This window comes from Methylophilus sp. Leaf416 (assembly GCF_001424665.1).
Classification (GTDB): domain Bacteria; phylum Pseudomonadota; class Gammaproteobacteria; order Burkholderiales; family Methylophilaceae; genus Methylophilus.
Genome location: NZ_LMQS01000004.1, coordinates 1 through 230,686 on the forward strand (window position 1 = coordinate 1; position 230,686 = coordinate 230,686).

At 49.2% G+C, this 230,686-nt stretch carries 206 protein-coding genes, 4 tRNA genes, 1 pseudogene and 2 riboswitches (1 of these 213 cut by a window edge); of the genes and pseudogenes, 85 read left to right on the forward strand and 126 right to left on the reverse strand.

Annotation, left to right across the window (positions count from 1 at the left end; translation table 11 throughout):
- The 11 genes from ASG34_RS14165 to ASG34_RS09860 form a co-directional block, all read right to left on the reverse strand.
- Nucleotides 1–85: GTP-binding protein (locus ASG34_RS14165; RefSeq protein WP_042615313.1), on the reverse strand; the 85-nt coding region annotated here is incomplete at its 3' end.
- A gap of 153 nt (nt 86–238) precedes the next feature.
- Nucleotides 239–313 (reverse strand) — tRNA-Thr (locus ASG34_RS09815).
- A gap of 21 nt (nt 314–334) precedes the next feature.
- Nucleotides 335–410, reverse strand: a tRNA-Gly gene (locus ASG34_RS09820).
- 67 nt (nt 411–477) lie between these two features.
- Nucleotides 478–562, reverse strand: a tRNA-Tyr gene (locus ASG34_RS09825).
- A gap of 63 nt (nt 563–625) precedes the next feature.
- Nucleotides 626–701 (reverse strand) — tRNA-Thr (locus tag ASG34_RS09830).
- Nucleotides 702–839: 138 nt separating this feature from the next.
- On the reverse strand, nt 840–1,253 hold the full coding sequence (locus ASG34_RS09835; protein WP_055830049.1) for a ClpXP protease specificity-enhancing factor: 414 nt from the start codon (nt 1,251–1,253) through the stop codon (nt 840–842).
- Between the two features lie 66 nt (nt 1,254–1,319).
- Entirely contained in the window at nt 1,320–1,919 is a 600-nt protein-coding gene (locus tag ASG34_RS09840; protein ID WP_055830862.1) for a glutathione S-transferase N-terminal domain-containing protein, read from the reverse strand.
- 64 nt (nt 1,920–1,983) lie between these two features.
- Nucleotides 1,984–2,694, reverse strand: coding sequence for a cytochrome c1 (locus tag ASG34_RS09845; RefSeq protein WP_200934440.1), 711 nt, complete (start codon nt 2,692–2,694; stop codon nt 1,984–1,986).
- A complete protein-coding gene (locus ASG34_RS09850) occupies nt 2,691–3,980 on the reverse strand; it encodes a cytochrome b (protein WP_055830051.1) in 1,290 nt (429 codons plus the stop codon). The genes ASG34_RS09845 and ASG34_RS09850 overlap by 4 nt, the downstream gene beginning before the upstream one ends.
- Nucleotides 3,981–3,985: 5 nt before the next feature.
- Nucleotides 3,986–4,606, reverse strand: a complete 621-nt coding sequence (gene petA, locus ASG34_RS09855) for a ubiquinol-cytochrome c reductase iron-sulfur subunit (RefSeq protein ID WP_055830053.1) — start codon at nt 4,604–4,606, stop codon at nt 3,986–3,988.
- A gap of 116 nt (nt 4,607–4,722) precedes the next feature.
- Nucleotides 4,723–5,469, reverse strand: a complete 747-nt coding sequence (locus ASG34_RS09860) for a Nif3-like dinuclear metal center hexameric protein (RefSeq protein ID WP_055830055.1) — start codon at nt 5,467–5,469, stop codon at nt 4,723–4,725.
- A 52-nt stretch (nt 5,470–5,521) separates the two neighbouring features.
- Between ASG34_RS09860 and ASG34_RS09865 the strand changes: the two genes are divergently transcribed.
- Nucleotides 5,522–6,682 (forward strand): S1C family serine protease, encoded by a 1,161-nt coding sequence (locus ASG34_RS09865; protein ID WP_055830057.1) that lies wholly within the window; start codon nt 5,522–5,524, stop codon nt 6,680–6,682.
- Between the two features lies 1 nt (nt 6,683).
- On the opposite strand, the gene tatC is transcribed toward ASG34_RS09865, so the two are convergent.
- From tatC to ASG34_RS10005, 28 genes are all read right to left on the reverse strand, one after another.
- Nucleotides 6,684–7,418: a twin-arginine translocase subunit TatC gene (tatC, locus tag ASG34_RS09870; protein ID WP_055830059.1), complete on the reverse strand. Its 735-nt coding sequence runs from the start codon at nt 7,416–7,418 to the stop codon at nt 6,684–6,686.
- Nucleotides 7,419–7,432: 14 nt separating this feature from the next.
- On the reverse strand, nt 7,433–7,978 hold the full coding sequence (tatB, locus tag ASG34_RS14275) for a Sec-independent protein translocase protein TatB (RefSeq protein ID WP_082504868.1): 546 nt from the start codon (nt 7,976–7,978) through the stop codon (nt 7,433–7,435).
- A gap of 15 nt (nt 7,979–7,993) precedes the next feature.
- Nucleotides 7,994–8,176, reverse strand: coding sequence for a Sec-independent protein translocase subunit TatA (tatA, locus tag ASG34_RS09880; protein ID WP_055830061.1), 183 nt, complete (start codon nt 8,174–8,176; stop codon nt 7,994–7,996).
- A 26-nt stretch (nt 8,177–8,202) separates the two neighbouring features.
- On the reverse strand, nt 8,203–8,532 hold the full coding sequence (locus tag ASG34_RS09885; RefSeq protein ID WP_055830062.1) for a histidine triad nucleotide-binding protein: 330 nt from the start codon (nt 8,530–8,532) through the stop codon (nt 8,203–8,205).
- Nucleotides 8,529–8,846 (reverse strand): phosphoribosyl-ATP diphosphatase, encoded by a 318-nt coding sequence (locus ASG34_RS09890; protein ID WP_055830064.1) that lies wholly within the window; start codon nt 8,844–8,846, stop codon nt 8,529–8,531. The genes ASG34_RS09885 and ASG34_RS09890 overlap by 4 nt, the downstream gene beginning before the upstream one ends.
- Nucleotides 8,839–9,222, reverse strand: coding sequence for a phosphoribosyl-AMP cyclohydrolase (gene hisI / locus ASG34_RS09895; RefSeq protein WP_055830067.1), 384 nt, complete (start codon nt 9,220–9,222; stop codon nt 8,839–8,841). Before hisI ends, ASG34_RS09890 begins: the two co-directional genes overlap by 8 nt.
- A complete protein-coding gene (hisF, locus tag ASG34_RS09900) occupies nt 9,219–9,983 on the reverse strand; it encodes an imidazole glycerol phosphate synthase subunit HisF (RefSeq protein ID WP_055830069.1) in 765 nt (254 codons plus the stop codon). Before hisF ends, hisI begins: the two co-directional genes overlap by 4 nt.
- Nucleotides 9,983–10,723 carry a 1-(5-phosphoribosyl)-5-[(5-phosphoribosylamino)methylideneamino]imidazole-4-carboxamide isomerase gene (hisA, locus tag ASG34_RS09905; protein ID WP_055830071.1) on the reverse strand — a complete coding sequence of 247 codons (741 nt, stop codon included), beginning with the start codon at nt 10,721–10,723 and terminating at the stop codon, nt 9,983–9,985. The genes hisF and hisA overlap by 1 nt, the downstream gene beginning before the upstream one ends.
- Nucleotides 10,724–10,776: 53 nt before the next feature.
- The gene (hisH, locus tag ASG34_RS09910) at nt 10,777–11,421 is read right to left on the reverse strand and encodes an imidazole glycerol phosphate synthase subunit HisH (protein ID WP_055830073.1); all 645 of its coding nucleotides are present in this window, start codon (nt 11,419–11,421) and stop codon (nt 10,777–10,779) included.
- A gap of 61 nt (nt 11,422–11,482) precedes the next feature.
- Entirely contained in the window at nt 11,483–12,073 is a 591-nt protein-coding gene (gene hisB, locus ASG34_RS09915; protein ID WP_055830074.1) for an imidazoleglycerol-phosphate dehydratase HisB, read from the reverse strand.
- Between the two features lie 153 nt (nt 12,074–12,226).
- On the reverse strand, nt 12,227–13,111 hold the full coding sequence (gene hxlA / locus ASG34_RS09920; RefSeq protein ID WP_055830076.1) for a 3-hexulose-6-phosphate synthase: 885 nt from the start codon (nt 13,109–13,111) through the stop codon (nt 12,227–12,229).
- Nucleotides 13,112–13,328: 217 nt separating this feature from the next.
- The gene (hisC, locus tag ASG34_RS09925) at nt 13,329–14,393 is read right to left on the reverse strand and encodes a histidinol-phosphate transaminase (protein ID WP_055830079.1); all 1,065 of its coding nucleotides are present in this window, start codon (nt 14,391–14,393) and stop codon (nt 13,329–13,331) included.
- A gap of 9 nt (nt 14,394–14,402) precedes the next feature.
- Nucleotides 14,403–15,698, reverse strand: coding sequence for a histidinol dehydrogenase (gene hisD, locus ASG34_RS09930; protein ID WP_055830080.1), 1,296 nt, complete (start codon nt 15,696–15,698; stop codon nt 14,403–14,405).
- 24 nt (nt 15,699–15,722) lie between these two features.
- On the reverse strand, nt 15,723–16,364 hold the full coding sequence (gene hisG / locus ASG34_RS09935; RefSeq protein ID WP_055830082.1) for an ATP phosphoribosyltransferase: 642 nt from the start codon (nt 16,362–16,364) through the stop codon (nt 15,723–15,725).
- A gap of 51 nt (nt 16,365–16,415) precedes the next feature.
- A complete protein-coding gene (murA, locus tag ASG34_RS09940) occupies nt 16,416–17,681 on the reverse strand; it encodes a UDP-N-acetylglucosamine 1-carboxyvinyltransferase (RefSeq protein WP_055830084.1) in 1,266 nt (421 codons plus the stop codon).
- A gap of 2 nt (nt 17,682–17,683) precedes the next feature.
- Nucleotides 17,684–17,992 carry a Grx4 family monothiol glutaredoxin gene (gene grxD / locus ASG34_RS09945; protein WP_055830086.1) on the reverse strand — a complete coding sequence of 103 codons (309 nt, stop codon included), beginning with the start codon at nt 17,990–17,992 and terminating at the stop codon, nt 17,684–17,686.
- 32 nt (nt 17,993–18,024) lie between these two features.
- On the reverse strand, nt 18,025–18,273 hold the full coding sequence (locus tag ASG34_RS09950; RefSeq protein ID WP_055830088.1) for a BolA family protein: 249 nt from the start codon (nt 18,271–18,273) through the stop codon (nt 18,025–18,027).
- Nucleotides 18,274–18,351: 78 nt separating this feature from the next.
- A complete protein-coding gene (locus tag ASG34_RS09955) occupies nt 18,352–19,170 on the reverse strand; it encodes an ABC transporter permease (RefSeq protein ID WP_055830090.1) in 819 nt (272 codons plus the stop codon).
- Nucleotides 19,170–20,081: an ABC transporter ATP-binding protein gene (locus tag ASG34_RS09960; protein ID WP_200934441.1), complete on the reverse strand. Its 912-nt coding sequence runs from the start codon at nt 20,079–20,081 to the stop codon at nt 19,170–19,172. The genes ASG34_RS09955 and ASG34_RS09960 overlap by 1 nt, the downstream gene beginning before the upstream one ends.
- A 78-nt stretch (nt 20,082–20,159) precedes the next feature.
- A complete protein-coding gene (locus ASG34_RS09965) occupies nt 20,160–20,453 on the reverse strand; it encodes an STAS domain-containing protein (RefSeq protein ID WP_088178521.1) in 294 nt (97 codons plus the stop codon).
- An 18-nt stretch (nt 20,454–20,471) separates the two neighbouring features.
- The gene (locus tag ASG34_RS09970) at nt 20,472–21,074 is read right to left on the reverse strand and encodes an MlaC/ttg2D family ABC transporter substrate-binding protein (RefSeq protein ID WP_200934442.1); all 603 of its coding nucleotides are present in this window, start codon (nt 21,072–21,074) and stop codon (nt 20,472–20,474) included.
- Nucleotides 21,075–21,100: 26 nt separating this feature from the next.
- Nucleotides 21,101–21,646, reverse strand: coding sequence for an outer membrane lipid asymmetry maintenance protein MlaD (gene mlaD, locus ASG34_RS09975; RefSeq protein WP_055830103.1), 546 nt, complete (start codon nt 21,644–21,646; stop codon nt 21,101–21,103).
- A 37-nt stretch (nt 21,647–21,683) separates the two neighbouring features.
- Nucleotides 21,684–22,469, reverse strand: coding sequence for a lipid asymmetry maintenance ABC transporter permease subunit MlaE (gene mlaE, locus ASG34_RS09980; RefSeq protein ID WP_055830104.1), 786 nt, complete (start codon nt 22,467–22,469; stop codon nt 21,684–21,686).
- Nucleotides 22,469–23,272: an ABC transporter ATP-binding protein gene (locus ASG34_RS09985; protein ID WP_055830106.1), complete on the reverse strand. Its 804-nt coding sequence runs from the start codon at nt 23,270–23,272 to the stop codon at nt 22,469–22,471. Before ASG34_RS09985 ends, mlaE begins: the two co-directional genes overlap by 1 nt.
- Nucleotides 23,273–23,401: 129 nt before the next feature.
- Nucleotides 23,402–24,043 carry a type II secretion system protein gene (locus tag ASG34_RS09990; protein WP_055830107.1) on the reverse strand — a complete coding sequence of 214 codons (642 nt, stop codon included), beginning with the start codon at nt 24,041–24,043 and terminating at the stop codon, nt 23,402–23,404.
- A gap of 238 nt (nt 24,044–24,281) precedes the next feature.
- Nucleotides 24,282–25,427: a c-type cytochrome biogenesis protein CcsB gene (gene ccsB, locus ASG34_RS09995; protein WP_055830108.1), complete on the reverse strand. Its 1,146-nt coding sequence runs from the start codon at nt 25,425–25,427 to the stop codon at nt 24,282–24,284.
- A gap of 29 nt (nt 25,428–25,456) precedes the next feature.
- Nucleotides 25,457–27,379 (reverse strand): cytochrome c biogenesis protein ResB, encoded by a 1,923-nt coding sequence (locus ASG34_RS10000; protein ID WP_055830867.1) that lies wholly within the window; start codon nt 27,377–27,379, stop codon nt 25,457–25,459.
- A 237-nt stretch (nt 27,380–27,616) separates the two neighbouring features.
- Nucleotides 27,617–28,210: a c-type cytochrome gene (locus ASG34_RS10005; protein ID WP_327037586.1), complete on the reverse strand. Its 594-nt coding sequence runs from the start codon at nt 28,208–28,210 to the stop codon at nt 27,617–27,619.
- A 158-nt stretch (nt 28,211–28,368) separates the two neighbouring features.
- Between ASG34_RS10005 and yihA the strand changes: the two genes are divergently transcribed.
- Nucleotides 28,369–29,004, forward strand: coding sequence for a ribosome biogenesis GTP-binding protein YihA/YsxC (gene yihA / locus ASG34_RS10010; protein WP_055830110.1), 636 nt, complete (start codon nt 28,369–28,371; stop codon nt 29,002–29,004).
- A gap of 31 nt (nt 29,005–29,035) precedes the next feature.
- On the opposite strand, the gene trmB is transcribed toward yihA, so the two are convergent.
- Both trmB and ASG34_RS10020 read right to left on the reverse strand, forming a co-directional pair.
- Complete coding sequence (gene trmB, locus ASG34_RS10015) at nt 29,036–29,749, reverse strand: tRNA (guanosine(46)-N7)-methyltransferase TrmB (protein ID WP_082504870.1); 714 nt, start codon at nt 29,747–29,749, stop codon at nt 29,036–29,038.
- A 311-nt stretch (nt 29,750–30,060) separates the two neighbouring features.
- Nucleotides 30,061–31,230 carry a class I SAM-dependent methyltransferase gene (locus tag ASG34_RS10020; RefSeq protein ID WP_055830113.1) on the reverse strand — a complete coding sequence of 390 codons (1,170 nt, stop codon included), beginning with the start codon at nt 31,228–31,230 and terminating at the stop codon, nt 30,061–30,063.
- A gap of 42 nt (nt 31,231–31,272) precedes the next feature.
- Between ASG34_RS10020 and ASG34_RS10025 the strand changes: the two genes are divergently transcribed.
- The 3 genes from ASG34_RS10025 to topA all read left to right on the forward strand — a co-directional run bounded on the left by ASG34_RS10025 (nt 31,273) and on the right by topA (nt 35,864).
- The gene (locus ASG34_RS10025) at nt 31,273–32,037 is read left to right on the forward strand and encodes a pteridine reductase (RefSeq protein WP_082504871.1); all 765 of its coding nucleotides are present in this window, start codon (nt 31,273–31,275) and stop codon (nt 32,035–32,037) included.
- A 168-nt stretch (nt 32,038–32,205) separates the two neighbouring features.
- Nucleotides 32,206–33,162, forward strand: coding sequence for a tRNA 2-thiocytidine(32) synthetase TtcA (gene ttcA, locus ASG34_RS10030; protein ID WP_055830115.1), 957 nt, complete (start codon nt 32,206–32,208; stop codon nt 33,160–33,162).
- A gap of 110 nt (nt 33,163–33,272) precedes the next feature.
- A complete protein-coding gene (gene topA / locus ASG34_RS10035) occupies nt 33,273–35,864 on the forward strand; it encodes a type I DNA topoisomerase (RefSeq protein ID WP_055830118.1) in 2,592 nt (863 codons plus the stop codon).
- 50 nt (nt 35,865–35,914) lie between these two features.
- Here topA and ASG34_RS10040 read toward each other — a convergent pair whose 3' ends face one another.
- The 3 genes from ASG34_RS10040 to metK form a co-directional block, all read right to left on the reverse strand.
- Nucleotides 35,915–37,132, reverse strand: a complete 1,218-nt coding sequence (locus tag ASG34_RS10040) for an HD-GYP domain-containing protein (protein WP_055830119.1) — start codon at nt 37,130–37,132, stop codon at nt 35,915–35,917.
- A gap of 236 nt (nt 37,133–37,368) precedes the next feature.
- On the reverse strand, nt 37,369–38,595 hold the full coding sequence (locus tag ASG34_RS10045; protein WP_055830121.1) for an HD-GYP domain-containing protein: 1,227 nt from the start codon (nt 38,593–38,595) through the stop codon (nt 37,369–37,371).
- 134 nt (nt 38,596–38,729) lie between these two features.
- Nucleotides 38,730–39,893 carry a methionine adenosyltransferase gene (gene metK, locus ASG34_RS10050; protein WP_055830123.1) on the reverse strand — a complete coding sequence of 388 codons (1,164 nt, stop codon included), beginning with the start codon at nt 39,891–39,893 and terminating at the stop codon, nt 38,730–38,732.
- Nucleotides 39,894–40,058: 165 nt separating this feature from the next.
- On the opposite strand from metK, the gene dapF reads away from it, so the two are divergent.
- The 5 genes from dapF (at nt 40,059) to ASG34_RS10080 (ending at nt 43,845) form a co-directional block, all read left to right on the forward strand.
- Nucleotides 40,059–40,889, forward strand: coding sequence for a diaminopimelate epimerase (gene dapF, locus ASG34_RS10055; RefSeq protein ID WP_055830126.1), 831 nt, complete (start codon nt 40,059–40,061; stop codon nt 40,887–40,889).
- Between the two features lie 17 nt (nt 40,890–40,906).
- Nucleotides 40,907–41,560 (forward strand): DUF484 family protein, encoded by a 654-nt coding sequence (locus ASG34_RS10060; protein ID WP_055830128.1) that lies wholly within the window; start codon nt 40,907–40,909, stop codon nt 41,558–41,560.
- A gap of 219 nt (nt 41,561–41,779) precedes the next feature.
- Nucleotides 41,780–42,661 (forward strand): tyrosine recombinase XerC, encoded by an 882-nt coding sequence (xerC, locus tag ASG34_RS10070; protein ID WP_055830132.1) that lies wholly within the window; start codon nt 41,780–41,782, stop codon nt 42,659–42,661.
- Nucleotides 42,662–42,875: 214 nt separating this feature from the next.
- Nucleotides 42,876–43,460, forward strand: coding sequence for a superoxide dismutase (locus tag ASG34_RS10075; RefSeq protein ID WP_055830133.1), 585 nt, complete (start codon nt 42,876–42,878; stop codon nt 43,458–43,460).
- A gap of 151 nt (nt 43,461–43,611) precedes the next feature.
- On the forward strand, nt 43,612–43,845 hold the full coding sequence (locus ASG34_RS10080) for a hypothetical protein (protein ID WP_055830135.1): 234 nt from the start codon (nt 43,612–43,614) through the stop codon (nt 43,843–43,845).
- Nucleotides 43,846–43,886: 41 nt separating this feature from the next.
- Here ASG34_RS10080 and ASG34_RS10085 read toward each other — a convergent pair whose 3' ends face one another.
- Both ASG34_RS10085 and ASG34_RS10090 read right to left on the reverse strand, forming a co-directional pair.
- On the reverse strand, nt 43,887–47,603 hold the full coding sequence (locus ASG34_RS10085; protein ID WP_055830137.1) for an EAL domain-containing protein: 3,717 nt from the start codon (nt 47,601–47,603) through the stop codon (nt 43,887–43,889).
- A gap of 206 nt (nt 47,604–47,809) precedes the next feature.
- Nucleotides 47,810–49,003: an MFS transporter gene (locus tag ASG34_RS10090; RefSeq protein ID WP_235559767.1), complete on the reverse strand. Its 1,194-nt coding sequence runs from the start codon at nt 49,001–49,003 to the stop codon at nt 47,810–47,812.
- 197 nt (nt 49,004–49,200) lie between these two features.
- On the opposite strand from ASG34_RS10090, the gene xth reads away from it, so the two are divergent.
- Nucleotides 49,201–49,971, forward strand: a complete 771-nt coding sequence (gene xth, locus ASG34_RS10095) for an exodeoxyribonuclease III (protein ID WP_055830872.1) — start codon at nt 49,201–49,203, stop codon at nt 49,969–49,971.
- Nucleotides 49,972–49,994: 23 nt separating this feature from the next.
- On the opposite strand, the gene ASG34_RS10100 is transcribed toward xth, so the two are convergent.
- The 3 genes from ASG34_RS10100 to ASG34_RS10110 are packed head-to-tail and all read right to left on the reverse strand — an operon-like array spanning nt 49,995 to nt 52,771.
- Nucleotides 49,995–50,822 (reverse strand): hypothetical protein, encoded by an 828-nt coding sequence (locus ASG34_RS10100; RefSeq protein WP_055830139.1) that lies wholly within the window; start codon nt 50,820–50,822, stop codon nt 49,995–49,997.
- A gap of 22 nt (nt 50,823–50,844) precedes the next feature.
- Entirely contained in the window at nt 50,845–51,261 is a 417-nt protein-coding gene (locus tag ASG34_RS10105; protein WP_055830141.1) for a DNA polymerase III subunit chi, read from the reverse strand.
- Between the two features lie 22 nt (nt 51,262–51,283).
- The gene (locus tag ASG34_RS10110; protein WP_055830142.1) at nt 51,284–52,771 is read right to left on the reverse strand and encodes a leucyl aminopeptidase; all 1,488 of its coding nucleotides are present in this window, start codon (nt 52,769–52,771) and stop codon (nt 51,284–51,286) included.
- Between the two features lie 89 nt (nt 52,772–52,860).
- Here ASG34_RS10110 and lptF point away from each other — a divergent pair, with 89 nt between their 5' ends.
- Together lptF and lptG are read left to right on the forward strand one after the other, a co-directional pair.
- Nucleotides 52,861–53,964, forward strand: a complete 1,104-nt coding sequence (gene lptF / locus ASG34_RS10115) for an LPS export ABC transporter permease LptF (protein WP_055830145.1) — start codon at nt 52,861–52,863, stop codon at nt 53,962–53,964.
- A gap of 3 nt (nt 53,965–53,967) precedes the next feature.
- On the forward strand, nt 53,968–55,062 hold the full coding sequence (gene lptG / locus ASG34_RS10120; RefSeq protein WP_055830147.1) for an LPS export ABC transporter permease LptG: 1,095 nt from the start codon (nt 53,968–53,970) through the stop codon (nt 55,060–55,062).
- Between the two features lie 28 nt (nt 55,063–55,090).
- On the opposite strand, the gene ASG34_RS10125 is transcribed toward lptG, so the two are convergent.
- From ASG34_RS10125 to ASG34_RS10135, 3 genes are all read right to left on the reverse strand, one after another.
- Nucleotides 55,091–55,489, reverse strand: coding sequence for an RDD family protein (locus ASG34_RS10125; RefSeq protein ID WP_055830148.1), 399 nt, complete (start codon nt 55,487–55,489; stop codon nt 55,091–55,093).
- Nucleotides 55,490–55,577: 88 nt separating this feature from the next.
- Entirely contained in the window at nt 55,578–56,120 is a 543-nt protein-coding gene (fae, locus tag ASG34_RS10130) for a formaldehyde-activating enzyme (protein WP_055830150.1), read from the reverse strand.
- A gap of 48 nt (nt 56,121–56,168) precedes the next feature.
- Nucleotides 56,169–56,609 (reverse strand): GNAT family N-acetyltransferase, encoded by a 441-nt coding sequence (locus ASG34_RS10135; RefSeq protein WP_055830153.1) that lies wholly within the window; start codon nt 56,607–56,609, stop codon nt 56,169–56,171.
- A gap of 85 nt (nt 56,610–56,694) precedes the next feature.
- Between ASG34_RS10135 and ASG34_RS10140 the strand changes: the two genes are divergently transcribed.
- Nucleotides 56,695–57,078 carry a DoxX family membrane protein gene (locus ASG34_RS10140; RefSeq protein ID WP_229008015.1) on the forward strand — a complete coding sequence of 128 codons (384 nt, stop codon included), beginning with the start codon at nt 56,695–56,697 and terminating at the stop codon, nt 57,076–57,078.
- 62 nt (nt 57,079–57,140) lie between these two features.
- Here the strand turns inward: ASG34_RS10140 and ASG34_RS10145 are convergent, their stop codons facing one another.
- The 7 genes from ASG34_RS10145 to def form a co-directional block, all read right to left on the reverse strand.
- On the reverse strand, nt 57,141–58,403 hold the full coding sequence (locus ASG34_RS10145) for a sigma-54-dependent transcriptional regulator (protein ID WP_055830155.1): 1,263 nt from the start codon (nt 58,401–58,403) through the stop codon (nt 57,141–57,143).
- Nucleotides 58,404–58,415: 12 nt separating this feature from the next.
- The gene (locus ASG34_RS10150; RefSeq protein ID WP_055830157.1) at nt 58,416–60,578 is read right to left on the reverse strand and encodes a sensor histidine kinase; all 2,163 of its coding nucleotides are present in this window, start codon (nt 60,576–60,578) and stop codon (nt 58,416–58,418) included.
- A gap of 3 nt (nt 60,579–60,581) precedes the next feature.
- Complete coding sequence (locus tag ASG34_RS10155; protein WP_055830875.1) at nt 60,582–61,154, reverse strand: DUF4390 domain-containing protein; 573 nt, start codon at nt 61,152–61,154, stop codon at nt 60,582–60,584.
- The gene (gene rsmB, locus ASG34_RS10160; RefSeq protein ID WP_055830877.1) at nt 61,132–62,421 is read right to left on the reverse strand and encodes a 16S rRNA (cytosine(967)-C(5))-methyltransferase RsmB; all 1,290 of its coding nucleotides are present in this window, start codon (nt 62,419–62,421) and stop codon (nt 61,132–61,134) included. Before rsmB ends, ASG34_RS10155 begins: the two co-directional genes overlap by 23 nt.
- Before the next feature lie 143 nt (nt 62,422–62,564).
- On the reverse strand, nt 62,565–63,437 hold the full coding sequence (gene htpX, locus ASG34_RS10165) for a zinc metalloprotease HtpX (RefSeq protein ID WP_055830163.1): 873 nt from the start codon (nt 63,435–63,437) through the stop codon (nt 62,565–62,567).
- Between the two features lie 132 nt (nt 63,438–63,569).
- Nucleotides 63,570–64,508 carry a methionyl-tRNA formyltransferase gene (gene fmt / locus ASG34_RS10170; protein ID WP_055830164.1) on the reverse strand — a complete coding sequence of 313 codons (939 nt, stop codon included), beginning with the start codon at nt 64,506–64,508 and terminating at the stop codon, nt 63,570–63,572.
- 16 nt (nt 64,509–64,524) lie between these two features.
- On the reverse strand, nt 64,525–65,040 hold the full coding sequence (gene def, locus ASG34_RS10175; RefSeq protein ID WP_055830166.1) for a peptide deformylase: 516 nt from the start codon (nt 65,038–65,040) through the stop codon (nt 64,525–64,527).
- 255 nt (nt 65,041–65,295) lie between these two features.
- Here def and ASG34_RS10180 point away from each other — a divergent pair, with 255 nt between their 5' ends.
- The 3 genes from ASG34_RS10180 to ASG34_RS10190 are packed head-to-tail and all read left to right on the forward strand — an operon-like array spanning nt 65,296 to nt 68,016.
- Nucleotides 65,296–66,330: a LysM peptidoglycan-binding domain-containing protein gene (locus ASG34_RS10180; protein WP_055830168.1), complete on the forward strand. Its 1,035-nt coding sequence runs from the start codon at nt 65,296–65,298 to the stop codon at nt 66,328–66,330.
- A gap of 9 nt (nt 66,331–66,339) precedes the next feature.
- Entirely contained in the window at nt 66,340–67,500 is a 1,161-nt protein-coding gene (gene dprA, locus ASG34_RS10185; protein WP_055830170.1) for a DNA-processing protein DprA, read from the forward strand.
- 48 nt (nt 67,501–67,548) lie between these two features.
- Entirely contained in the window at nt 67,549–68,016 is a 468-nt protein-coding gene (locus ASG34_RS10190; RefSeq protein ID WP_055830173.1) for a DUF494 family protein, read from the forward strand.
- A gap of 62 nt (nt 68,017–68,078) precedes the next feature.
- Here the strand turns inward: ASG34_RS10190 and metF are convergent, their stop codons facing one another.
- The 3 genes from metF to ahcY all read right to left on the reverse strand — a co-directional run bounded on the left by metF (nt 68,079) and on the right by ahcY (nt 70,826).
- Nucleotides 68,079–68,906: a methylenetetrahydrofolate reductase [NAD(P)H] gene (metF, locus tag ASG34_RS10195; RefSeq protein WP_055830175.1), complete on the reverse strand. Its 828-nt coding sequence runs from the start codon at nt 68,904–68,906 to the stop codon at nt 68,079–68,081.
- 70 nt (nt 68,907–68,976) lie between these two features.
- The gene (locus ASG34_RS10200; protein WP_055830177.1) at nt 68,977–69,324 is read right to left on the reverse strand and encodes a phage holin family protein; all 348 of its coding nucleotides are present in this window, start codon (nt 69,322–69,324) and stop codon (nt 68,977–68,979) included.
- A 92-nt stretch (nt 69,325–69,416) separates the two neighbouring features.
- Nucleotides 69,417–70,826 (reverse strand): adenosylhomocysteinase, encoded by a 1,410-nt coding sequence (gene ahcY, locus ASG34_RS10205; protein WP_055830179.1) that lies wholly within the window; start codon nt 70,824–70,826, stop codon nt 69,417–69,419.
- Between the two features lie 92 nt (nt 70,827–70,918).
- Nucleotides 70,919–71,000, reverse strand: a riboswitch (S-adenosyl-L-homocysteine riboswitch).
- 240 nt (nt 71,001–71,240) lie between these two features.
- Here ahcY and ASG34_RS14010 point away from each other — a divergent pair.
- On the forward strand, nt 71,241–71,390 hold the full coding sequence (locus ASG34_RS14010) for a hypothetical protein (protein WP_156376475.1): 150 nt from the start codon (nt 71,241–71,243) through the stop codon (nt 71,388–71,390).
- Between the two features lie 88 nt (nt 71,391–71,478).
- Here ASG34_RS14010 and ASG34_RS10210 read toward each other — a convergent pair whose 3' ends face one another.
- The 3 genes from ASG34_RS10210 to ASG34_RS10220 all read right to left on the reverse strand — a co-directional run bounded on the left by ASG34_RS10210 (nt 71,479) and on the right by ASG34_RS10220 (nt 74,558).
- Entirely contained in the window at nt 71,479–72,486 is a 1,008-nt protein-coding gene (locus tag ASG34_RS10210; protein ID WP_229008021.1) for a S1 family peptidase, read from the reverse strand.
- Nucleotides 72,487–72,870: 384 nt separating this feature from the next.
- Complete coding sequence (locus tag ASG34_RS10215; protein WP_055830180.1) at nt 72,871–74,043, reverse strand: GGDEF domain-containing protein; 1,173 nt, start codon at nt 74,041–74,043, stop codon at nt 72,871–72,873.
- Between the two features lie 50 nt (nt 74,044–74,093).
- Nucleotides 74,094–74,558 carry an EVE domain-containing protein gene (locus ASG34_RS10220; protein ID WP_055830183.1) on the reverse strand — a complete coding sequence of 155 codons (465 nt, stop codon included), beginning with the start codon at nt 74,556–74,558 and terminating at the stop codon, nt 74,094–74,096.
- Nucleotides 74,559–74,678: 120 nt separating this feature from the next.
- Here ASG34_RS10220 and ASG34_RS10225 point away from each other — a divergent pair, with 120 nt between their 5' ends.
- The gene (locus ASG34_RS10225) at nt 74,679–75,038 is read left to right on the forward strand and encodes a DUF2237 family protein (protein ID WP_055830185.1); all 360 of its coding nucleotides are present in this window, start codon (nt 74,679–74,681) and stop codon (nt 75,036–75,038) included.
- 326 nt (nt 75,039–75,364) lie between these two features.
- Here ASG34_RS10225 and ASG34_RS10230 read toward each other — a convergent pair whose 3' ends face one another.
- Both ASG34_RS10230 and ASG34_RS10235 read right to left on the reverse strand, forming a co-directional pair.
- Nucleotides 75,365–75,667, reverse strand: coding sequence for a cell division protein ZapA (locus ASG34_RS10230; RefSeq protein ID WP_055830187.1), 303 nt, complete (start codon nt 75,665–75,667; stop codon nt 75,365–75,367).
- A gap of 3 nt (nt 75,668–75,670) precedes the next feature.
- A complete protein-coding gene (locus tag ASG34_RS10235; protein ID WP_229008024.1) occupies nt 75,671–75,871 on the reverse strand; it encodes a hypothetical protein in 201 nt (66 codons plus the stop codon).
- Between the two features lie 126 nt (nt 75,872–75,997).
- Nucleotides 75,998–76,210, forward strand: a riboswitch (cobalamin riboswitch).
- A gap of 138 nt (nt 76,211–76,348) precedes the next feature.
- On the opposite strand from ASG34_RS10235, the gene ASG34_RS10240 reads away from it, so the two are divergent.
- From ASG34_RS10240 to ASG34_RS10285, 10 genes are all read left to right on the forward strand, one after another.
- Complete coding sequence (locus ASG34_RS10240) at nt 76,349–78,289, forward strand: TonB-dependent receptor (protein WP_055830190.1); 1,941 nt, start codon at nt 76,349–76,351, stop codon at nt 78,287–78,289.
- Nucleotides 78,290–78,351: 62 nt separating this feature from the next.
- On the forward strand, nt 78,352–80,205 hold the full coding sequence (locus ASG34_RS10245) for a TonB-dependent receptor domain-containing protein (RefSeq protein ID WP_055830192.1): 1,854 nt from the start codon (nt 78,352–78,354) through the stop codon (nt 80,203–80,205).
- 89 nt (nt 80,206–80,294) lie between these two features.
- A complete protein-coding gene (locus tag ASG34_RS10250) occupies nt 80,295–80,864 on the forward strand; it encodes a hypothetical protein (RefSeq protein ID WP_055830194.1) in 570 nt (189 codons plus the stop codon).
- Between the two features lie 9 nt (nt 80,865–80,873).
- Nucleotides 80,874–81,482 carry a cob(I)yrinic acid a,c-diamide adenosyltransferase gene (cobO, locus tag ASG34_RS10255; RefSeq protein ID WP_055830196.1) on the forward strand — a complete coding sequence of 203 codons (609 nt, stop codon included), beginning with the start codon at nt 80,874–80,876 and terminating at the stop codon, nt 81,480–81,482.
- Nucleotides 81,482–82,765 (forward strand): cobyrinate a,c-diamide synthase, encoded by a 1,284-nt coding sequence (locus tag ASG34_RS10260; protein WP_055830198.1) that lies wholly within the window; start codon nt 81,482–81,484, stop codon nt 82,763–82,765. The genes cobO and ASG34_RS10260 overlap by 1 nt, the downstream gene beginning before the upstream one ends.
- Nucleotides 82,762–83,433: a 5,6-dimethylbenzimidazole synthase gene (gene bluB / locus ASG34_RS10265; RefSeq protein ID WP_055830200.1), complete on the forward strand. Its 672-nt coding sequence runs from the start codon at nt 82,762–82,764 to the stop codon at nt 83,431–83,433. The genes ASG34_RS10260 and bluB overlap by 4 nt, the downstream gene beginning before the upstream one ends.
- Nucleotides 83,430–84,236, forward strand: a complete 807-nt coding sequence (locus ASG34_RS10270) for a cobalamin-binding protein (protein WP_055830202.1) — start codon at nt 83,430–83,432, stop codon at nt 84,234–84,236. The genes bluB and ASG34_RS10270 overlap by 4 nt, the downstream gene beginning before the upstream one ends.
- Nucleotides 84,233–84,757, forward strand: coding sequence for a bifunctional adenosylcobinamide kinase/adenosylcobinamide-phosphate guanylyltransferase (cobU, locus tag ASG34_RS10275; protein WP_055830204.1), 525 nt, complete (start codon nt 84,233–84,235; stop codon nt 84,755–84,757). The genes ASG34_RS10270 and cobU overlap by 4 nt, the downstream gene beginning before the upstream one ends.
- Before the next feature lie 16 nt (nt 84,758–84,773).
- Nucleotides 84,774–85,598, forward strand: coding sequence for a DUF4198 domain-containing protein (locus ASG34_RS10280; RefSeq protein WP_055830206.1), 825 nt, complete (start codon nt 84,774–84,776; stop codon nt 85,596–85,598).
- A gap of 39 nt (nt 85,599–85,637) precedes the next feature.
- Nucleotides 85,638–85,856 (forward strand): RNA-binding S4 domain-containing protein, encoded by a 219-nt coding sequence (locus tag ASG34_RS10285; RefSeq protein ID WP_055830208.1) that lies wholly within the window; start codon nt 85,638–85,640, stop codon nt 85,854–85,856.
- On the opposite strand, the gene ASG34_RS10290 is transcribed toward ASG34_RS10285, so the two are convergent.
- Nucleotides 85,853–87,304: a cobyric acid synthase gene (locus ASG34_RS10290; protein ID WP_055830881.1), complete on the reverse strand. Its 1,452-nt coding sequence runs from the start codon at nt 87,302–87,304 to the stop codon at nt 85,853–85,855. The two genes, ASG34_RS10285 and ASG34_RS10290, sit on opposite strands and share 4 nt — an antisense overlap.
- A 2-nt stretch (nt 87,305–87,306) precedes the next feature.
- Between ASG34_RS10290 and cbiB the strand changes: the two genes are divergently transcribed.
- Complete coding sequence (gene cbiB, locus ASG34_RS10295; protein ID WP_055830210.1) at nt 87,307–88,254, forward strand: adenosylcobinamide-phosphate synthase CbiB; 948 nt, start codon at nt 87,307–87,309, stop codon at nt 88,252–88,254.
- A complete protein-coding gene (gene cobD, locus ASG34_RS10300) occupies nt 88,247–89,239 on the forward strand; it encodes a threonine-phosphate decarboxylase CobD (protein WP_055830212.1) in 993 nt (330 codons plus the stop codon). The genes cbiB and cobD overlap by 8 nt, the downstream gene beginning before the upstream one ends.
- Here the strand turns inward: cobD and cobC are convergent.
- The 4 genes from cobC to ASG34_RS10320 form a co-directional block, all read right to left on the reverse strand.
- Nucleotides 89,229–89,798, reverse strand: coding sequence for an alpha-ribazole phosphatase (gene cobC / locus ASG34_RS10305; protein WP_055830214.1), 570 nt, complete (start codon nt 89,796–89,798; stop codon nt 89,229–89,231). The genes cobD and cobC overlap by 11 nt on opposite strands.
- Nucleotides 89,795–90,592: an adenosylcobinamide-GDP ribazoletransferase gene (locus ASG34_RS10310; RefSeq protein ID WP_055830216.1), complete on the reverse strand. Its 798-nt coding sequence runs from the start codon at nt 90,590–90,592 to the stop codon at nt 89,795–89,797. Before ASG34_RS10310 ends, cobC begins: the two co-directional genes overlap by 4 nt.
- Nucleotides 90,589–91,635 (reverse strand): nicotinate-nucleotide--dimethylbenzimidazole phosphoribosyltransferase, encoded by a 1,047-nt coding sequence (cobT, locus tag ASG34_RS10315; RefSeq protein ID WP_055830218.1) that lies wholly within the window; start codon nt 91,633–91,635, stop codon nt 90,589–90,591. Before cobT ends, ASG34_RS10310 begins: the two co-directional genes overlap by 4 nt.
- Nucleotides 91,636–91,743: 108 nt before the next feature.
- Complete coding sequence (locus ASG34_RS10320) at nt 91,744–93,204, reverse strand: DegQ family serine endoprotease (RefSeq protein ID WP_055830227.1); 1,461 nt, start codon at nt 93,202–93,204, stop codon at nt 91,744–91,746.
- 229 nt (nt 93,205–93,433) lie between these two features.
- On the opposite strand from ASG34_RS10320, the gene ASG34_RS10325 reads away from it, so the two are divergent.
- Nucleotides 93,434–94,576 (forward strand): HPP family protein, encoded by a 1,143-nt coding sequence (locus ASG34_RS10325; RefSeq protein WP_055830228.1) that lies wholly within the window; start codon nt 93,434–93,436, stop codon nt 94,574–94,576.
- 33 nt (nt 94,577–94,609) lie between these two features.
- On the opposite strand, the gene ASG34_RS10330 is transcribed toward ASG34_RS10325, so the two are convergent.
- A complete protein-coding gene (locus tag ASG34_RS10330) occupies nt 94,610–95,065 on the reverse strand; it encodes a DUF2721 domain-containing protein (protein WP_055830232.1) in 456 nt (151 codons plus the stop codon).
- 351 nt (nt 95,066–95,416) lie between these two features.
- On the opposite strand from ASG34_RS10330, the gene ASG34_RS10335 reads away from it, so the two are divergent.
- Together ASG34_RS10335 and ASG34_RS10340 are read left to right on the forward strand one after the other, a co-directional pair.
- Entirely contained in the window at nt 95,417–98,002 is a 2,586-nt protein-coding gene (locus ASG34_RS10335) for a chemotaxis protein CheW (protein WP_055830233.1), read from the forward strand.
- Complete coding sequence (locus tag ASG34_RS10340) at nt 98,002–100,164, forward strand: sensor domain-containing protein (RefSeq protein WP_235559769.1); 2,163 nt, start codon at nt 98,002–98,004, stop codon at nt 100,162–100,164. Before ASG34_RS10335 ends, ASG34_RS10340 begins: the two co-directional genes overlap by 1 nt.
- A 291-nt stretch (nt 100,165–100,455) precedes the next feature.
- Here ASG34_RS10340 and sbmA read toward each other — a convergent pair whose 3' ends face one another.
- Nucleotides 100,456–101,688: a peptide antibiotic transporter SbmA gene (gene sbmA / locus ASG34_RS10345; protein WP_055830234.1), complete on the reverse strand. Its 1,233-nt coding sequence runs from the start codon at nt 101,686–101,688 to the stop codon at nt 100,456–100,458.
- 147 nt (nt 101,689–101,835) lie between these two features.
- The gene (locus tag ASG34_RS10350) at nt 101,836–102,183 is read right to left on the reverse strand and encodes a hypothetical protein (RefSeq protein ID WP_055830237.1); all 348 of its coding nucleotides are present in this window, start codon (nt 102,181–102,183) and stop codon (nt 101,836–101,838) included.
- A 218-nt stretch (nt 102,184–102,401) separates the two neighbouring features.
- Here ASG34_RS10350 and ASG34_RS10355 point away from each other — a divergent pair, with 218 nt between their 5' ends.
- Both ASG34_RS10355 and ASG34_RS10360 read left to right on the forward strand, forming a co-directional pair.
- Nucleotides 102,402–103,412, forward strand: coding sequence for a S1 family peptidase (locus tag ASG34_RS10355; RefSeq protein ID WP_235559770.1), 1,011 nt, complete (start codon nt 102,402–102,404; stop codon nt 103,410–103,412).
- An 85-nt stretch (nt 103,413–103,497) separates the two neighbouring features.
- Nucleotides 103,498–104,118 (forward strand): nucleotidyltransferase family protein, encoded by a 621-nt coding sequence (locus ASG34_RS10360; protein ID WP_235559771.1) that lies wholly within the window; start codon nt 103,498–103,500, stop codon nt 104,116–104,118.
- A gap of 25 nt (nt 104,119–104,143) precedes the next feature.
- On the opposite strand, the gene ASG34_RS10365 is transcribed toward ASG34_RS10360, so the two are convergent.
- The 7 genes from ASG34_RS10365 to ASG34_RS10395 all read right to left on the reverse strand — a co-directional run bounded on the left by ASG34_RS10365 (nt 104,144) and on the right by ASG34_RS10395 (nt 110,981).
- On the reverse strand, nt 104,144–105,127 hold the full coding sequence (locus ASG34_RS10365) for an XdhC family protein (RefSeq protein WP_055830241.1): 984 nt from the start codon (nt 105,125–105,127) through the stop codon (nt 104,144–104,146).
- Complete coding sequence (locus tag ASG34_RS10370; RefSeq protein WP_055830243.1) at nt 105,127–107,289, reverse strand: xanthine dehydrogenase family protein molybdopterin-binding subunit; 2,163 nt, start codon at nt 107,287–107,289, stop codon at nt 105,127–105,129. The genes ASG34_RS10365 and ASG34_RS10370 overlap by 1 nt, the downstream gene beginning before the upstream one ends.
- Nucleotides 107,290–107,300: 11 nt before the next feature.
- Complete coding sequence (locus tag ASG34_RS10375; RefSeq protein WP_055830245.1) at nt 107,301–107,756, reverse strand: (2Fe-2S)-binding protein; 456 nt, start codon at nt 107,754–107,756, stop codon at nt 107,301–107,303.
- 289 nt (nt 107,757–108,045) lie between these two features.
- Complete coding sequence (locus ASG34_RS10380; protein WP_055830247.1) at nt 108,046–108,465, reverse strand: DUF6691 family protein; 420 nt, start codon at nt 108,463–108,465, stop codon at nt 108,046–108,048.
- Between the two features lie 10 nt (nt 108,466–108,475).
- On the reverse strand, nt 108,476–108,898 hold the full coding sequence (locus tag ASG34_RS10385; RefSeq protein ID WP_055830249.1) for a YeeE/YedE family protein: 423 nt from the start codon (nt 108,896–108,898) through the stop codon (nt 108,476–108,478).
- A 57-nt stretch (nt 108,899–108,955) separates the two neighbouring features.
- Nucleotides 108,956–109,177, reverse strand: a complete 222-nt coding sequence (locus ASG34_RS10390; protein WP_055830251.1) for a hypothetical protein — start codon at nt 109,175–109,177, stop codon at nt 108,956–108,958.
- A gap of 220 nt (nt 109,178–109,397) precedes the next feature.
- Complete coding sequence (locus tag ASG34_RS10395) at nt 109,398–110,981, reverse strand: Na+/H+ antiporter (RefSeq protein WP_055830253.1); 1,584 nt, start codon at nt 110,979–110,981, stop codon at nt 109,398–109,400.
- A 1,248-nt stretch (nt 110,982–112,229) separates the two neighbouring features.
- Here ASG34_RS10395 and ASG34_RS10400 point away from each other — a divergent pair.
- Both ASG34_RS10400 and pbpC read left to right on the forward strand, forming a co-directional pair.
- The gene (locus ASG34_RS10400) at nt 112,230–118,169 is read left to right on the forward strand and encodes an alpha-2-macroglobulin family protein (protein ID WP_055830255.1); all 5,940 of its coding nucleotides are present in this window, start codon (nt 112,230–112,232) and stop codon (nt 118,167–118,169) included.
- Between the two features lie 47 nt (nt 118,170–118,216).
- Nucleotides 118,217–120,406 carry a penicillin-binding protein 1C gene (gene pbpC, locus ASG34_RS10405; protein ID WP_200934443.1) on the forward strand — a complete coding sequence of 730 codons (2,190 nt, stop codon included), beginning with the start codon at nt 118,217–118,219 and terminating at the stop codon, nt 120,404–120,406.
- 7 nt (nt 120,407–120,413) lie between these two features.
- Here the strand turns inward: pbpC and ASG34_RS10410 are convergent, their stop codons facing one another.
- Nucleotides 120,414–121,100, reverse strand: coding sequence for a hypothetical protein (locus tag ASG34_RS10410; protein WP_055830259.1), 687 nt, complete (start codon nt 121,098–121,100; stop codon nt 120,414–120,416).
- A 278-nt stretch (nt 121,101–121,378) separates the two neighbouring features.
- Here ASG34_RS10410 and ASG34_RS10415 point away from each other — a divergent pair, with 278 nt between their 5' ends.
- On the forward strand, nt 121,379–121,618 hold the full coding sequence (locus tag ASG34_RS10415) for a hypothetical protein (protein WP_055830261.1): 240 nt from the start codon (nt 121,379–121,381) through the stop codon (nt 121,616–121,618).
- Nucleotides 121,619–121,699: 81 nt separating this feature from the next.
- Here the strand turns inward: ASG34_RS10415 and ASG34_RS10420 are convergent, their stop codons facing one another.
- Nucleotides 121,700–123,199 (reverse strand): iron-containing redox enzyme family protein, encoded by a 1,500-nt coding sequence (locus ASG34_RS10420; protein ID WP_088178523.1) that lies wholly within the window; start codon nt 123,197–123,199, stop codon nt 121,700–121,702.
- Nucleotides 123,200–123,362: 163 nt separating this feature from the next.
- On the opposite strand from ASG34_RS10420, the gene ASG34_RS10425 reads away from it, so the two are divergent.
- Complete coding sequence (locus tag ASG34_RS10425) at nt 123,363–124,379, forward strand: methyltransferase (RefSeq protein WP_235559772.1); 1,017 nt, start codon at nt 123,363–123,365, stop codon at nt 124,377–124,379.
- 8 nt (nt 124,380–124,387) lie between these two features.
- Here the strand turns inward: ASG34_RS10425 and ASG34_RS10430 are convergent, their stop codons facing one another.
- The 3 genes from ASG34_RS10430 to ASG34_RS10440 form a co-directional block, all read right to left on the reverse strand.
- Nucleotides 124,388–124,927, reverse strand: coding sequence for a YgjP-like metallopeptidase domain-containing protein (locus ASG34_RS10430; RefSeq protein ID WP_055830264.1), 540 nt, complete (start codon nt 124,925–124,927; stop codon nt 124,388–124,390).
- A gap of 115 nt (nt 124,928–125,042) precedes the next feature.
- Nucleotides 125,043–126,959, reverse strand: a complete 1,917-nt coding sequence (locus tag ASG34_RS10435) for a putative bifunctional diguanylate cyclase/phosphodiesterase (RefSeq protein ID WP_055830266.1) — start codon at nt 126,957–126,959, stop codon at nt 125,043–125,045.
- A 472-nt stretch (nt 126,960–127,431) separates the two neighbouring features.
- Nucleotides 127,432–127,806 carry a hypothetical protein gene (locus ASG34_RS10440; protein WP_055830268.1) on the reverse strand — a complete coding sequence of 125 codons (375 nt, stop codon included), beginning with the start codon at nt 127,804–127,806 and terminating at the stop codon, nt 127,432–127,434.
- 246 nt (nt 127,807–128,052) lie between these two features.
- Here ASG34_RS10440 and ASG34_RS10445 point away from each other — a divergent pair, with 246 nt between their 5' ends.
- Nucleotides 128,053–129,861, forward strand: a complete 1,809-nt coding sequence (locus ASG34_RS10445; RefSeq protein ID WP_200934444.1) for an alpha-amylase family glycosyl hydrolase — start codon at nt 128,053–128,055, stop codon at nt 129,859–129,861.
- Between the two features lie 291 nt (nt 129,862–130,152).
- The gene (locus ASG34_RS10450; protein WP_055830272.1) at nt 130,153–130,332 is read left to right on the forward strand and encodes a hypothetical protein; all 180 of its coding nucleotides are present in this window, start codon (nt 130,153–130,155) and stop codon (nt 130,330–130,332) included.
- A gap of 6 nt (nt 130,333–130,338) precedes the next feature.
- Here ASG34_RS10450 and ASG34_RS10455 read toward each other — a convergent pair whose 3' ends face one another.
- Nucleotides 130,339–131,304 (reverse strand): DUF72 domain-containing protein, encoded by a 966-nt coding sequence (locus ASG34_RS10455; RefSeq protein ID WP_055830274.1) that lies wholly within the window; start codon nt 131,302–131,304, stop codon nt 130,339–130,341.
- A 306-nt stretch (nt 131,305–131,610) separates the two neighbouring features.
- On the opposite strand from ASG34_RS10455, the gene ASG34_RS10460 reads away from it, so the two are divergent.
- From ASG34_RS10460 to ASG34_RS10470, 3 genes are read left to right on the forward strand one after another with little or no spacing between them, the layout of a single operon-like run.
- Nucleotides 131,611–133,122 carry a sensor histidine kinase gene (locus ASG34_RS10460; protein ID WP_055830277.1) on the forward strand — a complete coding sequence of 504 codons (1,512 nt, stop codon included), beginning with the start codon at nt 131,611–131,613 and terminating at the stop codon, nt 133,120–133,122.
- The gene (locus ASG34_RS10465) at nt 133,094–133,537 is read left to right on the forward strand and encodes a response regulator (RefSeq protein ID WP_055830279.1); all 444 of its coding nucleotides are present in this window, start codon (nt 133,094–133,096) and stop codon (nt 133,535–133,537) included. The genes ASG34_RS10460 and ASG34_RS10465 overlap by 29 nt, the downstream gene beginning before the upstream one ends.
- Nucleotides 133,538–133,539: 2 nt before the next feature.
- Entirely contained in the window at nt 133,540–135,282 is a 1,743-nt protein-coding gene (locus ASG34_RS10470) for a putative bifunctional diguanylate cyclase/phosphodiesterase (protein ID WP_055830280.1), read from the forward strand.
- 49 nt (nt 135,283–135,331) lie between these two features.
- Here the strand turns inward: ASG34_RS10470 and ASG34_RS10475 are convergent, their stop codons facing one another.
- The gene (locus ASG34_RS10475; RefSeq protein ID WP_055830282.1) at nt 135,332–136,222 is read right to left on the reverse strand and encodes an SDR family oxidoreductase; all 891 of its coding nucleotides are present in this window, start codon (nt 136,220–136,222) and stop codon (nt 135,332–135,334) included.
- Nucleotides 136,223–136,476: 254 nt separating this feature from the next.
- Here ASG34_RS10475 and ASG34_RS10480 point away from each other — a divergent pair, with 254 nt between their 5' ends.
- The gene (locus ASG34_RS10480; RefSeq protein WP_055830284.1) at nt 136,477–137,340 is read left to right on the forward strand and encodes a bestrophin family protein; all 864 of its coding nucleotides are present in this window, start codon (nt 136,477–136,479) and stop codon (nt 137,338–137,340) included.
- Between the two features lie 52 nt (nt 137,341–137,392).
- On the opposite strand, the gene ASG34_RS14015 is transcribed toward ASG34_RS10480, so the two are convergent.
- The 5 genes from ASG34_RS14015 to ASG34_RS10500 form a co-directional block, all read right to left on the reverse strand.
- The gene (locus tag ASG34_RS14015) at nt 137,393–137,563 is read right to left on the reverse strand and encodes a hypothetical protein (RefSeq protein WP_156376477.1); all 171 of its coding nucleotides are present in this window, start codon (nt 137,561–137,563) and stop codon (nt 137,393–137,395) included.
- Nucleotides 137,564–137,897: 334 nt separating this feature from the next.
- Nucleotides 137,898–138,350 carry a DoxX family protein gene (locus ASG34_RS10485; RefSeq protein WP_055830286.1) on the reverse strand — a complete coding sequence of 151 codons (453 nt, stop codon included), beginning with the start codon at nt 138,348–138,350 and terminating at the stop codon, nt 137,898–137,900.
- Nucleotides 138,301–138,585 carry an HvfC/BufC family peptide modification chaperone gene (locus tag ASG34_RS10490; protein WP_055830288.1) on the reverse strand — a complete coding sequence of 95 codons (285 nt, stop codon included), beginning with the start codon at nt 138,583–138,585 and terminating at the stop codon, nt 138,301–138,303. Before ASG34_RS10490 ends, ASG34_RS10485 begins: the two co-directional genes overlap by 50 nt.
- The gene (locus tag ASG34_RS10495; protein ID WP_082504873.1) at nt 138,558–139,340 is read right to left on the reverse strand and encodes a DUF692 domain-containing protein; all 783 of its coding nucleotides are present in this window, start codon (nt 139,338–139,340) and stop codon (nt 138,558–138,560) included. Before ASG34_RS10495 ends, ASG34_RS10490 begins: the two co-directional genes overlap by 28 nt.
- A gap of 43 nt (nt 139,341–139,383) precedes the next feature.
- Nucleotides 139,384–139,605, reverse strand: a complete 222-nt coding sequence (locus tag ASG34_RS10500; protein WP_055830290.1) for a hypothetical protein — start codon at nt 139,603–139,605, stop codon at nt 139,384–139,386.
- A gap of 167 nt (nt 139,606–139,772) precedes the next feature.
- Here ASG34_RS10500 and ASG34_RS10505 point away from each other — a divergent pair, with 167 nt between their 5' ends.
- The 3 genes from ASG34_RS10505 to ASG34_RS10515 all read left to right on the forward strand — a co-directional run bounded on the left by ASG34_RS10505 (nt 139,773) and on the right by ASG34_RS10515 (nt 142,591).
- On the forward strand, nt 139,773–140,312 hold the full coding sequence (locus ASG34_RS10505; RefSeq protein WP_055830292.1) for a sigma-70 family RNA polymerase sigma factor: 540 nt from the start codon (nt 139,773–139,775) through the stop codon (nt 140,310–140,312).
- Nucleotides 140,309–140,950, forward strand: a complete 642-nt coding sequence (locus ASG34_RS10510; protein WP_055830293.1) for a DUF1109 domain-containing protein — start codon at nt 140,309–140,311, stop codon at nt 140,948–140,950. The genes ASG34_RS10505 and ASG34_RS10510 overlap by 4 nt, the downstream gene beginning before the upstream one ends.
- Nucleotides 140,951–141,337: 387 nt before the next feature.
- Complete coding sequence (locus tag ASG34_RS10515; protein WP_088178522.1) at nt 141,338–142,591, forward strand: cation:proton antiporter; 1,254 nt, start codon at nt 141,338–141,340, stop codon at nt 142,589–142,591.
- Nucleotides 142,592–142,702: 111 nt separating this feature from the next.
- Here the strand turns inward: ASG34_RS10515 and ASG34_RS10520 are convergent, their stop codons facing one another.
- Both ASG34_RS10520 and ASG34_RS10525 read right to left on the reverse strand, forming a co-directional pair.
- Nucleotides 142,703–142,936: a DUF2171 domain-containing protein gene (locus ASG34_RS10520; protein ID WP_055830297.1), complete on the reverse strand. Its 234-nt coding sequence runs from the start codon at nt 142,934–142,936 to the stop codon at nt 142,703–142,705.
- A 42-nt stretch (nt 142,937–142,978) separates the two neighbouring features.
- Entirely contained in the window at nt 142,979–143,443 is a 465-nt protein-coding gene (locus ASG34_RS10525; RefSeq protein ID WP_082504874.1) for a PA2169 family four-helix-bundle protein, read from the reverse strand.
- A gap of 187 nt (nt 143,444–143,630) precedes the next feature.
- Here ASG34_RS10525 and ASG34_RS10530 point away from each other — a divergent pair, with 187 nt between their 5' ends.
- From ASG34_RS10530 to ASG34_RS10555, 6 genes are all read left to right on the forward strand, one after another.
- A complete protein-coding gene (locus ASG34_RS10530; protein ID WP_055830299.1) occupies nt 143,631–143,867 on the forward strand; it encodes a DUF2789 domain-containing protein in 237 nt (78 codons plus the stop codon).
- 289 nt (nt 143,868–144,156) lie between these two features.
- On the forward strand, nt 144,157–146,259 hold the full coding sequence (gene ovoA / locus ASG34_RS10535) for a 5-histidylcysteine sulfoxide synthase (protein ID WP_055830301.1): 2,103 nt from the start codon (nt 144,157–144,159) through the stop codon (nt 146,257–146,259).
- Nucleotides 146,241–147,455 carry a MalY/PatB family protein gene (locus tag ASG34_RS10540; protein WP_055830302.1) on the forward strand — a complete coding sequence of 405 codons (1,215 nt, stop codon included), beginning with the start codon at nt 146,241–146,243 and terminating at the stop codon, nt 147,453–147,455. The genes ovoA and ASG34_RS10540 overlap by 19 nt, the downstream gene beginning before the upstream one ends.
- 98 nt (nt 147,456–147,553) lie before the next feature.
- Nucleotides 147,554–148,213 carry a tetratricopeptide repeat protein gene (locus ASG34_RS10545; protein WP_235559773.1) on the forward strand — a complete coding sequence of 220 codons (660 nt, stop codon included), beginning with the start codon at nt 147,554–147,556 and terminating at the stop codon, nt 148,211–148,213.
- 63 nt (nt 148,214–148,276) lie between these two features.
- Nucleotides 148,277–150,091 (forward strand): ABCB family ABC transporter ATP-binding protein/permease, encoded by a 1,815-nt coding sequence (locus tag ASG34_RS10550; protein WP_055830306.1) that lies wholly within the window; start codon nt 148,277–148,279, stop codon nt 150,089–150,091.
- A 140-nt stretch (nt 150,092–150,231) separates the two neighbouring features.
- Complete coding sequence (locus ASG34_RS10555; RefSeq protein WP_056301970.1) at nt 150,232–151,323, forward strand: ADP-ribosylglycohydrolase family protein; 1,092 nt, start codon at nt 150,232–150,234, stop codon at nt 151,321–151,323.
- Between the two features lie 88 nt (nt 151,324–151,411).
- On the opposite strand, the gene ASG34_RS10560 is transcribed toward ASG34_RS10555, so the two are convergent.
- Nucleotides 151,412–151,615, reverse strand: a complete 204-nt coding sequence (locus ASG34_RS10560; protein ID WP_055830309.1) for a hypothetical protein — start codon at nt 151,613–151,615, stop codon at nt 151,412–151,414.
- A 46-nt stretch (nt 151,616–151,661) separates the two neighbouring features.
- A complete protein-coding gene (locus ASG34_RS14020; RefSeq protein ID WP_156376478.1) occupies nt 151,662–151,820 on the reverse strand; it encodes a hypothetical protein in 159 nt (52 codons plus the stop codon).
- A 157-nt stretch (nt 151,821–151,977) separates the two neighbouring features.
- Between ASG34_RS14020 and ASG34_RS10565 the strand changes: the two genes are divergently transcribed.
- Nucleotides 151,978–152,880 carry a hypothetical protein gene (locus ASG34_RS10565; protein WP_235559774.1) on the forward strand — a complete coding sequence of 301 codons (903 nt, stop codon included), beginning with the start codon at nt 151,978–151,980 and terminating at the stop codon, nt 152,878–152,880.
- A 103-nt stretch (nt 152,881–152,983) separates the two neighbouring features.
- Here ASG34_RS10565 and ASG34_RS10570 read toward each other — a convergent pair whose 3' ends face one another.
- The 3 genes from ASG34_RS10570 to ASG34_RS10580 form a co-directional block, all read right to left on the reverse strand.
- Complete coding sequence (locus ASG34_RS10570; protein ID WP_055830311.1) at nt 152,984–154,435, reverse strand: hypothetical protein; 1,452 nt, start codon at nt 154,433–154,435, stop codon at nt 152,984–152,986.
- Nucleotides 154,432–159,405 (reverse strand): AAA domain-containing protein, encoded by a 4,974-nt coding sequence (locus tag ASG34_RS10575; protein WP_055830313.1) that lies wholly within the window; start codon nt 159,403–159,405, stop codon nt 154,432–154,434. Before ASG34_RS10575 ends, ASG34_RS10570 begins: the two co-directional genes overlap by 4 nt.
- Before the next feature lie 185 nt (nt 159,406–159,590).
- Nucleotides 159,591–160,235, reverse strand: a complete 645-nt coding sequence (locus tag ASG34_RS10580; RefSeq protein ID WP_055830315.1) for a hypothetical protein — start codon at nt 160,233–160,235, stop codon at nt 159,591–159,593.
- Between the two features lie 251 nt (nt 160,236–160,486).
- On the opposite strand from ASG34_RS10580, the gene ASG34_RS10585 reads away from it, so the two are divergent.
- Complete coding sequence (locus ASG34_RS10585) at nt 160,487–162,814, forward strand: ATP-binding protein (protein WP_162239325.1); 2,328 nt, start codon at nt 160,487–160,489, stop codon at nt 162,812–162,814.
- Nucleotides 162,815–162,986: 172 nt separating this feature from the next.
- The gene (locus ASG34_RS10590; RefSeq protein WP_055830319.1) at nt 162,987–165,206 is read left to right on the forward strand and encodes a RelA/SpoT family protein; all 2,220 of its coding nucleotides are present in this window, start codon (nt 162,987–162,989) and stop codon (nt 165,204–165,206) included.
- A gap of 21 nt (nt 165,207–165,227) precedes the next feature.
- Here the strand turns inward: ASG34_RS10590 and ASG34_RS10595 are convergent, their stop codons facing one another.
- Both ASG34_RS10595 and ASG34_RS10600 read right to left on the reverse strand, forming a co-directional pair.
- Nucleotides 165,228–166,175, reverse strand: coding sequence for an alpha/beta hydrolase (locus ASG34_RS10595; protein WP_055830320.1), 948 nt, complete (start codon nt 166,173–166,175; stop codon nt 165,228–165,230).
- 86 nt (nt 166,176–166,261) lie between these two features.
- Nucleotides 166,262–166,447, reverse strand: a pseudogene (locus ASG34_RS10600) (Ada metal-binding domain-containing protein); the annotation flags it as partial.
- Between the two features lie 205 nt (nt 166,448–166,652).
- Here ASG34_RS10600 and ASG34_RS10605 point away from each other — a divergent pair.
- Nucleotides 166,653–168,854 carry an AAA family ATPase gene (locus ASG34_RS10605; protein ID WP_055830325.1) on the forward strand — a complete coding sequence of 734 codons (2,202 nt, stop codon included), beginning with the start codon at nt 166,653–166,655 and terminating at the stop codon, nt 168,852–168,854.
- Nucleotides 168,855–168,896: 42 nt separating this feature from the next.
- Nucleotides 168,897–170,288: a hypothetical protein gene (locus ASG34_RS10610; RefSeq protein WP_055830326.1), complete on the forward strand. Its 1,392-nt coding sequence runs from the start codon at nt 168,897–168,899 to the stop codon at nt 170,286–170,288.
- Between the two features lie 46 nt (nt 170,289–170,334).
- Here ASG34_RS10610 and ASG34_RS10615 read toward each other — a convergent pair whose 3' ends face one another.
- Both ASG34_RS10615 and ASG34_RS10620 read right to left on the reverse strand, forming a co-directional pair.
- The gene (locus ASG34_RS10615; protein WP_055830328.1) at nt 170,335–171,027 is read right to left on the reverse strand and encodes a TSCPD domain-containing protein; all 693 of its coding nucleotides are present in this window, start codon (nt 171,025–171,027) and stop codon (nt 170,335–170,337) included.
- Between the two features lie 192 nt (nt 171,028–171,219).
- Complete coding sequence (locus ASG34_RS10620; protein ID WP_055830330.1) at nt 171,220–173,385, reverse strand: adenosylcobalamin-dependent ribonucleoside-diphosphate reductase; 2,166 nt, start codon at nt 173,383–173,385, stop codon at nt 171,220–171,222.
- Nucleotides 173,386–173,755: 370 nt separating this feature from the next.
- On the opposite strand from ASG34_RS10620, the gene waaA reads away from it, so the two are divergent.
- Nucleotides 173,756–175,021, forward strand: a complete 1,266-nt coding sequence (gene waaA, locus ASG34_RS10625) for a lipid IV(A) 3-deoxy-D-manno-octulosonic acid transferase (RefSeq protein ID WP_200934445.1) — start codon at nt 173,756–173,758, stop codon at nt 175,019–175,021.
- Between the two features lie 1,078 nt (nt 175,022–176,099).
- Here waaA and ASG34_RS10630 read toward each other — a convergent pair.
- Nucleotides 176,100–176,840 (reverse strand): LrgB family protein, encoded by a 741-nt coding sequence (locus ASG34_RS10630; protein ID WP_055830334.1) that lies wholly within the window; start codon nt 176,838–176,840, stop codon nt 176,100–176,102.
- Nucleotides 176,833–177,213 carry a CidA/LrgA family protein gene (locus ASG34_RS10635; RefSeq protein ID WP_055830336.1) on the reverse strand — a complete coding sequence of 127 codons (381 nt, stop codon included), beginning with the start codon at nt 177,211–177,213 and terminating at the stop codon, nt 176,833–176,835. Before ASG34_RS10635 ends, ASG34_RS10630 begins: the two co-directional genes overlap by 8 nt.
- 80 nt (nt 177,214–177,293) lie before the next feature.
- Between ASG34_RS10635 and ASG34_RS10640 the strand changes: the two genes are divergently transcribed.
- From ASG34_RS10640 to ASG34_RS10665, 6 genes are all read left to right on the forward strand, one after another.
- A complete protein-coding gene (locus tag ASG34_RS10640; RefSeq protein WP_055830337.1) occupies nt 177,294–177,995 on the forward strand; it encodes a DUF2490 domain-containing protein in 702 nt (233 codons plus the stop codon).
- Nucleotides 177,996–178,053: 58 nt separating this feature from the next.
- On the forward strand, nt 178,054–181,842 hold the full coding sequence (metH, locus tag ASG34_RS10645; protein ID WP_055830340.1) for a methionine synthase: 3,789 nt from the start codon (nt 178,054–178,056) through the stop codon (nt 181,840–181,842).
- 1,182 nt (nt 181,843–183,024) lie between these two features.
- Complete coding sequence (locus ASG34_RS10650) at nt 183,025–183,348, forward strand: hypothetical protein (protein WP_235559775.1); 324 nt, start codon at nt 183,025–183,027, stop codon at nt 183,346–183,348.
- 266 nt (nt 183,349–183,614) lie between these two features.
- Nucleotides 183,615–184,694: an efflux RND transporter periplasmic adaptor subunit gene (locus tag ASG34_RS10655; protein ID WP_055830343.1), complete on the forward strand. Its 1,080-nt coding sequence runs from the start codon at nt 183,615–183,617 to the stop codon at nt 184,692–184,694.
- Nucleotides 184,695–184,716: 22 nt separating this feature from the next.
- Complete coding sequence (locus ASG34_RS10660) at nt 184,717–187,905, forward strand: efflux RND transporter permease subunit (RefSeq protein ID WP_055830345.1); 3,189 nt, start codon at nt 184,717–184,719, stop codon at nt 187,903–187,905.
- Nucleotides 187,906–187,954: 49 nt separating this feature from the next.
- Entirely contained in the window at nt 187,955–189,343 is a 1,389-nt protein-coding gene (locus tag ASG34_RS10665; RefSeq protein ID WP_369814566.1) for a TolC family protein, read from the forward strand.
- 604 nt (nt 189,344–189,947) lie between these two features.
- On the opposite strand, the gene ASG34_RS10670 is transcribed toward ASG34_RS10665, so the two are convergent.
- The 3 genes from ASG34_RS10670 to ASG34_RS10680 all read right to left on the reverse strand — a co-directional run bounded on the left by ASG34_RS10670 (nt 189,948) and on the right by ASG34_RS10680 (nt 192,676).
- On the reverse strand, nt 189,948–190,640 hold the full coding sequence (locus ASG34_RS10670) for an MlaA family lipoprotein (RefSeq protein WP_055830349.1): 693 nt from the start codon (nt 190,638–190,640) through the stop codon (nt 189,948–189,950).
- A 433-nt stretch (nt 190,641–191,073) separates the two neighbouring features.
- Nucleotides 191,074–191,430 carry a DUF4186 domain-containing protein gene (locus ASG34_RS10675; RefSeq protein WP_055830351.1) on the reverse strand — a complete coding sequence of 119 codons (357 nt, stop codon included), beginning with the start codon at nt 191,428–191,430 and terminating at the stop codon, nt 191,074–191,076.
- A gap of 13 nt (nt 191,431–191,443) precedes the next feature.
- The gene (locus ASG34_RS10680; RefSeq protein ID WP_055830353.1) at nt 191,444–192,676 is read right to left on the reverse strand and encodes an MFS transporter; all 1,233 of its coding nucleotides are present in this window, start codon (nt 192,674–192,676) and stop codon (nt 191,444–191,446) included.
- A 276-nt stretch (nt 192,677–192,952) separates the two neighbouring features.
- On the opposite strand from ASG34_RS10680, the gene ASG34_RS10685 reads away from it, so the two are divergent.
- The 15 genes from ASG34_RS10685 to ASG34_RS10755 all read left to right on the forward strand — a co-directional run bounded on the left by ASG34_RS10685 (nt 192,953) and on the right by ASG34_RS10755 (nt 206,350).
- The gene (locus ASG34_RS10685; protein WP_055830355.1) at nt 192,953–193,537 is read left to right on the forward strand and encodes a hypothetical protein; all 585 of its coding nucleotides are present in this window, start codon (nt 192,953–192,955) and stop codon (nt 193,535–193,537) included.
- Nucleotides 193,538–193,607: 70 nt separating this feature from the next.
- On the forward strand, nt 193,608–194,195 hold the full coding sequence (locus tag ASG34_RS10690) for a hypothetical protein (RefSeq protein ID WP_055830892.1): 588 nt from the start codon (nt 193,608–193,610) through the stop codon (nt 194,193–194,195).
- An 80-nt stretch (nt 194,196–194,275) separates the two neighbouring features.
- Entirely contained in the window at nt 194,276–195,184 is a 909-nt protein-coding gene (locus tag ASG34_RS10695; RefSeq protein WP_235559776.1) for a hypothetical protein, read from the forward strand.
- Nucleotides 195,185–195,234: 50 nt separating this feature from the next.
- On the forward strand, nt 195,235–195,873 hold the full coding sequence (gene alkB, locus ASG34_RS10700) for a DNA oxidative demethylase AlkB (RefSeq protein WP_055830893.1): 639 nt from the start codon (nt 195,235–195,237) through the stop codon (nt 195,871–195,873).
- 209 nt (nt 195,874–196,082) lie between these two features.
- On the forward strand, nt 196,083–196,409 hold the full coding sequence (gene hpf, locus ASG34_RS10705; RefSeq protein ID WP_055830357.1) for a ribosome hibernation-promoting factor, HPF/YfiA family: 327 nt from the start codon (nt 196,083–196,085) through the stop codon (nt 196,407–196,409).
- 161 nt (nt 196,410–196,570) lie between these two features.
- Nucleotides 196,571–197,521 (forward strand): HPr(Ser) kinase/phosphatase, encoded by a 951-nt coding sequence (gene hprK / locus ASG34_RS10710; RefSeq protein ID WP_055830359.1) that lies wholly within the window; start codon nt 196,571–196,573, stop codon nt 197,519–197,521.
- A gap of 19 nt (nt 197,522–197,540) precedes the next feature.
- Entirely contained in the window at nt 197,541–198,422 is an 882-nt protein-coding gene (rapZ, locus tag ASG34_RS10715) for an RNase adapter RapZ (protein ID WP_055830360.1), read from the forward strand.
- A gap of 24 nt (nt 198,423–198,446) precedes the next feature.
- Nucleotides 198,447–198,854, forward strand: coding sequence for a PTS sugar transporter subunit IIA (locus tag ASG34_RS10720; RefSeq protein WP_055830362.1), 408 nt, complete (start codon nt 198,447–198,449; stop codon nt 198,852–198,854).
- Nucleotides 198,855–198,866: 12 nt separating this feature from the next.
- Nucleotides 198,867–199,136, forward strand: a complete 270-nt coding sequence (locus tag ASG34_RS10725; RefSeq protein ID WP_055830364.1) for an HPr family phosphocarrier protein — start codon at nt 198,867–198,869, stop codon at nt 199,134–199,136.
- Nucleotides 199,137–200,888, forward strand: coding sequence for a phosphoenolpyruvate--protein phosphotransferase (ptsP, locus tag ASG34_RS10730; RefSeq protein ID WP_055830366.1), 1,752 nt, complete (start codon nt 199,137–199,139; stop codon nt 200,886–200,888).
- Nucleotides 200,889–201,047: 159 nt separating this feature from the next.
- Nucleotides 201,048–203,078 carry a M3 family metallopeptidase gene (locus tag ASG34_RS10735; RefSeq protein WP_055830369.1) on the forward strand — a complete coding sequence of 677 codons (2,031 nt, stop codon included), beginning with the start codon at nt 201,048–201,050 and terminating at the stop codon, nt 203,076–203,078.
- A gap of 77 nt (nt 203,079–203,155) precedes the next feature.
- Nucleotides 203,156–203,473, forward strand: coding sequence for a hypothetical protein (locus ASG34_RS10740; protein ID WP_055830371.1), 318 nt, complete (start codon nt 203,156–203,158; stop codon nt 203,471–203,473).
- A 206-nt stretch (nt 203,474–203,679) separates the two neighbouring features.
- Nucleotides 203,680–204,945: a hypothetical protein gene (locus ASG34_RS10745; RefSeq protein ID WP_055830373.1), complete on the forward strand. Its 1,266-nt coding sequence runs from the start codon at nt 203,680–203,682 to the stop codon at nt 204,943–204,945.
- 79 nt (nt 204,946–205,024) lie between these two features.
- Complete coding sequence (tmpT, locus tag ASG34_RS10750; RefSeq protein WP_055830375.1) at nt 205,025–205,666, forward strand: thiopurine S-methyltransferase; 642 nt, start codon at nt 205,025–205,027, stop codon at nt 205,664–205,666.
- Nucleotides 205,667–205,705: 39 nt separating this feature from the next.
- Nucleotides 205,706–206,350 carry an XAC2610-related protein gene (locus ASG34_RS10755; protein ID WP_055830377.1) on the forward strand — a complete coding sequence of 215 codons (645 nt, stop codon included), beginning with the start codon at nt 205,706–205,708 and terminating at the stop codon, nt 206,348–206,350.
- A gap of 3 nt (nt 206,351–206,353) precedes the next feature.
- Here ASG34_RS10755 and ASG34_RS10760 read toward each other — a convergent pair whose 3' ends face one another.
- The gene (locus tag ASG34_RS10760; RefSeq protein WP_055830896.1) at nt 206,354–207,031 is read right to left on the reverse strand and encodes an HAD family hydrolase; all 678 of its coding nucleotides are present in this window, start codon (nt 207,029–207,031) and stop codon (nt 206,354–206,356) included.
- Between the two features lie 282 nt (nt 207,032–207,313).
- Here ASG34_RS10760 and ASG34_RS10765 point away from each other — a divergent pair, with 282 nt between their 5' ends.
- Nucleotides 207,314–208,222 carry an N-acetylmuramoyl-L-alanine amidase gene (locus ASG34_RS10765; protein ID WP_055830379.1) on the forward strand — a complete coding sequence of 303 codons (909 nt, stop codon included), beginning with the start codon at nt 207,314–207,316 and terminating at the stop codon, nt 208,220–208,222.
- A 28-nt stretch (nt 208,223–208,250) separates the two neighbouring features.
- Here the strand turns inward: ASG34_RS10765 and ASG34_RS10770 are convergent, their stop codons facing one another.
- The 5 genes from ASG34_RS10770 to ASG34_RS10790 form a co-directional block, all read right to left on the reverse strand.
- Nucleotides 208,251–209,138, reverse strand: coding sequence for a transglutaminase family protein (locus tag ASG34_RS10770; RefSeq protein WP_055830381.1), 888 nt, complete (start codon nt 209,136–209,138; stop codon nt 208,251–208,253).
- A gap of 2 nt (nt 209,139–209,140) precedes the next feature.
- On the reverse strand, nt 209,141–211,681 hold the full coding sequence (locus ASG34_RS10775) for a circularly permuted type 2 ATP-grasp protein (protein WP_055830383.1): 2,541 nt from the start codon (nt 211,679–211,681) through the stop codon (nt 209,141–209,143).
- A gap of 107 nt (nt 211,682–211,788) precedes the next feature.
- Nucleotides 211,789–215,076: a transglutaminase family protein gene (locus ASG34_RS10780; protein WP_055830385.1), complete on the reverse strand. Its 3,288-nt coding sequence runs from the start codon at nt 215,074–215,076 to the stop codon at nt 211,789–211,791.
- Nucleotides 215,077–215,245: 169 nt separating this feature from the next.
- Nucleotides 215,246–216,085 carry an SPFH domain-containing protein gene (locus tag ASG34_RS10785; RefSeq protein WP_055830386.1) on the reverse strand — a complete coding sequence of 280 codons (840 nt, stop codon included), beginning with the start codon at nt 216,083–216,085 and terminating at the stop codon, nt 215,246–215,248.
- A gap of 80 nt (nt 216,086–216,165) precedes the next feature.
- A complete protein-coding gene (locus ASG34_RS10790; protein ID WP_055830388.1) occupies nt 216,166–216,606 on the reverse strand; it encodes an NfeD family protein in 441 nt (146 codons plus the stop codon).
- Between the two features lie 176 nt (nt 216,607–216,782).
- Between ASG34_RS10790 and ASG34_RS10795 the strand changes: the two genes are divergently transcribed.
- Nucleotides 216,783–219,680, forward strand: coding sequence for a valine--tRNA ligase (locus ASG34_RS10795; RefSeq protein WP_055830390.1), 2,898 nt, complete (start codon nt 216,783–216,785; stop codon nt 219,678–219,680).
- A gap of 22 nt (nt 219,681–219,702) precedes the next feature.
- Here the strand turns inward: ASG34_RS10795 and ASG34_RS10800 are convergent, their stop codons facing one another.
- Entirely contained in the window at nt 219,703–220,725 is a 1,023-nt protein-coding gene (locus tag ASG34_RS10800) for a zinc ribbon domain-containing protein (protein WP_055830392.1), read from the reverse strand.
- 131 nt (nt 220,726–220,856) lie between these two features.
- Between ASG34_RS10800 and ASG34_RS10805 the strand changes: the two genes are divergently transcribed.
- Nucleotides 220,857–221,099, forward strand: a complete 243-nt coding sequence (locus ASG34_RS10805) for a (2Fe-2S)-binding protein (protein ID WP_055830394.1) — start codon at nt 220,857–220,859, stop codon at nt 221,097–221,099.
- Here ASG34_RS10805 and ASG34_RS10810 read toward each other — a convergent pair.
- The 9 genes in view from ASG34_RS10810 to ASG34_RS10850 are tightly spaced (at most 21 nt apart) and all read right to left on the reverse strand, a layout consistent with a single transcriptional unit that may run on beyond the window.
- A complete protein-coding gene (locus tag ASG34_RS10810; protein ID WP_055830396.1) occupies nt 221,096–221,839 on the reverse strand; it encodes a HesA/MoeB/ThiF family protein in 744 nt (247 codons plus the stop codon). The genes ASG34_RS10805 and ASG34_RS10810 overlap by 4 nt on opposite strands.
- A gap of 21 nt (nt 221,840–221,860) precedes the next feature.
- Complete coding sequence (locus ASG34_RS10815) at nt 221,861–222,625, reverse strand: type II secretion system protein (RefSeq protein WP_235559778.1); 765 nt, start codon at nt 222,623–222,625, stop codon at nt 221,861–221,863.
- Nucleotides 222,606–223,778 carry a hypothetical protein gene (locus ASG34_RS10820; RefSeq protein WP_055830399.1) on the reverse strand — a complete coding sequence of 391 codons (1,173 nt, stop codon included), beginning with the start codon at nt 223,776–223,778 and terminating at the stop codon, nt 222,606–222,608. Before ASG34_RS10820 ends, ASG34_RS10815 begins: the two co-directional genes overlap by 20 nt.
- Nucleotides 223,775–224,392, reverse strand: a complete 618-nt coding sequence (locus ASG34_RS10825) for a hypothetical protein (RefSeq protein ID WP_055830401.1) — start codon at nt 224,390–224,392, stop codon at nt 223,775–223,777. The genes ASG34_RS10820 and ASG34_RS10825 overlap by 4 nt, the downstream gene beginning before the upstream one ends.
- Nucleotides 224,389–225,885 (reverse strand): hypothetical protein, encoded by a 1,497-nt coding sequence (locus tag ASG34_RS10830; protein WP_156376482.1) that lies wholly within the window; start codon nt 225,883–225,885, stop codon nt 224,389–224,391. Before ASG34_RS10830 ends, ASG34_RS10825 begins: the two co-directional genes overlap by 4 nt.
- 5 nt (nt 225,886–225,890) lie before the next feature.
- Nucleotides 225,891–227,087 (reverse strand): type II secretion system F family protein, encoded by a 1,197-nt coding sequence (locus tag ASG34_RS10835; protein ID WP_055830405.1) that lies wholly within the window; start codon nt 227,085–227,087, stop codon nt 225,891–225,893.
- Nucleotides 227,084–228,802, reverse strand: coding sequence for a GspE/PulE family protein (locus ASG34_RS10840; RefSeq protein WP_055830406.1), 1,719 nt, complete (start codon nt 228,800–228,802; stop codon nt 227,084–227,086). The genes ASG34_RS10835 and ASG34_RS10840 overlap by 4 nt, the downstream gene beginning before the upstream one ends.
- A 2-nt stretch (nt 228,803–228,804) precedes the next feature.
- Nucleotides 228,805–229,491 carry a tetratricopeptide repeat protein gene (locus ASG34_RS10845; protein ID WP_055830409.1) on the reverse strand — a complete coding sequence of 229 codons (687 nt, stop codon included), beginning with the start codon at nt 229,489–229,491 and terminating at the stop codon, nt 228,805–228,807.
- A protein-coding gene (locus ASG34_RS10850; RefSeq protein WP_235559779.1) for a pilus (MSHA type) biogenesis protein MshL crosses the window boundary here: on the reverse strand, nt 229,488–230,686 show its 3' portion. 727 nt of this gene lie beyond the right edge of the window; 1,199 of the gene's 1,926 nt are visible here — the last part of the coding sequence; its start codon lies beyond the right edge, outside the window — the gene reads right to left on this strand; it ends in the stop codon at nt 229,488–229,490. The genes ASG34_RS10845 and ASG34_RS10850 overlap by 4 nt, the downstream gene beginning before the upstream one ends.

Consider the following 230,686-nt stretch of genomic DNA (forward strand, 5'->3'; position numbering starts at 1 on the left):
TCAATGTTGTCTTACCGTGGTCAACGTGACCAATCGTACCAACGTTCACGTGTGGCTTGGTACGTTCGAATTTGCCTTTTGCCATGATGTTTTCCTTTATTGATACTGAAATGCCAATAAATAATTGTGTTATTCACAAATTACGCGACGCGGATGACACCATCCTGAAACGCCACTACTTAACCACAGATGCTATTAAGCCCTATGTTACGAAGCCTATGTCTTCATAGAGCAAAACTGGTGCCCATGGCGGGAATCGGACCCGCGACCTCTCCCTTACCAAGGGAGTGCTCTACCACTGAGCCACATGGGCGCTTCATGCAATCATTGCTGTTGGAGCGGGCGACGAGGTTCGAACTCGCGACATCTTGCTTGGAAGGCAAGTGCTCTACCAACTGAGCTACACCCGCAATATGCAGAACACCCAAGGAAGGCTCTCACCATCCCGCTTTTACTCAAAGCCCACAGACAGTAATTTGGTGGAGGGGGCTGGATTCGAACCAGCGTACTCTGAGAGAACGGATTTACAGTCCGTCGCCTTTAACCACTCGGCCACCCCTCCAAAATCGACCGCGATTATCGCGGCTAATTCAATCAGCGTCAATGCTAACTGTATTTAAATCTATGGTGCCGGGTATCGGAATCGAACTGATGACCTTCGCATTACAAGTGCGCTGCTCTACCAACTGAGCTAACCCGGCATTTCGGAAAGGCGCAACTATAGCACTTTTTTATTAGTTTTATCTAGTGCTTTGAGAAATTTTTTATTCTCAGCCAAAAAGATTGTGCATCATCAATGTGCCATTATTGTGATGGCAGGTTTTTACAAATACGCAAACTTACTTGACGACTTTAAGGTGGGATTTTTTTGCAGTACCAGGCTCGGATGTTTCAGGCTTGGGCAGTTCTGCGCTTCTTAATGGCTCAGGCGCATTGCCATCTGCAACTTCAAAGAACATGCCTTGGCTGTTTTCCCGGGCAAATACACCTGCTACACGCCCAATTGGCACATAAATATGCTGGGCGACACCACTGAAACGCGCTGAAAACACGACCGCATCATTATCAATATGCAGATCTTTTACTGCGGTGTAGTTAATATTCAGTACGATTTCACCATTTTTCACAAACGCCATTGGCACACGCGTATGCGCGTCCACCTTCACCAACAGATGTGGCGTCAATGCATTATCGACACACCATTCATGTATCGCGCGTATTAAATAGGCAGTGGTTGGAATCAATGTGCTCATACTGACTTTTCCTTGGAAAAACAGCGCGGGAAAATATCACCGCGCTGTGTATATGCGAACTAAAAATTACTTGCGCATGGCCTTTTCAGAAGGGGTCATTGCTTCGGCATACATAGGGCGGGAGAACAAACGCTCTGCATATTTCAGCAATGGTGCAGCCTGGTTAGGCAATTCAATGCCGTAATGACCCAAGCGCCATAACAATGGTGTAATGGCGACATCCAGCATGGAGTATTCATCACCCATCAAGTAGTTTTGCTTGCTGAAAATCGGCACCAGCTGTGTCAGATTATCGCGTATCACTTTGCGTGCGCGCTCAACTCTTTCATCTTCGCCAGATTCGATATCTTTAATGTGGTTAAACAGATCTTTTTCAAAGTTATAAAGATACAAACGTGCACGGGCGCGCATAACCGGGTCAGCCGGCATCAGTTGCGGATGCGGAAAGCGCTCGTCTATGTACTCATTAATAATATTGGCTTCTGACAATACCAGGTCACGCTCTACCAGCACCGGCACTTCGCCGTAAGGATTCAGTATGGCGAGGTCTTCAGTTTTGTTGGTGAGGTCAACATCAATGACTTCAAAGTCCATACCCTTTTCAAACAGCACGATACGGCAACGGTGGCTGTAAGGATCGACAGTGCCCGAATACAATCTCATCATAATCATTTTTCCCTATAAAAAAAGACACCAAGGCCAAGGCCCTGGTGTCGGACTTGGTTGCTGCTTACCGTATGTCTTTCCAGTATTCAGCTTTGATTTTCTTCACCAAGACTAACAGCACAGACAAGAACAGCAACACCGCTACACCAAGCCACAGACGGGATTGTTTAGCAGGCTCAGCCATAAATGCCATAAAGTTGGTTAAATCACCTGCAAACTGTTCATATTCTTCAGGACTCAATTTACCGGCTTTTTCCAGTTTCAGTGTATGTGTTTCATGATCCAGCACTTGCACGCCCTGCAGCTCATACAACACGTGTGGCATTGCCACTTTATCAAACACCAGGTTATTCCAGCCGGTTGGACGGCTGTCATCCTTGTAGAAACTACGCAGGTAGGCATACACCCAGTCAGCACCTCGTGCGCGCACTTCCACACTTAAATCCGGAGGTGCAGCACCAAACCATTTTTTGGCATCTTTCGGGTTCATGCTGACACGCATGGTCTCGCCAACCTTCTCACCGGCAAACAGCAAGTTATCCTTGATCTGCTTGTCGGTCAGGCCAATGTCCTGCAAACGGTTGTAACGCATGTAATTGGCACTATGACAGTTGAGGCAGTAGTTCACAAAAATCTTGGCCCCACGCTGCAAAGAAGCTTTATCACTCATGTTAATCGGTGCCGTTACATCAATATGCACCTCATTCGCTAAAGCAACGCCTGAAACCAGCAATGCCACACTGGCAAATGCCTGAATAAATAATTTCTTCATCATTTGTATGTCACCCTTTCCGGCACTGGTTTGGTTTTGTCTTTTTTGGTGTACCAGGGCATTAATACAAAATATGCAAAGTAAATCACCATACAAATACGGGCAACCACGGTCGCACGATCTGCGCGTCCCAACCATGGCCCGAATTGACCCCAGACATCGCCAGGAACAGTTCCCAGATAACCCAGAATGACGAAGCTAATGACGAAAGCAGTCAACCAGCGCTTGTACAATGCGCCACGGTAGCGAATCGACTTCACCGGACTTCTGTCCAACCAGGGCAAGAAAGCAAATGCAACAACTGACAAGCCCATCGCCACTACCCCAGGGAATTGTGAAATACCGATAGGCGGCACCGCACGCAAGATGGAGTAATAAGGTGTGAAGTACCATACTGGCGCAATGTGCGCCGGTGTTTTCAGCGGATCAGCAGGAATGAAGTTATTGGCCTCGAGGAAGTAACCACCCATTTCCGGCATAAAAAACACGATAGCGAAGAACACCATCAGGAACACCACCACACCTACCAGATCTTTCACTGAGTAGTATGGATGGAAAGGAATACCATCCAGTGGAATACCGGTTTCCTTGTCTTTATGCTTTTTGATCTCCACGCCGTCAGGGTTGTTGGAACCGACTTCATGCAAAGCCACAATATGCACGGCTACCAGACCCAACAACACCAATGGCAGCGCAATTACGTGGAATGCAAAGAAGCGGTTCAATGTCGCATCTGACACCAGGTAGTCACCACGCAACCATTCTGATAAATCCGGACCGATAAACGGCACGGTAGAGAACAGGTTCACAATCACTTGCGCGCCCCAGTAGGACATTTGACCCCATGGCAACAGGTAGCCGAAGAACGCCTCACCCATCAACACCAGGAAAATACCTACACCAAACAGCCAGATCAGTTCGCGTGGCGTCCTGTATGAACCATAGATAATGCCACGGAACATATGCAGGTAAACCACCACAAAAAACATGGAGGCGCCAGTCGAGTGCATGTAACGAATAATGTTTCCGCCAAATACGTCCCGCATGATGTATTCCACCGAAGCAAATGCTAATTCAGCATCCGGTTTGTAGTTCATGGTCAGGAAAATACCGGTGACGATTTGCAGCACCAATACTAATAAGGCCAATGAACCGAAGAAATACCAGAAGTTGAAATTTTTCGGTGCGTAATACTCGGTAAGGTGTCCTTTGATAGTACTGGTCAGTGGGAATCTGGCATCAACCCAGTCCAGCAAACCAGCGGCAATTGTATTTTTATTAGTTGCCATAATATTTAAGCCTCCGCCTTTTTGTCATCACCAATCAAAATGGTGGTTTCTGTCAGATATTGGTGTGGCGGAACAACCAGATTGGTTGGCGCTGGCGAGCCTTTAAACACCCGGCCAGTCAGGTCAAACTTGGATCCGTGGCATGGACATACAAAACCACCTGGCCAGTCAGCTGTTTGCGCAAAATTGTCATTTGGCGAACAACCCAGATGCGTACATGTACCCAACATCACCGCAAACTCTGGTTTAATCGCGCGCGCCTTGTTTTTACAATATTCAGGTTGCTGCGGCACTTCCATATTAGGATCAGACAAATCCCCATCATGCTTGTCCAATATGGCCATCATTTCAGGCGAGCGGCGCACAATCCACACCGGCTGACCGCGCCATTCGGCCGTCATTTTTTCGCCTGGTTTCAGCTTGCTGATATCTACTTCAACTGGTGCACCAGCGGCTTTGGCACGCTCACTAGGCAACATACTGCCGACAAATGGCACCGCCACAGCAGCGACACCGACAGCACCGGTGGCAGCAGTTGCTTTCACCAAAAAGTCGCGTTTTTGCAAATCCACCTCAGATGGCGCGCAAAACGACAAACAGTTGCTGTCAATTTTGTTTTCTGACATTGGCTTCCTTAATCTACCCTTTTGAGGTAACAGTGTGATCAAAACTTGAGTCGCGATTATACATTTTCCGCATACACAAGCCAAATTTAATTCAATAAGTGATTGATATTAATAAATTAAATAGGGTTTTCCACTTCTATGAAAATGTGCTCAATTGCGTAATTTTCTGCCAACCATTGCCCTAATGCCTTAATTCCGTAGCGTTCTGTGGCATGGTGTCCGGCTGCAATATACGCAGTGCCGGTTTCCTGCACTGTGTGCCAGGTAGGCTCGGAAACTTCACCACTGAGGAACACATCAATATTGGCAGTCACTGCTTGCTGAATATACGATTGCGCTGCACCAGTGCACCAGGCAACTGTGCGCACTTGCCGGTCAGGCTCGCCCAGGAGTTGCGCCTGGCGGTTTAACTGCTTGCTGACATGATTGCTTAGTTGTTGCAGCGAAATATCGTCAGGCAACACTGTCATCGGCAGCATGTTTTTATCATCAAGGTAGCGCACTATCGGCCAGCCCAGCACTTTACCCAACTGCACATTGTTGCCAACGTCGGTGTGCGCATCCAAAGGCAAATGGTAAGCAAGTAAGCTGATGTCGTGAGTCAATAACTGCTTGAGACGGTTTCGCTTCATTCCTGTGATTTCAGCAGGCTCGCCGCGCCAGAAATAACCATGATGCACCAGGATTGCATCTGCGTCCGCTTCAATCGCAGCATCAATCAATGCCTGGCTGGCAGTGACGCCGGTGACGATGCGCCGCACTTCTGGCCGCCCTTCCACCTGCAATCCATTCGGGCAATAGTCCTGAAATCTGACAACTTGCAAAAAATTAGCTAATTCACTAACAAGACGATTCAATTCCATCTCTGACTCTCATATACTAATCAACTATTAAGACAACCTTTTTCTGGCCGCCATGCGACAACTCTGGACTATCTTCTCACAAGCAGTCACCGTCTGCCTCGGTATTCTGTTTGTGATGAAATTATTTTATCCTAACCTGCTGATGCAGCCGAGCAATCAGAAGGTCATCATTAAAGAATCCAACTCCGGCATTCAAACCGCAGCCATCGCAAAAGCAGGCTATCGCAGCGCAGTAAGCAAAGCGACACCTTCTGTGGTCAATATCTTCACCACTGCACATATCAGCCAGGATCCGCATCGCGCGTTAAAAAATGATCCCTTGTTCCGCCATTTTTTCGGGGAAGAAATGGAAGAAGAAGATGAACAGCCTGAAAACAGTTTAGGCAGTGGCGTGATTGTGAGTGCTGATGGGCTGATTCTGACTAATAATCATGTGATCAGTTCGGCGGACCAGATCGAAGTGGCCTTAAGTGATGGCAGCAAGTCTTCCGCCACAGTGGTTGGTACAGACCCTGAGACTGATGTCGCCGTGCTTAAAATCGACCGCAAGAATTTACCTGCGATTACATTCAGCAATAGCGAGCAAATGAAGGTTGGCGATGTCGTGCTGGCGATTGGCAATCCCTTCGGCGTTGGTCAAACGGTTACCCAAGGGATTATCAGTGCACTTGGCCGCAACCATCTAGGCATTAATACGTTTGAGAATTTTATCCAGACGGATGCTTCTATCAACCCGGGCAACTCCGGTGGCGCCTTGATTGATATTAACGGCAACCTCATTGGCATCAACAGTGCCATTTATTCGCGCAATGGCGGCAGCATGGGCATAGGCTTTGCGATTCCGGTCAGCATCGCCCAGCAAGTCATGGAACAAATTACTTCCAGTGGATCGGTGACACGAGGCTGGATAGGCATAGAGGCGCAGGACATTACACCTGAGCTTGCCGAATCGTTTAATTTAAAAAATATTGATGGCTCGCTGATTGCGGGTGTGTTGCTTGATAGCCCAGCGGATAAAGCGGGCTTACGTCCTGGCGATATTCTCACAGCCATCGACAAAAAACCGGTGACCGACAGTCAGTCGATGTTGAATATTATCGCTATGCTCAAACCCCGCGAGAAAGCGACTTTATCTATTCTGCGTACGGGTAAAAAAATGGATATCGACCTTGTCGTGGGTAAGCGCCCACTGCCGAACAAGATACCGAAATAACTTATACAGAAGTTGTATCGCTGGTTCTCGGTGGTAACCAGCGCACTACCAGCAATCCAGATTCGTATAGTATCCATAATGGAATGGCAAGCATAAACTGGGAAACAATATCCGGTGGTGTAAAGATCGCTCCCACCACGAAGGCACCGACAACCACATAGCCGCGCGCCTCTTTCAGTTGCTCCAGTGTAACCCAACCCATCAATGCCATCAGCACAACAGCGACCGGCACTTCAAATGCAAAACCAAAAGCCATAAATAGGCCGATGACAAAATCCAGGTACTCCGCAATATCGGTCATCACCGCCACGCCTTGTGGTGCACTCCCGATTAAAAATCCGAATACCACTGGGAAAACCGCGAAATAGGCGAACGCCATGCCAATGAAAAACAGGAACAGCGATGCAACCAGCAAAGGCAGCATCATGCGCTTTTCGTGCGCATACAAACCTGGTGCCACAAATGCCCAGCACTGGTAAAGAATCCAAGGCAAAGCAACCAGGAACGCTGCCAGCATGGTCACTTTCATTGGCACAAAGAATGGTGTGGTGACAGCCGTGGCAATCATTTGCGCCCCCTGTGGCAACTTAGCCAGAAGTGGCGCGGCCAATAGGCTGTATAACTTATCGGCAAACGGAAACAGGCCGACAAATATAAGCAGCAAACCGATCACGGCACGCAACAGACGGTTGCGCAATTCAATCAGGTGGGAGATAAAGTTTTCGGTAGGCGTCATGAATGAACAATTACTTAAGATTTATGTTCATCGGTAAACATATCGGCCGTATCAATAGTGGCTTTCGGCTTTGTTTTGCGTGGACGAGGAACACTTGCACTAACAGGTGCCAAACTTTCTGGAGTAGCACTACCTTCTGAAGTAGCATCTTGTACAGTGGCTGACTGATTAAGCTCATCTGCCGCTTTAGAACGCCGAGGTGGTTTGATGACAGCTTGTTCTGACGTTAAATCTTTTACTTTAGCCTGACGGGGTTTGCGTGGCTTTTTTACGCTTTCCACCGAGGCTGGCTCGTTCACTTGTGATGTTGGCGGCAGAATACTTTGCTCAATATCGGCATAATTTTGCTGCAGGCTGGACTGCACTTCCTCCTGCAACTTTTGCAATTCTGCAAAGCGCGATTCACGATTCACTTCGTCTTTAACTTGCGTCACAAAGCGCTGCAAGCGCCCAAAAAAAGCGCCCGCAGTGCGGGCGACTTTTGGCAGTTTTTCCGGCCCGATCACTATCAATGCGACAATAGCAATCACCACCATTTCGGAAAAAGAAATATCAAACACAATGAATCGCTGTCGTTATTTATTTCTGTCAGACAACTCGTCGGGCTTGGATTCGCCTTTACCGTCATTCACGGCCTTTTTGAACTCATTCACCGCGCCGCCTACATCACTACCAATATTGCGCAGTTTCTTGGTACCAAATACCAGTACCACAATCAGCAACACGATCAACCAATGCCATAAACTAAAGCTTCCCATCACAATCTCCTCTAACTAGGTTGCGCTTACGCCGCTGCACCGCCACCATAGACATGCAAATGAATATGGAACACTTCCTGCCCACCTTCACGACCCACATTCATCAACGTTTTGTATCCTACCAGGCCTTGATCCGCCGCCAGTTTTGGCGCCAGCAACATCATTCCGCCCAGCAAATCCTGATCTTCAACAGTACAGTCTTTCAATGTTTCGATATGCTTTTTCGGCACAATCAAAAAATGCGTTTTAGCCATGGGACGGATGTCATGAAACGCAATGACATTACCGTCCTCATAAATAGTTTTTGAAGGAATGTTACCAGCCACGATCTTGCAAAAAACACAGTCTGCACTCATTCTGACCTGCTCGCTTTCTCCGCAATACCCGACAAACCTTCGCGACGTGCCAGTTCTTTCAGTACATCCTGCGCGCTCAAACCGACATGGCTCAGCATCACCAATGTATGGAACCACAAATCTGCGGTTTCATAAACGATTTCATCAGCATTGCCTCCTTTAGCAGCAATCACAGTTTCGGTCGCTTCCTCACCAATTTTCTTCAGGATACTGTCCAGGCCTTTGGCATACAGTCTGGCCACATATGAAGATGCAGGATCAGCAGATTTGCGCTGCTCCATTAATTCAGACAGCCGATCTAGTACATCACTCATGATAAATCACTTTCGGGTCTTTAATGACAGGCTCAACCGTCACCCAATCATCGCCTTGCAACTGTTGAAAAAAGCAATTGTGTCTTCCTGTATGACAGGCAATACCACCCTGTTGTTCAACTGTGAGCAAAACCACGTCATTGTCGCAGTCAAGGCGGATATCGTGCACGATTTGCGTATGCCCGGACTCTTCACCTTTGTGCCAGAGTTTGTTGCGCGAACGCGAGAAATATACGGCTTGACCAGTCTCGCGCGTCAGCTGTAAAGCTTCGCGGTTCATCCAGGCAAACATCAGAATCTTGCCTGAAGACTGTTCCTGTGCAATCACAGGCACAAGACCATCATCAGTCCAGGCCACTTGATCAAGCCAGTTCATCGTACTTCCAACCCGTGTTGACGCATATAGTCTTTCGCTTGCTGCACCGTGTATTCACCATAGTGAAAAATGCTGGCGGCCAGTACCGCATCCGCACCGCCCAGTGTCACACCATCCACCAAATGCTGAAGGTTACCCACACCACCGGATGCAATTAATGGCACCGCTACTGCATCACTAATCGCTCTGTTAAGTGGATTATTAAAACCGATCTTAGTACCGTCGCGGTCCATGCTGGTGACCAATAATTCGCCTGCACCCAGGCTGACCATCTTGCGAGCCCATTCAACAGCATCTAATCCGGTAGGATTACGGCCACCGTGGGTAAACACTTCCCACTCAAACGGCTTGTTATCCACTTTTTTGGCATCGATGGCAACAACGATACATTGTGAACCATAACGGCTCGCAGCATCTTCAACCACTTGGGGATTCAGCACTGCAGTTGTATTGATACTGACTTTGTCCGCACCGGCATTCAATAAACGCCTGACGTCTTCGACTTTGCGCACACCACCACCGACAGTGAGAGGAATAAATACTTTTTCTGCCACACGCTCGATAATATGCAGAATCAGGTCGCGGTCATCAGAACTGGCGGTGATATCGAGAAAGGTCAGTTCATCTGCCCCCTGCTCGTTGTAGCGCTGGGCAATTTCTACCGGGTCTCCGGCATCGCGCAGCTCAAGAAAGTTAACACCTTTAACCACACGGCCATTGGTGACATCCAGGCAGGGAATGATGCGTTTAGCACATCCCATTACGCGCTAAGCTCATCGGCCAGGGTCTGGGCTGCTGAGAAATCCAAAGTGCCTTCATAAATTGCACGACCGGTAATCGTACCGATAATACCTTCAGCCTGCACCGCGCATAATTTGCGCACATCATCAAGATTGGTAACACCTCCACTGGCAATCACTGGAATGGTCAAGGCTTGCGCCAAAGCGACAGTCGCTTCAATATTCACGCCATTGAGCATGCCGTCACGGCCAATATCAGTGTAGACGATGCTTTCCACACCGTAATCTTCAAATTTCTTTGCCAGGTCAATCACATCGTGACCAGTTAATTTTGACCAACCATCTACTGCAACTTTACCGTCTTTAGCATCGAGGCCAACCATGATTTGACCAGGAAATGCATAACACGCTTCATGCAGGAAACCCGGATTCTTGACGGCAGCGGTTCCAATAATGATGTAACTGATGCCGTCATCCAGATAACGCTCTATCGTATCCAGATCACGAATACCACCGCCAAGCTGGATAGGAATATCCCCTCCCACTGCAGCCACTATAGATTTAATCGCATTTTCATTAATCGGCTTACCGGCAAATGCGCCATTCAAATCAACCAGGTGCAAGCGTTTGCCGCCCTGGTCTACCCAATGCCTGGCCATCGCCGCAGGGTCTTCAGAAAATATGGTGGACTCTTCCATCAGCCCCTGCTTCAAACGTACGCAGTGACCATCTTTTAAATCAATTGCCGGGATAATTAACATGCTGTTTTAATGTAGATATGTAACGGGTTTGGACAAAATTTAGGGAAACGCACTTATGGTTTCCAGTTTACAAAATTACGTAAAAGTTGCAAGCCTGATTCTGCACTCTTTTCCGGGTGAAATTGCACGGCAAACACATTGTCGCGTGCAATGGCACATGTATAGTCAAACGGATAAGCCGTTGTAGCTGCGGTAAGCGCCGCTTCGGCAGGGTCTACATAATAACTATGCACATAATAAAAGCGCGCCTGGTCAGGAATATCTTGCCACATGGCATGCGCGTCGGCTTGGTGCACCTGGCTCCAACCCATGTGCGGCACTTTTAATTTGGCACCCTGGATATCCACCATTTTATCGGCAGGGAAACGTTTCACTTCGCCTGGATAAATACCCAGACCAGGCACGTCGCCTTCTTCAGAATGCTCAAACAGCATTTGCAAACCGATACAAATACCAAAAAATGGCTTTTCACGGGTAGCTTCAACCACTGCCTGGCGTAAACCACGCATATCCAGTTCACGTATACAGTCAGGCATCGCACCTTGCCCGGGAAACACTACACGCTCAGCTGCAGCAATTAATTCCGGGTCACTGGTGATCTCTATACTCACCTCTGGCGCCACCGCCTTCAAGGCATTCGCCACGGATCTTAAATTACCCATGCCGTAATCAACAACGGCCACTTGCAAACGATTCATGGTTTGACTATCAACTTTTTAACGAGTAACTTTAAACGAGCGTCTTTGTAAGAAGCGATTTTTATAACGAGCCTTTGGTGGATGGCATCATACCGGCCATGCGCAGATCAGGCGTGATTGCCATGCGCAATGCACGGCCAAATGCCTTGAAAATGGTTTCGGCCTGGTGGTGCGCATTGTGTCCTTTAAGGTTATCAATGTGCAAGGTGATCAGTGAGTGATTGACAAATCCCTGAAAAAACTCGTAGAACAGGTCGGCATCGAACTCACCTATCATGGCGCGCACAAACTTGCAGTCAAACTCCAGTCCCGGACGGCCGGATAAATCCAGCACTACGCGGCTTAATGCTTCATCCAATGGCACATAGCTATGACCATAGCGCGTAATCCCTTTTTTATCACCTAGCGCCTTTGAAAAAGCCTGACCGAGGGTGATACCAATATCTTCCACAGTGTGGTGACCGTCAATATGCAAATCACCTTTGGCGTGCACTTTCAAGTCGATCATGCCATGACGGGCAATTTGATCAAGCATGTGGTCCAGAAAGCCCAATCCACTTTTTAAGTCCGACTGACCTGTACCGTCCAGGTTGATCGCAACAGTAATTTGGGTTTCGAGAGTATTGCGCGTAACTTCAGCTTGGCGTGACATAGTGGGAAAAGGTAATCACAGGGATTTAGCAAATAATACAGGCATTTTACAGCAAGTCTTAACGGCCTGGCAAAATCTGTGGTGTAAAAACAAAAAAGCAGTCCGCAAGGACTGCTTTTTTAGTCTGATTACTATCCGGAGATAGTAAGGAGATTAGTTAGTTGCAGCTGGAGCTTCTGCAGCAGGTGCAGTTTCTTCAGTTGTTGCAGCTGGAGCAGCTTCTTCAGTGACTGGCGCTTCGGCAGCAGGCGCTTCAGCAGCTGGAGCAGCTTCTTCAGTTACTGGAGTTTCAGCAGCAGGTGCAGCTTCTTCAGATTTTTTGCCCAACAAAGAGAATACCAATACTGCAGCAACCGCAGCGATGATCCATGGCAGCAATTTGTTACCGCCTTTTGCAGAAGTACTAGCACCGTGAGCGATCTTAGTGATTTCAGAAGCAGCAGCAGCAGGATCAGCGGCACCATAGATAGCAGCACCAGCAACAACGATGTCAGCGCCAGCGTCAACTACTTGTTTAGTCGTTGCAGCTTTAACACCACCAGCAACAGATACTTTAGCACCTGTTTTCAAGCCTGAAACCAGGCCCAGGTCAGCAAATGGAGTGTGGCCAGCAGCTTGTTGATCCAAACCTGTATGCACACCAATGATGTGTGCACCCAGTTTAACAACTTCCAGAGTGCGGGCTTTTTTGTCTTTAACGTTGATCAGGTCGATTTGTGCTTCTTTGCCATATTTGTTAGCAGCATCGATTACACCTTTGATCGTACCAGCATCAGCAGTACCCAAAACGGTACAAATGTCAGCACCTGCTTTGTAGAATGGCTCAGCTTCGTAGAAGCCAGCATCCATGGTTTTCAGGTCAACCAAAATTTTGTTGTTAGGGAATTTAGTACGCAATGCTTTCAACAGTTCGATACCGTTATGCTTGATACAAGGCGTACCAATTTCCAGGATATCAACATGTGGCGCTACTTTAGCCGCCAAAGCGATTGTTGCGTCAAAATCCAATGAGTCTAATGCCATCTGGGTTTGTGCCATTTTTCTTCCTCCGAGTTTGCTCTATTTTAAATCCAATGAACTTTTGCGCAGCAATGATGCAAACGCAACCCTCACTGCACATTATGTACAATAGCGTGCATCATAACCGTATTTCAAACAAAATGACAATATTGCGACACATTTTTTTGTACCGCGATAGAATCATTTAAGCGATGTTAGCGGTTAGATTGATGCTGATACTTTGATTTTAGCGACATCAGATACTTAAAAATGATTTCAATGCCTGTATCAATGCGTCATTTTGCATGTTATTCCCTACCGTGATTCGCAAAAAGTCTGCAATTCTGGCAGGTTTTTTGAAATGCCTGACGAGCACGGCATGTTCGCGCAATTTTGCAGCGATTTCTTCACCCGCCTGTTGTGAATGCCGTGCAAAGATAAAATTTGCACCTGATGGCAAGATATCAAAGCCTAGTGATTGCATTTGCGTGACTAATTGTTCGCGCGAAGCAATTACCTGTTGTCGTGTTTGCTGGAAATAAGCTTCATCTTGTAAAGCAGCAACTGCTCCGGCTTCAGCGAATCTATCGATAGGATAAGAGTTAAAACTATCTTTCACCCTTATCAAGGCTTCAATCAAATTTGCATCGCCCACAGCGTACCCCACTCTAAGTCCGGCTAATGAGCGGGATTTTGAATATGTATGCGTTACTAACAAATTGGGATAGCTTTTTATTAACGCTACCGCTGATTCAGTGCCAAAATCGACATAAGCTTCATCAACTACAACTACCGAGTCTTTATTGGCTTGCAGTAAACGTTCAATCTCAGCCAAGGGCAGTGGAATGCCTGTTGGCGCATTCGGATTCGGGAAAATAATGCCGCCGTTTGGGCGAGAATAATCGTCGATATCAATTTCAAACTGATCGTTCAGCGGAACGGTTTCATACTGAATGCCATACAAACCACAATACACCGGATAAAAACTGTAAGTGATATCAGGAAACAGCAAAGGCGAATCGTGCTTAAGCAAAGCCTGGAACACATGCGCCAATACTTCATCGGAACCATTACCGACAAATACTTGATTGACCTGCAAGCCATGATATTCAGCAATCGCGGCTTTCATACGGCTGGAATCCGGATCAGGATACAGGCGCAAACTATCCGCCGCTTCAGCCTGCAATGCTGCAATCACCTTGGGGCTGGGCCCGTACGGATTCTCGTTGGTGTTCAGTTTGATCAGGTTTTGAATCTTGGGTTGCTCGCCTGGCACATAGGGTGTCAGGGTATGCACGATCGGGCTCCACAATTTACTCATCTGCCAGCCTTATTTCAAACGGTACTCAGCGCTGCGTGCGTGCGCTTGCAAGCCTTCGCCGTAGGCTAACGTCGCTGCGACCTTACCTAGAGTTTGCGCGCCTTCGCTGGAAACCATGATCAGGCTTGAGCGTTTCTGGAAATCATAAACACCCAATGGCGAACTGAAGCGTGCCGTACGTGAAGTCGGTAACACGTGGTTTGGCCCGGCACAATAATCACCCAGGGCTTCGCAGGTATCACGGCCCATGAAAATGGCACCAGCGTGCTTCACCTTTTTACTATAAGCGAGTGCGTCATCCATTGATAACTCCAAGTGCTCCGGCGCAATGAAGTTACAAATGTCGGCAGCCTCTTCCAAATCTTTTACCTGGATCAATGCACCGCGGTTTTGCAGCGAAGTGCGGATAATTTCCTGGCGTGGCATGTCAGTGACTTGCCGCTCTATGCTCGCCTGCACCTGATCCAAAAATTCAGCACTCGGGGAAAGCAGAATCGCTTGCGCTAACTCATCGTGCTCGGCTTGGCTGAACAAATCCATCGCTGTCCAGTCCGGGTTACTTTTACCATCACTGATCACCAGAATCTCTGACGGCCCAGCGACCATATCAATACCGACCACGCCAAATACGCGGCGTTTGGCCGCGGCTACATAAGCATTTCCCGGGCCGACAATTTTATCCACTTGCGGCACCGTCTCTGTACCATAAGCCAGGGCGCCAACCGCTTGCGCACCACCGATACAAAATACGCGAGTCACTCCGCATACGGCTGCGGCCGCCAATACCAATGGATTTTTCTCACCGTTAGGCGTTGGCACCACCATAATCAACTCCTGTACACCGGCCACCTTCGCTGGAATGGCATTCATCAGCACAGAAGATGGATACGCTGCTTTACCGCCTGGCACATACAAGCCTACGCGATCCAGTGACGTCACTTGCTGACCCAGCAAAGTGCCATCCGGCTCGGTGTATTGCCAGGATTGCATGACTTGTTTCTCGTGGTAGCTACGCACGCGGTTCGCTGCCGTTTGCAATGCTTCACGCTGTTCAGCTGGCAAACCATCTAGCGCAGCTTGCAATTCGGACTGCGGGATTTCCAGTTGCGTCAGGCTATCCGCATTGGTTTTATCAAAACGGTTGGTGTATTCCAGCACTGCGGCATCACCGCGTGCTTTAACATCCTTGAGGATATTGGCAACCACCTGGTCGATGTTATCGTCCTGTGCGGTTTCAAATGCCAGCAAGGCTTTCAGTTCGCTCTGGAAATCAGCAGATTGGGTAGATAAACGTTTAATCTTCATATCTTTAAATGTGTCGTAATGACATTAGTCTTTCATGATCGCACTGGCAAAACTGTCGATAATTGGTTGCAACGAAGGGCGATTCACCTTGTAAGAAGCCTGATTTACAACCAGGCGCGAACTGATCGCACCGATCTCCTCCACCGCCTTTAGCTTGTTGGCACGCAAGGTACCACCGGTGCTGACTAAATCCACGATCGCATCCGCCAAACCTACCAAAGGACCCAACTCCATTGAGCCATACAACTTAATCAGGTCGACATGCATGCCTTTGGCGGCAAAATGCTCACGTGCCGTTTTGACATATTTTGTGACAACTTTCAGGCGTGCACCCTGGCGGATACTGGCTTCATAATCAAAGTCTTCGCGCACGGCTACCATCATTTTGCATCTGGCTATATTCAAATCCAGCGGCTGGTACAAGCCTTCCCCGCCATGCTCATCCAGCACATCCTTACCGGCAATACCGATATCAGCCGCACCATATTGCACATAGGTTGGTACATCCGTGGCGCGGACAATAATCAATCGCACGTCTTCACGATTGGTTGGCAAGATCAGCTTGCGTGAAGATTCCGGATCTTCCAGCGACTGTATGCCTGCAGCAGCCAGCAATGGTGTGGTTTCTTCAAAAATTCGCCCTTTACTGAGCGCGATAGTAATCATGATTTATTTAACCTGCGTATCATTTAATGTGGACTGTAGGGTTGGTTTAGCCTAATTCGACCTGCGGACTTTAGCGCCCAATTGATTGAGCTTTTCTTCCAGCCGTTCGTAACCTCGGTCAAGGTGGTAGATGCGGTCAATCACCGTCTCACCATCTGCCACCAATCCTGCCAGCACCAGTCCTGCAGAGGCACGTAAGTCAGTCGCCATGACATTGGCACCTTCGAGTGCAGAAATACCTTTGACCACTGCGGTATTACCTTGCACTTCAATATTGGCACCCATGCGCTGCAACTCTTGCACATGCATAAAGCGGTTTTCAAAAATGGTTTCCACCACCGTAGATACGCCATCAGCGATGGTATTCATCGCCATAAACTGCGCCTGCATATCTGTAGGGAAAGCCGGATGCGGTGCAGTGCGAATATTAATCGCTTTCAACTGGCCGTTACTCCTGACCGTAATACTGTTGGGATCACTGCTGATCTCTGCCCCAGCTTCACGCAGTTTTTCGATGACTGCTTCCAGTAAATCTGGTCGCGCATTTTTCAATGTCACTTCACCGCCGGTCATCGCGGCGGCAACCATGTAAGTGCCCGCTTCAATCCGGTCGCAAACAATGTGGTGCTCGGCACCCGTCAGTCGTTCCACGCCCTCGATGGTGATGGTATCTGTTCCAGCGCCACTGATTTTTGCACCCATCTTGTTCAGGCATTCTGCCAGATCCACCACTTCTGGCTCTTTGGCAGCATTTTCCAACACAGTTGTGCCTTGCGCCAGCGCCGCAGCCATCATCAGATTTTCAGTGCCGGTGACGGTGACCATATCCATATAATAAGTGGCACCCTGCAAGCGGCGATTTGGTAGATGCAATGTGCTGGCCTGGATATAGCCATGCGTAATATGCATGGCAGCACCCATGGCTTGCAAACCCTTGATATGCAAATCTACCGGACGCGAGCCAATGGCACAGCCGCCTGGCAATGAAACGCGGGCAGTGCCGAAACGTGCCAGCAATGGGCCAAGTACCAGTATAGAGGCACGCATGGTTTTCACCATTTCGTAAGTTGCTTCAAACGAAGCTACATCACTGGCATCCAGCGTAACTCGGTCATTGTCTTTTCCGACTTTCACGCCCATGGTGTCTAGCAACTTAAGCGTAGAAGCTACGTCCCGTAATTCGGGAACACCGGTCAATACCAGCGGCGTTTCAGCCAGTAACCCTGCACATAGAATCGGTAACGCAGCATTCTTTGCGCCGGAAATCACAACTTCGCCGCGCAAAGGCACGCCGCCTTCAATAATCAGTTTATCCAAGATTATGCTTCCGACAACAGCGTTTGCAACTCACCGCTCTGGTACATGCTACGCATAATGTCGGCACCGCCGATAAACTCACCTTTTACGTATAATTGCGGAATCGTAGGCCAGTTAGCATATTGCTTGATGCCTTCACGGATATCCATGTCCTGCAAAACATCAATGGCGACGAATTCAGCGCCACAGGCATCCAGGATCTGGGTCGCCACATTTGAAAAGCCACACTGTGGGAATTCCGGGCTACCTTTCATATACAGCACCACTTTGTTATTGGTTACTGTGTCTTTAATTTTTGCTTGCGCGTCCATATTTTCTCCAATCAATTCCGTTAAAACACAGTTTATGCTTGCTGCATTTGCTGCCACTGTGTCGGGGTATATGTTTGCAAGGCCAGCGCATGAATCTCCGCACGCATACGGTCACCCAATGCGGCGTACACCATTTGATGCTGCTGTACCATGCGTTTACCTTCAAATAAAGAGCTGACGACCACCGCATCAAAATGCGTTCCGTCGTCTCCGTTGACCTTTATATAATCGCATTCCAACCCACTCAGGATATACGATTGCAATTGAGCTGCTGTTAACACAAAACCTCGCTTTTATTTCAATTCGGCCAGGTATCAAATGCAAGGCTTGCGCCTGCTTTTCACCTTTGCCTGAGCCAGTTAACTACGTAATTTATAACCGGATTTTAACATCTTTAGGCAACCCCACGCTAATGCCAGCAGAAACACGCCTACAACGCTGACGCTTAGCCATGGCGAGACATCGCCCTGCCCAAAAAACCCGTACCTGAACCCATCAATCATGTAGAAAAACGGGTTAAGTTGCGAGACGGCTTGCCAGAATGGCGGCAAGGAATGGATAGAGTAAAACACCCCAGATAAAAACGTCAGCGGCATAATCACAAAGTTCTGGAAAGCTGCCATCTGGTCAAACTTATCCGCCCAGATACCGGCAATGACACCAAAAGTCCCCAGTAGCGCACTGCCCAGCAAAGCAAATGTAATGATCCACCATGGGTGCACAGTAGGCACATCCACAAAACACAGCGCCACCAGATAAATGCTAAAACCGACTACGAGACCACGAATCATTGACGCCGCCAGGAACGCTACAAAAAATTCCATATAAGTCAGCGGCGTAAGCATCAGGAAGATAATATTGCCCATCACTTTCGACTGGATCAGGCTCGACGAGCTATTAGCAAAAGCATTCTGCAGCAGAGACATCATCATTAGCCCCGGCACCAGAAAAGCCGTGTAGCTGACTTGGTCGTAGACTTTCACATGTGATTCCAGCACATGTGAAAAAATCAGCAGGTACAGCAATGCTGTCATGATAGGTGACGCAATGGTTTGAAAAGCCACCCGCCAGAAGCGCAGCATCTCTTTTTTGAACAAAGTATAGACGCCACGCCTGCGCGAGCTGATATGGCTGTCCAGCCAGTAGAAAGGGTTTAGCCAAGTTAAAAGTGATTTCATTATGCCTGACCTCCATGACTACCCACGAGATTCAGGAACACATCTTCTAAATCCACTTCTTGCAATTGCATATCCTTTACCGTAACTTGCGCCTGGCGCAGGGCAGATAAAATCGTTTCAACCTGTGCAATTTCTGATAAATTGAAAATAACCAAATCTTCCTTCTGGTGCTTGATGAAAGTATGCAGATGCGCCGGCACCGTGCCTTCGAGACGCAATATCAGCTGCTTGGCAGCATGGCTACGTAACAACTGCTGCGTAGTATCCAGTGCCACAATCTTGCCACTCTTCATCATCGCGATGCGCTCACAGAGTGTTTCCGCCTCTTCCAGATAATGCGTGGTCAGGATAATGGTATGGCCCTGCTGGTTAAGCTTCTGGATAAATCCCCAGAGCATTTGGCGCAACTCAACATCAACTCCCGCAGTTGGTTCATCAAGCACAATGACAGGCGGTTTATGTGCAAGTGCCTGCGCAATCAGGGCACGGCGTTTCATACCACCGGACAGTTGACGCATATTGGTATGTGCTTTATCGGTGAGCCCCAGACCTTCAATCACTTCATCCACCCAGGCATCGTTTTCCGGGCCACAGCCAAAATATCCCGCCTGGAAACGCATCATTTCGCGAACATTAAAAAATGGGTCAAACACTAGCTCCTGCGGTACAACGCCTAAGGCCATCCGCGCTTGTTGATACGATGTTTGCACATCGTGGCCCATGATGCTGATCTGGCCACTAGTTGGCTTGATAAGACCGGACAGCAGATTGATGAGTGTCGATTTACCGGCACCATTCGGCCCTAACAAAGCGAAGAATTCCCCCGGCTCTATGGTCAGGTCGATGCCACGCAATGCTTCAAACGCACCAAAATGCTTGGTTATTCCTTGAATTTTTACGGCTGCCACCACGGTGTTGCCTTTCACTATCCTAAAAAAACGAAACCCCACCTCTATGCAGAGCTGGGGTTTTCTGACTTGAGTGTTTGGTTAATTTAACAAGAAACTATCCACACCATATAACTGCATCAAACTACGCAGGTTGTCAGGCACCCCCACCACCGAGACTGACCCGGCCTGAGCGTGCTCATGATGAAACTGTCGCTGAATCTCGAAGATCAGGCTAACGGCCACCGTATCCACCTCTTCCACTTTGGAAAAATCCAAAGTCAATGGCGGATCAAGGCGTAACTTCTGCAACTGAGCCAAAGCATCATTGATGTTATTGATCAACAAATCTCCGCTAAAGCTCAATGTATTCTCTTGTTGCGTAATAGTTGCCACGATGACCCTTTGAGATAATTATTTACCAGTAGCGGCTTTGTTTTTTTCAGCCAGCTTTTTGTTCAAACTGTCCAAACCGTTCTGGCGGATTTCTTGTGCGAACTGGCTGCGATAGTTTGTCACCAGGCTGACACTTTCGATCACGATATCGAACACTTTCCAGTCTTCGCCTTTTTTACTCAAAGTGTAGTCGACAGAAATCGGCTCGCCACCTGGTTGCTGAATAGCTGTTTTCACAGTTGCGGTTTCTGCGCCAGCTTCCTGACGGAAAGGCTTGTATTCGATGGTCTGGTTTTTATATTTGGACAAAGCAGTCGCATAAGTACGCAGCAACAGCGTCTTAAACTCAGCCTGGAAAGCTGATTGTTGCTCAGGTGTCGCTTTTGTCCAGTTTTTACCCAAAACTAAACGTGATACTTTATCAAAATCGAAGTTTGGCAGAATTTTTTCTTCAGCCAAGGCAAAAATCTTTTGCTGGTTGCCAGCCTGGATATCCTTGTCAGACTTGATGACATCAATCACATCATCCGCAGTTTTCTTCACCAGTTGATCCGGTGCCAAACCCGCAAATGCAACACCAGTTACCAGCCACATGGCACAAGCCATCCACCATTTTTTCATCGAATTCCCTTTATCAAGCATTTAAATTACTTACCAATTTTGTCCAATGGACTTGCATCTAACGCATCAGCACCAGTTTCGGTTGATGTCGCAGCGGTATTCGCCGGTTTGTCATCATTTTCAGTGGCTTTGCTATACAAAAACTGACTGATCAATTTTTCCAGGACCACGGCGTCTTGTGTCTGAATAATTTTATCGCCATTTTTCAAGCTGTTTTCATCGCCACCAGCTTCCAGACCTACGTATTGCTCACCCAATAAACCCGCAGTGTAAATATTCGCGAAAGTATCTTTAGGGAAGCTGAAGCGTTTGTCGATGTTGAGACTCACAACGGCTTCATAAGTTTTAGGATCCAGCTTAATTCCTTCAACACGGCCCACCACTACGCCAGCGCTTTTAATTGGCGCACGTGGTTTAAGACCACCAATATTCTCAAAGTTCGCCGTGACCATATAAGTTTCACCAATATTTGTGGTCGTCAGGTTGCCTACTTTCATGGCCAGTCCCAGCAAAGCTGCAAAACCCATTGCCACAAAAATCCCCACCCATAAATCAATTGTTGTTTTTTCCATTGCTGCTCCTCACGAATGCTCTTGATCTAGTATTTTTCTAGCCAAGCATGAACGCCGTTAATATAAAATCCAGTGCCAATACTGCCAGTGACGATGTGACCACCGTACGTGTTGTTGCCCGGCTGACGCCTTCTGCCGTTGGCGGAGCGTCGTAGCCTTCAAACAAGGCAATCATCGTACATGCCACACCAAATACCAAGCTTTTGAAAACGCCATTCAGAATGTCATATTCCCAATCTACATTGGCCTGCATCTGCGACCAGAAAGAACCGGCATCCACGCCGATCAAGGGCACGGCAACCATATAGCCACCAAGAATACCCATCATGGTAAATAACGTGGCAAGGATAGGCATGGCGATCACTCCCGCCCAGAACCTGGGGGCGATCACGCGCGCAATCGGGCTGACCGCCATCATCTCCATTGCAGAAAGCTGCTCAGTCGCTTTCATCAGGCCGATTTCGGCTGTAATGGCAGTACCGGCGCGACCGGCGAATAGCAGTGCAGTCACCACCGGACCAAGTTCACGCACCAAAGCCAGTGCAACCAATACACCGATGGCTTCTGATGAACCGTATTTTTGTAGTGTATGGTAGCCTTGCAAAGCCAGCACCATACCGACGAAGAATGCCGATACCAGAATGATGATCAGCGACAACACGCCGGTGAAATAGACTTCGCGTATCGTTAAGCGGAAACGGCGGAAACTTTCCCCGGAAGAAACCAGTGTTAACCCAAACAATCTGGCACCAGCGCCAAACCGCCACATCTTGTTAATAAAGCCTGCGCCAAGATTTTTGAGCAGCCGTTCGATTTTACGCATTAACGTGCCCCTCTCAACAAACTGGCATGATATTCAGGCGCCGCGTAGTGGAATGGTACCGGACCATCTTTTTCGCCATGCACAAACTGGTGTACAAACGGCATTTCGGACTTGCGCAAATCTTCAGGCGTACCTTCAGCGGCAACGACGCCATTTGCCACAAAATATACATAGTCCGCAAACTGGAAGGTTTCTTCCACATCATGCGTGACGATGATAGAAGTTGCGCCCAAGGCATCATTAAGGCTGCGGATCAAATCACAGATCACTGCCATCGAAATCGGATCCAGTCCGGCAAAGGGCTCGTCATACATGATAATGCTGGGATCCAGCGCAATCGCCCTAGCCAAAGCCACGCGTCGCGCCATCCCGCCAGATAACTCGGTCGGGCGTAACGCATGCGCCCCGCGCAAGCCCACGGCATTCAGCTTCATCAGTACAAGGTCGCGAATCATGCTTTCCGGTAAATCGGTATGCTCACGAATCGGGAAAGCCACATTCTCAAACACGGACAAATCGGTGAACAGAGCCCCATGCTGAAACAGCATGCCCATTTTCCTGCGCAAACGGTAAATACCGTCACGGTCTTGTTTGTGTACTATTTCGCCACTTACTTGCACCTCACCTTTGGTCGGTTTAAGTTGACCGCCTATCAGGCGCAACAAAGTGGTTTTACCACTACCGCTACCTCCCATAATCGCAATCACCTTACCTTTAGGAAAGGTCATATTGATGCCGTGATGCAGCAATTTACCTTTGTAACCAAAGGAAAGATCTTTTATTTCTACGATTGATTGGGCCATGTGGTTGGATTCTTTTGCAAGCGGCTCTCATTCTAAATCAGAAACCGTTGAGAATTCTGTATGTAAAACGTATAAAACAAAAAGCCCGTAAAACAGGCTTTTTGCGTTAAAGATGTGTTGTATTCTACACTAAAAACTCATGCAAACTAAGTAGGGCGTGGCTGGTTGAGGTGTTGCCTCACCCACTCCTTGTGTACCATTGACCAATATCCTCATCACGCCAGTATTACCGGCACCATCATCCAGCATTGTGTCGAGCTGAGTGGCATATCTGCCAAGAATTCCGTCCGAACACATGGCATGCGCGCTGTTAAAAGTATTCGCGCTGACCGCACCTAAAGCATCAACACTAGTGACACCCACCCTGCCACCTTCACTGTTGCGCGGAATATATTGCGTACTGCCCGTGTCAGTAGCACCAGTGGCCAATCCACCTAGGCGCAAATGTTGCCACAACAAGAAAGACTCATCAGTGGCAGTATCCGAATTCCAGGCGCCTTGTATCAAACCGTTTTGTGTTTGACCAGCAGTGGTGGCGCTAGTACCGCCATTTAAATGTGTGCCGGCGGCATGATCATCACCCGGCAAAACGCGAAACCGGTCCTGATAGCCATAAAAGTAAGTTGGGATATTCCTGAAATCGCTAGCCAGACTCTTCACTTTTGCATTGGCGATTAACTCCTGCCCACGCATCACGCCTGCCAGCAATAAACCTGCAATTACCAGAACAATTGCCAATTCAATCAAACTAAACCCATGTTGCCTCTTCATTTGAATTCTCCTGTTATTTATTTTTAAAAGCATTTATATGCTGAATCGAGCTTTCATAAACGATTCAACGCTCAAAATATTAACATTTATTAATAAAAATAAACATTAGTTAATTTTAAGCTTTGATTTTTTTTGGAGTATTCAAACAAAAAGGGCAAACGTTCAACGCCTGCCCTTCTTTAGAATTACTTTTTAAAATTTTATCTTTTGATAAAGTTTTCTATCCCAAACTTTCACACTATAAAGTGCCGTATGAATGCAATCCACTCAGGAACATATTCACACCAAGGAAAGCAAAGGTTGTAACCAGCAAGCCAACCAACGCCCACCAGGCCAATACGGTTCCGCGCAAGCCTTTCATCAGGCGCAAGTGTAACCAGGCTGCATAGTTAAGCCAGACGATTAGCGCCCAAGTCTCTTTGGGATCCCAGGACCAATAACCGCCCCAGGCCTCTGCCGCCCACATCGCACCCAGAATAGTGGCAATGGTAAAGAAGGCAAAGCCGATGGCAATCGCTTTGTACATCAGGTCATCCAGCACATGAAGTGCAGGTAAACGGCTGGCCAGCACTCCCTTTTTAACCAGCAAATAAGCGCCCGCAACCATGGCTGCTAATGAGAAAGCACCGTAACCGATAAAATTAGCCGGGACGTGGATTTTCATCCAGTAACTTTGTAGTGCCGGCACCAAAGGCTGGATTTCATTCGCATGACGATCAAAGGTATACCAGAGGATAAAACCAACGGCGGCGTTGATCACCACCAGCACAAAACCACCCAGCTGACGGGTTTTGAATAGCTGCTCATAATGCAAATAAAGCAAGGCAGTAATCAGGCAAAACAGGATAAATACTTCGTACAAATTGCTGATAGGTATATGGCCAATATCAGGTGCGATCAAATAAGACTCATACCAGCGCACCATCAGCCCGACAAAGCCAAACAAGGTTGCCGACCAGGTCAAGGCCGAAGCCACTTTTGCAGTAAATTCCGAGCGCTGAAACAGTGCCAGCCAGTAAGTAAGCATTGCGAGTACGAACAATACATTCATCCACATCACTGCCGATTGGCTGGAAAGCAAGAACTTGAGCAGGAAACGTTGTCCGCCATTCGCAAGGTCACCCTGATAAGTGTAAACACCCAGCAAACTGATAATCGCAACACCAAGTACCAGCCTGGCAATCGCCGACCAGCGCCAGCCCAGATAACTGAAAACGCCAACTGCTCCAAACAGAAAGCCAACTTCGTAAATATCCATGTAACCAGCGTAACGCTGGTAAGAAAACAATCCGCCTGCCAGCAGCAACACCGCGTATAACCAGTCATACGTGGTCAGCGTTTGCCAGAACGAAGGTTGTTTAGTCCATGATGGTGATGTGTTCATCGCATTCCCCTTTATGTACGGACAAGCAGTTAAGCCGCCTGCCCTGTTTGCAACAACGTGGTAAGTTGCTGTTGCATGCGTGCAAAATCCTGGTCCAGATCCATATTTTTACGGTTGGATGACATTGCCAGCAAAACTTCTTGCTGTGCTGGTTTGATTAGTAACCAGACACGGCGTTCCCTGATATAAAACATAGAAAAAATACCCAGTACCAGCATCACAGAGCCCAGATATACCCAATTCTGCCCCGGCGAACGCGTCAACTGGAAACCACTTGCCTGTTTAAGCGTGTAATCTTTTAACTGGAAATAATAAGGTGTGCCATAGAAAAACAGGTCGTTCATGGCATTTAAACTATCTTGAATAAATATCGCGGTCGCTTGATCTTGCGGCGCCGGCGCCAGATTTCGCTGCGCACGGCTGATCTGGTAAGCCTGCAATGCAGCCGTATTCAATAATTTTAAATAAGTTTGCGCAGCTTGTTCGCGCTGGTCTTTAGGTACTGCTTTCTCAATAATGTTAGAAAGCTCACTGTAGCCACCGCGTTTGAACGTCAGCAACAACTGCTGCAAGCTTTGCTCAAACTGCACTTTCAACTGCGCATTGCCACTAGGCATCTGCTTCGCCACCTGGCTGGCAATGTCGCGGATTGATTGCTCATTACGCATGGTCTGGCGCAAAGCCATAAAACCGGTGATTTCAAGTTCATCATCTGCTGGCACCCGCAAATACTTGAATTCATCCTGCACGGTTTCGCGCATACCGGAAACAAAATAGGCACGACCGTCCAGTTGCAATGGCTGCATGTAATTCACATACTCGCGAGCCTGGCCGCTGGCATTACGTAACTTCAAGGTGGTATTCGGCCCGACATTGTGTGGCTTGCCTTTACCATCTTTGGATAAATTCAGGATATTAAACTGGCGGAACTCGTTGAATTCCACACTCAGTTTATCCGCACCTTCTCCCAGTGACCCTTTTTGCAGGATCACGCCATCCACATCAAAACCATCCTGATTAGCTGCCGCCAGATTCCACAACTTGAATTTGAGTTGCGAACCGCCATCCTGGAAATCGGACTGATAAATGGCAATGCCTTTATGAATATATGGGTGATTGACTCGTACAGTCGCTTCAATCGGCTTGGTCAGCTCCGGGTCAGTAATGACAATATCGCTCTCAAACGATTTCGGCATGCCGGTTGGATAATGTTCAATGCGGAAATCTTTAAGTGCTACGATGAATGGCAAATCCTGCACCAGGTAACCATCACGTATGCGCACAAAAGCCACATTATCGCGCTCTCCTTCAGGCAAGGTCATGTTGGCACGAAACGACAGATTATTCACACCCAGCCGACTTTCTTCAGGTACTTTGCGCGAAGCGATATCCCGCGTTTCAATTTTCTTGAATCCTAATAGTTCCTGCACTTTTAAAGGCAAATTGCCATCCAGCAAACCACCAAAACAAATCACGACAATTGCGGTATGCGTAAAAATATAGCCCAGGCGCTGATGCGTACCCAAGCGTGCCGCCATCAGCACATCACCGTTATCCTGTTGTCTGGTTTTAAAGGTATAGCGCTCAGCGGATAAAAAATCACTCAGTCTTGATTGCGTATCTGCAACAGGTTGCGCAGCAGTTAAACTCGTCTGGTGGCTAAATAAGCGCAAGGATTTCTCGGTAGCATTTTCCTTATAGGCTTTCCACTCCTTGAGCATCACCGGTGTATTGCGGAAAACGCACAGCGTGGTCGAAATCACCAGAAACAATAAAATCAGCAAAAACCAGGCAGCATGGTAAACATCCAGCAGGCCCAGTAACTCAAACAGCTCAAACCAGAACTGGCCGAACTTGATGATGTAATTTTGATAAGGCTCGTTTTGCTTAAGAACAGTACCAATAATCGAAGCCACGCCGAGCAATGTCAGCAAGCTCACGGCAAAGCGCATGGAACTCATCAGTTCGTAAATACGCTGGGATAAAGGAACGGACGCTTTCAATATACTCTCTTCAGGTTTGGCTTAGATGATTAGCAGAGGGAAATTATGACGTACAACGTTGCACGCGCATGGGTGGACGACATTGACGATAAAAGGTTGCACAATTGCTTACGTTTTTGCAAAACTCGATCTGCCAGCATTTAGCAAAAAAGGTGGCCGTGGCCACCTTTATGCATCTTGCGCAGATTAACGCAGACCTTGAATGTAATCTGCCACAGCCTGCATTTCAGCATCACTCATTTTGGCAGCAATCGTCATCATCATCGGCGCATTGGCGCGCTCACCGGTACGGAAAGTGCGCAACTGCTGCACGGTGTAATCGGTATGCTGGCCTGCCAGGCGCGGGAACTGTTTAGGCAAACCGGCACCAGTCACACCATGGCAAGCCGCACAGGCCGGCACTTTATTCGCCGCGATACCGCCACGGTAAATTTTCTCACCCAGTGAGCCCTTACCGTTTTCTTTCGCTTTCGCCAGCTTGATGCTTTGATTGGAGAAGTATTTAGCAATGCCTTCCATGTCTTCCTGGCTCAAGGTACTCGCCATGCCAGACATCACTGCGTTAGCACGCGAGCCATCTTTAAAGTTAGACAATTGCTTGACTAAATACTCGGGATGCTGACCCGCCAGTTTCGGGTTGGTCGTAATCACGCTATTGCCGTCTGCGCCATGGCAGGCAGCGCACACATTTTGCACCACTTTATCCGGACTATTCACTTCAGGTGCGGCTTCGTTAGTAGCGGCTTCTTCCGCAAATGCAGGCTGAATAGCTATAGTCATACTAATCGCCAGCAGTGCACACAATCCTGCTTTAAAACTCTTCAACATAATTCAATGCCCCAACATTTTATTTGGCGCCATTTTATCAAACAAACCCTGTTCGTGATAGCATTCATGGCTGAATAGTCCATAAAACCTTGAGGCAACTCAACCCCACCATGCCAGTTTTCCAAAACGCCCGCTTTCACATCTCGGCACATCATTTACGTGACCTCCCGCCTGCAAGCGGCATTGAAGTTGCATTTGCGGGACGCTCGAACGCCGGAAAATCCAGCGCACTGAATACATTGGCTAACCATAATCGCCTTGCATTTGTCAGCAAACAACCTGGCCGTACACAATTAATAAACTTCTTCACGCTTGGTGATGACAAGCACCTGGTGGATTTACCTGGCTACGGCTATGCGAAAGTGCCGGAAGCCATGCGCACGCACTGGCAAAATGTACTTTCCCGTTACCTGAGCGAACGCAGAAGCCTTGCCGGTTTGGTATTGGTGATGGATAGCCGCCATCCACTGACGCCGCTGGATAAACAAATGCTGGACTGGTTTTGCCCGACCGGCAAACCGGTGCATGTGTTGCTGACCAAAAGTGACAAACTGTCACGCGGCGAATCAACCATCACCTTGAATAAAGTTCGCAAGGAACTTAAAGACACCTGGGGTGAAGAAATCAGCGTGCAATTATTTTCCAGCCTGAAAAAACAAGGTGTGGATGAAGCAGAAAAAGTGTTGGGAGAATGGTTTTCAACTGCTGAAACAGACCCCGCAGCAGAACAACCTTTACCAGATTAGAAGCTGCAGTTTCCAACATTTACCATGGCTGTTAACCAATACGTTTAAACACTAAATCCCATACACCATGGCCAAGTTTCAGGCCACGATTTTCAAACTTGGTTAGTGGTCTGTAGGCTGGTTTCTCAGCATAATCCACCGCCGTATTTTGCAATAGTGGTTCAGCTCGCAAAACTTCCAAGACCCATTCAGCATATTCTTGCCAGTCAGTGGCTACGTGAATGTAAGCGCCCGCTTTCAGTTTTGAACATAACAGCTGCACAAACTCAGCTTGTATCAAGCGGCGTTTGTGATGGCGTTTTTTGTGCCAAGGGTCAGGAAAGAATATATGCACGCCATCCAGTGAGGCATCAGCCAACATATTCTGTAAAACTTCTACCGCGTCGTGTTGCAGAATACGAATATTGGAAATATCGCCTTCCTGCATCAACTTAAGCAAACCACCCACGCCAGGCGTGTGCACTTCGACTGCCAGAAAATCACTGTCCGGCAAAGTCTGGGCAATTTTTGCAGTTGCATCACCCATCCCGAAACCGATTTCAAGGATTTTCGGGCTGTTGTCACGGCCAAAAGTTTTAGCCAGATCCAGGGATTGCTCGGCATATTCAATGCCGAATTGCGGCCAGGCAGTTTCCAGGGCGCGCTCTTGACCTTTGGTCAAGCGACCTTGGCGCAGGACGAAACTGCGGATGCGGCGTTGGTAAGGGGCTTCAGAGGATTCAGGTGTTTGATCGATTTCAGTCATGGGGCGCATTATACTTTAGAGCGTGAATTTCCTTAGCACTTGGGAGAATAGATGATTTCTTGTAGAGAATTAGTCTTAGGGTGGGGGATTAAGCGTTCTTTTTCGCCTCTAGGCGAAAGAAAATGCCGAAACACAGCACCAACCATCCAAAGAGTTACTGATTAGAACGTCACAGCAGATGCAAAAAAGCTAAACATGAACATTGTCTAAATTCCAGCCTCCGCCGCAATTTAAAGTATATTGAAGTGAGCAACAGCTTTCCCTACACGTAAGGTACTGAGTAGTTAAAAAGCATGCTCTGAGAACAGCAATCACAACTGATGCCGCTTATCCCCCTGCAAAAACCCCACCAACGGCAATTCCAACCCCTTACCCAATGCCAATACCTTAAACAACTCGCCCATCTCTGCCGGGGAGAGCAACTTCTGCACCGCCGCCACCGCAGGTAAATAACGCCCATTGTCTTCCGGCGATACTGCTTCCAGCATCTGCAAAATGCCACAGTTAATTAAAAACTGTGCCTGCGGGGTGTAGCCTGCACAACTCAAGCCATGCGCAAGTGCCGTTTCAGCCATGGCCGTAAAATTCACATGCGCAGTGATGTCTTGCAAACCGGGATAGATAAACGGATCATCATGCGCATAATGCTGGAAGTGGCACATGACTGTGCCCTGGCTGCGTTGCGGGTGATAATACTCGCGTGCTGCAAAACCGTAATCAATCTGCACAATCAACCCTCGCTGCAACATTGCCGCCAAACTGGCGATCAGGCCTTGCGCAGCCGGGCATACTTCGGTGACATAATCGTCTGGTAGCTGGCCGCTATCTATATGTTGAACTATCGACAAATCTTGTAGCGGGCGATCCTGCCAAATTAATCCTTGGTTATAAGTTACACCCCGTTCCAGCCACTGCCCACTTCTCCAGCACACAATATGCACCGGAATCGCATCCAGCACTTCATTGCCTAACACGACACCAGTCATTGTTTCCGGCAAAGTATCCAGCCACCGCACGCGGGAAAAAACCGCTTCAGGCAAGGATTGCTGCAAGTTTTGCTGCTGCCTCTCACGCAAGCTGGCGCTTACATCCAGGATGCAATAATGATCAGGCAATTGCCCAAGTGCATTCAACTGTTGCAATATGCCGATCGCCAGCTTGCCGGTCCCGGCGCCCAACTCTAAAACATCACCACCGGAATCACTCAGTACCTGGTTAATCTGGTTTGCCACAGCGCGAGCAAATAAAGGTGATATCTCGGGAGCGGTGACAAAGTCTCCTGCCCGGCCAAACTTGTTGGCGTCACCACTGTAGTAGCCAAGCTGCGGTGTATATAGAGCCATCTGCATATAATCCGCAAAGGTGATCCAGCCGCCTTGCTGATCTATCTGCTGCTGGATATGCGCGACGACGGCCTCGCTATGTTGTTGAGCACTAGCATCCAGTGCGGGCAATCTTGAAGAAATGGTTTGCGCAGTCATTCAACCATTATAATGTGAGCAGTCCAGAATAAAGAGTGTGCCGTGAATTCCAATCCTGCAGCCCAGCAATCATCCAAGGTAGTGTTAATCACTGGCGGAGCCAAACGTGTGGGTGCCGCGATTACGCGTGAACTTCACAGCCACGGCGCGAATATTCTGCTGCATTACAACACCAGTGCAGCGGAAGCGCTGGCCTTGCAAGTCGAGCTTAATGCAGTGCGCGCGGACAGTGTCATTATCCAGCAAAGTAACCTGCTTGAAACGGCTAACTTGCCGGCATTGATCGAAGCCACCCTGGAACACTTTGGCAAACTGGATGCACTGATTAACAATGCTTCCAGCTATTATCCGACTATCCTGGGCAGCATCCAGCCGGAACAGTGGGAAGACCTGATGGGCAGCAATCTTAAAGCACCATTATTCTTGAGCCAGGCCGCGGCTGATGCGCTGGAAACCAGTGAGGGCTGCATAGTCAATATTACCGATATGCATATTGAGCGCCCCAAAAAGAATTACCTTGTTTATAGCGCTGCCAAAGCGGGCTTGGTCAGTTTAACCAAATCCCTGGCGCAGGAACTTGCTCCAAAGGTAAGAGTCAACGCAGTCGCACCCGGGCCTGTGTTATGGCCGGATGATAATCAGGAGTTTGATGAGGCGTATCGCCAGCAAGTGGTTAACCAGACACTGCTGAAACGTACCGGCGAACCCTCAGATATTGCCAAGGCAGTGAAGTTTCTGATTTATGACGCGCCGTTTGTGACCGGCCATGTATTGGCAGTGGATGGCGGCCGCCACTTGAGTACTTGAGCAATCCACATAAAAGTTTGGCGAATCATTGGCTAAATCTTTTAAAAATGATTGTCTGCCTGTTGATTTGAAATTAAATGATTCAGCCAGTCATGGGAGATTTAAATCAACCAGATTAATCAAAGACTTAGCGTGACTTTACATCGCTATCCGCTATAATGCGCGCCTATGAAGATCAAACACTACCCTGAGGGCGTTAGCCAAAACTTTCTAAAACTGCGCAATCAGTTGATCAGCGCCACCGGTAAAGCCATTGGCGATTACAACATGATTGAAGATGGTGACACTGTGCTAGTTTGCATGAGCGGCGGCAAGGATAGCCATGCCATGCTGATGATTTTGCTGGCCTTGCAAGAGCGTGCGCCTATTAATTTCAAACTGATTGCGATGAACCTGGACCAGAAACAGCCAGGTTTCCCGGCGGACATTTTACCGGCCTACTTTGAAAAACTGGGTGTGGATTTCCGTATTGTCGAGGCGGACACTTACTCTATTGTCAAAGAGAAAATCCCCGAGGGTAAAACCACTTGCAGCCTGTGTTCACGCTTGCGTCGCGGCATTATCTATACCACTGCACAGCAATTGGGTGCAACCAAAATTGCGCTGGGGCACCACAGGGATGACATTGTGCAGACCTTGTTTCTGAATATGTTTTATGGCGCAAAAATGAAGGCAATGCCGCCAAAACTCGCGACCAACCGTGGCGAATTTATGGTGATCCGTCCGCTGGCATATTGTGCGGAAAAAGATATTGCAGCCTATGCCCGCGGCATGCAGTTTCCTATCATTCCGTGCGACTTGTGCGGTAGCCAGGAAAACCTGCAACGGCAAAAAATCAAGGATATGCTGAACAACTGGGAACGCGAGCAGCCAGGACGCATCAACAATATTTTCCGCGCGATTGGCAACGTAGAGCCTTCGCATCTGGCCGACTTTGATTTGTATGACTTCAAGCATTTAAGCCAGTTCAAAGAAGAAGATGAAGACCCGATGTTTGATCATCAAAAGTTTGAACAGGAAAAGTTTGCGGCCAGTGAGATGGCACTGACTATTGCAACCCAGGATGACAAACGCATTGAATTTGCGCGTAAACCTTTCCCTGTTTCAGTCACGGCTGAAGAATAAGCACATTACATGCCGGGAAGTTTTAAAAAATATGGACTTTCCACAAGGATAGGTTGTCTATTCGCTGGAACGCTTGCTATTATCTAGCCAACTCTTATGTACACCACCTAATGTCAAAACTGCTTATCGTTGAATCCCCGTCAAAAGCCAAGACACTCGAGAAATATCTGGGTAGCGAATTTAAGGTATTGGCTTCGTACGGGCATGTGCGCGACCTGATCCCGAAAAACGGGGCTGTGGATCCCACACAGCAATTTGCGATGAAGTACGACATCATTGATCGCAACAGCAAACATGTGGACGCGATTGCCAAAGCAGTTAAAAATGCAGACAGCATTTACCTGGCGACCGACCCGGACCGCGAAGGGGAGGCCATTTCCTGGCATATTGCCGAGATCCTGGCGGAAAAAAACCTGACCAAGAACAAGCTGGTCAAACGGGTCGAATTTAACGAGATCACACAAACGGCGGTGAAACACGCGATTGATCATCCGCGTGACATCTCGATGGATCTGGTCAATGCACAGCAGGCGCGCCGTGCGCTGGATTACCTGGTTGGCTTTAATTTATCGCCATTACTTTGGAAAAAAATCCGCCGCGGCTTGTCTGCCGGCCGCGTACAAAGCCCGGCGTTGAGACTGATTGTAGAACGCGAACTGCAAATCGAAGCGTTTACCAGCCAGGAATACTGGAGCATTCATATGAGTGCGCTCAAGCATGCGCACGGATTTGATGCCAAGCTGGTGCAACTGAATGGCCAGAAAGTTGAACAATTCACAATCACCCAGCATGACCAGCAGGCAGATATTGTCGGCAAGCTTTTACTGGCCTCCGCTGGCAAAACCACTGTTACCCGCGTTGAGAAGAAACAGCGTAGCCGTAGCCCTGCTGCCCCGTTTACTACTTCAACCCTGCAACAGGAAGCAGTCCGTAAGTTAGGCTTTACTACCAGTCGCGCCATGCGTGTAGCCCAGCAGCTCTATGAAGGTATGGATGTGGGTAGCGGCACAGTTGGTTTGATTACCTATATGCGTACCGACTCTTTCAGCCTGGCGGCTGAAGCGGTGATACAAATTCGTGAGTATGTGAAAAAGAATTTTGATGCAGACTATCTGCCAAAATCCCCAATCATGTACAAAACCAAGGCTAAGAATGCACAAGAGGCGCATGAGGCGATTCGTCCGACTGACATTACCCGCAGCCCCGCCAGTGTGCGTCAGTACCTGAATGACGAACAATTCAAATTGTATGAAATGATCTGGAAACGTACGCTGGCGTGCCAGATGACCCAGGCAAAATATGATGCCGTCAGCGTTGACCTGGCTGTTGGCAGCGATGCGACACTATTCCGCGCCAGTGGCCAGACCCTGATCTTCCCGGGCTTTATTGCCGTATATATGGAAGGCAAGGATGACGACAAGGATGATGAAGATGCAGAGGCAAAATTGCCGCATCTGGAAACCGGTGAAGTGCTGACCGTAGAAAAAATCTTTGGTGAACAACACTTTACCGAACCACCACCACGCTATTCAGAAGCCAGCCTGGTGAAAGCACTGGAAGAATACGGCATCGGCCGCCCTTCCACCTACGCCAGCATCATCTCGACCTTGCAAGACCGCGAGTACGTGATCCTGGATAAAAAGCGCTTTACGCCAACTGATGTCGGTCGCGTGGTCAACAAGTTCCTGACTGAACACTTCACCCAATACGTTGATTACGATTTCACGGCCAAACTGGAAAACGAGCTGGATGAAATCGCTGAAGGTAACCTGGACTGGATACCGGTCATGGATAAATTCTGGCAAGGGTTTAACCAGCAGATTCTGGGCAAGGCGGATGTTGAACGTCCTGGTAACGAGTTAATCGACGAACTATGTCCAAAATGCGGCCGCCAGTTGCAAAAACAACTCAGCCGCTATGGCAGTTTTATTGGCTGTACTGGCTACAACGCCACGCCAAAATGTGATTACAAACGCAGTATTGATGGCGAAGCCAATACTGCCAGCGAACCGGTAGTCATCGGTCAGGATGCTGAAACCAGCAAAGATATTTACCTGATGAATGGTCCATATGGCCCTTATCTGCAAGTAGGCTTGCCAGTTGAGGGCGAGAAGAAAAAACCTAAACGCGTGAGCATTCCGAAAGAGATTCCGCTGAGTCAGGTGAATATCGATACGGCAACCATGCTATTAAGCCTGCCGCGTGACCTTGGTACCCATCCGGAAACTGGCAAGAAAATCATTGCTAATATTGGTCGTTTTGGCCCGTATGTGAATCACGATGGCAAGTTCAAATCCATCCCCAAGAGCGAAAGCGTTTTTGGCATCAACCTTGAAGGCGCAGTTGCACTATTGGCTGCGGCCAGTGGGCCGGCGGTATTGGCAGATTTAGGTGCCCATCCTTCCGGCGAAGGCAGGGTAGAAGTATTTTCTGGCCGTTTTGGCCCTTATGTACAACACAATGGCATACGCGCAACTTTGCCGAAAAGCGTGACGCCGGAAGAGCTGACCATAGAACAAGCGTTGGAATTACTGACGGAGAAAGCTGCCAAGGGCGGTGGCAAAACGACGGGCAGAAAAACATCGGCCAAAAAAGCACCGGCAGCGAAAACATCAGCTGCAAAAGTGCCAGCTAAAAAAGCCGCTACAAAAGCGACTACTACCAAACCCGCAGCCAAGCGAACGAAGAAAACAGCGGAATAGTACAAAAAAGAAACTGTGAAACATTAAAAAAAGGAGCCTAGGCTCCTTTTTTATTTGGTGGGAATCGCCCATAAATGGTCTACATTACCCAGCCCCCAAGTCTCCGCAGATTCGTTCCCTACAATCTCATCCATGCCTTTGGACAAATCCAGTTCCATCACGGGAATATAGAGTTTGGACTTGGTGGAGAAAAAGGCTTTCACCACCGGTTTCAACAGGCTGGCAGGTGCCTGGCTTACGACGACAGCCAAAAGCCCGGATTTCAGGATCACCACTGTACCAATCGGATAAATACCCAGGCTTTTGACAAACGCTTTTAAGATATCCATACCAAAGTGCCCTTGCCAGTTGGCCATCCGCTTGAGCGCGATACCCGGCTCCCACGCCGGTTTATAAGGGCGGGTTGAGGTCACGGCATCATACACATCGCACACTGCCCCCATCTTAGCAAACAGACCGATTTGATCCGAAACAAGTTTTTCGGGATATCCGCTGCCATCCATCTTTTCATGATGGTGCAGGCAAACTTCCAGTGTCGCCGGATCAGTAATATCGGCTTTTATCAACATATCATGGCCCAGTTTTGGGTGATGGCGCACCACCTCAAATTCTTGCTCGGTCAACGCACCAGGTTTATTCAGAATCTCCAGAGGAATGCCGGCCTTGCCAACATCATGCATCAAACCCGCCAGGCCAGCTTGCTTCACCTCAGTTTCAGACAACTCTAGCGCTCGCGCCAGGGCCGTCATCAGCGCACAGACCGCGATAGAATGCATATAGGTACAGTCATCGATTGTTTTCAGGCGCACCAAACTGACGAGGGCGTGCATGTTGCGAGTAACCGATGCCGAAATTTCCTCAACGATAGGCAGCACGGTCTTGACCTGAATCGCTTTCCCCATACGTAGGTCGGAGAACATGGATTCAATTTCGTGTCGCGAAGACGCGATAATTTTGGCGGCCTGAGACTGTTCTTCATCCACCGTCACCTGCTTAAACTTTTTGGCTGATACACGCCGCTCAGCAGCTTCATTTTTACTTTTATCGCATACAGGTTCGGCTTCTGAAGGTGATGGTGGCAACACATCCAAACCCTGGCTGAGATCAATCACGACTTCGCAAACCAGGCTTTCCTGGAGCTTTTGCAGATCATCCGGGTCATTGAGGACAAAATGCCTGCGCCAGAAAGGATGATTTATCCACGCACCTTTAAGTTCATGGATGTACATCCCTAATCGCACATCTTTAACTAAAACAGTTTTTAGCATAAGCCAATCAATCTCTCTTGATTGCTTATATCTTAACGACTATTAATGCCTGAAAATTGGGAAGAAAGAGGGCTAAAAGTGATCTGGAAAATTATTTTTACACGAATGTTTTTTATAGCAATTATTGATTCCAGCTTGACCACAGGCTGAGGAATTAACTTTTGTCAGCAGCCTAGCTGTAAATGATAAGAAGGAAATTAGAAAATTTGGAAGGGCTCAAATAAAAGTGCTTTTGTTTAATGCGTAGCCCACAGATGCTCGATATTACCAATACCCCAGCTCACTGCAGATTCATTGCTGACAATTTCATCCGCCCCTGGCCTGGCTAAATCAATTTCCTCAACCGGTATATGCACCAGCGACTTGGTAGAGAAAAATGCTTTCACGACCGGCGTTAGCAAACTTTCAGGCGATTGGCGTACCACTACTGCAAGACGGCCAGATTTAAGCATGACGACAGTGCCTATCGGGTAAATACCCATGCTTTTAACGAAAGCTTCGAGTAGCACCGGGTCGAAGTGACCAGTCCATGAAGCCATGCGTTTAAGGGCAATGCCTGGCTCCCATCCGGGTTTGTAGGCACGTGCCGAAGTGATGGCATCATACACATCGCAGATCGCACCCATCCTGGCATACATGCTGATATTTTCGCCCGATAAATGGCCTGGATAACCGCTGCCATCCATCTTTTCATGGTGATGCAGACAGACGTCCAGCGTGACAGGGTCAGTTATGTTCGCTTTCAGCAGCATGTCATAGCCATTTTGTGGATGCTGACGAATGACATCAAACTCGTTATCGGTTAATGAACCTGGTTTGTTCAGAATCTGTAATGGCACTTCGGCTTTACCCATATCATGCATCAGCCCCGCCAACCCTGCCTGCTTGACTTCGATGTCTGACAATTTGAGTTCTTTGGCCAGATTAGTCATTAAGGCACTCACTGCAATTGAGTGCATATAGGTGTAATCGTCTGCCGTTTTCAAACGTACCAGGCTGATTAAAGCATGCGTATTGCGGGTGACCGAGGCTGATATCTCCTCTACCAGCGGCATGACATTTTCTGGCTCTATCACTTTGCCCATGCGTAAATCTTTAAACATGGACATGATTTCACGGCGTGAAGCCTGAATGATTTTGGCCGCCTTGCGATGTTCTGAATCCAAAGGTGCCTGTTTGACCTGCTTCAGCTCTTCTTCAACAGCCTGGCTCTCCAGTTCAAGCAGGGCCAGTTCTTTATCTGTCAATGGAGGCGCAAGCACTTCGGGCTCAGGCAACACATCCAGTCCGCGCTTGGTATCAATCACAACCTGCTTCAGCGCGCTGCCCTTGAGTTTGAGCAGATCCATTTCATCTTTGAGCACAAACTTGGTACGCCAGAAAGGGTGATCCATCCATGGACCTTTCAGTTCATGGATATACATCCCGATTCTTACCTGGTTGACGGCGATTGTTTTTAACATACTGCCCGCTGTTGTTTTACTCTTTTTACTTAATACTCATCATCTTACGCTTGATATCGACAGGAAATCGAAAAAAAAGAGGGCTAAAAGCCCTCTTTAAAATTACTTTTTGTATCAATGCTTTATTGGCAATATTACAATCCGGCAGCCGCGCGCAATTGGGCCGCTTTATCAGTGGCTTCCCAGGTGAATTCCGGCTCATCACGGCCAAAGTGGCCATAAGCAGCGGTTTTGCTGTAAATCGGGCGCAACAGATCCAGCATTTTCACAATGCCTTTTGGACGCAAATCGAAATGCTCACGCACCAATTGCGTCAATTTTTCATCCGCAATTTTGCCGGTGCCGTAGGTTTCCACCATGATGGAAGTCGGTTGTGCCACACCAATGGCGTAGCTGACCTGTACCAGGCATTTGTCTGCAAGGCCAGCCGCCACGATATTTTTGGCTACATAACGGCCCGCATACGCTGCTGAACGGTCTACCTTGGAAGGATCTTTACCGGAGAAAGCACCACCGCCGTGAGGCGCTGCGCCGCCGTAAGTATCTACGATAATTTTACGGCCAGTCAGGCCGCAATCACCTTGTGGGCCACCGATGACAAAACGGCCAGTCGGGTTGACCAGGAATTTAATCTCGCCTTTGATCAGTTCAGCAGGTAATGTTGGCTTGATGATTTCTTCAATCACCGCTTCACGGATGGCTTCCAGTGACATCTCGGGAGCGTGTTGGGTAGACACCAGCACGGTATCAATCTTGTGCGGCTTGCCATCTACATATTGAATGGTCACTTGTGATTTGGCATCCGGACGCAACCATGGCAAACGGCCATCTTTACGTAATTGCGACTGGCGCTCCATCACACGATGGCTTAGCCAGATTGGCAATGGCATCAGTTGTGGCGTTTCATTCACCGCATAACCAAACATCAGGCCCTGGTCGCCTGCACCCTGATCCAACGGATCATCATTTGCATTGTCCACGCCCTGGGCAATGTCAGGAGATTGTTTATCGTAAGCTACCAGTACTGCACAACCCTTATAGTCGATACCGTAATCGGTATTGTCATAGCCGATACGCTTCACCGCATCGCGCGCGACTTTAATGTAATCGACATTGGCGCTGGTGGTGATTTCGCCTGCGAGGACGATCAGGCCGGTATTAGCCAGTGTTTCAGCAGCTACGCGGGCAGTGGGGTCTTGTTCAAGAATTGCATCCAGAATGCTATCGGAAACCTGATCAGCTAATTTATCGGGATGGCCTTCGGAAACGGATTCCGAAGTAAAAAGATATTCACTCATTGTTTGACGCCTTGAAAAGTAAAAGTGGTTGATCAATGACACCGACTAAAGGCTGAAGCCGGCATCTAAAAGGAAGAAAGATTCTACCCGAGTTTGCCTGGTTAACGGAATAAATGTTGCCTGCAAGCTGCCACAGCACGGGTTGTTGGAGTATCATTTCAAGCCATGAAACTCAGATTCACCAAAATGCAGGGTGCAGGTAATGACTTTGTGGTCATTGATGCGACTCAAACGCCCGTCCATTTATCACATACGCAAATCCAGCAGATTGCGAACCGCTTTTTCGGTGTTGGTTGTGACCAGCTATTAATGGTCGAAACTACCGCTACGCCTGGCATAGATTTCCGCTACCGTATTTTTAATGCTGACGGTAGCGAAGTCGAGCAATGCGGCAATGGCGCCCGTTGTTTTGTCCGTTTTGTAGTGGACAAAGGCCTGACCGACAAACGTGAAATTAAAGTGGAAACCGCGAGCGGCATCCTGACCCTGACCTTGCAGGAAGATGGCCAGGTCACCGTGAATATGGGCGCACCAAGATTTTCTCCGGCACAAATTCCGTTTGAGGCAGATGCAGAGGCGACTGCTTACGAGTTACCATTAGATGAAGACACAGTCACTATCAGCGCTGTCTCCATGGGCAATCCGCACGCGGTGATGCTGGTGGATAATGTGCATACTGCGGAAGTGGCACTGCTAGGCCCACAGATAGAATCTCACCCGCGCTTTCCGCAACGCGTGAATGCCGGCTTTATGCAGGTATTAAACGAACATGAAATCAACTTGCGCGTTTACGAACGTGGCAGCGGTGAAACCCTCGCTTGCGGCACCGGTGCTTGTGCCGCGGCAGTCAGCGGGATCCAGTTGGGCACCTTGCAAAGCCCGGTGAAAGTGCACACCCGTGGCGGCATACTGACCATTAAATGGGATGGCGGCCAGAGCCCGGTCATGATGACAGGTCCGGCAGATATCGTTTTTGAAGGCGAAATTGAAATTTAAGAAATGACAGAAACATAATGGAAGACAGCATTAACGAAAACGATATTAAACTCTATCTCAAGGCGCACCCCGACTTTTTCGAAAGTCATGCGCATCTGCTGGCCGAGCTGTTTTTACCAAGCCCGCATGGCAAAGGCACTATTTCACTGGCTGAACGCCAGCAAATTGCCCAACGCGACAAAATCCGGGTTTTGGAGTCACGCTTTACTGAGCTGATCCTGACCGCTGAAGAAAATGAAGCCACCGCCAATAAGGTGCATGAATTAACCCTGGGCTTATTGTTTGCAAAAGATGTTCCGGCACTGCATGCACATCTGGTGGAGTTTCTTGCTACCCACTTTCAGTTGCCGAATGCACGATTACGGCTTTGGGAGAACGAAAGCCATACCGCGGATGATATTTTCATCACCGCTGAAGATTCACTGAAAAACTGGGCCAAGGATTTGAGCCAGCCCTACTGCGGCACCCTGCCCACCATGGACATCGCAGGCTGGTTTACCGAATCTCCGGCCTCACTGGCAGTGATTCCCATGCGCTATCAAGACGTCACTTTTGGCCTGCTGGCGATTCCTAGTGAACAGCGCAGCCGTTTTTATGCCGGCATGGGTACCTTATTTTTAAACCGGATCGGGGAGCTGGTCAGCGCCTCGCTTGCCAGATACATCATATGAAAGCCCCCGCTGAGGTTTCCGCCAAGAGGCATATTCTTGCGGCAATTGTCAGCGTAGAGCCAATATTGCCGCGCATGCAAATAATTGCGTTGCGCGGTACCTGCAGTTCTCACATCCCTGCTTTTAATCCTCCGCGCTTCTGGCGTATCCGCAAGCTGTGCCCCATGTTCACTGCACTTTTTGCGGCCAGCTTATGCTGGCCGGCACCAGGGTTCTATCATGCATGAACTGCTCGATGACTATCTGGACTTCCTCCATTTTGAGCGCGGCTTAAGTGAGAATACCCGCAATAATTATCAACGCGATATTGCCCTGCTAATGAAGCAACATGCGCAAGACCTGAAAACACTCACCCCGCAACTCATACGCCGCAATATTGCCAGTCTGCACAGTCAAGGGTTAAGTGGCCGCAGCATCGCCCGCATCCTCTCCAGCTGGCGTGGATTTTTCCATTACCTGGTTCTGCATCATCAATTTCCGGCCAATCCTGTGATCGGTTTACGTGCACCCAAATCACCGAAAACATTGCCACATGCACTCTCTATCGAACAGACCAGCAAGCTGGTCGAACTGGAAGGTGATAGCCCGATTGTAGTACGCGACCGTGCCATGCTGGAGCTGTTCTATTCTTCAGGCTTACGTTTAAGCGAAGTGGTCGGGCTAGACATCGAGCGGCTGGATTTACAGGAAGGTGTGGTTACCGTCATTGGTAAAGGCAATAAAACCCGTATGGTGCCACTCGGTAGCAAAGCCATATCAGCCCTGCATGCATGGCTGAGTGTGCGCCCACTTTGGCTAAGTAAAAGACCTTCCGAAACCGCGGTCTTTATCAGTCAGCAAGGTCGCCGTATTCATGGCCGCACGATAGAAATGCGGGTCAAAGATTGGGCGATCAAACAAGGTTTGCACAACCACGTGCACCCGCACATGCTGCGCCACAGTTTCGCCAGCCATGTGTTGCAAAGCAGCGGCGATTTACGTGCTGTGCAGGAAATGCTGGGCCATGCCAATATCAGCACCACGCAGGTGTATACCCATCTTGACTTCCAGCATCTGAGCAAAACTTATGATGCTGCGCACCCGCGTGCGCGCAAGAAATAAGCCGTTCAACCGTCTGCATATGGCAATGCAAGGTTTTGCTGGACCTTAAACTATGGCAAAATACTTCGAAATCGGTAAACCTTTTCCTGTCACGTGGTTCTAAACATCACCTGAAGGTCATTACTTTAAAAAAACCAGCGTTTCAATAATGCAATTTCAATAAAGATTTTTTTCAAGACCGCTTAATTCAACACACCATAAAAAAGGAAATACCATGGAACATACCTTACCACCACTACCATTTGCTAAAGATGCATTGGCGCCACACATGTCTGAAGAAACCTTTGAATATCACTATGGCAAGCACCACCAGGCTTATGTGACTAACTTGAACAACCTGATCAAAGGCACTGAGTTTGAAAACCTGAGCCTGGAAGACATCATCAAGAAATCTTCCGGCGGCATTTATAACAACTCCGCACAAATCTGGAACCATACTTTTTTCTGGAACTGCCTCACACCAAACGGTGGCGGTGAACCAACAGGCGCTTTGGCAGATGCCATTAAAGCCAAATGGGGTTCTTATGAAGAATTCAAAAAAGCATTCCAGACATCTGCTGTGGGTAACTTCGGTTCCGGCTGGACCTGGTTAGTGAAAAAGGCGGATGGTTCAGTGGATATCGTTAATATGGGTGCTGCTGGCACACCGCTGACCACAGGCGACAAAGCATTGCTGACTATCGACGTTTGGGAACATGCTTACTATATCGATCACCGTAATGCGCGTCCAAAATTTGTAGAGACTTTCCTGGCAAACCTGGTTAACTGGGAATTTGCAGCTAAAAACTTTGCCGCATAATCGCTAAGCAACTCAGCCTTAAAAGCCTCTAAATTTTTTAGAGGCTTTTTTGTTAAGCTATTGAATAATTACCGATTCACCGGAATATGAAGAGCAAGCCAATGGCTGTGCATTGATGTGAGACTTTTTGTAACCAGAATAGAATCAAAACATGGACTTCAAAATACTTTCTGCTTTTTATTTGGTACCTTTATTCATCTCCGCAATTGGGTCTTTGATTGAATTCCGCAACTGTGAATTCGATACCCTTAAACACGCATTGGGTAAAGCATTCTTTCTGGCATTCCGCAGCATGGTACCGGTGATCAATATCTTTTCTGCCATTCTGTACCTGGTTACTTGCGGGACCTACACCTGGAAAAAAACCGCTTTTGAAAAAAAGTAATCGCTATCTGATATTGATTTCCGTGACTCGCGGGTATTTCTTTAAAGCATCTCAGCTTCAGTAATATCCTGGGCAGAATTGCCAGCATTATGAATTACCCACCGCTCAAACAATTCCATCGCTAGCGGCCGTGTAAAATAGTAACCTTGGAACATCTGGCAACCGAGTTTTTTTAACACGCGTAACTGTGCTTCCGTTTCCACCCCTTCGGCTAATACTTCCAGCTGCAAACTGTGCCCTAATGAAATAACCGCATTGACGATGCTTTCGTAATCACTGTCATTGAGCATGTCACGCACGAACGATTGATCAATTTTTAGCTGGTCAAACGGCAAGCGTTTCAGATAAGACAACGATGAGTAACCGGTACCGAAATCATCCAGGGAGAAACATACGCCCACTTCGCGCAAGGCGGTCATTTTAGCAATAATGTCTTCCACATTGTCTACCAGCATGCTTTCCGTTAACTCAAGTTTTAGCCTGCCCGGCTGGATACCGGTCTCGACCACCATGCGTTGCACTTGTTGCACAAAGTTTGGCTGCAAATACTGTTTCGGGCTGACATTCACCGACAGCACCAATGAACTTAATTGTTCATGGGCAGACCACTCCAGCAATATCTGGCAGGCTTTTTGTAATACCCAATGACCGATCTCAACGATTTGCCCCGAGCTTTCAGCCATGGTCACAAACTGGTTAGGCATAATCAGGCCGCGTTCAGGATGCTGCCATCTGATCAGTGCCTCGGCACCGACAATAGCGTGCTGCTGGTTATATTGCGGCTGGAAATGCAGCAGGAACTGTTGCTCTTCGATCGCAATATGTAAATCGGCTTCCATGGCAACGCGATGCAGTAATTCGGTTTCCATCAGCGTGTCAAAGAACTGGTAACCATTCCTGCCTGCTTCCTTGGCTTTATACATGGCCATATCCGCCCGCCGCAAAAGCTCTTCAGACTGGCTGGGCTCATCACAATCAAATAATGCAACGCCTATGCTAGGCGAAGTGTAATGCTGGTAGTGATTTAAATTAAAAGGTTGCTCAAACGCTGAGACAATTTTTTCACAGACTATTCTGGCCTGTTTTTCCGCCTGGAGCGGGTCACGGTGCAAGCTATCCAGCACCACAACGAATTCATCACCCCCGAGCCGGCTGACAGTATCCAGGCGACGTACCGAGCCTTTGATCCGCTTGGCTACTTCCACCAGCAAGGCATCACCGACCTCGTGTCCATGCGTATCGTTAAGTGTTTTAAAATTATCAATATCGATAAATAGTAGCGCACCCCCGGTTTTTTTGCGCACGGCTTTGCGCAGATGGGCAACCAGTTTATCCTGTAGCAGCAAACGGTTAGGCAGGCCGGTCATGGTGTCGTAATAGGCCAGCTGGCGAATTTGCGCATCTGCCTGTTTGCGCTCAGTGACATCACGTAATACCAGTACCCAATGCGTATGTCGCCCGCCACGGTCATGCAGGGGCAACGCATCCATCTCTAGCGAAACACTTTCGCCTTCAGCATTGCTAGTGACAACTTCAGCTGTAATCGGTGACATCTGCTGGAAAGCCTGTTTGATATTTTCAAGTTCACGCTTGGGTGTGGCCGCATTAAAAATATCAAATGGAGAACTACCGCTTAAATGCTCAAGTGAAGATCCGGTAATTCTGGTGAACGCTTCGTTCAGGAACACAATTTTTTGTTGCATGGGCGCCTGCACCGGCGCCTCTGTAATCATCACGATGTCATTGAGCCGGGAGATTCCGCTACGCAATAGATTGAGCTGTTCATCCGACTGCTCGCGTTCAATCGCCAGGCCGAGAATTTGCGCATAGCTTTCGACAAAATCAATTTCTACATCCGTCGGGGTATGCGGGTGCCGCCGGTATACTGCCAACACACCTAATGCATGCCAGCTACGCGACAATATCGGTGCGCTCCAGCAGGCCTGCAAGCCAAAGGTTTCAGCCAGCACCTGATTCTCATCCCCAAACGGATAACTATGTATTTCTTTGGCAATCACCCGGCTTTGAGTAAGGGTCTTGATTTGGCTGGCCGGCAGGGAGATACCATCCATCACCTGGGTATAGGGTAAGGGCAGTTTTGATAAGGCAGCATGGCGTAAATGGCCTTCCTTATCCAATAACAATATGGCACAACAAGCACCCTGAAATTGCAGCTCTATCAGTTGCGCCGCGGTATTGAGGATCTCGTGCAAGGACACATCCGCCAGCATCATGGCCTGGATTCTGTTTTGCCCTTGTTTGATGGCTTCCAGTTGCTTCTGATCGGTAATATCCTGTAACGAGCCTTGCAGTTTTACAATGTTGCCGGCTTCATCCCGCACCGGCTGGCCCATGGCCCGCACCCAGAAACGGCGACCTGTAGCGGTTATTTTTTCCAGTTCCAGGTCATAAGAAATACCTTCTTCTATGCATTTCTTCAGTGCACTTTGCATTAATGGCTGATATTCAGGCACAAACATATTCACGCCCTCTTCCACCGTGGGCGAGTAGCCGGGGTGCATTTCATGCAAGGCAGCCACTTCGTCAGACCACTGCAAGGCGCCCGTCTTGATATCGACCATCCAGCCGCCGATTTTCGCAACACTGCCAGCCACTTTAAGCAAATATTCCGCCTGGGTTCGACGGTCAATTTCATTCTGTAATGCCTGGGTCCGGTTGACCACTTGCCGCCGGATTTGCAGATTCCATAAAAAGGTGACGCCAAGTATCAGTAACAGGATGGAAACGCCGCGCGCCAGCCATACTATGTAAGGGCGTTTGACCCGCATATCCCCCTGATATACAAAACCTTTAAGGTCGATATAGGGAGGCACCAATCCATAATCTGCCAGGGTCTGCGCAATGGCATACCAGCGCTCTTCGTTCATATGTCCCCATGGCACCACTTCAGTGAGCACGTAGGGATGCATCATGTTGGCTTCGCGTAATAACGCTTGTTCGTTGATACCCCGTTTTACAACACCCGGCATGCCTGCAATATGCTTTGCCATTTCTTCTTGGTGGCTCAGGGCATATAACCAGCCTTTTTTGGTTGCCCGCAAGAAAGCATCCACACGTTCAGGATGCGTGTTCAACTCGCGCTCACTGGTAAACAGCACATCACCATAAAAATCAACGCCATAAGACTGGTTGGTGATAATCGCGGGCGAATAGCCCATTTGTTTTAACTGTTCCGGCTCATCCATGGCATACGCAGAAATCACATCCACTTTGCCTTCGATTAAATCCTGCAGGCGCCAGGTGTGCGGCACCATGGTCATCTGCTTGATATCCAGGTGCTGTTTTAGCAACATGGCTTTGAATTGGAACACGCCCTGATCATCCGTAGACATCATGATACGTTTGCCAACCAGGTCTTTAGGATGTTGAATATTACTTTGCTGCAAACTGAGCAACACGCCTGGGGAATGCTGGAAGATAGCCGCCAATGCCACCAGCGGTTTACCTGAAATACGTGCCACCAACACCTCGGCATCGCCGATACTGTAATCGGCTTGTCCAGACAGAACCTGCTGTACTGGCGGGCGGTCTTTACTGCCTTCAATGATGTTGACGTTCAGGCCTTCGTCACGATAGTAGCCTTGTTCCTGTGCCGCATAGTAACCAGCGAACTGAAACTGGTGCCGCCACTTAAGTTGCAGTGTGATGTCTTCAAGTGCGCTCGATACGGCACAATTAGCGAGCGCGACAATAGCCACCAGCCATCTGAATAAATAGAAGGTTGAATTGCGTTCCATGAGGATTTAGAAAAACAATATCACTGCAATGTAATCGGGCATTTTGCCGGTAATTAAGTCCAGCCTGATTTATACCTTAAGTACCGGCAATCACATTGGATAAACAGACAGCGATTTATGGCGGATTCGATGCATTTGATGCCATCGGGCCACAGTGAGTGACTTGGGAGCGCGTTCTCCCACAGCCAGTTAGATGAGTAAGCGGCTTAGTGTTGCGGTGGTTTTAGCATGGCGGACAATACCAGCATGAGGGCTGAAACAACAACCAGTAACTGATAGCCACCGACAAAATCACCATTCTTATCGTGCAGTAAACCCATGATGAAAGGTCCGCTGGCGGCAATTAAATACCCTACTGTCAGCACGAAAGCATTCCAGCGATTTGCCGCATCGGGCGTGTGGGTATGATCAAGCGGCAATGTCATGGCCAATGTAAATGCGCCACCAAGCCCAAAAGCAGTGACAGGTACCCATAACCAGGGCCATGCGCCAGGCGTTGCCATTCCGGCGAGGCCTATCGTGGCAACAAGGCTGCAGGCTGCTAACCAGCTACGCCGGTCCAGATTTCTGCTAAACATGCCAGTGATCGGGCTCGCCAACATGAAGCAAAAGGTGAAACTGGCAAGTACGGCTCCCGCTTCACCGGCTGGCATGCCACTTTCCTGGTACATAGCAGCTGTCCAGGTGAGGATAGAATAAAACAGGAAGTTTACGCAGGCAAAAAACAGTGCAATCAACCAGGCAACAGGCGTGCGGAACGGCAAGCGCGTATCCGTTGCGCGCAACTTGCTGCTCACAATCGTTGTTTGCGTAGTAACGGATTTGCGTATCACGCACCACCAGGCAATCATGGCAATGACTCCCAGCACAGCCCATACGCCGACCGCCATCCGCCAGCCGGTAGACTGTAACAGCCAGCCAGTCAGCCCGGCAGACAAGGTACTGCCTAGTGATAATGCCGTCGCATATATCCCCATGATTAAAGCTGCACGGGAGGCGAAACTGGCTTTCACGATGCCCGCGAACATAGCACCTGCCACCGCGATACCTGCGCCAACACCCACCGTTGCACCTATTAACAAGCTGCTATTGCCTGCGAAAGCACGGATGAATATTGAGAGACTGAGCAGGCCCAAAGCGGTCATCAGCACTTTATTCACCCCGAACTTGCGCACCAGCCAAGGGGTTGGCAATGCCAGTGCTCCCATCAGGACATCGGGGATTGCCGTCATCATTGAGGCCATGGCATGGCTTAAGCAGAATGATTCAATGATTGCGGGCAGTGCAGGCCCCATGGACACAATGCCAGGCCGCAACCCAATAGCCACCAGCACAATCGCCAGCACCAGCCACCATTCGCCATGTGAAAACCACACCTGCTTACCCGTCCCGTTGTTCATGCCTGTTCCCCATATGACTGAGCTAATAATATAGAGATAAGTCAGTAGTTACAAAATACGCCATTTGTCTGATATGGCAATAAAGTGATTCCGATGAGAGGAGGCTTGCTTGACCAGAAAATGACAAGGAGTCGTGTAAAATGCACAAGGCAAGATGTCAATGCCTGCCTTTAATGAATGTCGTATGGAGAACCCTGTTGAAACTGGCCACCTGGAATGTTAATTCGCTGACTGTACGACTGCCACATGTATTGGACTGGCTGGTCGCTAATCAACCGGATGCGCTCTGCCTGCAGGAAACCAAACAGGAAGACAGCAAGTTTCCCTATGCCGCTTTGCAAGAGGCTGGTTTCAATGCCATTCACAACGGGCAAAGAACCTACAATGGTGTGGCGATTATCAGCCCGCATGCGATCAACGAAGTGCATGTTGACCTGCCAAATTTTGCCGACGAGCAAAAACGCATTATTGCAGCGACCATACAAGGCGTCAGGATCATTTGCGCTTATGTGGTGAATGGCCAGGCATTGGATTCAGACAAGTTTCAATACAAATTGAACTGGTTGAATGCATTACATGATTGGGTAACTGATGAGTTAAAGCAGCATGAAAAGCTGGCTTTGCTGGGGGATTACAATATCGCGCCCGATGACCGCGACTGCCACGACCCGGTCGCCTGGGAAGGCCAGGTGCTGGTCAGCCCGCAAGAGCGTGAGGCCTACCAAAAGCTGTTGGCACTAGGCTTAACAGACAGTTTCCGCTTGTTTACTGATGAAGCCGGACATTACAGCTGGTGGGATTACCGGATGGCAGCATTCCGCCGAGATATGGGCTTGCGCATTGACCATATCCTGGTCAGCGACGCGCTGAAATCATTGTGCCAAAGTTGCCTGATAGACAAACTGCCACGCAAACTTGAGCGACCAAGTGATCATACACCAGTGGTGCTAACGCTTGCTGATGCTTAAAAGTTAACTGCTGATCATAAAAATTAAACGCTGGGCATGACGAATTTAATGCCCTGTAATACTTCCAGAATACTGGCTTTCAGGCGTTTATTCAGCTCTCCCTCGATCACCTGCATTTGCGCACTGACCATGCCTTGCACTTTGTCTTGCAACTCGGTTTCAACTGAAGATAATTCGGTATTGAATTTTTGTTTAAATTCGCTAGTTTGCTGTTCGGTGAATTCGTCAAAGGCGGTTTGCAGGGTCTGCTTGTATTCTTCCACCAGCCTGGCTTCCATCGCTTCCTGACCGGTCGTCAGCGTGTCCTTGCTGCTTTCCTGCAACTGGTGGATATGATCCGCCATGGTCTTTTCAAGCTGCTCCTGCATCTGCTGTACCTTGGTCGCGATTTGCGCTTGCTGATCTTCAATCAGTTGCGCCAGCTTCTCTTCCAGCTTTTGCTTGCCTGCGTTCTCGGCAACTTCACGTATGGTTTGCTCAGTGGTTGCGAGCAACTGTTGCTGCACTTCTGTTAACCTGGCAACCTCAGCTTCCACTGATTGCAGATGTTGCTTACCGACATTGCCCATGGCTTCGCGGAAAGCCTGCTCCACGGACTGGATGCTTTCCCCGACCTGCGCTTGCACCTGCCTGGATAGTCCTTGCTGAATGGATTCAGCATATTCGGCTAATGCCTGCTGCTCGACCACGGTTCGCTCAAAAGCACGTTGCCCGAGCTGACTAGTCACTATATTGGTAATTTCAGGTAGCAGCGCCTGTTTGATCTGGGCGACAAGTTCATCCATATCCAGCGCCGCTGGAGCGGTTTTTTGTACCACCTTGGTTAATACCGGAATTTCTGAGATATCCACACGACCTCCCTGGCACAGGCGCTTACTGCGTCTGCATTTTCATATGCTGAATTTCGTAACCGCGGTCGCGATAAAACGCGTAGCGTTGGCGACCGGCTGTTTTGTCATCTTCGGCCGACCCGATCAGCTCGAATAAATGCCGGAAACGACTGAAAAACTTTGGCAATGCTTTCTGGCAGTTGAACAACATGTCATCCTGACGAATATGTTCCGGTAACCAGGCCAGCAACACCGGCGTTAAGCTTGCCTGTGGCGCCTCTGCTAGCACATTTGGGATAAACGCAGATTGCTGCCACAAACTGTGACTTAACTGTTCCGCCGCTTCTGGTGATTCCAGGTAAATAGTCACCTGCCGTTGACGCGCGACAGCCTGTTCGACCAAATGCAGAATCAAACTGGACCTATCAGGAATATCGGTATAAAAGCGCACCCGGGTCATAGCGTTTCTATCTTTAACCCTATCAGGCCTTTTCAGTTGCCTGCTGTAACAAGTAAGTCACCAGCAATGGCACCGGACGGCCGGTAGCGCCTTTTTCCTTGCCGGATTTCCAGGCTGTACCAGCAATGTCCAGGTGTGCCCAGTCATATTTCTTGGCGAAACGAGACAGGAAACAAGCCGCTGTGATACTACCACCGGCACGGCCACCGATATTGCCCATATCGGCAAAATTGCTGTCCAGCTGGCCCTGGTATTCGTCCCATAACGGCATCTGCCAGGCACGGTCTTGCGCTTTTTCACCGGCATCAAGCAGTTTTCTGGCCAGCGCATCATTATTGGCAAACAAACCGCTAGGGTGATGACCCAATGCAATGACGCAGGCACCAGTCAATGTCGCAATATCAATCACGGCAGAAGGTTCAAATCGCTCGGCATATGTCAGCGCATCACACAGAATCAGGCGCCCTTCCGCATCGGTATTCAATACTTCAATGGTCAGGCCAGACATACTGGTCAGCACATCGCCGGGTTTGGTTGCGCGACCACTAGGCATATTTTCACAGGTCGGAATCAAGCCAATCACATTTAATGGCAGATCAAGTTCACCAATCGCTTTAAACACACCCAGCACACTGGCTGCGCCGCACATGTCGTACTTCATTTCATCCATATCGGCACCGGGTTTGAGCGAAATGCCGCCGGTATCAAAAGTGATGCCTTTACCAACCAGCACCACCGGTTTTTGCGTTTTCTTGCCTTTTAAATGTTGGAGCACAATAAATCGAGGTGGCTCGTCACTGCCACGTGTGACGCCGAGGAATGAACCCATTTTGAGTTTTTCAATCTCGGCTTCTTCCAGCACCTCCACTTTGAAACCATAATCTTTGGCTAACTTCTCAGCCTGCTTGCCGAGATAAGTCGGCGTACAAATATTCGGTGGCAGGTTACCAAGGTCTTTAGCCAGGGCCACACCATTACCCACGCTCTGGCCTTGTTTCACGCCGGCTTCAGCGTCTTCAACATCGGATTTTCCGACCAGTAACGTAATCTGCTTGAGCGGCTTTGGCTCAACTTTTTTTTCTTTGATCGCATTTACCTGGTAACTGGACTCCCACGCGATTTCTGCCAGTGCAGCCGCTTTTGACTGAGTATCTGATTTCTTGATCGCCAAACCGGCAAAATCTGTCGCCACGCTCTCAACGCCAGCTGGCAAACCTTTAATCGCAGCGCGGAAAGCATTACGCAAGGTTCTCAGGCTGAACTCTTCTGACTTACCCAAGCCAACGAGCAACACCCGGCTCGCGGCAATGCCGGATAATTGGCGTAGTAACAAAGTGCTGCCGGACTTGCCTTCAATATCACCGGATTTCAGCGCATGTGTGATCGCTTTGTCACTTGCTTCATCCAAAGATTTGCCCAGATCACTCAGCTTGCGGCCTTCATAAACGCCAACCAGCAAACAATCGGTACGCAATTTTTCCGGGCTAGTGCTTTTTATGCTAAATTCCATCTTTATCCTTTTATGTTCGAGTGCCTGTGACTTGAGAGATGATTGTATTATCTAGTGTTTTATGCTGATTTCAAAGCGGTGCATTTAAATTGAAAATATTCAAACGTGCATTGTCCGCAGAGTTGATGTCCTCATCTTCTGCCATTTTCCTGATTATTCTGGGTATCGTGGTCGCACAGCGCGCCGGTAATATCGTGCGCCAGGTTTCCAAAGGGATTCTGCCTAACGACGCCATAGGCACCATTCTCACCTTCAGCCTGGTGAAACTAATGCCTATGATGCTGTCCCTGGCTATTTTCCTGGCCGTATTGCTGACTTTGACGCGCTGGCACCGAGATTCGGAAATGGTGATCTGGATGAATGCAGGGCTTAGCCTGCGTCAGTGGGTAGTGCCCATCCTGCGCTTTATCTTCCCTATCGTACTGATTATCAGCTTGCTCAGCTTGTTTGTGATGCCATGGGCAACCGAGAAAGCGGACGGCTACCGTGAACAATTGAAAAAAAGGGATGAACTCTCTTCCATTAGCCCCGGCGCATTCAAGGAATCGAACAACGGCGAGCGTATCTATTTCATTGAGAGTTTCGACAAACTTGGCTACGAAGTCAAAAATATCTTCGTCCAGTCACGCCAGCATGGCAAGACCGGCATTATTACCGCCAACCGCGGTAGTCGTTACAAAGCTAAAAACGGCGATAATTTCCTGGTCCTGCAACATGGCCGGCGCTACGAAGTGATTCCCAATACACTGGACGTTTCGACCACTGAGTTTGAGCGTTACGATATCCGCATCGAAACCAAGGAAACCACGCCCCAGGAGGGAACAGCGCAGGCCAAGACCACGCTTGGCCTGATGAGCGATGCTTCACTCTCTGACCAGGCAGAGCTGCATTGGCGATTCGCGATTCCTATATCCACCATTGTCATGGTGCTACTGGCGATACCGCTAAGCTTTGTAGATCCGCGAGCCGGCCGGTCGCTGAATATCATGTTCGCTATCCTGATTTTTATTATCTACAACAACGTGTTGAGTATTTTCCAGGCGTGGATCACGCAAGGTAAAATTTCGGCATGGGTAGGTTTATGGCCGGTGCACATCTGTTTTGTATTACTGGGCTGGTATTTATACCATAGACGAAAACATCTTAAACCATTGATTCCAGACCTGTTCAAGCGTCGCACCAAGGCTGCATAACCCATGAGCCTGTCTATCCTCAATCGTTATTTTTGGCGAGAAATCAGCTTTAACATCATGCTGGTGCTGTTTGGCCTGCTTGCCATGTTCTCATTTTTTGACCTGCTGCAAGAGCTGGATAGCCTGGGACGCGGTCATTATGGCATCAACAGCATGCTGACGTTTGTCGGGCTCAGTATTCCCGGGCATATCTATGAAGTAGCGCCAGTCGCTGTGCTGCTAGGTATTGTGTATACACTAGGCGCAATGGCCGGCAACTCCGAGCTAATCGTCATGCGTACCAGCGGCATTTCACTCAAGGTGATTGCCAAAATATTGTTAAGCATAGGCCTGGTATTTGCCATCGTCACCTTTATGATTGGTGAAATCATTGCGCCTTTGAGTGAAAAAATGGCGCAGCGGATCCGCATCCAGGCTACCGACTCAGTAGTGGCTCAAGACTTCCAGTCCGGGCTTTGGATTAAAGATGGCAGTAGTTTTGTGAATGTGAACACGGTACTACCGGATAGCAGCCTGGTTAATATTGATATCTATGACTTTGATCCACAGTTCCGCCTGCGCAGTATAAGCCATGCCGAAAAAGGACATTTTGCCGATGACCACTGGAAGTTACTCAACGTTACGCAAACCATCTTTAATAATGAGCGCGCCGTGCAAAACAACTCGGTGACCTCAAAGTTTGTAAAACAGGCGCAGTGGGAATCGCTGATCAGGCCAGAACTGCTGAATGTCTTGCTGGTGTTACCGGAAAAAATGTCGGCCTGGAACCTGTATAGCTTTATTCAGCACTTGCACCGCAATGGCCAGAAAAGTACCCGTTACCAGGTCGCTTTATGGTCCAAGCTGATCTATCCGCTAGCTTGCCTGGTGATGGTAGTGCTAGCCTTGCCGTTTGGATTTTTGCAGCAACGGGCGGGGGGTATCAGTGCCAAGATATTTTCCGGGATATTACTCGGCGTGGTCTACCAGATTATGAACCGGGTATTTGTGCACCTTGGCGTACTCAATGACTGGTCACCGCTATTTAGTGCCATCGGCCCGACGCTGCTGTTTCTATTTGCAGGCCTGGGTATGCTGCATTATGTTGAAAAGCGCTAGGTTGAAAGACATTAGCGGACTCAAACAGCTATAGCCTGACAACACGCGAACCAAGCAAGCGGTCATGCAAAAACTGCTGTTCGCGATCCAGGATAGCCCACCACAAGGTTAATCCAGCCGGTAACAATAATATGCTGGCAACCACATACCGCATCACTGCCTTCTGCCATGCTAATAATTGCCCTTGCTGATTAACCACTTTCAGTTTCCACGTCTGGCTGGCCAATGTTTGCCCGCTCACCGTCCAGCAGCGGACAAAGTAAGCACCCATGCTTCCCCACACCAGCAGCTGCAATCCCAATCTTTTCCAACCTTGGCTGGCATCGCCAAACAACATGTAATAAATCGCGGTGAGGACCAGCGCTAGCGCCACCATTAAAAGCGATTCATAGACCACTGCCAGATAACGCTTAATCAAGAGTCTCATACTTACCTTCTATAACAAAAACCCCGCAAATGCGGGGCTTGGCAGGGGCAAACCGGATAACTTCAACTCCAGTTCTGTCTATCCCAGCTTACTTTTGATCCCAGCTATCTTCCCACATGCAGTGTTTGATCTTGTGACGGTTGGCAATGATTTCGTCAATGCTTGGTTCGTCGTTCAAGGCACGTTTCAATGCCAGCTTGATCGCTTCGTAGTTGTTTTTGTACAAGTCAGCCTTGTCCAGGTTAGCTTCTTTGGCACAGCCCGGATCGATCCACAATAAAGCAACGATGCACAGGTCATTTACCAGTTCTTTAGGGATAATGCCTTCGATAACCGCATCAGTAATACCATCAGCCACACCCGCTTGCACCACGCCACCGAACAATTCAATGTTCAGTGAGTCTTTCAAAGTGACTTTAGGCACCATCATCGTCGCAGGGCGTACCATCTGGTTAATATCACGCACAGCAAACATGGCGGTATGGCCTTTGGTTTGCGCCATCATGTTGGCAAACGCAGTCCCAACCGGGCCATCAACGGCACCAATCACGATTTCCGGCATGGCCGCAGTTACATCTTTACCTTCGGAAAATACAGTGGCTTCACCGGCTTTTAATACGATCTTTGACATGAGAATTCCTTTTTATGTCTGGAAGTGATAGAAAAACTTAAACCGCAATTATACCAGCTCAAGCTGCATATCGACATGCATGATATTCGCATCCAGATAGGGCTCACTGCAGACCACAAAGCCTGCACGCTCATAAAATTTCACCGCCTGTGTTTGCGCTGACAGGCGGGCATATAACGCTTGCAGATGCCGGCATTCCTGGATGGCCTGTAGCAATAATGCCTCGCCTATGCCTTGCCCTCTCCATTCCGGTAACACCGCCATCCGCCCGATATGTCCATCTTCCAGTACTCTGGCACAGGCGGCCGGTTTCCCGTCCACCATGACTAAAAAATGCATGGCGGTCGCATCTGATGCATCCCATTCCAGCGCCACCGGCACTTGCTGTTCGTCAATAAACACACGTTTACGGATCATGCGGCATTCGGGCCATAATGCATGTCGCGTATCAAAACGATGAATGATTAATTGAGTGCGTTGTACCGACACATTTCCGCTCCGGATGAAAGTTTGCAATTGTGATAAGCCACAGGCATTATAGGCGCTTTATAAAAACAGGATTTGAGGAAAAGAAATGTTGTGTCCATTACAAACTGCTGCCGCCAGGATTTTGCTAGCGCTGGTGTTCTTTGGCATTGTGATTTTGAAGTTGATTGCCATTACCTCTGCCCCTGATGGCTATCTGCAATATCAATTTATGCTGGGCCAATTGGGTTTGCCGGCTATATTTGCGCCATTGCTGATTTTTATCCAGCTCGCATTTGGCCTAGCCTTGCTGGTCGGCTTTAAAACGAAAATCAGTGCCAGAGTACTGGGTGTGTTAGCGGCTTTTATGGCCATTGTGTTGAGCCAGGCTTCGCTGGATGCATTTTTTGCCTACATGGGGATTGCCGGTGGCATGTGGTTGCTGAGTCTTTATCCGCAGACCGGGTACAGCCTGGATAACCGCCAGAAATAATATTTCTGGATGATGGAAAAAGCCGGGAACCCCGGCTTTTTTTATTTATTTCAACCTTGTGATTAACCTTTTATCCGGATACCCAGTTGCTTGAGTTTACGGTACAAATGTGTGCGTTCCAGGCCGGAAATATCAGACAGACGACTCATGTTGTTTTTAACCAGCCGCATATGGTATTGAAAGTAAAAACGCTCAAACTCGTCTCTTGCTTCGCGTAATGGCTGGTCGAGATTCAGAGGCATATGCTGTTCAGCGGATTCTGCAATCTGGCCCTGAAAATCTTTCAACACGCGCTGTACATCTTCCTGTGTAATGCTGTCACCCAGGCTGGTCATCAGCAGGTTCTGTACGACCGATTCCAGCTCATCCAGGTCACCCGGCCAGTCTGCGTTGCGCAGTGCATTTAATGCCGCGACATCAAACGATTTGTAATCGATCTTGCTGGCTTCTACCATCAAGGTAGCCATGGCATTGGCCAGGTCAGGAATATCTTCTTTATGCTCGTCCAGGCACGGCACTTTCACCGCTGCACCGGCTAGCGTCTGCAACAGGGATTGTTCCAGCATGGCTTTTTCAATCAGTTGCGGCAAGCCGAACTCGCTGCCACAGATGACTCGCACGCCATATTTTTCTGACTTGGCAATCAGCAAACTCAAACCTTTTTGCTCGGTTTTGCCCAGGCGTGTCACTTCATCGACGAAAACCACGCCTTCGCGCGCCTGCTCCAGGATTTCCATCGGTGCCGAGACCAGTTTGTCATACTCGGTGAGTGAGACCCAAGGCGTGTTTGGTGGACGCAGGAATTTGGCACACAGCGGCACGCTGCCACCTTTTTTGCCGATCAGGAATAAAGTGTTTTTATGGCGGGCGAGTTGTTCCAAGCGTTGCTTGAGCTCCTGGATGACGGCGCTTTTGCCAAAGCTGGAAAGGTTGATTTCTGTATGTGCCAAATGCTCGGTGTGCTTGATGGCGGCACCCACTGTTTTAAGCAACTTTTGAAGCGCAATCGGCTTTTCAAGGAAATCGAACGCACCCAGGCGGGTAGCTTCAATCGCTGTATCAATAGTGCCGTGGCCGGACATCATAATGACCGGCATCGTCAACAACCCTGCATTCGCCCACTCCTTGAGCAGGCTGATACCATCGCAATCCGGCATCCAGATATCCAGCAATACCAGGTCCGGTCGCTGCTTGAGTCTTTCTTCGCGTGCCAATTGGGCATTTTCTGCCAGGCGGACTTGATGACCTTCGTCGCGCAAGATGTCGCTCAACAACTCGCGAATGCCGACTTCGTCATCAACCACCAATATATTCCGTGATGCCATGTCCGTACTTCCTTACACGATGCGCTCTACGCGCCGACGCTGTTGTTGTTTATCTACGGGCAGGTGTATGGTCACGCTGGCGCCCCCCTGTGGCAGATTATCTATACGTATCTGTCCACGTTGTTCTTCTATCATTTTCTTCACAATGGCCAAACCAAGGCCAGTGCCGTGCGATTTGGTGGTGACATAGGGTTCAAACACCCTAGCCATCACATCGGTCGGGAAACCACCGCCATTGTCTGTCAGCGATAATTTTACACGCTCACCGTCGCAATCCGTGAGGATGACCACTTGCGGATGCTCCACCTGGCTCATCGCATCCTGTGCATTTTGCAGCAAATTATGCAAAATCTGCCGCATCATGGTGGCATCAGCCTGCACCTCAGGTAACTGTTGATGCAATACCAACTCCAGCTTAACCGTCGATCCATTGTACAAGCGGCTGACATCCCGGATCAAAGCATTTAAATCCAGTTTAACCAATAACGCTGCCGGTGTCCTTGCATATTCACTAAATTCATTGACCATGTTTTTCATGGCCTGCACCTGATTCACGATAGTATCGGTCGATTTCAGCAGCATCTCGGCATCTTTACTATCCAGCTTATCATGCAGTTTAAACTGCAGGCGCTCAGCAGAAAGCTGTATCGGCGTCAGCGGATTCTTGATCTCATGCGCCAGCCTTCTGGCCACCTCTGCCCAGGCTGCGTCACGCTGAGCCTGCGCCATCACCGTCACATCATCAAACACCACCACCAGTCCATGCCCGGCACCTTCCGGCAAACGTGTGACACGCAACATCAGAATCTGTTTGCCGTGCACATGCTCAATATCGATCTGGCTGGTCATATGCCGCTCATGATGATCCAGCTGTAAAGTCTCATCATAATGGCGCATGACGATTTCTACAAATGGGCTTAAATACAGATTTTCGTTAGCGATTTCGGTAAATACTTTATTTTTGAAACCGACTAACGAAATGCCCAGAATACTGGTCGCGGCCAGATTGTAGACGCGTAACTCAGCCCGCTCATTAATGGTCATCACACCAGAGCTCAAGTGCGACAGGATTGCTTCAAGGTAGGCGCGTGCAGATTCCACATGCTGTCGGCTTTGTTCAGAAGCGATTTTCGCTTCCTGCAACTGTCGCGTCATGCTGTTAAAAGACTTCACCAGCACACTCAGCTCATCTTTGCCGAATGAAGGCAGTTGCTGCGAAAAGTCGCCGCTGGCAATCAGCCGTGTGCCTTCTGCAAGCACTGTCAGCGGTTGCGCCATGCGCCGGCTCAACGCAAACGCGATAATCAGCGCCCCTAGCATCGAGAGCAGAAGAATCATGGTCAGCGTCAGCATGAAAATATCTTTCAGTGACTGACGGCTATAGGACAAAGTCTGGTACTCGCGGTAAACATCCTGCACCGCTTCCGCAGTGTTAGACAGCGCTTTTGGCACCGGCTGCATCAGTTGCAGAATCCGCACTTCCCCGATAATACCTAACGGCTCCACTGGCACCAGCACTCGCATGTATAAGCCTTTCCCCGGAATAGGCTCGATCTTGCCATACACGCCGCTTCTGGCCTGGCGTAACTGCGGTACTGAAGGCAGTTCTGGCAAGAAACTGCTGGGGTCAGCACTACTCACAGCCAGAATGGCGCCTTGTGGTGTGAGTAAAGCAGCATCCTGAATGCCTGCTTTTTCACGTAAATCATTCAGTTGCGCATAATTAGACTTGGCAGCTTGCAGAGATAAGGAGACTGTCATGCCCTGCGCTTTATCTTTAAGCTCGGACAGCATGATATCCAGTGCCCGCTGACCAAGATTCAAGCCACCATCCAAGGCAGACTCAACTTTAACGTTGAACCACGACTCAATTGAGCGGCTGAGAAAATTCACTGAAACCAGGTAGACAATCATGCCGGGAATCAAGGCCATCAGCGCAAAAGTGACCAACAACCTGAAATTGAGTTTACTACCAACCTGTTTGGTTTTTGTGGTGCGGTAGAGGTGGCGTAACTGGTAGCCAATCACGCCCAGCAACAAGAGCGCCAGACCGGCATTGATGTAGAGCAGGATGATGTAATAGTCGCCGCTGATGGCCGTGTTGGCACTGGCTAGGGACAACAGGTACAGCAGACCCGCCGCCAGCGAAATCGACAAAATCAGTACATAACGCATAACTTAGCGCAAGGTCTCCTTCACCCACCAGCTAAAGGTAGGCGTAACCAGTTCCCAATCACTCTCGCCAATCGCATCCACCTGCAAGGCTTTTGGCAATTTGCTGGTATCCAGATGCATTTTCAAGGCTGCATGATAAGACTGGTTTTTTTCAAGCGTGGCATGCGGTGCCAAACGCCAATCGTGAATAATGGATAACTCTTGTTTGGCATCAATCAGCGTATCAAATACTTTTTGCTGCTGCGGATAATTGAGGATGTATTGCTTGGTCAGCGCGTGGTAATTCAAGGTGACCTGGCGACGTTCGGTGACCACCTCATCATCAAACCAGTATTTAAGCGGTTTAACGATCTGGAACTCGTACAAAAAGGTTAGGGTGACGCCCTTGCTCAGCGCCTCTTCCAGCGCACGGCCCAGCTGGATATCCATTTCGGCATCCAGCGTCCATAAATCGTCGCGCAATACCAGTTCTGCCACTTTAATATGTGCATGATTACCGCCAGCCAGTACTGACCAGGCAGTGAGCAGCATGCAGACTAGCAATAGCCAGGATTTAATACTTTTGTAACAACGCATAAAATAATCCGTCATGGGCAGCCACCGGCAATAATTGCCCGGGTGCTGCATGCTCGCACGGCAGGATGGAGGCATCAAAGGCCACTGGCAGCCGGATTGCATCATCATGGGAAGTTAAAAATTGCTGAATTTGCATTTCGTTTTCTTGTTGAAACACCGAACATGTCACATAAAGCAATTTACCGCCTTTTGACAGCATTTGCCACAAATTAGATAAAATTTGCTGCTGTGTGTGTGCAAAAGTCGCCAAATCCTGAGGTCTGCGCAACCATTTCATATCTACATGCCGGCGCACGATGCCGGAAGCACTGCACGGGACATCTGCCAGGATACGGTCAAACGGTTGCCCGTCAAACCAGTCAGTGCTGGCTGCATCGCCGGTAATGACTTTAGCCTGCAAATCCAGTCGCTGCAGATTTTCATTCACACGCTTGAGGCGTTCGTCTTCCACATCCAGCGACACTAAGTCCACATCGCAAAACTCAATAATATGGCAAGTTTTACCGCCCGGGGCACTGCAAGCATCCAGCACCCGCATGCCTGGGCCGACATCCAGCAAAGGCGCTGCCCATTGCGCGCCCGCGTCTTGCACACTGACCCAACCCAGGTCAAATCCGGGTAGCTTATGCACAGGTAGCGGCTGATGCAGCTGAATGGCCGTACTGCCTAAATGGGTGACTGAAATTTGTGACTCTTGCAAAGCCTGCAAATAATCTTCTACACTGATTTTTCGCACATTGACGCGCAATGTCATGGGTGGATGCTCATTACCGACTGCGAGCATGGCTTGCCAGTGATCAGGGTATTGCTGTTTGATGAGGTCTATCCACCATTGGGGATAGTTCCAGGTGACCTCTTCTTTTTGCGTGACTACCCGTTGCAATGCTTCACGTTGCCGCAAGAAGTTTCGCAACACGGCATTCACTAAACTTTTGGCCCAGCGCTGACCGGTTTTACTTGCCGCTTCCACTGCCTGGTTCACCACCGTAAAATCATCGTCTTTGCCATGCAATAACTGCGAAAGCGCTATCAGCAATAAAGCTTCAACCCGTGTGTCAGAAACGGGCTTGGGGGTGAGCTTCGCCAGATAGGCGGCTGATTCCGCATAAAAGCGCAAAGTCAGATAGCTGTAATCCTGCGCAGCAGCCTGCTGTTGTGGCGTAGCAGCTTTGACTTTGCGCAATGCTTTTGGCATCGAGACAGTCAGGTTATGGCCAGCCAATACTTCGGCAACGGCATGGGCGGCTATTAGCTGGGCAACTTGCACGGAATAAACTCGGAGTAAAAACGCTATTTTACTTGATGCAGCTTCTTTCACAGTGAAAACAATGTAAGTAATCAAATATGTACGCAGGCCAATAAAAAAGGCTTTCCTGAGGAAAGCCTTTTAACAACAGCTTTACTTTTATTTTAGTACTGGTTAGCCAGCGACATTAAACGGCGAACACGCTCTTCTGTTTTGGGATGGGTACTGAACAAACCGGAAAAGTCAGCCCCTGATAACGGGTTAATAATCATCATCTGACCGGTTTCAGGGTGTTGCTCAGCAGTCATGTTAGGAATTTTGTGCGCATAATTATGGATTTTCTCCAATGCGCTCGCCAGGGCTTTCGGATCACGACTGATATCCGCACCCATACGGTCAGCTTCATATTCACGCGAGCGTGATATTGCCATCTGGATCAAACTCGCGGCCAGCGGCGCCATGATAATCATCAAAATACCCAGCATAGGGTTAGGTCTTTCTTCACCTTCCCTATGACCACCACCAAACAGCATACCGAATTGGGCAATCGCTGAAATCGCACCAGCCACGGTGGCTGACATGGTAGAAATCAGGGTATCGCGGTTTTTTACGTGCGCCAGTTCATGCGCCATCACGCCACGCAATTCGCGTTCGCTAAGGATCTGCATAATGCCGGTGGTGGCAGCCACTGCCGCATTTTCCGGGTTACGCCCGGTAGCAAATGCATTTGGCTGGCTTTCGTTAATGACAAATACACGTGGCATCGGCAATTGCGCGCGTTCCGCCAGTTCTTTGACCATGTTGTAATAGTTATTGAACTGGTTGTTTCCGTAATTGTTCTCGGCGTTGATTTCTACGGCACCATACATTTTGAGCACAGCCTGGTCGCTGAACCAATAAGCATAAAAATTCATGCCGCCTGCCAGCAACAGAGCCATCAGCATACCGCTTTGGCCACCAAAAGCACCGCCCACAGCCACAAACAGGGCTGTAATCGCTGCCATCAGCACAAAGGTTTTAGTCCAATTACCTAACATTCCAAAATTCCTTCATTCCATGATTACTCTTCACCAACATGGGGTCGCTAACGGTTTTTTCAATGCTAATGATGTCTTATGAAATCACCGTGACATCCGTACATTTTGTATGGATTCATCATACAGAGACACTTATAAAAACCTGTCACCTATATGCACGTGCTGCCCCTGCACGAACTGCTGTGCAGCCTGGCGTTTGCCACCCGGCATTTGCAGTTCATGTATCTCCAACGCTCCATCTCCACAGGCAACTATTAAAGGCTGAACCTGTAAAATGGTGCCTGGCGGTTGCGTTAAATCAAGCTCGGCTGCATGTTGGGCAACTTGCGCAAACCAGAGTTTGCATACCTGCTCTTTGAATTTGGCCGTGGCGACCGGAAAAGGATTGAACGCCCGCACCTGCCTAGAAAGCTGAATGGCAGATTGTGTCCAGTCAATAGCGGATTCAGATTTTTCAAGTTTGTGCGCATAAGTCACCAGCGATTCATCTTGCTCTTCTGAAGGCAGTTGGCCGGTGGTTTGCAGCGTATGCATTGCCTCTATCATCAGGCGCGCGCCTTCACGGCTGATGGCATCATGCAAAGTCTGTGTGGTGTCTTGCTCAGTGATCGGCACGGCCCATTTACTGACCATATTGCCTGCATCCAGCTTGGGCACTACTTCCATAATAGTGACACCGGTTTCGTTATCGCCTGCCAGAATAGCACGATGGATAGGTGCCGCCCCGCGCCAGCGTGGCAGCAGTGACCCATGAATGTTATAACAGCCACGCTTGGGAATATTGAGGACAGCAGTGGGGATAATCAGGCCATAAGCCGCCACGATCAACACATCGGCATGGGTTGCGGCGATTTCATCCTGCACCTCTGAAGGTTTCAGATTTTCCGGCTGGAATACAGTCAACCCATGTTGTAAAGCCAGCTGCTTGACCGGGCTGGCCTTAAGTTGCATGCCGCGCCCTGAAGGACGATCCGGCTGGGTGAGCACCATGACAATATCATGCCCGGCGTCAATGAGTCCCTGCAAGGCAGGCACGGAAAATTCCGGAGTCCCGGCATAAATAATTCGCATGGTTTAAGCTCGTGACTTAATAGCTGTTGCGCTCAATCTCACGCGCATGCTTGATCATTTTGCTGCGAATTCGATTGCGTTTCAGGGGAGAGAGATATTCCACAAACACCTTGCCCTTCAGGTGATCCATTTCGTGCTGTATACATACACTCAGCAAACCATCCGCATCCAGTTTAAAGGTCTTGCCTTGCGCATCTTCCGCTTCCACGGTAATGAATTCCGCGCGGGTAACACTTTCATAAATGCCCGGCACTGACAGGCAACCTTCTTCATAATCCTGATGGCCGGATTCAGCAATAATCCTCGGGTTGACCAGCACCAGCAGATCATTTTTTTCCTTGCTCAGGTCAATCACGATCAACTGGATATGCTGGTCAACCTGCGTGGCAGCCAAACCGATGCCAGGCGCGTCATACATTGTTTCGGCCATATCTGCGACCAGCTTCTGCAAAGCATGATCAAATACCTTTACCGGCTTGGCAACCGTGTGCAAGCGGGGATCAGGATATTGCAAAATAGGGAGGAGTGCCATGCTCTATAAATCTTTCAATCCAAAGTGTTTACGAAACGTTTTAAGGGTCTGTGTTAGCGAGTGGTCAAACTACAGTGACCTTGCACTTCACCGCTATACACTTATTTTGGCGTTTCTTAAATGAATACAAGGCAAAACGCCCGTTTTTTCATCTTGATAATAACTTTAAACCCATGCTAGATTGGTCGACATTGCGCATTAACCCGCGCCATGCATGCTGCATAACGTCAGCACTGCATATTACAGAGACGTCACATGACCAAAATTGTTCAAATTATAACCTCGCTTGCCCTGGCTTGTAGCAGCTTGTACGCTTTTGCAGAGGAAATTACCCTACGTTCGCAACACCCGGACCGCCACGTGGTGGTTAAAGGCGATACTTTATGGGATATTTCTGCCAAGTTCCTCAAGAATCCCTGGCAGTGGCCACAGATATGGCAGATCAACCGTGACCATATCAAAAATCCGCACTGGATCTACCCGGGAGATGTAATCGTGCTGGACACCAGCAGCGGCAAACCGGTACTGAGGTTGATTCGCGAATCTGTCAAACTGGAGCCTGGTGTCATTGTGACACCGATCAAGGCCGATGCTATCCCGACCATACAGCCAAACGCTATACTGCCTTTTTTGACTAAGCCTATGCTGGTTTCCGCAGATGAGCTGAAAAATGCGCCTAGAATTATTGCCGCGGAAGAAGAACGAGAAATCCTGAGCCCCGGTACACATATTTATGTGCAGGGATTGCCACAAACCCCGCAACCGGTCTGGGCCATTTACCGTGAAGGTGAACCGGTTAAGGATCCCGAAAATGGTGAAATCCTAGGTATTGAAGCGCATTATCTCGGTGAAGCCAATCTGCTACGCCTGGGTCAACCTGCAACCCTGAATATCAGCCAGGTGAAAGAAGAAATCGCCGTTAAAGACAAACTGATCGCTGTTGAAGATGAGTTAACCCAGACATTTATACCGCATGCACCGGAAAACCAGTTGCATGGCCAGATTGCCCGCATCAGCAATGGTATTAACGAAACCGGCTCCGGCCGTGTGGTAGTGCTTAACCGTGGCGCAAACGATGGCCTGGAACGTGGGCACGTGCTGTCTATCCTGCGCAAAGGCGCCAGCATGATAGACCCGGGATCAGATCCTGAACATCCGGTGACCTTGCAATTACCGAATGAGCCAGTCGGGTTGGTGATGGTGTTCAAAACCTTCCCCAAACTGTCTTACGCATTGGTGATGCAAGCTTCTCAACCCGTACATGTGGAAGATATCGTTCAAACACCGTAAGATTCCTACATGGAAAACACTTACATCGAAAACGCAAGCTTGCCCGACGCAAGCTTGAGCAGCTCTTCTCGCGAACAATATGCACCGTGGATAGCGCTTAGCCTGGTTGACGGGCTCGGCAATACCATGCTGTGCCAGCTATTACTGCTGTTGAAATCGCCGGAAGCGATTCTGGCAGCGTCATACGCCGAGCTACGCGACACTGTCAGCAAAGATGTCGCAGAGCGTATCCAGCGCGCGATGGAGCATGCAGATATTGCCAAAGCGCTGGACTGGCTGGAGCAACCTGATAATCACCTGATCACCCTGGCCGACCTGCACTACCCAAGACGTTTACTGGAAACCGACCAGCCACCGCCGCTACTCTATGCCAAAGGCAACTTGCAGATACTCAAACGGCCAGCCATGGCGATTGTGGGGAGCCGGCATGCAACCGCGCAAGGAGAAACCACTGCAGAAAACTTTGCCGAGAGCTTATGCCGCGCGGGCTTAGTCGTAGTTAGCGGACTTGCCCTGGGGATTGATGGCGCTGCCCATCGTGGCGCCTTGAAAGCAGATGGGGCAACCATTGCGGTAGTCGGCACCGGCCTCGATATTGTCTACCCGGCCAAACACAAAGCACTGGCGCATCAGATTGCCCAGCATGGCCTGTTGCTGTCGGAATATGCATTAGGTACGCCTTCGATCAATTACAACTTTCCCAGACGTAATCGTATTATCAGTGGCTTATCTGAAGGCTGCCTGGTGGTTGAAGCAAATGTCGATAGCGGATCCCTGATTACCGCGAAACTGGCGATTGAACAGGGACGTGAAGTATTTGCGATTCCCGGTTCCATCCATTCTCCGGTGTCTAAGGGCTGTCATGCCTTGATTAAACAAGGTGCAAAACTGGTGGAATCCACCGACGATATCCTCAGTGAGTTACGTCATATCCGCCTGCCAAATGCCAGCCTGGCTGATAGCCCAAACGGGCTAATACCCAATTGGACTAATCTACCCTCTGAAGCAAGCCCTGTATTGGCTTGCATGGGGTTTGACCCTATCTTCGCCGAGCAGATCGCAGCCCGCTCAGGCTTGACGCCCGGAGAAGTTTCCACCATGCTTACACTACTTGAATTAGAAGGTGTAGTCAGCCATCTTGCGAACGGGCAATTCCAGAGACTGGCTTAATCTCACAAGGTAGCGCTAGTATTGAAGTAGCATGTTGAGGAGATATGCATGTTGGAAGTATTGATATTTATTTATCAAAACTATTGGGACAAACATGATGCGTTTGAGTTGAAAGAAACCGACGAAGCCATCATGGCCTATGAATTGTCCCAGGCAGGATTTAACCACCAGGATATTCTGCACGCGGTAGACTGGGTAAAAGACCTGCGCCGCTCGGTTGCGCATCCGCAATATTTGCAGAATCCTTCTGCCCTGCGTATTTTCTGCGAGATGGAACGCGATAAAATTAATGATGAGAGTCTGAACTTTCTCTGTCTATTAGAGAAAAGTGACATCATCAGCGCTTATGAGCGTGACCTGATTATCGACCGCTGCATGGTGTTGCCACAGGAAACCTTAAGCATGGAAGATATCCGCTGGATCACCATGATGGTGCTGTGGGATGAAAGCCGTAAACAGGATTACCTGTTTGTTGAAGATGCGTTATTTAATCCGAAAGGTCTGTCGTTGCAATAACGTAATATTTTGCTACAAAAAAAGCGCGATTTAATCGCGCTTTTTATCTATTCAGGCCCAACTTAAAGTTGCCGGATAATCTGCCCAATAATGCCCGCCTGGTTCAAGGTATAAAAATGCATTTTATCCACTCCCGCCTGGGAAAGCTTGGCGCAAATATCAGTCACCACATCAACGCCGAAGGCGCGTAATGAAGCGATATCATCGCCATAAGCCTCAAGGCGCAATCGTAACCAGCGTGGAATTTCAGCGCCACACACATTAGAAAAACGCGCTAACTGTGTGTAGTTATAAATTGGCATCACACCAGGAATGATAGGGGCTGTAATACCCTGTTTGTGCGCCAACTCAACAAAGCGGAAATAAGCATCCACATTGTAGAAATATTGCGTAATGGCTGAATCAGCACCGGCATCAATTTTACGTTTGAAATTATCCAGGTCTTTTTGAGCAGAGCTCGCTTCAGGATGGAATTCAGGATAGGCCGCGACTTCGAGGTGAAACCAGTCAGCCGTTTCGGCACGGATAAAACTCACCAGTTCATTCGCATATTTAAAGTCGCCAGCACTCACCTCACCGGAAGGAATATCTCCTCGCAAAGTGACCAGGCGTTTAATGCCTTTGGATTGATACGTCTGTAACAACTCGCGAATTTCCTCTTTGCTGGAAGAAATACAGGAAATGTGTGGTGCGGCGCCATAGCCCTCTGCCTGAATTTCCAGCACGGTCTCCATAGTGCGGTCACGGGTTGAACCTCCAGCGCCAAACGTCACCGAAAAAAATTCAGGGGAAAATTTAGCTAATTCCGCGCGCGCGAGGCGCAAGTTAGCCATACCCTCCGCCGTTTTTGGCGGAAAAAACTCAAAGCTGAAAGAAGTTTTATTATTCACGTGTTTAATCTTTATTTATGGCAAGCCCGCACTCACAAAAATGGATGCGGAAACCAGCCTTCTTAGCCAGTTAATCACTATCAGGGATAATCGAACTGAGCACCCCGGAAATCAAACTGTAGACCAAGGCACCAATTACACCAATCAGGATGGAGCTGACCGAAAATCCTTGCAGATAATTGCCGACCAGCCAGAACAGCACCCCGTTAATCACCAGAATAAACAAGCCTAGTGTTAACAAAGTAATCGGCAAGGTAAGCAGCACCAGCAACGGTTTAATCAATATATTGACCAGGCCAATCACCAAAGCAGCTATTAGTGCAGCTGTAAAATTCGCCACATGGATGCCAGGCACCAGGTAAGCCACCGCCATTAACGCCAATGCGTTCAATACCCACACAATCAGTAACTTAAACATTTCACTCCCCTGTCGTCATTAGATTGAGGAAGAGTGTACACCGAAACCTCGGCCAGGACACCTGACCGAGGTTGCGGCTTAAGTATAGAAGCTTAGTATCTGTAGTGATCAGGCTTGTAAGGGCCACTCTTGCTCACGCCGATATAGGCCGCTTGCGCATCGGTAAGTACAGTTAGCTGTGCATTGAGTTTTTTCAATTGCAGGATAGCCACTTTTTCATCCAGATGTTTAGGCAAGGTATACACGCCCACTGGATAGTTGCTGGTTTGCGTGAACAACTCGATTTGCGCAATAGTCTGGTTGGCAAAGCTGGAGCTCATGACATAGCTAGGGTGTCCGGTTCCGCAACCCAGGTTTACCAAGCGGCCTTTAGCCAGCAGGATGATGCGTTTGCCATCCGGGAAAATCACATGGTCGACTTGCGGCTTGATTTCGTCCCATTGGTATTTCTCAATACCGGCCACGTCGATTTCATTATCAAAGTGACCGATGTTGCAGACAATCGCCTGGTCTTTCATTTTCGCCATATGGTCGTGGGTGATCACGTGGTAGTTACCGGTCGCGGTCACGAAAATATCGCCGTGTTCAGCGGCATAATCCATAGTGACCACACGGTAACCTTCCATCGCTGCCTGTAAAGCGCAGATCGGGTCGATTTCAGTCACCCAAACTTGTGCAGACAAAGCACGCAGTGCTTGCGCAGAACCTTTACCCACATCACCATAACCAGCCACGATAGCGATCTTGCCTGCGATCATCACATCGGTTGCACGCTTGATACCATCTACCAATGATTCACGGCAGCCGTAAAGGTTATCAAATTTAGATTTGGTCACCGAATCATTGACGTTAATTGCCGGGAAAGCCAGTTTGCCGTCTTTATGCATCTGGTACAGGCGGTGTACACCAGTAGTAGTTTCTTCAGTTACACCCTTGATTTCTTTCAGGCGAACGGAATACCAGGTCGGGTCTGTCTTCAGTTTGGCTTTAATCGCATTAAACAAGCAGACTTCTTCTTCAGAAGTTGGGTTGCCCACCACGGATAAATCTTTTTCTGCACGTGCGCCCAGGTGCAACAGCAAAGTCGCATCACCGCCGTCATCCAGAATCATGTTGGAGTAACCACCGTCAGCCCACTCAAAAATGCGGTGGGTATAATCCCAGTATTCTTCCAGCGTTTCGCCTTTCACGGCAAACACAGCGGTGCCAGTGGCAGCAATCGCAGCCGCCGCATGGTCTTGGGTAGAGAAAATATTACAGGAAGCCCAGCGCACTTCAGCGCCGAGGTCTTTCAGTGTTTCGATCAGCACTGCGGTCTGAATGGTCATATGCAAAGAACCGGTAATGCGTGCGCCACGCAACGGTTGCACAGCGGCATATTCTTCGCGAATGGCCATCAAGCCCGGCATTTCGGTTTCGGCAATGGCAATTTCCTTACGGCCCCAGCCAGCCAGGTTCATATCGGCAACAATGTAATCTTTGAAATCAGCTACAGTATTCATGTTTGAAGTCCTAAAAAAATGAAAACTGAGCAGGGAAGGTTCTTAGAACCGGTGGAAACGTTTTGTTCACCTTTTTTCCGTGCTCGCACAGTGAAAAGTGAACGCAGTTGAGAAGCTTCGCAGCTATCACTCTGAGCCTGGGAGTATGAAACTCTCGCAGCGTTCCTCAGAAGGCGTGATTATACGCCAACCGCCATATTTTACAAAAGACCACCTTTTTTCATTATCAAAACAACTGCGCAATTACGCTTCAAATGTTTGTTTGGCTGTTTTATTTACGCCAGTCATGAGTATGATTGTAAATTGAGGCCAATAGACCGCTTTTCTTAATAAAATCATTTACCTGTCACCATGGCATGATGTGTCAACTGCAGTATTTATAGTCACTCAACCATTACGGAAAGGCGGGAAATTATGTCAATGTACCAGGTCATGGACGAAGAGAATCATTGCATCGCGACCTTTTATCACTTTCAGGAGGCTGTGGTGACCGCGCAAGACTTCACAGTCTGGGATGACGAGCATTACTACCATGTTGAAGAGCTGGATTTGCAAGTTGTTTAACTAAACAACTGCCAAATAAAAAGCGCCCATGAGGCGCTTTTTGTTTGGCTATATGAGCAACTGACTTTCCACTATACCAGCATGTGGGTTATGGCAATGTTTTCATGGCGACTGTCAGTTCTGCTGCTTTTTCTGCATCCAGCTGGTTAAGCGTCTCTACACTTGCCAATGCTTCGCTGTGTTTACCATTCGCTTCAGCAATCAGGCCAAGATAATAGAAAGCCTGGCTATGCTGGTCGTTCATGCTCACGACACGGTGCAAATGTTGCTCAGCCAGTGTTAGATCACGTGTTTCGTACTCTGCAGCTGCCAGGTAAAACCAGGCTTCTGTATTGGCAGGCTCTTGTTTCACCCATTCAGCCGCTACTGTTTTCAAGCCGTTCCAGTCTTTATGCAGGTAAGGAAACACCACTTTCATAAAGCTAGGCCATTGCGCTGCCGGTTTACCCCAGAATGGCAACTCGCTTTTCACTAATATAGGACCCGCAGGTTTAGTTAACAATGCTTGCACCCAGTCAATCGACATATAGTAATAATACGCATCTTTGCCAGGGCTTTTCAGTGTGATCAAGCCTACCAGTGTGCCGGACTCATCAAACAAACCACCGCCGCTTGCACCTTGTTTAAAAGTGCTGGTAGCACGCACAATCACTGAGTCATCCATGGTGAATAAACCTTTCACAACACCTTTGGTAGTGACAGGTGCCGGCACAAAACTTGGGTAGCCAATGGTGAATACCGGTTGCTCATATTTCAATTCACGGCTGGATTTCATGGCGACTGGTGTGAGAGGCAGGTCATCCATTTGCAGCATGCAAACATCATGCTCCCAGTCGGGCTTGACGCCCACTGCATGATAAACCGCACCACCACTTAACACGCTGATGCTGCTGGCGTTAGCGACCACATGACAGTTAGTCACCACTTGATTGTCGGCAACCACAACTCCTGAACCCAAGCCAAACTGACCATTGGTCAGTCCCACTTGAATGCGCAGTACCCGACTGTTTAACGACTGCATTAACGCGTCAGAAGGTTCTGCCATCAATGGTGCGGCAAAGCACCCTACCAGTAAACCAATCAAAAACTTTGTCATGTAATGCTCCAATCTGTTACCGCAAGTTGGTGTATCGTTGGAAAGCCTTTAATTACATTTCAGCAAGATGCATTCCAACCCAACGCGCACACAAATCGAGCACTATTTAAACGGTAAGATAATCAAATAAAGTTATTAATAATCAAACAGTTAAGCATATTAATATTTACGAATCAAGAGATTCAATATCAGAGATTTAATCAAAAACGACTATATGCCTGAGGCCTGCAATCCCGTTAACGCACCATTAAAGTGCACTAAAAAGGTGTATGCACAGACATCGCTCAAACATCATGAAGCGAAAACGAATTGAGTATAGAAGAGAAATATTTGCCTCATGCGGGCAAGTGAAATAGATTGAATGCGTTTTAACGCATACTGGGATCAATGATTAGCAATAAAAACGCGGTTTCGGCCTTGTTGCTTGGCAGAATACAGCGCAGCATCAGCCATGCGCATCATATGTGACAAACCTTGCTGGTCATTCAGCTGTGAGGTCGAAACCAGGCCGAATGAAGCCGTGTAATGGATTTTTTCGCCATTTTCAATCAACACGCTATGGTCGATTTCTGAGCGCAGACGCTCAATCACGCGCGTAGCTTCATGTAGATCTGTCATCGGCATCAGGATACCGAACTCTTCACCACCCAGCCTGCCGACCATATCGCTGGTGCGCAGCGCATTCACGCACCGCAGGCAAAAATTCTGCAACACCACATCACCGGCATAATGGCCGTGTTTGTCATTTATTTTTTTGAAATGATCAATATCCACCATCGCGAACGAAAATGGGGCTTCGTAACGCTGACTGCGCCTGATTTCGGATTCCAGCTCATGCATGAAATGCCGGCGATTGGCGATGCCGGTTAAAAAGTCGGTAAATGCAAATTTGTCTGCCTCGATATGCAAACGGTAGATGCGCGACACAACAAATACACTGACCAGCAAAAATAGGGATAGTAATAACCCGGCGTATATCAAACCCGCCTTGGTATGCCGCTGCAGCCGTTGTTGGCTTTCATTCACATATTGAGTGGCACGCTGATTAGCAGAGCCAAGGATGGACTCATTCAACCTGGCCACTTCTGCAAAGCGGCTAGTCCAGTCAGTTTCAATCAAGCGGTTGGCTTCAGAAAATTTGGCATCTTCCAGTTTTTGCAAAATCTGGTCGCGTACCTGGTTGAGTGCCTGCCATTTTTGACGGAGATTGATGACTTGTTGCGGGTCACCGGAATAGCTGTGCTGCATCACGGCAATTTTCTCTTCCGCCAACCGCTCGTGCTTTTCGATAAACGTGATAGTGGCAGCCACATCACTCGCATCCGCCTTGATCAGCGTTGCATATAACAGGCTACTGCGGATTTGATATAAAGCGGCTTTGAGTTCAAGCGCCGCATTTGAAACCGCAAACGGCTTTTCGTAAAGATTGCGCGTGGTCTGGTGCATTTCGCGCATGCTGGAAAAATAAATCCACAGAAACAATAAAGCACCAATAAAAGCAATGAGGAACCCTGAAACAAGGATATACAACACCGCTTTTTTGCGCTGTGTTTTCATGACCTAAGCGAATGAAAATATAAACATGCGTAACGCCTCCAGGCAAGGCTTCATGCGCTAATCAATTTCGTGATTAATGCCCACTCCCTGGGATCGACTGGCGTAATCGACAATCGGTTCCCTTTTTGCAATATTCTCATATTCGAAAGCTCCGGGATTTCGCGTAATTCTTTCAGGCTCAGCAAGCGGGTTTTACGCACCAGCTTCACATCCACATTGACCCAACGCGGGTTTTCCGGAGTAGATTTAGGGTCAAAATACTTGTGCCCTTTTACAAACTGGAACTTGTCCGGATAAGCCAGCGTACTCACTTCACAGATGCCGGCAATGCCAGGCACCTCACAATTAGAGTGGTAAAACAATACGCCATCACCGACTTTCATCTGGTCTCGCATGAAATTACGCGCCTGGTAATTACGCACCCCATACCAGTCAACGCTCTGGTTTGGGAACCCCGCCAAATCATCAATAGAAACATCCGAGGGTTCGGACTTCATCAGCCAGTAACGTGCCATTGCTTAAAACCTTCTTCTAAATGTGCAAAATGCCAGTATCATAAACCCTAGTATCATAAACCCCAACGCTCACAAACCGAAAGTTACTCCACTTCCAAAGAGTGACCACACATAGATATCATGGCTAAAAACGTCCTCGGCACCTTGCTTATTCCTTGCAGCACACACCCTGTCACCGGCTTTATGCGGGATGGCTGCTGCGGGTTTCATCCGGAAGATTTAGGCAGACACACGGTTTGTGCAGAAATGACAGATGAGTTTCTGGCGTATTCCAAAGCCCAGGGTAACGACTTATCAACCCCTCTGCCGGATTATGACTTTCCCGGATTGCAGGCTGGCGATCGCTGGTGTCTGTGCGCAGGCCGCTGGTTACAAGCCAGCGAAGCGGGCTACGCACCACCGGTAGTGTTGGAGTCTTGCGATGAAAGTTGCCTGGAAGTCGTCAGTCTGGCTGACTTGATGTACCACGCCTTAAGATAGCGTAGTCATTGAAAATGATGTGCTAAGGGGTTACCTGAGCCTTGATCCTGAACCAAAAAGTTCAGGTGGTAACAGCCTAAGGTACATTAGGTTCACACGCCAAGGGAGTCTTAAAAGACCTCCCAACTTAGTGCGATCGCACAGCACCTGATGAGCCGAAACCTATAACAAAGACTAGTTCAAGGAATTTTAGACTCAGGCAACGCCTTAACACACCAGATTAAAAGTACAGCGGATTAAATTTAAGCCGAAGTAAAACTATGTGGTTAAAAAATGATACGCCATTTACTATCAATGACGGTGAATATTTTGTGAAGTTCAGGGGATTACAGCAATTTATTCTGGCTGGATAGCACCTCATCCATTTGCTGCTGCATGGTGCTAATGCGTTTTTTCACATCGCCCACATCCACACCTGCACTTCGGGTATTCAATAACTCGTGCGTGATATTCAGTGCCGCCATAATCGCAATTCGCTCCACACTGACCATCTTGCCCGCATCGCGTATTTCACGCATTTTACCATCCAGGTAACCCACTGCCTGCACGATGACATCGCGCTCTTCATCCGTGCATGTCACACTAAATGCACGACCCATAATTTCAATATCGATTGGTTGTTTCGCCATCGTTTATTGACCTTCCTGTGGTAATGCAGACAACAATTTTTCCAATTGCACACTGGCTTGCGTCATATTCAGCTTGAGGGATTGCGACTCCTGATGCAATTTTGAGACCTCCTGGCGTAACTGACCATTATCCTCACGCAATTGATTGCACAGCGCAATTAACTTCGCCACACGCTCTTCCAAACTTTTCAGATCAGCATCCATTGAGTCATTATCAATGAAAAAAATGATTGTGGTCAATAGCTAAGCGTAGTTTTTCAAAGTAATTTAACAATTTAAAGTTGGCTACACAACCATGGTTTTCTAGCTAAAACAGACACTTTCTACTAGAATAGGCGCCAGTTGTCAGGTGCTCGACGCTGTGTTCTTGCAGCCAAGAGTGAAACTGGGAAACAGGTGCGTGAATTCACATTCGCAATGCCTGTGCTGCCCCCGCAACGGTAAGCAAGTGCGGGTCTATCAACATGCCACTGAGTGCAAACTCGGGAAGGCGATAGATCAAAACTTGCAAGCCCGGAGACCGGCCTCACAACCAACCATTTGCAATACCGCGGGGTGACGGTGTCTGATAGTGTATTTCTTTTTTTGCTAACCATAGCAAATCCAGATTCATTGTCCCTTATCCCTGAGTATTGCCCAATAACCCATATGCGGGGTCGCATATGACACAGGGATAAGATAATGAAAAAGAAGTTTTTATTTAGCGTCATTGCCACGCTTTTAACCACACCTGCATTCGCTGAAGATCTCCAACTGGATGATGTCACCGTCAGATCATCTGGCTTTGAACGTAAAGATACCGAAACCACCTACAGCTCTGAAATTCATACTGCCAAGCAAATCGATTCTTCTGGTGCCAGTACACTGTATGATTTTTTGGCTCAACAAAGTTCGCTGAATATCTTATCCAGCTTTGGCAACAAAGCCACTCCGTCAATCAACTTGCGTGGCTTTGGTAGCGAAAATGGTGCCCAAAACGTCGTCATCACTCTTAACGGTCAACGCCTTAATAATATCGATAGCAGTTCACAGCTACTGGCGGGCATTCCATTAAGCAATATCGAGCGTATTGAAATCAGCAAGGGTAGTGGTTCTGTCTTATATGGGGATGGTGCAACAGCTGGTGCGATTCAAATTTACACCAAAGCAAAAACTGGCATCACAGCCTCTACTAGCTGGGGAAACTTTGGCCAGCAGAGCCACTATGCCACGGCTGGATTAAACGAAGAGAAACTGGAGCTATCAGCAAACCTTTCTCATGACAGCCATGATGGATTCGGCAAAAAGGATCCATCCGGATATCGGGATGAATTTACCAGCAACACCCAGAATGCACGTGTAAAAATCAAGCCAATGGAGTCGTTTCACATTTTTGCCGAAGCCACTAGTACTCGGAATGATATCCGCTATGCTCCATCATTAACCAAAGCCCAATTCAAAGATAGCCCTCGTAACGTGGGCCTTAACTTCTTGGGCAATCCGATGGATTACACACATCAGGCTCTTGATAGTGACCGCTGGCAAATTGGAACAGAGATTGATCTTTCACCATCTTGGCATGTCACCGCTAGTCATTACCGTGAAGATAAGCTGTCTGAGTTTTACAATTTCAATAGCAAATTTCATTATGATCAGGAAGCAAGCGTCGTGGATTTACGCTATGACGATGCTCAAGTCAGTGCGATCACAGGCATCCAGATCAACGACGGAGAAAGAAAAGCCAGCGATAACTCCACAACAAAAAATAATCGTGCGTTGTTCGCAAGTCTGGAATACAGGCTACTGGAAAATTTAACATTGTCTTCAGGTGCACGCACGGAAAAAGTATCCTATCAATTCAGACCGAATGCGGGTGACTTACTGGCAGACAGTGAGCATCTGAGTGCATGGGACATTGGTGCAAACTATCGGATTAATTCTGGAATCTCCATATTTGCCAACCACAACCACGCTTACCAAGCTCCAGATATAGATCGTTTTTTTACCACTAACCTTTTTACGGGCGTCACAAGTTTTAACGGCTTCATCAAGCCTATGCGTACAAAAACGACCAACCTTGGTTTGAATTTTGTAACGGATAGAAATCGAATGAAAATATCCACATTTTATTCAGATTTGGATAATGAGATTTACGTTGTCCCCGGTGTTTTTACCAATACGAATTTAGACCAGTCACACAAATACGGGCTTGAATTACAAGATACATTCCAAATCGATACCGGCCTAACGGCATCTTTGCTTTACAACTATGTACGAGCAAAAATTGATCGAGAAATCAATGGCAGCGGAAGTTTTAATGGTAAAGATTTGCCTGGTGTGCCCAAACATAACCTTATTGCAAATCTGAACTGGAAATTTAATCCTAACACCAGCCTTAATGTGAATCATGCATGGCGTTCCAGCGCTTATGCTTACCAGGATTTTGCTAATAACCTGAGTCAAAAACAATCAATCTACTCAAGTACTAACATATCGCTTAATTATCAATACCGTCATTTCACAATCTTTACTGCTATCAATAACCTTTTTAAACATGAAAATTCGATACAAGTGGCCAATGACGCGATTTACCCAGTAGATTTTGTCCGTACGTGGCGAGTTGGTCTAAAGGCTGACTTTTAATAAGCGACTTACTGAATTACATGGATAGCAAAAATAATTAACGGACAAGCAGCAGAAAATTTATGAAAAAGATAATTTTATTAGGGCTGATGGTAAGTCTGCCTATAAACACCTTTGCGGCAGAAACGCTGCCAACACCAAACCTGGACGAAGTCGTGGTCACCGCCAGCAGGAACTCGCAATCCACCAAAACCGTCACTGGTGATATCACCGTGATTGATAGCGAAGAAATCAACCGGCTACGCGGTGGCTCTATCGCAGATTTGTTAAGACTGCAGCCCGGCGTAGAAACCTATACCAATGGCGGCATGGGGACTAGCAGCAATATCGGGTTACGTGGCACCAACGATAACCAGTTGATCGTGTTAGTCGATGGCGTACGCATCAACTCGGGCACAACCGGCACCACCGCGTTTGAAAATATCCCGCTGGCATTGATAGACCGTATCGAAATTTTACGCGGACCAGCTTCCAGTCTGTATGGCTCAGACGCGATTGGCGGCGTGATCCAGATTTTCACCAAGCGAGGAAAAACTAATAACACCCATCTTTACGCCAATGCAGGCGCAGGGAGTTACGATGCTTACAGCGGAAATGCAGGTTTTGACACGGCCTATCAAGCCTTAAAATTCGGTGCGCAGGTGAGTAACTACGATACTCGTGGGATTAGTGCGAAAAAGCGCCCAACTGCTGTCGCCGAAAAAGACCGCGATGGATATAACAACTTCAGTGGTACAGCATATGCCGACCTCGATTTTGCGCCTGGCCATTCACTAGGCTTGAACTATCTGGAAAGCAAAGGCAGGAACCAATACGATAGCACCTTTATCGGCAATTATTTAGAACGTTACCAGCAAGGCTATGGCCTGACACTGAGGAATGCATTGACTGATCACTGGAACAGTAAGGTCCAATACAGCATAGGCCGCGACCAGTCATTTAGTGTACTCAACGCAGCGACAAACAATAATATTGAGACTGAACAACGCCAACTCTCTTGGCAACATGATTACAAACTATCCAATGGCACACTCACCTTTGCATATGACAGGCTAGAGCAAGAAGTGTTAACCGAAAACACAGGCAGACGTACGCTAGAGAGAAGCCGCAGTAATGATGCTTTTGTACTTGGCTATGTTGGCAAGTTTGACGCACATAGCACTCAACTTTCATTGCGCGAAGACCACAACAGTCAATTCGGCAATTACACGACTGGTGGTATTGGCTATGGCTATGCTTTCTCACCGGCCTGGCAATTCACGACACAGTATGGCTCTTCTTTCAGGGCGCCTACTTTCAACCAACTGTATGCCAACAATTTTGGGAATCCTAACTTACCCTCAGAAAAAGCTGACAATATTGAGGCCAGCTTGCGCTACCAGGGTCAACAATTACAGGCGAAATTTACCGTATTTGATAACCACATCCGCAACTTTATCCAGAATGCAACGACAGGCTGTCCAACTGGCTTTCCAAGCTGTGCCGTCAATGCTGGCAAAATAGAAATTCAGGGCATGACATTGGAGAGCAGCCTGGCATTAGCAGAGAACTGGTTTCTGTCCGGCAATTTAACTGTGCAGTCTCCACGCGTCGATGCAACTGACAACCTGCTGATAAGACGCGCCCAGCGTTTTGGCAACTTAGTACTGCAATATAAAAACGGTGCATGGGATTGGTCTAGTGAGCTAAGTGCTTCATCTGAGCGTTACAACGATACGGCCAATCGCGTTTCTATGAGCGGCTACGCCTTGTTAAATTCTACTTTGGCTTATCAAATCGATCCTCATTGGCGTTTGCAAGCGCGTGCTAACAACATCTTGGACAAAAACTATGTATTAGCGATTGCCCCAGGCAATATCGACTACACCACCATGGGCACCAACGTATTCGTCAGCCTGAGTTATGACATGAAGTAATGTTTGCTACGGTTGGATTTTGACCAAGCCAGATGGAATTGGGCTAAAATCCACCCCTAGTTAATTTAATAAATTTGGGAGTCGTTGGCATGCCACGTAAAATTTCAACTCAATCTCTGGCAATCGCATTGGTCATTGCACTGATGGTCATTGTGACGCGCGGCCATCATTTCGCGTCAGTCGATTTCCTGCCTAGCGCTTCATATGCAGCTTTCTTCATTGCTGGCTACTATCTGCGTTCTACCATTATGTTCGTTGCCCTGCTGGCTTTGTGTGTCGGGCTTGATTTAGCGGCAGTGACCTGGGGTGGTGTCAGCAATTTCTGCGTGACACCGGCTTACGGCTTTTTGCTGCCAGCCTATGGCACCATGTGGCTGGCAGGTCGCTGGACGGCGGACAATACCAGCTGGGAGTTCAGCAGCCTGTTCAAACTTGCAGGTGTCGTTGTCGTTGCGTCTGCTATTGCAGAATTGTTCTCCAGCGGTGGTTTCTACTTCTTCGGTGGCCGTTACGCCAACCCAACCCTGGTGGAATTTGGCACACGCCTGGTGAAATACTATCCTAAGCAGCTGGAAGCGATTGCGTTCTGGGTAGTAGTTGCCTTGATTGCGCACGTAGTTTTTGGCCTGGCCAAACGCTCTATTCAAGAAAAAGCTTAAGTCTTAAATATGACGGAAACCAATGACCGCGACAGCCGCCACAAGGCGCGCATGATAAGAAAAAAGGCGGTCATTGATGACAAGATCGAGCAGGCCAAGGTTGAGAAAGGCGTGCTGCTGATCCTCACCGGTAATGGCAAAGGCAAAAGCTCTTCCGCCTTTGGCATGGTTGCCCGTTCACTCGGCCACGGCATGCGTGTCGGTGTCGCCCAATTCATCAAAGGCAGGTCTGATACCGGAGAAGAAGCCTTTTTCCGCGAACATCCATTAGTGAGCTGGCATGTGCTGGGCGAAGGTTTTACCTGGAACACGCAAGACCGCCAGCGTGATACCGACACCGCTATGCGCGGCTGGCAAATTGTCGCTGGCATGCTGCAAAATCCTGCGATTCAATTAGTGGTTCTTGACGAACTGACCTACACCTTCAAATATGGCTACCTGGATGAGCAAATGGTACTGGATGCCATTGCCAACCGCCCGCCCATGCAGCATGTGGTCATCACTGGCCGGGGCGCCTCAGAAGCATTACGAAACGCTGCCGATACGGTGAGCGAACTGATGGACGTCAAGCATGCCTGGCGCGCAGGCGTTAAAGCCCAGGCTGGAATAGATTTGTAATGCAATCCCAAGCTGCAACCTGCCATGCCATGCTGATGGCGGCACCCGCGTCGGGACAAGGTAAAACCATGACCACAGCGGCATTGGCTCGTGCTTACCGTAATCGCGGCTTACGCGTGCAGGCATTCAAATGCGGACCGGATTTTATTGACGGCATGATCCTCGAAGTTGCCACCGGCAAACCGGTTTACAACCTTGACTTAGGGATGTGTGGTGAACAAGATGCGCATCGTTTGCTTTATAAAGCTGCACAGGAAAATGATGTGATTCTACTTGAAGGCGTCATGGGCCTATACGACGGCAACCCTTCCTGCGCCGATATCGCCGAGTGTTTTGGCATCCCGGTCGGGCTGGTAGTCAACGCCAAAGCCATGGCACAAACGTTCGCTGCGGTCGCGTATGGCTTGTATGCATTCCGCCCTGGCTTGCAACGCGCAGGCGTCATTGCGAACCAGATAGGCAGTGAAGGCCATGCACGCATGATCAGAGAAGCATTGCCTGCCGATATTCCGTGGCTAGGTGCCATGCCATATAACGATCAATTAAGCCTGCCCGAACGCCATTTGGGTTTGCATCTGGCACAGGAAATCAACGATATTGATCAGCGCATAGAAGCCGCCGCGCAATTATTGGGGCAAGAAATTCCGCTGCCGCCAACGGTGAGTTTTGCTGCGCCAGAAAACGATTCTGACGAGCTACTTTTGCAAGGCAAAACAATTGCCGTCGCTAAAGATGCTGCCTTTTGTTTTATCTACCAGGCCAACCTGGATCTGCTGCGAGCGTTGGGTGCAAGCATTACATTCTTTTCGCCGTTAACAGACGTGCAATTACCAGTAGCAGATGCCTATTGGCTGCCTGGCGGTTACCCTGAATTGCATCTGGAAAAAATTGAAACCAATACCGGTATGCGCGACAGCCTGCAGGCGGCAGCGGCAGCTGGCATACCCATGCTGGCAGAGTGTGGTGGCATGTTGTCATTAGGCGAAAGTCTGGATGGCAGGCCGGTTTTTGGGTTATTAAAAGGTCACGGCAACATTGAAAGCAAACGGCAAGGCCTGGGCACGCAACATGCGACGTTGCCAAATGAAAATGGCACCAGTACCATAGGCGCACATACTTTTCACTATGGGCGTTTCGAGACTGACCTGCCGGCGATTGCACACGGCAAAGGCCGATATGGCACGGGCGAAGCGATCTACCGTGATCAAAACATCACCGCCAGTTTTTTGCATTTTTATTTCCCGTCTAACCCGGCGCTGGCCGCGCAGTTTTTCCTGCCATGAGTTTTGCCTATCCTGAAAATGATAAAGCGGCGATCTACAAAGTGATTGCCGAACGGCGCGATATGCGGCATTTTTTGCCTACGCCTATCGCTCCGGAATTATTGCAAAAACTTCTGCAAGCAGCGCACCATGCACCTAGCGTTGGCCTGATGCAACCATGGCGGTTTATCCGTATCAGTGATGTTGAGTTGCGCAAACGTATCCACACACTGGTTGATGAAGAGCGCAAACTGACTGCGCAAGCCATAGGTGAAGTCGAAAATACGGCGCGCATGGCCGAATTTATGCTGCTGAAAGTAGAAGGTATTCTGGACTGTGGAGAGTTACTGGTCGCGACACTATGTGACCAGCGTGAGAAATACGTTTTTGGCCGCCGTACCTTACCGGAAATGGACCTGGCTTCTGTCAGTTGTGCGATCCAGAACCTGTGGCTGGCCGCGCGCGCCGAAGGCATAGGCATGGGCTGGGTCAGCCTGTTTGATCCGCAGGCGCTGGCTTCGTTACTGGGCATGCCCCATGATGCAAAACCGGTTGCAATTTTATGCCTGGGTTATGTGAATACTTTTTACAAATCTCCCATGCTGGTGGAAGAAGGCTGGGCAACGGAAAAATCTTTGTCCGAGATGCTGATGGAAAATGGTTGGAATAAGGATACGCAACAGCCATGAGTCACTGGCCGCAACGCATCGTATGTCTGACCACGGAAACGGTAGAAGTACTCTATCTGCTGGGTAAGCAGGACCGCATTGTTGGCATCTCAGGCTTCACTACCCGTCCGGCGATCGCCAGAAAAGAAAAACCAAAGATCAGCGGTTTTACCAGTGCCAATATCGACAAGATTCTGGCGCTGGATCCTGACCTCGTGCTTTGTTTTTCCAACTTGCAGGCAGACATTGCTGCCTCGCTGATCAAAGCCGGCTGCCAGGTACATGTATTTAACCAGCGTAGCCTGGATGAAACCTTGCAAATGATACTGACCGTGGGTTACCTGGTCGGCGCCAGCAATAAGGCACAAATGTTGGTCACGCAATATCAGGCGTTGCTGGATGCCTCTCGTAACCGGGCTGCCACCTGGTCACGCAAACCAACTATCTATTTTGAAGAGTGGGATGAGCCCATGATGTGCAGTATCCGCTGGGCAGCGGAACTGATAACCGCAGCTGGCGGGCAGGATTGTTTTCCGGAGCTGAGCCGGTTTCACAACGCACGCGATCGCCAGGTCAATGCAGAACAGGTGGTCGCAGCGCAACCGGACATCATCATCGGTTCCTGGTGCGGCAAGAAATTCCAGCCGGAAAAGGTGAAGGCCCGCACAGGTTGGCAAACCATACCCGCGGTTCAGCACGGCCATTTGTATGAAATCAAATCAGTGGATATCCTGCAACCGGGGCCCGCCCTGTTTACTGAGGGACTGGTGCAGTTGCAAAACATTATTGAACACTGGCAACAGCAAACCGGGAGGTTGTTATGAGTACACATTTGATTCTGGGTGGTGCGCGCAGCGGCAAGAGTGCGTATGCAGAACGTTTGGCTTCTGCGCTGGAATTACCGGTTACCTATATCGCCACCGCGCAGGTTTATGACGATGAATTTGCCAAACGGGTGGCGCATCACAAAGAGCGCCGGCCGCCCTATTGGGCCCTGGTGGAAGCGCCATTTAACCTGGGCCAGACAATGCTGGATAACGATGCGCCGGAAACATGCCTGATTGTCGATTGCCTGACCTTGTGGCTGGCGCAATGCATTTGCCCGGATTGCGACAAACCGGAGCGGCTGGATTGGCAGGAGGAAAAGCAGGCGTTGCTGGCGGCTTTGCCCCAGCTACAGGCACACGTATTGATAGTCAGCAACGAAGTCGGCATGGGTATTGTGCCACTGGGTGAAATCAACCGACAGTTCCAGGATGAACAGGGCCGCTTAAACCAGGATATTGCTGCCATCGCCAACCAGGTCAGTTTCGTTGCAGCAGGCCTGCCTTTAAAACTCAAATAACCATAAAGGAAAATTCATGAAAAAGTTCTCTCTGCTGACCAGCGCGCTGTTCACAATACTGGCAGCACTCACCGCTGAAGCACATGTGCCATTTTTAAAGCCTAACCAGTTCAATGTCACGCATCACCGCCTGACCATAGAATCTGCGTTTACCGAGTTCCCTTTCCAGGCAGACTTTGCCATGGATTCGCCAAACTTCACCATTACCGGACCTGATGGCGTTTCCACAGCCATCAAGCCGATCGCCAAAACCAAGGCAGCGGTGTACCTGGAGCCGGAATTAAAAGAAGAAGGCACTTACCGTATCAGTACCGGTCAACGGGTGGGTCCAGTCTATAAAGCGGTGGAAACAGCTGATAAAAAACTGTATTTTGCAGCGGATATGAAACGCGTTACCGGCAAGCCAACAACCATGAATTACTACAGTTATGCAGATACGTATATTTTCAAGGGTCAACAGAAATACCAGGCAAAACCATTTAACAAAGGCTTGGAAATTATTCCATTAACTTCGCCAAATGGCCTGGTACCAGGTATTGAGGGTTCATTCCGCATTTTGGAAGATGGCAAACCGGTCAGCAACGCACGTATTATCGTGGTCACTGATAACGAACATTTTATCAGGCACCGGGTTGAAGATCTTTACGACCTCGATAATGTGCGGGAGTCCAACATTCATGCAAACCAGCAAGGTGAGTTCACTTTTAAACCCACAAAAGCAGGGTTGAATTTCCTGTTTGTGACCGTCCATCACCAGCTGAACGAAAATCTGTGGGAAAGCCAGAATGCTTCGTTGACGCTGGAAGTAAATTTACCGGCAGAAGCACCGAAAAAGCCTTAACTTAATCTCTCTAACTCACTCACACCGGAAAACATCCTTATGACAACCACGACTTTTCAACTCAAAGGTGAATATATTGCGCTCTGTGATTTGCTGAAACTGGAAGGTGTGGCCGACAGCGGTGGCCAGGGCAAGTCTATGGTAGCCGAAGGCTTGATTTCAGTGGATGGCCAGATCGAGCGCCGGAAAACCGCCAAGATCCGCGCCGGCCAAGTGGTGCAGGCGTTTGAGCAGACCATTAACGTGGTTGCCGGTTAATTCGGCACGAAGCCTGCAGGCAAAAACGGGGCAAGTGCAGCCCAGTTGAGGTTTTTACACAAACTGTCTGCCAACCGCTCCAGGCTTTGTTCGCGTAATCGCGTATAGTCGTAAGCGACCTGATTCGATAATCCTGCCCACTGCAACCAGGCCGCACAGGCCTGCGGATGGTCAAACAGGCCATGGATATAACTTCCCGCTATCTGGCCATCTTCTGAGATCGCACCTTCAGCCTGATCGTTGATTAGGTGTACGGGACGCTCTAGAGCTGGCCCAGTACTCACGCCCATATGAATTTCATAGCCTTGCACTTGCGCATCGCCGAAGGTCAATTTTCCGGAAATCTGTTTTAGCTGCTTGTGTGCTTCCAGCGTGGTTTGCATTTTCAACCAGCCGAGACCGGCGCTGCTGCCCGCCTCGCCCTCGAGAGCCAACGGGTCATGCAATTGCAGGCCAAGCATCTGGAAACCACCGCAAATCCCCAGCAGCTTTCCGCCATAACGCAAATGCCTTTCAATGACAGGCTCCCAGCCATGCTCACGCAGCGCTGCCAAATCGCCACGCACATTTTTGCTGCCGGGCAGAATAATTAAATCGGCAGCAGGTACCGGCTCATTCAATCGCACGAACTTCAAATCTACTTGTGGGTGCAAACGCAGCGCATCAAAGTCGGTATGGTTGGCGATATGTGGCAGCACCGGCACGATAATGGTGAGCTGAATATCCGTTTTTCTAGCGTTGCTACTGGCAACCGCATCTTCCGCTTCCAGATGCAAATCATGCATGTAAGGCAACACACCTATCACCGGTTTACCGGTGCGTTGCTCCAGCCAATCCAGCCCCGGTTGCAGCAAAGCAATATCACCACGGAATTTATTAATCACAAAACCAGCGACCCTAGCCTGCTCGCTCCCTGACAATAAAGCCAGGGTGCCGACCAGGTGCGCAAATACACCGCCTTTATCAATATCCGCCACCAGGATCACTGGACAATCCACCGCTTCGGCAAACCCCATATTGGCAATATCGTTGGCGCGCAAGTTGATTTCTGCCGGGCTACCCGCCCCTTCCACCATCACAAAATCATATTGCTGCTTTAATCGCTGATAGGATTGCAGCACTGCCTGCATGGCGACTTTTTTATATTCGTGGTAAGTGCTCGCTTCCTGGTTACCCTGCACCCGGCCGTGAATAATTACCTGGCAACCGGTATCAGAATTAGGTTTAAGCAGCACCGGATTCATATCGGTATGCGGCTGCAGTCCGGCAGCCATCGCCTGCACTGCCTGAGCGCGGCCAATCTCGCCACCGTCTTCAGTCACCGCGGCATTCAGCGCCATGTTTTGCGGCTTGAAAGGGACGACAGCTACCCCGCTGCGGTACAATACGCGGCACAATCCGGCCACCAGCGTACTTTTACCGGCATCCGACGTGGTGCCCTGAACCATTAATGTTTTTACTGCCTGTTTATCCATCCGCCGATTATCTCATACTCGCCATGCTTGCCTGCGGCGCGGTTGCGCTTGATCGCTGGCTGGGAGAACCTGAGCGCTGGCATCCGCTGGTTGGGTTTGGCCGCATCGCCAATGATTTAAGCAACCGTTTCAATCCAGTGGCATCTCAACCAAACATCTCGCAACGTGTGGTTGGTTTATTTGCATGGATAATTGCTGTTTTGCCAATCTCCTATTTTGCCTTCCTGCTGGCGCAGTCCAATGTGGGCTGGCTGGTACATGGCTATTTGCTTTACTTTGCCATCGGCCACAAAAGTTTGCGGCAACATGCATTGGCAGTGTATTCCGCGCTGCAAAATAACAATCTTCAACAAGCGCAACTCGCCGCTTCATACATGGTCAGCCGCGACAAAGAAGCGATTGAACCTGTGTCTGCCACGCTAGAATCGGTGCTTGAGAACGGCAGTGATGGCGTGTTTGCGGCATTGTTCTGGTTTCTGTTGGCAGGTGGGCCTGGTGCATTGTTATACCGGCTGGCAAATACGCTGGATGCCATGTGGGGCTATAAAACCAGCCAGTACTACTATTTTGGCTGGGCCGCAGCGCGGCTGGATGACGTTTTGAACTACATCCCTGCCCGTTTGACGGCACTCACCTACGCACTACTGGGCAGTACAAAAAAAGCATTGCATGCCTGGCGCACCCAGGCGAAACAATGGGATAGCCCGAATGCCGGACCGGTGATGTCTGCCGGCGCTGGCGCACTGGATGTCGCCCTCGGCGGGCGTGCCCGCTATCATGGTGTCTGGCATGAACGTCCCGCATTGGGGACTGATAAACAAGCAACTTTAGAGGATATCCCTCGCGCATTACGCTTGGTAAGTGCCGGGCTATATTCCTGGCTGGCAATTGCCGTGCTGATTGGAGCTATCGCTTATGCTTGAACACGGCGGCAACCTGCTGCAAGCAGCAGCCAAATATGGCATACCGGTGAACGACTGGCTGGATTTATCGACCGGTATTAACCCGCAGCACTTTCCGATCCCAGCTCTGGCGCCTGCGCTATTCCAGCGCTTGCCAGCCACGGATGACGGCTTACAAACAGCTGCCCGTCGCTATTATGGAGCGACACATATTCTGCCATGCGCAGGTTCTCAGGCCGCATTGCAGGTGTTGCCCTCATTGCGTCCGGCTTGCCGGGTTGCCATGCCGCGCACCATGTATCAGGAACATGCACATGCTTGGCAACGTGCCGGTCATGATGTGCAATTTTTTGAGCAGCAACCGGATAGCGATCTCCTGAGCACCGCTGACGTACTGCTGCTATGTAATCCTAACAATCCAACCGGTCAGTTGTATCCGGTTAATATGCTTTTAGACTGGCATGCGCAATTGGCTACGCGTGGCGGCTGGCTGGTGGTTGATGAAGCGTTTATGGATACCACACCGCAATCAAGCATCGCCAGTCATAGCGGTCAGCCAGGATTATGGATATTGCGCTCGCTAGGCAAATTTTTCGGGCTGGCGGGGCTAAGGGTAGGTTTTTTGATGGGGGAACCCGTCGCGCTGGCGCAGGTTGAATCTTTACTCGGGCCATGGACAATCGCCGGCGCTAGCGGTCATATCGCACAGATAGCGCTGGAAGATACTGACTGGCAGCAAAACATGCGTGCACACTTGCCTGCGCAATCCAGGCGGTTACTGCAATTGCTTAGTCAATACGGATTTAATCCGGTTGGCGGTACAGATTTATTTCAATATGTGCAGCATCCTGCGAGCCATCAGCTGCAGGATGCCCTGGCACAAGAAGGCGTCTGGACGCGTTACTTTGCGTCGCCGCAGGCATTACGATTTGGGTTGCCGCCAGTAACCGAGTGGTCCAGGCTGGAACAAGCACTGGCCAAGGCGAGTGTGAGAATTACCGATTAACAAATTCAATTCTCGGTACCGTGCCTGAAAAATCTATCCGCGTCACGCTGGCATGATCGACCTGGAACCTGAACAGCCCTTTGAGTTGCATATTCAATGCATGCGCAATCAGCGCGCGTATCATCCCGCCATGTGTAACCACCAGGATATGCTGGTTCACATGATTCTGTAAGCACTCATCAATAAAGGCTATGCCGCGCTGTTGCAATGCAGCAAATGTTTCGCCATTCGGCGGCGCCAGATCAGCATAATTTTGCGCCCATACATCAAACAATTCACGCGGAATATCGCTCCAGGCCAGCATTTCCCAGTCGCCAAAATGCAGTTCTTTGAGCCGGTCGTCGTGCACAATCTGGTAATCAAACCCAAGTGCATGTGCAAGTTTGCTGCACCTTTGCAACGGGCTGGCGTATACGGCATCAAACTGCTCACCGGATAATTTGGTTTGCAACCGCTCCAGTTCATCCATGAAACTGGCTGACACATCAATATCACTATGCCCGTAACACACACCGTCAGGTACTTGCAGGCGCGTGTGGCGGATCAATGTAAGTTTCATATCAATCGGCTCCAGGCCAGTAAGCCAAGATAAAAAGCCAGTTCAGTCAGCTGCTGCATGGCACCCAGGGTATCACCGGTATAACCTTGCAGATGTCTGACCAATAAGGCCCGCCACCACCACCAAACCAGGACCACAGGCAATTCAGTCAGCAATAAAAATTGCAAGGAAGCCAGCCCGGAATGATTCAGCCATAACAGTGCGGCAAAGCCGACCCATATCCACAAGCCGAATACGCTGGCCCACCAGAGGTCATTGCGCGTTGGGCTGGTGGCGAGTGGTTTGGATTTTCCGGTAGTACGGACATAGGTCATGTTCGCCATCAGATATACCGCTGCCAGGCGGCTTGAGGCGTGTGCGGCAATCAGCGCAAATGGTAATACTGCTGCAGGTAATGCAACCAGTGCCTGAAATTTGAATACCAGCATACCGATCAGCGCAATGGCGCCGTAACTACCCAGGCGCGAATCCTTCATGATTTCCAGTTTGCGGGCACGGGTTAACCCGCCGCCTAACCCATCCGCACTGTCAGCCAGGCCATCTTCGTGAAAAGCACCCGTCAGGTAAATGCTGGCGGCCATGCTGGCCAACACCGCGATGGCGGGCGGGAAGGGTAACGACGACAGCCACCACACAATGGCGGCAATCAGGCCAACCAATAAGCCAACCAGCGGGAAATAACGCGCGGCGTGGTTTAATTCAGATTCCTGAAAGTCGGGCAAGGTTGGCACTGGCAAACGGGTAAAAAAACCGACTGCCAGCTGGAAATAGCGCCATTGCAATTTCCAGTTCACTGGCTTTTCCCGCTGACGCCAGCACTTTCAAAGCTGGCCATTTCATTGAGGAAAGCCACCGCAGATTGTAACAAGGGATACGCCAGCACGGCGCCGGTTCCTTCGCCCAAGCGCAATGACAAATGCAGCAATGGCTGCACTTTTAGGTGTTCCAGCATTTTGCCGTGACCGTTTTCATCCGAGCAGTGCGCAAACACGCAATAATCCAGCACTTGCGGATAAAGTTTGGCAGCAACTAAGAGTGCAGAAGTTGCAATAAAGCCATCAATCAGCAACGTGACTCGTGCTTCAGCTCCTGCGAGCAAGGCGCCGACCATCATGGCGATTTCGAACCCGCCAAAAACTGCCAGCACCTGCAAAGGGTCTTTGGCATCGACATGATGCTTTTGCAATGCGTTGGTCAGCACCGATAGTTTATGATCCAGACCTTTATCGCTGAGGCCGGTACCGCGGCCTACACATTGATGCAAGGGAAAACTGCACAACACACTCATCAGGCAACTGGCACTGGATGTATTCCCAATACCCATCTCGCCCAGCGCCATTACATTGCAGCCTTCGGCAATCGCATCACGGGCGATTTCAGCGCCGCGGGCAATGGCTTGCGCAGCCTCTTCACGCGTCATCCCCGGATGATGCAGGAAACTCAACGTGCCCATGCCGAGCTTGGCATCAATCAGCATCGGATGCGGTTCAAAAACGGCATTGACGCCGCTATCCACCACATGCAACTGAAAGTCATGCTGGCGCGCGAAAACATTGATTGCAGCGCCACCATTCAGGAAGTTCAGCACCATTTGTGCCGTCACCGCTTGCGGATACGGACTAACGCCTTCGGCCACAATGCCATGGTCACCGGCAAACACCAGCATGGTTTGCTGTTGCAAAGCCGGATGTTCAGTTTTCTGGATCAGCCCAAGTTGCAAAGCCAACGTTTCCAGCCGCCCAAGTGCACCTAACGGTTTGGTTTTCTGGTTGATTTTCTGTATGAGCGCAGCTTGCAGCGTTTCGTTTTTTGTCGATTCAATCTGGAATGTTTGCATGCAGTTATTCTACCCGATGAAATATCCGCCTGTCAGATAGACGCGTTGGCATCCAGCATAAAAAAGCCCCGCGTAGGCTGGGCTGAGAGAGGGATGGCAATATTCAACTTAGCTAATCTTCACCGGCACATAAATCTTGTTGTCTCCACGCATGACCAGTAGTGCAATATTTTTGCTGTTCGGCAGTAATTTTTCATGCAGTTGCGTCACGCTGGTGACCTGGTCACCGTTCACTGCAAGAATCACATCACCCGGCTGGATGCCCGCATTGGCAGCAGGTCCTTTGCCTACTTCCTCTACCAGCAGGCCTTGCTTGACTTGCACTTGCGCCAGCTCTTGCGAAGTTAGCGGGCGCACACTGACACCAAGCTTGGCCTGTTTATTGTCAGGTGCAATCAATGGAGCAGCTTTGGCAGTTTGCATTTCATCCACACGCACACTCAGGGTTTTGAGTTGTTTTTTACGCCAGACTTCCATCTTGACCGTGCTACCAGGCACAATATTTGCCACCATTGGCGGCAGGTCACTGGAGCGGTCTATCACCTGATTATTGAATTTCAGGATCACATCCCCAGGCTCCAACCCGGCTTTATCGGCCGGACCATTTTTCTCAACATTGCTGACCAGCGCACCACTGTTGGTTTTCAGGCCGAATGAAGTTGCGAGGTCCTGATTGATAGACTGCACACCTACCCCAAGTCGGCCGCGGCTGACTTTGCCTTTATCCAGCAATTGTTGCTCAATACCCATGGCGACATCGATAGGAATAGCAAATGACAAACCTTGGTAACCGCCACTGCGGCTATAGATTTGCGAGTTAATACCAATCACCTCACCATTCAGATTAAACAGTGGGCCGCCTGAGTTACCGGGGTTGATCGCCACATCCGTCTGCAAAAACGGGACGTAGCCTTCATCCGGCAAGGCGCGGGATTTGGCCGAGATAATGCCGGCAGTGACGGTATTATCGAAGCCGAATGGAGAGCCAATCGCCACTACCCAATCGCCGACATGACTGTTTTTAGTGCTGCCGATTTTGACGGTAGGCAAGTCTTTACCATCAATTTTCAGTACGGCCACATCGGTCAGTTTATCGACACCAATGACCTTGGCTTTGAATTCACGTTTATCAGTCAACCTGACGATCACTTCATCGGCCTTGTCGACCACATGCGCATTGGTCAGGATTACGCCTTCCGGCTTCACAATAAAGCCAGAACCCATGCCGCTCATAGGTGTTTCGGTTTGTGGCTGATTAGGTTGGAAACGGCGGAAAAATTCATACATGGGATCATTCGGATCCATGCCCGGGATGCCACTGGTTTTAACGGTACCGGTAACGCTGATATTCACCACTGCCGCGCCCTGGCTATCGGCAATGGTGGCGAAATTTGGCAAGGTAATGTATGCGCTAGGGCTAGAGATGGTTTTCGCGGCAACCTGTGCGGTGGCCTCCGCATGATTCACCAGCGTATTGCCTTTTACCCAATAGCCAGCACCAAACAGCGCTGCAATAGCCAGTGGTACGCTGACCCAATGAGTGAGTTTTGATTGCATAAATGCCTGCATAAATTTGATTCCTTTCAGACTTAACTTTTGCTTAGTTTGAGTGTTTGGATAAATAACTAAAAACACTTTCTGTGCGTAAGAGCAAAAAATTCGCTGCGAAGTTTCCGGGAATTTGTATCCTCATGTATCACGATCTGGATTTGCAAACATGGCCTCGCGCGCCTGTCACAGGCCGTGCGCGTGATACACTGCCAACTTTCATTATGCACTCGCAGTGTCGTATTCGCTCATGCCTGCTATCCCCGCGTTTTTGAAACCCTACTGGCCTCGTCCTGTCACTGGCTCGCTGCGTGATCACGCACGTGCCGCATTCGGTGCCGGCTTAGGCATTCTAGGCACAGGCCTGATGGCCCATGCTGCTTTACCGGGTGACTGGCTCACCGCTATTTTCCTGATCGCTCCTATGGGGGCTTCGGCAGTCATCCTGTTCTGTTTGCCATCCAGCCCGCTTGCCCAGCCATGGGCGATTCTAGCGGGCAATACGGTGGCGGCACTCTGTGGCGTTTTCTTTGCCCATTTATTGCCGGCCCATATTGCCTATGCCGCTGCCCTGGCAATGCTGTCAGCGATTGCCATGATGTTTGCCTTGCGTTGCCTGCATCCGCCAAGTGGCGCGGTGGCATTGACCGCAGTGCTTGGTGGTGAAACAGTTTATCAGCTGGGGTATACATTTATTTTGTGGCCGGTACTGGCAAATAGCGCGTTACTGGTATTGTCCGCCTGGCTATACCATACCCTGACTGGCTACCGCTACCCTGCGCTGCAAATCGATACTAAGCCTGCTGGGCCCGAGCACATGAATTACCAGTTCGGTTTCCGGCAGGAAGACTTACAGGCAGCGTTAGGGCAATTTCATGAAGTACTGGATATCAGTCCGGACAGCTTGCAGGCACTGCTGCAACAAACCGAGCTGATTGCCTATCACCGCAAACTGGAAGAAATTGAGTGCCGGCATGTGATGCGTCCGGTGACAGATACCTTACAGTTTGGCGATACATTGGAAGATGCCTGGCAAACATTGTTGCAACAATCTGAGCCGGCCATCCCGGTGGTGAATAAAGCCAACCTGGTGATTGGCTTATTGAGTGTGGCGGACTTTATGCAGCACGCCAAACCCGAAAAATTTAACCAGGTGGCACCGGCACTTAAAAAGCTGATCCGCTGGTCACCGACCACCCATAGCAGCAAACCGGAAGTAGTCGGCCAGATCATGGCCACTCCGGTGATTACTATTCTGGAAAATATGCACCTCATGCATACCATCCCTCTGATGACCAGCCATCATTTGCAACTGGTACCGGTGGTTGACAAGCATAATAAGCTGGTGGGTATCCTGACCCAGACTGATATTATCCGTGCGCTATATCGCTAAGCTCTTCCTTACTTTAAGCCAGTACTAAGCACATTAAAGTTTCTTCGACTTTTCCATTTGCTTGTATGGCACGATCACTTCGCGTGAGGCCAGAACAATCTCCCGCAAAAAACATAGCAAAGACAATATCAGCGAAGCCATCGAGACAATAAAAGAAATCATCACCAGATGTGACAGGCGCACGCCGGTCTCCACTGACAGAAACATGCTGGCAATCGAAACGCAAATACACAGCGCGGCAAAGGTCGCCAAGCCTATCGCCCGGCGCAGCCATTTGGTCCTTCGTACGATAATCTTCAATTCATCCTTAAAGCGTTCTCGTTTTTCTTCTGGTGCATCGGTCAGAAATCTTGCACGATCAATCGAGCGTCCCAGCCTGCCGATCAGTACACCCAGGATAGAGCCAATACCAGTAAGCAAAAACACCGGTGCTACTGCATCGCGGATGGCTCCAGAGACATTATGAATCTCAAATGCGCTGCCAATCATGAAGTTTATTTTTCCTTTCAAAAATAGAGGGTTCCTCCTTCTCCGATAAGCAGTTCTTATGCCCATATCTGGAGATAAACTTTCCCTACGAATTTTTACATTTATTGCTATATTTCTGCACCAATAAGGGGAGTTATCGCCCCATGAAAGTGCAACCACGCTTGGAAAACCGTAATAAAGGTCAATTGTAGGCTTTATCGAATACTAAATATGTGAAAAATCCCGTATTTTCAGAGCTGAAGCAAAGAAAAACGGCCGTTTTGACTGCTTATTCGCTCAATTTCATCGCGGTTTCAGGTCCCGTTCTTGCTGTAGAAGCATCGGATATTCGATGTTTTTTGAAAGTGTTTCATGTACAAGCAGCCCCTTACCGATGATCTCACCAGCCATTTCAAACAAGTTAATGATTTTCGCTCACGAATTTACCAGCTTCAACACGCCTGGGACAGTCTGGCATTAATGGCCCAGCTTTCCGGCACCGGGTCTGAAATGGAGCATACCCGCAGTGCGTTTAATACGATTTCTAACGATGTACTGCAGCATTTATCACAGGAGACCTTACGCAAAACAGCGGCACAGCTATCTTCCAAAGCGTTTGAAATTATCAATCTGCTGGTACGCAACCTGTTTGAGCGTACGGCGGACATTGGTTTTTTTGCAACTGATGATGATGTGCGAGATTATTTATCGCACTATATGCAAGGCACAATGACCGATGAGGAACACGATGCAATTTGCTTCCGCTTTGAGGAATACCAGAAAAAATACACCGTATACGAGAATATCGTGCTGTTCGACAGCCAGGGGCAACTAATCCACCAGCTGGATGCCAGCCAGACCATACTTGATCATTTCCACCCTATCGTGGCGCTGGCTCAGCAATCTTCAGAGCCGTACATCGAGCGTTTTTACGAAACGGTGATTAACGGCAGCACGTACAAATCACTTGTTTATGCACACGAAGTGCGTAGCAAGGATGACAAAAGATCCCTGGGAGTGTTATGCCTGAGCTTCAAGTTTGTGAATGAACTGGATACGATTTTCCACAACCTGATTCCCGAACATGACTGGACCATAGGCATCTTGCTGGATGAAGAGCGCAATGTGATTGCCTCCAGCGATGTTTACCAGATTCCACTGGGTGCAAAAATCTGTGCCGAGCCAGACCAGGACTGGTTTATCAGCCGCTTCTCCGGCCGTGAATATTTGTGCGTGACCAAACATTCAGAAGGCTACCAAGGCTACTTGGGGCCAGGCTGGTTAGGCCAGGCCATGATTCCGCTTGAGTATGCCTTCCGCCATAGTATGCATGAAATGGTGGCGCATATAGATGGCGAAACCCTGCGCAAGGTGATGCGCAGCCCGCTGATTTTCTCGGACAGCTTGCTGAATATTCCGAAACAGGCAGCCAGTATCCAGAGCAAACTTAACCAGTCGGTGTGGAACGGCAATATCTGGCAAAGCAACTATGTGGATACCCAGCAGAAAAACTTCTCCAAAACCCTGCTGTGCGAGATCAGCAATACCGGTCACAAAACGCAGCAGATTATTGAGCAGATGGTCTCTGAGCTATACCAGACCGTGGTCTCAGTAATGCTGGAAAACTCCAGTTTTTGCGCACAAATGGCGGTGGATATCATGGACCGCAACCTGTATGAGCGCGCCAACGATGTCCGCTGGTGGGCACTGACTCACAGTTTCAGGGAGTTGCTAGGCCAAAGCCAGTTGACCAAGGATGATCAGCGCAAGATCTCCGACACCCTGCGCTATATCAATAGCCTATATACCGTGTATGATAACCTGATTGTGTTTGACCGCCAGGGCGAGGTCATGGCTGTTTCAAATCGCCACTATGAGCATCTGCTTGGCACGCAGTTGCAAGATGAATGGGTGGGCCGAACGCGTAGCTGCCTGTCGACGCAGGATTATGTGGTTTCCGCCTTTGAAAAAACGTCTTTATACAACGACCAGTTTACTTACATTTATGCCGCACCGATCCGGCATCTGGATAACAACAGCATTGTTGGTGGCATAGCGATTGTGTTTGATAGCACACCACAATTCCAGGCCATGTTGAAAGATGTGGTGCCGCGCGATAGTGATGATGCGCCGGTTGCAGGAAGTTTTACCGTGTTTGTGAGTGACCAGCTCAGCGTAATTTCCAGCACCTATCAGGAAATTATGGTTGGTGATAATTTCGAACTCATGCCTGCCATAGACAAACTGAAAGAAGGCGAGCAATTGTTTGATATCGCCATTTACCACAATACCTATTATGCCGTTGGTGCGCATGCCTCTTATGGTTATCGCGAATATAAAGGCGCAAAGGATAACTATCGCAACAAGGTAATTGCGCTGATTTTTACACCACTGGGTAAAGTGGATGAGATTAATCAACGCATACGCGCGGAATCGGAAGTGATCCATAACAAATTTAATCCCAACCTGTTCTTGCAGTCCGGCAAAGAATCTCAGGAATACGCCACTTTCTACGTGGCCGACACCTGGATGGGCATTGAAACCAGTTTTGTACGTGAGGCGATTGACGAAGGCCAGTTACGCACGCTACCGGAGGCGGCACCGTTTATTGCCGGCATGCATGCTTACGGTGACGAGGTAATCCCAGTCATTGACCTCGCGCGCATGCTTGGCCACCCGCATTACTCTACCGAGTACCGCCAAATTATCGTGATAGAAGATAAAACCTCTTCGCTGAAATTTGGCGTATTCGTTTCGGCTCTGGGGGAAATCCCATATCTCTCGCCCAACCAGATTCAGCCACTGACCTCGCTGTTTAAAGGCGTCAGCCATAACCCGGGCATCGCGATTGCCAACATTGCTCAGAACAGCATGCTGACTTTGGTCTCCCCGCAAAGTTTATGGGACAAGGCGCTCACCGTACGCAGCCTCAGGCAGGAAGAACAGGTGTTTGTCTGATGAACAGCCAAACCATACTCGGCATTATGCAAAACGACATCATGGACTCCTTGCTCACTGCGCAACAGCAAAGGCTGCTGGATACGCTGCTGGATAACCTGGATGGCATGATTTACCGTTGCCTGTATGACGACAGCTGGACCATGATCTATGTCAGCAAAGGCTGCGAGACGCTGACTGGCTATACACCGCCTCAGTTATTGCTCAATAAGGATATTTCTTATGAAAGCATGACGCATCCTGATGATCGTGACAGGGTGCGGATCACCATCGCCGAAGCCCTGGAAAAACGCGAACGATTTCAACTGGAGTATCGTATTGTGCGGGCCAGCGGCGACTTCGTCTGGGTGGCTGAACGCGGTAGCGGTGTGTTTGACGAGGATGGCGAGCCGGTCGCGCTAGAAGGCATTATCCAGGATATCAGCAGTCGCAAAAGGATTGAACAGGCGCTATTCAGCACCGAGCAAAAATACCGCTCCATGTTTGATAATTCAACATTGGGCATGTTCCAGACTACAGAATCCGGCACTTACCTGAATGCCAACCAGGCATTGGCCAACCTGTATGGATACGCATCTGCCGCCGACCTGATCAGCGACCTCAACAATATCAGTACCCAGCTTTATGTTGCTGAAAGCCGCCGTAGTGAATTCACTCAGGCCATCAGCACTTATGGCCGCGTGCAAAACTTTGAATCCGAGGTTTACCGGCACAACGGCGAAGCGATCTGGATCTCAGAGAATGCACACGCGGTGTATGACACCGTTGGCAATATCCTGTATTACGAAGGTACAGTAGAAGACATTACTGACCGCAGAAACCATGAACAGCAAATTCACCAGTTAGCCGTCACCGACAAATTGACTGGCTTGCTCAATCGCCATGCCTTCAGCGGCAAACTCGCCAGCCTGATTGCCGAAGCCGATAAAATGCAACGCAAAATCGCGATTGCATTTATTGACCTCGACCACTTCAAGCTGATTAACGACACCCTCGGACATCGCGCCGGCGATAAAATGCTGGAAAATGTTGCGCAACGGCTGATACAGAGCACGCGTCCCAGCGACGCGATCGTGCGTTTTGGTGGTGATGAATTTGTCATGCTTTACCCCGGTTTACGTGATGGCGAAGATGCCGAGCCATTACTGGCCCGTGTCATGGAAGCGATCTCGCTGCCAATTGAAATTGGCGACTACGTGTTTAACATGACATGCAGTGTCGGCGTCAGTATTTACCCCGACCATGCCAAAGATATCGACACCCTGCTCAGTTGCGCAGACTCGGCACTCTACAGCGCCAAAAATGCCGGCAAAAATAAAGTGCAGATGTTCAGCGGCACCCTGGCGCAACAGCTTGGTGAACGCAACGAAATTGAATATGGTCTCGGCCATGCTTTGCAGCGCGGTGAACTGATGCTGTATTACCAGCCACAACTCAATATGCAGCATGGCAATATCAGTGCCCTGGAAGCGTTAATCCGCTGGCAGCATCCTGAAAAGGGATTGATCCCGCCAGACGAATTCATCCCGGTAGCGGAAGAAACCGGGCACATTTTTGCGATTGGTGAATGGGTGCTGCAAACCGCCTGCCAGAAAATTAAATCCATGCAGACTGAATGGGGCTACCTGGTCCCTATCGCAGTGAATGTATCTCCGATACAGTTCTTGCGTGGTAACCTGGTCGAAACTGTGCAAAGAGTGTTACGTCAGGAAAGGGTACCGCCACACTTATTGACGCTTGAAGTCACAGAAAATGCAAGATTCAAAGATGAAGCCATGTTTACGCGTACGCTTGAGCAGTTAAAACGATTGGGTGTATGTATCGCGATTGATGATTTTGGCATTGGCTATTCCAACATGGCATACCTCAAAAACTATCCGATTGATGAACTGAAAATCGACAAAGCTTTTGTGCAAGACCTTGAGCAAAGCGTGACCAACGGCAATATTCTGCTGGCGCTGATTAACCTAGGTAAAAGCTTGCATAAATCGGTCACCGCAGAAGGGATAGAAACAGAATACCAGCACCGGTTTCTGCTACATAGCGGCTGCGATGTCGGGCAAGGTTATTATTACAGCCGACCGTTATCGGAAGAGGCTTTGACAGAGTTTATGCGGGAGCAACAGCCGAAGTTTGATCATATGCAGAGAGTGGCCAGGTAAAACTGGCTATTATTTTGTATCGCTGCCATCACGCGAGTTTCGCACCACTTTCAGTGTGCGTTTGTAAAGCTTACTTAGTCAAAATACAGGGCAGACTGTCAAAGGATCTAAACACCTTTCGTTATTCTGGCAGAGGTATAGGGGTTCATAGAGCATGCTCTATAAAACCTATTACCTAACTAGTCAGCCATTTCAAAACTTTAACCTTTGCATGAAAGAGAGATTTAGATTTAGTTTTGTTATTGCCATCAGAACGACTAAGCAATGCTAGCTAGCCTTTAATATTACGAACTAAGCCGTTGTTTGTTCTAATTCTATCTCTGGCAGAGCTTCGTTTTTAATGGCTGCCTCAAATGCGGTCAAACGTTTATAAATAGATAGCAACTCAACAATGGTTGTCCATGAATTCACCAGATACTGGAACGAACTGCTTACCTGGTTGAATGCGTTAAGTATCTGCTGCATTATGCCAAAAGTAATTTTTCCGACAGCAATTGTAGGAACTAAAATAAGAAAAACAAAGATATTATCTGCTTGAATATATAACATTCTTGCAACGTTAAAATACATATAGTGAAAGTACAATCTAAAATAGTTATTTCTCACGTCAGAAAACAATTCTTTCAGTGTCATTGGTTGGGCACGTTGCTCATCATCTTCACCATAAACCAGCTCTTTGCGGTATGCGGCCTCCACTCTTTGATTTTTAAATTCAAGACCGGGCAATTTGATTCCAACTAATGCTAATAAAAAAGTACCAAACAAAGACCATGCAACCGCCGCCATGAATAAAGGATAAGGTATAACACCTACTAATGGCAGTTCTGTAACGTACTTTGAAAGACTCCACAAAATGGGGAGAAATGCAAAGAGGGTCATTATCGCATCTACAAATGAGACGCCTAAAGTCTCCATCGTTGTTGCAAATCGCATAGTATCCTCTTGAACGCGTTGAGAAGCTCCCTCAATCTCGCGTACTTGGGACCAATGAGCTGTGTAAAAGTCATTCATAGCTGTTCGCCAGCGAAAAATGTAGTGACTGACCACAAAGCGCGTGATCACATAAATAAAAATTGCAACGAAAGCGATTTCTGCGAATTTCAACATTAACAGGTAAAGCTCACTTGCTGGAACTTTCGCCTGTCCAGAAAGTGCTTTTTGAACAAGATCAAAAAATGGTCTTCGCCAATTATTAATTGCAACAGTCACCTGTACTGAATAGTATGTTGAAAACAGAATAAACGCAGAACCGACTATCGACCACCATTGCCAGCGGCTAGGTTTCAGCGTAAACCAGAGTAAAGCAAATATGGTGACACTAAGCGCGTAAAAGATATAAAAGAGCTTGAAAGAATCGGTGACAAAATGCCCAAGGCCAATGATTGGCTCTTTTTCAGTCATATCCAGGCCAACAGCGGTGCCAATCGCGGTGGAAAACTCGAACCATACTCCGCAGCAAATCACTGACCATAAAATGACAGAAGGCCAGAACCAGCGGGAATCAGGGAAAAAGGATTTGAACATGGTGTTTTCTTTATGGATTTTTTGCCAGTGTATTGCCTCTGACAGTTAGCCGCAAGAAGAATGACTTTCAAAAGCTTTTATAACAAACACTGACAAGAAAAAAGCCTCACAAGGAGGCTTTTGGAGGATCAATTTAATTCACTTTTGCTAGCTACGATATCCGCGGAAGCAACAATCAACCGGCGCTGATTTTGCCTTCACCAACTGTATGCGAGGTGTTTTTGCGTTTGCGTGACGGGTATTGTGCATACGTTTTTTGGCCACTGCAGGTTTTTTTTCAACCTGAGTCTCGATGGCCTCATTTTGGCTGGTATCGGCAACCTTCATCAAGCCATCGGCTTGTACACTACCGGTACGGCTAGGTTGATCGCCAATCACTTTTTGCGGTTTTTCATTTATTTCTGCCGGTGCGTGGCCTTCAAACGTCATCATGATCACGGCCAGAACGTTGGCAAAAATCATCTTCGGAACCATATAGGATTTTGAATTGTGCATCTTGAATAACTCTTATTTATTACTTGAAGTGAAATGGTAGAGGGGCATAGTTGTAGTCTTAAGAAGGATAAGTCCGATTTGCCTGTAAGAATTCCCTTACACTGCACTGAGAATTCACAATTTAATACGCACCAGCAAAACGTTTACTAAATAAAGTAGTCATAGCAACACTTACAGGTAGCATTCATCGGATAACGGGGACTTGCATGAAACCAATCATGGCGCTTTTTTGTTTGACTATCGGCTTGAATATTAACGGTGCGCAAGCCCAGCCGGATATAGTGGATACACTGGAGTTAGGACACTCCATCGTGATGGTCACTACCGATATGCCGGGTGGGTCTAATGGCCGTGGTTCAGGTGTGGTGGTAAGCCCTGAATATGTCGCCACCAATTGCCATGTGATTGCCAATAGCAATGGTGCCAATATCGCCAAATTTCGGGATGGTTATCAGCCGACCGGATTGAAAGCCAATTGGCGTCGTGATTTATGTCTGCTCAAATTTACTCCGCTCCCTTTCAAACCGGTGCCAATGCGCGAGAGCAAAACGCTTAAATATGAAGAAGAAGTATTTACCTTAAGTTTCCCCGCTGGTTCGCCGGTGCCGCAACCTTCTTACGGGACGATCAAAGGTATTTACCCTTATGATGGCAGCCAGATTGTGCGTTCGAGTGCCTCTTTTGCGATGGGCTCCAGCGGTGGTGCCCTGTTTGACCAGAATTTCAATTTAATCGGCCTGACCACGTTCAAAAGCCCTGGTCATCACGCCTTTTTCTATAGCTTACCGGTAGAGTGGATTAAAGAGTTGATGGAAACGCCGGATGTAATGTCATTGAAAACGATGGAAGTACCTTTCTGGGCATTGCCTATGGCAGAAAGGCCTTTTTTCATGCAAGTGGTGATTCCTTACCAGAATGAGGAATGGGCAAACTTAAAAACCATTGCCAGCCAGTGGACCATAAAAGAACCGGAATCGGCAGATGCCTGGTATTTTTTAGGACTGGCTGAAGAAGGGTTATTGGAGCTGGCACAAGCCGAAAAAGATTTCAAAAAAGCCTATGCCATCAATGCGCGCGACCTGGATGCCATGCTGGCATTGTCGCGAATTGCCTTTGTGCAGAAAAACCTCAACGCGCTGGAGTTATTGCAACCTGCTGTCTCGTCACTGGACCAGGCGCAGGGTGAGCTGATTGCACAGCAAATCACAAAGCTCAAGCAAACCAATTAACAAGCACTTTCATTCTTACGCCATGTAAAACAGCATTCTTATCTAGTGGCTCCCATCCCATGGCCAACAATGGTAAGGTTTAATAATGGATAAGAAAGATACGACTGAAGCTGCCGCTCATTCCGGCATGGTGGGCATTTTGCTGGCCGCTGGTTTTTCGCGCCGGTTTGGTGAGCACGATAAATTACTGCATAAACTCAATAACGGACTAACAGTGGCTGAAGCTTCTGCACAGGCGCTGCTGCAAGCGTTACCGCATTCGGTTGCAGTAGTGCGCGAGGAAAATCTGGCTTTGCAAAGCATGTTGGCGGCACTTGGTTATCATGTAGCACCGAGCAAGCATCAAAATGCAGAAATGGCTGATAATCTTAAACTTGGGATACTCAGCGCAGACTCCAAATTCACTCAGGCCTCGGGCTTTGTCATCGCACTGGCCGATATGCCTTTTATCCAGCCACACACCATCACAAAAATTGCGAATCTATTAGCGACAGCCGCCATTGTGCAGCCCGTTTTCAATGGTAAAGCAGGACATCCGGTAGGTTTCTCGCCGAGGTTTAAGAATGAATTGCTGGCGATTCAAGGCGATCAGGGCGCACGAGAAATTCTGCGTGCCCATCAAAATGAGATAGTGTTACTGGCTTGTGACGATGAAGGCATTTTGCGCGACATAGATACCCTGGCTGATCTGCCTGGTCAGGCTTGAATGATAAACCTTCAAGCGACTGAATTCAGGCAACCGCGCGACTAATATCTACAGCCTGAATACCTGCCTGCTGTACCTGCGAGCGTTCCTGAATCAACTCGGCCAAAATAGATACCGCGATTTCAGCAGGTGTACGACTGCCAATACGCAGACCAACCGGACCGTGCAGACGGTTGACTTCCTGCTCACTTAAATCAAACGTACGCAGACGCTGTTTACGTTTTTCCTGGTTTTTTAACGAGCCCAAAGCACCAATATAAAATGCTTCAGATTTGAGTGCCTCCAATAACGCCATATCGTCCAGTTTCGGGTCATGCGTTACAGCAACAATCGCGGTATGCGGGTCTGGGGAGATTTCCAGCACCACATCATCCGGCATACCCGGCAACCAGTCAGCGCCTTCTACATGCCATTCGTCGCGCATTTCTTCACGCGGATCACAGATCATGACGTGAAAATCCAGCGCCTGTGCCATGGCGGCCAGTACCGAGCCAAGCTGGTTTGCGCCAATAATCAGTAAGCGCCATTGCGGGCCAAAATAGCTATGGAACCAATCATTTTCCAGGCGTGGTTGCCCTTCAGGCAATACGTATGCGTGACGGATTTCACCGGTTGGCAAATGGACAGAGCGTTTGAGCAATCGCCGTTGCGCCAGGCTTTCCAGCATAGGCGTTAATTGTGAGGCATCATTAAGAGGTTCAGAAAAAATCTTGATCTGGCCGCCACAGGGAATACCGAACCGTTGCGCCTCGGCCTGATTAACGCCGTATTCCATGATCGCTGGCTGTACAGGTAGCTCTTGATGCTTGGCCTTATCGGCTAAATCATCTTCGATACAACCGCCGGACACCGAACCGACCAGATGGCCGTCTTGACGCACTACCAGGATAGCGCCTGGCAACCTGGGGGCAGACCCCCAGGTTTGAATCACAGTGAACAAATGCGCACGATATCCCTGTTGCAACCAGTCTCTGGCGCGTTGCAGCACTTCCTGATCAGAAGATTGCATTATGCTAACTGATCCCCAATTGGCAGGCGGCGTATGCGTTTGCCGGTCGCTGCAAACACGGCATTAGCCACCGCAGGCGCCAGTGGTGGCACGCCAGGCTCGCCTACGCCCCCCATTTTCTCGTTACTTTTCACGATATGCACTTCTACTCTGGGCATATCTTTCATGCGCAATACCTGATAATCATGGAAGTTGGATTGCGCCACATTGCCGTCCTTGAAACTGATTTCGCTGGTCAAGGCAGCGCCCAGCGCATAGGCAACTGACGATTCCATCTGTGCTTGCACACCATCAGGATTGACTGCCAAGCCACAATCGATAGCCACTACGACGCGATGTACTTTGACTTCGCCTTCTTTAACGGAGACTTCCGCTACTTGTGCGACATAGCTGCCGAAGGATTCGTGCACAGCGATACCGCGGAACACGCCGGCAGGTAATGGCTTGCCCCAGCTGGCCTTATCTGCTGCCAGATTGAGGGCCGCCAGGTGACGCGGATGATCTTTCAATAACTGGCGACGGTAGGCAAGCGGATCCTGTTTAGCCGCGTGCGCCAGCTCGTCGATCAGGCTTTCCATCACGAAACCGGAATGGCTATGGCCGACCGAGCGCCACCACAATACCGGGATATCACTTTGTACGGAATGCAGGTGCACCTGGTGATTTGCAGTGCCTTTCACATAAGGAGAATCGGCAATGCCTTCTACCGAAGTCGCATCAATACCATCCTTGATCATGACACCCTCAAACGGGGTGCCTTTGATAATGGATTGGCCCACCAGTGTGTGCTGCCATGCCAATGGCTTGCCCTGTTTATCCAGCGCAATACTGGCGCGGTGCAGGAACATCGGGCGGTAAAAACCACCCTTGATATCATCTTCACGGCTCCAAACGGTTTTCACCGGCATATTCGCTGCCTTGGCAACTTCCACTGCTTCAGAAACAAAGTCTGCACGCGGATTGGCCCGACGGCCAAAGCCGCCACCGAGGAATTGCGTGTGGATTTTCACCTGTTCAGGTTTCAGGCCCAGGATTTTGGCTGCTGAGGCCTGGTCAGTGGTTTGCATCTGCGTACCGGTCCAGATTTCGCAACCATCCCCTGAGATTTTCACTGCACAATTGAGTGGCTCCATAGGCGCATGCGAAAGGAACGGCAGCACGTATTCGGCGCTCACGGTTTGCGTAGCCTTTTTGCTGGCACTGGCAATATCCCCGGCCTTGGCCGCCTGTGTGCCAGGCTTCTGTGCCAATGCCTGATATTGCTTGAGCAATTGTGCAGTATCCGGCCGTTCGTGCGCCGCTTCATCCCACACCAGTTTCAGTGCTTCACGGCCCTGTTTGGCAGCCCAGTAGTTTTCGGCAATCACTGCAGCGCCAGTCGGCACTTGTACCACTTTAATGACGCCAGGGATTTTGCGGGTAGCACTGTCATCATAAGATTTGAGTTTGGTGCCAAACACTGGCGCACGCGCGACCATGGCGATTTTCAAACCATCAAACTGCACATCCTGGCCGAACTTGGCGGTGCCGTTAATTTTGTCGGCACTATCCAGACGCTTGGTCGGTTTGCCAATATATTTCCATTGCTCCGGCTTTTTCAGTGTGACATTTTTCGGTGTTTCCAGCTGGCTGGCAGTTTCTACCAATTGACCATAGCTTAATTTCTGCGTGCCATTGATAACATAGCCATTTTCAGTGCGCAAACCTTCAACCGGTACCTTCCATTGTTTGGCTGCTGCTTGCAGCAACAATGCGCGGGTTAGCGCGCCTGCCTGGCGGTAACGCTCAAACTCTGACCAGGTGGTAGAAGATCCCCCGGTAATCTGTATGCCATACGCGGTATGCACATAAGAAGGCGCAGCTGGTGCATGCTCAACCTTGATTTTGCTCCAGTCAGCGTCGAGTTCATCGGCGATCAGCATAGGCAATGTGGTCCAGATGCCCTGTCCCATTTCACTGTGTGCAAGCATGACGGTAATACTATCGTCCTTGCCTATACGCAAAAAGGCATTTGGCGCCGGCAATGTCAGCGCCTCGGCGGCATTGGCCACACCCATAAAACGTTTCGCTTGCGGAATGCTGAAAGCCACCACCAGGCCACCCGCGACCAGGGCGGTATTTTTGATAAACCCACGGCGGGAGAGATTAATCATATCGTTCATGTGTTCTCTCCTTAAGCCAGTTTTTCGGCAGCTTCGTGAATCGCTGCACGGATACGTTGATAAGTACCGCAACGGCAGATATTGCCGCTCATGGCGGCATCAATATCGGCATCATTGGGTTTCGGGTTTTGCCTGAGCAATGAAGTAGCGGACATGATCTGGCCGGACTGGCAATATCCACATTGCACCACATCAATTTTCTGCCAGGCGGTCTGTACCGCCTTGCCCACTTTATCTTCCTGCATGGCTTCAATGGTAGTGATCTTTTTGCCAACAGCAGCGCTCACCGGGGTCACACATGACCGGATAGCCTGCCCATCCAGGTGTACAGTACAGGCCCCACACATTGCCATACCGCAACCAAATTTGGTGCCGGTCAGCCCGGCGACATCGCGAATAGCCCACAAGATAGGCATATCATCGCTGACTTTTAATTCTGTTTCTTTGCCATTGATATTGAGTTTCATGAGGTAAGGTTCCTTGGTATCTGACTAAAGCCACAGAAATGCGGCTGGTGCGCGAAACCCTGCGGTGGGGTCTCATCCTTGTCAAAAACATCCTAACATACATGAGTGTATGTATGAATAGTTTAGCGATGACTTACTGGAAATTTAAAAGTGTTAAAAAAGTGCGCTTATTCTGGAATAAAGGCATCAAGTACGATGCGGTTTTAGCACTTTAGCTATCACGCCGATGCTATTTGGGTCACAGATGAATACTTAATCTAATGTGAAATAACGCTTTGAATTTTTTGCTTTATAACCACTTCAATTTAGTCGCCAGTGTATACAGCCCCATCCCCGCCAGCATACTCGCGACAAAGATCCAGACCTGACTACCGCCGATCAGCATTGCGGCCACTGCGGGACCGGGGCAAAAACCGGCCAGGCCCCAGCCAATACCAAATAACACTGCGCCTATCACTAAAGGTTGATCAATATTAGTACGCTCAGGCAAATCGATAGAAACCCCCAGCTCGCTCCACTTTCGCTGTTTGGCGTCGCGAAATGCAAAGAAGCCAACGGCAATCGCGCCTATCATGACAAACGCCAGTGAAGGATCCCAGTCACCGGCAACATCCAGGAAGCCCAATACTTTAGCCGGGTTGGTCATGCCGCCTATGATCAGACCTAAGCCAAACACCAGTCCTGCTATTAATGCTATCAAGTTCGCCATGCAGGTTTCCTTACGAATTTAACAAGTGGCGGGTGACCCACACTACAACAATAGCCACCAGCATAAATGTGAGCGTGGCGACCAGTGATCGCAAAGACAATCGAGACAAGCCGCACACGCCATGACCGCTGGTGCAACCGGAACCCAGGCGCGTGCCGAATCCCACCAGCAGGCCGGACACGATCAGTAAAGGCAAGCCAGCTTCAATCTGCATGGCTGGTAGTGGCGAGAATAGTTGGTAGAGTAACGGGGAAACCAGCAGGCCAATCACAAATGCCAGCCGCCAGCCACGGTCATCGGGCTTGCTTGACCAGAGTTGCCCGACAATACTGCTGATGCCGGCGACTTTACCCAGCCAGCGGATTAATGACAGGGTGGAAAAACCGATCAGCAAACCGCCGATCAGCGATTGCCAGGGGGTGAATGTGGTCATGGTGCGGACCTCAGTAATAAGTATTGTTGTTATTGGCTGTAATGCGGAAAGCCAGCACTAATCTTCTTCGTCCGTGGTATCCAGATTAGGCCTGAATTTACTGGTGTTGCATTCAAAACCGGCTTTCTCCAGCAACACGCGATATTCGCAATCTGGCAAATGGCCTTCAAGGCGACCGTTGATTTTGGTGGTCTCCTGTTTGCAAAATGCGCAGCGATAACGGTGTGCCTGACCTTCAAAATGCTCTTGCGGATAATCAATATAAAAAATCTTTTTCATCGCCGCCTCCTAACGTTATGTTCACTCTATGCTACGCCGGGTTTTGCTTGACGACAATACACAACACCTGCTGAAGAAGTTTATGGCAAGTACTGAATAACGCCCTTATTTTAAGCACAGCTGAATTACCTTGTGCAATCAGTAGTTTACAGCTTCCACCCACAGCCCACCTTAAAAGTTATCCACAAAAAATGTGGATTCACGCCTGATTGCTCCAAACTTAGCCACGGGTATGCAAGGCTGCGATTTCCTGGATATCCAGGTCACGCTCCATCAAATGCAGCAGTTCATCATGAATCTGGCCTGAGCGATGCAACTTGAGCAACTCTTCCCGCCCTGCCGCCACTGCCGCCAACACCACATTAAAATGCGCTTTACGCACATCTTCAGGTAGCGCATACGAGTCTTTCAAGGTATGCGATAAATTGGCCCGGTAACCATATTGTTCCAGCAAGCGTGGATGAATTACTTTTCCGGATTCATCGTGTGCCAGCGCTTTCACCACCGCAAATTGCACCGCTTCAAGCTTGGCCCAGGTTTGCGGCTCGTTTAAATAGACATGCTCATTGGCCGTATGTTTAATATTCAGCACGCGAATCAGCCAGCCTATGGTGGTACCCTGAAAAAGCACTGTCACTAAAATAACGGCGAATGCAGAAAGCAGCATCAGGTCGCGGCCGGGAACTTGCGCGGGTACTGCCAACGCGGCCGCCAGCGTCACCACACCCCGCATGCCTGCCCAGCTTTTGACAAAAGATTCGCGCCAGTTGGCCTGCATATGCGGCTTGTGCGATTGCTGTTTAAATAACCTGGCAAGGCCATCCACGGCAAAGATCCAGACGAACCGCGACAGGATGACCGCAGCCAACACCAGCAATACCTCAATACTGTAAGCACCCCAAGACTTCTCGGCATGCTCAATGCGCTCCCACACCCCGCGCAGGGAGAGTCCAATCAGGATAAACACCAGCGATTCCAAAATGAAAATCATAATCTCCCAGAAAGCACTACCGCGCCTGCGGGCGGTCGCGGTCATGATTTCATGCTGATACCAGCCCAGTATCATGCCGTAAGTCACAGTGGCAATCACGCCGGAAACATCAAGGTATTCGCCAACCACGTAACAGATCCAGCCAGGCAACGCTGAAGCCAAAATCATGAGTGAAGTATCTTCCAGGTAACGCAGCAGTTTGTAGACCAGGTAACCAAACGCCGCCCCCAGCACCACACCGCCTACACTCAGCCATACAAATTCAACCAAGGCACTTTGCATGGAAAACACACCAGTCAGTATGACGGCGATGGAAAACTTGTATAGCACCAGGCCAGTGGCATCATTGAGCAGGCTTTCGCCTTCAAGCAAAACCAGTAATTTGCGAGGCAACGCAACCCGTTGTAACACGGCTTTGGCAGCAATCGCATCCGGTGGGGACACAATCGCCCCAAGGGCAAAACATGCGGCCCATGGCAGGCCAGGGTTTAATGCATGCAAGGCGAGGCCAACAACGAGCGTAGTGAATAGCACCGCCCCTATGGCGAGTAACAGGATGCCCGTGAGGTGACGACGGAATTCATGCCAGACCGTGAAATAGGCACCCTCCATTAGCAATGGCGGTAGAAAGACTACCAGCACCAGGGCAGGATCAATCTCGAACGCAGGCAAGCCAGGCAAAAAGGCAATGACGGCGCCGCCGACTAGTTGAGCTACGGCGGGTGGTAGACGTAACTTTTTTGCCACCAGTTCGAGACCGATAATGGCGACTAGAAAGAAGAGAATCAGGTTGAAATAGAATTCATTGCTCATACTGTTTCGATTTTGAAAAACTGCTGTTGGCACAATGACACAGGATAGATATTACAGTTAAATTTAAGATTTTAGATTTCATTCAGTTGGCGTATCAGACAAGGATGCAATAGGAGTTTACACAGGAAGCTTTTTGCATTTGTGGCTGGCTTATGCAGAATTAAACGCGCCCTGCACTAGTAAATCAAGACCCATTTAATGTTAGGTTGATTGCAGTAAATTGCAGCACTTGCTAGAAATCTGATCGGTATTTCTTTCAATAGTTACACACTGCTTTTCGCCTCTAGGCGACCCTCTTTCTTATGCTTGTCCATAAGAAAGAAGGCAAAGACACCCTAGCTTCCGCTTGTTTCCTGCGTTGCTCGACCTAGGACTTTCGTCCGTTGCTTGGCCGGACTTAGGCCAAGCGGTCACGAAACTCAACCTAGTAGCTCACACAAAACGTGAGCTACTGCGGGATTCAGATAGTCGCTCCCTTGTATCTTATTTTGACTGCGCTACTCGGCGCGTCAGATAGGGCCCATTTAAAAACACTACGATGAGACTTTAGTGATACATCAAAGATGGTGGGTGCTAACTGTTGTCTCTACAGATCAAGATAAAAACTCAATAAATTCGTGACTGGTTTTCCACAATGATAGAGCGTGATGCGGTATCTAAAGAATTACACTCAAGTGAAAGCGTGTGCCTTTCCCGGGCCCTATCTGACGCGCCGAGTAGCGCAGTCAGCGTGGGAGTTTTCGACCAGCGTCTGTTCGAGTTCCGCGGTGGCTTGCGTTCTTTGCAAGCCGCTAGGGCGAGTTTCGCTGGATGCCCACATAGAGTCCGGTTACGGACGACAGTCCTAGGACGAGCAACGGAGGGAAAAAACGGAAGCTAGGGTACCCTTTCTTTTGGTTACATTTTCTTTGGGCAAGCAAAGAAAAGTAACTCGCCTAGAGGCGAAATAAAATGGTTAATTCTCAAAGAAATACTTTTAAAACCAAACCAAGAAGTGCAGCACTCGCTCTTCGATCGTAACCAAGCTAAGCATTAATTTTGCCTGGATTCCGGCCTTCGCCGGTATGACGAACCGCTGCAGATGATGATTTGTTAACAATAATGATTTGATATGGCAAGTGTCACCAAAGCTCGTTACACTTAAACCATCCAGTACATGGTGACGCCATCACTTCCACCATGTCGCGAAACCAAGCGGGCTATACCTCAGCAAACCCGCCTGACATAAAAATATAGAAGAGGATTTTCATGAGCGCGTTGAAGATTGTATTGTTAAGCATACTATTGCTTTCAAATAAGGCTGGGGCCGAACCCGCACCCGCAACAGCCGCTGTCACGGTACAATCATTCTCGCCACAAGGTGAAATAAAAGCCGTACGCCAAGTGAGCGCACGCTTCTCAGAACCTATGGTGGCCTTTGGTGACCCCAGACTTGAATCGCCCTTTGACATCAGTTGCCCGGCACCCGGCAACGGCCACTGGGCCGATGCACGTAACTGGGTCTACGATTTTGACGATGACCTGCCCGCGGGACTGAAGTGTACTTTCACACCAAAATCCTCCAGCAAAAGCCTGAATGGCGTGTCGCTTGATCGTAAATCTTTCAGCTTCAACACCGGCGGTCCGGCCATTCAGCTTTCCCATCCTTACGAAGGTAATGAGTCCATTGATGAAGAGCAGGTATTCCTGTTGGGGCTGGACGCGCCGGTCAATCTTGAATCCGTGAAACAGCACGCCGCTTGCAGTATTAATGGCGTGGGTGACCGTATTCCGTTAAGGATTATCGAAGGCAGCCAGCGCGAAAAAATCCTGGCCGAGCAGGCTAGCCGTGCCAGTAATTTCTTTCTGGTCATCACCAAAAAAGCTAAACAAGGCATCGTTGAAGTCAAAGATAACCGCTTGAAAAACGCAACTGTGGTCGTGGCCCAATGTGACCGCAAGTTACCGGCCGGCAGCAAGGTGACTTTATGGTGGGACAAAGGCATCACCTCAACCTCAGGCATTGCCACTTCACAGGCCCAGTCACTGCAATTTGCCGTGCGCGAGGCATTTAAAGTCAGTGTCAATTGCACGCGCACCAACCCGAAAGCGGGCTGCGTGCCGGTGCTGCCAATTACGGTGCAATTCAGCGCGCCGGTAGAACGCGATGTTGCCAGTAAGTTATTGCTTAAGACTGCCGATGGCAAGCAAATAGCACCGGTGATTGCCAAGAATGACACCGGTAAAACCTTGGAGTCGGTGTCTTTCCGCGGGCCATTTACCGAAAAAAGCAGCATCAGCCTGTCGCTGCCTTATGGCTTCAAGGATGACGCTGATCGCTCACCCGTGAACAGTGCGTCTTTCCCGCTGAAACTGAATATTGATGAAGACCCGCCACTAATCAAATTCCCGTCGCGCTTTGGTATTCTCGAACAACATGCACAACCTGCCCTGCCCGTCAGCGTGCGGAATGTGGAGGCAACATTGACCGGCGTGCAAGTGCAACCTGGTGCATCCACGACCAGTAAAGGCGTTGTCGGCAGGCTGGCACTGGACGATGACGCCACGCTGGCCGAATGGTTTTTTCGCGTCACCCGCCACCCTTACGATAACAAGTTAGATCAACAGTTTTCGCGCGAGCATGACCGTTACCCACGCGAAGGCGAAATCCCGCTATTGATGGGGTCAGCCAGGGATTCACGTTTTAACACCAGCCCACTGCAACTGCCGCGCGCCCATGGTGATAAAACCTTTGAGTTGATAGGTGTGCCACTGAAAAAGCCTGGTTTTTATGTAGTGGAATTCGCCAGTGACCGCTTGGGTGCTACCCTGCATGGCGAGCAAAAGCCCTACTATGTATCTTCCAGTGCGTTAGTGACCAATATGGCAGTGCATCTGAAACAGGGTCGTGAATCTTCGCTGGTATGGGTCACACGTTTGGATAATGCACAACCGGTCGCTAATGCTGCAGTTCGGGTTTCCACCTGTGAAGGTCGCACCTTGTGGGAAGGCAAAACAGATGGCAAGGGGATGGCACATATTGAAGAAACGCTGCCTGACGGCTATTACAACCATTGCTCGGGTTTGCTGGCAACAGCGCGCAAGGATGATGATATGTCCTTCGTGTTTTCATCCTGGGACGATGGCATCAGCCCCTGGCAATTCAACCTTGGCGGCGGCTCTTCCGGCACCCCGCTGATCGCACATACGGTATTTGACCGGCCGCTGTTCCGCGCCGGTGAAAAAGTGTCCATGAAACACTTCATCCGCGTACGTACCGGCAAAGGCTTTGATCTTGCAGACAACCAGCCAGATACTATTTCAGTCGTGCATGAGGGCAGCGGCGAGAAATACGATGTACCGGTGAAATGGCCCAATGCTGCCGGCATCTCGACCTGGGAAATCCCTAAGGAAGCAAAGTTGGGTACTTACTCTGTGTCGTTAATGGCAGGGCAGTTCATGCTCACCTCGGGCGCGTTCCGCGTGGAGCAGTACCGGGTGCCGCTGATGAAAGCAGTGCTGAAACCGCCTGTGCAACCATTGATTAACGGCAATCAACTGGCGATTGATGCCCAGCTGAATTATTTGGCGGGAGGCGCCGCTGCCGGCACCCCGGTCAAATTCCGCAGCCGACTGGTGCGCTACCCGTTGCAATACAGCCAGTTTGAAGATTTCAGTTTTGGCGGGCGCATTCCAAAAGAGGGCATAGAGGCTGTACAACCCTATTCCTATGATCCGGAAATGGAAGAAGGGGGTGAAAGCGATGCAGGTGATGAATCTACCCAGGTAAAAGGCTACCCGGCGAAAACGGTCAATCTGTCGCTGGATGGCAATGGCGGTGCCAGGGTCACGTTCGACAAATTACCCAGGGTGCAGGAATCGCATGCGCTTGAGGTGGAGATGGAATACACAGACCCTAACGGACAGATTTTGAATGCGGCCACCCAGGCCATCATCCTGCCTGCGGCATTATCGCTAGGCATGAAAATAGAAGGCTTTTTTGCCACCAAGGAACGGCTGGCGTTCAAAGTACTGGCGCTGGATGCGGCCGGCAAACCTTGGGCAGGCCGCAAAGTGAATATCGAAGCATATACGCGTAAAACTTATGCTTACCGCAAGCGCATGCTGGGCGGGTTTTATGCCTATGAGCAAACCGCTGAAGTGAAGCAGGCAGGCAATGTTTGCAGTGGCAATACTGATAAACGCGGCATGCTGGTTTGCGATGGCCCGGCGCCGGAATCCGGCGAAATCATACTTGTCGCCACCGCCCAGGATAAACAGGGCAATATTGCCATCGCCAGCAATGAAGTGTACGTGGCAGACGACAATGCCTGGTTTGACGCCTCGCAAAGTGACCGCATAGATTTGTTGGCGGATAAGCGCGCCTATGAACCTGGTGAAACGGCACGCTTTGAAGTGCGCATGCCGTTCCGCAAAGCGACTGCCCTGGTGACAGTCGAGCGCGAAGGCATCCTCGACTCTTTCGTAGTACCTGTCAGTGCTAGTTCCCCTTTCATCAAGGTGCCGATTGCCAGCAATTACGGCCCGAACGCCTATGTATCGGTGATGGTGGTGCGTGGCCGCATAGACCCCGAAGTGTCGGGCCAGTTTTCATGGCTGAAACGCATGGTTTACCGCATAGGCATGTTCTTCGGGCTGGTCAAGAAAATGCCGGTTGAGGTAGATACGCGGCCCACTGCACTGGTGGATTTAACCAAGCCGGCATTCAAGCTCGGCATGACACAAATACGCGTCGGCTGGCAGGCCTATAGCCTGAAAGTCAACGTCGAACCCGACCGCCAGACTTACCATGTGCGCGATAAAGCACGCGTGAAACTGACGGTGACAGACCCATCCGGAAAACCTGCTGCCAATGCTGAAGTGGCATTGGCAGCAGTGGATGAAGGCCTGCTGCAACTGGCAAAACCGCAGTCGTGGAATGTGCTGGAAGCGATGATGGAGCGGCGGCCAATTGAAGTACGTACGTCTACCGCGCAATCACAGGTGATAGGCAAACGCCATTTTGGCAAAAAAGCCGTAGCACCTGGCGGCGGCGGCGGCCAGGGCGCCAATGCACGTGAGTTGTTTGATACCTTGCTGTTATGGAAACCCAGCCTGAAACTGGATAAGCATGGCCAGGCAGTGGTGGATGTGCCCTTGAATGACTCTTTAACCTCATTCCGGATTGCGGCGATTGCCCACGCCGGGGCGATGCGTTTTGGTACGGCATCGACACTGATCCGCAGCGGCCAGGAAGTGATGCTGTTCTCGGGCTTGCCGCCGTTTGTACGTGAAGGCGACCAGTTCAATGCCATGGTCACTGTGCGTAATGGTGCCGAGCGGCCATTGACCCTGGATGTGGCGGTAGCGGATGACATCAGCAAAACCCCGCACACCCAGCGCGTAACGCTGAAACAGGGCCTGGGCGCTACCTTATCTTTCCCGGCGACTGTTCCGTTAAATGCAACTCGTCTTAACTGGGCTATCAGTGCCAGGGAAGTGGTCACCGGTAACAATCAAAAACCCGCGCAAGACCTGCTGAAAATTTCACAGCAAGTCGGTGCCGCGTATCCGGTACGGGTATACCAGCAAACCTTGCAGCAATTGAATTCAGGACAACCATCAAACCCAGAAGCGCAAACGAATGCACCATTGACCTTCTCCGTCCAGCAACCGGCCGGTGCGATTGCAGGACGCGGCGGTATCGATGTCCAGCTGACGCGCTCACTGGCTGGCAACCAGGACGCACTACGCGAATGGATGAGCAAATATCCCTATGTTTGCCTGGAGCAACGCGCTTCTGTCGCGGTCACGCTGGAAAGCGAAGGCGGCTGGAACCAGGTGATGAACAGCCTGCCTGCGCACTTGGATCAGGATGGCCTCGCCAGGTATTTTGCCATCGACTGGTTGCAGGGTGACGATACGCTGACCAGCTACCTGCTGCGTATCGCTGATGAAGCGCATTACACGATTCCGGAGGGTCCGCGTGAGCGCATGTTGAAAGGCCTGGAAGATTTTGTCGCCGGCCGTATCCACCGCTATGGCAGCTTGCAAACAGCTGATTTAACGCTGCGTAAACTGGCCGCGATTGATGCACTGGCCAGGTATGAGCGCGCGCGCCCGGCCATGCTGGAACCACTGGAAATCAGTCCCAACCTGTGGCCAAGCTCGGGCGTGATTGACTGGCTATCCGTGTTGCAAAAGCTGCCAGAAATTCCCGAACATGACGAAAAACTGAAACAGGCACGCCAGGTCTTGCAATCGCGGCTGACATTCTCAGGCACCACCATGAATTTCTCTACCGAGAAACAGGATTACCTGTGGTGGCTAATGGTGTCGCCCGACCTGAATGCAGTACGTGCACTGCGCCTGCTAGCAGAAGACCCGGAGATGGAAGCGGCTGACATAGGCCGTCTGGCGCGTGGTGCACTATCGCGCCAGGTCAACGGCCACTGGAGCACTACTGTTGCCAATGCCTGGGGCGCGACCGCTTTGCGTTACTTCCAGGCACATTTTGAGAAAGCACCGGTAGCTGGCAGCACGCAAGTCAAACTGGGCGATCAAGCGCAGTCACTCAATTGGTCTGGCGCAAAAACGGCCTCAGAAGAAACCGGGCATCATGACCCGGTAAAAGGCACGCCTATGGGCGCCGGATTAGCCACGCATTTTGCCTGGCCAAAAAATGCCACACCACTGTCTATCCAGCACTTGGGCAATGGCAAACCATGGGCATTTGTGACTTCCAAAGCCGCATTGCCGCTGGATAAACCATTATTTTCCGGCTATAAACTCAAACGCACAGTGACTACAATTGAACAAAAAAACGGTGGTCTGTGGCAACGCGGGGATACCTACCGCGTGCAACTGGAAATTGATGCGCAGACCGATATGACCTGGGTAGTGGTGAATGACCCGGTACCGGCGGGAGCGACTATTTTAGGTAGCGGCCTTGGCGGCGATTCCAGCCTGTTGGCAGCCGGAGAAAAGAAACAAGGCTGGCAACGTCCTGCGTTTGAAGAACGCGCATTTGATGGCTTCCGCGCTTATTATTCATATGTACCTAAAGGCAAATTCAGCATCGAATACACCGTGCGGTTGAACAACGCTGGCCGCTTTGCCATGCCAGCCAGCCGTGTAGAGGCCATGTATGCGCCGGAGATATTTGCCGAACTGCCTGTCGCTGCCATAGAAGTAAAACCTGGCTTCTAATGAGCATGTAGGCAAAGGAATCAAGTCCAGTTGAGGAAAGAACTGCAGTGACCCGCAAGCGTATCTTGCTCGCAACAATGACCATCTTGGTGATTGTTGCGAGTGCCTGGGTGTTTCTTGCGCCTGTGCCATCATTTGAACAAGCCAGGTCTGCTACCCGTAGTTCTGAAGCGGTTTTGCTGGATAGGGACGGCCAGGTTTTGCAACGCCTGCGCCTGGATAAACAACGCCGTATGCTGGCATGGGTTCCCTTGCAGGACATTTCTCCCACACTGCAACAGGCTGTATTAGTCGCCGAAGATAAACGGTTTTACAGTCACTCAGGCGTAGATTTAATGGCGGCAGGTTCAGCCGTACTGGACAACCTGCATCGCTCGCGTGCCCGGGGTGCAAGTACCATCAGCATGCAATTAGCCAAGCTGTTAAATGCTCCAGCTGACGGTTCTTCGCAAAACAGCTGGCTGTCTAAGCTCAACCAGATACGGTATGCGCTGGCGCTGGAATTGCACTGGAGCAAACCGCAAATCCTGGAAGCCTACCTGAATCGCGTCACGTTTCGCGGTGAGCTTGTTGGTGTAGATGCTGCGGCAAGAGGTTTGTTGGCTAAAGGTCCGAATGGACTGGATAACATAGATGCAGCTATCCTGGCATCACTCATCAAATCGCCGGGAGCCTCCCGCAGCCGGCTGGCGAAGCGTGCCTGTGCAACGCTGCAGACCATGTCGTTTTTCACCGGCAACAAATCCAAGCCGGATAGCTGCATGCAAGTGACCTTGCGCACAGCACTGTTGCCGTCACGACCGTTTCCAATCGCGGGTATGGACGATGCACCGCATCTGGCGCGACATTTATTAAACAAAAATGGCGAACAGTTGAAGAGCAGTATCGATGCCAGTGTGCAGCGTTTTGCGCGCAATACCCTGCACACTCACCTGGCACAACTGGCAGACCAGAATGTGGAAGATGGCGCGGTGGTGGTGCTCGATAACCTGAGCGGCGAAGTGCTCGCCTATGTCGGGTCCAGCGGTGATTTATCCGGCGCGTCAGAAGTGGATGGCGTGGCTGCTTTGCGTCAGCCCGGCTCCACCCTTAAACCGTTTTTGTATGCACTGGCGATGGACCAGGGATGGCTGAATGCCAGTTCGGTACTGGACGATTCCCCATTGGCCCTGACCACCCCTTCCGGGCTGTATATCCCGCAAGATTATGACCGGCATTTCCAGGGCGCCATCAGTGTGCGCACGGCATTGGGTGCGTCGTTGAATGTACCCGCGATCCGCACGCTGACGCTGGTCGGCGTTGATCCTTTTCTGGATAAACTCAGGAAACTAGGCCTTAGCAGCCTGACCCGTGATGCAGATCATTACGGCTTTGGCCTGGCACTCGGTGGGGCAGAGACCACGCTGCTGCAATTGACTAACGCTTATCGCGCATTAGCCAATGGCGGTCTATGGCAGGCGGTCAGTTTTATACCTGCCAGCACATCTACAGTAGAAGGTGAATCCAGGCAGGTGTTCAGCCCGCAAGCCAGCTTTATCATCGGAGATATACTGTCGGATCCCGGCGCACGCACCATCACTTTCGGGCTATCCAGCCCGCTCTCGACCCGCACCTGGGCAGCGGTGAAGACCGGCACCAGCAAGGCCATGCGAGATAACTGGGCGATTGGTTATACTGACCGTTATACAGTGGGGGTCTGGGTAGGTAATTTTTCCGGTGCGCCCATGTGGGATGTGTCTGGCATCACTGGTGCGGCGCCGGTGTGGCGTGATATCGTTGAATACCTTCACCAAAAACAACATAGCCAGCAACCGACGCCTCCAGATGGCCTTTTGCATCAGCAAGTGCGTTATCAACCACCGATTGAGTCACCGCGGCAAGAGTGGGTGATCGCAGACAATCGCATCACGCAGGTCGTATCCAATCAAATCATCAATATCAATGTTACCCCCGCATCAGCCATGCTGATTGCGCCGCCAGACTCCGCTATCATCGCCCCTGATCCGGATATCCCGCAGCAACGTCAGGCACTGCTGCTGCAATCCGGAGGCACGGGTAAATCCTGCATGTTCTTGGACAATCGCCCGGTAGCTGCCTGCGGCAGAACAAAAGCTCTAGTGCCCTTGCCTATGCCAGGGAAGCATGAACTGGTGCTGACAGATCCACATAATAGTATTTTAGACAAACATGTGTTCGAGGTGAGGGGGCTGAATGTACGCCCCTCCAAATCACACTGAGTGAGGCTTAAGCTTTCAGTTGCATTAGCGGATGTTTGAAATTGCTATACCTTACAAACAGACTGATCATGGCCAAACCCATAAAAATCATTCCAGATGTTTGGTTTTCCGGCACTGAGCTTATCCAGGTCACTTGCCAGCTGCCTGGTGAGTTTTGATTTGACCCTGCGAATCCACTAAATGGCTCATCATATCCATTGATGTTGTCACTGATAGTAGATGTCAGCATTTGTACGTAATGCGCGCGCCCACCGATAAAGAGATACTGATCTACGGAAATATCCCATGCTGATGGTAGACCTGCTGCATCCATGCTGATGATATCCAGATATGCCCCTACCCTTAGATCATAGGGGGGAAAAGGATCCGGTATTGGTGCTCCCGGATATTCGAGTGTGAAAACACTTCCTTCATAAGGGGTACCGGTCATGGTGACAGAGATGATATCCGCTAACTGCGTGCTTGGCGTAAGTAATGATGAAGTCCTGATAGCCGCAGTGATCGTGCTTTGAAATGTTTTTTCGACCGTAATCCAGTCATCCCCTTCACGCATTATGGTTGAGGAAGTGACATTAAAAGGCTGCCCAGTGTAACTATAGATATAATCTGCTCTAGCCATGCCAGATGACATCACTAACGACATCACTAAAGAAAAATAAATTGCTGGATGCAATCGATTGAGTTTCCAATGCATAAAACCTCTCCTTTTCTATCCAAAATGAAAATTGATAGCGATATGCTCGCTCTTAGTGATATCAGAGCGTTTGATGCCACCTCAAACTTACTTTAAGCATGCCTGATGATGAAAGATATGTAATGCGGTGATCTGAAACTTAATACTTAATCCCACTATACATTTTAATAAATACATTTGCACAAATAAAAAATACCGAAATACTTTTTCCATGGCATTTTTTCAACTTACTATAGTCAATAAATGATTAGCAGGAAAATCCCAAACGAGGAGCACTTATGTTTAAATTCAAAAAATGGCTATGGACCCAATGGCAAAAATTGCTAGGCACAGACCGCGCTTATGCCAGATATCTGAGCCATTTTCATCGCTACCAGGCGCAAGCTGCCGATAATGAACTGCAGCAATCTTTAAATCTTAAACCAATGAGTCGCCAAGCATTCGAGCAGGCTTGGCAAAAGAAAATGCTGAAGCCGACTGGAAAATCGTGTGGTTGCAAACCTGGCGGTTCTTGCTAGCGACAAGAATCAATAAAAAATTTCATAAAAAAAAGCCGCATATCAATGCGGCTTTTTTATTATCCAGTTATAAAGAATGACTTAAAAAAGGGAATCCATATGCGATTTAAAGTAACGCGTCGCACACAAGCCTAAAGGGGTGTGATGCTTTGCAGGTGACATCCAGTCCACAAGGAAATTCATCAGTGCTTCTTCATTGTCGATACTGTGCACATAACGCTCAAAAGACAGCTGGTCCTGGTTAAAATCGGTATCAGGCAATTTTTTACCGATACGGTTACCGGAATGGAAGTCATACACATTGCCATAACGGCTGTTTTTTGCATCTTCCTGCGCTTTGGACTGGCGTTCAACCATGCGCCATGGCCTACCTAACCGGGCCAGCATAGGCATACTTTCCAATGCATCTCCAGCAATCCAGTCATAAATCACTTGCTGTTCATAAGGTGTAAACACGCCAAACATGGCCGCTTTTTCACCGGCAATGACTTTCCAGAAAGGACTTTGTTCAGGGTCCTGGTGGCGTTTAATCCAGCCTGTTTTTTCCATTTCGTATAAAAACATGGCGACCTGTTCATTATCCTGCAACCATTCATTTACAGTCTTGCCGCCGATCACACAGCGGTCAGAATGCATGAATTGTCCGATGTTGGCTTTGCTTTGCAGAACCCTTACCACTTCGCCTTGCAGGTCGAAATGCCTGATGATATCCAGCGTACTCAATCCGACGTCATTTAACTTTACGCCAGCAATTACGCGTTGCATAAATTCGCGTGAGTTACTAAACATTGGCATGGCTTCTTCAACCGCATCAATCGCTGAACGCGCATGACCAGATTGCGCATTATCAATAGTGGTGTGCAGCGTGAAATAATACGGATCTATATTGAGTTCTTTCAACTCGTAGGCAGTAATCAGCAGGTGCAGCGGTAGTTGCTCGTAGCCAAGATTAAAACCTATCACCTCCGGCAAATGGCTGTCAGTGTGTGCGGATAATGCTAATTGAATTGCACCCTGGGTGAAAAACTGGTCATCTAGCGTTTTCCAGTCTTCGCATCCATTGAGTTTTAATAGTTTGCGGTAAAGCACTACGTGGTTCATGGCTTCGACACCATCACCAAGTTCTTCGAGATAAATTTTGATCAGTGATGCTAGCCGAGGGTCTTGCCAATGACGCATCAAGCCAAATAACCATGCGCCATCTACCAGTTTGGTGGGTGCCACGGCTTTCAGGAAAAACAAAGCATGGGACTTGCTGCCGAAATACCACCTGGGTTGACCAGCTTTTCGCGCTGCCAGGTATTCCCGGTATTGACGGCCTACGATTTCATTATGTTCAGTCAGCCAGTGATCCAGCTCTTGAATACTGGCAGGCATGCTGGTGGCATGGCTGTCAGTTTCTTTTAACTTTTCAACCAGTAATTCTGCACTGTTTGCTTTGGTTGCTGCTGAATGATTAGATTCCAGCAAAGAGAAATAGACTGATTTGGAAGTCCAGTGATTAACAGCCTTGCTTGGCTGACTGACCGCTCCCTGAGGCCTTTTTATTTCTCTTTCAAATTCAATACGCACACCAGACATAGTTACCGCCTCTGATTCATGAAGTTGGTAAGTTACGCATTTAGTGTCAAATTCCATATCAGACAATCATGGAGATACATGTAGGAATACGCTTATTAAAACAATTGCAGAGTTCTGTTAAGCTGCCATTACAACTCATCAAAGCATTGCAAAGGTGTTCAAAGTGATCAAGCAAGTCGATAATCCACCCGCCCAGGATACTCTGGGCTACGATCCTCTAGAAAAGCTGTTGCAGGCTTTATATGAACGCGGTTACCGATTTGTCACGGTGACCCCGACCACGCATAGACTGGTAAATGAGCGCCCGGAAAATGCCTGGGCAAAAACTTTGCAGGATATTTTTGGCTGGAATCGTCCCTTCACGCAAGGAAGTATAGATGCTGATATTTTTGAGCTCATGCATGCTGCCGCCGTGCTGCGTGCGGTAGATGATGGCTGGCAATCCCTGGTGCGCGTTTCCAGTGTCGCGGATAAATTATTTGTCCATTCCGGCTTTCCAACCGAGGCACAAGACGCCGTGTTTTTTGGCCCGGATACCTATCGTTATATTAATGCCATGTATCACTCACTGGCGACACTGCAAGGTAAGGTTCAGCGTTGTGTGGATATAGGTACCGGGTCTGGAGTAGCAGCGATTTTACTGGCTGAAGCTTTACCATATGCAGAAATTTACGGTGTGGATATCAATGAGAAAGCGCTGGCTTTTTCAACGACCAACGCCAAGGCGAACAGCATTGCCAATGTCTATTTTCAATATAGTAATCTGCTGAATGATGTGCAAGGCGAGTTTGATGTGATTATTGCCAACCCGCCTTATCTGGTAGACCCATCTGCCAGGGCATATCGCCATGGCAACGGGCCATTAGGTGCGCAGTTATCGCTGGATATTGTCGATGCTGCCCTGACCAGACTTTCTCCTGGCGGCACGCTCATGCTGTATACCGGTGTCGCAATCGTCGAAGGGCACGACCCGTTTCTGGAAGAAGTCAAACAGAAGACCAAAGAAGCTGGTTGCACCTATCAATATTCTGAGATAGACCCGGATATTTTCAGTGAAGAACTCGCTACCGATGCTTATGCGCGGGCAGACAGAATTGCCGCCGTCTGGTTATTGGTCAGCCGGCCTACCATTGAGGCAGATAACTTGCTGCAACTCATCAGCACAGTAGCTGAACCGTAAGCCAGCACTTACTTTGTAATGGATGCTGGGGTTGCAGCAGTCGGCATCTTGTTCAACGTCAGCCATAGCAAATGTACCCGGCAATCAAACTCATATTGCATGTAATTGGGTTCCATATGCTGGCACAATTGATAAAACGCTTTGTCGTGATCACGTTCTTTCAGGTGCGCGAGTTCGTGCACGACGATCATGGTCAGAAATTCAACCGGGGTGGATTTGAAAAACGCTGAAATGCGGATTTCTTTTTTGGCTTTAAGTTTGCCGCCCTGCACCCGTGAAATAGCAGTATTTAATCCTAGCGTCTGTTTTTCTACCGTGAGTCGATTATCAAAATAGACCTTGTCTAACAAAGGTGCATTTTTTAAATAGCGCTGCTTAAAATCGTTGCAGAAGTCATACAGTGCCTTATCGCTTTGAATAGCATGTGCCTGCGGATAGCGCTTGCTTAGGTAATCACCCAATTTGCCTTGGTCATGCAATTGCGCAATCTGCACATGTAACTGCGCGGGATACCCGGGTAAATATTGCTGGATTAACTGCAAAGACATGCAGCTATTTTAGTGCACCAGCCCAATATTGGAAAATCAAGGATTTTAGCAATGTAACAAGTTGGGAATCAGATACTGTGAAACGCCAACGCCAGCACTTGCTTAACAGAATCACCTAGGCAACCAAATCCTGTTTTAACTCATGTTCAGCCAGGTATGCAGGAATATGTTCCGCTGCCATAGGCTTGGAATAGAAATATCCTTGTACCAGCTGGCAACCCATCTGCTGTAAAAACTGCACCTGGCTACCGGTTTCAGCCCCCTCGGCAACGCACTCTACCTGCATGCCCTGGCACAAGGCCAGAATTGAACGCACAATGGTTTGGCTAGTGGTGTTGGTTTCAATATCCTTGATAAAACTACGGTCGATTTTGAGCTTGTCCAGCGGCAGGTTTTGCACATGGCTCAGGCTGGAATAACCGGTGCCGAAATCATCCAGGGCAATCCGCGCACCCGCCTGGCGTAGCAGTTCGATATTATCTTTGGCGGTGGCAAAGTCCTGTAACAGCGCCGTTTCGGTGACTTCAAAAACAAAACGTGAAGGATGCAAACGGCTCTGCGCTACCATGTAAATCAGCTCTTCAATCACCGCTTTATTGGTCACGTCATATGCTGACAAATTAAAAGAGAGGCGAATGTGCGCCGGCCATTCTGCCATCACGATAATAGACTTGTGGAACATCAACCGCGTGAGGTCAGAAATTACCCCTAAACTTTCTGCCACACCAATAAACACCGCTGGTGGCACAATGCCTAAAGTTGGACTATTCCACCGCGCCAGGCTTTCAAATGAGCTTATCTCGCCAGTGCCTACATTGATGATAGGTTGAAACACCGGGAACAGCTCTGCCTCCATATCCGCCACACGCAATGCCTGGTCTACCTTGTGCAGATGCTGTCGCTCTTCCTCCAGTGTCTTCGAGTAAATCTCCATATTGCCACGGCCAGTGCGTTTCATATGATAAAGCGCAAAATCCGCATGTTCATACAGTTCTTGCGCAGTATCTTTGGTGTTGGAAAACACGCAGGCACCAATTGAAGCCTTGATGTTAATGAGAATGCCGTCGACATTCATAGGTTGCGAGATGATACGATTAATCTCTTTGCCTACCTGCTTTAAAATCGCATTCTGCGCATCCGTGACTATCTCGAATGCAAACTCATCGCCACCCAAACGGTAAAACTGCACGCCGGCGATCTTTACACGTGCCAGGCGCTCGCCTACTTCCCTCAAGACCAGGTCGCCAGTATGGTGTCCGTATACATCATTCACTGGCTTAAAATTATCCAGGTCTATAATGCCGACCGCAAAGGGTTCTGCGGTTTTTTTGGCACGTGCGAGTTGCTGTTCTACATGCAGGAAAAACTGGCGGCGGTTCGGCAATTGCGTTAACGCATCCAGATTTGCCAGACGCCGGTTTTCTTCCAGCAAAGTATGGGTTTCGTAAGTGGCATTAATGAGCCGGTCAAACACGTTGTTGCTGGCCCGCATGGCGAATAGCATGCCTATCTCAAACACCAGCACCAGCCCGGCCAGCACATACGGTTGTTGAAAATTTCCCATGAAAATGCATACCAGCGCAGCAGAAATTAGCAGGAAATTATAGATGAAAGCCGCAATCCCAATCTTACTGAGGATAAATGCAAAACACAGGCCAAACAGTGTGATATAGATAACGAGGAAATAATGCCCGAAACTATCGGTATGGTTGAACAAATACAAACTGCGGAAAAATGTGATGGTGCCGGAAATGATCAGTACTACCGATGCCGCGCGCAAGCGCCAGCGAACTTTTTCTATGCCAGGGTTATCTTCGCGGTGCCAGAACCAGTACATAAACAACATGGCGGCAAAGGTCATGCGTATCAGTGGCAAGGCAATAGATACGCGCCAGTCAACGCCATCCCGCAAAGCAATAATCTGGATAGCCGTCGCACTTAAGCCGGCAAATATGACGACGGGCACATCAGCCATCAGGCTGTGATACCTGGCCAGCAAAAGCTCAGAACTCGTTGTTTTAGAAAAAGGCATGTTTTAATTCACTTCTGATTGACTGATATTAATTGGTGTCAATTTGTTTTAATCTTTTGGAAATAGACACATTTTCCACTCTATTCTCAATTGTCAGCTTCATAAAAAGTGCATCAAAACCAATTGGCGACGGGCTTTCACTCTCTTAAATAGTTATCACATCAAAAATTCAGTCACCGCCAGCTGGACAAATCAACATAGGGGAAAAGATTCCGTATGGTAAGCTAGTCCTACAAAAATTGAGCTTTTCGTGAACAGTTTTTTAATAAAATGATTATTAAATCCATTCCAGCTGACTAAATGGTGAATTTACTAGTATTTGCTAAGCCGCTATTGGATCAGATCGCTTACTCTTAGCAGAGACGGTTAATCGCTCGCTACAGAGCAAATTTGTTCGACTTCCATTGCATTGATTGAAAAAGAAAAAGCCGGGGAATCCCGGCTTTTGTCATTGTAAATTCTAAGACTTCATTTAAATCGTTGCTGAATACCCTCTATGCCTGACAGGTCTTGCGATAGGCAAAGGCGCTTCTTCAAACTCATTCTGGTAAACCTTGATTAGCTCATCGCCATGCTTCAAAGTCAGTTCAAATCTAGTCACATCTGATGAGGTCAAAGTCTCAGTGCACTCCATTGATTTGTAAGTCAGAGAAAGATAAATATCTGGCTCAATCTGCAATTCGAAGCATTGACCATAAGCAGCGCCACAACTGACGTCAGTCTGGCTGAATCCCAGTACCCGCGCATTACGGCAGGCAATAAACCAATAGCGCTCTTTGCAAGCCTGGTCTATCGAAACCCTTAACTCTTCAAACACTTCATTCGCAAATTCAATCGATGTCAGCATAATTCTTTAACCTGTCCACAACTTTAATAGTTTAAATTTTCGGCTATTTTAGTGGCGCAGCCGATTTTTGATTGCAGGCTTGCGGCTGATTCTCAAGTAAGACTTTTCTGACAGAGTCCGCTGACAGAATTATCAGAATCAGACTTCTTTTGACACCTTTATAGATTGTATAGATTCTCCTACATTATCCACGCGTGAATAATTCACGTGCGGCTCAACTAACGATTTATTAACGGAGTTATCATCATGTCGTCTGCCAGCCTGCAACCCTCCTTCGATCCATTGCCCGGAATGGGCGCTATTCCACATGCGCATGGGGTGGCATTTCGCGTATGGGCGCCTAATGCAGACAAGGTCTCTGTTATCGGCACTTTTAATGACTGGCAAGCAGAGACGGATGACTGCGTGCATGAAGAAAATGGCTACTGGTATGCAGATCTCTCCCATGCCAAGCCAGGTGATGAATACAAGTTTCATATCGTCAATGGTGAACAGCAACTGCAACGTATAGACCCTTACGCTAAAATCGTTACCAACTCGGTAGGTAGCGGCGTGATTCCTGCGCTGGATTTGTTCGAGCCGCCAAAAAACCATTTTCAGATGCCCGCCTGGAACGACCTGGTCATTTATGAAATGCATATCGGCACGTTTAATACTGAAGAAGGCAAGGTCGGCACGTTTGACAGTGCCATTGAACGCCTGCCGCACCTCAAAGCATTGGGGATCAATGCGGTCGAGCTGATGCCGATTGCCGAATTTGCCGGTGATTATTCCTGGGGTTATAACCCTGCGCATCCTTATGCAATTGAGAGCGCTTACGGCGGTGCGGATGGCTTCAAGCGTTTTTTAACCGCCGCACATGAAGCGGGCATCGCCGTGATTGTAGATGTGGTGTACAACCATTTTGGCCCATCCGACATCAGCTTGTGGCAGTTTGATGGCTGGAGCGAAAACGATAAAGGCGGCATTTATTTTTATAATGACTGGCGCTCCACTACGCCTTGGGGCGATACGCGCCCGGATTATGGCCGTGGCGAAGTGCGCCAGTATATTTTTGATAACGCCATGATGTGGCTGGGTGACTACCATGCCGATGGTCTGCGTTACGACATGACGCTGTATATCCGCAGCGTAGAAGCCGATGCGCAGGACCTGATTGCCGAAGGCTTCAGCCTGCTGCAATGGATCAACAGTGAAGTGCAAATTCGCCATCCGGGCAAAATCACCATTGCCGAAGACCTGCAAAATAGCGCGGAGCTCACCTTGGCTAAAGAGCATGGCGGCGCTAACTTCAGCAGCCAATGGGATGCCGGGTTTGTGCACCCGATCCGGGAGGCATTGATAGAAGGCGATGATGCCCATCGTTCTATGCATGCCGTGCGCGACGCCCTGCTGAATCAGTACAATCATGATGCATTCCAGCGTGTGGTCTATACCGAATCACATGATGAAGTTGCCAACGGCAAACAACGCCTGGTTTCTGAAATTGACCCTAGTGACCGTCCGAACAGATATGCCATCAAACGCTCAACCCTGGGCGCTGCACTAGTCCTGACTGCGCCAGGCATTCCCATGCTGCTTCAAGGCCAGGAATTCCTGCGTGATCAATGGTTCCGTGATGACAGACCCATCGACTGGCAACGCGCAGAAGAGTACGCCGACATTACCACCCTGTACCGCGACCTGATCAATCTTCGCCTGAACCGCGCCGGGCATTCCGCTGGTTTAAGCGGGCAACATACGTCGGTTTACCATGTGAATGACAACGACAAACTGATCGCCATGCATCGTTCAAAAGAAGGTGGCGCTGGTGATGATGTAGTCGTCGTGTTCAACTTCGCCGAAGGCCGCAAGGAAAACTATGTCATCGGCCTGCCGCAAGGTGGTGAATGGAAGCTGCGTTTCAACAGCGACGCCACGCTCTATAACGAAGAGATGGATGAAACCCCTTCAGGTGACATCAGTGCCAACGAAGAAGGCAAGGATGGTTTAGGCTACTCAGCGCCAATCACCATTGGCGCCTATACATGCCTGATTTATTCGCAGGATAAATAAGCAGACGCCTCTAAAATCTCACACTCGTTGTTAATCAAAAAAGCCGCAATTCGCGGCTTTTTTGATACTTGATGCACCGACTGACTGCAATGTTACTGACTCGCCAGCCCGGCTCAGATATGTCGTTTCTGCATTTCGTGCTACCTTGCAACTCAACCCTGAATCACCGTAGCGAGCTACGAAGCGTTAGCTCATTTGCGTAAAATTACCAATCTACCTGTTGATCCTCAAACTTTGTGAGCAATCAATGACTCTTACCCATACGTAAATGAATGGTTGAGGAGACACATCATGACCACAGCGTTAAAAGAAGCCAAACTGGAAGCGCATTTGGATGCGGTGGAAAAACACAAAGCATTACTCGAAAAATTACATTTGAATGGCAACCAGCATCTGGATGAAGTAAATAGCTCGTTGCAAGAATTGACCCTGACATTAGAAGAGTATTTGAAGATTATCGGCATTCCGTAAAGCGGGTTACTTTGCCGGTTTTGCTTTCCCCCGGGCTTTGGTGGGATTCAATTCGCCAGGCTCATCCGCGTGTGACCAATCCAGTTCACGCAACCCGGATTCCAGGTCCAGCCGCCTTAACAACTTACGCGCATCAAACGGCGCTTTCACTTTGATATCATTATCAAAATAGCAATACACATCGCGTGATTTGCGTTGTGTCGGAGCCTCTTCAGAAACCAGTTTCGCATCTTCCGGCTGGCTGCCTTTACTCCAGGCATCGATGCGCGCAGCCCAATGATCGAGTGCCTTATCGGTGTAACCACTGGCATACAGCTCTTCTGCGCCATGCAACCTTAAGTAAGTGAAATCGGCGGTGATATCTTGATTATCCGGCCACTTGCCTGCCGTATCTGCAATCACCAGTGCCACGTTATATTTGCGCAGCAATGTTATAAATTCGGGAACCTCGAAACTCTTGTTGCGGATTTCTACCGCATGCCGCAACGCACGTTTTTGATCGGCTTTGATAAATTCACGATTGTGCATAGTGGCATCACGCTTTTCAGCCAGCTTGGCAGCGGCTTCTGTGTCATGCGGTAACTGCTTCAAAAAATTTTCGAACAGAGCTGCATCGAACCTGAAGCTCGGCGGAAACTGCCACAAGACAGGTCCCAGCTTTTCCTTGAGCGCCAGCAGGCCCGAGGCAAAAAAATTCGCCAAGGCTGTTTCAATATTTTCCAGCCGTAATATATGGGTAATGTAGCGCGTGGCTTTAATGCTGAATACAAAATCTGGCGGTGTTTGCTCATACCAGCTCAGGTAACTACTTGGCCGTTGCAAGGCATAAAAAGAGCCATTGAGCTCGATGGTTGGCAACGCCTGCGAAGCAAACTCAAGCTCACGCTTTTGAATCAAGCCTTTAGGGTAAAAGACCTGGCGCCATGGCGGATAACGCCAGCCTGAGATACCAATCAAAATTTGCTTAGCCATCAAGGTTGGTATGTCGTCGCCAGTATTAAGTTCAACCGCTTGCGATTTGCGGGCCCGTTATCATTCAAAGAAAACCAGCAATTTTACTTACACCCTGACAAACATATCCTGATATCCGCATCTGCAAGCGATTGTCAGAAAAACAATATGAATGGCAGAGGTTATCCCTGCTACAAACGGATCATCTCGTTGTGGTAATTTTTAAAAAAATAGATAGAATTGGCATAAATATGTATATAGAACCACTGAGGTTCACCTCAGTCGCAGTCACGTTTGCCAGGATGGAGCAGCCATAGGGGGCTGTAGATGCATGATGACATCGGCGACATCGAGCGTGCCAATTTGCGCTTTCGCCAGGTAGTTGAAGCCGCGCCCACAGCCATGGTCATGGTCAACAAACGGGGCATCATCGAAATGGTGAATACCCAGACCGAACTCATTTTTGGCTATAGCCGTGACGAATTGCTGGGTCAGCTCATTGATATCCTGTTACCAGAATGCTTCCGCCACCAGCACCCGCAACACCGTGATTCCTTTTTTTCTGACCTCAGTCCGCGCGCCATGGGAACCGGCAGGGACCTGTTTGGCCGCCGCAAGGACGGCAGTGAGTTTCCCGTAGAGGTTGGTATCAATCCGATTGAAACCGATGATGGTGTCAAAGTCTTGTCAGCTATCACGGATATTTCTGCCCGCAAGCGCCTGGAAGAGCGTTTCCGCCAGGTAGTTGAAGCTGCACCCAATGCCATGGTCATGGTGAACAAGCGCGGCATCATTGAAATGGTCAATACCCAGGCCGAGACAATCTTTGGTTACAGCCGGGCGGGACTACTGGGCCAGCCCATCGACATCCTGCTGCCGGAGCGCTTCCGCCACCAGCATCCGCAACACCGGGATTCCTTTTTTTCCGAATTGAGTCCACGGGCCATGGGAACTGGCCGCGATCTGTTTGCCCGCCGCAAGGACGGTAGTGAATTCCCTGTAGAAGTAGGCCTTAACCCGATTGAAACCGATGATGGCGTCAAAGTGCTTTCCGCCATTACCGACATTTCAGCCCGCGTCAAAGCCAGCATCAAACTCGCTGAGCACAGAGATGAACTTGAACGCAGCAATAAAGAGCTGGCGACTTTTGCCTATGTCGCCTCGCATGACCTGAAGTCGCCGTTGCGTGGCATTTTCCAGATTTCGCACTGGATTGAAGAAGACCTCAACAACGGTCACACCGAGGCAATCCCACAGCATATGAACTTGCTGCGTGGCCGCCTGCGCAGGATGGAACGCCTGCTTGACGACTTGCTGGCCTATTCCCGGGCCGGCCGCCTCGAAGGCAGTGTCAGTCAGGTGGATCTCGGAAAATGGGCGCAAAATATTTTTGAGATGCAAACACCTCCGGAAGGCTTCACGCTGGAAGTGGCTGCCGACCTGCCAACCTTCAACACACTGACCACACCACTGGAACAAGTCCTGCGGAACCTGTTCAGCAATGCAATCAAACATCATGATAAACCTGCAGGCCGGATAGAACTTAGCTGGCGGGTAGCCAGTAAGCATTACTATGAATTCAGCGTGGCTGACGATGGGCCAGGCATTTCGCCAGAGTACCAGGAGCGTGTATACATCATGTTTCAAACCTTGCGACCACGCGATGAAGTCGAAGGCAGCGGTATGGGGCTGGCGCTGGTAAAAAAGATAGTCGAAGCCTATGGCGGCAGCACCAGCATAGTGTCAGATGGTATTCGTGGCAGCGCTATCCGTTTTACCTGGCCAATCAACATTGAAGAGAGGCTGAACCGTGCAAATTCAGCCGAAGCAAAACTATAAAGAAGTCACCCTGCTGATTGTTGACGATGACGACATCGACGCGATCGCACTCGAGCGTGCCCTACGCAAAATGCGGCTACTCAACACCGTGCTGCGTGCACGTGATGGTCGGGAAGCGCTGGATTTGTTACGTAGCGGCGCGGTCCCCCAGCCTTATATTATCTTGCTAGACCTCAATATGCCGCGCATGAGTGGGCTTGAATTTTTAAAAATGCTGCGTACAGATCCGCAGCTGACACATGCCGTGGTATTTGTTCTGACCACATCGAAATCAGATGAAGATCTGGTGGCCGCCTATCGCAAACACGTGGCAGGCTACGTATTCAAGCAGCACATGGACCGTGACTTCATGGAGGTGATCGGGTTTATCGAGCATTACTGGCGGCTGGTTGAACTACCCGTCACAAAGGAGTAAAGATGCGATTGCTACTCGTGGATGACGATGAACTGGACCGGATGGCTGTCATCCGGGTTTTGCAAAATCCCAGGCTAGTCAAAGACATTGTGCAGGCCAACAATGCTGTCAGGGCTCTCAAACTGTATGATGAACATACATTTGATATCGTCCTGCTGGATTACCGCCTGCCTGACATGGAGTGCCTGGATGTCTTAAGCAAGCTCACGCAGCACGCTGAAAAACATGCTGCCGTGGTGATACTCACCGGCATGGAAGACAATGAGATCATAGAGAGAAACTGCATTTTCGCGGGCGCCCAGGATTTTTTGCTGAAAAAAGAACTTTCAGAACGCCACCTGACCAAGGCACTTCTGCATGCAAAGGCGCGGCACGAGCTCACCAGCAAGCTGATTGATACGCATAAGCGTCTCAAATACCTGGCGGAAAATGATCCCATGACCGGGTTATCCAACCGCTACTACTTTGAGGAACACCTGCGAGGCGCCATCCAGCGTGCTCAGCGCCTCAATTTCCAGCTCGGCCTGATCTACCTGGATATCGACAATTTCAAACTTATCAACGACAGTCAGGGTCATGACTCGGGAGACCAGTTACTCCAGCAGATTGCACAGCGTTTACTGACCGTGGTGCGTGAAGGTGATGTAGTCTGCCGCCTGGGGGGCGACGAGTTTGCCATTGTCGTGCACGATCTGGATACCGAAACCTCGGTGGGCGCCCTTGCTCAACGAGTGCTTGAGAGCATACGTGAACCGATTCCGCTGAACAATACTGAACACTTTGTCACCTGCAGCATAGGGATTGCAACCTATCCCAGGTGTGCGACTAACGCGGAGGATATGCAAAAACGGGCGGACCTGGCCATGTACCAGGTCAAGCGTGAAGGCCGCAACGGTTTTCATTTCTATAGCGAAGACCTGCAAGACCAGATCCTGCACCGGATCATGCTCGAGGGAGAATTACGCTCCCAGCGTTTGCAAAACCAGCTGGTTCAACACTACCAACCGGTCATCAATGCCAAGACCTTCCAGGTATGCGGCGCCGAGATGCTGATGCGCTGGAAACATCCGGTCAAAGGACTGCTACCTCCCATCGAATTTATAGATACCGTTGAAGAACTCGGCTTCCTTGCCGCCATTGACACCCAGAACAGGCAACTGGCATGCCTGCAGCTTGCCCAATGGCGTAAAGAAGGCCATGTCGATGACCAGTTTGTATTAGCGGTCAACGCCAGTGAGCAACTGTTGCAACGCGAAAGCATGTTCAGCGACATTCAACACGACCTGGCAGCCGCAGGCCTGAGTGGCGGCTGCCTGTCGATAGAAGTCACGGAAAGTGTACTCGTATCAGACTTCGAGAAAACATCGGCCATCCTCAATAACCTCAAGTCCCTGGGCGTGAAGATCGCCCTCGACGATTTTGGTATCGGATACTCTTCCATGTCTTACCTCAAGCGCCTGCCCGCTTCCATCCTGAAAGTGGACCGCTCATTTGTGCAAAATGTACCGGAAAGCGAAGCTGACAGCCGTATACTGAAAGCCCTGATTGTCATGGCAAAAAGCCTGGATCTCGATGTGGTGGTAGAAGGCATAGAAACCGTCGCACAAGCCCGCCTCTGCCGTGAATTAGGGGCGGATATGCTGCAGGGCTATCTCTTCGCCAAAGCACTCTCGCCAGATGACTTTGTCGCATTTTTAAACGCACACGACCCCGTCAGGTATCGCACATTATCATCAAATGATTAAACACCCGCCGATCTGCACTGGCGGGTGTTTAGTGAATGCAAACGGTTGGTCACAACCATTCATTCAGCGCTAGCTGTTGTCTGATAAAGTCTTCCGGGGACGCAGGCTCTAAACCAGTCAATCGCTTGAAATCTGCCGTTTGAATATCCATCGCCCCCTGCAACAGGGCTTGATCGATCTCTACCAGCAATTTTGCTACCGCATGTGGCAAGCCAGCCTTGCCGTACTGTTCAAGCTTTTGCTCCCCAGTGATCGCCTGATAGGTAACCGGTTTATTCAACAACGAACCGAGCCTGCTGGCAAACGTCCGCAAATGGATGGTTTGCCCGGTCAACGTGAAAGTCATGTCCTTGCTTTCAGTAATCAAGGCTTGTGCCGCCGCTTTGGCGCAATCTTCACGTGCGATATAGGCGATGGCGGCGTTACCAGAGACTGAAGAAACCGTACCCGCTTCGATTGCCTCTCTGATCAGGGGCAGAAGCATGTCGTAGTAAAACGCATTTCGCAAAATCGTATAGCGCATCGTACTTTGTTGTATCAGTGCTTCAGTAGCTAAATGATCCCTGGCAGGCGGCATCGGCAAGCCATGCAATGGTTGCATGAAGGAGGTATAGACCACATGCTCTATGCCAGCATGCCTGGCGGCGTCAATAGCATGGCGATGCTGCTCTACGCGCTTGCCCGTGCCATCCAGCAGATTGGTACTAATAAGCAGCATGCGTTTGGCACTACGAAATGCACTGGCAAGCTCAGCCGGTTCATCAAAATTCGCCTGGCGGATTTCCACACCAGGTTGTTGATACATCGCCAGCTTCTTAGGGGTACGCGTTGTGAGAATCAACGGTCGCTGCTGATGAATTTTTTGCTTTAGAAGTGTTTGCACTACAGTTTGGCCCAGACGGCCAGAAGCTCCTGAAATCAGGAGAGGTGAGTGAATCATATGGTTTCCTGTCAATAGATGACGCGCCAATCGAAGCTGGACTGGCTGGCGTCAAATGTAATGGGAGCGATGCACAACTACATCGCCAAACATTTAAATCAAGCAGGAAAATACAATCAACATGGCTGAATTATGCAATTGAAACGGGCGAGACACAATACCATCCTGTCTAGCCTCCCCTTTTGCTGGCGCTTGTTTAACCATGTCTGCGCCACCATGCTAAACTCGACCCATTACAAAACCAACCTTCCACCATGATTCAATACAACCCAAAAGACTGGATTATTTTCATCTTCCGCTTTCATGAGTCAGACACCTTCCGGCGCCTGTTTCCCATGATGGTGTTTATCGGTATTTACGCCGCCGGGATTGCCTACCTTGAATTGCAATATTTGAAGTTATCCGACAGCAGCCATGTTAAAAACCTGTCGTTAATCCACACCACCGTTGGGTTTGTATTGTCCTTATTACTGGCTTACAGAACCAACACCGCTTATGACCGCTGGTGGGAAGGCAGGAAGTTGTGGGGGGCATTGGTGAATAATAGCCGCAACCTGGCGATCAAGCTTTCGGCTTATTTATCCGATGAATCAGACCGCGATTTTTTCAGGAAAATCATCCCGACTTATGCCTCGGTGCTTTCTCAGCATTTGATGAATGAAGAAGTGAGCAAAATGCTGTTTGAAGGGCTGGATCTGGAAATCGATCACCACGAACATCACCCAAACCAGATTGCACAACATCTATTCCAAAAAGCCAATGAACTGTATACCACCGGAAAAATCAGCGGGCACCAGTTCTATCTCATTAACGCCGAGCTGCAATCTTTTACCGATATCTGTGGTGCGTGCGAACGCATTAAAAATACGCCTATCCCGTACTCTTATAGCGCTTTTATCAAGAAATTCATCTTCTTTTATGTGATGACTTTGCCGTTTGGGTTTGTGTTCAACCTGGGTTATTACGTGGTGCCGGTAGTTGTGTTCATTTTCTATGTACTCGCCAGCCTGGAACTTATTGCCGAAGAGATCGAAGACCCGTTTGGCAGTGATGCAAATGACCTGCCCACCGCAAAAATCGCTTCCAATATCCAGAAACACGTAGAAGAATTATTGTAAAAATAACTACAAAAAAAAGCCGCATCTAGCGGCTTTATTCTATTCATACTATTCATAGTTCCAGATTAGGTCTACCCTGGAGCTCTTGCCTGAATTCGTCTCTTATTTCTGGAACATGGGTGAGTTTTTCCGAAGTGTAGTTACTGAAGGCATCGCCAGCTAAATATTCATTGTCAGTATAGCCGGATGCTTCTTCATTCATGCTAACAAGGTTGATTGCCATCTCGCTCTCCTTATCAAGTAGATGGCTAGATCATAGATGTTAGCGCCTCGCAGGATTATCAGAAAATTGCTGATTTTTTTGTCAGTGTCAGGCTGACCATCACCCAGGCTTTGGGATGGCTAATGCAAATATTTGTTCAACCTGCGTAAATACTCATGTTTTGAATACGATGTCTTCACCCAGCAGGATTTATTCATAAACACCCCGAAGAAAGTCATTACCTTGGAGTTCAGTTTTTACGGATTCACAGAAGAAGGGTCCGCGTGAACGGATTGCGTCGCCGTGCGTTGCTCGCAATCGCTCCACCACTACTACAAAATCCTGAGGAACGATCTCACTTCGTAATGCTATAACGCCCACTACCCTGCGTCACAATCGTGAACAGCATCAGCCCCAGCATCAGCGGCACTTTAAAGCCCAGGCCTGCCTCGGTATCGATCTGGTTCCAGCCAGACCAGCCCAAATCAAAATGCACGGTGTAGATCGCGACATAGGTGATAAACAGCAAGCCCAGCGCAGCCAAACGGCCATACAATCCGACCAGCAATGCCAGGCCAAATACAATTTCCCCCGTGCCGGCCATCACCCAGTTCAAGTCCGCGCCAAGCAGCCCTAGCGGGAAAGGAAATTGCAGTCCACTAAACCATTCCGGCGCTTGAATACCACCGCTTAACTTGGTGTAACCGGCCACCAGAAACTCCTGGCCAGCAAAGATCCTGAGTGCCAGCAAGCCAAGGTCACGAATCGCTGCTATCAGCTTCGCGTGCAATAAATGCAAGGAATTCATCTTTTAAATCTCCATAAAAATGTGAGGCCCAGGCTGACTGGCGTACAAATGCCTGTATTAATTCTTTCCAGGCCGATTCACCCATCTGCTGCCGGATTTCAGGGAAATGCGCTTCCACCATCTGGCTGGCGCCCAGGTAAACCAAGTAGCGATAGGCGCGCATGCCGGGTTCTGCATAGCCGGCTGGCACCACATCGGTTGTGCCCCTTATATAGCTGTAGAAGTCTTCAGGCATGCGAGCTCTTGGTTGATGTGAGTAATTGAAGGGATATCGTTATCCCATTCCAGTAGCACGGGGATCTGGTATTGCTGGTGCAAAGCCATCGCCACTTCGCGTGTGCCGGCCTCCACACCCTGGCTATGCGTATCAATATACAGCCCGAAGCGCTCATCAAACTCGTGGCCAGCCACATGCATATAAGTCACGCGCTGCATATCGAGTTGCGAAACAAAGTCATGCACGCCTAACAGCTGATGGTTTTTGTGGTTCACCGCAATATTGTTGATATCCAGCAATATGTTGCAATCGGCACGTTCCACCACCTGCATCAGGAACTCAGCTTCGCTCATTTCCGCAAGGTTGGTGTAATAAGTGGTGTTTTCGACCGCGATCCTCATTCCCAGTACATCCTGCACCTGCTTGATACGGTCACTAATACGGATGACTTCACTGTTTGTAAACGGGATAGGAAACAGGTCGTACAGTTGATGCGCATCGCCACTGGCAGCCAGGTGGTCAGAATAATGTTCAATATCAAGATCCTGCATAAGCTCGCGCACCGACTTCAAAAATGCGTGCTGGACAGGCGCTTGCCCACCCAGGCTGAGGGACACACCATGTAGCTGGATCGGGCGACCCGACGCTAATAGCTGATGCAGTGGGGTTCTGTCGCGTCGAATCCAGTTCTCGGGGGCGACTTCAAAAAAGTCAGCCGCCACCGTCGACATTTCCCACTCTGCCATTTCTTGTCGGTAACCCAGCCCAGCCATGGTGATAACCCTTATTTCAGTAATCACGCTTATTGCGTGATCATTATTTCTTGGAACAACTAGATTCTTTTTTAGAGCATGAAGACTCTTTGTCTTTGTGCTCGCCTGCGTCTTTTTTGGAACATGAAGATTCTGCTTTTTTGTCTGAAGACATCTCTTTTTTACTACATGTGCCAGCACTGCATTTTTTTTCTGGCGGGCTGCCTGCGAATGCACTGGTGGCAATAATGGTGGTGGCTAATGCAGCTAACTGTTTGATATTCATGTTAAGTCTCCAATTAAGTTGATAAGCATTGTTTGAATGAAACAGTCATTTTTCACAATGTTCACTTGCTAATACGGGGCCATTAGCAATATGGTTACACTACGTGATAAAAATTTATTTATTCATGTCTGTGTAACCTTTTTCTCAATAAAGCGAATTAATAACCAATGATAGAAGAAGAATTGCGGCAGTTGATGTTAATGGCGTTAGACGGGCATGCAGCGTCTTACCAGCTTTTGCTCCAGCAAACCAGCGGCTTGATAAGAGCCTACCTCAGGCGCAGGCTGGTACGCGTGCCCGATGAGGTAGAGGACCTGGTGCAGGAGACATTGCTCGCCATTCACACCAAACGCCATACCTATCGCCGTGAAGAACCTTTTACGCCGTGGCTGTATGCCGTGGCGCGCTACAAAATGATCGACTGTTTGCGTCGACGCTCGCAGCACGAGGCATTGAACGACCCGTTTGATGATGAAGTTGAATGGCTTGCCATCAGCGATCACGATGCGAATGACTCAAAAAAGGATTTAGACAAGTTGCTAGAAACATTACCAGAAAACCAGCGTTTATCCATACAGCACACCAAGCTTGATGGTCTGTCCGTCGCAGAGACTGCGGCAATCACTGGTATGTCAGTGTCGGCGATCAAAGTGAGTGTGCACCGTGGCATGAAGACGCTGGCAAAAATGTGGAAGGAACAAGCATGAAAACCGATGAATTAATCACAATGCTCGCCACCGGGGTTGAACCTGTACAACCACACGTGCCTGAAAAACTCATCAGCAAAGCCTTGCTGACAGGCGTAGCCATCTCCTTCATATTGTTACTCACCTTCTATGGCATACGCCCTGATATTAAAGAGGTCAGCAGCACTTTCCCTTTCTGGATGAAAGTAGGTGTCCCGTTCGCCAATGTCGTGCTAGGGCTGGTATTTATTTTCGCGCTGGCACATCCTGGCAAACTTCCGAAGATAAATTATTGGGTGTTGCTTATCCCGATAGCGGCATTATGGACATGGGCAATCTGGACCTGGGTCAACGCCGACCCCAGCCAGCATTCAGAAATGCTATGGGGTAAAACCTGGCGCGTATGCATCAAGAATATTGCGTTTTTAGCAGTGCCGACCGCAGTTGCCACCCTTTTCGCTTTACGCAACCTGGCGCCCACACAACCCATGTTGAGCGGAGCGATTGCCGGCTGGTTAGCGGGTGGCGTCGGTGCAAGCGTCTACGCCCTGCACTGCCCTGAAATGGCCGCCCCATTCCTGGCGGTCTGGTATGTGCTTGGCATGCTGGTGCCCACTGCGATCATGGCCTGGGTAGGCAATCGCAGTTTACGCTGGTAAAAACCTGCCCGCTAAAAAAGCGACTTCAAGAATCCGCACCAGGCATCCCTCGAAATGAGATGCACTGGTGACGGCAATCTTCATGGCAGAGCAGTCACTCCTGACTGGGATTTATCTGACAATTCAATCAGCGCAACGCTGATTACCGCACTGTTCAAATCCCTTTAATGTATATCCTATCCTGCTGATATATTCATTGCATCCCCGCATTCAACGGTGCAATGTTGATCTGTAAAAATGCTATCGTTTCTAAGTGGTTACGCATTTGCTATCCATAGTCCGCAACACGCATTACACTGCTAGTGACTCCAATAAACAACGCGACTTAACTATAAACTTAGGACGAAGATGACCTATCCCCTGTGGTACTTACTCATCGGACTTCTAATGTTAAGCAGGGGCTTAAGCAAAACCTCCTTACAGAAGTTTCCCATTACACCAGCCATAGTCTATCTCGCCATTGGCTTCCTGCTCGGGCCCTCCGTATTACACCTGTTTTATTTTGACCCCATCAAGCAATCCGCCTTGCTGGAAGTGCTGACGGAAATAGCAGTCCTCATCTCCTTATTTTCAGCCGGGGTGAAGATGCCCGTGCCTTTCAGGTTCAGGAAGTGGCGATTGCCGTTACAGCTGGCATCGCTGTCCATGGTTATCACCATTGGGCTGATCGCTGTGTTCTCCGTGCTGGTACTTCATTTGCCGATCGGGGCCGGCGTGCTACTGGGCGCCATGCTGGCGTCTACAGACCCGGTGCTGGCAACGGATGCACAATCACGTTACCCGGGCGACCGTGATCAGCTCAGGTTCACCTTAACCTGTGAAGCCGGCATTAACGACGGCACGGCCTTTCCTTTTGTCATGCTGGGTTTAGGCTTGCTGGGTCTGCATCAGCTAGGCGATTTCGGCTGGTTATGGCTGCTCAAGGATGTCATCTGGAGCACAAGCGCCGCCGTGGTGATAGGCATCGCCGGAGGGGTGCTGACAGGCATCACTGTATGGAAGCTGAGAGGCCAGGAGCACAAGCATGATGTGCTGGATGACCTGGTCGCGCTAGGCCTGATCGCCTTGGTATATGGCCTGTGCCTACTGGTCAGTGCATGGGGATTCCTGGCAGTATTTTTTGCAGCTGTAGCCCTCAGGCATACCGAACTCAAACTTGCAAAAGACATTGGGGTAAAACCCGAACAACTGGGTGCCGGGGTGGAAGAGCCCACTACTGAACTGGACGACACTCACGTCCCCGCGATTGTCAGTGCAGAAGCCCTGGTGTTCAAGGAGCATCTGGAAAGACTATCGGAGCTGATGCTGGTCCTGCTGGTGGGAGGCATGCTGTTACTTGAATTCTGGAACTGGCGCACCATCAGCCTGGCTATGTTTATTTTCGTGATCGCTCGCCCTGTCAGTGTATTGATCGGCTCGCTGGGCACCCATACCCCTTGGCGGATCCAGGGCACCGTGGGATGGTTTGGCGTACGCGGGATAGGGTCTATTTTTTACCTGATGTATGCGCTGCAGCATGGTCTGCAGCCTCCCCTCGCCAGGGATTTAACCCAACTGACACTGATTGTAGTGGCGCTCTCCATCCTGGTGCACGGCATCAGTGTCAAACCTGTATTTGGGATCATGAAAAAAGACGCTTAATCAGCCTGTGCTAAACAAGCGCTGCAGTAAAGCGCACAAACAAAAAGACCCGGAACCTGCGCTCCGGGTCTTTGATCTTGGCTTGCTGGAATCACTGAAATCAGTGATTCATTAATGCGTGGGCGATTCAGTCCAGTCTTCCATGGCTTCTTCACCAGGGCGGTCGACCACCACCTTGCCATTTTCAATGCCGGTTACCCAGCTGGTGGGAATGTAATGGTGCTGGCCACGCTCATCTTTTTTAAGCTTGATGGAATCAGTCCCCTCCATATGGTCCACGGTAGCAAACTGGCCGCCTTGCGAACAGACAACTGGCATTTCTGGAACAATCTGGCTCGTATTCATCGCTTTCTCCTTTGATCATCCGGGCATACATGCCCGGAAAAGTTAATGAACAGCTGCTTCAGTCTCAAAGACTTCACGCAATTGCTTCACTAAATCACGGTTGCGTTTCAAACCATCCATCTGGCGTAACACAATCGCCCGGATATCACCGGGCAGATCCATTTCCAGCACCCCACGGTACGATGCCAGGGCGGCATCTTCACCACGCTCGGTTTCATTGAGCACAGTCAGCGTATCCTGTGTGGTCAGCGCGGTCTTAAACTCCATCCAGCGCCGGTGTAAGGTGCCGCCAATCGATGTCGAGTCGGCAGGTTCGCCGCCTAATGAGCGCACCAGATCCTGTAATTCACGCACACTCACACCCACATCTTTTGAACGACGCAAGAAAAAATCCTTCAGACGTTCATCCTTAACGTGCTCGGCAGCACTGCGGAACCCTTCTTCACCGTCCCTGGATGTTTCGATCAATTCATTCAATATGGCAATCACATCATTGTTATCAATCATTTTCCTGTCTCCTGAATAGATTTAAACAATTTGAGGTTAAAGTATGGCCGTGGCCGTAAAACCTCTCCATCAGCGTTTACTTAATACAATGTAGGAATTCTCTACTGCCTGATATGTCACAGACTCTGCAGGGCCTGACATCATCATATTGGCATCACAATAAAGATAACCACAAAGGAATTAAACAATGGAACCGACACAACATACCCTCAACAATCTTTTCGCCCAGCTCGGTTTACCCGCCAGCGATCAGGAGATCGAAACCTTTATCCAAACCCATAGCCATTTGGCAGGCTATCTCACACTGGCTGAAGCGCCTTACTGGACACCGGCACAAGCCGCATTTTTGCGCGAAGAGATTTTGAAAGATGCCGACTGGGCAGAAGTGATAGACCAGTTGAATGCCAGGTTGCACAAGAAATAAAAAACTATGCCTGCGAGTGACCTACCAGCTCAAGAAATTGTCTGAATATGAAAGGCATCATGCTCGATAATCATTATTGCAGCGGTATTGAATGAACTAATCAGGTGGAACACCGAACAAAGTAGAGTCTTCAGCCAGGCGTAGCCATTATGCTTGCCCGTCCTCGCTGCCCGGGCGCCCGCTTTATGGCGCTTTAACTTGAAAACGTATACTTAAAGTATTCTTAAAAAAAGTATATTTCTGAAACGCATTTATTGGCGCTACCAATTAACCTGATCATTACAAAAACATGAACAAGCAACCCCATCGTAGCATTCCGATACACAACAAGAATACATTCGTCACCCGTGAGGATATACGCAGTTATTTTCATGAAACTGCGGATGTCTATGAAGCATTATTTGAGGTGTTAACCAGTGACGAGGCATATTACGTCAAGCCCAATCCCTTAAGACATCCGCTTATTTTTTATTACGGTCATACCAATACTTTTCTCGTCAATAAGCTCATCCTCGCAGGCTTAATCACTCAACGTGTGAATCCGCAATTCGAGTCCATGTTTGCGGTAGGCGTGGATGAAATGGGTTGGGATGATGTCAACGAGATGAACTACACCTGGCCGACTCCGGCCGAGGTCAAAGCCTACCGTGCCAGCGTGCGTCAGGTGGTGGATGCGCTGATCAGTACGCTGCCGTTTAATCTGCCGATTGACTGGCAGAGTCCCTGGTGGCCCATCCTGATGGGCATAGAGCATGAGCGCATCCATCTGGAAACCAGCTCGGTATTGATCCGGCAACACGCATTGCAGTACGTCAAACAACATCCGGACTGGGCGCACTGTACGCTGGATGTGCCTGCGCCAACCAATAGCCTGGTAGACATTCCGGCCAGGGATATACAGCTCACCAAATCCACCGATTATTACGGCTGGGATAACGAATACGGCCAGTTCAAAGCGCATAGCCGCGCCTTTCAGGCCGCAAAATACCTGACGTCGAATGCTGAATTCTTAAGCTTTGTTGAAGCGGGTGGTTACCAGAAGGATGAATACTGGCTGGAAGAAGGCCTGGCCTGGCGCCGGTTTGCGCAGGCCGAACACCCGACATTCTGGGTAAAACACGGCGATAGCTGGAAACTGCGGCTAATGACCGAAGAGGTCGATATGCCGTGGAGCTGGCCGGTTGAAGTTAATTACCACGAGGCAAAAGCCTACTGTCACTGGCTCTCGGCACAAACGGGCAAACCGGTACGCATGCCTACCGAGCATGAGTGGTATAGTCTCTATGAACATGCCGGTTTGTCAGATGAAAAAGTAGCAGGTAGCACAAATGCCAACCTGTTCCTCGATCATTTTGCGTCTTCCTGCCCGGTGAACCAGTTTGCACACGGCGAGTTGTTCGATGTGGTCGGCAATGTCTGGCAATGGACTGAAACGCCTATTTTCCCGTTTGACGGCTTTCAAGTGCATCCTTTGTACGATGATTTCACGACCCCGACTTTTGATGGCCGCCATAATTTGATTAAAGGTGGCTCATGGATTTCTACCGGCAACGAGGCACTGAAAAGTGCCCGTTATGCGTTCAGGCGCCATTTTTTCCAACATGCAGGATTCCGCTATATCGTGACCGATACCCCGATTGAAGAAAATGCCTCGCACTACGAGTCCGACAAACTGCTGTCGGAGTATGCCGAGTTTCATTACGGTGATAGCTATTTTGGCGTACCCAACTTTTCCAAGGCACTCAGTGATTATGCGGTACAACACTTGCAATCCAGGCCCGCCGGAAAAGCACTGGATTTAGGCTGTGCCACTGGACGCGCCACCTTCGAGTTAGCCAGGCATTTTGACCACGTCACCGGCATTGATTTTTCTGCCCGGTTTATCGGCCTGGCCCTCAAGCTGGCGCAGCAAGGGGTGTTGCGGTACACCATGATCACCGAAGGTGACCTGGTCAGTTACCAGGAACGCAACCTGGCTGCGCTGGGTTTGAATGAGGTGATAGAAAAGGTTGAGTTCTGGCAGGGGGATGCCTGTAACCTCAAGCCACAATTTACCGGCTACGATTTTATTCTTGCGGCGAACCTGATAGACAGGCTCTACAGCCCGCGTCAATTCCTGAGTGCCATTCATGAGCGCCTGAATATCGGTGGCGTGCTGATGCTCAGCTCGCCCTATACCTGGCTGGAAGAACACACGCCACGCGAGGAATGGATAGGCGGCTATAAAAAAGATGGTGAAAACGTGACTACATTAGATGGCCTGAAAGCCATACTGGGCGAGCACTTTACCCTGATGCAGCCTCCGGCTGATATCCCGTTTGTGATTCGTGAAACCAATCACAAATTCCAGCACACGCTGTCGGAAGTGACGCTATGGGAACGCATCCGTTGAGCGGGTTATTTGATCAGCCGATAGCCCGTGAAGGTACTGAGTCACTCAAGTACGATGGCAGGCCAGCCACATTTGGCACCGATGACGTGCTGCCGATGTGGGTAGCCGATATGGATTTCGCAGTGCCGGAAGCCATCAGCAAAGCGCTGCAAAACCGCGCCAGCCATCCGGTGTTTGGCTATTCAATGACGCCGGAAAGCCTGTATCAGGCACTGATGGATTGGTTGCTGAATACCCATGACTGGCAAGTGAAACGCGAGTGGATTGTGCTGACACCTGGCGTGGTGCCTTCGTTAAACCTGGTGGTAGCCGCCTTGACTGCCGAACAGGCTGGCGTGATTGTGCAGCCGCCGGTGTATTTCCCGTTTTTCTTTGCCGTCACCAATCAACATCGCCGCTTGATTGAAAACCCGCTGCGCTTAACTGACGATGGCAATCCTGCTTACCAGCTGGATTTGGCCGAGCTGGAGGAATCCGCAAAAGAGGCCGAGCTGTTGCTGCTTTGCTCGCCGCATAATCCGGTTGGCCGAGTCTGGCAAAAAGACGAACTGCTCGCGTTGCTGGAAATCGCTGAAAAACACGACCTGACCATTTTAAGCGACGAGATTCATGCCGACCTGGTATACACAGATGCGCAACATATCCCATTAAGCAAGCTGAGCCTGGACTCTGCGTCAGCCTCAGAAGCATCGCACCGCATCATCACCGCCGTTTCACCGAGCAAAACCTTTAACATCCCCGGCCTGGGGCTTTCTGCCCTGATTATTCCTAACGAGGCACATCGGCGCGCCATCCAGAAACATCTTCAACACATGGGCGTTTCCGTCACCAATCCATTTAATCTGGCCGCGTTTGAAGCCGCCTATCGTGAAGGTGGTGAATGGCGGCAAGCGTTAATCGCGTATTTGCAGGACACGCGGGATGAGGCCATCGCCTTTATCAACAAGCATCTACCTGCCATCCGCGTCATTCGCCCGCAAGCCACTTATTTGCTGTGGCTGGATTGCCGTCAGCTAACACTGGATGATGCTGCGTTAAACCGTTTTTTCATTGAAGAAGCGAAACTGGGCTTATCCCCCGGCGCCATGTTTGGCCGCGGTGGCGAAGGCTTTATGCGCATGAACATCGGCACACCGAAAGCCAATGTGATGGCGGCGCTCTCGCGCTTGCACGCAACCTTGGCAAAAAGTAGTTAAAGCTGTTCCACCACACCAGCAACCTTATCAATACTCAACACCGAGAGGCCCATATGCTGCAAATGCGATTGTTCATAGTAGGGATGCTGGTCTGTTGTATGGCGCAAGCCAACACGCTGGAAGAAGCCAAGCAAAAGCTATCGCAAAAAGATTTTGCGGCGGCGCATGCCATTTACTTGTCCCTGGCGAATCAAAACGATGCGAAGGCCTGCTACAACCTGGGCCTGATGTACCACGATGGCGACGGTGTAAAGCAGAACATGGACGAAGCCGTGAAATGGTATACAAAATCGGCTGACCTGAATTATGCAGAGGCGCAGTACATGCTGGCCTCGCTGGTGTTCCGACGTGAAATCCAGAGCATCACCTATGAAAAAGCCGCGCAGTATTACCAGCAAGCCGCAGAGCAAGGCCATGTCAAATCGCAGTTAAACCTGGGCATGCTGTATTTCCGTGACGATGTGATCCCGCAAGACCTGGCGGCATCATTCAAATGGATAAGCCTGGCTGCCGGCAACAACAATAGTGAAGCCCAGGGCTACATGGCCAATATCTATATGCAGGGCATTGGTGTAGAAAAAGATCCCGTCAAAGCTGCGATGTGGTTGATGCTGGCAACACAAAACGAAGATAAGCACCTGGTTAACCGACACAGCAAAATGCTGAATTACTCGGTCGCACAATTGACGCCTGAGCAAGTCGACTCTGCAAAACAATTGGCCGCACAGTGCAAAAACCAGCAACTCAAACACTGCTAAGCAAAATTTCCGTGAAGTTCCCCCACCGCTTTTATCATCTTCATTTAGAGAATCGCCAGCCCTATGCAGCACTCTAAAAGTGACCCCGCTCCAGCGGTTGAAAAACGCCAATCACAGGATTGGCAGGTCATAAAACATTTATTGCCTTATTTAAGGGCTTACAAGGCACGTATATTTTTTACTTTGCTGTGCCTGGTCATCGCCAAAGCTGCCAACCTGGGCGTACCTATTATGCTAAAAAAGCTGGTAGATACCATGAGCATCAACACCCCGGCAAAAGCCTTACTGGTGGTGCCGGTGAGTTTGATTGTAGGCTATGGGTTGTTGCGACTGTCAGCCTCACTATTCGCTGAGTTACGTGAGCTGATTTTCTCAAAGGTTACTGAGCAGGCTGTGAGACAGGTAGGGTTGCAAGTCTTTGACCACCTGCACGCCCTGTCACTGCGGTTTCACTTGTCGCGCCAAACGGGGGGCATGACACGCGACATTGAGCGAGGCACCCGTGGCATTCAATCGTTAATCTCCTTTTCGCTTTACAGCATTATCCCAACCTTCATCGAGCTTGCCATGGTGCTAGGCTATTTTTTCTATGCTTATGACATCTGGTTCGTGGTGGTGACGTTTATTGCGCTTTTTTGTTATATCGTTTTTACCGTGATCGTGACCGAGTGGCGCACCCATTTCAGGCGTGAAATGAATACGCTGGAATCTAAAGCCAGTCAAAGTGCAGTGGATTCATTGATTAATTATGAAACCGTGAAGTACTTTGGCAATGAGCATTTTGAATCTGCGCGTTATGGCGAGAATCTTAAAAAATATGCGCATGCTGCGATCAAATCGCAAAAATCACTGGCTTTTCTAAATGTGGGTCAACAAACCATCATCGTGATTGGCCTGGTGTTTATTTTAGCGTTGGCAAGCCAGGGCGTTGCCAGCGGCAAAATGACTATCGGCGACCTGGTGCTGGTGAATGTGCTGATGATTCAGTTATATATTCCACTGAATTTTTTAGGGGTGCTTTACCGCGAGATGAAACAATCGCTGACAGATATTGATCGCATGTTTCACCTGCTTGAAACGGGGCAGGAAATTGCCGATGCACCTGATGCACAAGCATTGAAAATTCATTCTCCGGCGTTAGGACCCCACGTCAGTTTCAAAGACGTGTGTTTTTATTATGAACCAGACCGTGGCATCCTGAACGGCGTGTCATTTGAGATACTACCTGGCCAAACCACGGCAGTGGTCGGACATAGCGGCGCGGGTAAAAGCACCCTTTCACGCCTGCTATTCCGCTTTTACGATGTGCAATCGGGCGAGATTCATATTGACGGGCAAGAGATTAAAACCGTCACACAAGACAGCCTGCGCAAAGCCGTAGGGATTGTGCCGCAGGATACGGTGCTGTTTAACGACACCATTGGTTTCAATATCGGCTATGGCAAGCCCGGCGCTACTCAGGCTGAAATCGAAGCGGCGGCAAAGTCCGCGCAAATCCATGACCTGATTACGCGTTTACCAAAAGGTTACAACACAGATGTGGGAGAGCGTGGGCTCAAGCTGTCAGGCGGTGAAAAACAGCGGGTGGCCATCGCAAGAACGCTGCTGAAAAACCCTGCTATGCTCATTTTCGATGAAGCGACATCAGCGCTGGATTCTGAAACCGAACGCTCCATTCAAAACGCGTTGAATGCGCTGGCCAAAAACCGGACTACCTTGATCATTGCTCATCGCCTGTCTACGATTACGCATGCCCATCAGATTTTAGTCATGGAAGATGGCCAAATCATTGAGCGCGGGACGCATACTTCATTATTGATGCTGGGTCAACGTTATGCCGAGATGTGGCGGGTACAGCATACTCAAACTGAGTCATAAAAGCATACCGCTGAACCCTCCTTCACTTTACATTTTGAGCTTGAAAACTTGATGACAGCATAGACCGTTGAACTTCGTCTCATCATGCTAGCCTACTCTCAAGGATGCAGCCCGCCAAACCATTAAGACAGGATAACCTTATGCCCGCCCAACCATTGAGTAAAACCGACCGCATGCGAGGCGCGCTATGGGGAATGTTTATTGGAGACGCATTAGCGATGCCAGTACATTGGTACTACAACATCGCTGCCCTCTGGCAAGACTTTGACCAAATCCGCGATTACCAGGCGCCAAAGTCACACCATCCAAACTCGATCATGCCGTTAGCTAACACAGCCAAAGCTGGCCGTGGCACTCAAGAAGGCGACATCGTCGGCAACGTGATTCTTAAAGGCAAAAAACAGTTTTGGGGGTTACCCAACGGCCATTATCACCAGGGCATGCAAGCAGGTGATAACACCCTGAACCTGTTATGTGCGCGTGTATTCATGCGCTCACTGATCGACACCGGCCATCACGGCCCGGCAGACTTTTTGCGTGAATACATCCGTTTTATGACCGAGCCAGACCGGCACAACGATACCTACGCTGAATCGTACCATCGTGATTTTTTTGCAAACTACGCACAAGGTGTCGCGCCAGAAAACTGTGCCGGCAAAGAAGGCCATGACACAGCCTCCATCGGTGGCCTCGTCAGTTTACCTCTGGTGATGATGGCGACTTTACGCGAGGGCGACTTGGCAGCTTCCAATCAAGCAGCGTTGACCCAGCAACGCCTGACACACCGCTCATCCGTGTTAGAAAAACACACACTGGAACTCAGCCAGTTACTGTTTCATATTTTTCATGACACAGCGCCAGAGACAGAACAGCTGGCTTGTGCGGCGGCTAATCGCCTAGGTTTTCCGGCGGCAAAAGTGCTTGCGCGCGTGCGCGCCAACCAGAGTCCGGATCGGGATATCATTGGCGGCATGCTCAGCCCTGCCTGCTATGTAGACCAATCGTTTCCCGCAGTGCTCTACCTTGCCGCACGTTACCATGATGATTTTGAAAAAGCATTGATAGCCAACACAAATGTGGGCGGTGATAACTGCCACCGCGGCGCCGTGCTTGGTGCAATACTGGGTGCCTCACTGGGTGTGGACGCCATCCCTCAACGCTGGATTCACGGACTCACTGCGTATGCTGAATTAAATGACGAGATTGAACAGTTTATTGCCCGTTTTGCATAAAAAAATGTCAGCGGGCTCAGGTAATTGAGCCTGTCGGAACAATAAAAAATAGCCCGTGCAGGGCTATTTTATTAGGGTTAAAACTTATTTAGTTCTCAGTGAATTTCTTATCTTCAGGTAATTTCCCCGGCTCAACATCCGGTGGTGTTTTCCGGTCAATGGCAGGGTTTTTCGCGATGTTACCCAAGTTATCTTTTACGTCTTCTTGCTGCTTGGTATCTTTATCTACATTCTTCACCACAGTAGATTTTTCTTCCACGCCTTCCACAGGTACCGCTGAATCAAATGCCATCATCATCTCCATTTCAAGTTATATTTTTACCAGAAGCATGACTACACTAAAGCTCTTCTGCCGGAATAAAATTTTCTGAATCCTTCAGTGGCTTCTCCACCGATTCATCATAAGGCTCTAAATCGGGATCAACCACAGTATCGTCATCGGGTTCAACCACTGTGTCTGATTCAGGGTCAGGAATCTCGTTTGGGTCACTAGCCATCTCAATCTCCTTTTTTGCCGAGTAGAAAGCTTAGTGAACAACTGACACAATATTTATCAGAGATAGGCTGATTATGTTGTCGGAGTTTTCAGCGCTTAAAATCATGTTTTACTGACTTAAACAGCCGACCGGGCATTCGCAAGATAAAATGGATGACATGAAAGTGAACTACGATTTCAACCTGCCACCAACCTATACCACCACACGGCTGCAAAACCTGAGTGTGGCCGAACAAACCCGTCTGCTGCCGCAAGTGTTTGCGCTCGCCAGAGAACAATATCCCGAATGGCCTGCCGAGCAATTAGAAAACTGGCTTGCTGCTCTAGCCGGTGGTAATGAAAATGGCACCAAAATGGCGGTCTCGGTAGTGCTCGATGAACTTGGCGAAGTAGCCGCCACCAGCGCAATGGAGCTGTATCACAACGGCACCGCCATGATCAACTACAGCCTTGCCCGGAAAAGTGCCGACAACGATTCTTTCCCTAGCTATGCTGCGCTCATTTACGCTGCCACTAAAGACATGGCGGCGGGCATCAAAGAGCTACAGGCACGCAGAGAAATCATCCACTTTGTTGGCAAAGAACATCATTTAAAAAGCCTGCGGGCGATTGCAGGTTACTATGCAGTTGGCAACGTGCCGATTGATTGCCCGACCTCACTGCTAACAGCTCAAGTGAAATATTACGAAGTGGCCTATGGCGACCCAAAAGAGGTAGAAAACCAGGACAGGATAGCTCATGCGTTTAAGCTGGCAGACCCTAAAACTGGTTATACAGAAGAGGAAGATGTTCACCTCTGGTTGATTGGTGAGTTTACCCCTAGCGACCCGAACAAGCCGCTTGCCGAGTCACTCAGGGCGCTGGCAGAAACCTACGCTAAAGAACACAGCATATTCCGAGAGAAAGATTACCGGTTAGATCCTGGCTATATTTCGCTGTATCGGCTTGCAGGTAACTTGCCATCCACAGCAACCTATCAGCAAGCAGTACTCACCTTGGCCTTTAGTGCAGGGCATAGAAAGAAATGGTCTTCTTACGAAGAGGATTTAGACAATAATTAGGATTGAAAATCTGCTACAACCATCGCGGACATTTATAGTGAACGCGAATCATTGAACGTCTTCTGCCAAAGCAAATGACAAAAAATAGCGTCTAAAATTATGATTAGCGCTGAATTAACTCATCAATAATGACACTAGTTCTACCTATAACATTTTGATCAAAACTTAAAAAGCCTAAAGGGACAGGAAAGCCTTGATTAACCATAAGTGGCGCGTGAACCAAGCACGCAACTAAAATATTTGGAATGTATAAAATCTCTAAAGAAGGGGGCAAAGATAAATGCTCATTAAATTGATTCTGGCGGGAGAAAGCATTTCCTATATTTGATCTGCGATCAAATGTTTTCGTTAAGGCAATACACTCAAAACCAGTATTTTTTTCTTCAGATAGCTCAGTTAATGTAGAGGTTGTGCTTTTAAGAATTTTCTCTTTTATTAGGTCAAGGGTGTAGGGTAATGCTTGAGTATTTCCCCAACTGACATCAGGTATCACCCAAAAAAGGGTGTTTGGACTAATTGAACTCCCTATTGACTTTAGACCATAATCTATCGCACTAGTCAAACGAGCGTTATTATCCGGAGTAAATAACGTCCCAATAAGTGGCACAGTCTGTCGATCGCTTCTTAAATCACCAACCCTTGTCCGTGCAGCCTTAAAATAACGCTCGATTGACAATCCATCCTTTCTTAGAAAATCCTCAAAGAATTCTGGAGCTAACTCAACCATTTTTTTATATGAATACGCGTCATCGGGCCTTTTCGAAACTTCCAACTCATGTATATGCTTTGAAATCGCCTCAATCACTTTTGATCTATCATCTAGTTCATGTCCCGTCTTCCAATTTGTCAAATTAGGTTCTGCAGAACTGGGACGGCCCTGACTTGACGATATTAAAATTGGGACAATTGCCGAAAATTTATTATCCGCATAAACAGCATCAACAGAATATAGCACCCCCTGTTTATCGGCCCCAACCTTCGTCCACACTATCTCAGAAAAATGCTTTTGAAAAGATTTTGGAATGTACTTGCTAGCATTTGCGTAAAACTCTACATCTTGTATTGGAAGTTCAGGTAGCTTTAAAGCAAAACGACTAAGTTTCTCAGACTCTTGTGGCGACAGTGATAAAAGATCAAATCCAACCTTTCTAGTTTTCTTTTCAACCTTTAAAATTTGAGGAGTTAAATCATTTTCTGTAAAAAGAAGTCTTCCTGTTTCTGTAAGCCATGCCCTACCATTATGTCTTGAAACATAGTCTCTACTAATTACTTCTGTCATAACGAAAGTCAGTTCTCGGTTATCAAAACCAAAAAAAGATGCTATTGCCACTTCGTCCATGCCATCTACTGAATATAAAAGCCTAAGTACAAATTCACTTGTTAAAGAGACCGCACCTTTTTCAGAAACCTTATAAGAAATACTAAACTTTCTACATGGCAGCAAAACCTCGATGAAATCTAGGACGACAGGCCGATCATCACTAATACTTCCTATATCAGTCTCAGCATTCTCTTTTTTTGAAAGAGTTAATGTTGTTCGTTTAAGCGCATTCATTTCGACTCCCCTTCGAACGTTTTATTTTGTTTACTTTTTGTTTTTTGCGCTAAATTTATATCGAGCAATCCTCTGAAACTTACTCCATCAATAACCTTTGTATCATCAGAAGCTTCATGCCTCGTAAATCCATCTACAAGCCTACCCATTGGTGAGTCTTTTAACCACCGACCATATGCACCCACAATCACCAACCGATCCATAGCACGGCTAATCGCAACATTCAACCTATTTTTCCTTGCCATAAAGCCTGGTTTAATAGTTTTCGTACCTTCTTCATGAATACCTTCTTCATTATTTCTAACTAAAGAAAGAATAATTATTGGGTTTTCCTTGCCTTGATAACTATCTACAGTATCGATCTTGATAGCTGCCCGCATAGCCTCACTTAAAAAAGCGTTCCTAAGCTTTAGTTGCAACAATTCACTTTGAGCTCGATATGTGCATATCAAACCGATAACTTTAGAAAAACTTGTTTGGCTTTCTAACCAAGACATAAACTGTTCAGATTTATCCCAACTCCTTAACAGCTCTACAATCAAATCGGCTTCTACGGGATTAGTTAGTGCTCCTTTTCGTCCTTTCGCCTCTTTCTGGAAAGCAGAACTAGAGAAATTATCTGTTTTCAGCCAAACTAGAGGTTTAATTAAAGAATCTGGTAGAACTTCTGGCGGGATTAAGGGTTCAGTTCTTCCATGTAACAACTCCTTATTGTAAAAGGCTTGGGACACAATGTTCCCTATCGCTGGAAGCATACGATATTGTGTTTTTAATGTATATCCTGCGTTGCTACCGTATTTAGAGTCAAAAACCCTTTCGAAATCACTCTTTAAAACCTCTCTCTCCGTTACACCTAGTTCTTTTGCTACACTTCTAACGACATTACTCTTAGATTGAGGCTCCAACTGAAAATGATCGCCTACCAAAACAATCCACCTTCCACACTGGAGCGGCACAGCCAACTCACCTGAATTGCAACGTGCAGCCTCGTCAACAATAACCAAATCGAACGGTGTCGAAGTCAGACCTAATGATGAGCGGCCAAGCCCAACACATGTTCCAGCCACTATTTGACGAGTGCCTGCTAGAAATGCTTCGAAAGATCTTTGCCAGCTGGATACGCTACCAATAAAATCTCGCGCTAGATTTGCTACATTGCTAAAATTTTTCACTTTATTAAGGTTCGTAAACTTCGCATTCGAAGCAAGCATCTCACTTAATAAATCCAAAAAATCATCGGTTACCTCATCGATCTCAATAGGTAAATTGCTTAAAAGTTGAGCCAATGTGCTTTGGAGACCTACAACTTTATTGTTAACTTCTGCCCCAGGTTCGTCATCCTTAAGCAAATCAAGCAAAGTCTCCACAACTGGTCGAATTACTACTTGCACAAAAATTAAGTTCTCTACCAAATCGATTGGTATATCTAAAGATTCACCGACAGTTTTCAGACGCTCCTTAAACTCCGCCCTAAATCGGTCCTTAAAAAGATTTTCAACTTTACCAACATGGTAAGGAAGTAATGAATCCGAAACATTAGACTCATGCCCAATCCTCAATATACTTGGTGTCTCGTTAGCACCTTTGAATAGCTTTAATATTGCTTCAGCAGCTCCATTGACAGCTTCATGCGATTGACTTGCTATTAAAACGTTTTTTGCTAGACCGTTAGTTAAAGCAAAATGAACTAACGCTGCGATGAATCGAGTCTTACCAGTTCCAGGAGGCCCTTGTAATAAACTTAGAGGACGTGTTCTTGTTAATTTTACAAATGCTTCAGCTTGAGTTGAATTGAGTGAGTACTTTTCTTCTATTTCCACTCTATCTATTTCTAAATCCAAGTGAAATGGACTTTTAGCGTCTGAAGAATCAAAAATGTCTATTAAGTCAGTTAAACGGGACTGACGTGAAAGTATTCTTTCAATTGCTTCTTTGCGTCTTGCTCGGCTAGTAACTTCGAAGTGACTATCAAATCTGACTCTCTGATCCTCCTGCAGCATATTGTTCATTTCGATACCCCATCTTTGAGTATCAATCTGTAGCTGATTTGGAGTACTTAAAACAGTATCTAAGCGACCAATTTTATTCCATCGACCACTCTTCTCTTCTTTTAAGACACTCACAGTATCATCAGATGAAAAATCAAAACTATCGAGATCTAATTGGAAAGGCACTAGGTGTCTTCCAGTTTTTTTATTGAATGAGCTTGGAGCGGTTACAGTGCCCATGAGCATCAAATCGGACTCAACTTCAATAAGGCGTTTCCATAGCGTCGGAACATCGGTTGACTTTATACTATCTTGTTGAGAAACGATTTCATTAAGCACATCATCATCAGCTACAGTTTCCTGAGTTGATAAGTCATCATCAGAATCATCTTCTTCGGAAAATATACTAGAGGTTTCTTGAATTGAATTTTTTGCATTCTCTAAGGCTAAAGAAATATCTGATTGCTTGAGTAAACTCTCAATTCCCGAAAAGTTATTCCCCAGATCACTATTTATTTCAATTAATGCATTAATAGCAATAAACTCATTCTTTTGGCTAAACGATATCGCCTTTTGTCCTGAAAAAGGCACTCTTCTAGCTGAAGTTGGTACACCATACTCATTTAACTCAAATATCAACTCTTCTACTGCTCCTCGAAGCCTAAGTTGCTTACCATATTTAGCCAATCTTAGACCAATCATCCCCTCATCTGAGAAAAATGGCTTTTTTTCAATTCCTGAAATTGAAATAGATATAGTCTGATTAAAGCTCTCCGGCTCAGGATTCCGAGCAAGTTGCATTACCTCTAAGAGAGGAAGCAATGTTCCATTTTGGGGATTTTCTGTTCTTATCCGGTGAATAGCCTCACTAAATAAGTCTCTCAGACGGACTTCTATATCGCAATTAGCCAAAACCTCTTCGGCAATTTTTGTTACAGCAAAACAATCTCTTTCAAAACGACCTCCGGTTTTTGGAGCGTACGCATTTGTAATTCTTTCCCCATCTTCAGTTGGCGAAAAATCAAGTAGATCAATTAGAACTGGTTGATAATCTGGATTTGTTACTAAAATATTCTGCGGCTTTAGATCGCCATGTGCCAACTGACGCTCATGAAGTAGTATGACAATATTTATTAATCCCTCAAGAAAATCGAAAGCATTTGATTGGCTATGCCAAAAACTCTCATCTGAGATTAAACTTTCCTCTAAGTTTGAAGCATCTATATAGTCTTGTACTAAGATGATTGCATCGCCTGTCCAAATAACTTCTCTGATCGGTGAGCATCCTATTTGGTGATCAAGAATTAGACTTTCGCACTGTTGGAGAAAAACTAGAATTTTAGGTGCCTCTTTGCTTTGGTCACCCCACCCTTCACGTTTCCAAACTTTAACTAAGAAGGCTTTGTTTTCAGTTTGACTGATCCACATCGCTACAGAATTATCGTCGCGAAGCTCTTTTGTTAGTGGATACTTCTGAAACACCTTCAATTGGGAGGATAATGTTCTGAAGTGTTCTAAACCCTCAAAAATCTGCTTAGAATTTGGCTTTGATTGTAAGATAGCATTCAATTCATCTAGCATGATTCCCGCACTAGTAAATCTATTTATTGGTTCCCAATCCAGAGCTCTGGAAAACCACGGGTGCCAATCTAAAAATACACCCTCAACATCTACAGAAGCATCCCATTCTGGTGGATCATCATGATTTTTAGATTTAGGTAGTAATCCGAAAAGAAGATAATGCGCAACAGCTCCTAGTAAAAATACATCCTTTAGCATGCCACAAACGTCAAGCTCATAAAGGTCATCTGGAAGAGTGACACTAGATAAAAACTGATAGCGATACTTACCTAAAGTTTTGGTTTCTGGCAATTTTGCAGCTAAAAGGTGAGAAATTCTGGCCATTGAAGGAGCTTCCACCCATATACTATGAAGTCCAATATCCAAGTGAGGGACAGCTAGATCATGAAAAACTTTTACATGAGACAAAATCTGACGAATCAACTCTATCCGCACTCCAGGCGTAATCTCGTCGAGTTTTGTTTTTGAGATATCTGCTAGCCGATTTAATTTGCGTCGCCGATCAAACACCTCCCAATAATGAATACTTTTTTCTAGATCATCGACTCTCGGCTGAAGTATCGAAGATTCACAGTCTGGGTTTCTATCATTAAGCCACGATATTACTTTTCTTTCTCTACCAGCAATTTCATTTCTAGCATCTTCGTTTTGGAAACGTGGATCTGCATTCTCAAAGCTCCATTTACGGAGCAGTCCAAGTGCTCCACCTGCATTTTTATCAATTACATCGAACTCCCTGTATATATCTTTAGGATGTTTAAACGACGGGGAATGAGACTCTGCTTGATAGCTTCCATACTTAATAGTCGCTTCTTTAAAATTTCCAGAATTGACATTAAAAAAACTAAGAAGCCTTTCTTTCCATTCTCTTGTAATCAAACCTGGAGAATAAAATGCTGGAGCAACTCCACCAATTTGATTAATCCGAGCCTGAGTGCTTTTCAGCATTTTAATGAATGGGTCAATACTAAATACTTTATTAACTTCCGTAGGTGCGATCCCAGAACGATCTTGCGTTGCAGTAAGTACCACAAACCCTTCAACTTTTGGAACAGGAGTTGATTTTGAGTTACCCCCACTTCTTAAATATTTATCTAGCATGATCTGAAGTTCACGCGCATTTTGCAGAATCTTTTCAACTGGGGAAGATCCTGAAATTAAAACACCACCATTACTCCATGAACCGCCAACACTCTCAATTCGGCCTCTCCAATCCTTTATATCGACGGCGATTATTCTGTCTTCAATAACCAAAATAATATCGATTTCTCGGCCGCCATAGGGCAGTGCAAGCTCTAGATTTGTAAAAGCCATCCAATCCGAAGGTAATTCTGTTTGAAGCTTCCCAATACCTACTATTTCACGATTGTGTACTCCCCGCCCTTTATTATAGATTTTCAATTTCGAACTCCCTGTATTATTATTTGGATTTTATTTTGGCTAACTTTTAAAACCATTTCACAATGATTATTGTTCATTCGAATCATAACTCATCTAAAAGAACCTCTCTCGACGCTACTCTTTAGAAGCTGCGATTGCAGTTAACAGCACTAACAGCGCATTTTTAGGTAGCTCTTAAAAATAATTTAGCTCGATTGAAGTACAACCTTAGCCCAAACAAAAAACCCGCCTGCCTTTGCCGAAGAATAATCCAGCTCTACCACTTTCAGCTTATCGCCTATCTTGGAAACCGTAGTCACCGGCGCTTTCGAATGCCATTGATCATTGGTAACTGCGCGGATGTAAACATCATCTTTAACCGTCACCACATCATCGGGTTTGATGGGCCATGCTGCGGTAGTGGTGGGTGATCCGCCATCTTGCCATTGGGTTTTATTTTTATCCACGCGACCCAGGAAAACCCAACCAGCGGATGGCAATATTTGTGGCGCAACGCGCTCTGCTTTGAGGATAGCTTCTTTAAAGTTTGGATCGACGGGTTTATTGGATGCTTCAACTGGCGCTTCGTCTGAGTTGGTGCTGGTGGAGGCAACCACTTGTGCGGTGACTTTTTCCTGGGCTTTGGCGATGATTTCTTTTTCTTCTGCCACTTCAACCGTGAAGCCCCAGCCGCCGAATTTGCTCAGGCCGCTCTCTTTAAGAAATGTCTTGATATAGCTGGGCTGGAAAAAGCATATGGCGATCAATAGCGTGATCAGGATATCCCTGGCTAGTGATGAATACTCTTTTAAGTAGAATAAGACATCCACCTTTTTTGGCTCTTCACTCATGGCTTCTCCCTTTTTTATTATTTGGGCAAAACGTATTGGCGACGGACAAAAGAAATGCGGTTAACGCATAAGCTGCAACTGCCTGTTGTTGAATAATATAATAATTCGAATAACGAAACCAATTCAGGTTTGAATGGTGCAGTAAAACCCATCCTACAGTTCACAAAATTGGCAAAAGATGCAAGTAACGTTATATTGCCTTATATGTAGTTAAATATTGATTCAGGTTATAAGGGGACGCACCCATGCGGATGGCAGATGTCATCGATTCACATTTGGACGAAATTCTCAAAGCATGGGATGCATTCGTCGCATCGCAGTTTTCATCTGCCGCAAACATAAACGCATTGGCGGGGCGTGACCATCGCTCTGAAATCCTTCGCGCGATTGCCGAAAACTTGCGTCAGCCACAAGCCAGCGCCACCCGTCTTGCGAAATCGCGAGCATCGGCAACGGCTATCAAGAATGCACCGGAAACCGGGGCTGAAAAGCATGGGCGGATCCGGGCTGAGGACGGGTTTTCTATTACCGAGATTGTGAGCGAGTTTCGCAACCTGCGAGCCACAGTGATGCGGTTGTGGGCAATGAGGAATACCACGTTATCCGATGTCACGGCCATAGAGGATGTGACGCGCTTCAACGAGGCGCTCGATCAGGCGATTGCCGAATCTGTGGATTACTTCAACCAGGTGTTTTCCAGTGACCGGATTGCACGGGATACCTTGGATAAAGAACTTAAGATCAATCGCGGGCGCCTCGAATACGCAAGCCGGATATCGCATGTAGGCTTTTGGTATTGCGACCTGCCCTTTGACGTTCTGGAATGGGACACGCAGGTAAAGAATCATTTTTTTATGGAGCCAACCGCGACGGTCACGATTGAAGACTTCTACGACAGGATTCATCCGGAGGATAGGGAGCGCACCAGGCTGGCGATTGCTGAATCGATCAGCAGCCGGGATGCCTATGACATCATTTACCGCACAGTGCACCCCATGACGAATGAGGTGAAGTGGATTCGCGCGCTCGGGGGCACCGATTACGACGCTGACGGTAGCCCTATCCATTTTGACGGGATCACCGTGGACGTGACAGCGCAAAAACTTGTTGAGATGCGCGTGGCAGAAAGCGAAGCCAGGCACCGTGGTGTGATCACCAATATGGATGAAGCGTTTGCCCTGTTTGACCAGGATTTCAACATTATTGAAGTCAATGACGCCACTTGCAAGTTTGTAGCCATGCCCCGCTCGCAAATGCTCGGTGCTAACCACTGGCAGCTGTTTCCGGGCACATACGAATCTGATATTGGCAAAATGTACAGGCAAGTACAACTGGATGGGCAGCCTAAATTCCTGGAACATCATTATGTATTCCCGGATGGCCGTACATTCTGGTTTGAGGCACGCGCCTTTAAGGTTGGGGATGGCGTGGCGGTACTTTTCCGCGACATTACCAAAAGAATCAAACTGATTGAAGCACTGAAAGAGTCCGACAAGCGCAAGGATGAGTTTCTTGCCATGCTGGCCCACGAGCTTCGCAATCCCCTGGCCCCGATTGTGACGGCAGGCGAGATTCTTTTGAGGCTTTCTCAAACGAATGAATCGATTGCGCGCCCTACTGCCATCATCCGCCGGCAGGCCAAGCACATGACGCGGCTGATTGATGATTTACTGGATGTCGCCCGGGTCACGCAAGGGCATATCCACCTGCAAAAAGAAGTGATTGATATCAATGAGGTACTCGCCCAGGCAGTTGAAATGTGCGAGCCGCAACTGCAGGCAAAAGAACTGCACCTGAATATATCCACAGAGAAGACCACGCCGGTATTTGTTGAAGGGGATATGGCGCGGCTGGTGCAATGCGTTGCCAATATACTGACCAATGCCATCAAATATACCGAACCCGGTGGGAAAATTAGTATCGTGGTCCGTAGTGAAGATGCAGAGGTGATCATTGAAGTGGCTGACACCGGCAGTGGCATTGCGCCTGAGATGCTTACCCAGATTTTCGAACTGTTCGTGCAAAGCCAAATTACCATAGATCGCTCCCAGGGAGGGTTGGGCGTAGGCCTGGCCATCGTCAAGCGTCTGATCAACATGCATGGCGGCCATGTAAGCGCATTCAGTCAGGGTGAGGGGCTAGGCTCCACTTTCGAAATACGACTGCCGCGCATTGTTTCTTCCAACACCACTGATCCCCAGGCCATAGAAGACAATGGAACGAATGGGCGCGTGTTGATTGTCGACGACAACGTGGATGCAGCCGATACCCTGGTGATGATCATGGGGATACTGGGGCATGATTGTATGGCTGTGCATAGTGCGCAAGAGGCACTGTCCACTATTGATACTTTCAAGCCAGATATCATGCTGATTGATATTGGCCTGCCTGATATCAATGGTTACGAGCTGGTACAGCAAATTGGCAAGTTGCCGATGGGGCGAGACCTGCGCAAGATTGCTTTAACGGGGTATGGGCAGCCTGAAGATAAACAGCGTGCGCTTGAAGCCGGGTTTGACGAGCATCTGGTAAAGCCGGTCGAGATTGATATATTGGAGCGCGCGATAGGTGGAGGTTAAAGTTTATACATTGAACTGAAAACCATCACTAGGCAATTGACTGTCGAGTCTTTCTGTACTTACAGGAAAAATGCGCGGTGAATGATGGCTTTTGCTTGTATCGAGATGCGATTTTGCAAATCAGGCCCCGTAGATTCTGGCTTGTTGAACAGGACTGATGCCATAATATCCCATGGTTTCTGTGCATCATCCAATCTCTGCTTTACTCGCCTCAAATGAAGGCGATTTTTCTACATGGCTGGAAGCGGCAGCGAAACGATTCTCGCCTTCCGAAGTGGAGTTGATCAGTTGCGCCTATGCGTTGGCAGTGCCTCTCTATTCCGGGCGCTCAGCACTGACTGGCACGCCACTGCTGTTACATGCACTAGGTGCGGCGACTATCCTCATTGACATGAACATGGATGTCGAAACAATCGCTGCCACGATATTGCATGCAGTGCCTGAATATCTGGCCGATTGGCGGGCAACGCTGGAAACGCGTTTGGGCACCAATATTGCGGACCTGGTGGAAGGCATTTCACGCATGGAACAAATCCAGGCGCTCAGCGAGACCGAGCGCTTGCATGGCACGGACCGGAAAAACGACGACCACGCGCAACAAATAGAAAGTCTGCGCAAAATGCTGCTGGCCATGGTGCAGGACATCCGTGTGGTGTTAATCAAACTGGCAGAACGTACGCAAACCCTGCGCCATTTGTCTGGGGCTAGCACTAGTCTGCAGAAACAGATTGCACTGGAAAGCCAGAGCCTTTTTGCGCCACTCGCCAACCGCCTTGGCGTGTGGCAAATCAAGTGGGAGCTGGAAGACCTCTCTCTGCGCTATCTGGAACCCCAGATCTACAAGGAAATCGCTCATAAGCTGGATGAGCGCCGCGTCGACAGGGAGCAATATATCATTGACGTCGTGGCAGAGCTGCAAAAAGAGCTGCTTGAAGCAGGCATCAAAGCGGAGGTCGCTGGGCGTCCCAAGCACATTTACAGCATCATCAAAAAGATGAAAAGCAAGCGTCTGGATTTTACACAGCTATATGATGTCCGTGCTGTGCGCGTGCTGGTTAACGATATCAAGGACTGCTATGCCGTGCTCGGGCTCATCCACAACCTGTGGCAGCCCATCCCCGGTGAATTTGACGACTATATCGCGCGCCCCAAGAGCAACAATTATCGTTCGCTACATACCGCGGTTAGTGGGCCGCGTGGCCTGGCACTTGAAGTGCAGATCCGCACTTTCGAAATGCATCAGCACTCTGAATTGGGTGTCGCAGCACATTGGCGCTACAAGGAGGGTGGAAAATCCGACGCCAAATTTGACGAAAAGATCGCCTGGCTACGCCAGATCCTGGCATGGAAGGATGACGTCTCTGAGAGTGGCGACCTGATTGAGCAATTCAAGAGTGAACTGTTTCAGGATCGCGTCTATGTGTTGACCCCACTGGGTAAAGTCATCGACTTGCCAAAAGGGTCTACGCCGATCGATTTTGCTTATACGCTGCACACCGATCTGGGGCACCGTACGCGTGGCGCCAAGATCAATGGCAGCATCGTGCCGCTCAACACCAAATTACAGAATGGCCAGCGCGTAGAAATCCTGACTTCAAAACTTGGTTCGCCTAGCCGCGACTGGTTGAATGCTTCACTGGGTTATCTGCAAACCACCAGCGCCCGCGCCAAGGTCAGGCAATGGTTTAAATACCAGCATTTTGATGAACATGTGGCCCAGGGTCGGGTGAAGCTGGATCGGGAGCTACATCGGGCCGGCATCGGTGCCATCAATCATGAAAAGATCGCCCAGAAACTCCACTTCCAGAAACTGGAAGATTTTCTGGCCGCCATTGGGCGTGGAGATGTCAGTGAACATCAAATCTCGCTTGCGATCCAGGAAGATACTGCGCCCAAGACAGTAGACGTAGCAATCACACGCCCTCCCAGACGGAACACCGCGCTGCACCCCCACGCCGGTATTGTGATTGAGGGGGTTGGCAACTTGCAGACAGGGTTTGCCAAATGCTGCAAACCATTACCGCCGGATCCAATTGTTGGGTACCTGACGCGCGGTCACGGGGTGACTATCCATCGCGGCACCTGTGGCTTCATAGCACGGTTACCAGAGGAGCGGCGCGACCGTGTACTGGGTGCGCAGTGGGGCAGCGACGAGAATTTCAGCGCAACGGTTGATATTGAAGTGGAGGCCCATGATCGCCAAGGCTTGCTCCGGGATATTAGTGATCTATTTGCACGGGAAAAGATTAATGCCATCAAGGCTAACACTATAAGCAGGCACAATCTGGCGCTGATGCAGTTTTCGATTGAGGTGACAAACCTTGAGAAACTCAGCCACCTACTGACGCTGATTCAGCAGGTGCCGAACGTCATTTCAGCACAGAGAAGGTGAAGTCCAACCCCAATGATTGCTTTATAGCGGAAAACCTTGTGATCTCATAAAAGCGTCCACTTTATCGGTATAAGTACCTTCCAAACCCAGTTGCTCATTGATCTCCCCATGCGACATAGCCACCGGGAAGATGCTAGCCTGCGAGCCAAACTGGACGGCCTTATCCACAAAGGCCTGTGCCTGAACACAGTGTTTATCTTTCCTCTCCGTTGAGCAGACTGCCAGCATGGGCACGGTTTTCTGTGTGAGCTGGTAAATGGGCGATACGCTTTGCCAGAATTTTGGGTCTTTGCCAAAGGCATTGTCATACAGACCCATGTGGCGCCCGGCCATGGTTTTTTCGATGTCGTAGCCGCCGCTATCCAGCATCACTGTGGCTAGCCATGGTTGGGTGCCTTGTTGCTTGACGATACTGGGTGTGGCGGTGATCAGTGCAACCAGGTGCGCACCGGCTGAGTGGCCCATGATCACGAACCGTTTGCTATCGCCACCCCAAGTTGGTGCAAGACTTTGCGCTTTAGCCAGGGAGAGTGCGATGTCGTTGGCTTGCACCAGAGGATCGGCCTTGGGCACCATCCGATAGTTGGTGGAGACAACGATAATGCCCTTGGGTAGCCAGTGATTGACCTTGTTTTCTACCACGCGGTTCATGGCCTTATCGCCGCGCTTCCAGCCGCCTCCATGCACCATGAAGATGATCGGTGCGTTTTGCGCATTTGCCGGGATATACACATCCATGCGCTGGTCATGGTCGCTACCGTAGGCGATATTGCTTTTCAATACCGCACCGGCAGGCAGATCGAATTTCTGGCGGCTACCCCTGCCGGCTTCTTCGACATCGCTGCCTTCATTCGCCTGCTGGCGTTCGGCAATCCTTTCCTTGATTCGGTCACGCAAGGGCCCGGCAGAAGCAGGCTGGATGAGCGAGCTAAGGATAAACACGTAAACGCAAACAGACAGTAATTTCATGATGAACGCCTTTCAAAATCAATTATTAATTGCGTTAGGGTTGTGTGAAATATTAATTTACTCTGATCCCAATTATTCGTGGTTAGGTGAAATTCGACATTTTCAGGCCGCGCCAGGCGAGCGCCACATGATGGACGGCAATAAACACCGGTGGTTTTGACTGAATAATAAAACTGACCATCTGCCTGAGAATCCCGCGCCAACACTTGCTGCCAGCGTGGGTCATTTAGTGTTTTCTGTGCTGCGGCATCTTTCGTTTTTGAACTCAACATATCTTGATCTCCATCTGTTAAGTGAAAGATACAAGATTATTCAATTCAAAAAACTCTCACTGTTGCTTTTCTAAATCTAGTGCAAGTCTCAACCTTTGGTTTAAGTTGTAGCTTTAACACTTTATTGCAAAAATTGGCTACAACATGCGTTAATAATAAAACAAGCCCTCATAACATTGGAAATCCATTTCAGGAATAAACATTTATGATTACTGAGCTAACAATACAAAATGTTGCAACATATACATCTCCCGTTAATCTCAGTGACATAAGAAAAGTTAATTACATATTTGGAGCCAACGGTAGCGGAAAAACCACTATAGGCCGTGCTATTGAACAAGCCATTGAGCACACAGACTGCAAAATTACTTGGGCAGGTGGCTCTCCTCTAGAAGTAATGGTTTACAACCGTGACTTTGTTGAAAGGAATTTCAATATTCAGAGTCCTGTCCGTGGCGTTTTTAGTTTGGGGGAGAATCAAGTTCAAGCTGAAGCTGAGATAGCAGTTTTACGACCTCAAATTGAACAAGAATTGAGAAGAATTAGAGGTTTAAATGAAAACCTTCATGGCAATGAAGAGCAACCCGGTCGTAAAGCAGAATTAAGCACTATCGAAAATAACTTAAGAGACAAAGCATGGATACAGAAACAAAAGCATGACGCTTATTTCCAAAATGCATTTACTGGTGTAAGAAACAATGCAGAAAGATTCAAAGAAAGAGTATTACATGAAGTTTCGAATAATCATGCTGTTTTGCTTGATATAGACACTCTAAAATCAAAAGCTACAACAGTATTTTCCACAGCTCTCGAAAGAGCGGAGCCACTACCTCTAATAATTGTTGATGACTTACTTAGATTCGACTCAAACCAATTATTACAGAAACCAATTATTGGTGCTCAAGATGTAAATATCTCAAAACTAATTAATCAACTAGGCAATGCCGATTGGGTTAAACAAGGCTTACATTTCCATCAGCAAACTAACAATGTATGTCCGTTTTGCCAACAATCCACCACTAAAGAATTTTCTGATAATTTAGGGAAGTTTTTTAATGAGGAATATGAAAATGACATTCAAGAAGTCATTAAGCTCAAAGAAAACTATGTCCATGCAGCAAGCACTCTTGAAACTACATTAGAGATAATTAAACGAGTAGACTCAAGCTTCATCCCTAAGGAGCTTTTTGCTGCGGAGGTAGATTTACTTAAAGATTTATTAAAGCGAAATATAGATCAGTTTACAAATAAGTTGAAAGAGCCAAGTAGGAAATTGACGCTGGAGTCTGTAGGTCAATTGGCATCTCAGCTCATATTTCACATAACTGTTGCAAATACTGCAATCGAAAAACATAACCAAGTAGTTCTGAATATTGCACAAGAAAAACTACAGCTTACATCCGAAATTTGGAAATTTGTGCTTGCTGAGCTTCAAATAGATATCGCTGAATACTTAACAAAAAAAACCAACCTCCAAAATACGATTCAAGGTATGGAACAAAGTTTAGATGGTGCTCTTACCAGGAAGAGACAATTGGAGGATCAGATTAAAGCTTTAGAAAAGCAATCGACCTCTGTTCAACCTACTAAAGATGCAATTAATAACTTATTAAAAACCTTCGGATTTACTTCATTCACGATTGAAATCGCAAATGATCAGGGACAATACAAAATCTGTAGGGAGGATGGTTCAGATGCTCGGCAATCACTTAGTGAGGGAGAAAAAACGTTTATTACATTTTTATACTTTTACTATTTAATAAAGGGAGCTCAAACTTCAGACGGTACAACAACAAATCGAATTGTAGTGTTTGATGATCCGATATCGAGTTTAGACAGTGATGTTTTGTATATCGTCAGTAGTTTAATTAAGAGTATTTTTGAAGAAATCAAAACCCAAACTGGATATATAAAACAGATATTTGTATTAACCCATAATGTTTATTTTCATAAAGAAATTAGCTTTAGTTCGAAACGATCTGGAAATACTCCTTTTGCAGAAGAATCTTTCTGGATGGTCAAAAAACTTTCGACTGGTAGCAATATAGAAAGATGTTCTGAAAATCCAATCAAATCTGCTTACGAACTATTGTGGAATGAAGTTAAATCACCAAATCAATCTAGTCTCACATTACAAAATACTCTGCGACGCATTTTAGAAAACTATTTCACAATGTGGGGAGGCAAAAGTAAAGATGAACTTTGCGAATCGTTTAGCGGCAAAGATAAACTAATTTGTCAGTCATTGTTTTCATGGGTTAATGATGGCTCTCATTCAATTCATGACGACCTTTATATAAATCATGGATCTCAGACAAATGACTCTTACTTGCAAGTATTTAAGCAAATTTTTATCAATGCTAATCAAGTTGGACATTACAACATGATGATGGGATTACCCGCTTAACAATTAAAACTAAAAGGCCTAAAGCAAAGGTAGACATTTAACATGAACCGCAAGAATTTTATGCTTAGAAATGGCGCAACCTGTTCAAACTGGACTTGGAGCTGGTCATTTGTTAATCACAAAGAAAAGGTTATTTTTTTTGGGACATGGTTTGCAGAAAACAATCAAGACAAAGAGCTAATTCTCAGTGAGCAATGGGAATATCTAAATAAGAGGAAACAACCCGGATATTCTCAGGCTCTAGAACATATAAAGCTTATTGAAAAAGGATACAAACTCAGAACTTTTAAGCAAATTTATTCAGATGAGAGAAGAATTAATAGAAAAAATGCTCCTGCGAAAATTAAAAAGATTATCCCTGATACAAATCCAAGAACTTTAAGAAAAATTGGTATTGAATGGTTTGCAACTCCATTAGAAACAGAGGAAAAGGTTGCAAGAGTTTGTTGGAATACAAATGATTGGCAAAAACCATCAGGACGGGAAGGAAAATCAAGAGACCAAGAATCCTATGAGTCGCTTTATGGGTTTGGTCATGAGGAATGGTTACTTGATACAACAAAACCTATTAATGGCTATCACTATGGCCACCTTAAAGCCATTGGAGCTCACCGCAATACATACCTAAATAGAGTCTTTAATATTCACCTTTACTCTATCAACGCAAAAGAAAAAGAACGTTTGTGGATAGGGAAAATTAAGAATGTAGAGGTTACAACAATAGATGAGTCAATTGCTGTTTATAAAGAATATAAGCGCAACGGTTGGCTTGCAGAAATGAAGAGTCAGCTTGTAGCAGTTGGAGGGAATATAGTGGCTTTTGAGGCAATTAATCCCGCCTATTTTGCTGTTATTAAATACAAAGCCCTAGACTTAGAGTTACTTGACCACCCTCTTAAATTCAGCGCTAATGATAACTCTGTTAAATCCGATTACTACAACCTCAAAGACTTTGTTTCGGTTCCAAACTCAATAGAAAAACAACATTTTAAATTCAAAAGTGGTCACAACAAAAAAGCGTCAACTGCTCGACATAGTTACTCTAAAAAAGCGGGAGAGAAAGACTTACAGCATAACCGTATGCAAGATGCTCTATATGAGCTGCTAGTAAAAGAATATGGAAAGTCTAACGTTGGAACCGAAAACAACTCAGGAAACGGTACCTTTATTGACGCAGTTGCAAGACATGCTAAAAAATATACCTTCTACGAAATTAAAACAGCGCCAACAGTTACAAGATGTATTAGAGAGGCAATTGGTCAGCTTCTGGAATATGCACATTACAACAAAGAAATTGGGATTGAGTCACTTATTATCATTGGACTGCAACCGATAACTAAAGAAGCTAATACGTATTTAGCAAATATCAGAAAACTTTATAGCCTACCTATAATCTACAACCAACTTAAAATAGAAACCATGGAGCTTTTGTAAATTATTAATCAAAAAATAAAAAGCCCGTTTTGCAACGGGCTTTTTATTAACCGCACTTACTATCGCCGCAGTTCAAGCAGGTCATGCATCCATCCATCAGTATGCTGGCTTTGGTATTACACTTTTTGCAAAGCTGCGCACCTTTGGGGAAGCCTTCATCGTTTGCTTCTTCACCTGACTTGGCGTGCTTTTCCAGGTATTCCGCTTTTTTCTCTTCCACCAGTTTTTGCTGGTGTTCGTCTAAGCCTGGCTTTTTCAGCATGCCGATTTCTTGCAGGTGGGTTTCTACCACTTCACCAATTTCGGCCACCAGGCTAGGCACAAACTTGCCGCCTTTTTTGAAATAGCCGCCTGAAGGTTCAAATACGCTTTTCAGTTCTTCTACCAGGAAGGTGACATCGCCACCTTTACGGAACACGGCGGACATGACGCGGGTCAGCGCGACGATCCACTGGAAGTGTTCCATGTTTTTGGAGTTGATGAAAATCTCGAACGGACGGCGGTGCTCTTGTGGCGTGCCTTCGTTCATGATGACATCGTTGATGGTGATGTAGAGCGCGTGCTCTGTCACCGGCGTTTTGATCTTGTAGGTGTTACCCACAAGCATATCCGGGCGGCTTAGCGGTTCGCCCATCTGGATAACATTCGTAGCAGCCGCTGCTGCGGCTTCGGTTGCTTTTTTGTCTTCATCGGTCACCAGTTTGTAGGCGGTGATTTTTTTGTCGATCTTGATTGCCATGTTGTTCTCCCTATTGGAGTAATCAATTTTTCAATAAATTCAATCATCTAAATCTTAAAAATTTTAGATGGTTGCCGTCGCGAGCGAAGCCAGTGCCAGGCGAAAAGCGGTTTTAAACCGGAGTGTACAAATAGTACATGAGGATTTAAAACTGCTTTTTAACGCCGCAATGGCGAGAGCAGCAGGCAAACACTAAAATTTTCCGTAGTAGCCTTCCTTGAAAGCGTCGAATAAATTAGCCGCCGTATGAATCTCGCCGTCGTACTCAATCTCTTCATTCCCCTTGGCTTCGATCTCGGTGCCATCTTCCAGCGTGAACTTGTAAGTGGTGCTTTCCAAATCTTTCTCGGTCACCAGTACACCCTGGAATGCTTCCGGGTTAAAGCGGAACGTCGTACAACCTTTCAGGCCCTTGTCATACGCGTAGAGGTAGATGTTCTTGAAATCCTCAAAGTCGTAATCGGTCGGCACGTTGATGGTTTTGGAGATGGAGCTATCAATCCATTTTTGTGCCGCGGCCTGGATATCCACATGGGCTTTTGCCATGATGGTGGATGAATCGAGGAAGTAATCTGGCAACTGCTCTTCCGGCTTGTTGCTGAACGGCATGGCGTTGGCATTCACCAGTTCGCGGTAAGCCAGCAGCTCGTAGCTGAATACATCGACTTTCTCTTTGGACTTTTTGCCTTCACGGATCACGTTACGCGCATAGTGGTGGGCAAAGCTCGGCTCGATACCGTTGCTGGCGTTGTTGGCCAGGCTCAGGGAAATGGTACCGGTTGGTGCGATAGAGCTGTGATGCGTAAAGCGTACACCCTTGGTCGCGATCTGGTTACGCAGGCCTTCGGGGAACTGCTGCATGTAGCGGCTGTATTTACCCAGCAACACTTTACCGGCCAGTTTCTGGCCGACCTTGATGCCATCAGCGGCCATTTCTGGGCGCAGGCGCAGCATGTCGGCAGTCACTTCGAATTTTTCGTCCATGATAGGTGCCGGGCCTTTTTCTTCAGCCAGTTGCACGCCGACTTCCCAGCCCACTTCGGCCATGATGCGGGTGACTTCTTCGGTGAATTTCACGGAATCATCTTCACCGTATTTCATTTTCAGCATGGTGAGTGTGGAGCCCAGGCCCAGATAGCCCATGCCGTGACGGCGTTTGCGGGCGATTTCCACGCGTTGCTGTTCCAGTGGCAGGCCGTTGATTTCCACCACGTTATCCAGCATACGGGTGAAGACGCCAACCACGTCGCGGTATTCTTCCCAGTCGAAATGCGCTTCTTCGGTAAATGGCTTGCGCACGAACTTGGTCAGGTTGACGGAACCTAGCAGGCAGGCACCGTAAGGTGGCAATGGCTGCTCGCCGCAGGGGTTGGTAGCGCGGATGTTTTCGCAGAACCAGTTGTTGTTCATTTCGTTGACGCGGTCGATCAGGATAAAACCTGGCTCGGCAAAGTCGTAGGTGGAAGACATGATCACGTCCCACAGGCGGCGGGCCTTGATGGTTTTGTAGATGCGGCAGGCGACCTTGCCTGCATCAGGGCCATCGACCTTGCTCAGGTATTTATGCTTGATCGGCCAGTCACGCCACACCACTTGTGACTCGTCATTCACATTCAGGCCATCAATAATCGCTTCTTTCTCGGTGACCGGGAAAGCCAGGCGCCATTCGTCATCGGCTTTCACCGCCTCCATGAATTCTTTGGTGATCAGGCAGCTCAGGTTGAACTGGCGCAAACGGCCGTTTTCGCGCTTGGCCTTGATAAAGTCAGTCACGTCGGGATGCGAAATATCAAAGGTTGCCATTTGCGCGCCACGACGGCCACCGGCAGAAGACACGGTGAAACACATTTTGTCGTAGATATCCATAAACGACAGCGGGCCGGAGGTATAGGCACCGGCACCGGCCACAAACGCGCCTTTCGGACGCAGGGTGGAGAACTCGTAACCGATACCGCAACCGGCTTTCAGGGTCAGGCCGGCTTCGTGCACCTTGCCCAGGATGTCATCCATGCTGTCTTCCACCACGCCGGATACCGTGCAGTTAATGGTAGAAGTGGCTGGCTTGTGCTCCAAGGCACCGGCATTAGAAGTGATACGCCCCGCAGGAATGGCGCCGCGGCGTAACGCCCACAGGAATTTCTCGTGCCATTCGGCTTTTTTCTCTTCGGTGGTTTCTACATCGGCCAGTGCACGGGCGACACGGCTATAGGAATCATCCATGTCCTGATCGACATGCTCACCGGTTTTAGTCTTGAGGCGGTATTTTTTATCCCAGATATCGAGCGAGACCGGCTGCACCGGAATGTCCACTGCACCCTCTTCTGAATAAACCTTCTTCGTTTCAACTGCTTTTAGCATTGAGCTTCTCCATACCTTGGTGATTCTTATGATTTGACACATCAGTCTGTAAGCACCAAGGCTTTAGCGACTGACATCGCTTTCTGAAACCCGCCGGGCAAGCATTTGCATACTCGTCAATGCACGCGCTACTGCTAGAAGCACGTACCCGGCCAAACACAATATATTGTGTTAGTTGCGGTAATTTATGCCTATATTTTGTTGACGTCAACCCATTTTTATGCCTTTTTTTGGTGCGTAATGCTTGCATTTTTCCAATCACTTTAGACACAAGGGCTGTGGCATAGGTGAGTCATCACTCTCCTGTTTCGCATGCATTTCATTGGTGCGTTCAATCAAGATATCAACACAAATATGCGAGAATAGCGCCATGCCAAAATTCGTGTATACCGCACTGATCTATATGGTGGCGCTGCTGCTGCCACTCAAGCTGCTTTGGCGCGGCCTGAAACAACCCGCATACCGCCAGCATGTGGCCGAACGTTATGGGTTTTATACCCAAAAAATAAACGCACCATTGATCTGGGTACATTGTGTGTCGGTCGGCGAAACCCGCGCCACTCAACCGCTGATCCAGGCACTACTGAAAGAATATCCACAACACCAGATACTGATGACGCACGGCACCCCCACTGGGCGCGAAACAGGTCAGCAGGTATTGCGTGAAGAAATTGCCAGTAGCCGTGTGCTGCAAGCGTATTTACCGGTAGACACGCCTGGTGCCGCCAAACGCTTTTTAAACTACTTCAACCCGGCCATCGGCCTGTTAATGGAAACCGAACTATGGTTTCACCTGATTGCTGAGGCCAGTAGCAGACAGATGCCGGTAGCCTTATTAAGTGCGCGCCTGTCGGAAAAATCAGCACACGGTTACGCCAAACTGGGCAAGCTCACGCATGATTGCCTGCAGCAGCTAGCGCTGGTGGCGGCCCAAACTGAGGCGGATGCACAACGACTACAAGTCTTAGGTGCTAGCAATGTGATGGTATGCGGCAACCTGAAGTTTGACGTCACGCCGCCGGCGGATAGTGTGACCAACGGAGCACGCTTACGCGAGCTGCTTGGTACAAACCGCACTGTGCTGATGGCGGCGAGCACACGTGAAGGTGAAGAGCCTATGATCCTGGACGCGGTAAAAGACAGTGACGTTTTGCTGTTATTAGTCCCGCGCCATCCGCAGCGTTTTGCCGAAGTGGAGTCATTGCTAAAAGCATGCGGCTTGCGCTATGTGTTGCGCACCGAGCTTGCGCAAACGCTGAGTGAGGATGTGCAAGTAGTGCTGGGTAACAGCATGGGCGAGATGTATGCCTATTATGCCGCGAGTGATTTTGCGATCATGGGCGGCAGTTTGCAGCCGCTGGGTGGACAGAACCTGATTGAAGCCGCAACGATGGGAGTGCCCACTATTTTAGGGCCGCATATGTTTAATTTTGCGCAGGTGACGAGAGAGGCGGTTGCGGCGAATGCGGCGGTGCAATTGGCGGATGTTGCAGAGTTAAAAAACATGATTGCAAACCTGGCGAAGGACAAAGCCAAGGTTAGAGCAATGTCTGAAGCGGCGAAGGATTTTACGGTGCAACATCGTGGAACGACGCAAAGATTGATGGCAGCAATCAATAAATTATTAAAAACTTAATTGTTTAGACTTAAAAGCTATTGGCTAAATTTATTAGCTTCGTAACGCTTTTACTGCATTCCTTTTCGCCTCTAGGCGACCGTTCTTTCTTCCATAAGTAAAAGCAAAGAAAAAGACGAGCATTTTTTCAGAAAAGTTATGTTTTGTAGAAGGTTTCTAGTTAGGGGAGTTTCCATTTCGCCTCTAGGCGAGTTACTTTTCTTTGCTTGCACAAAGAAAAGCTAACCAAAAGAAATGCACCCTAGCATCCGCTTGTTTCCTGCGTTGCTCGTCAAAACAAGCGGTCGCGAAACTCATCCTAGCGGCCTGCACAAAACGCAGGCCACCGCGGGATTCGGACAGTCGCTCCCTTCTTCCTTATTTTGCCTGCGCTACTCGGCGCGTCAGATAGGGGCCCGCTTAAAACCACCACGATGAAGCAATTTTTAGTACATTAAGGATGGCGGGCGCTTAGTGAGTTTTAAACTTCGAAGACCAAATTCAAATTCTGATACCTCTGTTTCTTTGCTTGTTTTTAAGGAGTGTTTGAGCGTGCTGCAATGTAAAGAATTACACTCAAGCGAAAGCGTGTGCTTTTCACGGGCCCCTATCTGACGCGCCGAGTAGCGCAGTCAGCGTGGGAGCTTTCGGCCAGCGTCTGTTCGAGTTCCGCGGTGGCTTGCGTAGTGTGCAAGCCGCTAGGGCGAGTTTNCCTGACGCGCCGAGTAGCGCAGTCAGCGTGGGAGCTTTCGGCCAGCGTCTGTTCGAGTTCCGCGGTGGCTTGCGTAGTGTGCAAGCCGCTAGGGCGAGTTTCGTTGGACGCCCACGTTGACGAGCAACGCAGGGAATAAGCGGAAGCTAGGGTGTCCTTTCTTTTGGTTACTTATTCTTTGGGCAAGCAAAGAAAAGTAACTCGCCGAAGGGCGAAAGGCACCGGTAAATATTCTTAGAAGTCCCTATTAAAAACAAACCTAAGCAAGTGCAGCATACCCTCTTCGATTGCAACTAAGTTAAGTCTCCACCTCGCCTGGATTCTTGCCGTCACCAGAATGACGGTGAGATGCAATAAATTAATGTGGGAGCCATTCCTCCCCAAATCTCAAAACCCCAAATGCGGCCGTAAATAAGTCAGCACTATCGGCAATCCAATCGCACTGATCACCCCATTCAACCCCATCGCCATACTGGCATAAATCCCCGCCTCTTCATTCACACTAAATGCCCGCGTAATCCCCAATCCATGTGCACCCACACCAATCGCCGTGCCACGTATCCACCATTGATGTACTTTGCAAGCATTCAAAATATAAGGTGCCAGGATCGCACCCAGCATTCCGGTAATCACAGTGAATACCGCTGTCAGCGTTGGCGACACACCCAGCCGCTCGGCAATGCCCATCGCAATCGGCGCAGTGACCGATTTGGCATACATGCTGCCGACAATATTGTCAGAGGCGCCCATCAGTTTGCTGATGGCAACTGCACTGACGATCGATACCGTACTACCCGCAGTCAGTGCAACCCAGATATGGAAAATCTTGCCCTGCATGCGTTTGAAGCCGTAATAGATAGGTACTGCCAGCGCCACCGTTGCCGTGCCCAGCAGGAAGTGCACAAACTGCGCGCCTTCAAAGTATTTCTCGTACGGCATATCCAGCGCATCAATAATCAGGCAGGTCAGGATCACCGCAATTGCCACCGGATTGACCAAGGGATGGCGTTTGGCACGTACATACATCAGATAGCCGAGCTGGTAAGTGGCCAGCGTGATGATCAGCGCAAACAGGGGGTCGCCGGACAGGTAGACCCAGATTTCAGAGATAGGCAGGCGGTTACTCATGGCGCTGCTCCCGGGTGATGCCTTTATTGCGTTTCAGTGAAAAGTACCAGAATACTTTGAGCACGATTGCCGTCACCGCAATGGTCAGGATAACGCTGACCAGCAAGGCGGTACTCACTGCCAGCGCATGCGTTTGCAATTCAGGCAGGAATAACAGCACACCGACCGAGGCGGGCACAAACAGTAAGCCCAGATGCTGGCGGAAAGCGTCCGCAACGTCGGCAAGGTCTTTATCCACCTGGCCGCGCAGGCACAGGAATGCCAGCAGTAACAATAAGCCAAGCACCGGCCCCGGAATACTGGGCAGGAAAAACTTGCTGAGCAACTCACCCAGGCCCTGCCACAAAAAGAGTTGAACCAAACCTGATATCATGCAATCCCCTTATATACATGGCCGCGCTGCTACGGCCGATTTTCCATGCCGATTTACAGCCATAGAATGCCGCGATGTTAATGTCATTTACCAGATTCGACCATATTTTTTTCAACCGTGTGCTGTTCATGCTGGGATTACTGTTTGCATCTGCCGCTTTTGCCGATACAGAGGAAGATGGTCGTTACTGGTTAAGCATCTACACCCAGGGCAAGTTACCGGCAGATAACTTTTACTGGAGTATGGATACGCATCCGCGCTGGCGTGAGGAAGGCAAGGAGTTCGACCAGCTGATTTTGCGGCCAGCTGTATTTTACAGATTCAATCCAAAATCCAGCGTCTGGCTGGGTTATGACACCGTGATCAATCATCCTGCCGGGCAATCCGATTTTCGCGAAAACCGGCTATGGGAGCAGTTCCAATACCAGTTTGATGAAGTGGCCGATATCACTTTCACCAGCCGCACCCGTTTCGAGCAACGCCGCCGGGAGGACTTCCAGGACGTAGGGCATCGCATGCGGCAGATGGTGCGGGCTACGACGCCAAGTACACTGCATCCGCAGATGCAGTGGGTGGTGTATGACGAATTGTTTATCAACTTCAACCAGACCGAATGGGGCGTGCGGCGCGGCATAGACCAGAACCGCCTGTTCCTGGGTATCAACTGGAAATTCAGCGATTTTTCCAACGTGGATGTCGGTTACCTGAACCAGTTCATCAATACCCGCACGGTAGACCGCGAAAACCACGTATTGATGACCACCTTTCGCTTCAACTTCTAACCGCGGAGCTTGAAACGCGCTGTGTTAAAATGGCGCTTTTATTTTCAAGTTGATACGCATGACGCAACTGACGGTTTCCCCCACCGAGCAATGGCTACGTGAAGCCTTGTCCAAACGCATCCTGATCCTGGATGGCGCGATGGGGACCATGATCCAGCAATACAAGCTGACTGAAGCCGACTACCGTGGCGAGCGTTTCAAGGACTTCCAGGGGCCGGCCGGCGAGCGCGAGCTGTTTGTCAAAGGCAATAACGAACTGCTGACCCTCACCCAGCCACATGTGATCCAGGAAATCCACGAGAAATACCTGGCTGCCGGTGCCGACATTGTAGAAACCAATACCTTTGGTGCTACCAGCGTGGCGCAAGATGATTACCATATGGCGCACCTGGTGTATGAAATGAACGTTGAGGCGGCCAAATTAGCCAAGGCCGCCTGCGTCAAATACAGCACACCGGACAAGCCGCGCTTTGTGGCTGGCGCATTGGGCCCTACTCCAAAAACCGCTTCGATTTCACCGGACGTCAATGATCCCGCCGCCCGTAATGTCAGTTTTGACCAGCTGGTAACTTCTTACCACGAGCAGATCCGCGGCCTGGTGGATGGCGGTGCCGATATCCTGATGGTGGAAACTATTTTCGATACCCTTAACTGTAAAGCCGCCTTGTTTGCGATCGAGACGTTTTTTGATGAACAGGGCAAGACCTGGCCTATCATGATTTCCGGCACGGTGACTGATGCTTCCGGCCGTATCCTTTCCGGCCAGACCGTCACGGCTTTCTGGCACTCAGTCCGTCATGTCAAACCGCTGACCGTAGGCCTGAACTGCGCGCTGGGTGCGACGCTGATGCGCCCGTATGCTGAAGAACTCAGCAAAGTGGCGGATACCTTTGTGTGTATCTACCCAAATGCCGGTTTGCCTAACCCGATGTCAGACACCGGTTTTGACGAAACGCCGGATGTGACTTCCAGCCTGGTCAGAGAGTTTGCTGACAGCGGCTTTATCAATATCGCCGGTGGCTGCTGCGGTACCACGCCCGGCCATATCAACGCGATTTATACCGCGATCAAGGACCTGCCACCACGCCAGGTACCCACGTTACCGGTCGCCACCAAGTTGTCCGGGCTGGAGCCATTTATTATTGATGAAAGCTCGCTGTATGTGAACGTCGGCGAGCGTACCAATGTGACCGGTTCCAAAGCGTTTGCGCGCATGATCATCAACGAGCAATACGAAGAAGCACTCAGCGTCGCCCGCCAGCAGGTAGAGAATGGCGCCCAGGTCATCGATATCAATATGGATGAAGGCATGCTGGATGCGGTTAAGGCGATGACGCACTTCCTTAACCTGGTTGCCTCCGAGCCGGATATCGCCCGCGTGCCCATCATGATCGACTCCTCCAAATGGGCGGTGATTGAGGCTGGCCTGAAATGTGTGCAAGGCAAGGCCATCGTCAACTCGATCTCGATGAAAGAAGGCGAAACCGAGTTCCTGCGCCAGGCCAAGCTATGCCAGCGGTATGGCGCGGCCGTAGTCGTGATGGCGTTTGACGAAGCCGGCCAGGCCGACACGTTTGCGCGCAAAACCGAGATCTGCAAACGCGCTTACGATCTGCTGGTAGGCCAGGGTTTTCCGCCGGAAGATATTATCTTTGACCCGAATATTTTCGCGATTGCCACCGGTATCGAAGAACACAACAACTACGCGGTGGACTTTATCGAAGCCACGCGCTGGATCAAGCAAAATCTGCCGTATGCGCGTATTTCCGGTGGCGTATCCAACGTCAGCTTTAGCTTCCGTGGCAACGAACCGGCGCGTGAAGCGATTCATACCGTGTTCCTCTACCATGCTATCCAGGCGGGCATGACCATGGGTATCGTCAACGCCGGCATGGTCGGCGTTTATGATGATATTCCCGCAGAATTGCGAGAACGCGTTGAAGATGTGGTGCTGAACCGTGTGGTCGACCCGGATAATCCGCTGGCGGCGACCGAGCGCATGATCGAGATAGCCGGTACGTTAGTTGCTGGCGGCAAAAAAGCGGAAGCCACACTGGCCTGGCGCGGTACACCGGAAAATCCGGTGCCAGCCAGCAAGCGCCTGGAATATGCACTGGTACATGGTATTACCGACTATATCGTCGCCGATACTGAAGAGGTCCGCCAGGACATCATGAACAACGGTGGTCGCCCTATCCATGTGATCGAAGGCCCGCTGATGGACGGCATGAATGTGGTCGGTGACCTGTTCGGCCAGGGCAAGATGTTCCTGCCGCAAGTGGTGAAATCGGCGCGCGTGATGAAATCCGCCGTCGCGCACCTGATCCCGTTTATCGAAGAAGAAAAAGCACTGGAAGAAAAACGCACCGGTGTAGTGGCCAAGCCCAAGGGCAAGGTGGTCATTGCCACGGTAAAAGGCGATGTGCACGATATCGGTAAAAACATCGTCTCGGTGGTGTTGCAGTGCAACAACTTCGAAGTGGTGAATATGGGTGTGATGGTGCCTGCCGCAGAGATTCTGGCCATGGCCAAGGCTGAGAATGCCGATATTATCGGCTTAAGCGGCCTGATTACGCCGTCGCTGGAAGAAATGGCCTATATCGCCAGGGAAATGCAGCGCGACCCGCATTTTGTAGCACAACAGACCCCATTGCTGATCGGTGGCGCGACCACCTCTCGCGCACACACCGCCGTGAAAATTGCGCCTAACTACGAAGGCCCGGTCATTTACGTACCGGATGCTTCCCGCTCGGTCAGCGTCATGCAAAACCTGCTGACGCCGGAAACGCGCGGCGCTTACCTGGCCGAGATCCAGGCCGATTACGAAAAAGCCCGTCACCAGCATGCCAATAAAAAAGGCGTGCCTATGCTGACCATCGCTGATGCGCGTGCCAATGCAGCCAAAGTAAACTTCGCCGCGCCAAATGCGCCGGTAAAACCCAAATTTATTGGTCGTCGTGTATTCAAAAATATCGACCTGGCATTGATTGCACAATATATAGACTGGGGTCCTTTCTTCCAGACCTGGGACCTGGCCGGTTTTTATCCTGCCATCCTCAAGGACGAGGTCGTCGGTGAAGCCGCAACCAAAGTGTTTGCCGAAGCGCAAACCATGCTCAAGCGCATTATTGATGGCCGCTGGTTAAATGCCAATGGCGTGATTACCTTGCTGCCAGCCAACCAGGTCAATCACGATGATATCGAGATCTATACCGATGAATCCCGCAGCCAGGTAGCGTTGACCTGGTACGGCATGCGCCAGCAAACACAAAAACCGGTGATTGACGGCGTGGCACGCCCTAACCAGTGCCTGGCCGACTTTGTTGCGCCCAAGGGCACCGATGACTATATTGGCCTGTTTGCGGTGACGGCTGGCCTGGGTATGGAAAAACGCCTGGCTGAGTACGAAAAGAATCATGATGACTACAACGCCATTATGTTCAAGTCACTGGCTGACCGTTTGGCCGAAGCGTTTGCCGAGTATATGCATGAGCGTGTGCGTACCGATTTCTGGGGCTATGCCGCCAGCGAAGCACTGGATAAGGAAGCGCTGATCAAAGAGCAATATAAAGGTATCCGTCCGGCGCCAGGCTACCCAGCCTGTCCGGACCATACGGTGAAAGCGGATATGTTCAGGGTGCTGCAGGCGGAAGAAATTGATATGCAGTTGACGGATAGTTACGCGATGTTGCCGGCAGCGGCAGTAAGCGGTTTTTATCTGGCCCATCCGGAATCCAGATATTTCAGTGTCGACAAGATAGCCAATGACCAGGTGGAAGACATGGCGAAGAGAAGGCATGTGGATAAGGCCTGGTTGGAGCGGTGGTTAGCACCTAACCTTGGGTAAGTAGTAATTACATATAAAAAGCGCACTATTCAGTGCGCTTTTTGTTTTGTCTGATTGATTTAGAAAATCACTCTTTGGGTTGTTGCATTGGCGGATTGGTTGGCGTTTTTTTCGCCACTAGGCGACCTTCTTTCTTATGCTTGTCCATAAGAAAGAGGGCAAAGAACAAGACACCCTAGCTTCCACTTATTTCCTGCGTTGCTCGAACCAGGACTTTCGTCCGTTGCTTTGCCGGATAGGCATAAGCGGTCACGAAACTCGCCCTAGCGGCCTGCAAACTTCGCAGGCCACCGCGGAGCTCAGACAGTCGCTCCCTTTCTCCTTATTTTGCCTGCGCTACTCGGCGCGTCAGATAGGGGCCCGGTTAAAATCACCACGATGAAGCGTTAACGAGACGCAATGGACAGAGCGCGCTAAGTAATCTTTGTAAGCTCTAAGACTAAACCAGCTATGTTGCTTTTTGTTTTGCACGACAATTGAGCGGGATGCTATGTATAGAAGTAATACACCCAATTGAAAGCGTGTGTGTTTTAGAGTCCCCTACCTGACGCGCCGAGTAGCGCAGTCAGCGTGGGAGCTTTCGGCCAGCGTCTGTTCGAGTTCCGCGGTGGCTTGCGTAGTGTGCAAGCCGCTAGGGCGAGTTTNCGAGCAACGCAGGAAATAAGCGGAAGCTAGGGTGCCCTTTCTTTTGGTTACTTATTCTTTGGGCAAGCAAAGAAAAGTAACTCGCCTAGGGGCGAAACACAATGGTAAATATTAAAAGAAATACCTATTAAAACTATCAGCAAGCGCGATACTAGCTTTTATATTGCAGCCAAGCTAAGCACTAACCCGGCCTGGATTCTCCTGCGGAACCCCTGCTATACCCTCCCCCAGAATGACAATGCAAACACCAAACCATGTTCTGAAAACTCTTGTCACATTCCCTCAACCACCCGATAAATTGAAATAAATGCTTACGAAACTGACACCCACCTTACAAAGCGCCATTTAATGCGAACTACGCCCTTTGGCGACTTGTCATTTCCCATGTAAAAGCGTTTAATGTAAGTATTGTAAAGACCATAAAAATCATTTTGATACCTGGATCTTAATACTTTGCCTTACGCATTTACACCATTATAAAAACCGTTATTACAGAAATTTGATTCTTTTCCGTTAACTGATTTAATGCATAAACATTTGAATACAGCCGCAACACAACTCAGACTGTGGGTCGTCACAGTGCTGCTGACTGTACTCGGCTTTGCATTAGTCGCTGAATTCTCCGATCACTCCAGCTACAGCGATGACACCGTCCGGATACGGGTCGCTGAAATTGTTGAATATACCGGCGATGGCGAATCACCGCTGACTGCGCCGCTTTACCTGATCCCCCCCGCCGCAAGCATCACTATTGCCTGCATGATTCCTTTTGCGTTGCTGTGTCTCTCTCGCCGTCGCGTGGCTCCACGCCCGGTGGTTGTTCGTCACCTGCATTCGCGCGCTCCGCCTGCCTCACACTAAGGTGTCATCCGCGTAAGCGCCTGTGCATGGCGCGCGCTGAACCTGAGCACCCACACGCCTGATTCCGCCATAAGGTACCCGTTTGCTTGCCTCAAAATAAGCAAGACAAACCTAGCAATATCACCTTAATCACCGCGGACAACACAGGCTGTGTATCGCAAGACAGGTTCAACGCCCATGCCAGTTCAGCACCTGGATGGTCATGCGTTGCATTACCCTTTCTTTATTATCTGATACACATAAATATGATGATTAAACAGCACTCAATGATTAAGCAGTTGGTCGTGTTAGGCTTTCTTGGCACTGTGCTCAGCGCCTGCCACAAAGAGGAAGAGCACAAGGAAGCGCCGCCTAAATTGGAAGTCACGTCGCCGTTGCGCAAAGACACCAACATTACCAAGGAATATGTCGCCCAGATCCATGCAACCCAGCATATTGAATTGCGTGCGCTGGAGCGTGGTTACCTGCAGGATATCTTTGTCGATGAGGGGCAAGTCGTCAAACAGGGGCAACCGATGTTCAAGATCATGCCTAACGTTTATCAGGTCGAATTACTGAAAGCGGAGGCGGAAGCCAAAACGGTGCAGATCGAATATGAGAATACGCGTGCGCTGGCGGAGAAGAATATTGTTTCTCCTAATGAACTGGCACTGGGTAAGGCCAAACTGGACAAAGCCAATGCAGAAGTGAAACTGGCTCAGACGCATTTGAATTTTACCGATATCAAGGCACCCTTTACCGGCGTCATGGACCACCTGGCAGCACGAAAAGGCAGCCTGATGGACGAAGGCGATTTGCTGACTACGCTGTCTGATAACAGCAAAATGTGGGTGTACTTTAACGTGCCGGAAGCCGAGTACCTGGATTACATGGCGATCAAAGACCGCGATGAACACCGCAAGGTCAAACTGAAAATGGCCAACGGGCAAGTGTTTAACCAGGAAGGGGCCATCGAAACCATTGAAGGCGATTTCGACAATAAAACCGGCAATATTGAGTTCCGGGCTGTGTTTAACAATCCTGACCGCGTGCTCAGGCATGGTGAAACCGGCAATATCCTGATGAACGTACCTTTCCCGAATGCGTTGCTGATTCCGCAAAAAGCGACATTTGAAGTGCTGGATAAAACCTATGTGTATGTGGTGACCAAAGCCAACAAGCTGGAACAGCGCCTGATCACGATTGCTGCCGAGCAACCCCATCTGTTTATCGTGAAATCCGGGCTGAAGGAAGATGATCGCGTGTTGATCGAAGGCCTGCGCAGGGTACAGAACGGCGAAACCATCGCGGTGAATTTCCAGACACCGGAGCATGTGTATTCCCATTTAGACCTTTACGCCGAATAGTCAGCCAGAAAGCGAATCCCCCATGCTAAGTATCTTTATCAAAAGACCGGTCATGGCGATTATTTTGTCGCTATTGATCGTATTTTTAGGTTTTCTTTCTATCAAGTCACTGCCGACTTCGCAGTTCCCTGACATTGCGCCACCACGCGTGATCGTATCCCTGGCTTATCCTGGTGCGAGTGCCGACGTGCTTGTGCAATCATCGCTGATTACGATTGAACGCGCCATTAACGGCGTGCCGGGCATGAAATACATCGTGTCAGATGCGACCAGTGCCGGTGAAGCGACTATCCAGGTGATTTTTGCGCTGGGTACCGACCCTAACCAGGCCATGATTAACGTCAAGACCAGGATTGACCAGGTGATGAGCCGCTTGCCGGAACTGGTGCAACTCGAAGGTGTAGTCGTCGAACGCGTGCAGCCAAGCATGCTGATGTACATCAACCTGTTCAGCAAGGATAAGAACGCTGACGAGAAGTTTTTGTATAACTACGCCAACGTCAATGTGATTCCGGAAATCCAGCGTGTAAACGGTATTGCCAGTGCCAAGATCCTGGGTAGCCGCCAGTATGCGATGCGTATCTGGCTGAACCCTGACCGCATGCGTGCTTACAAGGTGTCTATCGAAGACGTCATGAAAGCCATCAGCGAGCAAAGTATCATCGGCCGTCCAGGTCGCCTGGGGCAAAGCTCGGGTATTTCCGCGCAATCAAAAGAATATGTGTTGGTTTACAAAGGCCGTTACAACAAGCCGGAAGAATATGGCGACATCATTATCCGCGCCGATTCCGAAGGTGAGATCCTGAAACTGAAAGACCTGGCCAAAATTGAACTGGGCAGCGAGTTTTTCGATATTTATTCCAACAAGGATGGTTTCCCGTCTGCTGCCATCGTACTCAAGCAAAACTACGGCAGTAATGCCAGCGAGGTGATTGAGAACGTTAAAAAGAAAATGGAAGAGTTGAAACCTAACTTTCCGGCGGGGATGGCTTACGAGATCGATTATGACGTTTCCAAATTCCTGGATGCTTCTATCGAGAAAGTATTACATACGCTGGTAGAGGCCTTTTTCCTGGTCGCGCTGGTGGTGTATATCTTCCTAGGTGACTGGCGCTCAACGCTGATCCCTATCCTGGCGGTACCGGTGTCGCTGATTGGTACTTTCTTTTGTATGCAGCTGTTCGGCATCACCATCAATCTGATCACCCTGTTCGCGCTGGTGCTGGCGATCGGTATCGTGGTCGATAACGCGATTGTGGTGGTGGAAGCGGTACACGCCAAGTTTGAAGAAGACGAGCACATCTCGCCCTACCGCGCGACGCAAAAAGTGCTGGGCGAGATTGGTGGTGCGATTGTCGCGATCACACTGGTGATGACCGCGGTATTCGTACCGGTGGCTTTCATGACCGGTCCGGTCGGGGTGTTTTACCGCCAGTTCTCCATTACCATGGCATCGTCTATTGTGATTTCCGGTGTGGTGGCGTTGTCGTTAACGCCAGTGCTGTGCGCGATTTTGCTGAAAAACCATCATGGTCAACCCAAACGCAGGACACCGGTGAGCTGGCTGATCGATAAATTCAACCGCTGGTTTGACCGCTTGACCGGGCATTACACCAGGTTCCTGAGCAAAATCGTGACCCTACGCAGTGTTTCTATTTTGGCCCTAGTCGGATTCGCCTTTGGTACCTTTGTGATGAACCAGACCTTGCCTGCCGGTTTTATTCCGGGTGAGGATCAAGGGCAGATTTACGCGATCATCCAGACGCCGCCGGGCTCAACACTGGAAGCCACCAACAAAGTCGCGCGTTTGCTGCAGAATGAGGCCAAAAAAGTAGACGGCATTGAATCAGTTTCTGCATTGGCGGGTTATGAAATCCTGACCGAAGGCCGTGGTTCTAATGCGGGAACCTGTTTGATCAACCTGAAAGACTGGTCTAAACGCGATAAATCAGTGCAGCAGATTATTGAAGAACTGGAAGAAAAGACCAAAAACTTCGGTGCGGTGATCGAGTATTTCGAACCGCCTGCGGTGCCGGGTTATGGTGCGGCATCGGGGTTGGCTTTGCGCCTGCTGGATAAAACTAACGGCACTGATTATCATGCGTTCGACAAAATCAACCAGGAGTTCATGGCGGCTTTAGGCAAACGCAAAGAGCTGACCGGCCTGTTCACATTTTATGCGGCCAACTATCCGCAATATGAACTGGAGATCGACAACAAGGCAGCCATGCAAAAAGGCGTATCTATCGGTAAAGCGATGGATAACCTGAACATCCTTATCGGTAGTACTTTCGAGCAAGGCTTTATCCGCTTTAACAATTATTTCAGGGTTTATACACAGGCGAGTCCGGAATTCAGGCGCTACCCTAGCGATATCCTGAATTACTACGTGAAAAACGACGACGGTGAGATGGTGCCTTACTCCGCTTTCATGAAGATGAAGAAAATGCAGGGCCCGAACGAGATCACCCGTTATAACCTGTATAACTCAGCCACTATCCGTGCTACACCCGCGCCTGGTTACACCAGTGATGACGCGATCAAGGCAGTGAAGGAAGTTGCCAAAGCCACTTTGCCACACGGCTATGATATTGGCTGGGAAGGCCTGTCATTCGACGAGGCGCAACGTGGTAATGAAGCGTTAGTGATTTTCGCCGTGGTGCTGATCTTCGTTTACATGGTGCTCGCCGCACAATACGAAAGTTTTGTATTGCCACTAGCGGTGATCCTGTCGCTGCCGGCAGGTGTATTCGGTACTTTCTTTCTGCTGAAATCACTGGGGCTGGCCAACGATATTTATGCGCAGGTCGGGCTGGTGATGCTGGTGGGTCTGCTCGGTAAAAACGCGGTGCTGATCGTGGAGTTTGCGGTGCAGAAACGCAATCAGGGCATGTCATTACGTGATGCGGCGATTGAAGGCGCCAAAGCCCGGTTCCGGCCTATCCTGATGACCTCGTTTGCGTTCCTTGCCGGCTTGATTCCTTTGGTAATGGCCACTGGAGCAGGTGCCGTAGGTAACCGCACCATCGGTACCTCAGCCTTTGGCGGCATGCTGTTCGGCACGGTATTCGGTGTCATCCTGATCCCCGGCCTTTACTACATGTTTGCCAAAATGACGGATGGTAAAACCCTGATCAAGCACGAGGAACAAGACCCTCTGACTGAAATTTATCACTATAGCAAGGGCCTGGAAGATGATGATGAAGCATAACCTTAACTCTCGCAAGACCGTGGCCTGGCTGATTGCGGGCAGCACAGCCATGCTGCTGCAATCTTGCTCCATTCCCGGCATCACGACCAAACAGGCGGATACCACTTTACCCACCCACTTTCAGCAGGGGGTGGAGCCTGCCGGCAATAGTGCCACCGTCAACTGGAAAGACTTTTTTGAAGATCAGAACCTGATATCACTGATTGATATCGCGGTAGCCAACAACAAGGAAGTCAACATGATGGCGCAGCGCATCAGCGTCGCCCAGAATGAAATCCAGGCCCGGCGCGGCGAGTACCTGCCATTTGTCGGCATCGGTGCGAGTGCTGATAAAGAAAAAGTTGGCAAATACACCCGCAACGGCGCCGTGGAAGAAAACCTGGATATCAAGGAGGGCCGCTCCAACCCGCGCTTCCTGGGTAACTACCAGTTTGGCTTGACCGCCTCGTGGGAGCTGGACGTATGGAAGAAACTGCGTAACGCCACCAAGGTTGCGGTGACTGAATACATGGCCAGTATCGAGGGCAAGCACTTCCTGGTGACCAACCTGGTGGCCGAAGTCGCCAATGCATACTATGAGCTGGTCGCGCTGGACAACGAGCTGGAAACGCTGGACCAGAATATCGCCATTCAGCAAAATGCCTTTGAAGTCGTGAAACAGCTGCAACAATATGCACGCGCCAACTCGCTGGCAGTGAAACGGTTTGAAGCAGAAGTGAAAAAGAACCAGAGCCGCCAGTTTGTATTGAAACAGCAAATTGTAGAAACCGAAAACCGCATCAACTTCTTGCTGGGCAGAACCCCACAACCGGTGGCGCGTTCATCGGCACACTTTATGGATATGCAACCGAAGATGGTACAGGCAGGCGTGCCATCCGAGTTGTTGGCTAACCGCCCGGATATCCGCCAGGCGGAGCTGGAACTCTCAGCGGCCAAGCTGAATATCGATGTCGCCAAAGCCAACTTTTACCCTTCATTCTCTATCCGTGGCGGGTTAGGGTTCCAGGCATTTGATCCAAAATACCTGCTCAACATCCCCGCCTCGGTCATGGCCTCGTTTGGTGGTGAGCTGGTCGCCCCGCTGATTAACCGGAATGCGATAGAAGCACAATACAAGAGCGCCAGTGCCATGCAAGTGCAGGCCGCTTATGAATATGAGCAGAAAATCATCAATGCCTATATGGAAGTGGCCAACCAGGTATCCAATATGGACAACCTGGATAAAAACTACCAGTTGAAAAACAAACAGGTCGAGTCACTGACCCAATCGATTGATGTCGCCAACCAGCTATTCAAAGCCGCGCGTGCTGACTATATGGAAGTATTATTGACGCAACGCGATGCACTGGATGCCAAAATGGAGTTGATAGAAACCAAGCAACAACAGGTTTCAGCCGTGGTGAATCTGTATCGCTCGCTGGGTGGTGGCTGGAAGTAAGGCTAGGAAGAAGATATTCACAAGACAGGGTTTAGCTATATTGCAACCTCACCTTGCGAGATCGTACGGGACTCTTTTATAGATATCCTCCACGTGATGGTTTTAAACGGGTCCCCTATCTGACGCGCCGAGTAGCGCAGTCAGCGTGGGAGTTTTCGGCCAGCGTCTGTTTGAGTTCCGCGGTGGCTTGCGTCTTTTGCAAGCCGCTAGGGCGAGTTTCGTTGGCCGCCCACGTTGATGAGCAACGCAGGAAATAAGCGGAAGCTAGGGTGCCCTTTCTTTTGGTTACTTATTCTTTGGGCAAGCAAAGAAAAGTAACTCGCCTAGGGGCGAAANGAGCAACGCAGGAAATAAGCGGAAGCTAGGGTGCCCTTTCTTTTGGTTACTTATTCTTTGGGCAAGCAAAGAAAAGTAACTCGCCTAGGGGCGAAATAGAAAGATGAAAATCTACTATGAAATACTTTTTTGCATAAGTCAGTCTAATCGCAGGCACAGTGAATGCTCTATGGAAACCCATGCTACACCCTTCGCAGGAATGACCTTTAGTTATAGGCCGCGTTTACTTCAGTATAAACGTGCAGAGCGAGATGAAATAACAGGATTTTTACTCAAAATCCGGGTCAGCAGGCAAGTTTCCATTATGAACTAATGACTCCCTGTAACGCAGATAGGCGTCCCGAACAAACAGATATTGATCTATTGAAATATCGTCAAGAATTTCCGATGTCGTTAACTGATCACTTCTGGCATTGGTAATTTGTAATGCGGTTAAAGAGTAATAAAGTGAATTGTCAGACACAAGTGCTTGCGGAGTAACAACAAGATTACTTACCAGCGTCGTGGTATCTCTTAAAGAAGATGGCCCGAAGATTGGCCAAACGATATATGCCCCAGAGCCCATTCCCCAATATCCAAGCGCTTGTCCTAAATCCTCGTTATGCTTTTCAAATCCCAGCGGGGTCGCTACATCAAATAGCCCAAGCACACCAATCGTACTGTTGGTAGCGAAACGCATTAAATCAGACGCACCATCGATTTGCCGACCTTGAAGAAAAGAACTGATAGCAGACAGCAAGTCACGCGGATTGGCGTAAAAATTACGGACACTTTGCCTAACTGTACCTGGTACAACTTTCTGATAGCCTTTAGCGACGGGCTTTAATACTACGTCATCTAATTTTTGATTAAATGCGAAAGTCTTCCGATTCACTTGTTCCAATGGGTCAGGATTACCTGCTGTTGCACATCCCGATAACGCTGCCAGCGTCATCAAATGCATCATATTTGCTACTTTCATCTGTGCTACTCCTCGTTGAAGCTTAAATGCTTCCTGTGCACTCTATTACTAGACCGTTACTGGCCTGACTAGTTGCCAAATTAAAAAATATCGCATGAATTAATGACGCCCATCTTTTCTGCATCTATGCTTCAGCAGCCAGAAATCCCAAAACAAGAGAAAATCCAGAGAATGGGCACGTCATAGGTCTGGTATACATAGGTGTTATAACGTGTGGTTATCCGTAACATTGCTGTTTAGGCCAGGTTCCTTCAATCGGCACCCTAGGTCGAACACTTGCAAACAATCCAGCTCAGTCTAAAACAGGGGCATGACAAGATTATTTGTATGCATAGGCAGTGAATGTCTTAGGATAAGAAAGACTTAGAGAGCACTAGTCAATGATTTTTATAGTGCAGGATAAAAAGAAAGAGATGTTCTTTTGATTGGGCTGTCACTCAAAAACCAACGGCATCAACCACCGCTCAATCACCACCACGATATATGCCTGTTCATCCAGACTAAGCGCCCTCCCAGCCGGGATTCTATGCCACTTGGCCAAACACCCGCGACAACAAGTCGCTGTTGCATGCTGCGCCACAAACACCGGATGCCCGCGCATCGGCGTTTGCTGACCCTCATTGGCAATGACTGCCGGGGCAAGCCGGTCCGCAATAAAAGCCTCCGCGTGATCCAGCACCACCGCCAGGCCTTTTTGCCGCAGGTATTGCGTATCCCTGGCATTCAGCCGGAAACTGGTGCGGAATGTTGACCGTTGTAACGCCTGGAACAACTGATCAAGATCGCGCATGGTTTATCCGGGGTTAATGCAGTTCCGACACATGCAGATCACGCAGTTTAGGCGCTTTGACCGCGGTGACGCCAACCACCGCAATCGTCATCAGGCCGCCGAATACCACCGAGGGCACCAGCCCCATTAACCTTGCCGTGAGGCCGGATTCGAATGCGCCCAGCTCATTGGATGAACCTATGAAAATCCCATTGATGGCAGACACCCGCCCGCGCATGCCATCAGGCGTTGCCAGTTGCAGGATGGTTTGCCGCAGAATCACCGAGACGGCATCCATCATGCCGGAGATTGCCAATATGATGGCGGCCAGCCAGTAGGTAGTGGTTAAGCCAAAGGCAATCATGCACAGGCCAAATCCGGCCACTGCCAGCAATAACCAGCGTCCGCTATGCTGATGAATCGGGTTTTTCGCCAGCCATAAGCCGGTAATAATCGCGCCTACTGCCGGAGCCGCGCGTAATACACCCAGCCCTTCAGGACCCATCTGGTAAACGTCATGCACAAAGGCGGGCAACATCGCCACCGCACCGCCAAACAGTACCGCAAACATATCCAGCAATTGCGCCGCCAGCACCACCTGCGTACGTCGGACAAACTGCAAACCTTCCGCGATACTGGCAAACACTTTCATAGGCGTATGGCTGCGATGTTCTTTAACATGCAAGGTCATCGCTGAAATGGCCGCACCCAATGCGAGTAAGGCAGATATTTCATAAGCGACGTATTTATTGGCAAAACCGACTAACAGGCCACCCATCGCCGGGCCAACAATCAGGCCAATCTGAAACATGGAACTGCCGATACCCGATGCCTTGGCTATCGATGCACGCGGAACAATGAGTGCAAACAGCGTGTTGTAACTAGGGGAAATCAGCGCTCTTGCGAAGCCGGTCAGTGCGACCGTGCCATAAATCCACATCACGGTATGCGCTGGCTGATGCAAAGTGATCAGCACCAGCATTACCGCGTTTACTGAAAGAAACAGCGCGGCGACGGTGGCAAACCCTTTGCGTGAAAAATAATGATCCACTGCGTGGCCGAGAAACAGGGCGCTACTCATGTAGGGGATGACTTCTGCCAGCCCGATCAGGCCGAGTGACCAGGGGTCGTGCGTGAGTTCGTAAATATGCCAGCCGATGGCAACCATCATCATCTGGTAAGACAACACCATCTGGATACGAAAGGCGAGTAACTTGGGGAAAGCGTAACCCTGATGGGCGAGAATCTGGCGTACGGACAAGGACATACAGTCATTATACGCTATCAATATCCGCCCCCAGCCGATCGCACAAGCACTTCAGAAGTCGCGTTGATTGCCCTACAATAGCGGCGCGGGTGCGGTGAATCAGGCAGTACGCGAAGTGATTCGCTGATGAGCCGTCGTTGACCCCGTGCGACTCTGCCGATATAGATGGGGCGCACCCGCCGTTTTATTTTCAAGAACGCTTATCATGTGTCCTGACTCAGCGATATTGCAGTATTGAAGTTGCCAAGCTCACTCACCCAATTAACACTATCCGCCATGCACATATATCCATTTGCTATCTCATCACTGCTATTTCTGATCTCATCGCCAATCATTGCTGGCGACGCTATCAGCGCAAACCAGGCCATTGATCACCCGGTCACTATTCCTGGTTCCGTGATTAATTATTTAACCAAAGAAATTGATAGCGTGTACGCAGAATGTGAAGAAGAAGGGTTAATTGTCAGCAAAGCCTTTGAAGCCAGACCTGTGGAATTGAACTCATCTGTGAAAGCCTTAGTCGTAAAACCACGCTCAAGATGTTTTTGCAGTAATGACGAATGCCCGATGTGGGTGTTTGATACCTTGCCCCAAAAAGCGAAAGTGATTTTTGAATCATCTATGGCGGGCTTGTTAACCCTCTCGGACAAGAAAACCAAAGGATTCCCGGATATCAGGGTTTCTGGCGGCTTACCCAGCCATGGTTATGAAGTGCGTTATGTGTGGGATGGCACCGAGTATCAGGAGATTTACAACCAGGTCTGGATCTGGAATCCGGACAGGAAATGTACTGAGGCTGAAATCGAGGAATTGAAAAACGGCAAATGGGTTAAGACATCAAACGTATGTCTTAAAGTTTAAAAATTCATTCGTGCGGTGGTTACTCACCACATGAAAAATCTTAAAAGGCATCACAATAATGTTTGTAACCATGAGATCACTAGCTGCAAACGCAGCACTATTTTTTCTATTTTTTAACGCGATACTTGCCCAGGCGGATGAAACGTTCAGCACCAAAGAGCAGTTCAAAAACCCGGCTAAAATTCCTGCCTCTATCATTTCTCACCTGACCAAAGAAGTAGGTAAATCTGCACTAGCCAGTTGCTCGGAACACAAACCTGCAGAGTTGTTTGAAGCAGAGTTATTGAGCTTGAATAAGAGCGCAAAGGCTTACCTGGTAAAACCTGTGCGCACCTGTTTATGCAGCGAATCTACATGCCCGGTATGGCTGTATCAGATGAAAGGCAGTGCAGCGAAACTGATCTGGAATATGCCAGCCACCAGCAAAGTAGAAGTACTGGACAAAAAATTAAACGGATACAGGAAAATCAGTGAAGCTTCGAGTGAGGCGACACATGGTAGCGAATCTACGTGGTCATGGGATAGAAATAGTTATACGGAAATCTACAAGAACGAATGGCATATGGATGCCGAGAAAAAATGTCGTTTAGGTGAAGAAACCATACAGCTAATGGATGGAAAAATGGTGAATCACACGATTAAATGTACCCAGGATTAGTGGAGTTGCGCTAATCTGAACAACTCAGGTAATGACTCTCCGGCGTTTATTGGGATCATATGTGATTGGGATGCATGTCTATGCGCAGTCTACTCGATACATGGTTGCTGTTCGTGGTATTACTCATTTCAGGAACAGCAATGGCGACAGACAGCATGCAGCTATGGGTGACTGTCGATTGGGAAGGTTTATCGCTGGAAGAAGATAACCTCCAGACCATGCGTTCTTTCCGTGAAAAATTTCCGTACATTCCCTTACTTCATCTCATCAATCCTGCCTACTTCATACAGCCAGGCGTCAATCGCGCACAGATAGGCAGCCATATCCGCAGCACGTTTTTACCGCATGACACGGTAGGTTTGCATGTGCATGCCATGCGTTCATTGGTCGAGCATTGCGGGGTAACTTTTCAGGCCAGGCCTTCCATCACTGATACACCGGAAGACTGCGCCCAGGCCAGTTGTGGTTATACAGTGAGCCTTGAGTATGCCTACAGCCAGCAAGAACTGACCAAACTGGTTGCGTGCAGCAGCGAGTTAATGGTGACGAATGGCTTTCAGCGACCACGTCATTTCCGTGCCGGTGCCTGGCAATCTGGCCCCAAGCTGCAAGCCGCACTGGAGGCAAACCGCTTTAAGTGGGATAGCTCAAATATCGATGCCAATTTACTCGCCGGGCGATGGCATCAGGACAGCAGCATGATCAGGCTGTTAAAAGCACTGCACCCGCATAGTACGCCGCTGGAGCAACCTTATGCACTCAGCACCGAGCTGATGGAATACCCTGATAATGCCGCGCTGGCCGATTACACCAACACCAAAGAGCTATTGCAGCTGTTCGAGCAACTATTGAATGCCCATAAGCCAGTCATGGTGCTGGGTTTTCATCAGGAATCTGCTGCTGATTACCTCTTTCATCTTGAGCGGGCTATTCCGCATATGGAGAAACTTGCCAGGCAGAAAAATGTCCGTATTGAGTGGATGCACTGAGCGCTGGCAGCGATCCCACCTGGCACTTTCTTCATACAAGATCATTATTGATGGATTTATTTTCTGAACAACAATCTTCGCAAGTAGAGCTTGCTGAAGGCGCTTTCTGGTTACCCGGCTTCGCCCTGCCATTCATAGGGATGATTTGGCCTTATTTGCAGCAGCATTTAGCGTTGCATCCTGCGCAAAAAATGACGACACCCAGCGGTTACCCTATGTCGGTTAAAACAACCAGCATAGGTGATTTTGGCTGGGTGAGCAGTCTGCGAGGCTATAGCTACAGCGCAACCAATCCTGCGAACAATCTACATTGGCCGACCTTACCACCTGTCATTTTGCAGTTGGCTGCTGAGGCGGCTCAAGCTGCCGGTTATACACACTTTGTGCCAGATAGCTGCCTGATTAATATCTACGAACCCGGCAGCAAGATGGGTTTGCATCAGGATAAAGATGAAAAGGATTTCTCGCAGCCGATTGTCTCGGTGTCGCTAGGTATTCCGGCTACGTTTTTATTTGGCGGGGCCAAACGCAGTGACAAATCTATCAAAGTGCCATTAAATCATGGCGATGTTGTGGTTTGGGGTGGCCCCAGCCGGCGTTTTTACCACGGAATTACCACTATAAAACCTGATGTGCATCCTGTCATTGGCGCCCAGCGCATTAACCTTACTTTAAGAAAAACGCAATAAATATAACTGTTCATTACCTTACAGTTTATGTAGTTATTTCAATATCTTACGCTTAAGGGTATCCGCAAAACGCCTGATCAGCATCAAAAAACCAGTGCTATTCCGGGTTGCATCTGTTTTTCAAAAGAGTACACTGAACTTGTCCCGGCCGCCCAATTGATAAGGCAATTGAGAACAGGATGGGATCTTTTTCACTAAAGGAGTTTGTCATGAATTTACAACTTACAGGACATCATTTAGAAATCACTCCGGCATTGCGCGAATACGTTTTATCCAAATTTTCGCGCATCAGCAATCACTTCGACCATGTGATTGATGTCAAAGTTACCATGTCTGTAGAAAAGCTCGCCCAAAAGGTTGAAGCCACGCTACATGTTCCAGGCAATGATTTACACGCTGCCTGCGCAGATGAAAATATGTATAGTGCGATAGATATGCTTACTGATAAACTTGACCGACAGGTATTGAAACACAAGGAAAAAAACGGCGACCATCATAAATCCGGTGGTGCTGTGAAGCATCAGTTAAGTGCCTAACTTAATTACTTAGCCTTAGTTTCATCCTTCTCTACCCGCCCGGGTAGAGAATTAAATCACCCTCCCATACTTCAGTACTTTTACCTCGTTTGACTCCCCAGCAACAACTTTCGGTTGTAAAATAAGATTCGACTTTTTGTTGCAACTGGTTCAGGACATACATGGCACAAATCTCAGTGGCCGACTTGTACAAGCAAATTCGCGGAAAACTCAAATTGAAATGGGTGGCGGGCGAATCCGGCGGCAAAAAAATCCTTAATTCCGGCACTGTGACCAAGCCGTCACTGGCGTTGGTCGGGCATTTAAATTTTGTCCATCCAAACCGCGTACAAGTGTTGGGCTGTGCGGAAATGGATTACCTTGGTGGCCTCACTATCCTGGCGCTGCAACAGGCTGTAACCAATTTATTTTCTACCGATCTCGCCATGGTGGTGGTCGCCAATGGCGAAAAAGTGCCGCCGACCATGCTGGAAGCAGCGCAGCAAAACCAGGTACCCTTATTCACCACACCCATGATCAGCCCGCAGCTAATGGAATTGCTTGGCCATTACCTGGCCGTCGCTACTGCAGAAACCACCAGCCTGCATGGCGTATTTATGGAAGTGCAAGGGTTTGGCGTGCTGATTACCGGCAGTGCCGCGATTGGCAAAAGCGAGCTGGCGCTGGAACTGATTTCACGCGGCCACCGCCTGGTAGCTGACGATATTGTCGATTTTTACCGAATTTCGCCGGAACGGGTCGAAGGCCGTTGCCCGGAATTGTTGCAGGACTTTCTCGAGGTACGCGGCCTGGGCATTTTGAATATCCGCGCACTGTATGGTGATAATGCGGTCAAACCAACCAAGCCGCTGGATATGATGATACAGCTGGAACTGGCCGACGGCATGAACCCGCTGGAACTGGATAGATTAAGTGCCAACCGTCATACGGAGCGCCTGCTGGATGTAGAAGTCAGCAAAGTGATTATCCCGATTGCCGCCGGGCGCAACATTGCAGTACTTGTAGAAGCGGCAGTGCGTAACCATATGTTGTTATTACGTGGGGTAAACGCCACCAAGCAGCTGACGCAACGGCAAAAACAAATCATGCTGAGAGAAAGCAAATTAAGATGACAAACAGGTGGTCACGCAAATGCAACTGGTGATTGTGACCGGTTTATCCGGCTCGGGTAAAACCATCGCGCTGCGCGTGTTTGAAGACAGCGGTTATTACTGCATTGATAATTTACCCGCCACCCTGCTGCCGCATATCCAGAATCATGTGGCCGACCAGAATGCGGCCAAAGTCGCGGTGAGTATCGATAGCCGCAGCATCGCCATCGAATCGCTACCCGATATCCTGCAAACACTGAAAACGCAGGGCATTCAGTTTCATTTGCTGTATCTTGACGCCAACCATGAAACACTGGTCAAACGCTTTTCTGAAACCCGCCGAAAACACCCGCTCAGCACGCCTAGCCAGGCACTGGCTGAAAGTATCACCCACGAACGCGACCTGTTGTCAGGACTGAGCAATATCGGCCATCATGTTGATACCAGCAATCTGTCATCCAACGCATTACGTAACCACACCCGCGACTGGATGCTGCAAATCGAACAGGGCTTCCAGGAAGTGCGCCCGCATAACCTGGTGTTATCGTTTATTTCATTTGGCTTTAAACATGGCATTCCGCTCGACGCCGATTTTGTATTTGATGTCCGCAGTCTGCCGAATCCGCATTACGACCTGATTTTGCGTCCTTACAATGGCAAGCAGGCGCCTATACAGCAATTTCTGCAAAATGAACCCATGGTGCTTGAAATGCAACATGATATTCAGCACTATATAGAAAAATGGCTACCAAGCTTTTATCACGACCATCGCAGCTATGTCACGGTTGGCATCGGCTGCACAGGGGGGCAACACCGTTCCGTCTATCTGGTGGAACAATTGGGGGCGTATTTCAAGCAACTGCACCAGGTGATGATCCGTCATCGCGAATTGCATGAGGTTGCAGCTGTTATATCCCCTTAAACAACGGACTCTGAAAGTAAAACTATGATTGGTGTTTTGATTATTGCGCATGGCAGTTTTGGCCAAAGCCTGATCGATTGCGCGACCCATGTCATGGGAAATCGCCCGGTACAATTGGATTATCTCGAAATATCCAATCACGATGACCCTTCGCAAATCCTGCCAAAAGCCCAGGCACTGGTGCAACAGTTAGATAGCGGCCAGGGCGTGCTGGTGTTATCCGATATGTATGGCGCGACGCCCTGCAATATCGTCACCCGCTTGCTGACCCCGGATGAAACCGAAGGCGTTGCTGGCGTAAACCTGCCCATGCTGGTCCGCGTGCTTAATTATCGTCACGAAGGCTTGCATGCCTGCATAGAAAAAGCCCTCAGCGGTGGCCGCGAAGGGGTGGTCCACTTTACCAAAACAACCTGTCATCACACCCAATAATTCCAATAATTTATGGCCAAAATTTCTTTAGAAATCATCAACAAGCTCGGCTTGCACGCGCGTGCTTCTACTAAACTTACCCAGACTGCCAGCCAATTTAAAAGTGAGGTCTGGATAGAAAAAAACGGTCGCCGCGTGAATGCCAAAAGCATTATGGGCGTGATGATGCTGGCCGCCGCCAAAGGCAGCATTGTGGAGATTGAAGCCACCGGCGCGGATGAAGAGCAGGCCATCACTGCCCTGCAAGCGCTGATCAACAATTATTTTGGCGAGGGTGAATAATTGACCAGCTTTAGCATGCACGGCGTGGGTGTTTCCAGTGGCATTGCCATTGGACATGCCCACCTGATCTCCCATGCCTTGCTGGAAGTTGTGCACTTCAAAGTGCCTGCCGCAGCTGTCCCGGTCGAAATCGCACGCTTTGAGAGTGCGATTGATATCGTCAAGAAAAACCTGGAACAGATCAAACTTCAGTTACCTGTCAATGCGCCTGCCGAGCTGAGTGCATTTATCAATACGCATCTGGCGATGCTAAGCGACAAGGCGCTGTCCGAAGCGCCTAAAGCCATTATCCACACGGAGCGATGTAATGCCGAGTGGGCTCTCAAGCAGCAAATGGACGATATCGTCGCCCAGTTTGATGCGATAGAAGACCCTTATCTGCGCGAACGCAAACACGATGTGGTGCAAGTGGTAGAGCGTGTCATCAAGGTTTTACTGGGCCGAGACCAACTGGATGCCAGCGAAAAGAAACAGCAGGCTAAACAAGAGCGCGCCATGATCCTGGTGGCACATGATGTCTCGCCAGCCGACGCTATCCAGTTCAAGCATCACCAGTTTGCCGCGTTTATTACCGATGTCGGCGGCATCACCTCGCATACCGCGATCCTGGCACGCAGCCTCAATATCCCGTCTATTGTGGCCCTGCAGCGTGCACGCGACCTGATCAATGACGGCGAGTTGATGATCGTCGATGGCACCCAGGGCGTGGTGATTGTGAATCCCGACCCGGAAGTACTGTCCGAATACCAGCTCAAGCAAAACCAGTGGCAGCTGGCACAGCAAAAACTGCAACGCATCAAAACCACCAAGGCAGTCACGGTAGATGGTATTGCGATTGACCTTTTTGCCAACATTGAAGTGCCTGAAGATGTGGTCAGCGCCAAAGCCTCAGGGGCGGTAGGCGTAGGCTTGTACCGTACCGAATTCCTGTTTATGAACAGGCGCGAAATGCCTGGTGAGCAGGAGCAGTTTGAAGCGTACAAACATGTCGCCGAGGCCATGAAAGGCTATCCGGTGACCATACGTACGCTGGATATCGGTGCCGATAAACAATTACATCCTGATGAAATCGTGACTGCCACTAATCCGGCACTCGGTTTACGCGCAGTACGCTATTGCCTGTCCGAACCGCATATTTTCCATACGCAGTTTCGTGCATTATTGCGCGCCTCACATTACGGAAAAGTCAAAATCCTGATTCCCATGCTGTCGACGCTGGCAGAATTGCGCCAGACCAAACTGCTGTTACAACGCGCCAAGGATTCATTACGCCAGCAGAATATTCCTTTCGATGACCAGATTGCCCTGGGCGGCATGATTGAAATTCCTGCTGCGGCCATCAACTCCGAAGCGTTTGCGCAAGAACTGGATTTTCTGTCGATTGGCACCAATGACTTGATACAGTACACACTGGCGATCGACCGTGCCGATGATACGGTGGCGCACTTGTATAACCCGCTGCATCCGGCAGTTTTAAAGCTGATCCAGATGACTATACAAGCCGCAGAAAAATATGGAAAACCGGTTTCCGTGTGTGGCGAAATGGCGGGGGATATTAGGCTGACACGCTTACTGGTGGGCCTCGGCATGCGCCAATTGTCCATGCATCCCTCCCAGATTCTCAGCGTGAAATCCCAGATTTTGCAATGTGAAGAAGCGATACTGTCTCGGCAGGCGAAGAAGATCTTATCGTTTAGCGACCTCGAAAAAATCGAACCGCTGGTCAGGAAATTTAATGGTGAGTTTGCCTGACAGATGCCTGTGCATGCTCAGGCAATGGCCTTGATTAAACAAAACTCATCACCATCATCAAAATATACAATCACGCAATTGTGAACATTTGGCCAATAATTGCCATCTGATCATTAAAGCACTGCTTGAACTCAAACGCATTCATCAAAGGACATTGTTGTGAGCACGAATCCATTACTCGTTTTTAACGGCCTGCCAAAATTTAACGAAATTCAGCCTGCGCATGTGTCACCGGCGATTGACCAGCTGATTAGCGAAGGCCGTGCACTGGTTGAGCAGTTGGCGACCTCGCGCGAACAAGCCACCTGGAAAAACTTTGTGCAGCCGGTAGAAGACTTCTCGGAAAAACTCTCGCGTAGCTGGGGGCCGGTGGGGCATATGAATGCCGTGGTGAATACGCCAGAACTGCGTGAGGCGTATAACGATAATCTGGCTAAACTGACCGATTTCTACAGCGATTTATCACAGGATGAGCGTTTGTATAACAAATACAAAGCGATTCAGGCCAGCACTGAATATGCACAATTGAGCCGGGCACAAAAGAAAATCATCGAAAATGAAGTCCGTGGTTTCAAACTCGGTGGCGCTGAACTGCCTCCGGCAGAAAAAGTGCGCTTCAAGGAAATCGCGGAGCAGCTTTCCAAGCTCGGCAGTAAATTTGAAGAAAACATCCTGGATAACACCAATGACTTCAAACATATCGTTGAAGATGCCTCCGAATTAACTGGATTACCTGAAGATGCGTTGCAAGCGGCTGCTGAAGCCGCCAAAGCTGAAGGTAAAACGGGCTACCTGTTCACCCTGCATTTCCCATCCTACATGCCGGTCATGCAGTATTGCGACAACCGTGCACTCCGCGAAACCTTGTACCGCGCTTACGCGACACGTGCTTCTGAATTTAGCAAGCCGGAATGGGATAACACGCCACTGATTGCCGAGCTGCTGAAACTCAAACGGGAAGAAGCACGGTTATTAGGTTTTAAAAACTATGCCGAATTATCATTAGCCACAAAAATGGCCGATGCACCGCAGCAGGTGACCGACTTCCTGGATACCTTGGCCAAGCGTGCCAAGCCATATGCCGAGAAAGATGTGGCCGAGTTAAAAGCCTATGCCAGCAAACTTGGGTTTGACGAAATGCAAGCCTGGGACACCGGCTATATCAGCGAGAAATTACGTCAGGAAAAATATGCGTTCTCTGACCAGGAAGTAAAACAGTACTTCCCCGAAGACAAGGTAAAAGCCGGCCTGTTCAAAGTGGTGGAAACCATCTTTGGCGTACAGGTTCGCCAGGTGGATGCGCCGCTATGGCACAAAGACGCCAGCTTTTACGAAATCAGCGACCAGAACCGCCAGCCTATCGCCTATTTCTACCTGGATTTATATGCGCGTAACGGCAAACGTGGCGGCGCATGGATGGATGAATGCATCACCCGTCGCAAAACTGCCAATGGCGTTGAACTGCCTGTCGCTTACCTAACCTGCAATTTCTCGGCGCCAGTGGCCGGCAAGCCCGCCCTGTTCACGCATGACGAAGTGATTACCCTGTTCCACGAGTTTGGTCACGGTTTGCACCACATGCTGACACAGGTGGATGAATACAGTGTCTCGGGCATCAAAGGCGTGGAATGGGATGCAGTGGAATTGCCCAGCCAGTTTATGGAAAACTTCTGCTGGGAATGGGATGTATTGCGTCACATGACTGCGCATGTGGATACCGGTGAACAACTGCCACGCGCGCTTTTCGACAAAATGGTCGCTGCCAAAAACTTCCAGGCTGGCATGCAAACTGTTCGCCAGATTGAGTTTTCATTATTCGACATGCGTCTGCACAGCAGCTTTGATCCTGACAGCAACCAAACCGCGCTGGATATTCTGGAGCAGGTACGGGATGAAGTAGCAGTACTGCGCCCGCCTAAATGGAACCGCTTCCCGAATAGCTTCAGCCATATTTTTGCCGGTGGCTACTCAGCAGGTTATTACAGTTATAAATGGGCAGAAGTATTATCTGCCGATGCTTATAGCCTGTTTGAAGAGCTGGGTGTATTGTCTGCAGAAGCTGGCAGCCGCTTCAAGAATGAAGTACTGGCCCAGGGTGGCTCGCGTCCGGCGATGGAATCGTTTGTTGCCTTCCGTGGCCGAGAACCTAGCCTGGATGCTTTACTCAGGCATAATGGCATGGCCAGTTAATTGCTTGAAAAAAGCCAAGTGAACAAGACTTGGCTTTTTTCTGTTTAACTCCAAGCTTTATTTATAAGGATAACAATATGTCTCGCTTATCTACGCTTATTTTTACTAAGCTTATTTTTCTTGGCCTGCTAATCCCTGCGCTGGCATTCGCCGCCAAAGATGAAGCAGATGACATACACGCCAAAACGGCCGATGGTGATGAAGTGGTGTTACACGCCAATGGTTACTGGGAGTTTAAAGACGCCAAGAAAGCCGAAGTCGCAAAAGAAAAAGTAGAGCAATTTGAACGTAGCAATGGATGCCCTCTGGGCATGCGCCCGAGCTTTTTAGGTGTCGGGCGCTGTATTGCGTTTGATGACCCGATTTTACGTCGTGGTTCGCTGAAACCTCGCTGATTTCCTTTTTGCTTGCGCTATCTTCTGGCGCAATCCGGCACTAAAACAGGGCGCGCTATTGCGCCCTGTTTGTTTCTTGCGGCCTGGTTCCGGTTCAAATCGGCGATTTTATACAGTTCAGCAGCATTTTTGCACTGAGTTATGCATATGCAGCAATAGGTACAAGCCTTGCTTAATAGGGATCAAGACATAACCTGATAGCGCCCATGAATACTTTATCCCGTTTTAATTCATTCCAGTTCGCCCGCCATGGCGACAAACAAAACTCGGCTTTTTTTGAGGAATACCTGCAAAAACTGCTGGAAGAGCGTGACCGGGTCGGATTGACTGATCTAATCCAGGAAATTGACGCGCTGATGATCACAGTCGACCCTGATCATTCGATTCAATATATTGCAGAATTATCGCTGATGACGTCTTACCACTACCTGGTGACGCTCGAGAGCGAGCAGCACTGGACACATGTGCTGCGCATAGACCTGGATTCACCGGATTTGCTGATCCGTGAGGTTAAAGATCCTAACTTCCGTGGCATTTTCCGTTCTTTAAATGAAATTTACCCGGTGGGTGCTCGCAAGCCGAATAGTCGTTATATGGGCGAAATTATCCGCGTGACCAATATGCATGAGGTGGTCAAATTGCAGGAAGACCGCGAGTTCCGTTTCTTCACCCGTGATGAGGTGCGCAAAATGGAGCTGCCGGATAATGTCGCCATCAGCAAGCCTTCGCCATACACGCATAATATTGTCGGCTACATGCAGCGTCAGCCTGGTGAGTTACGCGTGTATGCACTGGGGACCAGCACCATACGCTCTGATGTACAGGCAGCTTACGATGCAGCCAAAAACCAGCAGGCCAGACTGCGTATAGATGATTTGATTTTGCCGGTGGACCACCTGGCGACCCGTGTCTATAGCCAGAACCGGGAAGTGGCTATCCTCGAATACTTATCCTGGTCCAGCTACTATTTCTGGGGTGCTTACAATATCTGGGATCAGAACTCCTCTACCAATGTGACCAAGAGCGTGCATGGCCTGGCCGAAACCAAGAGCCCCGCCAAAGTGTTTACTGCCAACAACACGCCCTACTTCGTCAATCATTTGGGCAAACTGGCCTCTCCTACCGAAACCTTTGTGCGCAACTATGGGCCAAGGCTGCACCATGTGGCGTTATCAGTCAAAGACGGCATGCGCGATGGCATGGAAAACATTGAGTTTGTGGTCGATGCCATCGCCGCACAGGGTAAAGGCTTTTTGCTGGATGTGATTGGCTCCAAGGAAGAAGGGCTGAAACAGATTTTTTCCAATGCCTCGGAACATTCGTCACTGATCATCGAATATGTACAACGTTATGATGGCTTCGATGGCTTTTTTACCCGCGACAATGTCGCCAAGCTCACTGCGGCTGCGGGGGTGGAAGAAGGTGTACTCGAAGCACAGGCCAAATTAAGCCAGGGTTCCGGCTCAGAATAATCATCTTCGTTTTTCGGGCAGGTTATCAACATGCTGATTTATACTATCGGCAACAATAACCTTCACTTACGAATACTTTATGCAACACGATTTCTGGCATACCCGCTGGCAGAACCAGCAAATTGGCTTTCACCTGGATGCGGTGAATCCGTTACTTGCAGCGCATTTCCAGACGCTTGATTTGCAAGCCGGTCAGCGCGTTTTCATTCCTTTATGCGGCAAAACGCTGGATATCCATTGGTTGCTGTCACAAGACATGCAAGTGGCCGGCGCTGAGCTAAACCAGTTAGCGGTGGATAGTTTATTCACAGAATTAGGCATCACACCGACCATTACCCAGCGCGGTTCGCTGCGCCACTACAGCGCTGAGCATATTGATATTTTCCAGGGCGATTTCTTTGAGCTGGATAAAGCATTGCTAGGCGACGTAGACGCCATTTACGACCGCGCCGCGCTGATTGCTTTACCGCAAGATATACGTGCAATTTATAGCCAGCGCTTAATCGACATCAGTCATAAAGCGCCACAATTTCTGATTACTTTTCATTACGATAAATCCTTGGTAGCGGGGCCACCTTTTAATGTCGATGACAGCGAATTGATCACACTTTACAGCCAAGCTTACAGCCTTGATTTACTGGCAGAAGAAAGATTGCCAACAGGGTTAAAAGGACAATATCCAGCGCAGGAAAAATGCTGGTTGTTGCGGCCTTTATCTTAAGCTTCCCTTAAACAGAGAATTCTAAACACATAGCCGCAAATGAAAACTGATGAAATTTTGAGTATTTGGCTAAATTCAGCGATGTATGTCCTATCATGCTTCATGTTTTTTTCTATCATTCTGCATGCAGAAGAGGGTGTTAACTGGTGTAACCACACTCACGATTCGAATTATGTTCTGGAATGGGATGAGACAAACTCAAAAGATTTGTCTGAAAGAACATTGCTAGTGAAAAATAAATTATCCGGCAATATTTTTGCCATTTTAAAAGGTGAGGCTAGCTATGAACCGGCCGACCATTTTTATATAGATGATTATAACTTTGATGGATGCCAGGATATTTCATGGGTAAACGGAATGAATGCAAATGGCGATGTTACCTATGAGGTTTTTTTATACAGCAAAGCCTCTAGTACCTTTATTTATTCGGACGATCTTTCTGTCATACCCAATTTAAAAATTAGCCAACAGCCTAATTGTTTGTCTGGGTCCAGTGCTAAAACCTATGGAGATTTTTTTGGTGGCACTAACTCAACTTATTGTTGGATCAACAGTACACTTGTGGAAACGGAACGCTCTGAGTTATCAATGGATACTGAACATATGTGCTCCAAATCTCAAAAATATAGACTCAATAGTGATGGTCATTTAAATTTACAAAAGGAATCTTGTGAGAGTTTTTGAGCTCTAGCCGATTCGAAAGGTCTCCGCCACGCAGCCCATGAGCGTGTCATGATTTTGGTGCCAATGATGCAAGCTCCCCACAACATGAAAGGCCTGTGCCCGCACCAAGTCACTCGGCTGCCTTAAATCCGGCACCACCACGACGCGCAGCCCGGCCGCAATCGCCGCCTGTGCGCCTAATTCACTATCTTCAAATGCAATGCATTCATCCGCCTGCAAGCCGAGTTTTTGCAATGCCAACAGATAAATATCCGGGTTGGGTTTGCCACGGGTGACTTCCTGGCCGCTGGTGACATGGCTGAAGTAATCCAGCACACCGGTATGTGTTAAACGATGCGTAATATGCGACGTTGGCGATGATGACGCCACACTGCAGATTATGCCTTGTGCTTGGTAATACTTTAATAACTCAAGCGCGCCGGACTTTAGCGGAAACACATGGTTGCAGGCATCCAGGTAGGTATTCAGACCCTGCATCACATGCTGAAAATTCTCTTCGCTGCCTAGTTGCTGCGTCATCAGCCGGGTGGAATCCGCCCATATACGGCCCACCAGTTCTACATACTCGGCCTGAGTGTAGGTAATCCCTATGCTTGCTGCAGCCTGGATACAGCCTTGCATAATGATGCGTTCGGAATCGATCAGCAGACCGTCCATATCAAAAATTGCTGCTTTAATCACCGAAATCTCAGCCAAATCTTTAAAAAGGGAAAGCGCTATTTTAGCCGATTCCCTGCCCGCACCTTGTCCATCGCAACAAAAAACATACTTAATAACAACAACTTGCTTTCTGTATGCGCTAAAAATGGGTTCGAGGTATCGGTGTTAAGAAATGTTGGCTAATATAAATCCAGCATGATGCTGGTGCTCAGTGACTCATGCCATGAAAGCTGTTATGGCTGCCATTGAAATGAAAAGCTGGCGGCACAGAAACCATAAATATAAACGCTCAAGGAGACTCAGATGGATAAAGCCAAGCTCTACACTTTACGCTGGTCAGCCATGCAAATTGCCAGGTTAGCTTCCGACCCCAAAGTCGATGCCCTGGCGCTGCACCAGATTGAAATTTTGTCGCAATTGCTTGAAGAACCGATTCCACAGGAATTTGCCCCACCTGAACCTCCACGCCCCAGCCATCATCCCCAACCCACGCCAGCGGAGGCGGCAACCCCGGAAAAAAAGCGTTATCCGCCAGGCGAAAAAAAACTGTGGTACCCGGAAGCGCTGGTGCGCACTGATATACGCCGCGTTGCAAAAGGGGAATACCCCAAACGCTACCCTTATGGCGCGATTGTGCACTTCACCGCCGGTCAATACAGTAAGGGGCTGGAGAATGCGATCAGTGCGATTTCGGATAGCCTTTATTTCTTTTGCAGCATAGGCACCGATGGTCGATTTGTGCAGGCCAACCCGCTAAACCAGTGGGGTTACCATGCCGGGGAAAGTGCGTGGACGATTGCGGGTGAAAAGCGCAGTGGCGTTTCCAATTTCCTGGTCGGTATCGAAATCACCAATCCAGGACGACTGGAGATACATAACGGCAAGTATTACACCTACTGGGATACCGCATTCAAACAACCTTTGGATAGCCAGAAAGTGCGCGTGATCGAGAAGAACCACGACAATATCCTGGCAGGCGCTTACTTGCCTTACACCAGGGAGCAGGAGGAAACGCTGATTGAGTTTTTGTTATGGGCGAAAGCAAATAACCCCGGTGTATTTGATTTTGATTATGTGCTGGGACACGACGAAGTGGCTGGCCCAAAAGGGATCGGGCGCTGGCGCAAAAATGATCCCGGTGGTGCTTTATCAATGACGATGACTGAGTTCAGGCAACTATTGAAGGACGAGTATAAAAAACGTTACGGATAAATGGTCTGGATAATCATTAGCGAATGGGTTAGGTCAATGCGTACTCAAGTGGTGTCACCGTCACACTGACATTCAGCTGCTGCTGTCCACCCCCCAATACGACGCCGCGCATAGGCGACACATCACTGAAATCACGCCCCCATGCCACCGTGATATGTTCGTGCTGCACCAGGCAATTATTGGTCGGGTCGAAATCTACCCAGCCATACACCGGGCAATACACTGAGACCCAGGCATGTGAAGCATCAGCGCCTACCAGGCGTGGCTGGCCTTTGGGCGGGTGCGTCAGTATGTAACCGCTCACATAGCGACATGCCAAGCCCAGTGAACGCATGGCGCCAATCATCACATGGGCAAAGTCCTGGCACACGCCGCGCTTGCCATTCAACACCTCATCTAAGGGTGTAGCGACATCAGTCGCTTGCGGATCAAACTCAAACTCCCGGTAAATCTGTTGTGTCAGTGCCATGGCGGCTTCAAGTAACGGTCTCTGGGGCGTAAAGCAGGTGCGCGCAAAACTTGCCAGCGCCTCGCTGCTCTTTACTTTTACAGTGGAATACATATAGCGGGTGGCCTCGATATGTTGTGCACCTTGCGACTGCAACATGGCTTGCAACTGCTCCCAGGCAGGGCTTTGAATAAAGGCATCCATGGTGGGGCGCGGCGATACTTCTACCTGGAAGCGCGAGGTCACTTGCAGTGACTGGTGCGGTATCAGGATGGTAACGTAGTCATTATGGTTGCCAAAAAAATCCAGGTGTCGTGATTGTTCTGCAGGTTGCGGATTGCACACCAGCGTGCACGAAACACTCTGCTGAAACGGCGTTTCGCGCGGCATCATGTGCAGTAATTGCTGCGACTGGATCACAGGGGTGTCATACCTGTAAAGCGTGCGATGTTCGACCTGGTAGCGCATTATCATGCACCCGGCGTCGCATGGGGGCTGGTGTAACTGAAAAAACGCAAACTCAGCCGGTCAGATAAAGATTGCGTTACCCCATAGGCGTCATTGAGCCAGTTAGACAAGCTGATATTACCAGCATGAAAACACTGGTCTGCATCCAGTTGCATCAGTGCCTGCCCGCAATGCCTGAGTTCAACCGCAATACCTCCTGCATTGTCTTGCGCATCCATTTCTTCCAGGTATTTCAGCAAGCCCTTGATCTGGAACACGATAGAATTCGGGTTATTTTCATCCATCAATAACAAATCCAGCACCGGTAACCATTCCGGCTGTGCCGCGTAACGCGCGCGGTAAGTCACCAGGTTATTGGTCACTTGCAACAACCATTCCAGGTTACTTTGCTCAGGCATCGCCAGTGCGCGGCTCAGCAATACACACATAAATTGCAGGCGCTCAATGCGCCGGCCCAGCGACATGAAACGCCAGCCGAGGTCACGCGTCATCCAGTCCATGGCAAAGCCGGTCAGGGTAACAAAATGATTAATCGCCTGTTCTATGGATGCCATCGCATCTTGCAGGGTCGGTTGTTGATGGCGGGTAATAAACTGCCGTGACAGCAGGTTAACCGTGCGCCAATGGTCATTGGAAATACGTTCACGCAGGTTAAACGCCTGCTGGAAAAGTTGCTGCACGCTGGTAGCCAGGCTGCTGGAATATTGTGAAAACACAGCCTGTATGAGTAATGGCGCGATGTCATCATCAGACCAGAGCTGCGCGGGCTGCCAAGATGTCGTAGCGGTTTTATTAGCTGGCAGGAGTTCAAACCACTGACACAAGCCCTGTATGGTGGGCCACTCACCTACCCGGGTTCCTGGTGTGTATTCCACCAGGGCGCGGATAGCCACACGTAACATAATGGCTTTTTGCAGATTGCGTACACAATAACGGCCATACCAGAACAGGTTTTCAGCCATGCGGCTGGAAAGGTAAGTATTCTCGCGCACCAGGTCATGGCTGGAATTAGTCTTGCGCAACATATTGCCGGGTGGCTGGTGATATTGCGAAAGCACCCAGGTATCCTTGCTGGTACCACCGCGTTGCATGGTCACATCGCGCGCATCTTTACCACTGGCAACACGGGCCAGGCCGCCCGGCATAATCGCATAGCCATTGGGAGTGGCAAAAGCGTACACCCTTAAACTCACAGCTAGCGAACTGATTTGCGGTTGCTGGTGATTAACCAGCACCGGTGCGTGCGAAATATCCAGCCGTTCCTGCGCGATGTAATGATCAGGTTGTGCCAGCAATCTGGCAATCAGTGACTCTCGCTGAGCCTGGTTTAAATCTTCGCAAAATACCGGCGAGGATTCCACATGCGGATAAGCTGGATGAATCACCAGGTAATCCAGGTTATTGATGACGTATTCAAGCGCGGCGGGTTCGCCACACCACCAGGTGGCAACGGATGGCATGCGTAACTCTTCACCTAATAGCGATCTGCACAGTTTAGGCAAAAAGCCTAATAAAGCACCGGATTGCAACAGGTTAGAGCCCAACGCATTGGCAATCACCACATTACCCAGTCTCGCCACTTGTGCCAGCCCAGCCACGCCGAGCAGCGATTCGGCATTCAACTCCAGCGGGTCACAGTAGTCATCATCAATACGCCGCAAAATCGCATGGATAGGTTTGAGTCCGGCCACGGTTTTTAACCAGACCACACCATTACGCACCGTCAGGTCACTGCCGTGTACCAGTGGATAGCCGAGGTAACCGGCCAGGAAGGATTGCTCATGGTAAGTTTCGTTATAAGGGCCAGGGGTCAGGATCACCACCAATGGTGGCTCACCTGCACCCAATGGTGACATGGCAGGCACTGTCAGCGCCTGGTTTTCGGCGACGCGGTGGCCCCAATGCGCCAGGCTGTCGCGCATGCTGGCAAAAAAACCACTCAGGCGCTCGATATTCAGGTCACGGAATAATTCGGGAAAAGCACTGGAAATAATGGTGCGGTTTTCAAGCGCATAACCGGCGCCAGTTGGCGCTTGCGTGCGGTCAGTCATGACCCACCATTGGCCGTTGGGTGCGCGGGCAATATCCACCGCATAACTATGCAGGGCGATATTGTCGTAATGTGGCGCACCGACGCACGAAGGTAAAAAGCCACTGTGCCCATACACCAGTGCCGGCGGCAGCTGGCCGCTTTGCAGCAGGCGTTGCTCTCCATAGACATCCAGCAATACTTTATTCAGCAAGGTAGCGCGTTGCGCAACTGAAGCGGCAATGTGCTGCCATTCAGCCTGCGCAATAATCAGGGGCAGTACATCCAGGTCCCATGGCCTCTGCAGGCCATGCGTATCGGCATAGACGTTATAGGTGACACCATTGTCGCGTATCTGGCGCTGCACCGCTTCCAGCCGCTGACGCATCACCGTCGGTGCTTCAGACTCCAGCTGTGCCGACAGCGCCTGCCAATGCGGACGCAACTGGCCATTGCTATCCAACAGTTCGTTGTAGCGATCAGAAAAATACAGTTGGTTTAGCACTGTTTGCATGCTGGCTATCTAAATACAGAAGCTTTCGAATAAAGTGAGCACATTACCCATAGAGAACATGATCCTGATAGTAGGTTCATCACAAAGCGCAATCTGGCTACGGCTACCTAAACCGCCTGCCAGCGCAAATCCAGTGTAAACGGAAAACGCGGATTCGGTGGTTCTTTTACCACTTCCACTTTGCCAGGCGTATGCCCATGCGCCCAGAAGCGGGCAAACCGGCGTGCCTCAGCTTCATTCGCATTCACCGGGAAAGTATCGTAATTACGCCCACCTGGATGCGCGACATGATAAGTGCAACCGCCGAGTGACTGACTGCTCCAGGTATCTACCAGGTCAAACACCAGCGGTGCCTGCACATCAATGGTCGGGTGCAAAGCAGACCATGGATGCCAGGCACGGAACCGTACACCGGCAACATACTCGCCTGCCACGCCGGTGGATTGCAAAGGCAGTGGCCGCCCATTGCAAGTCACTGTATAGCGCCCTTCAGTGAGACCGCGAACACGTAATTGCATACGTTCAACCGATGAATCCACATAGCGTGCGGTGGCGCCTGCCGAGACCTCTTCGCCAAGTACGTTCCATGGCTCAATCGCCTGCCGCAATTCCATTTCAATGCCGTGATAAGCGACCGTACCATAACGTGGAAAGCGGAACTCGATAAATGGATCAAACCATCGTTGCTCAAACCCATAACCTTCTTGACGCAGCTCATTGACGATATCGGCCATATCCTGGGCGATAAATTGCGGTAACATCCAGCGGTCATGCAACTCGGTGCCCCAATGCACCAGTTTCCCGGTGTAGGGTGTTTTCCAGAAACGTGCCACCAGCGCACGAATGAGCAGGCTTTGCAGCAAACTCATCCTTGCGTGTGGCGGCATCTCAAACGCGCGAAACTCCACCAGCCCCAGCCGTCCGGTTGGGCCATCTGGTGAGTATAATTTATCTATAGAGAATTCCGCCCGGTGTGTATTGCCGGTCAGGTCGACCAGCAAGTGACGTAGCAATCTATCTACCAGCCATGGCTGCTTGCTCTCTTTACCGGCCGGCACCACTTTCTCCATTTGCTGAAAAGCGATCGCCAGCTCATACAGGTTGTCATCGCGCGCCTCATCCACGCGTGGCGCCTGGCTGGTAGGGCCAATAAACGTGCCTGAAAACAGGTAAGACAGTGCCGGATGATGTTGCCAGTAAGTAATCAGGCTGCGCAGCACGTCCGGACGACGTAACAAGGGGCTGTCCGCTGCAGTTTCTCCCCCTAATGTGACATGATTACCGCCACCGGTACCGGTATGACGCCCATCCAGCATAAATTTTTCAGTCCCCAGGCGGCAGAGGCGTGCTTCTTCATACAGCATAGTCACATTGGCTACGAGTTCGCGCCAGTTTTTGGCCGGATGAATATTGACTTCAATCACGCCCGGATCTGGCGTCACACTCAATAATTTAAGGCGGCTGTCTCTTGGTGGCGGATAACCCTCTAACCACAATTTGAGTTTTAAATCGCTGGCAGTCTGCTCAATCGCGCTGAGCAAATCGAGGTAATCTTCAAGCCGGGTGACCGGCGGCATAAACACATACAGCCTGCCCTTGCGCACTTGCACACACAAGGCCGTGTGTATGACCTCGCGCGCCGTGGGCTGAACTGTTTTATGTTTTGCGCGCACGATGGGTGCACGCGATTCCCCCAAGGCAGAGGTTTCCGCAAAGGGATCGAGCGGAAAGTCAGGCTCGATGTCAGCAGGCAGTTGCCAGGGTAATGAGGCTAAGGGAAGGCGCAAACCCATGGGGGAATCGCCGCCCAGCAGATACAAATGCTCACGCCGTAATGGCCATTTACTGGTCAGCCACTCTCCTGCCTTATGCTGCTCGACTGGCTTGAGTGGCATGATAAAGCCGACCACAGAACCGAGACCCTGGTCGAGTAACCGGGCCAGGCGTTGACGTTCGGCACTATCTTTCAGATCCGCTTTAAGCGGGTCCACGTTGTCAGGTAATTGCTGTTCTTGCAGGGTGAGTGCGACGGCATCTTCATACGCCGGGATCACACAGGCCTGCGGGAAACCGAGCATATCAGCCAGGTGATTGGTAAATGCCTGTGCCTGTAAATGTGTGTAGCCGTCATCTGCGCCTTCGGCGGAAAACAGGCTGGCATCGTGCCAGGCAGGTTTGCCATCGGGACGCCAGTAAATATTAATCGCCCAACGTGGTAAAGCCTCTCCCGGATACCATTTGCCCTGGCCATAATGCAGGAACCCTTTGGGCGCTACATGTGATTTCAGGCGCAACGCCAGCTCACCCGCCAAAGTGCGTTTATGGTCACCGAGCGCCAATGTATTCCATTGTGCACCATCCATATCATCAATAGAAACAAAGGTCGGCTCGCCACCATGTGTGAGGCGTACATCCATGGCAATCAGTTGCTCATCAACCTGGTCGCCCAGCCCGACGATGGCCTGCCAGTCTTTTTCAGTGTAAGGCTTGGTCACGCGCGGGTCTTCGTGGATGCGTGTCACCGTCATTTCATGTTTGAAAGTGACTTCCGCCATATCGGTGAACCCCACTACTGGCGCGGCGGATGAAGGTAAAGCGGTACACGCTAGTGGAATATGCCCTTCTCCCGCCATCAGGCCGGAAGTCGGGTCCAGCCCGACCCAGCCGGCGCCGGGAATAAATACCTCGGTCCACGCATGCAGGTCAGTAAAGTCCTGGTCGGTGCCACTTGGGCCATCCAGCGCCTCAACATCGGCTTTAAGCTGGATCAGGTAGCCGGAAACAAATCGGGCGGCCAGGCCCAGATGCCGCATAATCTGCACCAGCAACCAGGCAGTATCCCGGCAAGATCCTGTCAACTTTTGCAGAGTTTCTTCCGGCGTTTGGATACCGGGTTCCAGACGTACCGTATAACCGATATCGCCTTGCAGGCACTGGTTCACACTCATCAGGAAATCGACGATGCCCATACCCGGCTTGATGAACTGGCTGCGTATTTTTTCTATCCAGCTTTGCAATAGAGAACCAACGTTATCGGGCTGCAAATACGCTGTCAGTTCAAACGCCTGCTGTTCGGTGTAATTAAATGGATATTGCTCGGCATATTTTTCAACAAAAAAATCAAACGGGTTGATGACCGTCATATCCGCCACCAAATCGACCGTAAAGTCGAGTTCGCGCACCATTTCAGGGAATACGCAGCGTGCAATGTAGTTACCGTATGGGTCTTGCTGCCAGTTAATAAAATGCTTCTCGGGCGTGACTGTCAGCGAATAAGCCAGCACCGGGGTACGCGCATGCGCGGCTGGCTTCAGGCGGACTTCGTGAGGAGAAAGATTGACCAGGCGGTCAAAGGTATAGCTGGTGCGGTGATGTAACGCCACGCGAATTGCCACTGCGACCCCTCTTGGGAATGATTGTTTTAAGCAGTGAGATGCAGGAAATATGCCAGCTGCTCAGGTTTAAAGCATGTGTAGCTTTATCAGAAGATAATAAACTCAGGAAAACGTTTTACAGTGACTGATAGGTCATCTCAAATCATGGCCAATCAGTCACATGCCAGGCTTACTTTCCGCCTATCAGATTTTTAACGGCACCGACCACATCACCCGGTATTAGCACCAGCTTGCTATTATGCGATTCAGCGAGTTTTTGCAGCGATTGAATATACCGGTCACCCAGCAAGAAAGTCGCTGATGTGTCATTTTCTTTCACGGCCTGCGCAATGAGTTTAATCGCCTCGGCAGAGGCATTAGCAGCCACTAGTTGAGCCTCGGCATCTTTACGTGCGCCTTCCAGACGCGCTTCAGCATTTAAAATCAGTGATTGCTTGGCACCTTCCGCTTCAGTCACAACCGCCACCCGCTCACGCTCTGCCGCAGCCTGGCGCTCCATGGCATCCTGCATGTTTGCTGATGGCTTGATATCCTGAATTTCCACACTTTTTACTGTTAAGCCCCAATCAAGTGCTTCGTCAGCAATGGCTTGTTTCAATTCGGCTTTAATGCGGTCACGCGAAGTCAGCGCGTGATTCAAATCCATGCCACCGATAATTGATCGCAGATTTGTCTGCACCATATTACGCATGGCTTCCCTGAAGTTCTCAATACCATAGACAGCGCGTTCGATATTGGACACCTTCATAAATGCCACTGCATTGGCAAGGATGACCGCATTATCCCGGGTAATCACTTCCTGCTGAGGAATATCCAGAATGATGTCTTTGGTCGTGACTTTATAACTGACCCTGCTTAAAATCGGGTTGATCACATGCAATCCCGGGCTAATGATGCCGGCAAACTTACCCAGGCGCTCAACCACCCACTCTTCGCCCTGCGGGACGATGCGCACGCCTTTAACAATGGCGATAATTGCCAGTATCAATAAGATAATGCTGATTTCCATGTGAACTCCTCTGTTTAATATACTGATGGGCTGCTGAATTGCGCATCCCGATGAATGATCGTTTAATTAGCTTAGAAGTTTTAGGCCAGCGGTGCAACGCGTAAGCTGTTGCCTTCCACCGCGATGATGCTGGCAGGTTGATCGATGGCAATCTCCACATCAGCAACCGCTGTCCACTCCTTGCTACCCATCACGCCCTGGCTAAAACGAATTTTGCCTGGCTGCGCCGGACTCACTGTGGCAATAATCACACCCTGGCGACCAATTTCCTCACCTTGCGCTTGCCCTACACGCGGCGTTGGATTGCTTTTTTCACGTTTGCGCCAGATAAGCACTGCTAATACGGAAAAAATGGCATACACCACTATTTGCCATGCCGTACTGAATGCTGGCAACGACCAGGAAACTAATCCCATTACCAACGCCGCCATCCCAGGCCAAAGCAGATACAAAGTGCCGGATAGCATTTCCAGACACAGTAAAATCAGGCCCAGACCAAACCAAACCCACATGATATCCATGCCAAATACTCCCACTGAATCCACCAATGTTGAAGATTAATTTTACATAGTAGCATTCTCTTCTGATTGCAGATATGACGCCCGCTGAATGATTGATGAAGATTCGCCTGCAGAATCTGCTACAAAGGCGAGCTCAGGCATCAAAGCGAAGAGCGGCCTATGGTAAAATCAGGCGCATGAATACCCCTACACAAAATTCCAATCCCGCACGCGAACTCGCCAAATCCTTTGACCCGAAAACCATTGAAAGCCAATGGTATGCCTTCTGGGAAAGCAAAGGCTTTTATGCCGCTGGCATGAACCCCGAAGTCAAAGATAATTTCTGCATCCTGTTACCGCCGCCTAACGTCACCGGCACCCTGCATATGGGCCATGGTTTCAACCAGACCATTATGGATGCGCTGACCCGTTATCACCGTATGCGCGGCGACAATACCTTGTGGCAACCGGGTACAGATCATGCCGGTATTGCCACACAGATAGTGGTAGAGCGCCAGCTGGACGCGCAAGGTGTGAGCCGCCATGACTTAGGTCGCGAAAAATTCCTGGAAAAAGTCTGGGAGTGGAAAGAGTATTCCGGCGGCACCATCACACAGCAAATGCGCCGCCTGGGTACTTCGCCTGACTGGAGCCGTGAGCGCTTCACCATGGATGCCGGCCTCAACAAGGTAGTGACTGAAACCTTTGTCCGCCTGTTCAATGAAGGCCTGATATACCGTGGCAAACGCCTGGTGAACTGGGATGTGAAGCTGGGAACCGCCGTGTCTGATCTGGAAGTGGTGCAGGAAGAAGAAGATGGTTCCATGTGGCATATCAACTACCCGCTTGCCGATGGTTCTGGCCAGCTGACTGTCGCAACCACCCGTCCGGAAACGATGCTGGGTGATGTGGCAGTGATGGTGCACCCGGAAGACGAGCGTTACGCCCACCTGATTGGCAAACATGTAGCATTGCCGCTGTGTAACCGCGACATCCCGGTGATTGCCGATGACTATGTAGACAAAGAATTCGGCACTGGTGTTGTGAAAGTGACGCCGGCACATGACTTCAACGACAATATGGTCGGCCAGCGCCAGGGATTGGACAAAGTGGTAATCCTGAACCTGCAAGGCTTTGTTCCAGAAACCGCAGAAGTCTATGCCGCTGACGGCAGCAGCAAATCACCGATTGCCTTACCTGCCAACCTGGTCGGCCTGGAGCGATTTGCTGCGCGTAAACAGGTGGTGGCCGATCTTGAAGCTGGCGGCTTCCTGGTGAAGGTTGAAAAACACAAATTGAAAGTGCCGCGTGGTGACCGTACCAATGTGGTCATTGAGCCTATGCTGACCGACCAGTGGTTTGTGGCGATGAGCAAACCGGGTGAGGATGGCAAGAGCATCACGGAAAAAGCCCTGGAAGTAGTCGCCAATGGCGAGATCAAGTTCTACCCGGAAAACTGGGTGAATACCTATAACCAGTGGCTGAACAATATCCAGGACTGGTGTATTTCACGCCAGCTGTGGTGGGGTCACCAGATCCCCGCCTGGTACAGCGATGATGGCAAAGTGTATGTTGCGCATGATGAACCGGAAGCCAGATCCATGGCGGCCAAAGATGGGTATAACGGTGCTTTAACACGTGACAATGACGTACTGGATACATGGTATTCGTCTGCGTTGTGGCCATTCTCCACATTGGACTGGACCGGCGACGAAGTGGTTGACGCGCAGAATCAGGCTTTACAGCAGTTCCTGCCATCTTCAGTACTGGTCACCGGCTTTGATATTATTTTCTTCTGGGTGGCGCGCATGGTGATGATGACCAAGCATATCACTGGCAAGATTCCGTTCAAGCATGTATACGTGCACGGCCTGATCCGCGATGCGGAAGGCCAGAAGATGTCCAAATCCAAGGGCAACGTGCTGGACCCGATAGACCTGATCGATGGTATTGACCTGGATTCACTGTTGAAAAAGCGTACGACAGGCTTGATGAACCCGAAAGATGCAGAAAAAATCGAGAAGCGTACGCGCAAGGAATTTCCGGAAGGCATTGCAGCCTATGGCACCGATGCACTTCGCTTCACCTTTGCCAGCCTGGCTTCACCAGGACGCGACATCAAGTTTGACCTGCAACGTTGCGAAGGTTACCGTAACTTCTGCAACAAACTGTGGAATGCCACCCGCTTTGTGCTGATGAACACCGAGGGCCAGGATAACGGCTTTGGCGTGGAAAGTTGTGACGATGGCGGCCGTAAATTCAGCCAGGCTGACCGCTGGATAGTCAGTCTGTTACAGCGCACCGAAGCTGAAGTGGAACGTGCGTTTAACGATTATCGCTTTGACCTCGCGGCGAAGGCGATTTACGAGTTTGTCTGGGACCAGTATTGCGACTGGTACCTGGAAATTGCCAAGGTACAGATCCAGGGCGGCAGCGAAGCCGAGCAGCGTGCCACCCGCCGCACCTTGTTACGCGTGCTGGAAACCATCTTGCGCCTTGCCCACCCGATTATCCCGTTTGTGACCGAGGAAATCTGGCAGACCGTGGCCCCGATGACGGAACTCAAAGACAAGTCTCGCGGCACTGAAAGTATTATGCTGCAGGCTTACCCCAAGGCTGACCTGGACAAGATTGATGAAGAAGCCGAAGCCTGGGTGGCAACCCTGAAAACGGCGGTAGAAGCCTGCCGCAGCCTGCGTGGTGAAATGAGTATATCGCCGGCGGCGAAAGTACCCTTGATTGCAGCGGGTGATGCCGGACAACTGGAAGCGTTTGCGCCCTACCTGAAGTCACTGGCCAAGCTTGAAAATGTAGCTATCGTAGCTGAATTACCTGAGGCGGATGCGCCAGTGATGCTGGCCGCAGATTTCAGGTTGATGCTGAAGGTGGAGATTGATGTTACCGCCGAGAAAGAGCGTTTGGGCAAGGAAATCGCCCGCCTGCAAGGTGAAATCACCAAGGCCAACAGTAAACTGGGCAACGAGAGTTTTGTCGCCCGCGCCCCGGCTGCCGTGGTTGAGCAGGAAAAAGCCCGCCTGGCCGAGTTTAGCGCCAACCTGCAAAAACTAGAGGTTCAGCTCGCCAAACTGAAATAGAACATACGGTACCGTAGCCTGCTTAGGCGACGGTACCGCACTTGTGGCAAAACTTGGCAAACGCATTTTTGCGTGAGTGGCAGGCGATGCAATAGTTATGCAGGCAAATGCCGCAATGCGTACAAAAATCGTTGCTTTCATTTTTTAAATCCACGTTGCGCTCGCAACCAGGGCACACGCTCTTGGCTAGTCTGGCCAAGGCCGTGTCGTATCCAAGCTCTTCACGCCGCTTAAATTCTGGCTGTGACTCGGCCAGTTTTTGTTGTTCAAGATAATTCTGTAACGCGGTAATCGCATATTTGCCCCCCACGACAGTAATCACGATCCCAACAATGTAACGTACATAACCACCATAATCCGGCAGGTAAGGTACCAGCTCGACAAAAAATGCCATCAGGGCAAAGATAATAAATCCCCATACAAACGGCCAGTACGGGGATTTGCGTTTGTTGATGAATAACCAGGCAGCCAACGCCAGCAACGGCAAGGTCAGCAACAAGCGGTATAAAAATACGCGCATTTCCTGATCTTCATATGCATCGTTAAATTGCTGCCGCGCCAGCTCTTCCAGATTATTGACCTGGGCCAGCAACTGATTTTCCCGCTGGGAAATATCAGTCTGTTTCTGCTGGATGTCTTCAATCGCCCGCTCAGCGTCGCGCTCCAGTTTTTTTAACGTATCCAGCGTCTTTGTGCGGCCAACCAGGTCGTCTACCTCATCGGTAACATCCCTGGCAGAGACCCAGTTATCAAACGTGGTGCGGGCAGCCTGGTAATCTTTCTGCCGGATAATCAGCTGCAAATTGACTTGTTCAAGCTGATCGGCAAGCGTTTGATGCTGACGGGCAAGCACCTTGAGCTCTGTGCGTAACGGATCTATTTTGCTGTGATTGACGAAATGCTCGGTGGTATAGCTGGTTTCTACACGCGGAAGATCACCAATAATATTGGTGCCCAGGCCGGTGAGAAACATGGCAAAAATAATTGCCACCATCCACAAGGCTCGGTTAAACCATTTTTCTGACAAGCGGACGCCTTTGCTCATGACATACCCCAAAGTGATATTGCCAACGATGCTAACGGGCTTTTACGTTTGCGGCAAGCGCTAGTCATGTGCCTACGCTGGTATGCGGGGAACACAGGCGGTAAAATGCGGTTTTAATTCCTTGGCTGGCAATGGCTGAACTTAAACAAGACTCGCCCGATGAAGTGATGTGCAGTTGCAGTGGCACCACGCGCGGCATGATTCAGGACCTGGTTAAACAGGGCAAGGACCTGGATGGTATTTCACGCTATTCCGGCGCGCTAAGCGGGTGCGGCGGTTGCGAGTGGGATATTGGCGAACTGGTGAAAGAATTAATGGCAGATTTGCCGGCCGCGCTAGATCAAGAAAAACCTGATCAAGAAAAACCTGATTAACCGCAGACTTTGCAGCCAGGGTCTTTGGATAACTTGATCGTACGCCATTCGGCAGATAAGGCATCCAGTAACAACAAGCGGCCTTGCATGGTTTGGCCTATTTTCAATAGCACCTTAATCGCCTCAGCCGCCTGCGCAGAGCCTATCATGCCAACCAAAGGAGCAAACACCCCATTATCGGCACACCTTAACTCCTGGTCATCGCCTACATCTGGATACAGGCAGTGATAACAAGGCGACTCAGCATGCCGGAAATCGAACACACTTAATTGCCCTTCAAAGCGTATGGCAGCGCCCGACACCAGTGGCGTCTTAGTGTTAAAGCATAATTGATTGAGCAGATAGCGGGTGGCGAAATTGTCTGAGCAGTCGATCACTACATCGGCAGCAGAAATACGTTCAGAAGCTTCTTGTTCAGTCATTCTCGTCAATACGGTATTAACGGTAATTTCCGGATTTAACTGTGCAATCGTCGCCTGAGCGGATAGCGCTTTATTCTGCCCCACGGCGGCTGTGGTATGAATAATCTGCCGCTGCAAATTTGTCATATCCACCTGATCAAAATCGCAAATGGTGAGCGTACCTACGCCCGCGGCTGCCAGATACATCGCCACCGGCGCACCGAGCCCGCCTGCACCGATTATCAGGGCGTGACTATGGGTCAGCGTTTCCTGACCGGCATATTCAATTTGCGGCAGCATGATGTGCCTGCTGTAGCGTAGCAATAAATTGTCTTGCATACCTTATATATCAATCCATTTTCAGGGTAGCCGTTGCGCCTGTACCATTTGCTGGATCAGCACTTTGGGTGAAAGCATGATCAGCTTGTCGTCGAACACCGCACTATCGGTTTGTTGCTGGGCTTTATCGACAAAAGTCAGATCGCCATCCGCATTTTCCTGCTCATCAGAATGAACCGCTGCGGCCATGGCATGGCTTTGCCCGCCAGACACGGATTGTATGCCACCCAGCCCGTTTTCGCCATGCGAAAGCACGATGGCTGCCGGGCGACTGGGGATGCTAGTTGCCGCCCCGGTATCTCCCAGCACTTGTACATTGCTCGCACTTTCGGCCGCAGCGACTGAAAACCACTGCGCATGATGAGTGAAAGTACTGTCAGCGCGATAGCGAAAGTAGCGTCCCCAGGCATCGGTGGCGACCAGGCCGAGCTGCATCCATGGCAATATGCCCTCGTCGCCAACACAGCTTTGGTTAGATAATACATTTTCCCAGCCATCGGGCGGACTGTCAGTATCAGGGCATGGCAGGTAATGATGAATCACTGCATGCCCCAGCAATGCTTGCTGCGCTATCTGTAATCTCTGCTCAGTCTGCTGATATTTTTGCAGGCTATGTTGCACCCGCAACGGCGTCATTAACCAGCCCATCATCAGGCTGAGTATCACCAGCGCAATCGCCAGTTCCAGCAGACTAAAGCCGGCTTCCCCAGGCGTGGAAACAGGACTATTCTGCTTGATAACATATTGATTGATCATAGAACCAGACTCATCGCTGGAAGCTGTCATTACTGGCTATGTCCATTGCGTTTGAATTAAGTATTTGCAATTTTTGCAACGTACTTGCCTCCAGGTAAGCGGCAATATTACTTTTGTCTAAGGTGGTGTTCCGCGATTGTGACGTTAATTTTTCACCCGCCATGACAACTATGGCATGAGGTGATGCCGGCTGGTAAAACACCTGCTCACGCCAGCCATTTTGCTGAAACCAATGATGCCTGGCATCACCATCCAGTATATGCTGCAATGCTAAAGGCCAATGGGCAGCAGCATCCAATGGCAGTCTGCCCAATCCTGATGATGCTGGCGAACACTGCCCGGCAACCAAAGATTGCACCCCCAAACAACTGCTATCTGAAATAGCTGCAGCCGTCGGCAGTGCAGCGCAAGGGCTGGCATTACAGCGCAAAGCGCGCTTGACCTCCGAAAGTACCTGTTGCTGCATATGCCTGTGCATGATTGTTGCGGTTACTGGCCATGTAACATCATTAAAGTTGATGGAAATTGGCGCCTGTACAAACCCCCTGAGCGAATTTTCTATGGCGTTTGCATTGTCTCCAGCGTCGGTCGTATCCAGATAATTCTTGATATCGTCAGCACTCGCGTCATTGCGTTGTTGTGCCCAGCCATCCTTGCGTACCAGTGGTTGCATAGGTGCAATAATGACGGCGGACACTCCATTGCCCTGTGTCGCGTCCCAGTTAATTTCATTTATAGAAATGACACTCCAGCTGCCTGCGGTATCAGTATTTAGCGGCAATATGCGCGGATTATTTTTATACCTCTCTGAAACTGCATACCACAGGCGCTCACCACTGCCATCCCGGATATCGCCCACACCCAGTGTCTTCCATGGCAGCCGCCCGATGCGGGAAGTGTTGCTACAACTGGTTTCTGCGAGGCCATCGTTGTTGCGGTCGGGACAAGGCAAGTCACCGGGCCGTTGGCAATTCATTTCACACTGGGTTAGACCAAGCGGCTGATTGGCATAAGCCAGTAATGCCTGCTGAGCCAGAGTAAGTGAAGCCATGGTTTTTTGCATCACCAGCTGCTTGGGTGGATATTTCAATGAAACCTGTATTGCAAATCCGGCTAGCCCTGACAATATCAAAAGGATGACCCATGCCGTGACGCCACGTTGAAGCTGAATTGTCTGCTTCATGACGCACTTAACAACTGCGGAAATACATCGGGAAAATTAAACCAGCGTAATTCGCATTCTGCAGCAATCAAGTCTGTAGACTCCGCAACGGACCAGGTACAGCTATGCACCAGCAACATATCAGCATATTGATGCTGTAACTGTTGTAACCAATCGAGTACTTCTGCCTCATGATTGACTAACCAGTGCATATTGACCGGTGTTACAGTCATTGATAATCCAGTAATGGTATTGCCTGGAAAAAACTGATTGCAGACTGAATTTCCACAGGTTTTTGGAGGCTGAATGTCGAACTGCATGTGAGACAGATGTGCTTGCTGTTGCAGTGTCATCCAGGCACTAACCCACAAAGCAGGGTTGGCTGCTTTACTTAATCCCTGTCGTTGCCAGCGCGCCTGGTTTGAGAAATAGAAGCTAGCTTCCCTCTGATAGGTTGCCTGCCGGTTAATTTGCTGAGCTAATGCATATAATTGCTGCTGAAGCTTTAAAGATGTCTCGTGTACTTCGGCTTGCTTGGAAAAGATAATACCGATAGATATTGCTCCCAGAATACTCACCAGCACCCAGCCGAGCAAAAACCAGCGCAGTCCCAACCAATACGGGTTGTGTATCATGCCGCTGTCTTTTCCTGCGGACGTAACCATATATCAATAGATGGCTGATCATCGGGCCGCGATAATTGGCGAGTATCCCCTCGCTGTTCAGGTAGGCCAGAGGTGGGCGAAGAATGTATTTCTTTTAGCTCGAATACTTCAGGATGCTGGCGTAGATTCTCAAGCAATAACTGCCATTCCTGGTGCGCATTTAAAGCCATGGCATTTTCCTTTTTGAAAAACAGGACCGACACTGTTTCATACCATTGGTTATCCTGCTGCACAGATTGATCAAGCATTGGTCCATAGCGCCACTCAACTTTTTTTACCTGCCAAAACTTCTGGTGGGTCATGACTCCTTGCAGCATCGCCAACGCCCTGTCCGGCAGACGTGTAGCAGTTTTAATCCGCTGTACGCCCGATGATAATGTTTGCAGACGTGGCAAATCCGCTTCAGCGAATCCCCATGCCGGATTGGCTGCCTGCCACTGGCCTATTTTTGTTTCGGTTTTCTGGATGCTCAATTGGGTATTTTTAATGGATTGTTGACCCAGCCAGCCTACGATCAGGCATACGCTGACCATCATCCCGCCCGCCAGTAAGATGTTGCGCTTGCCACGCTGAATACGATCACCCAACAAATTAACCTCTGGTGCAAAATTTGGCAGATGCCGTTTACGCAACACGACTTGCACAGCGGCCCATTCCACTTCATTGAATGCGTTGGGTACACGCCGGCCAGAGAGACCAATTACATCTGGAAAAGCTTTAAATGTTTGTTTAATAGCTGCAGGTAATTGCTCAGATGGCAATCCGCTGGCATTCGCACCTTCACCCAACCAAACCATATGCAATGGTTCTTTTTCTTGCAGCCACTGCTGGCTGATCAGATATAAGCGGGTTTGAGTGACCTCGTCATTCAACCGCGAGCGCAGCGACTCATCAATTGACAGTGTCAGCAGGCGGCTAAACAGAAGCTTTGCCTTATAGTGATAATGAATGCGCAGTTGCTGCTTTTGAAGATAAATATACAAACAATGCGTATCGGCTGATTGTGAATTTGAAATCGCACATGGAAAACATAATGCCTGTGTATATACACCTCGCACGCGCATATTTTTATGTTGCAGCGTTTGCAGCCAATCACGCAATGGCGGGTAATGGATAGCTGAAAACAGGTAACGGTCTTCTTTCCGCACATTTTGTACAGTGTCTAATATATGTACAGCATGCAATCCCTGTGTAAACGGCCAGGCGGCTAACCTGCGTGTAAGTAATTGTTTACTCGCAGCGCCGCTGACATGTGGCAATACCTCAACATGGTAATGCTCATCGGCAATATCGGTAAGGAAATACACCGTTGCTTCTGCATGTTTTTTAAGCAAATCCAGTAGCAGTGGCTGATTTTCTGCATGCGCAGAAAACTCCGTTAGGGAGTGATATCGCCCACCCCTGAAATGCGCCACTCGCCATTGATCATGTGTTATCAAGACAACAAGTTGCAGTTGCACCATATCCATTACCGTAATGTCGAAAAGCTGTCATAAACGGGGAGCATGACCGCGGCCATCAGAAACAGCAGCATCAACCCGAGTAACATGGTCAGTACTGGTTCCAACAGTTGCAACAGGGACTGCATGTTCGCCTGCACCTCTCTATCGTAAAAAGTAGCCTGCTGGGACAACATGCGATCCAAGGAGCCGGTGGTTTCACCAACACGGATCATGCGCACCAGCAAAGGTGGAAACCAGCCGGCCGCCGCAAAACTGGCGGCTAGCCCTTCACCACTTTGAACGCGCTGATGCACCTGACCCAAAGCCTGTGCCATCACTCGGTTGTGCAATAGTGGCTGACACCACTCAAGCGCCTGTAATAGTGGGATCCCGGTTTGGTACATCAACCCTAGAAAACGACATAACCTGGTCAGCACTAACTGATGCAGTAATCGACCTAACACGGGTATTTTTAATATTTTTTGATCGCAATAGAGTGCGAATAGAGGTGAGCGTTTAAGTGTGAGCCGAAAGCCAAACGCCAGCAATATCAACAAAATCAAACCGATTGCACCATAAGCGATTACCCAATCAGACAAGCCCAGCAACAAGCGGGTAGACCATGGTAATTCCTGACCTAAGCTTTGCAGGAAACCCACCATCTGCGGAACCAGGAATGTCAGCATAACGACGGCGGCCACACAGACCATCACGCATAACAACGCCGGGTAGGTAAGGCCGCGTCGCGTTTGCGACATCAAATCGGCCTGCCACTGCAAGGTCTGTGCGAGATGCCCAAAAATTTCCGGTAGTTGCCCTGTATGCTCGCCCGCAGCGACCAGGTTGCTGATGAATGCGGGGAATACATTTGGCTGCGCTTGCAACGCTTGTGACAGTAGCTTTCCGGCTTGCAATTCATGCCGTAATGCACTGAATGCCGCAGACATTAATCGGTGCTCGCATTGCCCAGCCAACTCTTCCAGCGCTTGTAATAAAGGAACACCGGCTTGCAGCAACTGCTCCATCTGAATGCAGAACTGGATCAAATGATGCGCCTTGATACGTGGTTGAAGCCAGTTGACCGGTTGCCCGATTTTGATTGTGAGTAATTCAAGTCCCTGCATTTTCAGGCTAGCTTCAAGCGCCTGCTCACTGCTGGCTTGCAGGTTTCCACGTTGCAGTCGGCCCTCTTTATCGATTGCGGTGTAGCGATAAGAAGTCATGCCTCTGCCTCTTCAAAACAGGCACTGATATCTACGACCCGGCGCAATTCCTGCAAGCTGGTTTCCCCTGACAGTACAAGTTGCAACCCTTCTTCAGCCAGTGTGGTATAGCCATACCGCCTTGCCTGTTGATGTAAATGTGGAATAGAAGCTTGCCCTGCAAGCAACGCATCCAATGTGGGATGCATGGTGAGTATTTCCATAATGGCCAGCCGGCCACGGTAACCGCTCATGCGACATTGCTCGCAGCCTGCCGCCTGAAAAAGAGTCATGCTTTCTGCGGCATGCGATGGAAACAAAATTTGTAACAATGCTGCTGTCTTTGCATCAGGTAAAGTTTGCACTTTGCAATGGCGGCATAAACGCCTCAACAGGCGTTGTGCAATGACTCCAACCACGCTACCCGCCATCATGGGCGGGCTGATACCAAAGTCTGTTAACCGGGCAAAGGCTGCAATTGCATTATTCGTATGCAAGGTTGTCATGACCAGGTGGCCGGTCATTGCGGCACGGATTGCCATCGCAGCCGTTGGCTCATCACGCACTTCACCGACAAGTATGACGTCGGGATCCTGCCTCAAAATGGCCCTGATCCCACTCACAAAATCTACTTTATTCGCTTCGTTAATCGATGTCTGTCGCATCAGCATATGCGGGTATTCCACCGGGTCTTCCAGCGTCATGATGTTTACATGCGGATGGTTCAGGTGCCCGAGCATTGAATAGAGCGTGGTGGTTTTTCCGCTACCGGTAGGGCCGGTCAGGATCAATAATCCTTCAGGTTTTTCCAGCATATTCTTGAGCAATTGCAATTGCGGCAGGCGCAAGCCCATGCTATCAAGGGGAATAATAGATTTGTCCCTATCCAGAACACGCAGTACGATATTTTCACCATGTAGCGTGGGATGGCTTGATACCCTGAAATCAATCTGCCTGCCACATAAAAACAGGTTAACGCGACCATCTTGCGGGCTACGTTGTTCTGCAATATCCATCCCGGCCAGTATTTTCAGCCTCACGCACATCGCAGGCCAATAACGGTCGTGCACACTTCGAATTTGCCACAACACACCATCAATCCGATAGCGGATCCTGAGAAACGCCTGCTCGGGCTCAAAATGGATATCCGATGCACCTTGCTTGACTGCATCCACCAGCACGGCATTCACTAATCGGATGACTGGCCGTGTATCCTGCTGGGAAAGATGTTGAGCTTGTGTGGTTTCCTCTTCTATCTCATGCAAAATGGCATCCAGCGATAAACTATGGCCATAAAATTTATCCAAGGCCTGCTCAATGTGAGCTTCAGTCGCTAACACAGATTTCAGCTGGATTTCACCGCCTACTAAATAACGTAATTGATCCAGCACCATGACGCGATTCATTTCCGCCATGGCTACGCGCAAAACCTTTTTGTCAGCAGAAATATCAAGTGGCAGCACCCGGTGCTGTTTGGCAAATGCCTCGGGTACCATAGCCAGCACTTCGTGATCTGGAATCACTTGCTGTAAATCAATACTTTCCTGCGCATGGTGCTGGGCTAGCACATCCCGGATGACGGCATCTGTCACAAAATGCAGCCGCACCAATTGTTGTCCTAGCAACAAGCGACTTTCCTGCTGCTCTATCAAAGCGATTTCCAGCTGATCGGCAGTGATCATACCTTTAGTCAGCATCCATTCACCCAAGCGCACTTTGTCAGCAGTGATTAACATGCCTAATCTATTCCGCTGATGAGAGGTTCATTGCGATCAAAGTCATAGCCTGGAATTTCCAGGCGGAGCATTTCTAGGTACTTTTGCTCACTTTCGGCATCGCCAAGTTGCCTGAAAGCCAGACGCAACCCTTCCATGGCTTCTACACTATGCGGGTCTGCTGTTAATAATGCTTGAAAAACTCGCTGGGCTAAACTCACATCTCCAGCTTGCAGTTGCCTCGCAGCATTGGCAATTCCATTGTTAGCCAGTGTTTCCGAAAGCGCAGGACGTTGAATGTGCAATTGCCACTGTCGTATATAACGCGGAGCAATCTTTGGTCTACCATCTTGTTCGATTGGGCTTTCCAAAGGCGTAATAACAGGTAAATCCTGTTTGGCTTGTTGAAACAAGCTTTCACCATTATTTTCTTTTAATACTATCTCTGGCTTTGCCAGCTCAGGAGCAATATTGTTTGCTATGCGAGGTGGCAGTCGTAAATTGGTATTCAACTCCACATCAAAAAACAGTGTTTTCATATGCAGGCATGTCATCAAAACAATCAACCCAACACCTACCCATGACAAGGCTAATAACATTTGTTCGTCTTTGCATTTCGATGTAATCAATGCACCTCGATATGAATGACTGAAAGTCTTATCAATTGCCAGACGACTGACAAATTGAGCAAATGTCGATGCCACATTCAAGATGGTTCTCCTATGCCGAAGTCAATGTCATCCATAGGTAATGATTCTGGCAACAGCGGCTCAAACGCTTTCAGATCACCAGCCTTCACATCCGCCAAGCCGATAACGGTAGGCCTCAAAAACACCACCAGTTCTGTTTTTTTAGCTGCCTGATTTTTGCCTTTAAATGCATAGCCCACAATAGGTATATTGGCTAACCCCGGCACACGGTCGGTAAAGTCTCTTTGATCTTCCTGCATTAACCCGCCCAGGATCGCAACGTTACCGCTGGGTATATTGAGCACAGATTCCATCTCGCGCACTTGTATTTCCGGGATGCTACTGACAATACGGGTGCTGCCATTTCCTAACTGAGGATTGGGGTCTTCGATATAGCGCAAGACTTTTGAGACGGTAGGTCGCACATTCAGATTGACCCGCTTTTGACTATTAATTTGAGCGGTGACCGCCATGACCAACCCTACGGGTACTGTATTGGCTGTAGTAGTCACCGCCTGCAAATTTGCACCGTTATTGCTGCTACTTTGTGAAATCTGGGATTGAATGGTGAAATAAACCAGGTTATCCACTACCTTCAGAATAGCGGTCTGGTTGTTTAGTACCATTAATTTGGGGCTGGAAAGTACTCGCGTTTTTCCGAACTGTTCTAGCAAGGTGACACTGGCGCTTAAATTCCCAAACCGGCTAAACGGATTGAAATAGCCAAACATAAAGGCCACGCTGCCATTATTCTGGCCAAGTGCGTTTTTACTATTATTGCTTTCGAAACTTCGGCTAGTGGTATTGAACTGTGCCGCCTCGCTGCCCAACGATTGCGAAAACACAACTCCGCGCTGCTGGGCGGATGAAGATAAGCGGCTCCAGTCTATGCCCATCTGAAAACTCTTGCTTAATTCAACTTCGACGATTGTCGCTTCGATTAACACCTGCCTGGCCGCCACTTGCATGACGGATTCCAGATAGGATTTGACCTGTGCCTGCTGGCTATGCGAAGCGCGTATGGTCAGGATGCCGGTCTCGGGATTAGCGATCAATCGCGAAGCACGCCAACGGACATGGGCTTGCTGGGTTTTTTCTGATTTCGATGAAGTTTGGGGTGGCTGTGTATTTAAGCTTTCGACGCTTTGGCGGGGTAAATCACCAGCTTCTGGTATCTCCGCAGGAATGCTACTGAATAAAGATACTGCACTTTCTG

Bases quoted from the DNA above. Each gene is read 5' to 3' on its own strand.
- cobO (WP_055830196.1), top strand. From the start codon at position 80,874: ATGACGGAAACCAATGACCGCGACAGCCGCCACAAGGCGCGCATGATA.
- petA (WP_055830053.1), bottom strand. From the start codon at position 4,606: ATGTCAGAAAACAAAATTGACAGCAACTGTTTGTCGTTTTGCGCGCCA.
- ASG34_RS10545 (WP_235559773.1), top strand. From the start codon at position 147,554: ATGGCGCAAGCCAACACGCTGGAAGAAGCCAAGCAAAAGCTATCGCAA.
- ASG34_RS10610 (WP_055830326.1), top strand. From the start codon at position 168,897: ATGAACCGCAAGAATTTTATGCTTAGAAATGGCGCAACCTGTTCAAAC.
- ASG34_RS10655 (WP_055830343.1), top strand. From the start codon at position 183,615: ATGATTAAGCAGTTGGTCGTGTTAGGCTTTCTTGGCACTGTGCTCAGC.
- ASG34_RS10330 (WP_055830232.1), bottom strand. From the start codon at position 95,065: ATGATTGGCAGCGCATTTGAGATTCATAATGTCTCTGGAGCCATCCGC.
- ASG34_RS10670 (WP_055830349.1), bottom strand. From the start codon at position 190,640: ATGAAAGTAGCAAATATGATGCATTTGATGACGCTGGCAGCGTTATCG.
- ASG34_RS10835 (WP_055830405.1), bottom strand. From the start codon at position 227,087: ATGACTTCTTATCGCTACACCGCAATCGATAAAGAGGGCCGACTGCAA.
- ASG34_RS10385 (WP_055830249.1), bottom strand. From the start codon at position 108,898: ATGACCACATTCACCCCCTGGCAATCGCTGATCGGCGGTTTGCTGATC.
- ASG34_RS10550 (WP_055830306.1), top strand. From the start codon at position 148,277: ATGCAGCACTCTAAAAGTGACCCCGCTCCAGCGGTTGAAAAACGCCAA.
- ASG34_RS10765 (WP_055830379.1), top strand. From the start codon at position 207,314: ATGGATAAAGCCAAGCTCTACACTTTACGCTGGTCAGCCATGCAAATT.
- ASG34_RS09860 (WP_055830055.1), bottom strand. From the start codon at position 5,469: ATGGAATTGAATCGTCTTGTTAGTGAATTAGCTAATTTTTTGCAAGTT.
- hisD (WP_055830080.1), bottom strand. From the start codon at position 15,698: ATGAAGATTAAACGTTTATCTACCCAATCTGCTGATTTCCAGAGCGAA.
- ASG34_RS10720 (WP_055830362.1), top strand. From the start codon at position 198,447: ATGATTGGTGTTTTGATTATTGCGCATGGCAGTTTTGGCCAAAGCCTG.
- hisI (WP_055830067.1), bottom strand. From the start codon at position 9,222: ATGAACTGGCTTGATCAAGTGGCCTGGACTGATGATGGTCTTGTGCCT.
- ASG34_RS10795 (WP_055830390.1), top strand. From the start codon at position 216,783: ATGAATACCCCTACACAAAATTCCAATCCCGCACGCGAACTCGCCAAA.
- ASG34_RS10480 (WP_055830284.1), top strand. From the start codon at position 136,477: ATGATTCAATACAACCCAAAAGACTGGATTATTTTCATCTTCCGCTTT.
- ASG34_RS10515 (WP_088178522.1), top strand. From the start codon at position 141,338: ATGTTAAGCAGGGGCTTAAGCAAAACCTCCTTACAGAAGTTTCCCATT.
- ASG34_RS10410 (WP_055830259.1), bottom strand. From the start codon at position 121,100: ATGCATTGGAAACTCAATCGATTGCATCCAGCAATTTATTTTTCTTTA.
- ASG34_RS10200 (WP_055830177.1), bottom strand. From the start codon at position 69,324: ATGTTTAAGTTACTGATTGTGTGGGTATTGAACGCATTGGCGTTAATG.
- ASG34_RS10155 (WP_055830875.1), bottom strand. From the start codon at position 61,154: ATGCGTTGTTACAAAAGTATTAAATCCTGGCTATTGCTAGTCTGCATG.
- ASG34_RS10260 (WP_055830198.1), top strand. From the start codon at position 81,482: ATGCAATCCCAAGCTGCAACCTGCCATGCCATGCTGATGGCGGCACCC.
- ASG34_RS10430 (WP_055830264.1), bottom strand. From the start codon at position 124,927: ATGTCTTTGCAGTTAATCCAGCAATATTTACCCGGGTATCCCGCGCAG.
- ASG34_RS10245 (WP_055830192.1), top strand. From the start codon at position 78,352: ATGAAAAAGATAATTTTATTAGGGCTGATGGTAAGTCTGCCTATAAAC.
- ASG34_RS10435 (WP_055830266.1), bottom strand. From the start codon at position 126,959: ATGCCTTTTTCTAAAACAACGAGTTCTGAGCTTTTGCTGGCCAGGTAT.
- ASG34_RS10320 (WP_055830227.1), bottom strand. From the start codon at position 93,204: ATGCAGGCATTTATGCAATCAAAACTCACTCATTGGGTCAGCGTACCA.
- tatA (WP_055830061.1), bottom strand. From the start codon at position 8,176: ATGGGAAGCTTTAGTTTATGGCATTGGTTGATCGTGTTGCTGATTGTG.
- def (WP_055830166.1), bottom strand. From the start codon at position 65,040: ATGGCACTCCTCCCTATTTTGCAATATCCTGATCCCCGCTTGCACACG.
- ASG34_RS10460 (WP_055830277.1), top strand. From the start codon at position 131,611: ATGCATGATGACATCGGCGACATCGAGCGTGCCAATTTGCGCTTTCGC.
- mlaD (WP_055830103.1), bottom strand. From the start codon at position 21,646: ATGGAAAAAACAACAATTGATTTATGGGTGGGGATTTTTGTGGCAATG.
- ASG34_RS10590 (WP_055830319.1), top strand. From the start codon at position 162,987: ATGGTTTCTGTGCATCATCCAATCTCTGCTTTACTCGCCTCAAATGAA.
- ASG34_RS10150 (WP_055830157.1), bottom strand. From the start codon at position 60,578: ATGCGTTATGTACTGATTTTGTCGATTTCGCTGGCGGCGGGTCTGCTG.
- ASG34_RS10745 (WP_055830373.1), top strand. From the start codon at position 203,680: ATGAATACTTTATCCCGTTTTAATTCATTCCAGTTCGCCCGCCATGGC.
- ASG34_RS10565 (WP_235559774.1), top strand. From the start codon at position 151,978: ATGAAAGTGAACTACGATTTCAACCTGCCACCAACCTATACCACCACA.
- ASG34_RS10400 (WP_055830255.1), top strand. From the start codon at position 112,230: ATGAGCGCGTTGAAGATTGTATTGTTAAGCATACTATTGCTTTCAAAT.
- ASG34_RS09865 (WP_055830057.1), top strand. From the start codon at position 5,522: ATGCGACAACTCTGGACTATCTTCTCACAAGCAGTCACCGTCTGCCTC.
- fae (WP_055830150.1), bottom strand. From the start codon at position 56,120: ATGTCAAAGATCGTATTAAAAGCCGGTGAAGCCACTGTATTTTCCGAA.
- ASG34_RS10825 (WP_055830401.1), bottom strand. From the start codon at position 224,392: ATGATACACAACCCGTATTGGTTGGGACTGCGCTGGTTTTTGCTCGGC.
- ASG34_RS10350 (WP_055830237.1), bottom strand. From the start codon at position 102,183: ATGCACAATTCAAAATCCTATATGGTTCCGAAGATGATTTTTGCCAAC.
- ASG34_RS10685 (WP_055830355.1), top strand. From the start codon at position 192,953: ATGCACATATATCCATTTGCTATCTCATCACTGCTATTTCTGATCTCA.
- ASG34_RS09885 (WP_055830062.1), bottom strand. From the start codon at position 8,532: ATGAGTGCAGACTGTGTTTTTTGCAAGATCGTGGCTGGTAACATTCCT.
- cbiB (WP_055830210.1), top strand. From the start codon at position 87,307: ATGTTTTTACTGCCTGTTTATCCATCCGCCGATTATCTCATACTCGCC.
- ASG34_RS10675 (WP_055830351.1), bottom strand. From the start codon at position 191,430: ATGCGCGATCTTGATCAGTTGTTCCAGGCGTTACAACGGTCAACATTC.
- hisF (WP_055830069.1), bottom strand. From the start codon at position 9,983: ATGGGATGTGCTAAACGCATCATTCCCTGCCTGGATGTCACCAATGGC.
- ASG34_RS10680 (WP_055830353.1), bottom strand. From the start codon at position 192,676: ATGTCCTTGTCCGTACGCCAGATTCTCGCCCATCAGGGTTACGCTTTC.
- ASG34_RS10820 (WP_055830399.1), bottom strand. From the start codon at position 223,778: ATGAAGCAGACAATTCAGCTTCAACGTGGCGTCACGGCATGGGTCATC.
- yihA (WP_055830110.1), top strand. From the start codon at position 28,369: ATGCCAGTTTTCCAAAACGCCCGCTTTCACATCTCGGCACATCATTTA.
- ASG34_RS10280 (WP_055830206.1), top strand. From the start codon at position 84,774: ATGAAAAAGTTCTCTCTGCTGACCAGCGCGCTGTTCACAATACTGGCA.
- ASG34_RS10815 (WP_235559778.1), bottom strand. From the start codon at position 222,625: ATGACAGCTTCCAGCGATGAGTCTGGTTCTATGATCAATCAATATGTT.
- ASG34_RS10360 (WP_235559771.1), top strand. From the start codon at position 103,498: ATGGATAAGAAAGATACGACTGAAGCTGCCGCTCATTCCGGCATGGTG.
- ASG34_RS10630 (WP_055830334.1), bottom strand. From the start codon at position 176,840: ATGAGTAACCGCCTGCCTATCTCTGAAATCTGGGTCTACCTGTCCGGC.
- ASG34_RS10790 (WP_055830388.1), bottom strand. From the start codon at position 216,606: ATGGATATCATGTGGGTTTGGTTTGGTCTGGGCCTGATTTTACTGTGT.
- ASG34_RS10620 (WP_055830330.1), bottom strand. From the start codon at position 173,385: ATGCTAAAAGCAGTTGAAACGAAGAAGGTTTATTCAGAAGAGGGTGCA.
- ASG34_RS10375 (WP_055830245.1), bottom strand. From the start codon at position 107,756: ATGAAACTCAATATCAATGGCAAAGAAACAGAATTAAAAGTCAGCGAT.
- bluB (WP_055830200.1), top strand. From the start codon at position 82,762: ATGAGTTTTGCCTATCCTGAAAATGATAAAGCGGCGATCTACAAAGTG.
- ovoA (WP_055830301.1), top strand. From the start codon at position 144,157: ATGAACAAGCAACCCCATCGTAGCATTCCGATACACAACAAGAATACA.
- ASG34_RS10145 (WP_055830155.1), bottom strand. From the start codon at position 58,403: ATGGCATCACGGAATATATTGGTGGTTGATGACGAAGTCGGCATTCGC.
- ASG34_RS10740 (WP_055830371.1), top strand. From the start codon at position 203,156: ATGTCTCGCTTATCTACGCTTATTTTTACTAAGCTTATTTTTCTTGGC.
- ASG34_RS10060 (WP_055830128.1), top strand. From the start codon at position 40,907: ATGGAAGACAGCATTAACGAAAACGATATTAAACTCTATCTCAAGGCG.
- ASG34_RS10340 (WP_235559769.1), top strand. From the start codon at position 98,002: ATGAACAGCCAAACCATACTCGGCATTATGCAAAACGACATCATGGAC.
- mlaE (WP_055830104.1), bottom strand. From the start codon at position 22,469: ATGCGTAAAATCGAACGGCTGCTCAAAAATCTTGGCGCAGGCTTTATT.
- ASG34_RS10215 (WP_055830180.1), bottom strand. From the start codon at position 74,043: ATGAAAACACAGCGCAAAAAAGCGGTGTTGTATATCCTTGTTTCAGGG.
- ASG34_RS10470 (WP_055830280.1), top strand. From the start codon at position 133,540: ATGCGATTGCTACTCGTGGATGACGATGAACTGGACCGGATGGCTGTC.
- ASG34_RS10785 (WP_055830386.1), bottom strand. From the start codon at position 216,085: ATGGAAATCAGCATTATCTTATTGATACTGGCAATTATCGCCATTGTT.
- ASG34_RS10290 (WP_055830881.1), bottom strand. From the start codon at position 87,304: ATGGTTCAGGGCACCACGTCGGATGCCGGTAAAAGTACGCTGGTGGCC.
- ASG34_RS10440 (WP_055830268.1), bottom strand. From the start codon at position 127,806: ATGCTGACATCGATTGAATTTGCGAATGAAGTGTTTGAAGAGTTAAGG.
- ASG34_RS10520 (WP_055830297.1), bottom strand. From the start codon at position 142,936: ATGAATACGAGCCAGATTGTTCCAGAAATGCCAGTTGTCTGTTCGCAA.
- hisG (WP_055830082.1), bottom strand. From the start codon at position 16,364: ATGATTACTATCGCGCTCAGTAAAGGGCGAATTTTTGAAGAAACCACA.
- ASG34_RS10235 (WP_229008024.1), bottom strand. From the start codon at position 75,871: ATGGATGCTGATCTGAAAAGTTTGGAAGAGCGTGTGGCGAAGTTAATT.
- ASG34_RS10075 (WP_055830133.1), top strand. From the start codon at position 42,876: ATGGAACATACCTTACCACCACTACCATTTGCTAAAGATGCATTGGCG.
- ASG34_RS10240 (WP_055830190.1), top strand. From the start codon at position 76,349: ATGAAAAAGAAGTTTTTATTTAGCGTCATTGCCACGCTTTTAACCACA.
- ASG34_RS10660 (WP_055830345.1), top strand. From the start codon at position 184,717: ATGCTAAGTATCTTTATCAAAAGACCGGTCATGGCGATTATTTTGTCG.
- ASG34_RS10420 (WP_088178523.1), bottom strand. From the start codon at position 123,199: ATGTCTGGTGTGCGTATTGAATTTGAAAGAGAAATAAAAAGGCCTCAG.
- ASG34_RS10640 (WP_055830337.1), top strand. From the start codon at position 177,294: ATGTCATTTACCAGATTCGACCATATTTTTTTCAACCGTGTGCTGTTC.
- ASG34_RS10000 (WP_055830867.1), bottom strand. From the start codon at position 27,379: ATGCGCTTTGCCGTGAGCTTGCTGACATTGCTCGGCGTGGCTTCGATT.
- ASG34_RS10140 (WP_229008015.1), top strand. From the start codon at position 56,695: ATGTTGTGTCCATTACAAACTGCTGCCGCCAGGATTTTGCTAGCGCTG.
- hisC (WP_055830079.1), bottom strand. From the start codon at position 14,393: ATGAGTAAATTGTGGAGCCCGATCGTGCATACCCTGACACCCTATGTG.
- ASG34_RS10365 (WP_055830241.1), bottom strand. From the start codon at position 105,127: ATGCAATCTTCTGATCAGGAAGTGCTGCAACGCGCCAGAGACTGGTTG.
- ASG34_RS10525 (WP_082504874.1), bottom strand. From the start codon at position 143,443: ATGATTGATAACAATGATGTGATTGCCATATTGAATGAATTGATCGAA.
- ASG34_RS10125 (WP_055830148.1), bottom strand. From the start codon at position 55,489: ATGAGACTCTTGATTAAGCGTTATCTGGCAGTGGTCTATGAATCGCTT.
- ASG34_RS10450 (WP_055830272.1), top strand. From the start codon at position 130,153: ATGACCACAGCGTTAAAAGAAGCCAAACTGGAAGCGCATTTGGATGCG.
- hisH (WP_055830073.1), bottom strand. From the start codon at position 11,421: ATGAATCGTTTGCAAGTGGCCGTTGTTGATTACGGCATGGGTAATTTA.
- ASG34_RS10530 (WP_055830299.1), top strand. From the start codon at position 143,631: ATGGAACCGACACAACATACCCTCAACAATCTTTTCGCCCAGCTCGGT.
- ASG34_RS10755 (WP_055830377.1), top strand. From the start codon at position 205,706: ATGAAAACTGATGAAATTTTGAGTATTTGGCTAAATTCAGCGATGTAT.
- ASG34_RS10020 (WP_055830113.1), bottom strand. From the start codon at position 31,230: ATGACTGCGCAAACCATTTCTTCAAGATTGCCCGCACTGGATGCTAGT.
- ASG34_RS14010 (WP_156376475.1), top strand. From the start codon at position 71,241: ATGTCAATGTACCAGGTCATGGACGAAGAGAATCATTGCATCGCGACC.
- ASG34_RS10695 (WP_235559776.1), top strand. From the start codon at position 194,276: ATGCGCAGTCTACTCGATACATGGTTGCTGTTCGTGGTATTACTCATT.
- ASG34_RS10690 (WP_055830892.1), top strand. From the start codon at position 193,608: ATGAGATCACTAGCTGCAAACGCAGCACTATTTTTTCTATTTTTTAAC.
- ASG34_RS10605 (WP_055830325.1), top strand. From the start codon at position 166,653: ATGATTACTGAGCTAACAATACAAAATGTTGCAACATATACATCTCCC.
- hxlA (WP_055830076.1), bottom strand. From the start codon at position 13,111: ATGGCACAAACCCAGATGGCATTAGACTCATTGGATTTTGACGCAACA.
- ASG34_RS10335 (WP_055830233.1), top strand. From the start codon at position 95,417: ATGTACAAGCAGCCCCTTACCGATGATCTCACCAGCCATTTCAAACAA.
- ASG34_RS10595 (WP_055830320.1), bottom strand. From the start codon at position 166,175: ATGAAATTACTGTCTGTTTGCGTTTACGTGTTTATCCTTAGCTCGCTC.
- ASG34_RS10555 (WP_056301970.1), top strand. From the start codon at position 150,232: ATGCCCGCCCAACCATTGAGTAAAACCGACCGCATGCGAGGCGCGCTA.
- ASG34_RS10495 (WP_082504873.1), bottom strand. From the start codon at position 139,340: ATGGCTGGGCTGGGTTACCGACAAGAAATGGCAGAGTGGGAAATGTCG.
- ASG34_RS09955 (WP_055830090.1), bottom strand. From the start codon at position 19,170: ATGAAATCACTTTTAACTTGGCTAAACCCTTTCTACTGGCTGGACAGC.
- ASG34_RS10770 (WP_055830381.1), bottom strand. From the start codon at position 209,138: ATGCGCTACCAGGTCGAACATCGCACGCTTTACAGGTATGACACCCCT.
- ASG34_RS10190 (WP_055830173.1), top strand. From the start codon at position 67,549: ATGTTGGAAGTATTGATATTTATTTATCAAAACTATTGGGACAAACAT.
- ttcA (WP_055830115.1), top strand. From the start codon at position 32,206: ATGAAGATCAAACACTACCCTGAGGGCGTTAGCCAAAACTTTCTAAAA.
- ASG34_RS10840 (WP_055830406.1), bottom strand. From the start codon at position 228,802: ATGTTAATCACTGCTGACAAAGTGCGCTTGGGTGAATGGATGCTGACT.
- ASG34_RS10585 (WP_162239325.1), top strand. From the start codon at position 160,487: ATGGCAGATGTCATCGATTCACATTTGGACGAAATTCTCAAAGCATGG.
- ASG34_RS10210 (WP_229008021.1), bottom strand. From the start codon at position 72,486: ATGACAAAGTTTTTGATTGGTTTACTGGTAGGGTGCTTTGCCGCACCA.
- ASG34_RS10045 (WP_055830121.1), bottom strand. From the start codon at position 38,595: ATGTTAAAAACAATCGCCGTCAACCAGGTAAGAATCGGGATGTATATC.
- ASG34_RS09840 (WP_055830862.1), bottom strand. From the start codon at position 1,919: ATGATGAGATTGTATTCGGGCACTGTCGATCCTTACAGCCACCGTTGC.
- metK (WP_055830123.1), bottom strand. From the start codon at position 39,893: ATGAGTGAATATCTTTTTACTTCGGAATCCGTTTCCGAAGGCCATCCC.
- lptG (WP_055830147.1), top strand. From the start codon at position 53,968: ATGAGCCTGTCTATCCTCAATCGTTATTTTTGGCGAGAAATCAGCTTT.
- ASG34_RS10085 (WP_055830137.1), bottom strand. From the start codon at position 47,603: ATGGAACGCAATTCAACCTTCTATTTATTCAGATGGCTGGTGGCTATT.
- ASG34_RS10180 (WP_055830168.1), top strand. From the start codon at position 65,296: ATGACCAAAATTGTTCAAATTATAACCTCGCTTGCCCTGGCTTGTAGC.
- ASG34_RS10355 (WP_235559770.1), top strand. From the start codon at position 102,402: ATGGCGCTTTTTTGTTTGACTATCGGCTTGAATATTAACGGTGCGCAA.
- ASG34_RS10220 (WP_055830183.1), bottom strand. From the start codon at position 74,558: ATGGCACGTTACTGGCTGATGAAGTCCGAACCCTCGGATGTTTCTATT.
- ASG34_RS10105 (WP_055830141.1), bottom strand. From the start codon at position 51,261: ATGACCCGGGTGCGCTTTTATACCGATATTCCTGATAGGTCCAGTTTG.
- rapZ (WP_055830360.1), top strand. From the start codon at position 197,541: ATGCAACTGGTGATTGTGACCGGTTTATCCGGCTCGGGTAAAACCATC.
- ASG34_RS10505 (WP_055830292.1), top strand. From the start codon at position 139,773: ATGATAGAAGAAGAATTGCGGCAGTTGATGTTAATGGCGTTAGACGGG.
- dprA (WP_055830170.1), top strand. From the start codon at position 66,340: ATGGAAAACACTTACATCGAAAACGCAAGCTTGCCCGACGCAAGCTTG.
- ASG34_RS09990 (WP_055830107.1), bottom strand. From the start codon at position 24,043: ATGAAGAGGCAACATGGGTTTAGTTTGATTGAATTGGCAATTGTTCTG.
- ASG34_RS10040 (WP_055830119.1), bottom strand. From the start codon at position 37,132: ATGCTAAAAACTGTTTTAGTTAAAGATGTGCGATTAGGGATGTACATC.
- waaA (WP_200934445.1), top strand. From the start codon at position 173,756: ATGCCAAAATTCGTGTATACCGCACTGATCTATATGGTGGCGCTGCTG.
- ASG34_RS10250 (WP_055830194.1), top strand. From the start codon at position 80,295: ATGCCACGTAAAATTTCAACTCAATCTCTGGCAATCGCATTGGTCATT.
- cobC (WP_055830214.1), bottom strand. From the start codon at position 89,798: ATGAAACTTACATTGATCCGCCACACGCGCCTGCAAGTACCTGACGGT.
- ASG34_RS10500 (WP_055830290.1), bottom strand. From the start codon at position 139,605: ATGAATATCAAACAGTTAGCTGCATTAGCCACCACCATTATTGCCACC.
- trmB (WP_082504870.1), bottom strand. From the start codon at position 29,749: ATGACTGAAATCGATCAAACACCTGAATCCTCTGAAGCCCCTTACCAA.
- ASG34_RS10380 (WP_055830247.1), bottom strand. From the start codon at position 108,465: ATGGCGAACTTGATAGCATTAATAGCAGGACTGGTGTTTGGCTTAGGT.
- ASG34_RS10570 (WP_055830311.1), bottom strand. From the start codon at position 154,435: ATGAATGCGCTTAAACGAACAACATTAACTCTTTCAAAAAAAGAGAAT.
- sbmA (WP_055830234.1), bottom strand. From the start codon at position 101,688: ATGTTCAAATCCTTTTTCCCTGATTCCCGCTGGTTCTGGCCTTCTGTC.
- ASG34_RS10490 (WP_055830288.1), bottom strand. From the start codon at position 138,585: ATGCCTGAAGACTTCTACAGCTATATAAGGGGCACAACCGATGTGGTG.
- ASG34_RS10510 (WP_055830293.1), top strand. From the start codon at position 140,309: ATGAAAACCGATGAATTAATCACAATGCTCGCCACCGGGGTTGAACCT.
- ASG34_RS10830 (WP_156376482.1), bottom strand. From the start codon at position 225,885: ATGGTGCAACTGCAACTTGTTGTCTTGATAACACATGATCAATGGCGA.
- ASG34_RS10665 (WP_369814566.1), top strand. From the start codon at position 187,955: ATGCTGCTGCAATCTTGCTCCATTCCCGGCATCACGACCAAACAGGCG.
- grxD (WP_055830086.1), bottom strand. From the start codon at position 17,992: ATGGACGCGCAAGCAAAAATTAAAGACACAGTAACCAATAACAAAGTG.
- ASG34_RS10090 (WP_235559767.1), bottom strand. From the start codon at position 49,003: ATGAACAACGGGACGGGTAAGCAGGTGTGGTTTTCACATGGCGAATGG.
- ASG34_RS10580 (WP_055830315.1), bottom strand. From the start codon at position 160,235: ATGAGTGAAGAGCCAAAAAAGGTGGATGTCTTATTCTACTTAAAAGAG.
- ASG34_RS10005 (WP_327037586.1), bottom strand. From the start codon at position 28,210: ATGACTATAGCTATTCAGCCTGCATTTGCGGAAGAAGCCGCTACTAAC.
- ASG34_RS09985 (WP_055830106.1), bottom strand. From the start codon at position 23,272: ATGGCCCAATCAATCGTAGAAATAAAAGATCTTTCCTTTGGTTACAAA.
- fmt (WP_055830164.1), bottom strand. From the start codon at position 64,508: ATGCGAATTATTTATGCCGGGACTCCGGAATTTTCCGTGCCTGCCTTG.
- ASG34_RS10800 (WP_055830392.1), bottom strand. From the start codon at position 220,725: ATGAGCAAAGGCGTCCGCTTGTCAGAAAAATGGTTTAACCGAGCCTTG.
- ASG34_RS14015 (WP_156376477.1), bottom strand. From the start codon at position 137,563: ATGGCAATCAACCTTGTTAGCATGAATGAAGAAGCATCCGGCTATACT.
- ASG34_RS10395 (WP_055830253.1), bottom strand. From the start codon at position 110,981: ATGAGCAATGAATTCTATTTCAACCTGATTCTCTTCTTTCTAGTCGCC.
- ASG34_RS10725 (WP_055830364.1), top strand. From the start codon at position 198,867: ATGGCCAAAATTTCTTTAGAAATCATCAACAAGCTCGGCTTGCACGCG.
- htpX (WP_055830163.1), bottom strand. From the start codon at position 63,437: ATGTTAGGTAATTGGACTAAAACCTTTGTGCTGATGGCAGCGATTACA.
- ASG34_RS10475 (WP_055830282.1), bottom strand. From the start codon at position 136,222: ATGATTCACTCACCTCTCCTGATTTCAGGAGCTTCTGGCCGTCTGGGC.
- ASG34_RS09845 (WP_200934440.1), bottom strand. From the start codon at position 2,694: ATGATGAAGAAATTATTTATTCAGGCATTTGCCAGTGTGGCATTGCTG.
- ASG34_RS10325 (WP_055830228.1), top strand. From the start codon at position 93,434: ATGCCTGCTATCCCCGCGTTTTTGAAACCCTACTGGCCTCGTCCTGTC.
- ASG34_RS10390 (WP_055830251.1), bottom strand. From the start codon at position 109,177: ATGAAAAAGATTTTTTATATTGATTATCCGCAAGAGCATTTTGAAGGT.
- ASG34_RS10540 (WP_055830302.1), top strand. From the start codon at position 146,241: ATGGGAACGCATCCGTTGAGCGGGTTATTTGATCAGCCGATAGCCCGT.
- ASG34_RS10615 (WP_055830328.1), bottom strand. From the start codon at position 171,027: ATGGCAATCAAGATCGACAAAAAAATCACCGCCTACAAACTGGTGACC.
- alkB (WP_055830893.1), top strand. From the start codon at position 195,235: ATGGATTTATTTTCTGAACAACAATCTTCGCAAGTAGAGCTTGCTGAA.
- tmpT (WP_055830375.1), top strand. From the start codon at position 205,025: ATGCAACACGATTTCTGGCATACCCGCTGGCAGAACCAGCAAATTGGC.
- ASG34_RS10455 (WP_055830274.1), bottom strand. From the start codon at position 131,304: ATGGCTAAGCAAATTTTGATTGGTATCTCAGGCTGGCGTTATCCGCCA.
- ccsB (WP_055830108.1), bottom strand. From the start codon at position 25,427: ATGAACACATCACCATCATGGACTAAACAACCTTCGTTCTGGCAAACG.
- ASG34_RS10225 (WP_055830185.1), top strand. From the start codon at position 74,679: ATGGCTAAAAACGTCCTCGGCACCTTGCTTATTCCTTGCAGCACACAC.
- ASG34_RS10110 (WP_055830142.1), bottom strand. From the start codon at position 52,771: ATGGAATTTAGCATAAAAAGCACTAGCCCGGAAAAATTGCGTACCGAT.
- ASG34_RS10230 (WP_055830187.1), bottom strand. From the start codon at position 75,667: ATGGCGAAACAACCAATCGATATTGAAATTATGGGTCGTGCATTTAGT.
- ASG34_RS10270 (WP_055830202.1), top strand. From the start codon at position 83,430: ATGAGTCACTGGCCGCAACGCATCGTATGTCTGACCACGGAAACGGTA.
- ASG34_RS10805 (WP_055830394.1), top strand. From the start codon at position 220,857: ATGGCTGAACTTAAACAAGACTCGCCCGATGAAGTGATGTGCAGTTGC.
- ahcY (WP_055830179.1), bottom strand. From the start codon at position 70,826: ATGAATACTGTAGCTGATTTCAAAGATTACATTGTTGCCGATATGAAC.
- hisA (WP_055830071.1), bottom strand. From the start codon at position 10,723: ATGTTAATTATCCCGGCAATTGATTTAAAAGATGGTCACTGCGTACGT.
- ASG34_RS10635 (WP_055830336.1), bottom strand. From the start codon at position 177,213: ATGATATCAGGTTTGGTTCAACTCTTTTTGTGGCAGGGCCTGGGTGAG.
- topA (WP_055830118.1), top strand. From the start codon at position 33,273: ATGTCAAAACTGCTTATCGTTGAATCCCCGTCAAAAGCCAAGACACTC.
- cobT (WP_055830218.1), bottom strand. From the start codon at position 91,635: ATGCAAACATTCCAGATTGAATCGACAAAAAACGAAACGCTGCAAGCT.
- ASG34_RS10810 (WP_055830396.1), bottom strand. From the start codon at position 221,839: ATGCAAGACAATTTATTGCTACGCTACAGCAGGCACATCATGCTGCCG.
- ASG34_RS10285 (WP_055830208.1), top strand. From the start codon at position 85,638: ATGACAACCACGACTTTTCAACTCAAAGGTGAATATATTGCGCTCTGT.
- cobU (WP_055830204.1), top strand. From the start codon at position 84,233: ATGAGTACACATTTGATTCTGGGTGGTGCGCGCAGCGGCAAGAGTGCG.
- cobD (WP_055830212.1), top strand. From the start codon at position 88,247: ATGCTTGAACACGGCGGCAACCTGCTGCAAGCAGCAGCCAAATATGGC.
- ASG34_RS09835 (WP_055830049.1), bottom strand. From the start codon at position 1,253: ATGAGCACATTGATTCCAACCACTGCCTATTTAATACGCGCGATACAT.
- ASG34_RS10560 (WP_055830309.1), bottom strand. From the start codon at position 151,615: ATGGCATTTGATTCAGCGGTACCTGTGGAAGGCGTGGAAGAAAAATCT.
- metH (WP_055830340.1), top strand. From the start codon at position 178,054: ATGACGCAACTGACGGTTTCCCCCACCGAGCAATGGCTACGTGAAGCC.
- ASG34_RS10415 (WP_055830261.1), top strand. From the start codon at position 121,379: ATGTTTAAATTCAAAAAATGGCTATGGACCCAATGGCAAAAATTGCTA.
- tatC (WP_055830059.1), bottom strand. From the start codon at position 7,418: ATGACGCCTACCGAAAACTTTATCTCCCACCTGATTGAATTGCGCAAC.
- dapF (WP_055830126.1), top strand. From the start codon at position 40,059: ATGAAACTCAGATTCACCAAAATGCAGGGTGCAGGTAATGACTTTGTG.
- hpf (WP_055830357.1), top strand. From the start codon at position 196,083: ATGAATTTACAACTTACAGGACATCATTTAGAAATCACTCCGGCATTG.
- ASG34_RS10370 (WP_055830243.1), bottom strand. From the start codon at position 107,289: ATGAACGATATGATTAATCTCTCCCGCCGTGGGTTTATCAAAAATACC.
- ASG34_RS09850 (WP_055830051.1), bottom strand. From the start codon at position 3,980: ATGGCAACTAATAAAAATACAATTGCCGCTGGTTTGCTGGACTGGGTT.
- xerC (WP_055830132.1), top strand. From the start codon at position 41,780: ATGCATGAACTGCTCGATGACTATCTGGACTTCCTCCATTTTGAGCGC.
- hprK (WP_055830359.1), top strand. From the start codon at position 196,571: ATGGCACAAATCTCAGTGGCCGACTTGTACAAGCAAATTCGCGGAAAA.
- ASG34_RS10485 (WP_055830286.1), bottom strand. From the start codon at position 138,350: ATGAATTCCTTGCATTTATTGCACGCGAAGCTGATAGCAGCGATTCGT.
- ASG34_RS10775 (WP_055830383.1), bottom strand. From the start codon at position 211,681: ATGCAAACAGTGCTAAACCAACTGTATTTTTCTGATCGCTACAACGAA.
- ASG34_RS09970 (WP_200934442.1), bottom strand. From the start codon at position 21,074: ATGAAAAAATGGTGGATGGCTTGTGCCATGTGGCTGGTAACTGGTGTT.
- ASG34_RS10445 (WP_200934444.1), top strand. From the start codon at position 128,053: ATGTCGTCTGCCAGCCTGCAACCCTCCTTCGATCCATTGCCCGGAATG.
- hisB (WP_055830074.1), bottom strand. From the start codon at position 12,073: ATGTCACGCCAAGCTGAAGTTACGCGCAATACTCTCGAAACCCAAATT.
- ASG34_RS09890 (WP_055830064.1), bottom strand. From the start codon at position 8,846: ATGAGTGATGTACTAGATCGGCTGTCTGAATTAATGGAGCAGCGCAAA.
- ASG34_RS10080 (WP_055830135.1), top strand. From the start codon at position 43,612: ATGGACTTCAAAATACTTTCTGCTTTTTATTTGGTACCTTTATTCATC.
- ASG34_RS14020 (WP_156376478.1), bottom strand. From the start codon at position 151,820: ATGGCTAGTGACCCAAACGAGATTCCTGACCCTGAATCAGACACAGTG.